The organism is Halobellus sp. LT62 (assembly GCF_037031285.1).
GTDB lineage: Archaea > Halobacteriota > Halobacteria > Halobacteriales > Haloferacaceae > Haloquadratum > Haloquadratum salinisoli.
On sequence record NZ_JAYEZO010000001.1, the window covers coordinates 282,014 to 508,807 of the forward strand.

Annotated in this window: 222 protein-coding genes, 5 tRNA genes and 3 pseudogenes (2 of these 230 only partly in view); 124 read left to right on the plus strand and 106 right to left on the minus strand. The window is 65.4% G+C overall.

What is annotated here, in order from left to right; genetic code table 11:
- Nucleotides 1-2,349 carry the 3' portion of a DNA topoisomerase I gene (locus tag U5919_RS01355; protein WP_336021730.1) on the plus strand. The gene continues 240 nt to the left of window position 1, outside the view, so only the last 2,349 of its 2,589 coding nucleotides appear in the window; the start codon falls outside the window, past its left edge; the stop codon is at nt 2,347-2,349.
- A gap of 99 nt (nt 2,350-2,448) precedes the next feature.
- Here U5919_RS01355 and U5919_RS01360 read toward each other — a convergent pair whose 3' ends face one another.
- Both U5919_RS01360 and U5919_RS01365 read right to left on the minus strand, forming a co-directional pair.
- The gene (locus tag U5919_RS01360; protein WP_336021731.1) at nt 2,449-3,387 is read right to left on the minus strand and encodes a phosphoribosyltransferase HisG-related protein; all 939 of its coding nucleotides are present in this window, start codon (nt 3,385-3,387) and stop codon (nt 2,449-2,451) included.
- A gap of 78 nt (nt 3,388-3,465) precedes the next feature.
- On the minus strand, nt 3,466-5,280 hold the full coding sequence (locus U5919_RS01365) for a hypothetical protein (RefSeq protein ID WP_336021732.1): 1,815 nt from the start codon (nt 5,278-5,280) through the stop codon (nt 3,466-3,468).
- A gap of 339 nt (nt 5,281-5,619) precedes the next feature.
- On the opposite strand from U5919_RS01365, the gene U5919_RS01370 reads away from it, so the two are divergent.
- The 7 genes from U5919_RS01370 to U5919_RS01400 are packed head-to-tail and all read left to right on the plus strand — an operon-like array spanning nt 5,620 to nt 15,606.
- Entirely contained in the window at nt 5,620-9,375 is a 3,756-nt protein-coding gene (locus U5919_RS01370) for an ATPase, T2SS/T4P/T4SS family (RefSeq protein ID WP_336021733.1), read from the plus strand.
- Complete coding sequence (locus tag U5919_RS01375; protein ID WP_336021734.1) at nt 9,372-11,420, plus strand: type II secretion system F family protein; 2,049 nt, start codon at nt 9,372-9,374, stop codon at nt 11,418-11,420. The genes U5919_RS01370 and U5919_RS01375 overlap by 4 nt, the downstream gene beginning before the upstream one ends.
- Nucleotides 11,421-11,423: 3 nt before the next feature.
- Nucleotides 11,424-11,930 carry a DUF7287 family protein gene (locus U5919_RS01380; RefSeq protein ID WP_336021735.1) on the plus strand — a complete coding sequence of 169 codons (507 nt, stop codon included), beginning with the start codon at nt 11,424-11,426 and terminating at the stop codon, nt 11,928-11,930.
- Nucleotides 11,930-12,514 carry a DUF7288 family protein gene (locus tag U5919_RS01385; protein WP_336021736.1) on the plus strand — a complete coding sequence of 195 codons (585 nt, stop codon included), beginning with the start codon at nt 11,930-11,932 and terminating at the stop codon, nt 12,512-12,514. The genes U5919_RS01380 and U5919_RS01385 overlap by 1 nt, the downstream gene beginning before the upstream one ends.
- Nucleotides 12,502-13,497 (plus strand): DUF7261 family protein, encoded by a 996-nt coding sequence (locus U5919_RS01390; RefSeq protein WP_336021737.1) that lies wholly within the window; start codon nt 12,502-12,504, stop codon nt 13,495-13,497. The genes U5919_RS01385 and U5919_RS01390 overlap by 13 nt, the downstream gene beginning before the upstream one ends.
- A complete protein-coding gene (locus tag U5919_RS01395; protein WP_336021738.1) occupies nt 13,494-14,087 on the plus strand; it encodes a DUF7266 family protein in 594 nt (197 codons plus the stop codon). The genes U5919_RS01390 and U5919_RS01395 overlap by 4 nt, the downstream gene beginning before the upstream one ends.
- Before the next feature lies 1 nt (nt 14,088).
- A complete protein-coding gene (locus U5919_RS01400; RefSeq protein WP_336021739.1) occupies nt 14,089-15,606 on the plus strand; it encodes a DUF7289 family protein in 1,518 nt (505 codons plus the stop codon).
- A gap of 18 nt (nt 15,607-15,624) precedes the next feature.
- Here the strand turns inward: U5919_RS01400 and U5919_RS01405 are convergent, their stop codons facing one another.
- From U5919_RS01405 to U5919_RS01445, 9 genes are all read right to left on the minus strand, one after another.
- Complete coding sequence (locus U5919_RS01405) at nt 15,625-16,002, minus strand: Ig-like domain-containing protein (protein ID WP_336021740.1); 378 nt, start codon at nt 16,000-16,002, stop codon at nt 15,625-15,627.
- A 145-nt stretch (nt 16,003-16,147) separates the two neighbouring features.
- Nucleotides 16,148-16,996, minus strand: a complete 849-nt coding sequence (locus tag U5919_RS01410) for a DUF7289 family protein (protein WP_336021741.1) — start codon at nt 16,994-16,996, stop codon at nt 16,148-16,150.
- Nucleotides 16,997-17,109: 113 nt separating this feature from the next.
- On the minus strand, nt 17,110-21,651 hold the full coding sequence (gene gltB, locus U5919_RS01415; protein ID WP_336021742.1) for a glutamate synthase large subunit: 4,542 nt from the start codon (nt 21,649-21,651) through the stop codon (nt 17,110-17,112).
- 157 nt (nt 21,652-21,808) lie between these two features.
- Complete coding sequence (locus tag U5919_RS01420) at nt 21,809-22,819, minus strand: ABC transporter substrate-binding protein (protein ID WP_336021743.1); 1,011 nt, start codon at nt 22,817-22,819, stop codon at nt 21,809-21,811.
- A gap of 319 nt (nt 22,820-23,138) precedes the next feature.
- Nucleotides 23,139-23,209: transfer RNA gene (locus U5919_RS01425), tRNA-Gly, on the minus strand.
- A gap of 165 nt (nt 23,210-23,374) precedes the next feature.
- Nucleotides 23,375-24,439 carry an NAD(P)/FAD-dependent oxidoreductase gene (locus U5919_RS01430; protein WP_336021744.1) on the minus strand — a complete coding sequence of 355 codons (1,065 nt, stop codon included), beginning with the start codon at nt 24,437-24,439 and terminating at the stop codon, nt 23,375-23,377.
- A gap of 116 nt (nt 24,440-24,555) precedes the next feature.
- The gene (locus U5919_RS01435) at nt 24,556-25,341 is read right to left on the minus strand and encodes a class I SAM-dependent methyltransferase (RefSeq protein WP_336021745.1); all 786 of its coding nucleotides are present in this window, start codon (nt 25,339-25,341) and stop codon (nt 24,556-24,558) included.
- A gap of 90 nt (nt 25,342-25,431) precedes the next feature.
- Nucleotides 25,432-27,645, minus strand: a complete 2,214-nt coding sequence (locus tag U5919_RS01440) for a type II secretion system F family protein (RefSeq protein ID WP_336021746.1) — start codon at nt 27,643-27,645, stop codon at nt 25,432-25,434.
- A 5-nt stretch (nt 27,646-27,650) separates the two neighbouring features.
- Complete coding sequence (locus U5919_RS01445) at nt 27,651-29,333, minus strand: type II/IV secretion system ATPase subunit (RefSeq protein ID WP_336021747.1); 1,683 nt, start codon at nt 29,331-29,333, stop codon at nt 27,651-27,653.
- A 519-nt stretch (nt 29,334-29,852) separates the two neighbouring features.
- On the opposite strand from U5919_RS01445, the gene U5919_RS01450 reads away from it, so the two are divergent.
- The 8 genes and pseudogenes from U5919_RS01450 to U5919_RS15840 all read left to right on the plus strand — a co-directional run bounded on the left by U5919_RS01450 (nt 29,853) and on the right by U5919_RS15840 (nt 34,728).
- Nucleotides 29,853-31,184 (plus strand): cobyrinic acid a,c-diamide synthase CobB, encoded by a 1,332-nt coding sequence (locus tag U5919_RS01450; RefSeq protein WP_336021748.1) that lies wholly within the window; start codon nt 29,853-29,855, stop codon nt 31,182-31,184.
- A 122-nt stretch (nt 31,185-31,306) separates the two neighbouring features.
- Complete coding sequence (locus U5919_RS01455; RefSeq protein ID WP_336021749.1) at nt 31,307-31,579, plus strand: eL43 family ribosomal protein; 273 nt, start codon at nt 31,307-31,309, stop codon at nt 31,577-31,579.
- Between the two features lie 73 nt (nt 31,580-31,652).
- Complete coding sequence (locus U5919_RS01460; protein ID WP_049986784.1) at nt 31,653-31,787, plus strand: DNA-directed RNA polymerase subunit P; 135 nt, start codon at nt 31,653-31,655, stop codon at nt 31,785-31,787.
- Nucleotides 31,788-31,803: 16 nt separating this feature from the next.
- On the plus strand, nt 31,804-32,094 hold the full coding sequence (locus tag U5919_RS01465) for a KEOPS complex subunit Pcc1 (RefSeq protein ID WP_336021750.1): 291 nt from the start codon (nt 31,804-31,806) through the stop codon (nt 32,092-32,094).
- 56 nt (nt 32,095-32,150) lie between these two features.
- Complete coding sequence (locus tag U5919_RS01470) at nt 32,151-32,537, plus strand: prefoldin subunit beta (RefSeq protein WP_336021751.1); 387 nt, start codon at nt 32,151-32,153, stop codon at nt 32,535-32,537.
- Nucleotides 32,538-32,541: 4 nt separating this feature from the next.
- Nucleotides 32,542-32,802: a DUF3194 domain-containing protein gene (locus U5919_RS01475; protein ID WP_336021752.1), complete on the plus strand. Its 261-nt coding sequence runs from the start codon at nt 32,542-32,544 to the stop codon at nt 32,800-32,802.
- Between the two features lie 762 nt (nt 32,803-33,564).
- A pseudogene (locus tag U5919_RS15835) lies at nt 33,565-33,792 on the plus strand (zinc finger domain-containing protein); the annotation flags it as partial.
- 159 nt (nt 33,793-33,951) lie between these two features.
- On the plus strand, nt 33,952-34,728 hold the full coding sequence (locus tag U5919_RS15840) for a serine/threonine-protein kinase (RefSeq protein WP_336023839.1): 777 nt from the start codon (nt 33,952-33,954) through the stop codon (nt 34,726-34,728).
- A gap of 64 nt (nt 34,729-34,792) precedes the next feature.
- Here the strand turns inward: U5919_RS15840 and U5919_RS01490 are convergent, their stop codons facing one another.
- The 3 genes from U5919_RS01490 to U5919_RS01500 all read right to left on the minus strand — a co-directional run bounded on the left by U5919_RS01490 (nt 34,793) and on the right by U5919_RS01500 (nt 38,011).
- On the minus strand, nt 34,793-36,775 hold the full coding sequence (locus U5919_RS01490) for a DUF2070 family protein (RefSeq protein ID WP_336021753.1): 1,983 nt from the start codon (nt 36,773-36,775) through the stop codon (nt 34,793-34,795).
- 44 nt (nt 36,776-36,819) lie between these two features.
- The gene (locus U5919_RS01495) at nt 36,820-37,368 is read right to left on the minus strand and encodes a GMP synthase subunit A (protein ID WP_336021754.1); all 549 of its coding nucleotides are present in this window, start codon (nt 37,366-37,368) and stop codon (nt 36,820-36,822) included.
- 79 nt (nt 37,369-37,447) lie between these two features.
- Complete coding sequence (locus U5919_RS01500) at nt 37,448-38,011, minus strand: DUF7097 family protein (RefSeq protein WP_336021755.1); 564 nt, start codon at nt 38,009-38,011, stop codon at nt 37,448-37,450.
- Nucleotides 38,012-38,161: 150 nt separating this feature from the next.
- Between U5919_RS01500 and U5919_RS01505 the strand changes: the two genes are divergently transcribed.
- Both U5919_RS01505 and U5919_RS01510 read left to right on the plus strand, forming a co-directional pair.
- A complete protein-coding gene (locus tag U5919_RS01505) occupies nt 38,162-38,512 on the plus strand; it encodes a DUF192 domain-containing protein (RefSeq protein WP_336021756.1) in 351 nt (116 codons plus the stop codon).
- 125 nt (nt 38,513-38,637) lie between these two features.
- On the plus strand, nt 38,638-40,209 hold the full coding sequence (locus U5919_RS01510) for a (R)-citramalate synthase (RefSeq protein WP_336021757.1): 1,572 nt from the start codon (nt 38,638-38,640) through the stop codon (nt 40,207-40,209).
- 48 nt (nt 40,210-40,257) lie between these two features.
- Here the strand turns inward: U5919_RS01510 and U5919_RS01515 are convergent, their stop codons facing one another.
- Entirely contained in the window at nt 40,258-40,434 is a 177-nt protein-coding gene (locus U5919_RS01515) for a hypothetical protein (RefSeq protein WP_336021758.1), read from the minus strand.
- A 157-nt stretch (nt 40,435-40,591) separates the two neighbouring features.
- Between U5919_RS01515 and dcd the strand changes: the two genes are divergently transcribed.
- The 8 genes from dcd (at nt 40,592) to U5919_RS01555 (ending at nt 48,192) form a co-directional block, all read left to right on the plus strand.
- Nucleotides 40,592-41,224, plus strand: coding sequence for a dCTP deaminase (gene dcd / locus U5919_RS01520; protein WP_336021759.1), 633 nt, complete (start codon nt 40,592-40,594; stop codon nt 41,222-41,224).
- Nucleotides 41,221-42,135 (plus strand): thiamine-phosphate synthase family protein, encoded by a 915-nt coding sequence (locus tag U5919_RS01525; RefSeq protein ID WP_336021760.1) that lies wholly within the window; start codon nt 41,221-41,223, stop codon nt 42,133-42,135. The genes dcd and U5919_RS01525 overlap by 4 nt, the downstream gene beginning before the upstream one ends.
- A 227-nt stretch (nt 42,136-42,362) precedes the next feature.
- Nucleotides 42,363-43,358, plus strand: coding sequence for a glutathione S-transferase family protein (locus tag U5919_RS01530; protein ID WP_336021761.1), 996 nt, complete (start codon nt 42,363-42,365; stop codon nt 43,356-43,358).
- A 138-nt stretch (nt 43,359-43,496) separates the two neighbouring features.
- Nucleotides 43,497-44,201, plus strand: coding sequence for a cob(I)yrinic acid a,c-diamide adenosyltransferase (locus tag U5919_RS01535; RefSeq protein ID WP_336021762.1), 705 nt, complete (start codon nt 43,497-43,499; stop codon nt 44,199-44,201).
- Between the two features lie 45 nt (nt 44,202-44,246).
- On the plus strand, nt 44,247-45,932 hold the full coding sequence (locus tag U5919_RS01540; protein WP_336021763.1) for a cobyric acid synthase: 1,686 nt from the start codon (nt 44,247-44,249) through the stop codon (nt 45,930-45,932).
- 128 nt (nt 45,933-46,060) lie between these two features.
- On the plus strand, nt 46,061-46,834 hold the full coding sequence (locus U5919_RS01545) for a nucleotide-binding protein (RefSeq protein WP_336021764.1): 774 nt from the start codon (nt 46,061-46,063) through the stop codon (nt 46,832-46,834).
- 2 nt (nt 46,835-46,836) lie between these two features.
- Complete coding sequence (locus U5919_RS01550; protein ID WP_336021765.1) at nt 46,837-47,391, plus strand: DUF8054 family protein; 555 nt, start codon at nt 46,837-46,839, stop codon at nt 47,389-47,391.
- 63 nt (nt 47,392-47,454) lie between these two features.
- Nucleotides 47,455-48,192, plus strand: coding sequence for a DUF8116 family protein (locus U5919_RS01555; RefSeq protein ID WP_336021766.1), 738 nt, complete (start codon nt 47,455-47,457; stop codon nt 48,190-48,192).
- A 31-nt stretch (nt 48,193-48,223) separates the two neighbouring features.
- On the opposite strand, the gene U5919_RS01560 is transcribed toward U5919_RS01555, so the two are convergent.
- Nucleotides 48,224-49,273, minus strand: coding sequence for a hypothetical protein (locus U5919_RS01560; RefSeq protein ID WP_336021767.1), 1,050 nt, complete (start codon nt 49,271-49,273; stop codon nt 48,224-48,226).
- Between the two features lie 184 nt (nt 49,274-49,457).
- On the opposite strand from U5919_RS01560, the gene U5919_RS01565 reads away from it, so the two are divergent.
- The 7 genes from U5919_RS01565 (at nt 49,458) to U5919_RS01595 (ending at nt 56,977) form a co-directional block, all read left to right on the plus strand.
- Nucleotides 49,458-51,869 carry a type II/IV secretion system ATPase subunit gene (locus U5919_RS01565; protein ID WP_336021768.1) on the plus strand — a complete coding sequence of 804 codons (2,412 nt, stop codon included), beginning with the start codon at nt 49,458-49,460 and terminating at the stop codon, nt 51,867-51,869.
- A gap of 68 nt (nt 51,870-51,937) precedes the next feature.
- Entirely contained in the window at nt 51,938-53,869 is a 1,932-nt protein-coding gene (locus tag U5919_RS01570) for a type II secretion system F family protein (protein ID WP_336023840.1), read from the plus strand.
- Nucleotides 53,866-54,621 (plus strand): DUF7289 family protein, encoded by a 756-nt coding sequence (locus U5919_RS01575; RefSeq protein ID WP_336021769.1) that lies wholly within the window; start codon nt 53,866-53,868, stop codon nt 54,619-54,621. Before U5919_RS01570 ends, U5919_RS01575 begins: the two co-directional genes overlap by 4 nt.
- Nucleotides 54,618-55,244, plus strand: coding sequence for a DUF7266 family protein (locus U5919_RS01580; RefSeq protein WP_336021770.1), 627 nt, complete (start codon nt 54,618-54,620; stop codon nt 55,242-55,244). Before U5919_RS01575 ends, U5919_RS01580 begins: the two co-directional genes overlap by 4 nt.
- A complete protein-coding gene (locus U5919_RS01585) occupies nt 55,241-55,966 on the plus strand; it encodes a DUF7263 family protein (protein WP_336021771.1) in 726 nt (241 codons plus the stop codon). Before U5919_RS01580 ends, U5919_RS01585 begins: the two co-directional genes overlap by 4 nt.
- A complete protein-coding gene (locus U5919_RS01590) occupies nt 55,959-56,402 on the plus strand; it encodes a DUF7262 family protein (protein WP_336021772.1) in 444 nt (147 codons plus the stop codon). Before U5919_RS01585 ends, U5919_RS01590 begins: the two co-directional genes overlap by 8 nt.
- Complete coding sequence (locus U5919_RS01595; protein ID WP_336021773.1) at nt 56,399-56,977, plus strand: DUF7261 family protein; 579 nt, start codon at nt 56,399-56,401, stop codon at nt 56,975-56,977. The genes U5919_RS01590 and U5919_RS01595 overlap by 4 nt, the downstream gene beginning before the upstream one ends.
- A 30-nt stretch (nt 56,978-57,007) precedes the next feature.
- On the opposite strand, the gene U5919_RS01600 is transcribed toward U5919_RS01595, so the two are convergent.
- Entirely contained in the window at nt 57,008-57,703 is a 696-nt protein-coding gene (locus U5919_RS01600) for a DUF6989 domain-containing protein (protein WP_336021774.1), read from the minus strand.
- Nucleotides 57,704-57,916: 213 nt separating this feature from the next.
- Between U5919_RS01600 and U5919_RS01605 the strand changes: the two genes are divergently transcribed.
- The 6 genes from U5919_RS01605 to U5919_RS01630 all read left to right on the plus strand — a co-directional run bounded on the left by U5919_RS01605 (nt 57,917) and on the right by U5919_RS01630 (nt 63,913).
- The gene (locus U5919_RS01605; protein ID WP_336021775.1) at nt 57,917-59,647 is read left to right on the plus strand and encodes a histidine kinase N-terminal 7TM domain-containing protein; all 1,731 of its coding nucleotides are present in this window, start codon (nt 57,917-57,919) and stop codon (nt 59,645-59,647) included.
- 103 nt (nt 59,648-59,750) lie between these two features.
- A tRNA-Ser gene (locus U5919_RS01610) sits at nt 59,751-59,835 on the plus strand.
- Between the two features lie 200 nt (nt 59,836-60,035).
- Nucleotides 60,036-60,374, plus strand: coding sequence for a peptidyl-tRNA hydrolase Pth2 (pth2, locus tag U5919_RS01615; protein WP_336021776.1), 339 nt, complete (start codon nt 60,036-60,038; stop codon nt 60,372-60,374).
- 98 nt (nt 60,375-60,472) lie between these two features.
- Nucleotides 60,473-61,525: a PAS domain-containing sensor histidine kinase gene (locus U5919_RS01620; protein WP_336021777.1), complete on the plus strand. Its 1,053-nt coding sequence runs from the start codon at nt 60,473-60,475 to the stop codon at nt 61,523-61,525.
- Between the two features lie 156 nt (nt 61,526-61,681).
- Entirely contained in the window at nt 61,682-63,094 is a 1,413-nt protein-coding gene (truD, locus tag U5919_RS01625; RefSeq protein ID WP_336021778.1) for a tRNA pseudouridine(13) synthase TruD, read from the plus strand.
- A 93-nt stretch (nt 63,095-63,187) separates the two neighbouring features.
- Complete coding sequence (locus tag U5919_RS01630) at nt 63,188-63,913, plus strand: DUF2103 domain-containing protein (RefSeq protein ID WP_336021779.1); 726 nt, start codon at nt 63,188-63,190, stop codon at nt 63,911-63,913.
- 14 nt (nt 63,914-63,927) lie between these two features.
- Here the strand turns inward: U5919_RS01630 and U5919_RS01635 are convergent, their stop codons facing one another.
- Both U5919_RS01635 and U5919_RS01640 read right to left on the minus strand, forming a co-directional pair.
- Nucleotides 63,928-64,689, minus strand: a complete 762-nt coding sequence (locus U5919_RS01635) for a 4-phosphopantoate--beta-alanine ligase (RefSeq protein ID WP_336021780.1) — start codon at nt 64,687-64,689, stop codon at nt 63,928-63,930.
- A gap of 109 nt (nt 64,690-64,798) precedes the next feature.
- Nucleotides 64,799-65,692, minus strand: coding sequence for a pantoate kinase (locus U5919_RS01640; protein WP_336021781.1), 894 nt, complete (start codon nt 65,690-65,692; stop codon nt 64,799-64,801).
- A gap of 109 nt (nt 65,693-65,801) precedes the next feature.
- Here U5919_RS01640 and U5919_RS01645 point away from each other — a divergent pair, with 109 nt between their 5' ends.
- Together U5919_RS01645 and U5919_RS01650 are read left to right on the plus strand one after the other, a co-directional pair.
- Nucleotides 65,802-66,104, plus strand: a complete 303-nt coding sequence (locus U5919_RS01645) for a UPF0175 family protein (protein ID WP_336021782.1) — start codon at nt 65,802-65,804, stop codon at nt 66,102-66,104.
- Complete coding sequence (locus U5919_RS01650; RefSeq protein ID WP_336021783.1) at nt 66,105-66,632, plus strand: PIN domain-containing protein; 528 nt, start codon at nt 66,105-66,107, stop codon at nt 66,630-66,632.
- 115 nt (nt 66,633-66,747) lie between these two features.
- Here U5919_RS01650 and aspS read toward each other — a convergent pair whose 3' ends face one another.
- A complete protein-coding gene (gene aspS / locus U5919_RS01655; RefSeq protein WP_336021784.1) occupies nt 66,748-68,052 on the minus strand; it encodes an aspartate--tRNA(Asn) ligase in 1,305 nt (434 codons plus the stop codon).
- Nucleotides 68,053-68,330: 278 nt separating this feature from the next.
- On the opposite strand from aspS, the gene U5919_RS01660 reads away from it, so the two are divergent.
- On the plus strand, nt 68,331-68,507 hold the full coding sequence (locus U5919_RS01660) for a hypothetical protein (RefSeq protein WP_336021785.1): 177 nt from the start codon (nt 68,331-68,333) through the stop codon (nt 68,505-68,507).
- A 137-nt stretch (nt 68,508-68,644) separates the two neighbouring features.
- Here the strand turns inward: U5919_RS01660 and U5919_RS01665 are convergent, their stop codons facing one another.
- The 7 genes from U5919_RS01665 to U5919_RS01695 form a co-directional block, all read right to left on the minus strand.
- Nucleotides 68,645-69,367 (minus strand): phosphoglycerol geranylgeranyltransferase, encoded by a 723-nt coding sequence (locus U5919_RS01665; RefSeq protein WP_336021786.1) that lies wholly within the window; start codon nt 69,365-69,367, stop codon nt 68,645-68,647.
- 62 nt (nt 69,368-69,429) lie between these two features.
- Nucleotides 69,430-70,095 carry a winged helix-turn-helix transcriptional regulator gene (locus U5919_RS01670; protein WP_336021787.1) on the minus strand — a complete coding sequence of 222 codons (666 nt, stop codon included), beginning with the start codon at nt 70,093-70,095 and terminating at the stop codon, nt 69,430-69,432.
- Between the two features lie 71 nt (nt 70,096-70,166).
- Nucleotides 70,167-71,243, minus strand: coding sequence for a glutamate--cysteine ligase (locus tag U5919_RS01675; RefSeq protein WP_336021788.1), 1,077 nt, complete (start codon nt 71,241-71,243; stop codon nt 70,167-70,169).
- 122 nt (nt 71,244-71,365) lie between these two features.
- Nucleotides 71,366-72,007 carry a fibrillarin-like rRNA/tRNA 2'-O-methyltransferase gene (locus U5919_RS01680; protein WP_336021789.1) on the minus strand — a complete coding sequence of 214 codons (642 nt, stop codon included), beginning with the start codon at nt 72,005-72,007 and terminating at the stop codon, nt 71,366-71,368.
- Entirely contained in the window at nt 72,004-72,882 is an 879-nt protein-coding gene (locus U5919_RS01685; RefSeq protein ID WP_336021790.1) for an NOP5/NOP56 family protein, read from the minus strand. The genes U5919_RS01680 and U5919_RS01685 overlap by 4 nt, the downstream gene beginning before the upstream one ends.
- Nucleotides 72,883-73,018: 136 nt before the next feature.
- Nucleotides 73,019-73,666 (minus strand): NADPH-dependent F420 reductase, encoded by a 648-nt coding sequence (locus U5919_RS01690; RefSeq protein WP_336021791.1) that lies wholly within the window; start codon nt 73,664-73,666, stop codon nt 73,019-73,021.
- A gap of 203 nt (nt 73,667-73,869) precedes the next feature.
- Entirely contained in the window at nt 73,870-75,021 is a 1,152-nt protein-coding gene (locus tag U5919_RS01695) for a hypothetical protein (protein ID WP_336021792.1), read from the minus strand.
- A gap of 169 nt (nt 75,022-75,190) precedes the next feature.
- On the opposite strand from U5919_RS01695, the gene U5919_RS01700 reads away from it, so the two are divergent.
- The 7 genes from U5919_RS01700 to U5919_RS01730 all read left to right on the plus strand — a co-directional run bounded on the left by U5919_RS01700 (nt 75,191) and on the right by U5919_RS01730 (nt 80,059).
- The gene (locus U5919_RS01700; RefSeq protein ID WP_336021793.1) at nt 75,191-75,676 is read left to right on the plus strand and encodes a GNAT family N-acetyltransferase; all 486 of its coding nucleotides are present in this window, start codon (nt 75,191-75,193) and stop codon (nt 75,674-75,676) included.
- Between the two features lie 23 nt (nt 75,677-75,699).
- On the plus strand, nt 75,700-75,894 hold the full coding sequence (locus U5919_RS01705; RefSeq protein WP_336021794.1) for a hypothetical protein: 195 nt from the start codon (nt 75,700-75,702) through the stop codon (nt 75,892-75,894).
- 430 nt (nt 75,895-76,324) lie between these two features.
- Entirely contained in the window at nt 76,325-76,975 is a 651-nt protein-coding gene (locus U5919_RS01710) for a DUF6517 family protein (protein WP_336021795.1), read from the plus strand.
- Between the two features lie 98 nt (nt 76,976-77,073).
- Nucleotides 77,074-77,238, plus strand: coding sequence for a hypothetical protein (locus tag U5919_RS01715; protein ID WP_336021796.1), 165 nt, complete (start codon nt 77,074-77,076; stop codon nt 77,236-77,238).
- A 40-nt stretch (nt 77,239-77,278) separates the two neighbouring features.
- Entirely contained in the window at nt 77,279-78,277 is a 999-nt protein-coding gene (gene corA, locus U5919_RS01720) for a magnesium/cobalt transporter CorA (protein WP_336021797.1), read from the plus strand.
- Nucleotides 78,278-78,542: 265 nt separating this feature from the next.
- Nucleotides 78,543-79,688: a transcription initiation factor IIB gene (locus U5919_RS01725; protein WP_336021798.1), complete on the plus strand. Its 1,146-nt coding sequence runs from the start codon at nt 78,543-78,545 to the stop codon at nt 79,686-79,688.
- 191 nt (nt 79,689-79,879) lie between these two features.
- Nucleotides 79,880-80,059: a DUF7836 family putative zinc-binding protein gene (locus U5919_RS01730; protein ID WP_336021799.1), complete on the plus strand. Its 180-nt coding sequence runs from the start codon at nt 79,880-79,882 to the stop codon at nt 80,057-80,059.
- A gap of 37 nt (nt 80,060-80,096) precedes the next feature.
- Here U5919_RS01730 and U5919_RS01735 read toward each other — a convergent pair whose 3' ends face one another.
- Entirely contained in the window at nt 80,097-80,504 is a 408-nt protein-coding gene (locus tag U5919_RS01735; RefSeq protein ID WP_336021800.1) for a translation initiation factor IF-2 subunit beta, read from the minus strand.
- A 262-nt stretch (nt 80,505-80,766) separates the two neighbouring features.
- Between U5919_RS01735 and U5919_RS01740 the strand changes: the two genes are divergently transcribed.
- Entirely contained in the window at nt 80,767-81,003 is a 237-nt protein-coding gene (locus U5919_RS01740) for a UPF0058 family protein (RefSeq protein ID WP_336021801.1), read from the plus strand.
- A 139-nt stretch (nt 81,004-81,142) separates the two neighbouring features.
- On the opposite strand, the gene U5919_RS01745 is transcribed toward U5919_RS01740, so the two are convergent.
- From U5919_RS01745 to malQ, 4 genes are all read right to left on the minus strand, one after another.
- Nucleotides 81,143-81,691, minus strand: a complete 549-nt coding sequence (locus U5919_RS01745) for a DUF555 domain-containing protein (RefSeq protein ID WP_345786321.1) — start codon at nt 81,689-81,691, stop codon at nt 81,143-81,145.
- 106 nt (nt 81,692-81,797) lie between these two features.
- The gene (locus U5919_RS01750; protein ID WP_336021802.1) at nt 81,798-82,757 is read right to left on the minus strand and encodes a DNA-3-methyladenine glycosylase family protein; all 960 of its coding nucleotides are present in this window, start codon (nt 82,755-82,757) and stop codon (nt 81,798-81,800) included.
- Nucleotides 82,758-82,835: 78 nt separating this feature from the next.
- On the minus strand, nt 82,836-83,792 hold the full coding sequence (locus U5919_RS01755; RefSeq protein ID WP_345786322.1) for a mechanosensitive ion channel family protein: 957 nt from the start codon (nt 83,790-83,792) through the stop codon (nt 82,836-82,838).
- 64 nt (nt 83,793-83,856) lie between these two features.
- Complete coding sequence (malQ, locus tag U5919_RS01760; RefSeq protein ID WP_336021803.1) at nt 83,857-85,347, minus strand: 4-alpha-glucanotransferase; 1,491 nt, start codon at nt 85,345-85,347, stop codon at nt 83,857-83,859.
- 143 nt (nt 85,348-85,490) lie between these two features.
- Here malQ and U5919_RS01765 point away from each other — a divergent pair, with 143 nt between their 5' ends.
- A complete protein-coding gene (locus U5919_RS01765) occupies nt 85,491-86,396 on the plus strand; it encodes an SDR family oxidoreductase (protein WP_336021804.1) in 906 nt (301 codons plus the stop codon).
- Nucleotides 86,397-86,411: 15 nt separating this feature from the next.
- On the opposite strand, the gene U5919_RS01770 is transcribed toward U5919_RS01765, so the two are convergent.
- The gene (locus U5919_RS01770) at nt 86,412-87,704 is read right to left on the minus strand and encodes an ArsA family ATPase (RefSeq protein ID WP_336021805.1); all 1,293 of its coding nucleotides are present in this window, start codon (nt 87,702-87,704) and stop codon (nt 86,412-86,414) included.
- 127 nt (nt 87,705-87,831) lie between these two features.
- Between U5919_RS01770 and U5919_RS01775 the strand changes: the two genes are divergently transcribed.
- A complete protein-coding gene (locus U5919_RS01775) occupies nt 87,832-88,053 on the plus strand; it encodes a hypothetical protein (RefSeq protein WP_336021806.1) in 222 nt (73 codons plus the stop codon).
- A gap of 45 nt (nt 88,054-88,098) precedes the next feature.
- Here U5919_RS01775 and U5919_RS01780 read toward each other — a convergent pair whose 3' ends face one another.
- The gene (locus tag U5919_RS01780) at nt 88,099-89,241 is read right to left on the minus strand and encodes a pyridoxal phosphate-dependent aminotransferase (RefSeq protein ID WP_336021807.1); all 1,143 of its coding nucleotides are present in this window, start codon (nt 89,239-89,241) and stop codon (nt 88,099-88,101) included.
- A 102-nt stretch (nt 89,242-89,343) separates the two neighbouring features.
- Between U5919_RS01780 and U5919_RS01785 the strand changes: the two genes are divergently transcribed.
- The gene (locus tag U5919_RS01785; RefSeq protein ID WP_336021808.1) at nt 89,344-89,856 is read left to right on the plus strand and encodes a CinA family protein; all 513 of its coding nucleotides are present in this window, start codon (nt 89,344-89,346) and stop codon (nt 89,854-89,856) included.
- Nucleotides 89,857-89,932: 76 nt separating this feature from the next.
- Entirely contained in the window at nt 89,933-90,499 is a 567-nt protein-coding gene (locus tag U5919_RS01790) for a metal-dependent hydrolase (protein ID WP_336021809.1), read from the plus strand.
- Nucleotides 90,500-90,560: 61 nt separating this feature from the next.
- Here the strand turns inward: U5919_RS01790 and U5919_RS01795 are convergent, their stop codons facing one another.
- Nucleotides 90,561-91,283 (minus strand): PHP-associated domain-containing protein, encoded by a 723-nt coding sequence (locus U5919_RS01795; RefSeq protein WP_336023843.1) that lies wholly within the window; start codon nt 91,281-91,283, stop codon nt 90,561-90,563.
- Between the two features lie 263 nt (nt 91,284-91,546).
- Between U5919_RS01795 and U5919_RS01800 the strand changes: the two genes are divergently transcribed.
- Nucleotides 91,547-91,849, plus strand: coding sequence for a DUF7565 family protein (locus U5919_RS01800; RefSeq protein WP_336021810.1), 303 nt, complete (start codon nt 91,547-91,549; stop codon nt 91,847-91,849).
- A 135-nt stretch (nt 91,850-91,984) separates the two neighbouring features.
- Here U5919_RS01800 and U5919_RS01805 read toward each other — a convergent pair whose 3' ends face one another.
- Together U5919_RS01805 and U5919_RS01810 are read right to left on the minus strand one after the other, a co-directional pair.
- The gene (locus U5919_RS01805; RefSeq protein WP_336021811.1) at nt 91,985-92,437 is read right to left on the minus strand and encodes a transcription elongation factor Spt5; all 453 of its coding nucleotides are present in this window, start codon (nt 92,435-92,437) and stop codon (nt 91,985-91,987) included.
- A 1-nt stretch (nt 92,438) separates the two neighbouring features.
- Entirely contained in the window at nt 92,439-92,612 is a 174-nt protein-coding gene (locus tag U5919_RS01810; RefSeq protein ID WP_049986601.1) for a protein translocase SEC61 complex subunit gamma, read from the minus strand.
- Nucleotides 92,613-92,697: 85 nt separating this feature from the next.
- Here U5919_RS01810 and U5919_RS01815 point away from each other — a divergent pair, with 85 nt between their 5' ends.
- Nucleotides 92,698-92,895, plus strand: coding sequence for a hypothetical protein (locus tag U5919_RS01815; protein WP_336021812.1), 198 nt, complete (start codon nt 92,698-92,700; stop codon nt 92,893-92,895).
- Nucleotides 92,879-93,484 (plus strand): hypothetical protein, encoded by a 606-nt coding sequence (locus tag U5919_RS01820; RefSeq protein ID WP_336021813.1) that lies wholly within the window; start codon nt 92,879-92,881, stop codon nt 93,482-93,484. Before U5919_RS01815 ends, U5919_RS01820 begins: the two co-directional genes overlap by 17 nt.
- 94 nt (nt 93,485-93,578) lie before the next feature.
- On the opposite strand, the gene U5919_RS01825 is transcribed toward U5919_RS01820, so the two are convergent.
- The 5 genes from U5919_RS01825 to U5919_RS01845 form a co-directional block, all read right to left on the minus strand.
- Nucleotides 93,579-94,001, minus strand: coding sequence for a desampylase (locus tag U5919_RS01825; protein ID WP_336021814.1), 423 nt, complete (start codon nt 93,999-94,001; stop codon nt 93,579-93,581).
- A gap of 6 nt (nt 94,002-94,007) precedes the next feature.
- Entirely contained in the window at nt 94,008-94,331 is a 324-nt protein-coding gene (locus tag U5919_RS01830; RefSeq protein WP_336021815.1) for a rhodanese-like domain-containing protein, read from the minus strand.
- A 129-nt stretch (nt 94,332-94,460) separates the two neighbouring features.
- Nucleotides 94,461-95,624, minus strand: a complete 1,164-nt coding sequence (ftsZ, locus tag U5919_RS01835; protein WP_336021816.1) for a cell division protein FtsZ — start codon at nt 95,622-95,624, stop codon at nt 94,461-94,463.
- Nucleotides 95,625-95,714: 90 nt separating this feature from the next.
- Entirely contained in the window at nt 95,715-97,181 is a 1,467-nt protein-coding gene (locus U5919_RS01840; RefSeq protein WP_336023845.1) for a D-aminoacyl-tRNA deacylase, read from the minus strand.
- 100 nt (nt 97,182-97,281) lie between these two features.
- Entirely contained in the window at nt 97,282-98,604 is a 1,323-nt protein-coding gene (locus tag U5919_RS01845) for a sodium:calcium antiporter (protein WP_336021817.1), read from the minus strand.
- A gap of 149 nt (nt 98,605-98,753) precedes the next feature.
- Between U5919_RS01845 and U5919_RS01850 the strand changes: the two genes are divergently transcribed.
- Nucleotides 98,754-99,560 carry a shikimate dehydrogenase gene (locus U5919_RS01850; RefSeq protein WP_336021818.1) on the plus strand — a complete coding sequence of 269 codons (807 nt, stop codon included), beginning with the start codon at nt 98,754-98,756 and terminating at the stop codon, nt 99,558-99,560.
- Nucleotides 99,561-99,600: 40 nt separating this feature from the next.
- Here U5919_RS01850 and U5919_RS01855 read toward each other — a convergent pair whose 3' ends face one another.
- From U5919_RS01855 to U5919_RS01865, 3 genes are all read right to left on the minus strand, one after another.
- Entirely contained in the window at nt 99,601-101,541 is a 1,941-nt protein-coding gene (locus tag U5919_RS01855) for an ABC transporter ATP-binding protein (RefSeq protein ID WP_336021819.1), read from the minus strand.
- 68 nt (nt 101,542-101,609) lie between these two features.
- The gene (locus tag U5919_RS01860; RefSeq protein ID WP_336021820.1) at nt 101,610-101,879 is read right to left on the minus strand and encodes a DUF7538 family protein; all 270 of its coding nucleotides are present in this window, start codon (nt 101,877-101,879) and stop codon (nt 101,610-101,612) included.
- 51 nt (nt 101,880-101,930) lie between these two features.
- On the minus strand, nt 101,931-102,455 hold the full coding sequence (locus U5919_RS01865) for a DUF192 domain-containing protein (protein ID WP_336021821.1): 525 nt from the start codon (nt 102,453-102,455) through the stop codon (nt 101,931-101,933).
- Between the two features lie 88 nt (nt 102,456-102,543).
- Between U5919_RS01865 and U5919_RS01870 the strand changes: the two genes are divergently transcribed.
- From U5919_RS01870 to U5919_RS01885, 4 genes are all read left to right on the plus strand, one after another.
- A tRNA-Val gene (locus U5919_RS01870) sits at nt 102,544-102,616 on the plus strand.
- 2,009 nt (nt 102,617-104,625) lie between these two features.
- Nucleotides 104,626-105,048: a hypothetical protein gene (locus tag U5919_RS01875; protein ID WP_336021822.1), complete on the plus strand. Its 423-nt coding sequence runs from the start codon at nt 104,626-104,628 to the stop codon at nt 105,046-105,048.
- A 3-nt stretch (nt 105,049-105,051) separates the two neighbouring features.
- The gene (locus U5919_RS01880) at nt 105,052-105,672 is read left to right on the plus strand and encodes a hypothetical protein (protein WP_336021823.1); all 621 of its coding nucleotides are present in this window, start codon (nt 105,052-105,054) and stop codon (nt 105,670-105,672) included.
- A gap of 188 nt (nt 105,673-105,860) precedes the next feature.
- Entirely contained in the window at nt 105,861-107,600 is a 1,740-nt protein-coding gene (locus U5919_RS01885; RefSeq protein ID WP_336021824.1) for a DUF2254 family protein, read from the plus strand.
- A 20-nt stretch (nt 107,601-107,620) separates the two neighbouring features.
- On the opposite strand, the gene U5919_RS01890 is transcribed toward U5919_RS01885, so the two are convergent.
- Nucleotides 107,621-111,739 carry an Eco57I restriction-modification methylase domain-containing protein gene (locus U5919_RS01890; protein ID WP_336021825.1) on the minus strand — a complete coding sequence of 1,373 codons (4,119 nt, stop codon included), beginning with the start codon at nt 111,737-111,739 and terminating at the stop codon, nt 107,621-107,623.
- A gap of 75 nt (nt 111,740-111,814) precedes the next feature.
- Nucleotides 111,815-111,958 (minus strand): hypothetical protein, encoded by a 144-nt coding sequence (locus tag U5919_RS01895; RefSeq protein WP_336023897.1) that lies wholly within the window; start codon nt 111,956-111,958, stop codon nt 111,815-111,817.
- Here U5919_RS01895 and U5919_RS01900 point away from each other — a divergent pair.
- The 9 genes and pseudogenes from U5919_RS01900 to U5919_RS01935 all read left to right on the plus strand — a co-directional run.
- Nucleotides 111,927-112,180, plus strand: a pseudogene (locus U5919_RS01900) (AAA family ATPase); the annotation flags it as partial. The gene U5919_RS01895 and the pseudogene U5919_RS01900 sit on opposite strands and share 32 nt — an antisense overlap.
- A gap of 196 nt (nt 112,181-112,376) precedes the next feature.
- Nucleotides 112,377-112,601 (plus strand): HalOD1 output domain-containing protein, encoded by a 225-nt coding sequence (locus tag U5919_RS01905; protein WP_336021826.1) that lies wholly within the window; start codon nt 112,377-112,379, stop codon nt 112,599-112,601.
- Nucleotides 112,602-112,733: 132 nt separating this feature from the next.
- Nucleotides 112,734-112,964 (plus strand): DUF8106 domain-containing protein, encoded by a 231-nt coding sequence (locus U5919_RS15970; protein WP_486617185.1) that lies wholly within the window; start codon nt 112,734-112,736, stop codon nt 112,962-112,964.
- Nucleotides 112,965-113,441: 477 nt separating this feature from the next.
- A complete protein-coding gene (locus U5919_RS01910) occupies nt 113,442-114,398 on the plus strand; it encodes a formate/nitrite transporter family protein (protein WP_336021827.1) in 957 nt (318 codons plus the stop codon).
- A gap of 235 nt (nt 114,399-114,633) precedes the next feature.
- Entirely contained in the window at nt 114,634-115,644 is a 1,011-nt protein-coding gene (locus U5919_RS01915) for an NADP-dependent oxidoreductase (protein ID WP_336021828.1), read from the plus strand.
- Between the two features lie 123 nt (nt 115,645-115,767).
- The gene (locus tag U5919_RS01920) at nt 115,768-116,157 is read left to right on the plus strand and encodes a DUF2237 family protein (RefSeq protein WP_336021829.1); all 390 of its coding nucleotides are present in this window, start codon (nt 115,768-115,770) and stop codon (nt 116,155-116,157) included.
- Complete coding sequence (locus tag U5919_RS01925) at nt 116,154-116,417, plus strand: DUF8152 family protein (protein WP_336021830.1); 264 nt, start codon at nt 116,154-116,156, stop codon at nt 116,415-116,417. The genes U5919_RS01920 and U5919_RS01925 overlap by 4 nt, the downstream gene beginning before the upstream one ends.
- A gap of 161 nt (nt 116,418-116,578) precedes the next feature.
- Nucleotides 116,579-117,133 (plus strand): annotated as a pseudogene (locus tag U5919_RS01930) (Cdc6/Cdc18 family protein); the annotation flags it as partial.
- Nucleotides 117,134-117,303: 170 nt separating this feature from the next.
- A complete protein-coding gene (locus U5919_RS01935; protein ID WP_336021831.1) occupies nt 117,304-118,377 on the plus strand; it encodes a hypothetical protein in 1,074 nt (357 codons plus the stop codon).
- On the opposite strand, the gene U5919_RS01940 is transcribed toward U5919_RS01935, so the two are convergent.
- On the minus strand, nt 118,378-119,736 hold the full coding sequence (locus U5919_RS01940; protein WP_336021832.1) for a DNA cytosine methyltransferase: 1,359 nt from the start codon (nt 119,734-119,736) through the stop codon (nt 118,378-118,380).
- A 115-nt stretch (nt 119,737-119,851) separates the two neighbouring features.
- Here U5919_RS01940 and U5919_RS01945 point away from each other — a divergent pair, with 115 nt between their 5' ends.
- On the plus strand, nt 119,852-120,106 hold the full coding sequence (locus U5919_RS01945) for an ArsR family transcriptional regulator (RefSeq protein ID WP_336021833.1): 255 nt from the start codon (nt 119,852-119,854) through the stop codon (nt 120,104-120,106).
- Between the two features lie 24 nt (nt 120,107-120,130).
- On the opposite strand, the gene U5919_RS01950 is transcribed toward U5919_RS01945, so the two are convergent.
- Nucleotides 120,131-120,340, minus strand: a complete 210-nt coding sequence (locus U5919_RS01950) for a hypothetical protein (RefSeq protein WP_336021834.1) — start codon at nt 120,338-120,340, stop codon at nt 120,131-120,133.
- Nucleotides 120,341-120,427: 87 nt separating this feature from the next.
- Here U5919_RS01950 and U5919_RS01955 point away from each other — a divergent pair, with 87 nt between their 5' ends.
- From U5919_RS01955 to U5919_RS01975, 5 genes are all read left to right on the plus strand, one after another.
- A complete protein-coding gene (locus U5919_RS01955) occupies nt 120,428-120,640 on the plus strand; it encodes a hypothetical protein (RefSeq protein WP_336021835.1) in 213 nt (70 codons plus the stop codon).
- A gap of 205 nt (nt 120,641-120,845) precedes the next feature.
- A tRNA-Phe gene (locus tag U5919_RS01960) sits at nt 120,846-120,919 on the plus strand.
- A gap of 696 nt (nt 120,920-121,615) precedes the next feature.
- The gene (locus U5919_RS01965) at nt 121,616-121,861 is read left to right on the plus strand and encodes a PRC-barrel domain containing protein (RefSeq protein WP_336021836.1); all 246 of its coding nucleotides are present in this window, start codon (nt 121,616-121,618) and stop codon (nt 121,859-121,861) included.
- A 533-nt stretch (nt 121,862-122,394) separates the two neighbouring features.
- Nucleotides 122,395-123,225 carry a TraB/GumN family protein gene (locus U5919_RS01970; protein WP_336021837.1) on the plus strand — a complete coding sequence of 277 codons (831 nt, stop codon included), beginning with the start codon at nt 122,395-122,397 and terminating at the stop codon, nt 123,223-123,225.
- 174 nt (nt 123,226-123,399) lie between these two features.
- Nucleotides 123,400-124,608, plus strand: a complete 1,209-nt coding sequence (locus U5919_RS01975) for a CBS domain-containing protein (protein WP_336021838.1) — start codon at nt 123,400-123,402, stop codon at nt 124,606-124,608.
- A 261-nt stretch (nt 124,609-124,869) separates the two neighbouring features.
- Here the strand turns inward: U5919_RS01975 and U5919_RS01980 are convergent, their stop codons facing one another.
- A complete protein-coding gene (locus U5919_RS01980) occupies nt 124,870-125,202 on the minus strand; it encodes a DUF5789 family protein (RefSeq protein WP_336021839.1) in 333 nt (110 codons plus the stop codon).
- Nucleotides 125,203-125,403: 201 nt separating this feature from the next.
- Between U5919_RS01980 and U5919_RS01985 the strand changes: the two genes are divergently transcribed.
- Nucleotides 125,404-126,195 carry an HpcH/HpaI aldolase family protein gene (locus tag U5919_RS01985; protein ID WP_336021840.1) on the plus strand — a complete coding sequence of 264 codons (792 nt, stop codon included), beginning with the start codon at nt 125,404-125,406 and terminating at the stop codon, nt 126,193-126,195.
- 72 nt (nt 126,196-126,267) lie between these two features.
- Here U5919_RS01985 and U5919_RS01990 read toward each other — a convergent pair whose 3' ends face one another.
- Both U5919_RS01990 and U5919_RS01995 read right to left on the minus strand, forming a co-directional pair.
- Complete coding sequence (locus U5919_RS01990) at nt 126,268-126,777, minus strand: HVO_2922 family protein (protein ID WP_336021841.1); 510 nt, start codon at nt 126,775-126,777, stop codon at nt 126,268-126,270.
- A 236-nt stretch (nt 126,778-127,013) separates the two neighbouring features.
- The gene (locus U5919_RS01995; protein ID WP_336021842.1) at nt 127,014-128,264 is read right to left on the minus strand and encodes a cation:proton antiporter; all 1,251 of its coding nucleotides are present in this window, start codon (nt 128,262-128,264) and stop codon (nt 127,014-127,016) included.
- Between the two features lie 408 nt (nt 128,265-128,672).
- Between U5919_RS01995 and U5919_RS02000 the strand changes: the two genes are divergently transcribed.
- Nucleotides 128,673-129,116, plus strand: a complete 444-nt coding sequence (locus U5919_RS02000; RefSeq protein WP_336021843.1) for a HalOD1 output domain-containing protein — start codon at nt 128,673-128,675, stop codon at nt 129,114-129,116.
- A gap of 71 nt (nt 129,117-129,187) precedes the next feature.
- Here U5919_RS02000 and U5919_RS02005 read toward each other — a convergent pair whose 3' ends face one another.
- Nucleotides 129,188-129,991, minus strand: a complete 804-nt coding sequence (locus U5919_RS02005; protein WP_336021844.1) for a TrmB family transcriptional regulator — start codon at nt 129,989-129,991, stop codon at nt 129,188-129,190.
- Between the two features lie 388 nt (nt 129,992-130,379).
- Between U5919_RS02005 and U5919_RS02010 the strand changes: the two genes are divergently transcribed.
- Complete coding sequence (locus U5919_RS02010; RefSeq protein ID WP_336021845.1) at nt 130,380-131,180, plus strand: TrmB family transcriptional regulator; 801 nt, start codon at nt 130,380-130,382, stop codon at nt 131,178-131,180.
- Nucleotides 131,181-131,849: 669 nt separating this feature from the next.
- Here U5919_RS02010 and U5919_RS15845 read toward each other — a convergent pair.
- From U5919_RS15845 to U5919_RS02060, 10 genes are all read right to left on the minus strand, one after another.
- Nucleotides 131,850-132,182, minus strand: a complete 333-nt coding sequence (locus tag U5919_RS15845) for a DUF7344 domain-containing protein (protein WP_425604187.1) — start codon at nt 132,180-132,182, stop codon at nt 131,850-131,852.
- Between the two features lie 190 nt (nt 132,183-132,372).
- A complete protein-coding gene (locus tag U5919_RS02020) occupies nt 132,373-132,936 on the minus strand; it encodes a hypothetical protein (RefSeq protein WP_336021847.1) in 564 nt (187 codons plus the stop codon).
- 69 nt (nt 132,937-133,005) lie between these two features.
- Nucleotides 133,006-133,707, minus strand: coding sequence for a TVP38/TMEM64 family protein (locus U5919_RS02025; protein WP_336021848.1), 702 nt, complete (start codon nt 133,705-133,707; stop codon nt 133,006-133,008).
- A 158-nt stretch (nt 133,708-133,865) separates the two neighbouring features.
- On the minus strand, nt 133,866-135,344 hold the full coding sequence (gene gcvPB / locus U5919_RS02030; protein WP_345786323.1) for an aminomethyl-transferring glycine dehydrogenase subunit GcvPB: 1,479 nt from the start codon (nt 135,342-135,344) through the stop codon (nt 133,866-133,868).
- Nucleotides 135,341-136,720 carry an aminomethyl-transferring glycine dehydrogenase subunit GcvPA gene (gcvPA, locus tag U5919_RS02035; RefSeq protein WP_336021849.1) on the minus strand — a complete coding sequence of 460 codons (1,380 nt, stop codon included), beginning with the start codon at nt 136,718-136,720 and terminating at the stop codon, nt 135,341-135,343. Before gcvPA ends, gcvPB begins: the two co-directional genes overlap by 4 nt.
- 34 nt (nt 136,721-136,754) lie before the next feature.
- On the minus strand, nt 136,755-137,138 hold the full coding sequence (gene gcvH, locus U5919_RS02040) for a glycine cleavage system protein GcvH (protein ID WP_336021850.1): 384 nt from the start codon (nt 137,136-137,138) through the stop codon (nt 136,755-136,757).
- Between the two features lie 18 nt (nt 137,139-137,156).
- Nucleotides 137,157-138,254, minus strand: coding sequence for a glycine cleavage system aminomethyltransferase GcvT (gene gcvT, locus U5919_RS02045; protein ID WP_336021851.1), 1,098 nt, complete (start codon nt 138,252-138,254; stop codon nt 137,157-137,159).
- A complete protein-coding gene (locus tag U5919_RS02050) occupies nt 138,254-139,447 on the minus strand; it encodes an iron-containing alcohol dehydrogenase family protein (protein ID WP_336021852.1) in 1,194 nt (397 codons plus the stop codon). Before U5919_RS02050 ends, gcvT begins: the two co-directional genes overlap by 1 nt.
- Before the next feature lie 227 nt (nt 139,448-139,674).
- A complete protein-coding gene (locus U5919_RS02055) occupies nt 139,675-141,147 on the minus strand; it encodes a M81 family metallopeptidase (RefSeq protein ID WP_336021853.1) in 1,473 nt (490 codons plus the stop codon).
- Entirely contained in the window at nt 141,144-142,592 is a 1,449-nt protein-coding gene (locus U5919_RS02060) for an aldehyde dehydrogenase family protein (RefSeq protein WP_336021854.1), read from the minus strand. Before U5919_RS02060 ends, U5919_RS02055 begins: the two co-directional genes overlap by 4 nt.
- A gap of 233 nt (nt 142,593-142,825) precedes the next feature.
- Between U5919_RS02060 and U5919_RS02065 the strand changes: the two genes are divergently transcribed.
- The gene (locus U5919_RS02065) at nt 142,826-144,157 is read left to right on the plus strand and encodes a glutamine synthetase family protein (protein WP_336021855.1); all 1,332 of its coding nucleotides are present in this window, start codon (nt 142,826-142,828) and stop codon (nt 144,155-144,157) included.
- Here the strand turns inward: U5919_RS02065 and U5919_RS02070 are convergent.
- The 5 genes from U5919_RS02070 to U5919_RS02090 form a co-directional block, all read right to left on the minus strand.
- Nucleotides 144,154-144,897: a helix-turn-helix domain-containing protein gene (locus U5919_RS02070; RefSeq protein WP_336021856.1), complete on the minus strand. Its 744-nt coding sequence runs from the start codon at nt 144,895-144,897 to the stop codon at nt 144,154-144,156. The two genes, U5919_RS02065 and U5919_RS02070, sit on opposite strands and share 4 nt — an antisense overlap.
- A 121-nt stretch (nt 144,898-145,018) precedes the next feature.
- Nucleotides 145,019-145,831: an ABC transporter permease gene (locus tag U5919_RS02075; RefSeq protein WP_336021857.1), complete on the minus strand. Its 813-nt coding sequence runs from the start codon at nt 145,829-145,831 to the stop codon at nt 145,019-145,021.
- Nucleotides 145,832-145,833: 2 nt separating this feature from the next.
- Nucleotides 145,834-146,766, minus strand: a complete 933-nt coding sequence (locus U5919_RS02080) for an ABC transporter permease (RefSeq protein WP_336021858.1) — start codon at nt 146,764-146,766, stop codon at nt 145,834-145,836.
- 5 nt (nt 146,767-146,771) lie between these two features.
- On the minus strand, nt 146,772-147,833 hold the full coding sequence (locus U5919_RS02085; RefSeq protein ID WP_336021859.1) for an ABC transporter ATP-binding protein: 1,062 nt from the start codon (nt 147,831-147,833) through the stop codon (nt 146,772-146,774).
- A 34-nt stretch (nt 147,834-147,867) separates the two neighbouring features.
- Nucleotides 147,868-149,058 (minus strand): ABC transporter substrate-binding protein, encoded by a 1,191-nt coding sequence (locus U5919_RS02090; protein ID WP_336021860.1) that lies wholly within the window; start codon nt 149,056-149,058, stop codon nt 147,868-147,870.
- A gap of 456 nt (nt 149,059-149,514) precedes the next feature.
- On the opposite strand from U5919_RS02090, the gene U5919_RS02095 reads away from it, so the two are divergent.
- From U5919_RS02095 to nucS, 5 genes are all read left to right on the plus strand, one after another.
- On the plus strand, nt 149,515-151,374 hold the full coding sequence (locus U5919_RS02095; RefSeq protein ID WP_345786324.1) for a formate/nitrite transporter family protein: 1,860 nt from the start codon (nt 149,515-149,517) through the stop codon (nt 151,372-151,374).
- Between the two features lie 115 nt (nt 151,375-151,489).
- Nucleotides 151,490-151,684, plus strand: a complete 195-nt coding sequence (locus U5919_RS02100; protein WP_049986547.1) for a cold-shock protein — start codon at nt 151,490-151,492, stop codon at nt 151,682-151,684.
- Nucleotides 151,685-151,891: 207 nt separating this feature from the next.
- Nucleotides 151,892-152,716 carry an aldo/keto reductase gene (locus U5919_RS02105; RefSeq protein WP_425604206.1) on the plus strand — a complete coding sequence of 275 codons (825 nt, stop codon included), beginning with the start codon at nt 151,892-151,894 and terminating at the stop codon, nt 152,714-152,716.
- Nucleotides 152,716-153,258, plus strand: coding sequence for a VanZ family protein (locus U5919_RS02110; RefSeq protein WP_336021862.1), 543 nt, complete (start codon nt 152,716-152,718; stop codon nt 153,256-153,258). The genes U5919_RS02105 and U5919_RS02110 overlap by 1 nt, the downstream gene beginning before the upstream one ends.
- A 103-nt stretch (nt 153,259-153,361) precedes the next feature.
- Nucleotides 153,362-154,135, plus strand: a complete 774-nt coding sequence (gene nucS / locus U5919_RS02115; protein WP_336023849.1) for an endonuclease NucS — start codon at nt 153,362-153,364, stop codon at nt 154,133-154,135.
- 8 nt (nt 154,136-154,143) lie between these two features.
- On the opposite strand, the gene U5919_RS02120 is transcribed toward nucS, so the two are convergent.
- The gene (locus tag U5919_RS02120; protein WP_425604188.1) at nt 154,144-154,827 is read right to left on the minus strand and encodes a type 1 glutamine amidotransferase; all 684 of its coding nucleotides are present in this window, start codon (nt 154,825-154,827) and stop codon (nt 154,144-154,146) included.
- 221 nt (nt 154,828-155,048) lie between these two features.
- On the opposite strand from U5919_RS02120, the gene U5919_RS02125 reads away from it, so the two are divergent.
- Nucleotides 155,049-155,579, plus strand: a complete 531-nt coding sequence (locus U5919_RS02125) for a 50S ribosomal protein L16 (RefSeq protein ID WP_336021863.1) — start codon at nt 155,049-155,051, stop codon at nt 155,577-155,579.
- A 167-nt stretch (nt 155,580-155,746) separates the two neighbouring features.
- Here the strand turns inward: U5919_RS02125 and U5919_RS02130 are convergent, their stop codons facing one another.
- A complete protein-coding gene (locus U5919_RS02130) occupies nt 155,747-156,109 on the minus strand; it encodes an Hsp20/alpha crystallin family protein (protein WP_336021864.1) in 363 nt (120 codons plus the stop codon).
- A 374-nt stretch (nt 156,110-156,483) separates the two neighbouring features.
- Between U5919_RS02130 and gap the strand changes: the two genes are divergently transcribed.
- The 3 genes from gap to U5919_RS02145 all read left to right on the plus strand — a co-directional run bounded on the left by gap (nt 156,484) and on the right by U5919_RS02145 (nt 159,459).
- The gene (gap, locus tag U5919_RS02135) at nt 156,484-157,530 is read left to right on the plus strand and encodes a type I glyceraldehyde-3-phosphate dehydrogenase (protein WP_336021865.1); all 1,047 of its coding nucleotides are present in this window, start codon (nt 156,484-156,486) and stop codon (nt 157,528-157,530) included.
- A gap of 124 nt (nt 157,531-157,654) precedes the next feature.
- Nucleotides 157,655-158,887, plus strand: coding sequence for a phosphoglycerate kinase (locus U5919_RS02140; protein WP_336021866.1), 1,233 nt, complete (start codon nt 157,655-157,657; stop codon nt 158,885-158,887).
- Nucleotides 158,888-158,907: 20 nt separating this feature from the next.
- Nucleotides 158,908-159,459, plus strand: a complete 552-nt coding sequence (locus U5919_RS02145; protein WP_336021867.1) for a metallophosphoesterase family protein — start codon at nt 158,908-158,910, stop codon at nt 159,457-159,459.
- A gap of 24 nt (nt 159,460-159,483) precedes the next feature.
- Here U5919_RS02145 and U5919_RS02150 read toward each other — a convergent pair whose 3' ends face one another.
- The gene (locus U5919_RS02150; protein WP_336021868.1) at nt 159,484-160,074 is read right to left on the minus strand and encodes a DUF2391 family protein; all 591 of its coding nucleotides are present in this window, start codon (nt 160,072-160,074) and stop codon (nt 159,484-159,486) included.
- Between the two features lie 79 nt (nt 160,075-160,153).
- Nucleotides 160,154-161,227, minus strand: a complete 1,074-nt coding sequence (locus tag U5919_RS02155; RefSeq protein ID WP_336021869.1) for a type II glyceraldehyde-3-phosphate dehydrogenase — start codon at nt 161,225-161,227, stop codon at nt 160,154-160,156.
- A 202-nt stretch (nt 161,228-161,429) separates the two neighbouring features.
- On the opposite strand from U5919_RS02155, the gene U5919_RS02160 reads away from it, so the two are divergent.
- From U5919_RS02160 to U5919_RS02180, 5 genes are all read left to right on the plus strand, one after another.
- The gene (locus U5919_RS02160; RefSeq protein ID WP_336021870.1) at nt 161,430-162,380 is read left to right on the plus strand and encodes an aminopeptidase; all 951 of its coding nucleotides are present in this window, start codon (nt 161,430-161,432) and stop codon (nt 162,378-162,380) included.
- A gap of 108 nt (nt 162,381-162,488) precedes the next feature.
- Entirely contained in the window at nt 162,489-163,148 is a 660-nt protein-coding gene (locus U5919_RS02165) for an HVO_0476 family zinc finger protein (RefSeq protein WP_336021871.1), read from the plus strand.
- A gap of 125 nt (nt 163,149-163,273) precedes the next feature.
- Complete coding sequence (locus U5919_RS02170) at nt 163,274-163,483, plus strand: hypothetical protein (protein WP_336021872.1); 210 nt, start codon at nt 163,274-163,276, stop codon at nt 163,481-163,483.
- Between the two features lie 63 nt (nt 163,484-163,546).
- Nucleotides 163,547-164,185: a protein-L-isoaspartate(D-aspartate) O-methyltransferase gene (locus U5919_RS02175; protein ID WP_336021873.1), complete on the plus strand. Its 639-nt coding sequence runs from the start codon at nt 163,547-163,549 to the stop codon at nt 164,183-164,185.
- 69 nt (nt 164,186-164,254) lie between these two features.
- Nucleotides 164,255-165,103, plus strand: a complete 849-nt coding sequence (locus U5919_RS02180) for a protein-L-isoaspartate O-methyltransferase family protein (protein WP_336021874.1) — start codon at nt 164,255-164,257, stop codon at nt 165,101-165,103.
- Nucleotides 165,104-165,127: 24 nt separating this feature from the next.
- Here the strand turns inward: U5919_RS02180 and U5919_RS02185 are convergent, their stop codons facing one another.
- Both U5919_RS02185 and U5919_RS02190 read right to left on the minus strand, forming a co-directional pair.
- Complete coding sequence (locus U5919_RS02185; protein ID WP_336021875.1) at nt 165,128-166,273, minus strand: pyridoxal-phosphate dependent enzyme; 1,146 nt, start codon at nt 166,271-166,273, stop codon at nt 165,128-165,130.
- 3 nt (nt 166,274-166,276) lie between these two features.
- Nucleotides 166,277-167,233 (minus strand): succinylglutamate desuccinylase/aspartoacylase family protein, encoded by a 957-nt coding sequence (locus U5919_RS02190; RefSeq protein WP_336021876.1) that lies wholly within the window; start codon nt 167,231-167,233, stop codon nt 166,277-166,279.
- Between the two features lie 86 nt (nt 167,234-167,319).
- Between U5919_RS02190 and U5919_RS02195 the strand changes: the two genes are divergently transcribed.
- Complete coding sequence (locus U5919_RS02195) at nt 167,320-167,610, plus strand: DUF7536 family protein (protein ID WP_336021877.1); 291 nt, start codon at nt 167,320-167,322, stop codon at nt 167,608-167,610.
- A 58-nt stretch (nt 167,611-167,668) separates the two neighbouring features.
- On the opposite strand, the gene U5919_RS02200 is transcribed toward U5919_RS02195, so the two are convergent.
- On the minus strand, nt 167,669-168,895 hold the full coding sequence (locus U5919_RS02200) for a potassium channel family protein (protein WP_336021878.1): 1,227 nt from the start codon (nt 168,893-168,895) through the stop codon (nt 167,669-167,671).
- A gap of 121 nt (nt 168,896-169,016) precedes the next feature.
- Between U5919_RS02200 and citZ the strand changes: the two genes are divergently transcribed.
- From citZ to U5919_RS02250, 10 genes are all read left to right on the plus strand, one after another.
- Nucleotides 169,017-170,156, plus strand: a complete 1,140-nt coding sequence (gene citZ / locus U5919_RS02205) for a citrate synthase (RefSeq protein WP_336021879.1) — start codon at nt 169,017-169,019, stop codon at nt 170,154-170,156.
- Between the two features lie 473 nt (nt 170,157-170,629).
- Nucleotides 170,630-171,841: a threonine ammonia-lyase gene (ilvA, locus tag U5919_RS02210; protein ID WP_336021880.1), complete on the plus strand. Its 1,212-nt coding sequence runs from the start codon at nt 170,630-170,632 to the stop codon at nt 171,839-171,841.
- Between the two features lie 253 nt (nt 171,842-172,094).
- Nucleotides 172,095-173,537, plus strand: a complete 1,443-nt coding sequence (locus tag U5919_RS02215) for a cytochrome ubiquinol oxidase subunit I (protein ID WP_336021881.1) — start codon at nt 172,095-172,097, stop codon at nt 173,535-173,537.
- On the plus strand, nt 173,530-174,597 hold the full coding sequence (locus tag U5919_RS02220) for a cytochrome d ubiquinol oxidase subunit II (protein WP_336021882.1): 1,068 nt from the start codon (nt 173,530-173,532) through the stop codon (nt 174,595-174,597). The genes U5919_RS02215 and U5919_RS02220 overlap by 8 nt, the downstream gene beginning before the upstream one ends.
- A gap of 136 nt (nt 174,598-174,733) precedes the next feature.
- Nucleotides 174,734-174,937, plus strand: coding sequence for a DUF7981 family protein (locus U5919_RS02225; protein ID WP_336021883.1), 204 nt, complete (start codon nt 174,734-174,736; stop codon nt 174,935-174,937).
- A gap of 27 nt (nt 174,938-174,964) precedes the next feature.
- Nucleotides 174,965-175,045 (plus strand) — tRNA-Ser (locus U5919_RS02230).
- Between the two features lie 257 nt (nt 175,046-175,302).
- Nucleotides 175,303-175,476 (plus strand): hypothetical protein, encoded by a 174-nt coding sequence (locus tag U5919_RS02235; RefSeq protein ID WP_336021884.1) that lies wholly within the window; start codon nt 175,303-175,305, stop codon nt 175,474-175,476.
- Nucleotides 175,477-175,817: 341 nt separating this feature from the next.
- Complete coding sequence (gene thsB, locus U5919_RS02240) at nt 175,818-177,467, plus strand: thermosome subunit beta (RefSeq protein WP_336023852.1); 1,650 nt, start codon at nt 175,818-175,820, stop codon at nt 177,465-177,467.
- 366 nt (nt 177,468-177,833) lie between these two features.
- Nucleotides 177,834-178,841, plus strand: coding sequence for an ornithine cyclodeaminase family protein (locus U5919_RS02245; protein WP_336021885.1), 1,008 nt, complete (start codon nt 177,834-177,836; stop codon nt 178,839-178,841).
- Between the two features lie 78 nt (nt 178,842-178,919).
- Nucleotides 178,920-179,423 (plus strand): DUF7549 family protein, encoded by a 504-nt coding sequence (locus U5919_RS02250; RefSeq protein ID WP_336021886.1) that lies wholly within the window; start codon nt 178,920-178,922, stop codon nt 179,421-179,423.
- A gap of 192 nt (nt 179,424-179,615) precedes the next feature.
- Here the strand turns inward: U5919_RS02250 and U5919_RS02255 are convergent, their stop codons facing one another.
- The 7 genes from U5919_RS02255 to U5919_RS02285 are packed head-to-tail and all read right to left on the minus strand — an operon-like array spanning nt 179,616 to nt 185,542.
- Nucleotides 179,616-180,443, minus strand: coding sequence for an adenosylcobinamide amidohydrolase (locus tag U5919_RS02255; protein WP_336021887.1), 828 nt, complete (start codon nt 180,441-180,443; stop codon nt 179,616-179,618).
- On the minus strand, nt 180,440-181,447 hold the full coding sequence (locus U5919_RS02260; protein WP_336021888.1) for a threonine-phosphate decarboxylase: 1,008 nt from the start codon (nt 181,445-181,447) through the stop codon (nt 180,440-180,442). Before U5919_RS02260 ends, U5919_RS02255 begins: the two co-directional genes overlap by 4 nt.
- Entirely contained in the window at nt 181,437-182,456 is a 1,020-nt protein-coding gene (locus U5919_RS02265) for a nicotinate-nucleotide--dimethylbenzimidazole phosphoribosyltransferase (RefSeq protein ID WP_336021889.1), read from the minus strand. The genes U5919_RS02260 and U5919_RS02265 overlap by 11 nt, the downstream gene beginning before the upstream one ends.
- Entirely contained in the window at nt 182,447-183,124 is a 678-nt protein-coding gene (locus U5919_RS02270) for an NTP transferase domain-containing protein (RefSeq protein WP_336021890.1), read from the minus strand. The genes U5919_RS02265 and U5919_RS02270 overlap by 10 nt, the downstream gene beginning before the upstream one ends.
- The gene (gene cobS, locus U5919_RS02275; protein WP_336021891.1) at nt 183,109-183,897 is read right to left on the minus strand and encodes an adenosylcobinamide-GDP ribazoletransferase; all 789 of its coding nucleotides are present in this window, start codon (nt 183,895-183,897) and stop codon (nt 183,109-183,111) included. The genes U5919_RS02270 and cobS overlap by 16 nt, the downstream gene beginning before the upstream one ends.
- Nucleotides 183,888-184,904, minus strand: coding sequence for an adenosylcobinamide-phosphate synthase CbiB (cbiB, locus tag U5919_RS02280; RefSeq protein WP_336021892.1), 1,017 nt, complete (start codon nt 184,902-184,904; stop codon nt 183,888-183,890). Before cbiB ends, cobS begins: the two co-directional genes overlap by 10 nt.
- Nucleotides 184,895-185,542, minus strand: a complete 648-nt coding sequence (locus U5919_RS02285) for an HAD family hydrolase (protein WP_336021893.1) — start codon at nt 185,540-185,542, stop codon at nt 184,895-184,897. The genes cbiB and U5919_RS02285 overlap by 10 nt, the downstream gene beginning before the upstream one ends.
- A 122-nt stretch (nt 185,543-185,664) precedes the next feature.
- Here U5919_RS02285 and U5919_RS02290 point away from each other — a divergent pair, with 122 nt between their 5' ends.
- From U5919_RS02290 to ftsZ (U5919_RS02300), 3 genes are all read left to right on the plus strand, one after another.
- Nucleotides 185,665-186,318, plus strand: coding sequence for a double zinc ribbon domain-containing protein (locus U5919_RS02290; RefSeq protein ID WP_336021894.1), 654 nt, complete (start codon nt 185,665-185,667; stop codon nt 186,316-186,318).
- 211 nt (nt 186,319-186,529) lie between these two features.
- Nucleotides 186,530-186,709 (plus strand): ribbon-helix-helix domain-containing protein, encoded by a 180-nt coding sequence (locus U5919_RS02295; RefSeq protein WP_049986518.1) that lies wholly within the window; start codon nt 186,530-186,532, stop codon nt 186,707-186,709.
- Between the two features lie 3 nt (nt 186,710-186,712).
- Complete coding sequence (gene ftsZ, locus U5919_RS02300) at nt 186,713-187,912, plus strand: cell division protein FtsZ (protein ID WP_336021895.1); 1,200 nt, start codon at nt 186,713-186,715, stop codon at nt 187,910-187,912.
- 70 nt (nt 187,913-187,982) lie between these two features.
- Here ftsZ (U5919_RS02300) and ncsA read toward each other — a convergent pair whose 3' ends face one another.
- Nucleotides 187,983-188,948 carry a tRNA 2-thiolation protein NcsA gene (gene ncsA / locus U5919_RS02305; protein WP_336021896.1) on the minus strand — a complete coding sequence of 322 codons (966 nt, stop codon included), beginning with the start codon at nt 188,946-188,948 and terminating at the stop codon, nt 187,983-187,985.
- A gap of 319 nt (nt 188,949-189,267) precedes the next feature.
- Between ncsA and U5919_RS02310 the strand changes: the two genes are divergently transcribed.
- Complete coding sequence (locus U5919_RS02310; protein ID WP_336021897.1) at nt 189,268-189,912, plus strand: DUF7095 family protein; 645 nt, start codon at nt 189,268-189,270, stop codon at nt 189,910-189,912.
- Between the two features lie 36 nt (nt 189,913-189,948).
- Here the strand turns inward: U5919_RS02310 and U5919_RS02315 are convergent, their stop codons facing one another.
- The 3 genes from U5919_RS02315 to U5919_RS02325 all read right to left on the minus strand — a co-directional run bounded on the left by U5919_RS02315 (nt 189,949) and on the right by U5919_RS02325 (nt 192,556).
- Nucleotides 189,949-190,755, minus strand: a complete 807-nt coding sequence (locus U5919_RS02315) for a class I SAM-dependent methyltransferase (RefSeq protein ID WP_336021898.1) — start codon at nt 190,753-190,755, stop codon at nt 189,949-189,951.
- 80 nt (nt 190,756-190,835) lie between these two features.
- Nucleotides 190,836-191,666, minus strand: coding sequence for a deoxyribonuclease IV (locus tag U5919_RS02320; protein WP_336021899.1), 831 nt, complete (start codon nt 191,664-191,666; stop codon nt 190,836-190,838).
- 65 nt (nt 191,667-191,731) lie between these two features.
- The gene (locus U5919_RS02325) at nt 191,732-192,556 is read right to left on the minus strand and encodes a lipoate--protein ligase family protein (protein WP_336021900.1); all 825 of its coding nucleotides are present in this window, start codon (nt 192,554-192,556) and stop codon (nt 191,732-191,734) included.
- A 132-nt stretch (nt 192,557-192,688) separates the two neighbouring features.
- On the opposite strand from U5919_RS02325, the gene U5919_RS02330 reads away from it, so the two are divergent.
- From U5919_RS02330 to U5919_RS02340, 3 genes are all read left to right on the plus strand, one after another.
- Nucleotides 192,689-193,597, plus strand: coding sequence for a serine/threonine-protein kinase RIO2 (locus U5919_RS02330; protein WP_336021901.1), 909 nt, complete (start codon nt 192,689-192,691; stop codon nt 193,595-193,597).
- Nucleotides 193,598-193,802: 205 nt separating this feature from the next.
- On the plus strand, nt 193,803-194,273 hold the full coding sequence (locus tag U5919_RS02335; RefSeq protein ID WP_336021902.1) for a DUF5793 family protein: 471 nt from the start codon (nt 193,803-193,805) through the stop codon (nt 194,271-194,273).
- Between the two features lie 48 nt (nt 194,274-194,321).
- The gene (locus tag U5919_RS02340) at nt 194,322-194,951 is read left to right on the plus strand and encodes a uracil-DNA glycosylase family protein (protein WP_336021903.1); all 630 of its coding nucleotides are present in this window, start codon (nt 194,322-194,324) and stop codon (nt 194,949-194,951) included.
- Nucleotides 194,952-195,288: 337 nt separating this feature from the next.
- On the opposite strand, the gene U5919_RS02345 is transcribed toward U5919_RS02340, so the two are convergent.
- A complete protein-coding gene (locus tag U5919_RS02345; protein WP_336021904.1) occupies nt 195,289-196,362 on the minus strand; it encodes a DnaJ domain-containing protein in 1,074 nt (357 codons plus the stop codon).
- Between the two features lie 140 nt (nt 196,363-196,502).
- Between U5919_RS02345 and U5919_RS02350 the strand changes: the two genes are divergently transcribed.
- Both U5919_RS02350 and U5919_RS02355 read left to right on the plus strand, forming a co-directional pair.
- The gene (locus tag U5919_RS02350) at nt 196,503-197,597 is read left to right on the plus strand and encodes an MBL fold metallo-hydrolase (RefSeq protein WP_336021905.1); all 1,095 of its coding nucleotides are present in this window, start codon (nt 196,503-196,505) and stop codon (nt 197,595-197,597) included.
- A 26-nt stretch (nt 197,598-197,623) separates the two neighbouring features.
- A complete protein-coding gene (locus U5919_RS02355; protein ID WP_336021906.1) occupies nt 197,624-197,908 on the plus strand; it encodes a DNA-directed RNA polymerase subunit L in 285 nt (94 codons plus the stop codon).
- An 84-nt stretch (nt 197,909-197,992) separates the two neighbouring features.
- Here U5919_RS02355 and hisF read toward each other — a convergent pair whose 3' ends face one another.
- Together hisF and U5919_RS02365 are read right to left on the minus strand one after the other, a co-directional pair.
- Entirely contained in the window at nt 197,993-198,805 is an 813-nt protein-coding gene (hisF, locus tag U5919_RS02360) for an imidazole glycerol phosphate synthase subunit HisF (protein ID WP_336021907.1), read from the minus strand.
- 227 nt (nt 198,806-199,032) lie between these two features.
- On the minus strand, nt 199,033-200,841 hold the full coding sequence (locus U5919_RS02365; protein WP_336021908.1) for a glycoside hydrolase family 13 protein: 1,809 nt from the start codon (nt 200,839-200,841) through the stop codon (nt 199,033-199,035).
- Nucleotides 200,842-200,953: 112 nt separating this feature from the next.
- On the opposite strand from U5919_RS02365, the gene U5919_RS02370 reads away from it, so the two are divergent.
- Complete coding sequence (locus U5919_RS02370) at nt 200,954-201,148, plus strand: DUF7550 family protein (protein WP_336021909.1); 195 nt, start codon at nt 200,954-200,956, stop codon at nt 201,146-201,148.
- Nucleotides 201,149-201,224: 76 nt separating this feature from the next.
- Here the strand turns inward: U5919_RS02370 and purL are convergent, their stop codons facing one another.
- Nucleotides 201,225-203,354 carry a phosphoribosylformylglycinamidine synthase subunit PurL gene (gene purL, locus U5919_RS02375; protein WP_336021910.1) on the minus strand — a complete coding sequence of 710 codons (2,130 nt, stop codon included), beginning with the start codon at nt 203,352-203,354 and terminating at the stop codon, nt 201,225-201,227.
- Nucleotides 203,355-203,491: 137 nt separating this feature from the next.
- Between purL and U5919_RS02380 the strand changes: the two genes are divergently transcribed.
- Both U5919_RS02380 and U5919_RS02385 read left to right on the plus strand, forming a co-directional pair.
- Entirely contained in the window at nt 203,492-204,175 is a 684-nt protein-coding gene (locus U5919_RS02380) for a CehA/McbA family metallohydrolase (RefSeq protein WP_336021911.1), read from the plus strand.
- Nucleotides 204,176-205,354 (plus strand): asparagine synthase C-terminal domain-containing protein, encoded by a 1,179-nt coding sequence (locus tag U5919_RS02385; protein WP_336021912.1) that lies wholly within the window; start codon nt 204,176-204,178, stop codon nt 205,352-205,354.
- On the opposite strand, the gene U5919_RS02390 is transcribed toward U5919_RS02385, so the two are convergent.
- A complete protein-coding gene (locus U5919_RS02390; protein ID WP_336021913.1) occupies nt 205,351-205,848 on the minus strand; it encodes an NUDIX domain-containing protein in 498 nt (165 codons plus the stop codon). The two genes, U5919_RS02385 and U5919_RS02390, sit on opposite strands and share 4 nt — an antisense overlap.
- A 270-nt stretch (nt 205,849-206,118) precedes the next feature.
- Here U5919_RS02390 and gatC point away from each other — a divergent pair, with 270 nt between their 5' ends.
- Both gatC and U5919_RS02400 read left to right on the plus strand, forming a co-directional pair.
- Nucleotides 206,119-206,397 (plus strand): Asp-tRNA(Asn)/Glu-tRNA(Gln) amidotransferase subunit GatC, encoded by a 279-nt coding sequence (gene gatC / locus U5919_RS02395; RefSeq protein WP_336021914.1) that lies wholly within the window; start codon nt 206,119-206,121, stop codon nt 206,395-206,397.
- Nucleotides 206,397-207,746, plus strand: coding sequence for an amidase family protein (locus tag U5919_RS02400; RefSeq protein WP_336021915.1), 1,350 nt, complete (start codon nt 206,397-206,399; stop codon nt 207,744-207,746). Before gatC ends, U5919_RS02400 begins: the two co-directional genes overlap by 1 nt.
- A gap of 40 nt (nt 207,747-207,786) precedes the next feature.
- Here U5919_RS02400 and U5919_RS02405 read toward each other — a convergent pair whose 3' ends face one another.
- The 3 genes from U5919_RS02405 to U5919_RS02415 form a co-directional block, all read right to left on the minus strand.
- Nucleotides 207,787-209,394, minus strand: coding sequence for a TrkH family potassium uptake protein (locus U5919_RS02405; protein ID WP_336021916.1), 1,608 nt, complete (start codon nt 209,392-209,394; stop codon nt 207,787-207,789).
- A complete protein-coding gene (gene trkA / locus U5919_RS02410; protein ID WP_336021917.1) occupies nt 209,391-210,728 on the minus strand; it encodes a Trk system potassium transporter TrkA in 1,338 nt (445 codons plus the stop codon). Before trkA ends, U5919_RS02405 begins: the two co-directional genes overlap by 4 nt.
- A 129-nt stretch (nt 210,729-210,857) precedes the next feature.
- Nucleotides 210,858-211,391, minus strand: coding sequence for a type II toxin-antitoxin system RatA family toxin (locus U5919_RS02415; RefSeq protein ID WP_336021918.1), 534 nt, complete (start codon nt 211,389-211,391; stop codon nt 210,858-210,860).
- A 190-nt stretch (nt 211,392-211,581) separates the two neighbouring features.
- Between U5919_RS02415 and U5919_RS02420 the strand changes: the two genes are divergently transcribed.
- The 4 genes from U5919_RS02420 (at nt 211,582) to coaBC (ending at nt 215,292) form a co-directional block, all read left to right on the plus strand.
- Nucleotides 211,582-212,466 carry a DUF7551 domain-containing protein gene (locus tag U5919_RS02420; RefSeq protein WP_336021919.1) on the plus strand — a complete coding sequence of 295 codons (885 nt, stop codon included), beginning with the start codon at nt 211,582-211,584 and terminating at the stop codon, nt 212,464-212,466.
- 136 nt (nt 212,467-212,602) lie between these two features.
- Entirely contained in the window at nt 212,603-213,442 is an 840-nt protein-coding gene (locus tag U5919_RS02425; RefSeq protein WP_336021920.1) for an FAD-dependent oxidoreductase, read from the plus strand.
- Between the two features lie 251 nt (nt 213,443-213,693).
- Nucleotides 213,694-213,927: a HalOD1 output domain-containing protein gene (locus tag U5919_RS02430; protein ID WP_336021921.1), complete on the plus strand. Its 234-nt coding sequence runs from the start codon at nt 213,694-213,696 to the stop codon at nt 213,925-213,927.
- 132 nt (nt 213,928-214,059) lie between these two features.
- Nucleotides 214,060-215,292, plus strand: coding sequence for a bifunctional phosphopantothenoylcysteine decarboxylase/phosphopantothenate--cysteine ligase CoaBC (gene coaBC, locus U5919_RS02435; RefSeq protein WP_336021922.1), 1,233 nt, complete (start codon nt 214,060-214,062; stop codon nt 215,290-215,292).
- A gap of 34 nt (nt 215,293-215,326) precedes the next feature.
- On the opposite strand, the gene U5919_RS02440 is transcribed toward coaBC, so the two are convergent.
- The 12 genes from U5919_RS02440 to U5919_RS02495 all read right to left on the minus strand — a co-directional run.
- Nucleotides 215,327-215,596 (minus strand): hypothetical protein, encoded by a 270-nt coding sequence (locus U5919_RS02440; RefSeq protein ID WP_336021923.1) that lies wholly within the window; start codon nt 215,594-215,596, stop codon nt 215,327-215,329.
- Nucleotides 215,597-215,713: 117 nt separating this feature from the next.
- Nucleotides 215,714-216,196, minus strand: a complete 483-nt coding sequence (locus U5919_RS02445) for an Lrp/AsnC family transcriptional regulator (protein ID WP_336021924.1) — start codon at nt 216,194-216,196, stop codon at nt 215,714-215,716.
- Nucleotides 216,197-216,275: 79 nt separating this feature from the next.
- Nucleotides 216,276-218,489 (minus strand): universal stress protein, encoded by a 2,214-nt coding sequence (locus U5919_RS02450; RefSeq protein ID WP_336021925.1) that lies wholly within the window; start codon nt 218,487-218,489, stop codon nt 216,276-216,278.
- 308 nt (nt 218,490-218,797) lie between these two features.
- Nucleotides 218,798-220,630, minus strand: coding sequence for a Na(+)/H(+) antiporter subunit D (locus U5919_RS02455; protein WP_336021926.1), 1,833 nt, complete (start codon nt 220,628-220,630; stop codon nt 218,798-218,800).
- Nucleotides 220,630-222,558, minus strand: a complete 1,929-nt coding sequence (locus tag U5919_RS02460) for a cation:proton antiporter (RefSeq protein ID WP_336021927.1) — start codon at nt 222,556-222,558, stop codon at nt 220,630-220,632. Before U5919_RS02460 ends, U5919_RS02455 begins: the two co-directional genes overlap by 1 nt.
- Nucleotides 222,555-224,096, minus strand: a complete 1,542-nt coding sequence (locus tag U5919_RS02465) for a monovalent cation/H+ antiporter subunit D family protein (RefSeq protein WP_336021928.1) — start codon at nt 224,094-224,096, stop codon at nt 222,555-222,557. The genes U5919_RS02460 and U5919_RS02465 overlap by 4 nt, the downstream gene beginning before the upstream one ends.
- Nucleotides 224,089-224,448: a cation:proton antiporter subunit C gene (locus U5919_RS02470; RefSeq protein WP_336021929.1), complete on the minus strand. Its 360-nt coding sequence runs from the start codon at nt 224,446-224,448 to the stop codon at nt 224,089-224,091. Before U5919_RS02470 ends, U5919_RS02465 begins: the two co-directional genes overlap by 8 nt.
- Nucleotides 224,445-225,005 (minus strand): MnhB domain-containing protein, encoded by a 561-nt coding sequence (locus tag U5919_RS02475; protein ID WP_336021930.1) that lies wholly within the window; start codon nt 225,003-225,005, stop codon nt 224,445-224,447. Before U5919_RS02475 ends, U5919_RS02470 begins: the two co-directional genes overlap by 4 nt.
- Nucleotides 225,002-225,544 carry a DUF4040 domain-containing protein gene (locus U5919_RS02480; RefSeq protein WP_336021931.1) on the minus strand — a complete coding sequence of 181 codons (543 nt, stop codon included), beginning with the start codon at nt 225,542-225,544 and terminating at the stop codon, nt 225,002-225,004. Before U5919_RS02480 ends, U5919_RS02475 begins: the two co-directional genes overlap by 4 nt.
- A complete protein-coding gene (mnhG, locus tag U5919_RS02485) occupies nt 225,541-225,918 on the minus strand; it encodes a monovalent cation/H(+) antiporter subunit G (protein ID WP_336021932.1) in 378 nt (125 codons plus the stop codon). The genes U5919_RS02480 and mnhG overlap by 4 nt, the downstream gene beginning before the upstream one ends.
- Nucleotides 225,919-226,203, minus strand: a complete 285-nt coding sequence (locus tag U5919_RS02490; RefSeq protein WP_336021933.1) for a cation:proton antiporter — start codon at nt 226,201-226,203, stop codon at nt 225,919-225,921. It lies immediately after the preceding gene.
- A protein-coding gene (locus U5919_RS02495; protein WP_336021934.1) for a monovalent cation/H+ antiporter subunit E crosses the window boundary here: on the minus strand, nt 226,203-226,794 show its 3' portion. Its footprint extends 506 nt past the window's final position; 592 of the gene's 1,098 nt are visible here — the last part of the coding sequence; its start codon lies beyond the right edge, outside the window — the gene reads right to left on this strand; its stop codon occupies nt 226,203-226,205. Before U5919_RS02495 ends, U5919_RS02490 begins: the two co-directional genes overlap by 1 nt.

The window sequence follows — 226,794 nt, forward strand, 5'->3', positions numbered from 1 at the left end:
CACCCGACCCAAGAGAACATCGTCTCGGCGCTCCGACTGCTGGCACGGCGCGCCGGCCGCGTCGTCATCGCGACAGACTACGACCGCGAGGGCGAACTCATCGGCAAGGAGGCGTACGAACTCGTCCGCGAGGTCAACGAGGACGCTCCGATCGACCGCGTGCGCTTCTCTTCGATCACCGACAACGAGGTGATCGACGCGTTCGAGAACCCCGACGAACTCGATTTCAACCTCGCCGCCGCGGGCGAAGCCCGCCAGATCATCGACCTCGTCTGGGGTGCGGCGCTGACGCGCTATCTCTCGCTGTCGGCCCGGCAGCTCGGCGACGATTTCATTTCCGTCGGCCGCGTGCAGGGACCGACGCTGAAGCTCATCGTCGACCGCGAGCGCGAGATCGAGGCGTTCGACCCCGAGGACTACTGGGAGCTGTTCGCCGATCTGGAAACGGCCGACGAGGCGGAGAACGGCTCCTTCGAGGCGCAGTACTTCTACCTCGACGAGGACGACAACGAGGCCGAGCGCGTCTGGGACGAGGACGAGGCCGAGCGCGCCTACGAGACCTTGGAAGTGGCGTCGACCTCGGTCGTCGACTCCGTCCGGCGGCGCACGCGGACGGACGACCCGCCCGCGCCGTTCAACACGACCCAGTTCATCCGCGCCGCCAGCTCGATCGGCTACTCCGCTCAGCGGGCGATGAGCATCGCCGAGGACCTCTACACCGCTGGCTACGTCACCTACCCGCGGACCGACAACACCGTCTACCCCGAGGACCTCGATCCCCGGGAGCTCTTGGACGCCTTCACCGGCACGCGGGACTTCGGCGACGACGCGACCTCGCTGCTCGATCAGGAGGAGATCGAGCCGACCGCGGGCGACGAGGAGACGACCGACCACCCGCCGATCCACCCGACCGCGGAGCTTCCGAGCCACTCGGACCTCACCGAGGACGAGTGGGAGGTGTACGAACTCGTGGTTCGAAGATTCTTCGCGACCGTCGCCGAGTCGGCCACGTGGGAGCACCTCCGCGTCGTCGCGACCGTCGGCGACGACGAGAAACTCTCGCTGAAGGCCAACGGCAAGCGCCTCGTCGAACCGGGCTACCACGCGGTCTATCCGTACTCGAACGCCAGCGAGTCCTTCGTCCCCGACGTCACCGAGGGCGAGGAGTTGGCCGTCACCGAGACGCGGCTCGACGCGAAGCAGACCCAGCCCCCCCGCCGCTACGGCCAATCGCGGCTCATCGAGACGATGGAGTCGATGGGGATCGGAACGAAGGCGACCCGCCACGACATCATCCAGAAGCTCTACGACCGCGGGTACATCGAGAGCGACCCGCCGCGGCCGACCCGGCTGGCCCGCGCCGTCGTCGAGGCGTCCGAGGAGTTCGCCCACCGGATCGTGAGCGAGGAGATGACAGCCCAACTGGAGCGGGATATGCAGGCGATCACCAGCGGCGACGCCACCTTAGAAGAGGTGACAGACGAGTCCAGAGAGATCCTCGAAGCGGTCTTCGAGGGACTGATGGAGTCGGGTGAAGACGTCGGCGAGCACCTCCAGAAGTCACTGAAAGCCGACAAGACCGTCGGGGAGTGTCCCGAGTGCGGCGGCGATCTCGTGATCAGAAAGAGCCGCCGCGGCTCGTACTTCATCGGCTGCGATTCGTACCCCGACTGTACCCACACGCTGCCGCTGCCGTCGACCGGCAAGCCGCTCCTGCTGGAGGAGACCTGCGAGGAGCACGGCCTCGCGCACGTGAAGATGCTCGCCGGGCGGAAGACGTTCGTCCACGGTTGCCCGCTGTGCAAGGCTGAGGAGGCCGACGAACAGGAGGACCTCGTGATCGGCCCGTGTCCCGAATGCGGGGGCGAACACGACGAGGGCGCGACGCCGGAGGCGTCGAGAAGCGAAGGCGGCAACGCCGCCGACGCGGGCGGCGAACTCGCGATCAAGCGCCTCCGCTCGGGCTCGCGGCTCGTCGGCTGCACGCGCTATCCCGACTGCGACTACTCGCTGCCGCTGCCCCGCCGGGGCGACATCGAGGTGACGGAGGAACGATGCGAGGAGCACGACCTCCCGAAGCTGCGGATCGTCTACGACGACGAGGACCGCGAGCCGTGGGAGCTCGGCTGTCCGATCTGCAACTACCGGGAGTACCAGGCCGAACAGAGCGCGAGCGGCTCCGATCTCGAAAGCGTGAGCGGAATCGGCGAAAAGACCGCGGAGAAGCTGAAGAACGCGGGCGTCGAGGACGTCGCGTCGCTGAAGGAAGCCGAGCCCGACGCCGTCGCCGACCGAGTCGACGGCGTCGGTCCCGACACGGTTCGGGAGTGGCAGGCGAAAGCCGACTGATCGGCCGTCGCAGTCGAGCGCGCGTTGGAGTCGACCTCACACCCGAGTCGACCTCGCACCCGAATCGACTCGCTCCCGACGTCGCCTTCGCCGCGCAGCTCAGACTGCGATTTCGGTTTCGTGCGCCGCGGCGGCGAGTGCGTCTCTGACCCGTTCCGCGCCCGGAAGCTCGGCGGACTCCGCGACGTTCTCCATCAGCACGGTCTCGGAGGGGAAGAGGTGTTCTCCGAGGATGAGCCCGTGCTCTCTCGCGGTCGACCCCGTCATCGTCAGGTAGACGCCGAGCCCGGCGTCGGCGACCGCGGCCTCCTCCTCGCGGTCGTCGTCGGGGTACGTGAAGGAGACGCCCTCTAGCGGTCGCAGTCCGAGTACGGCTTCGACGAGCCGTTCGTACCGCGGCGAGATGCACAACTCGCCCTCGTAGTCCGCGACGAACTCCCGGTCGAGATCGGCACCGGGTGGCAGAATCTCCGGGCGGGCCATCAGCGTGTGATACACCGTGTCGCCGAGCCCGGAGACGACGCGGACGTCCGTGTTCTTCGGGTCGATTCGAGCGTTGACGTCGGCCAGCGACTCGACGCCCTCCGATTCGAGTTCGACGACCTCCTCTAAGACGAGGTCGGCGCTGTCGAACCCGAGACCGAACTCGTGGGTGCGGAGCGCGCGGAACGGCTCCTCGCGGCCGACGAACTGGACGGGAACGCCGTCGATGTCGACGGTGAGGCTGTCGAAGACGATTCGACGGGGCATCCCCTGGCGGTCGTCGCGCAGCAGGGTGTACTCCGGGGCGTAGTCGTCGTCGAGATCGGAGTAGGTGGCAAGTCGATGGTAGATATCGGCTTCGGGTTGGGTATGGCCCTTCGTGATCGCTTTCTCGTGTCGCAGCGTCGAGATGATCTCGTCGGCGACGTCTTCAGCGTCGTCGGCCCCACCGGCCGTCGAGCGGAGCGCTGCGACGTCGGCGACGCGTTCGAGAACGGCTTCGAGGGGTCGGCCCTTGCGCGGGACGGCGACGCGAATCGCCTCCGTCTCAGTCATTGTCGAACGCACGGGACCGCGGGGTAAACCGGTTGCGCTTCGCCGATTAGCGGACGCTCTTCTTCCCTCGTCGGACAGTCACTCCTCGCCGGGCGGCCCGAACGCGTTGTTGAGGCGGTCGCGGAACGTCTGCAGCTCCTCGATCTCGGCCTCGATCGAATCGATCCGGTCGAGGTCGGCAGACAGCGCGGACACCTCCGCGCGTAGCTCGTCGAGTTCTGCTTCGAGCGACTCCTGTACGTCGACGACGTCCCCGTCGATCGCGGCGATGTCCTCGCGAACGTCACCCATCTCCTCGTCGAGCCGCGTCACGTGCGCGCCCAGCTCGTCGATGTCCTCGCTCACGTCGTCGACCGACGCGGCCACGTCCTCGACGTCCGCCGCGACGTCTCCGACGTCGTCGACAACGGCTTCGACCTCCGTCTCGACGCTTCCGACTCGGTCCGTCGTCGCCTCGACCTGCGATTCGATCCCCTCAGCGCGCTCGTGGAGTTCGCCGACGCCCGCGACGGCGGTCTCGGCGTCCGCCGCGACGTCGTCGAGCCGCGTTTCGAGCGCTCCGACCCGCTCGTCGACGGCGTCGACCGTCTCGTCGACCCCGCTGACGTCGTCGCGGAGTTCCTCGCGGTCGGCCGCGGCGTCCTCGATGTCGTCTCGCAGGCCGTCGAGTTCCTCGTCGATCTCGGTCAGCTCGGTGTCGAGCCGTTCGACCAGCTCCGCGCCGGTTCCCTCCTCGTCGATGAACTCGGCGATCGCGTCGGCGTAGGCGTTGAGATCCTCCATCTGCGCCTGCACCCGACGGAGCCGGACGTCGGCGCTCCGTGGCAGCCCGGCGTCGAGTTCCTCGCGGAGCACGTCGAGGTCGTCCTCGTCGACGCCGCCCGATCGGATCTCCGCGGCGAGTGTCGCCGCCAGTCCGTCCGCGGCGTCGCCGGCTCCGGCTCCCGTCGGTTCGACTTCGCTCTCCGCCGATTCGGCTTCTTCCTCGACTGATTCGGCGGCGGCCGTCTCGCCCGTCGAGTCGTCGACGTGGGCCTCGACGTCGACGTACTCGTCCGCCGTGGATTCCTCCGATCCCCCCTCGACTTCTTCGGAGTCGGCCAGTCCGACTGCTGCGTCGTCGTCTTCTGTCTCGGTCGCTGGTGCACCCACGCTCTCAGCATCGAGTGTCTCCTCGTCCTCGGCGTCGGGTGTCTCCTCGCTCTCGCCACCGCGTTCCTCCCGGACGGCGGGCGTCAGGTCGGCTTCGAGCGCTCGCGGCGTCGCGGTCGGTTCGGCACTCGCGTCGGTATTGTCGCTCGCTGTAACTCCTTCCGCTGCTGCCCCGTCCGCTGTCACGCCCTCTCTCTCACCGTCAACTTCGGTGTCGTCTTCGTCCGACGTCCGCTCGTCGGCTTCTGGGTCGACAGTCGATTCGGAGACGAGACGGCCGTTCCCCTGCAGCGCATCGCGAACGAGTTGGCTCCGATCGGCCCCGAGGATGTCCTCGACGTCGCGGGCGGCGTCTTCGCTCCCAGTCTCGCCCGGCGCGGGCGGGCGTTCGAGGATCGGCTCGCCGAGGAATCCCGAGACGTCGGTGGACTGGTCCAAGCGGATACCGTACACCGTGACCGTCTCCTCGCCGGGATCGAGCGTGCGCTCGTACTCGACGCGGTGGTCTTTGTACGCGGTCCAGTTGTCGCTCTCGTAGTCGGGGTGGAACCCGACGCTCTCCATCGGGAAGTCTTCCGGGATCTGGTCGACCAGCCGGATGTGCGCCGGTGCGTCGCTCTCGGACGTCACGCGGAACTTGACCGCGGGGACCGGGAACTCGTCGCCCTCGAACGACTTCTCGACGCGCACCTCTTCGTCTGCGACGGAGACCGTTCGATCGGCGTCGGACTCGTGACTCATAGGCCACCTTACCCAAACGGCTCACATAAAACAACCGGGCAAAATACCGCTCGTGATAGCGGACCCGACCTCACACTCCGTAACGGATCCGACTTCGAACTCCGTAGCGGACCCGATCTCCACCTCGGGTCGCGGCCGTCCGTTCTCTCATCGCGGTTGTCAGTTTTCACTCACTCGATCGGACGCCATCGTGCGATCGGATGAACACTCAGCTACAACCGCTACTATCTTCCGGTCGAACGTTCACGCGCACAGACATTTATTTCACGGCATCTCCGAGATTAATTCAGTGATAATTGGGGAGAAGTCTTTTTCCGTGCGGCCACCGACGCCAGAACGATGGCAAGCGACGACGACGCGTCGTCATCCGATCCCGAACGGGACGGCGACGACGCGTTGGAGGGCGACGGGGACGAGCGCCCGTCGACTCGCGAGGGGGACGCCGTCGATCCGGATGCCGGAACGTCGGGCGCGGATGGGGCTGGGGGGCTTCAGCCGACCGACGACGCGGAGCCACCGGCGGACGGATCGACCACACCGCCGACGGCGGAGTCCGACCGACCGTCGGATCAGCCCTCGGATACCGGCGAGGCCGACGGCTCCGCGACGGCGGACGCCGCGCCCGACGACACCGAACTCGGCGGGCCGCGCGTCGCCGTCGACGAGTACACGTGGGCCGACTTTCTGGACGAGTACGGCGTCGACGGCGACGTCGAGACGCTGTACGACGGATTCGACCCGCGGGCGTACTCCGGCGAGGACGCCGAGAACGCGCGCTGGGACGACGGCGTCGAGATCCCCGAGCCCACCCGCGAAGACTGGGACGAGGTCAGCGTCGACGCCGAGTCTCAGCTCGGGTTCCACCCCGTCGACACCGAAGACGAGTTCGTCTCGGCGATCGGCGAGGCACAGCGAATTCAGGGGGAGTTCGAGGCGTTCTGCGACCCCGAGACGACGCCCGTCGTCAAGGACGTCTGGCTCTGGGAGCACTACAAGCGCGAGTACTACTACGAGGCCGACGGGTCGCGACCGCGGGACGGCGACGGCGAGATCGAGCGGTTCGACGAGACCGAGGCGCTGGGGTTCGATCCCGACGCGATCGAGGACGTGCTCGCCCACGGCGCGAAGCGCGCCGAGGAACTCGACGAGGTCGTCGAGGAGCGCACCGTCGACGTGAACCCCGACCTCGACGAGGACGCCTTCTTCAGCGACGCGCGGGGGGCGACGACGGTTGTCAACCGCTACGACCTCGAAAAGGCCGTTCCGATGGAGAAGAAGACCCACTTCAGAGAGGTCGAGCGTTACTGGGTCAACGAACCGCACTCGTTCGTGATCATCTTCCACTCGACGAAGGAGAACGAGAAGAAGTACTACGCGATCGAGCCGCATCAAAACCGGCTCGAGGCCGACTTGGCGGAGTACCTGACCGGGAAGCTCCGGACGGCGATCAAATACGACGACGAGAGCGTCGTCGGAGGGGGCCCCGACACTCGCCGAGGGGTCATCGAACAGCAGTCGCTGGAACTGCTCGAACGGTACAACCTCTATCAGGTCCCGGAGAACCCCCGGGAGACGGGACTGTCCGTTCTGACGGCGCGAAACGACGCCACCGCGGGCGAGGCGGGCGAGGCGGGTGAAGCAGACGGAACGGGATTCCTCTCGAAGTTCGAGTTCGACCTTCCGTTCGGGAGTGGCGACGGCGGGGAGGACGCGGCCGGCGACACCGAGGCCGACGCGTCGGAAGCGTCGACGACCGCCTCTACAGCGACCGACGGGGGCGCGGCTCGGTCAGCGTCACCGGGGTCGTTGGCGTCAATCGCCCGCTCGTTGGGACTGCGCGAAGGCTCTCTCGGCGGCCACCTCGATGGGCTCCTCGCGGCAGGCGAATCCGAGCCCGACGACCCGTCGCTCGACGGCATCGCCGCACGGCCGGAACCGGCCGTGCTGGCGGAGGATTCGACCGACCTGACCGACTACCAAGTCGAGAAGCTGCTGTACGTCCTCCGACGGGACTTCATCGGCTACGAGCGCATCGATCCGATCAAACACGACGTCAACGTCGAGGACATCTCCTGCGACGGGTACAACTCGCCGGTGTTCGTCTACCACTCCGACTACGAGCAGATCATCTCGAACATCTACCACGGCGAGGACGAGCTGGACGACTTCGTCGTCAAACTCGCCCAGCGGTCCGGAAAGGGGATCTCCAAGCGGCGGCCGCAGGTCGACGCGACGCTTCCGGACGGCTCTCGCGCGCAGCTCACGCTCGGCCGCGAGGTGTCTGATCACGGGACGAACTACACCATCCGGCAGTTCAAGGACGTCCCGTTCACGCCGATCGACCTCATCAACTGGAAGACGTTCTCTCTCGAGGAAATGGCGTTCCTCTGGCTCTGCATCGAGAACGACAAGAGCCTCATCTTCGCCGGCGGGACGGCCTCCGGGAAGACGACCTCGCTGAACGCGGTGTCGCTCTTCATCCCCTCGAACTCGAAGATCGTCTCGATCGAGGACACCCGCGAGGTCGAGTTGCCGCAGCGGAACTGGGTCGCCTCCGTCACGCGCCCGTCGTTCAGCGACGACGACCGCGGCGACGTCGACGAGTTCGACCTGCTGGAGGCGGCGCTCCGACAGCGCCCCGACTACATCGTGATGGGCGAGATCCGCGGCGAGGAGGGGCGGACGCTCTTTCAGGTGATGAGTACCGGGCACACGACGTACACGACCTTCCACGCCGACAGCGTCGGCGAGGTCCTCAAGCGGTTCACGACCGATCCGATTAATGTCTCAAAGACGATGTTCACCGCGCTGGATCTCGTCTCGATCCAGACGTCGACCCGCGTGCAGGGCAACAAGGTGCGGCGGAACAAGTCCTTAACCGAAATCAACCACTACGACGCCGAGAACGACGAGATCAACGTCCAAGACGTCTACCAGTGGCAGGCCGAGGGCGACGAGTTCCTCAAGATGGGCTCGTCGAACACCCTCGAAGATGTCCGCTTCGACCGCGGCTGGACCAGAGCCGAACTCGACGACGAGCTGTTCAAGCGGCACGTCGTGCTCGCGTACCTGATCGACCGCGGGCTCAACACGTACTCGCAGGTCGCGGCGACGCTGCAGGCGTTCATCAACGATCAGGAGACGATCCTCGCGCTGATGGCCCGCGACGACCTCGAACGCAGCCTCGAAGACCTGCGAGAGATGGAATCGGTCGAGATCAACGTCGATCCCGAGAAGGAGGAGATGGTCCCCCGGCCTAGTCCCGGCGAAGAGATCCGAGATGTCTGTGCGGAGATCCTCGACCGCGCCGATGAGGAGTTGTGGCCCGAGTACCGCGACCTCGAAGACGTCGATGTCGCCGACGCGCTGCTCGATGTCGAATCCGCGCCGGACGTCACCGCCGACGCAGGCGATCATCCCGAACTCGACGCGCTCGACGAACGGGCGGAGGCCCCGGCGCTCGACGACGGCTCGGGAACGCCGACGCTCGACGACGGTGCCGACACACCCGCGTTGGAGGATGAAGTAGGCGACGAATCGGAGACGCCGGCGCTCGATCCGAGTCCGGACGAGTCGTCGGCGTCTGCGGAGGGCGGAGACGACGTCGCTCAGGCGGACGACGGAGACGTCCTCGCCCGTACCGACGATGCCAGCGACGCGGACGAGCGCACCGACGCGGCGGGATTCGACGGAGAGGCGTCCGACGGGGAGTTCGGCATCGAGGATCTGCTGGAAGGGCCGTCCGACAGCGAGGCTGACGGAACGGAGACGTCCGAATCCGGTCCCGAGAGCGGCCTCGACGCGCCGGCCGCCGACGCCGCGGACCCGTCCGCGAGCGATCCCGCGGAGGCGAACGGGTTCGATCTGGACTCGGACGCGGACGTTGACGAGGACTCGGACGTGGCTGTTGATAAAGAGGTAAACGCGGACGTTGGGGATGAGGCGAATACCGAAGCAAACGAGGAACAGGACGCCGACGAGGCGTGGGACTTCGGCGACGTCAGACAGGTCGACGGCGACGAGGGAGCGGAGCACGATGGCGACGAGGGGGGAGACGAACGCGCCCCCGACGAGTCGACGGAGACCGACAGATGAGTCTGGACGTCGGCGACGCCGACGGTGAGGGGCTCGACCGGAGCACGGACACGCTCGGTGACGCGTTCTACCCCGTGTTTCAGTTCCTCTTCGACGAGGACGGCGACTTCGTCGCCGACCTCGGGCGGAAGCTCGAACAGGCCCGAATGCCGTCGACGGTGGAACTGTACCTCTCACACGCCATCGCGATCGGCGTCATCGCCGGCGGCGCGCTGTGGCTCGTGGGGTCGGTCGTCGCGTGGGGAATCTTCGCGCTCGGCCTCGTTTCACCGGCGGCGGTCAGTATCGGCCTCCCCGCGCCGGACGCGTCGACGGCCGCGGCGCTGAAGGCGCTCACCGTCCCCGCGGTGACGCTCGTTTCGGGCGTCGTCTTCGGGGCGATCGGGTTCGGACTGGGATTCGGTAGTCTCGTCGCCGTACCGTACTCGAAGGCCTCTGGGAGAAAGCGCGAGATCAATATGTTGCTCCCGGACGCGATCTCGTTTATGTACGCCCTCTCGGTGGGCGGGCTGAACCAGCTCGAAATTTTAGAGGCGATGGGCCGCGCCGACGACACCTACGGCGAGGTCGCCCAAGAGTTCCAGAGCATCGTCCGCGAGACGGAGTACTTCGGGACCGACTACCGGAACGCGATCCGCGATCAGGCGGTGACGACGCCTTCCGAGGAGCTCTCGCAGTTCCTGACGGATATGCTCTCGATCGTCAACTCCGGTGGCAATATGGAGCAGTTCTTAGACGACAAAAAGGAGAAGCACCTCCGGACGGCCAAGCAGGAGCAGGAGACCGTCCTCGAAACGCTGGAGCTGTTCGGCGAGATGTATATGACGCTGTCGCTGTTTCCGCTCCTTCTCATCATCATCCTCGTCATCATGAGTATGCTCGGGCAGGCTCAGCAGCAACTCCTGTACGGGACCGTCTACGGGCTCATTCCGTTGACCGGCGTGGCCTTCCTCGTGCTCGTCTCGACGGTCAAACAGGACGAACCCGGCGACGGGTACCTCCAGCCGTCGAACAGTTCCGAGCGACTCGAACAGATCAACCGCGAAGGATTGATCCATATGGGGCTGATCGAGAGCTTCGTCGGGGAGTTCCGGCTCTTCGATCGGATCCGCTCGCGCGAGGGGACCTACAAGACGGGGCAGCTACTCAGAAACCCACACCTGTTCTTCCGAGACAACCCGCTGTACTCGCTGCTTCTGACCGTCCCCGCCGCGATCGCACTCCTCGCAGTCACCGTCGCCAACGGGGCCGCGCCGCTGTCGTGGGGCGGGATGGTCGAGAACCCCGTCTGGGGGACGTTCGTCTGGTGGTACGTGCCGGTGTACGTCGTCGGGATCCCGCTGGCGGCGTTTCACACGTGGAACGTCCGCTCGCGGAACGCTATCGTCGGCAAGCTCTCGGACAACCTCCGGAAGCTCTCCAGCGCGAACGACACCGGCCAGACCCTGCTCGAATCCGTCGAGACGGTGGCGTCGACCTCCTCGGGCAAGCTGGCCGAGGAATTCGAGGTGATGCACGCGAAGGTGAACTACGGGATGAGCCTGCGCAGCGCGCTCGTCGAGTTCAACAACAAGTACCACATCCCGCGGCTCGCGCGGACGGTCAAGCTCATCTCGAAGGCCCAAGAGGCGTCGAGTCAGATCACCGAAGTTCTGACGACCGCGGCGCAGGCCTCGGAGAACCAAGACGACATCGAGCGCGAGCGCAAGTCCCGAACCCGAATGCAGGTCGCGATCATCCTGATGACGTACCTGACGCTGCTCGGCGTGATGGCCATCCTGAAGACGCAGTTCCTCGACGTGATGTCCGGGTTGTCCTCGCAGGCCGGTTCCTCCGGCGGCGAACTCTCCGGGCAGGGGCTGAGTTTCGGCGGGGGCGTCGACACCAACCTGCTGTCGGTGCTGTTCTTCCACGCCGTCACGCTGCAAGCGGCGCTCTCGGGGTTCATCAGCGGCTACATCCGCGACGCCGACATCGTCTCCGGGGTGAAGTTCGTCGTCATCCTACAGACGATTGCGCTCGCCGTCTGGATGGTGGTGGGGTAACCGATGACGCTGCCCGCCCGCGACTCCACGGCCCGCGCGCAGACGACGATCGACTTCGCGATCGGGATCGGCCTGTTCCTGCTCGTCGTCGCCTTCGTCGTCGCCTTCGTACCGACGATCTTCGCGCCGTTCGAGAGCGCGGAGGGCCCGCAGACGGCGGATCGCATCGCGACGTCGCTGTCGACGGACAGACTCGGTGAACCGTCGGACCCGTACCTGCTGAACGAGCCCTGCACGACCGGTCTGTTCGACCAACTGAACGGCGGAGACGACGCGCCCCTCAGCTGTCAGTTCAACACCTCGGCGGACACGACCGCCGAACTGTTCGCGTTCGACGGCGCGAGCGACGCCAACGTCTCGATACATGAACTCGACGGCGGCGTCGCGACGGTAAACGGAACGACGCTCTCGGCGGGGCCGACGCTCCCGGAGACGCGATCGGTGACGTCCGCACAGCGCGTCGTCTCCATCGACGGAGGGACGTACCGACTGCTCGTGAGGGTGTGGTGATGGACCGCGGACAGGCGCACACGCTGGAGGCGATCACCGCCGCGATGATACTCGTCTCCGCGCTGGTCTTCGCGCTGCAGGTGACCGCCGTGACGCCGCTGACCGGCAGCACCTCCAGCCAGCACATCGAGAACCAACAGGCGGCCGTCGCCGAGGGCGTCCTCGCGACCGCCGATGAGAACGGCACACTCGTCTCGACGCTCCTGTACTGGAACGAGTCGGCGGGCAACTGGCACGGTGCGACCGACGACGGCTACGTCCGGGGACCGCCGCCGACGGCGTTCGGGGACGTACTCGAAGCGACGTTCCTCGAACGGGGGATCGCCTTCGACCTCACGCTGTACTTCGTCGACGACGACGGCGATCGAACGCCGGTGCCGATCGTCGACCTCGGCGAGCCGAGCGATCACGCCTCGACCGAGCGTCGCCTCGTCACGCTCTCGGATGGCGATCGGTTGCGGAACCCGGACGAATCGGTCTCGGGGACGACGCTGGAGGACGCCTCCTACGTCGTCTCGGACGCCGACGAGGAGCAAGCGCTGTATTCGGTCGTGGAGGTGGAGATCGTCGTATGGCGGATGTGAGTCGCGTTCGCGGCGGGTCGACAGGCGGTCCGGGGGACGACCGCAGGGGCGGCGGCAACGGCGGCGACCGCGGACAGTTACTCCTCGTCGGTGCGCTCGCCTTAGCCGTCCTGTTCGTCGCGCTGGCGCTGCTCTTGAACACCGCCATCTACACCGGGAATCTGGCGACGCGCGACGCCGGCGTCGACGCGACGCCGGTAATCGAGTACGTCTCCGAATCCCGCGAGGCCGGCGTCGACGCCATCCGATCGGTGAACGATCGGAACAACAGCGACCCGACAGACTTGAACGAGGCCCTCCACTCGACGATGGGACGCTGGGACGAGCAGGCGTCTCATCACAGGGCCGTCGCGGGCGACGTCGCCGCCGTCGAGGTCGCGAGCGCGACGAACGGGACGCGGATCCAGCAGGATGACGCCTCGCGGAACTTCACGAACGAGACGGGCGTGGAAGACTGGACGGTCGCCGCGGGCTCGGACCTCTCGGGAATCCGCTCGCTCTGGTTCGAGATCGAGGAGTCACAACTTGCGGACGATCCGGCTATCGGGACTGACGAGGTCTTCGCGGTCGAGATCGATTCGGACGCGGGAACGACGACGCTCTACGTGTACGACACCGGTGGTAACCCGGAAATCCGCGTCGACGACGGCGGCGACACCGAGATCTGTCAGTCCGATACCGGCGGGACGTTCGCGATCGACGTCCCGAACGAGTCAGTCGGAGGAGAGCCGTGTCCGGCGCTCGCGGACCTCACCGACGTCGGCGACGACGTCGCCGTCGACTTCCGGGACTCGCATTTGACCGAGGGGACGTATTCGATGGTACTCGACGAACGCCGTTCGTCGCTGTCGATGGAGGGCGTTTCGAGCGATTCGAACGACTCGCCCCACTGGACGCACGCGATCTACGAGGCGCAGTTCGACGTGACGTACCGAACCGAAGACGTCGACTATGCGGCACAGATCGAGGTGCGACCGGAATGACGCCGCGATCGCGTCGGTCTCGGTCGGAAGATCGCACGCGACGCGACCGTGCCCGATCCGATCGGGCGGTTTCGATCACCGTCAACTACGTCATCGCGCTGAGTATCACCGCGGTACTCATCTCGGGGCTGCTCATCTCGGGCAGCGGCTACGTGGAGAACGAGCGCGACCGCGTCGTCCGCGAGGAACTGGAAGTCATCGCCGAACAGCTCGCAGCCGGGATCGACGACGCGGACCGGCTCTCTCGGTCGACGGAGTCGCCGCCGGAACTCCGCGTCGGCGTCGACCTCCCCGATCGGGTCGCGAGCGAGTCCTACCGGATCGAGATCACCGAACTGTCGACAGCGGGCACGGACCCGGAGCGATACGAGTTGACGCTTCGTTCCGCACAGTCCGATGTGAGCGTCACACTTACCGTCTCGACGCTCCTCGAGGTGAACGAAACGTCCGTATCCGGCGGCTGGGTCGCCATCGAACTCGACACGGGGGGCGGGGGAGAGACGCTCGTCGTCTCGGAGGGCGGCGGCGCGAACGCGCTGTCGCTGTCGCGGCCCGACGGGATCCATCTCGGACGAACTGGGGGGCTATAGTATGGACCATCGCGCACAGGCGTCAAACATCGGCCTCGTCTTGCTCCTCGCGCTGACGATCACCGGTGCGGGCGTCGTCGTCGCGTTGGGCGGCTCGGCGCTGTCGGACGTACAGGACAGCACGTCGATCGACCGCGCGGAGCACGCGATGACGCTGCTCGACGCCCGCGCGGCGGTCGTCGGCCTCGGAGAGGGTTCCGTCCAGACCGTCCGACTCGGTGGTTCCAGCGGGGGCGACTACGCCGCGGAATCCGAGAGCGGCTGGCTCCGGGTCAGACACGAGAACTACACCGCCGGCGAGACAGAGGAGATCTACAACGCCTCGCTCGGCTCGGTCACCTACCGGAATGGCGAGACGACGGTCGCCTACCAGGGCGGCGGCGTCTGGCGGCAGGAGGAGGGCGGCGGGACGTCGATGGTGTCGCCGCCGGAGTTCCACTACCGCGGGACGACGCTAACGTTGCCGGTCCTCCGCGTCCGCTCGACCGACGCCGCGAGCGGCGATATCCGAGCGACGATCCGACGGGACGGCGATCTGACGCGGATCTACCCCAACGAGACCGGGACCGCCACCGACGGCCCCGGCGCACCGTACGACGAACCGGTCGACGGCGAGACCCGACCGTACGTGAATCCCGTCACGAACGGGACCGTCGACGTGACCGTCCACAGCGCGTATTACGAGGCGTGGGCTGATTACTTCCGGACCCGGACGACCGGGAACGTCTCCGTCGATCACGACGACCGAACGGCGACGGTCGTGCTCGAAACGTCGGGTGAGGTCGGCGCGTTCCCGTATCCCGAGAAGGGCGAGGACATTCCCGTTCGCGGTATCGCCGGCGGCCACTCCGTCAGCGACTTCGAGACGTCGATCAAGAAGGATCAGGGGTCGTTCAACAACCTCTATGCCTCCTTCTACGTCGAGGACGGCGACAAGGCGTACGAGGCGGCCGTGGAGGTCCCGAGCGGGACCGGAAACTACTGCGGCGGCGGTGGTGGTTCGGTGATGCTGACGATGGACGTCTACTATCACGACGAATCGACCGCCGAGGGGGTCCACCGCTGGACGAACGACTCGATTCCCTCCGATTCCGGCGATGTCCAACTCGCCTGCGAGGGCGGCGATACGGTCATCGAGATCGATTTCACCGGCACCGAACAGAACCTGACCTACGGATCGAGCAGCCTCGATGAAACCGCTATCGACTGGGACGAGCGCAACGAGTCCGCGACCGAGAGCGCCGACCCCACGACGTTCGCACACACCGGCGACGACGGTGAAGACACGACCTACGACTACGGAGACCGACAGCACCTGCGGATCCTCACCAGACACTACTTCGCGATGTTCGACTCGGAGTTCGACCTCACCGTCGACCACGGCCCGGGCGACCGCGGGACCTCGCAGATCTCAACCAGCGGGTCCGGCGGGACGCTGCGCTATGAGACGGTCGGCGGCGAGTCCTACATCACGTACCTGCACGTCACCGAAAACAACGTGACCGTCGAACTGGACTGATCGCGCGGCGTGCGGAGATCACCGGACGCTGAGCCCCTCAGTCAGACTGAGGATGCCGTTACCGACTTCGACGACGGCCGTCCCCTCGGGCGTCCGGTCGATCCGACAGCGGCGAACGGCCTCGCGGTCACCGTCTAACACCGCGCGGACGTCGTATTCGCCGGGTTCGATCGCCCCGAGCTCGCTTGCGGCCCGGCCGGGTCGCAGGTAGTACTGTTTCTCGAATACGACGGTTCCGTCGGGCGTCGAAATCTCGACTTCGAGGTCGTAGCTCCACTCGTGGGCGTAGCTTCGCACGTGTAGTTCCTCGGCGTGGATCGGAACGCTCCGGGGAGTCGACTCGCGTCTGGCGTCGCTGCGACTGGAGGGGTCTCGGGCCGTTGGTTCGAGGACCATATCCCTCACTTGTGATTCATCGAACATATACCTCCGCTACACTCAAAGAGGCGTTTGAGCGTCTCCGACCCGCGGTTTCGGTCTCTGGGACAGCGGATGCGCCGCGCTCACTCGGACGACGCCGGGCGCGTCGATGACGCTCTGCTCACTCGAACGACGTCGTCACGCGGACCCACACGACTGTCACCCGATCGACGTCGGAGACCGTACAGGAGATCGTCCCGGACGTGTCGGCGGTCGGCTCGGTGACCTCGGTACAATCGAACCCGGACGACTCGTACTGCCGCTCCCACGCGTCGGTGTAGGGCGTCGTGACGTTCACCCTGATGTCGTGTCCCCCGTCAGCGTCGTAGAACAGGCGCGGTCTCCCGGCGGCCGTGCGGATTCGGACCGTCTGTGAGCCGCCGATCGCGGCGCTCCCGACGTGCTCCTGTTTGACGAGCGTGAGTCGCACCCTCGCGTCGCCGTCGCCAGTCCCGTCGGCGACGCCGTCGGCGATCAGTGGCGGATCCCGAACCACCGCCGCCCCGCCGCGCTCGCTGTCGCGGAGCACCGCGCCGTTGCTGAGTCGGACCTCACCGCCCGCCGCGGACTCGTAGACGAGCGGCCGCAGCGAGAACTCCCACCAGACCGACTCGCCGCCGTCGGGATCGACGGTCACGTTCATCGAGGCGTTCTCCGCCGAGCGAACCGTGGCGTCAGCGAGCTTCACCTCCGTCCCCCGACTGGGTGCCCCTTCGAGGACGTCGCGCAGGTTGTCCGCGAGAACGTCGAAGGCACGCTCGGCGTTCTCGACGCGCTCGGCGTCGCGGGTCCCCTCCAACTCGGAGACGCCGACGGCGTAGACGGTGCCGACGGAACCGACGACGAGTGCGAAAACGAGGACGAAGCTCACGGTCTCGCTGACCGCGCGGTCGTCGCCACGCCACGCCGTCGACGGCGGACGGATGGCATCCGCCGAATCGGCGGCGTCACTCCCCCGGGCCCCTCGCATACGTGTCGGTTCCGCGGTCACGGAGTTAAGTGTGCTGTCGATAGAAACGGAGAAACAATCGACGTGCGGTTTCAGACGACTCCCAGCCGATCAGTTGTCGCTCGTCTGTGCGATCAGTCGTCGCTCGTCTGTGCGATCCGGTCGCCGTCGTCTGCGGCCGCGGCCGACGCGGCGGGCGGCAGCTCCGTGCGGACGTCGTCGCGGGCGCGCTCTTCGATGACCTCGGCGTAGGCGTCGGGCATCACCTTCACGAAGTCGGAGACGACCTCGCTCCAGTCGTCGAGCATCCACGCCGCGCGGTCGCTGTCGGTGTAGGCCGCGTGGTTCTCGACGAGGCGGCGGAGCATTCGTCGATCGGAGTCGTCGAGCTCCGCTTCGAGCGACACCATTCCGGTGTTCGTCCGGTCGGCGAACTCCCCGTCGGGGTCGTAGACGTACGCGACGCCGCCGGACATCCCCGCGGCGAAGTTGCGGCCGGTGTCGCCGAGCACGGCGACGACGCCGCCGGTCATGTACTCGCAGCCGTGATCGCCGACGCCCTCGACGACGGCCTTCACGCCTGAGTTGCGGACGGCGAAGCGCTCGCCCGCGACGCCGTTGACGTACAGCTCGCCCTGCGTCGCGCCGTAGAGCGCCACGTTGCCGATGAGGACGTTCTCGTCGGGCTCGTACGCGGCGTTCTCGGGGGTCTCGACGATCAACTTGCCGCCGGAGAGGCCCTTGCCGACGTAGTCGTTCGCCGCGCCGGTGAGGTCCATCGTCACGCCGTGAGCGAGGAACGCGCCGAAGGACTGCCCGGCGACGCCGTCGAAATCCACGCGGATCGTGTCGTCGGCGAGCCCCGCGCCGCCGTGGGCCTTCGAGATGCGGTTCGACAGCATCGCGCCGACCGCGCGGTCGACGTTCGAGATCGGCGAGTCGATGGCGACGGGTTCGCCCCCTTCGAGCGCCGGTTCGGCGCGCTCGATGAGCTGGTGATCCAGCTGGGCCTCGACGCCCGCGTGAACCTGTTCTTCGGTCTTCTGTCGCGCGTCGCCGGCGGGCTCGGCGATGACGTCCGAGAGGTCGAGATGCTTGGCCTTCTCGTGGTCGGTCTCGCGCTGGGTGAGAAGCGACGGCCGCCCGATCATCTCATCGAGCGAGGTGAAGCCGAGCTCGGCCATAATCTCGCGGAGTTCCTGGGCGATGAACGTCATGTAGTTGATGACGTGCTCGGGCTGACCGGGGAAGCGGTTCCGGAGGTTCTCGCGCTGGGTAGCGACGCCGACGGGACAGGTGTTCTCGTGGCACTGCCGGGCCATCACGCAGCCGGAGGTGACGAGCGACGACGTGCCGAAGATGTACTCCTCCGCCCCGAGGAGCGCGGCGACGGCGACGTCGCGGCCGGTCTTCATCCCGCCGTCGGTGGAGACGCGGATCCGCGAGCGCAGCCCCGTCGCCCGGAGCATCTGGTTCGCCTCGGCGAGGCCGAGCTCCCACGGGAGACCCGCGTTCTTGATCGACGTCTTCGGCGACGCGCCGGTCCCGCCGTCGTGCCCGGAGATGTGGACCACGTCGGCGTTGGCCTTCGCGACGCCGGCGGCGATCGTGCCGATGCCGGCCTCCGAGACGAGCTTCACGTTGATGTCGGCTTCTGGGTTCGCGGTCTTGAGGTCGTGGATGAGCTGTTTGAGGTCCTCGATCGAGTAAATGTCGTGCAGCGGCGGCGGGGAGATGAGGCCGACGCCGGGCGTCGCGAAGCGGACGTGCGCGATCATCTCGTTGACCTTCTTGCCCGGCAGATGCCCGCCTTCGCCGGGCTTCGAACCCTGCGCCATCTTGATCTGCAGCTCGTCGGCGCTGGTGAGGTACTCGGAGGTGACGCCGAAGCGGCCGGAGGCGACCTGCTTGACGTTGCACTCCTTCTCGGTGCCGAAGCGCTCCGGCGGTTCGCCGCCCTCCCCGGAGTTGGACTTGCCGCCGAGGCGGTTCATCGCGATCGAGTTGTTCTCGTGGGCCTCCGGCGAGAGGCTGCCGAGCGACATCGCCGCCGTCGAGAACCGCTCGACGATATCCTCGATCGGTTCGACGTCCTCGATCGGCACCGACTCGCGGTCGGAGTCGAATTCGAGCAGGCCGCGGAGCGTCTGGAGCTCCTCGGACTGGTCGTTGATGAGTTCGGCGAACTCTTGGTACTTCTCGTAGTCGCCCGCGCGAACCGCCTGCTGGAGCGTGCCGACCGTCTGGGGGTTCCACTGGTGGTGGATCCCGTCGGAGCGGTGCTCGTACTCGCCCTGCCGGTCGAGTTCGGGGTCCTCGCCGAACGCAACGGTGTGTCGCGTCCGAACGTCCGCTTCGATCACGTCGATGCCGATACCCTCGGTTCGGATCTCCGTTCCCTCGAAGTACTCGGCGACGAAGCCGGAGTCGAGGCCGACCGCCTCGAAGATCTGCGCGCCTTGGTAGGACTCGACCGTCGAGATACCCATTTTGGCCATCGTCTTCAGGAGGCCGTCCTCCAGCGCCTTCTTGTACGCCGCGATCGACTCGTTCTCGTCGGCTCCGTCGGGTCCGGCGACGACGTCGGCGATCGTCTGGTAGGCGAGGTAGGGGTTGACCGCGTCCGCGCCGTAGCCGACGAGCGTCGCGAGGTGGTGTACCTCCCGCGGATCGCCGGACTCAACGACGAGGCCCGCGTGGTTCCGGAGACCGCTGCGGACGAGGCTGTGGTGCACCGCGCCGGTCACCAGTAGGCTCGGGATGGCGACTCGATCGGAGTTCAGGTTCCGATCCGAGAGGACGACGACGTCCGAGCCCGACTCGATGGCCGCCGCGGCGTCCTCGCGGACGCGTTCGACTGCGTCTTCGAGCGCCCGCTCTCGTTCGTACGTGATATCGACGATCGTCGAATCCATCGCGTCGCCGGCGTCGCCGAGCGATTTGATCTCGGCCGTCTGCGCGTCGGTGAGTACGGGGGAGTCGAGGACGAGCTGTCGCGCGTGCTCCGGCGTCTCGTCGAGCAGGTTTCGCTGCGCGCCGAGCCGCGATTCCATCGAGGTGACGAGCTCCTCGCGGATGTAGTCCAGCGGCGGGTTCGTGACCTGCGCGAACAGCTGTTTGAAGTAGGTGAAAAGCGGCCGGTTGAAGTCCGAGAGTACCGACAGCGGCGTGTCGTCGCCCATCGATCCGACGGGGTCTTTGCCGTCTCTGGCCATCGGCTCGATCAGGTGATCCAGCTGATCGTGCGTGTAGCCGAACGCGGCCTGCGCGGCTCGGAGGGAGTCGACTTCGTCGCGCGGCGCGTAGTCGTCGGTATCGACGAGCGAGGCGAGCTGTTTCTGCTCCTCGCCGACCCACTCGCCGTACCGCTCCTCGGTCAGCGAGTCGAAGACCTCCTCGTCGGGGATGACGCGCCCCTCCTCGGGGTCGGCGACGAACAGCTGACCGGGTTGGAGTCGGCCGCGCTCTTTGATCTCGCTGGGGTCGGTGTCGAGCGCGCCGACCTCGCTCGCCATCACGAGCGTATTGTCGGTCGTGACGTCGTAGCGACACGGACGGAGGCCGTTGCGGTCGAGGACGGCGGCGACGCGGTCGCCGTCGGTGGCGGCGACGAGCGCGGGGCCGTCCCACGGCTCGATCAGCGAGGCGTGGTAGTCGTACCACTCGCGTCGCTCCTCGGCCATCTGATCGTCGTTGCGGTACGCCTCCGGAATCAGCATCCGGAGGACGTGCGGGAGGTCGCGACCGCCCTGTAGAAGGAGTTCGACGGCGTTGTCGACGGAGGCCGTGTCCGACTGATCGGGGTCGTTGATGACGGGTTTGACCGTCTCCAGCTCGTCGCCGAAGTCGGGATGTTCGAGGTCGGTCTCCCGACTCCGCATCCAGTTGATGTTGCCCTGGATCGTGTTGATCTCGCCGTTGTGGACGATGTGACGGTACGGGTGCGCGAGGTGCCACGCGCCGAGCGTGTTCGTCGAGAAGCGCGCGTGAACCAGCGTCAGCGTCGTCTGCAGGCGCTCGTCGGCGAGGTCGAGGTAGTAGTCGGCGAGCTGTTCGCCCTTCAGGAGGCCCTTGTAGACGAGCGTCGTTCGCGAGAGCGAGCAGATGTAAAAGCGCGTTGCGCCCGCGGAGTCCAGCTCGTCGATCGCCTTCTCGACCGCGCGTCGAGCGACGTACAGCGCGCGGTCGAACTCGTCGTCGTCGAGGTCCGATTCGGGGACGACGAACGCCTGCCAGACGTCCGGTTCCGATTCGACCGCGGTCGCCCCGAGGTCTGCGTTATCCGTCGGAACGTCGCGCCAGTGGACGACGTCGAGGTCGTGTTCCGCGAGCACGCGTTCGAAGGTCGCGACGAGTCCGACGCGGGCGGCCTCGTCTCGCGGCATAAAGATCGAACCGACCGCGTACTCCTCGGGGAGGTCGGCATCGACGACCGCATCGAAGAACTCGTCGGGCCGCTGAATCATGATTCCCGCCCCGTCGCCGGTGTCTTCCTCGGCACCGGTGGTGCCACGGTGTTCGAGGTTCTCCAGCAGTTCGATCCCGTCGGCGACGGTCTCGTGTGATCGACCGCCATCGAGGTCGATGACGGCACCGACACCGCAGTTCGACCGCTCATCCGTCGGGTCCGCGAGTCCGACGGACTCGCCAGTCGTGTTTCTCTGTGGCTTGGTCATATGTCACACCAATTCCTGCCCCCTAAAGGAGTTTCCCCTCTAAGGATAAGGGTTCACTAACCACATATAAGGCAATATGTATTATACAAAGTCGAGTGAATTTTGATTCGACGGTCGACGAATAGAAAAAACGACAATGAAGGATTCGGACAGCGGATTACGGGGTATATTCGTTCGTCGCGTGATCGCCGATCGTTGGACTCGCTTCGAGGAACCCCATCTCCGCGAGTTCGTCGGAAACGAACTGAAGCGCATCGATATCGAGGCTGACGTCGCGCGGTCGGTAGTAGTCGCGCTCGGTCAGGTAGTACGACGAGAGCAGAGCACCGGGGAGCTCAAAGTACTCCGCAGCCAGTTGTGCGGTCTCTTCTCGGTTGTCGTAGACGTACTCGACCATTGATACGTAGTCGCTCGCCCACGCTCTGATGGCGTCTTCCTTCTCGTTCAGAGAGTTGTTAGAGGCGGTGACGAAGCCGAACGGGTAGGCTTGCCCCCACGAGTCTCGGCTGTCGAAGACGGTCCGCATATCGCCTTCAGCCTCGACAGCGGCGGCAAACAACGCGACGAAAATCCCCGCGTCGACGCGGCCTTCGCGGATCGCCGCGGCGATCGACGGAAAGGGGAGTTCGACGAACTCGACGCCGTTTTCGGGGTCGATACCGACGTTTTCGAGCATTCGGTAAATTATCGCGTGAACGCCAGTCCCGAGGGCGTTGACCGCGATTGTTCTCCCTTCCAGATCCTCCGCACTGCGGATGTCGGAATCCGCCATCGACATCACCGGAAACCGGAAGTAGTCTTCGTGGGCATCGTAGAAGTCCATCGCGATTGCGGTCAACCCGCCGGGAACCGCATCTTGTGATACTGCCGCCGGGAAGCTCGCGTAGGCCAAGAGCGCCATATCAGCGTCACCGCTAGCCATCGCGTTCAGCGAGTCCGGCGTACTCTGGTTCTGGTTCGTCTCTAACTCGTACGCCGACCCCAGATTCTCAAACCGATCTTGAATCTCGGGAATCGCCATCAATGAAATGAGATTCTCCGCTGGGACGGTGTAGTTCATCCGGAGCGTCGGCGTCTCACCGTCCGTTATTGACCCGAGACATCCCGCAGCTGAAGCCGCACCGACGGCTGCGCCACTCTTGAGGAGATCTCGCTTCGTGAGATACATACTAATTCAAAGTTCATATAGAATATATAATACTTATTTAAGTTATCTTATATTATTTGTGGGAGAATGCTCTATACTCGACCTGTCCGGAAAATACGGACTAATTCGTACTATCTATTAGTGTGATACATTCTCGGTCTCATTCGGTCGCCACTTTTGCCAGCATCAGATCGCTTCGCGTTCTGGTTTGTTTATGAGACGCGATCGCGTCTCGCGAACCTCAAACAATCGCCGGCCGGGATTTGAACCACGGTCGCTCGCTACGCTCGCTCCCTGATTCAAATCCCTTTCGGCGATTTCTCTCACTTCGTTCGAGAAATGCGCCGGCCGGGATTTGAACCCGGGCCATGAGCTTGGAAGGCTCAGGTCCTACCACTAGACCACCGGCGCTCGTACACTGCGGCCGTCACCACGCGTCGGCGACAACCGTCACTTCCCTGTTCCCGGTCCCCGAATAAGGGTGTTACCCTTTCGGCTCGCAACGGGATCGCATTGTTGAGTCGTACACCGAAGAGAGTGTCCCAATCGACCGGCAGTGTTCGGTAATTTCGGACGTCAATCGTCGTCGGAGACGTCGGCGACGTCCGCGTCGAGCGGGGGCGCGCGGGCCTCCTCGAACTCGGCGGCGGCTGCGTGAACGCGCTCGCCCAGTCCCGGCAGTTCGTCGGGCGAGACCGGGCCGTCCTCCCGGATCGATTCGAGGTCCCGCGGGAACTCCCGGAGGCCGTAGTGGATGTCGATCCCGGCCTGCGCCCCCTTGCCCATCGCGACCGGGACCTGATTGTGCCCGGGCGTGATGTCGCCGACGGCGTAGACGCCGTCGACGGTCGTCTCCATACTCTCGTCGACGGCGACCGTCCCGTCGTCGTTCACCTCGCACCCGAGCTGCTCGGGGAGTTCGGTGTTGTAGTTCGAGCCGTACATCGGGAAGCCGCCGCGGTAGGGGCGGACCGTCCCGTCACTGAATTCGAACGCTTCGAGCCAGCCGTCCTCGCCCTTCCGCATCCCCGTGATCTCCGGTTCGACGATGTCGATCGGGTGCCCGCGGAGCTGTTCGTCGGTCTCGTCGCTCCACTCAGGCTCCTCGCCGCGGAGCAGAATGTCCACCTCGTCGGTGAAGTTGAGCATAATCATCGCGACGTGGGCCGCGGCTTCGCCGGTGCCCATCACGTACACCGGCCGGTCGACGAACATGTACGCGTCGCAGTGCAGGCAGTAGTGCAGTCCGCGTCCGGTTCGGGGGACCGGCGGCTTCGGACGCTCGTCGTTGAACCCGACGCCGAGAACGACCCGGTCGGCGAGGAACTCCGCGTCGTTGCCGACGAGTCGGAAACGGCCGTCGTCGGTCCGCTCCGCGTCGACGATGAAATCGCGGACGACGTCGCCGCCGTAGTCTTCGACCTGTTTTTGAGCCGTCTGGAGGAACTCGTTTCCGGACGTTTCTTCCGGGACGCCGATGACGTTGTGCGTCTCCAACATCATCGCCGCGCGCCCGCCGCCACGGTCGACGACGGCCGTGTCGTGCCCCAGTCGCGTCGTGTACAGCGCGGTCTGCAGTCCCGCCGGACCGCCGCCCACGACGACCACCTCGTAGTCGCGTACGTCCGCTGTGTCGCTCATTCGTCTCTCCCTAGCCGTCGCCTCGACTTAAACGCAGAGTTCGTGTGCGTCGGTGGTGACCACCCGCCCGGAACTCGACACGGGTGCCTCGTCGGTCCGTCAGGCCGCGATCCGTGTTAGACGGTCGTCGCCGCCGACTCCGCCTCGACGACGGCGTAACAGTTCCCGCTGGAGACGACGCTCGCGACCACATCGAGGTCGCTCGCGGTCAGGTCCGCCTCGAACTCTGCGGGATCGTAGATGTGGTAGAACCGGTCGACGCGCTCGCCGCCGGGCAGCGTCCACGGGACGGTCGTGTCGAACCCCGCCGTCTCATCGAAGCGGTCGTGCGCGGTCGACCACGCGCTGACGAGTGCGCGCCCGCCGGGTGCGAGCACCCGAGCCAACTCCGAGAGGCTCGCGACCCGACGCGCCCGCGGGCGGAGGTGATGCAGCGTCGCGACGTAGACGGCGACGCCGACGACGTCGGCGCGAAGCGGCAGCGTCGCCGCGTCGGCTTGCACCAACCCGAGCGCGTCGTCGAAGCCGCGGTTCCGGGCCCGCTCGCGCGCGGTGTCCAATAGTCCCCTGCTCGCGTCGACGCCGACGACGCGCTCGACGACGCCCGCGAGCGACTCGCAGTGTCGACCGTTTCCGCAACCGACATCGAGTCCGAGCCGACCCGACCCACCCTCCGTGGCTTCTTGGACCGCCCCGTCTACGACGCTCGCACCGTCGCCGAGCGCCGCCGCCGTTTCCGGATCGAGGTTTCCAGCGGGCTCCCCGCCGAGGAACGCGGTCACCTCCGGCCACGGGTACTCACGCGTCGACGCGAAGTGTTCGGAGATCCGGTCGTAGGTGTCTCTGACCGACGTGTCGCCGGGATCCCCGGCCGGCGTTCCCGACGACCGTTCCTCGTCCATACCCGCGAAAGGCGAGCGCGGTACAAAATCGCGGTGATCCGGTGAGACGACGCCGGTCGGCCAGTGCACAGTGAAGATGACGCCGAACGGTCAGAGCACGGCGAAGACGACGTACGCGAGCGTCAGCAGGACGGTCGCGTGCTTCAGTCCGTCCGCGACGCTGCCTTCGCCCAACTGTCCCGCGACGAGGCCCGAACAGACGCCTTGGATCGCCGCGACGTGGAAGAACAGCAGCTCGTATCCGGCCGTGTTTACGGTCCTGAGTCCGCCGATGACGCCGGTGTCGACTCCGGCGACCTGTCCCCCCGTTCCACCGACGGACTGTCCCGCGGCCTCGATCGCCGGGATGAACGAGACCGTCAGGGCGACGACGATCCCGAGAAAGACGACGAACGAGAGGTAGATGACGACGAGGTAGGTGAGCATCTCCTGTCGTCGCTCCCGGCGGAGTCGTCTGGTTTCCTGTGCTTCGTCGGCGGCGATGTGGAGGACCGGGCTGATTTCGCCGCTGGCGACCATCGCGTTCCGGATGAGCGTCACCGCTCTGGAGACGGCCGGCGCGTGCGTCCGCCGTTCCATCCGGCTCAGGGCGTCGCCGACGTTTGATCCCCACTGAACGTCTCGCCACACGCGTTCGATCTCGTCGCCGAGCCGACCGAGTTCAGCGGTCGAGAGGCGTTCGATGCATCCGACGACGGTGACGCCGGCCTCGTTGATGCTCGCCATCCGGTCGAGGAAGTCGGGCATATCTGCCTCAATAGCGCGCACTCGACGCTTCTGGACCTCGTGCGCCACGGAGATGCCGGCGAGGACGAGGATCGTCGAGAGGGCGATCGGGCCGTCAGCGATCCCGACGAGATCGATCGCGGCGCGAGCCGGGTCGGTCGCTCCGCTCCCGACGGCGGTGGCCGCGTCGCGAACCGCATCGCCGATCGATAACCAGACCGCGAGCAAGCCGAACGGCCCGGTCAGGAGCGCCGTGTAGCTCGGCCGCCGAAGGACGGTTTCGACGGGGTCAGACAGCGTCGAACGAAGCGATCCCAACCGGTCGTAGACGGCCAGCCGGTGCCAGTTCTCGGCCGTCGTTTCGTCCGGTTGACCCGCTTGGGTTCGATCCGCCCGGGTTCGTTTCGTCTGGACTCGATCCGTCCGCTCCCGAACTGCTCCGCCGTCTGCAACCCCCCGTTCACCGCCGATTTCGGAGGGTTGCGTGTCGCCGTTGATGTCCTCTGCGGCTCGGTGGCTCGGGCCGTTCAGCCCCTCCGTTATACTGTCGACGTAGACGACGAATCCGAAGGTGGCGAGCGGGATTGCGACGTAGCTCACGAGCCGAATCAGAGTGAGGGTGTCTTGGATGACGAGCCCAACCACGACGAGAACGGTGATGAAGAACAGCGGCCCCGCGACGAGGACGGTGACGTACACCTCCGCGAACGTCGAGAGGAGTTCGAGATACTGCCGCTGCTGTGCCTGCGCTTCCTCTTGGAACCGCTCGTACTGGTCGCGAAGGAACGTCGAGACGTTCTGCCCCGAGGAGAGCACGCTCGCGAGGTTCTCGGTGAACTCTTCGAGATTCGAGCTCGGCGTCCGACTCGCCGTCGTCTGTAACGCCGTCAGGATGTCGGTGCCGAAGGCGTCCATCTCGCGCACGGCGACGCCGAACTCGCGCGCGGCTTCGCCGTAGACGTCCTGGTTCTGCGAGAGCGTTCGGAGCACCTCCTGAAACGGGACGCCCGACCGCGAGAGCGCATAGACGAACGCGACCGTCCGCGGGAGCGTCGCATCGATTTCGATGCCCCGCGTCCGAGCGCGCTGCTCGATGACCGTCCACCGCGCCCAGTACGCCCCGAACGCGAACAGCGATCCGACCGTCGCGCTGGCGACCGCGAGCAGCGCGACCAGCTCTCCCCCCGAGAGGCTCGACAGGTCGGAAACTCCTGCGAGCACGTGCAACGGCGTCGGAAGCGCCTCGCGGACGACCGCCGGGTCGACGGAGAGCGACCGGAGAATCAACGCGGTGAGGTACACGCCGTAGACGCTGCCTGCGACGCCAGCGACGGCCGCGATGAAATACGTCTGGGAGGCGAAGACTCGGTAGCTCTCGCCGATGAACGCCGCTCGCATCCGTTTCGTCTGGCGTCGACGCATCGCTCCCGATTCGTCGACGTACCGGCCGAAAAGCGGCAGCGACAGCCGCGAGACGAGCGTTCGTGCGCGGGAACTGACCGGAACGAGCACGACGAGAAGCGCGAGCAGCGTGACGAGGACCAGCGGCGCGTAGCCGAGGAGCAGACGGACGACCATCGGAACTACCTCCCATCGTCGGTGTCGCGGACGCGGTCGGTCCCGGCCGCGCCGACGCCGCCCGCGACGGCTTCGTCACCGACGTCGCTATCCACAGCGGCTCCGTTCTCATCGGAGTCGACGGCGGCTTCGAGGCGGTCCATTACCCGCCCGGGCGCGGCGTAGTACTCGTTGACGAGCGCAGTGAACGTTCGGTAGTCGGTCGTCCCCAGTTCGACGAGGAGCGCTAAGAACCGCTTTCGGCGGTTCATTTCCCGCTTGCGCTCCGCGCGGCTCCAGCCCCGATCGCGCTGGATCTCTTCGACGAGGGTCGAGTCGCCGTGCTCGAAGGTGTCGGTTTCCGGTTGCCACGTGAACGCGCGCGAGTAATCGAGCTCCCCGGTCCGCTGGTCAACCTCGCCGATCTCGCCGATCGCCTTCGAGCGCCGGACGCGCTCGCCGCCGACCCGCGTCAGCGTCTGCACGCACAGCAGATCCAGCGACTGGACCATCGCCCGGGGAACGTTGATCGGCTCGTTCTCCAGGCGGTTGATCACCGTCTCGATGCTGTCGGCGTGCATCGTCGAGAACGTCGTGTGGCCCGTGTTCATCGCCTGAAACAGCGTCACCGCCTCGTTGCCGCGGACCTCGCCGACGATGATGTACTCGGGTCGGTGTCGGAGCGCAGAGCGCAGCAGATCGTACATATCGATGTCTGAGCCCTCGTGAAGTCGCTCCCGCGTCACCGACGACAGCCAGTTGTCGTGATACAGCGACAGCTCTCTGGTGTCTTCGATGCTCAACACCTTCGCGCGCGGCGGGATGAACATCGAGACGGCGTTCATCGATGTCGTCTTTCCTGATGCCGTTCCGCCGGCGAAGATGAGGCTCTTGTTGTTCTCGATACAGAGCCACAGGTACGCCATCTCCTCGATCGAGAACGTCCCGTACTCGATGAGGTCGACCGGTGTGAACGGCTCGTCGGCGTACTTCCGGATCGTGAAGGCCGATCCGCGCGGCGTCACCTCCTCGCCGAGCGCGAGTTCGACTCGCGAACCGTCGGGCAGCGTGGTCCCCACGATCGGATCGCCGACGCTGACGTGTCGCCCCGACTCCTGAGCCAGCCGGATCACGAAGTCGTCGAGGTCGTCGGCGGCGTAGGCGACGTTCGTCTCGACGTCGGTGTACTCGTCGTGGTAGACGAAGATCGGGAGGCCGTACCCGTCACAGGAGATGTCCTCGATGTGGGGATCGTGCATCAGCGGATCGATGCGGTCGAAGCCGCGGAAGTCGCGCGCGAGGTAGTACAACAGCGCGTGGAACGTCCGCATCGACACGTCGACGCCGTACTGTTCCAACAGCGCCTGCAACTCCGAGCGGAGCGTCTCCTCGGCGGTCGGTTCCGCGTCGGTCCGATACAGGAGCGGATCGCGGATGTCGACGCTGATTCGAGAGCGCAACTCGCGTCCGAACGCGTCGAGTTCGGGTTCCACCGCGTAGTAGTAATGCTCGCTCTCGCCGTCGTCGTACGTGACTGCGACGTACGCGTACGGGGCGTTCACCCAGTACTGGTCGACGATCTCCTCGTCCTCCGGCGGCTCGAAGTCGGCGAACACCCCGTCTTCGGGGCGGTACGGGCGGACGTCGAGCGGCGATCCCTTGAGGACGTCGACGACGCGTCCGATCCGTTCGCTGAGACGACTGAACACGTCGGAACCGTCGCTCGCGGCGTGTTCAGTCGCCGACTCCTCCGTTTCGTCCGCGGCCGCCTCGTCTGCGGGAGCCGCGGCTGTCTGACCCGCCGACCCGTCGTCAGTCCGTCGGTTCGAGTTGTGTTCGTCGATAGCGACGCCCCCACGTGCTACCGGGCGTTTCGCGTGGAGCGACTTATACTGTGGCCCGTTTCAGCCCTCGACCACTCCAGCGTCTCGTCCCACGAATCCCGTGTCGATCGTCGACCGGCAGATTCGGCGTTGTCTTGCGAACAGTCGGCACCCGCCGTCTCGCGCCCGCTCCCGGAGACGCGAGCGATCCGATCTCGCATCGGTGTGCCGAGCAACCGCGGACCGATGCGAGGGCGCTCTCAACTCACGGGGACGCTGGCCTCGGCTTCGGATAAAAAGGTACGCCACGGGCGGACCGAAAACGAATGATCGTCCCGCGGACGCCTGAAAACAGTTCGCGACTGCCTGAAAACAGTTAACCGGAAGCGTCGCCACCTTCCGTCGATGACCACCGATGCGGTGCCCTCGGACCTACCGGGCGTCGTGCTGGCGGGGACGGCCTCCGGTGTCGGCAAGACCGTCGCGACGCTGGCGGTCTGTCGGGCGCTCGAACGCGAAGGAAAGACCCCCGTCGCCGCGAAGGCCGGCCCCGACTTCATCGATCCGAGCCACCACGCCGCGGTGCTCGGTCGCCCCTCGCGGACCCTCGACCCGTGGCTCGCGGGCGATTCCGGGATCAGGCGAGCGTACGCGCTCGGTGCCGACGAGGGCGACGTCTGCGTCGTCGAGGGGATGATGGGCCTCTACGACGGCGACGTGAGCACCGCCGCGGTCGCCGAGGCGCTCGACCTCCCGGTGATCCTCGTCGCCGACGCCGCCGGCGGGATGGAGAGCGTCGCCGCAACCGCGCTCGGCTTCCAGCAGTACGCCGACCGCGCGGGCTACGACATCGACGTCGTCGGCCTCCTCGCCGCGCGCGCTCACGGCGGCCGTCACGAACAGGGGATCCGCGACGCCGTCGAGGGGCTCCGGTACGTCGGTCGCACCCCCTCGCTCGACGGCTTGGAGATCCCCGATCGACACCTCGGCCTCCACTTCGGCGACGAGTCGCCCGTCGACGACGAGGCGTTGGACTCGGCGGCACGCGGGATCGACGCTGACGCGCTCGTCGACCTCGCGCGTCGACCGGAACTCGACACGCCGCCGTCGCTCCGCGCGGCAGACGAGACCGGCGCGCGGGTCGGCCTCGCGACCGACGACGCCTTCCGTTTCGTCTACCCGAGTACGCGGCAGCGACTCGCCGCCCGCGGAACTGTCGAGCCGTTTTCGCCCGTCGCGGGCGACCCCGTTCCCGACTGCGACGTCGTCTACCTCCCCGGCGGTTACCCGGAGCGACATGCGGCCGCGCTCGCGGCGTCGGACACGCTGGACGAACTGGCCGACCTCGCCGCCGACGGGCTGCCGGTGTTCGGCGAGTGCGGCGGCCTGATGGCGCTCGGCGAGTCGCTGACGACCGCTGACGGCGTCGCACACGATATGGCGGGCGTGCTCCCGGTGGAGACGCGGATGACGGACGGTCCCGTCGCCTTGGATCACGTGGGCGTCCGCGCCCGCGAGGACTGTCTCATCGCACCCGCCGGCGAGACGCGTCGCGGGCACGAGTTCCACTACTCGTCGGCGACGGCCGCTCCGGACGCCCGGTTCGCCTTCGAGATGGTGCGCGGCGCGGGCGTCGACGGCGCGAACGACGGACTCCGAGAGTACAACACGCTCGCGACGTACGGGCATTTCCACGTCGGCTCGGGCGCGTTCGACTATCTCTTGGAGACGGTCTGAGCTATTTCTTGGAGACCGTCTGAGCTGTCGCTGCAGTCGAGCACACCGGGGACGTCGCCGGCGCTCCGCTTCGAGCCCATCTCGCAGGGTTTATGGCTCCGCCGGGGGTATCACGCGATACTATGGCCGAACAGAAGGCACGAACGACCGGGAGCGCCGGTCGATTCGGTGCGCGATACGGACGCGTCGCCCGTCGACGCGTGAAGGAAATCGAAGAGGAGATGCGGAACGCGACGGTCGACGAGGACAGCGTCACCCGTCTCGAGCCCGGCATCTGGCAGAACGACGAGACCGGCGAGATCTTCACCGGCGGCACCTACCGGCCGCAGACGCCCGGTGGCAAGCAGGTCAGCCGCTCGATCCGCGCGGCGCTCTCCGGCGACAACGAGGAGTGATCGCCGTCCGCGTCGTCGACGCGGTCGCGCCCACACGAAAGAACCAACATCCCCACACCCCACCTACGTACCAATGAGCTACAAGTGTTCGCGGTGCAAGCGAGACGTCGAACTGGACGAGTACGGCGGCGTCCGCTGCCCGTACTGCGGTCACCGAATCCTGTTGAAAGAGCGCGCGCCGGACGTCAAGGAAGTCCCGGTCGAATAACCCGTTCTCGAAGCCGATGGCGAGCCGAGAGACGCCGGCCGTCGAAGCCGCACACGCGGCCGAATTCGACTTTTCCTACCCCGAAGAGCGGACCGCTCGCACGATTTTCGAGAGCGTTCGCGTCGAGATCGACGAGATCGCCGACGAGCGATCGCGAGCCGACGTCACCCGCGAGGGGCGCGTCGTGACGGTGACCGTGGAGGCCGCCGACCTCGTCGCGCTCCGCGCGGCGCAGAACACGTGGATCCGACTCGTCGAAATCGCCGAAGACGTCGCAGCGGGCGGGCAGCACCTCGTGGACGCCTGACAGGCGCTGATCGGAGAATACGGGCCTTTTTCAGTCCGGATCCCGTCGCCACGGGTATGCAGGGCAATCTGCCGCCGGAAGCACAGGAGAAACTCGAGGAACTACAGGATCTGCAGGAGACGGCTCAGAAGGTGGCCGCCCAGAAGGAGCAGGCCGAGTCGACGCTGAACGAGTCGAAGACGGCGCTCGATGCCCTCGACGACATCGACGAGGACACGACGATGTACCGCGAGGTCGGCGAACTGCTCGTTGAGGCCGAGTACGACGAGGCCCACGACGAGCTCTCCGAGAAGGTCGACACCCTCGAAATCCGCGTCGAGCAGCTGCAAAAGCAGGAACAGCGCGTCCAAGAGCAGTTCGAGAGCCTGCAGGAAGAGCTCCAGCAGATGCTGCAGGGCGGCGCGGGCGGCGGTCCGATGGGCCCCGGCGGCGCTGGCGCATAACCCGATGCCGACCGACGAAGAAGTCGTCCAGACGGCCGCGGAGGCCGCAGAGGGCGTGATATTCGCCCACTACAGACAATCGGAACTGACGGACGTCGACGTGACCGTCACGTTCGAGGACGGCGTCCTCGACGTCGACGTGTACGTCAACGCGCCCGACGACACGGACGGGGACGCCGACGAGGTCGCCGACGAGGTCGCCGACGAAGCCGCGCGGGCGGCGGGCGACGCCGTCGACGAACTGTTCGCCGCCGAGGACGCGTAGGGCGTTCGCGGGGGCTCCCGTTTTATCCGTCACCTCTCGAAGGATAACCACGGCGAGCCGCGGGAGTCGAGCGCGCGACGGCTGCCGGTTTCACCCGTGGGGCAGTTCTACGGCGGCCAGCGTCGTCTAGACACGCCTCGACAGACACGCTCTACCTTCAAGTGAACGAGGCCAATACGTCTCACATAATGACAGATGAACTGCCGACTATGGGGCGTCGGTTCCGGGGTGAACGGGCGGCGAGGACTGGTGACGATGGCGTTTGACGGCGGCCAGACGGAGCTGATGCGGACGAACGGTGCACTGATCGGATCAGTCAGCGGCTTCGCCGACGCGTGGGAGGATATCGCCGCGATTTCCGACGGGGAGTCCTCACTCGGGACGGCGGAGTTCAGTATCGTCGACGAGCGCGGGGGCTTCTTCCGAGACTTTCTCGGCGACTCGGAGAACTCGTATCCCGACGAACCGCTGCGTGCCGAAATCGCGGCTATCAAAGACCGCATCGTCGTCCGCGGTGTCGAGAACCCCTTCGAGGCTGACGTGATCGACGGGGAGTCGAAACTGAAGGTGAGGGGGACGTGGATCAAACCGATCTTTCGGCTGACGGCCATCGAGATCGACGGTTCGCGGTACGAATACGTCGACGGCGAGCTCCGAGAGCAGTCCCAGAATCCCGGACGGAGAGCGCCCGAAACGACCGCCGGCGACCGTGGACCCAGTCGCTCGTCCGATCGCTCGTCCCGTGTGTCCGACCGCTCGTCTCAGCCCGGGACGTGCCCACAATGCGACGGACGCGGCCATCCCGCCGACGCCGACGTCACCACCTGCCCGGAGTGTGACGGCGAGGGACAGACGACGGAGATCCACGACACCCCGCTCGGTCGGGTCAAGCAGACGCAGACCTGTCAGCGCTGCGGGGGGGACGGTAAAATCTACAGTGAGACGTGTTCGATCTGTGGCGGCGACGGAGTCTCCCGCGAGGCAGCCAGCACACGGCGACAAGCGGGAGACCGGACAGCGGCCGCCGACCCGGAGGAAACGGCGGACCGGACGCGAATCGCCGACCGGCTCGAAGCCAACGTCCCCGACGGAATTCCCCCCGCACCGGACGTCGCAGTCGAGTACGACGCGCTGACTGACAAGCAACATATCGGCGGCGGCGGCAACGCCGACGTGACGCGCGAGACGCTTTCGACTCCCGACGGCGACGTGGCGTTGGCGATCAAGCGCCCTCGGCTGGGCGGCACGCTCGATATCGACACCATCGAGCGGATGCTCGCGGAGGCCGAGACGTGGGACAAACTGGACGACCACGACCACGTCGTCGGCGTCGTCGATTACGGCAGCATGCCGCTCCCGTGGATCGCGATGGAGTATATGGACGGCGGACACCTCGGCGAGCGCTGTGGCGAAATGGATCTCCCGCAGGCGCTCTGGACCGCGCGATCGATCACGGAGGGGATCTACCACGCCCACCGCCGCGGCGTCGCCCACCTCGATATCAAACCGCAGAACGTCCTGTTCCGGGCGGTGAAGAGCGCTTGGGACGTCCCGAAAGTCGCCGACTGGGGGCTCTCGAAACACCTGCTGGAGCATTCGAAAAGCGTCGAGGGGATGTCCGTGGAGTACGCCGCCCCCGAGCAGTTCGACGACGATTACGGACGCGCGGACGACATCACCGACGTCTACCAACTCGGCGCGGTCTTCTACGAACTGTTCACGGGCCGACCGCCGTTCGAGGGGCAACCGTTTCGAGTTATCGATATGATCAGATCCGAGCGGCCGACGCCCCCCAGCGAGGTCGCGGACGTGCCGGCGGAGTTGGACGACGTGTTGCTGACGGCGCTCGCGACGGAGAAGGACGACCGCTACGACGATATCGTGTACTTTCGTGACGCCCTCGACGACGTGATCGAGGGGCGATAAGACGGGAATCGAGAGGTGGGGCGTCGGGACGCGGTCTTCTGTGGCACGTCGGAGAGCTGCCGGCCTACGCGAACAGGAATATCAGCACGCTCACGGCGACGGCTGCGAGGATGATCGAGGCGGCGAAGACGCCGCCCATCGCGACGACCGCGTTCGCGTGGCTGGCCAGCGTCTCCGTCCGATCGTTGCCGAAGACAGTGACCTCCGCGCGCTCGACCGCGACGCCCGCCTCGACGGGCTCCAGATCCGCGCGGGCCTCGTCGGTCAGGTCGCAAACGAGCGTTCGGAGCTCGTCCCAGTCGATGGCCGCGCCGACCTGATTGTCGGCGTCGACGGTGTTGACGATGTGCGTGTCGGTCGTCATCACCTCGGCCTCGTCGACGAGGCCGCCGGTTGCTCGGGACTCTTTCGGCGTCCCGCCGTCGCCGGATTCCATCCGGCTGCTCGCGGGACTTCGTCCCGCCCCGTCGACGAGCGCGTCGACGAGTTCGCCGCGCAGACCGGGTTCCATGTTATTGCCATCGATCAGCACGTACGCCGTCTCTTGGCCGTCGACCGCCGTGACGGCGACGCGGATGCCGAGCGGACCGATACCGTCGGCCGGGTCCCACGGCGTTTCGTCCCACGCGACGCCGAGTTCGAGTTCGTCGCTGCCGGCGGTTGCGAGCCGGCGTCCCGAGTTGCCGGCCGCGCCGATCATATCGAACGCGCGCTTCGAACCGGGCGTGACGTGGCCCAGATCCGGGCCGCTCAGCCCGTCGTTGGAGTTGTGCGCGTCGACGAGGAGCACGTCGTCGAGGCCGCTGGTTCGGGCCTCCGCTGCGGCTGAGAGCCCGACGCCGTACTCGACGTCGTCGGCGAAGCCGGGCGCGAACGTCGAGACAAGGAGCGCGTCGTCGCCGAAGCGCTGTCCGAGCATCGAGGCCTCGCCGGAGTCCACGCGGACGCTCCGGGTCGCCTCCGCGTCGTAGATGATTCGATCGGCAGCGCTGCGAGCGGCGTCGAGAATCGTGTCGACCTCGCGCTCGGTCACGAGGTTGAAGTCGTGGCCGGCGGTGGCGTGCGGCGGGAAGACGAGCCCCGAACAGTCCGTGGCGACGCGCTCGGGGAAGTTGCCGCCGCCGATTTCCCCCATCGGCCCGGGGTGGATCATCGGCAGGACGAAGCGGGCCTTCTCTTCGCCCTCCATCCTCCGGAACGAGAGCACCGAGACGGGGGCGATGGCCTCCTCGCCGAGCTGCTGGAAGAACTCCTCCAACTCGCGGGAGCCCTCGGCGACGTGCCCGATGAACCCCCGGAGAAAATCGAGCATCGAGACCCCGAGACTCCGCCGCCACGGTCTGTCGACGGCGACGATGAAGACGTACACCGCGAGCGCGTAGATGCCGCAGGTGACCGCGAGCAGCGCGAAGTGCTCGGCGGTGATCGCCGAGAGCTCTGCGGGGGCGTCGGCGGAGCGGGCGAGATAGGGAGTCAAATATGCGTCGACCACGGTCCCGCCGACTTCCAGAAATCGGAGGGTGCCGCTGTAGACGAACAGGAGAACCGCCGCGGCGAGCGTCTGGAGGCTCGCGGGGATCGACGCGACGAGCACCGACGAGCGCGAGACGGCCATAATCACGAGCAATCGGAAGGCGAAGATCGAGGCGAGGCCGACGACGAGCGCGTCGTAGACGAACTGCTGTTCGAGCGACGTGAACACCGAGACGATCGCCGCGAGAGTGACGATCGTCACGAGGATGATCTCCGAGAGCAAGGCGAGAAGCGACGATCGGTTCGGGGTGAGCCTCCCTCCGACGAACCGGTCGACGCCGGTCGTCCCGAAGGCGGCGACGACGGTCGGAATCCCGATGAAGAAGATGCCCTCCCACGCGTCCCGGCCGAAGAAGAACAGCCCGCGCCACGTCCGGGCGTACGCGCCGGAATCGAACGCTGCGACGCCTGCAACGGCCGCGATCAGGAGGGCGAACGCGAGGCTGGAGTACCAACTCGGCGCGCGGAAGATGAATCGAGAGAGGCTCGCGAGGTCGCTTTGTGTGGATGTCATCGGTGAAGAGATTCGAACCGCGGGCCGGACGGGGATCGGGAACGTTACCGGCAGATCGAGACGAAGTTCTCGAACACTTCCTCGCCCCGCTCGGTGTGGGCGACTTCGGGGTGCCACTGGACGCCGTAGAGACCGCGGTCGGGATCGCTCATCGCTTCGACGTCGCAGACGTCGGAGGTCGCGGTGCGCGTGAACCCGTCGGGGACTTCCTTCACCTCGTCGGCGTGGCTGGCCCACACGCGCGTCTCCGGGGCGAGCGAGCCGACGAGCGGGTCCTCGGAATCGAGGATCTCGACGTCGACGTCGGCGTAGCCGCCGTAGTCGCCGGAGCCGACCGAGCCGTCGAGTTCCGCCGCGAGGATCTGCATTCCGAGGCAGATCCCGAAGATGGGAACGTCGAGGTCGAGGTAGTCCGCGCAGTTGCCGATGCGGTCCATGTCCGGGCCGCCCGAGAGGACGATCCCGTCGGCGTCGATGTCGGACGCTGGCGTCTCGTTGTCCAGCAGCTCGACATCGACGTCGAGGTCGCGGAGCGCGCGGCGTTCGAGGTGGGTGAACTGGCCGTGGTTGTCGATGACGACGATGCGAGTCATCAGTTGCAGTCTCTTAGGCGGAAGGAGGGCAAAAAGCGCCCGGTCTGGAAGCGTCACCGTAGCGACCCGACAGCTCCGCTCACCCGCCGTCGGAATCGCGGCGCTCCCGCGCGGTCGAAAACCCGAACTCCGATTGCTCCTTCGAGCGGCGCTCCTCCCGGGCGGCGAACGCCTCGGGATCCGGTTCGACGTCGTCGTCGATGCGCGCGAACGACTGGTGGATCTTCGCGTGGCACCACCGACAGAGCGCGACCGTGATCTCGTGGGAGGGGTCTCCGCAGCCGCTGGCGCTCGCACCGTCCGAGCCTCTCGTCGACCCGCTCTCGCCGTACGACAGGTGATGTTCTTCGAGCAGCGACCGTGAACCGTCGTGAGCGATCCGGACGGATTCGAGGCCGCAGCGGACGCACTCGCGGCCGTCGGTGGTCGAGCGGTAGTGGGGACAGTCGCGGAACTCCCGGTCCTCGTCGCCGGCGACGCACGCGTAGTCGGCAGCGCGCCGCTCGGCCGAAAAATCGGGGTCGTCGCCCGCGCGGGTCAGCGCGAACCGACAGCGACCGTCGCCGGTGAGGTGATCGCAGACGCCCGCGTGTTCGTACGGGTCGTCGACGCCGACCGGCGTTCCCGTTGGCGTCTCCTCCATACGCGGCCGTCGGCCCGCGCGGAATTGAATCCGACGGTACGGTGGCCGGACGCACCCATCGGTCGCCGTCCGCGGAACGCACTCCCCCCGGCCGCCGTTCGCGGAACACCCCGTCGATCGTTTTATACGGCGCGCCACAGAGCGAAGCCTGTGCGAGTCGTACACGACACCAACGGGGAAGAGACGCGAACGCTCGCCGGCGACGTCGACGTCGCCGACACGTTTCTCACGCAGGCGCGGGGGCTGATGTTCCGTCGATCGATTCCCGAGGACTACGCGATGGCGTTCACCTTCGAGGAGGCCAAAGAGCGGAACCTCCATATGGTGTTCGTGCCGTTCGACCTCGACGCGCTGTGGATCGTCGAGGGCGAGGTGCGGGCGAAGAAACGACTCCGCGCGTGGCGTGGGTTCGGCGCTGCGGTCGCGGACGCGATCGTCGAACTGCCCGCTGGTGTCGCCGACGGCGTCGAGGTCGGCGACGCGGTCCGCATCGTCGAGTGAGCGGTCGTCCGTTCGCCGGACTGTCCCGACCCCGCAGACACTGCCAGATCGCCCCACGGCAACGCGCCGCAAGAAGCGTCAATTTATATAGCTGCACGTCCACAATCCGTGTGAGCACATGACTCGTGGTCGATTTATTCGGGGGTAACCCCGACAACCCCCTAGCATCCACCGTGGATTCTGACAACTCTGTACAGCTACTAGATACGACGCTGCGCGACGGTGAGCAAGCGCCGGGTGTCTCGCTGACGCCCGACCAGAAGGCAGACATCGCGAGATCGCTCGACGCCGCGAACATCGAGTTCATCGAGGCCGGGAGTGCCTGCACCGGCGAGGGCGAGCGCGAGACTATCCGACAGGTCACCGCGCTCGACCTCGACGCGACGGTGACGAGCTTCGCTCGCGGCGTCCAGAAGGATGTCGACCTCGCGCTCGATTGCGACGTCGACGGCGTGACGATCGTCGTCCCCGCCAGCGACAAGCACATCGAGCGGAAGGTCGGGACGACGCACGACGAGGTCGTCGAGAACACTGGCGAACTCGTCGCCTACGCGAAGGACCACGGCCTCTGGGTCGAGGTCATCGGCGAGGACGGCTCGCGGGCCGACCTCGACTTCCTCGAACGCCTGATGCGCGAGGCGCTCGACGCCGGCGCGGACCGGTCGTGCTTCGCCGACACCGTCGGGCACGCGACGCCGGAGACGGCCTACGAGTACGTCTCGCGGCTCGCGGAGCTCGGACCGGTGTCGACGCACACCCACGACGACCTCGGACTGGGGATGACGAACGTCTGGGCCAGCCTCGCGGCCGGTGCGGACCTCGTCCACGGCACGATCAACGGCATCGGCGAGCGCGCGGGCAACGTCGCGCTCGAAGAGGTCGCCATCGCGCTCTCGCACGGCTACGGCGTCGAGACGGCCAAGCTCGAGGACCTCTACGACCTCGCACAGCAGGTCTCCCACGCCACGGGGGTCCCGCTGCCGCCGAACAAGGCGGTCGTCGGCGAGAACGCTTTCACGCACGAGAGCGGCATCCACACCGACGGGACGCTCAAGGACGACACGATGTACGAGCCGTATCCGCCCGAAATGGTGGGCCGAGAGCGACGGCTCGTCCTCGGCAAGCACGCCGGGCGCGCGGGCGTCCGCGCCGCGCTCGACGAGCACGACGTCGACGTCACTGAGGAGGAACTCGCCGCCGTCGTCGATCGCGTGAAGCGACTCGGCGACCGCGACAAACGCGTCACTGACGCCGATTTGCTCGCGATCGCCGAAGACGTACAGGGTCGCGAGCGCGACCGACACGTCGAACTGCTGGATCTCACCGCCGCCTCGGGCGGCGGGACCCCGACGGCCTCGGTCCGGCTCCGCATCGGCGACCGCGAACGCGTGGCCTCCGGCACCGGTAGCGGCCCGGTCGACGCCGCCATCAAGGCCGTCAAAGCCGCGCTCGGCTCCGACGCCGACGCGCAGTTAGAATCCTACCACGTCGACGCGATCACCGGCGGTACCGACGCCGTCGTCACCGTCGAAGTGGAGATGTCGAAGGGCGACCGGACGGTCACCGTGGCCACGTCGGACTCGGACATCACCCGCTGTAGCGTCGACGCGATGGTCGAAGCGCTCGACCGACTGCTCGGAGCCGAGGCCGTCGAACGCGACGCCCAACCCGAGGACGCGACGCTCGCGGACGACTGAGGCTCGCCTCCTCGTTTTTCGGTCGATGCGCAAAGGGCCCGCCCCGCTTCAGCGATCTTCGACGAGGTACGTCCAGCCGCCGCGCCGCTCGAATCTGACGTCACCGTCGGACGAGCGGGCCTCGGCGTACTCCGCGACCCGCGCGGTCGTGACGTCGGTCACGTCGATCCGCCGCGTCTCGGTGGTTCGATCCGTCGTCGATCGTTCGTGTGCCGTCGCGTGCATATCTCATCCAACGAGCCGAACCGGTATGTAAGCGAGCCTAGTAGAGTGAAAGTGAAAAGCGTACGACTGCGACGGGGGAGTCCGCTGAGCGGGCTGTGGATGCCGGGCGGGTCGTCGAGAGATGGCTTTACATCGTTCGGTCACGCTCTCCCGAACGATGATACTCTCGGACGACGACATCCTCGCTCGCCTCGAATCCGGCGACCTCGTCGTCGAACCCATCGACGACCTCGATATGCAGGTCCAGCCGGCGAGTCTGGACCTCCGGCTCGGCGAGGAGTTCTTGGAGTTCCAGCGGACGAACATCTCCTGCATCCATCCGAACAGGGAGTCTGAAGTCGACGAGTACGTGACCGAAACCCACGTTCCGGAAGGGGAGGAGTTCATCCTCCACCCCGGCGACTTCGTCCTCGGGACGACCAAAGAGCGCGTGGAGATCCCCGACGACCTACTGGCGACCGTCGAGGGGCGCTCCTCACTGGGCCGCCTCGCGGTCGTCATCCACGCGACGGCGGGCATCGTCGACCCGGGATACAAGGGCCAGATCACGCTCGAACTGTCGAACCTCGGCACCGCTCCTGTGGCACTCACGCCGGGGATGCGCGTCTCACAGCTGGTGTTCACGGAGCTCACACAGCCCGCGGCGCGGCCCTACGGCGTCGAGCGCGGTTCGAAGTACCAGAACCAAAAGGGACCGCAGGCGTCTCGAATCGGCGCGGATCCGGAGTTCGACGCGAAACGTACCGGCGGGACCGACGGAGCAGACGGCCGACGGGATACGGACGGATGAAGTTCATCGAGGAAGTCGTCGTCGAGGAGTTCCTTCCCACGTTTCGGTCGATGCTGGCGGAGGCGCTCCGCGAGCGGGGGCTGACGCAGCACGAGGTCGCGGAGGCGCTGGGAATCAGCCAGAGCGCCGTCTCGAAGTACGCCCACGGCGAGGTCGCCCGGCGCGAGGAAGTGCTCGGAGACGAGCGCGTCGTCGACCTCGTCGAGCGCGTCGCCGACGGCCTCGCGACGGGCGATATGACCCGCGTGCAGGCGCTCGTTGAGGCTGAGGTGCTCGTGCGGCGACTGGAGTCGGGCGACCTCCTGGCTCGCCTGCACGAGGAGGCGATGCCCGAACTCGCCGAGTACGACGGCTACGCGCGGATCCACGACCCCGAGAGCGGCCTCCGCACGAGCGAACAGGTCCGCTCGTCGCTTCGGCAGGCCCTCCGCCGACTCACGAACGCGAGCGGCTTCGCGGGCCTCATCCCGAACGTCGGCTCGAACCTCGTCGAGTGCCTTCCGGAAGCCGGCACCGTCGACGACGTCGCGGGCGTCCCCGGCCGCATCGTCGACGTCAAGGGACGCGCGACGGTCCCCGGCGATCCGGAGTTCGGCGTCAGCGAGCACGTCGCGAACGTCCTCCTCTCCGCCAGAAAAGGCGGTGCGGACGTCCGCGCTGCGCTCAACGTCCGCTACGACAAGCAACTCGTCGCGGATCTCGAAGCCGCCGGCTACGACGCGATCGAGTTCGACCCCGACGCCCCGACCGACCCGATCCGCGAGGCGGTCGCCTCGCGCGACGCCGACAACCTCTCTCCGACGTTCGTCTGCTATCAGACCGGCGGCTTCGGCATCGAACCGATAACGTACGTGCTCGGTCCCGACGCCGACAGCGTCGTCACCGCGGTCAAAACGCTGCTCGGACGCTGAGTGCCGACTATCGGTCGGCCCCGCGAGCATCGGCAGCCAACCGTCTCATCCCGCGCCGCGCTCGTGCGCAGCCGACGAAAGACGGCGAAACGATTTATCCGCGTCGGCTCCCAAGTGAGACCGATGACCCCGCGAACGCGCAGCGACGCCACAAGGGCGATGGCACCGAGGGCGAACGCACCGACGACCCCGTCGACACCGGCGACCGCCCATCGAGGTGTGAGCCGATGAATATGCTCGTCGACGGCGAGTGGCGGACCGACGCCTACGAGGCGACCAACGAGGACGGCGAGTTCGACCGAGACGAGACGTCGTTCCGAAACTGGATCCAAGACGACCCCGATGCCGAGTTCCCCGCGGAACCGGGTCGCTATCACGTCTACATCTCGCGGGCGTGCCCGTGGGCCCACCGGGTCGCGATGACGCGTCGGCTGCAGGGCCTCACGGAGGACATCTCCCTGTCGATCGTCGAGCCCGTGCGCATCGACGACGGCTGGGAGTTCTCCGAGGAGTACCCCGACCCGCTCTACGGCGAGGAATTCCTCCGCGACGTCTACACCCGTGCGGACCCCGAGTTCACGGGTCGTGTGACGGTTCCGGTGCTGTGGGACACAGAGAAAGAGACGATCGTCAACAACGAGTCTGCGGAAATAATGCGGATGCTCGTCACCGAGTTCGACGACGAAAACGACGTCGACCTGCTGCCCGAGGGACGCGTCGAGGAAATCGACGGGCTCATCGACGACATCTACGAGTCGATCAACAACGGCGTCTACCGCGCCGGATTCGCCGATTCCCAAGACGCCTACGAGGAGGCCATCGAGGACCTCTTCGGCGCGCTCGACCGCTGGGAGGACGTCCTCGAAGACCAGCGGTTCCTCGCCGGCGACGTCTTCACCGAGGCTGACGTAGCGATGTTCGCGACGCTCGTCCGTTTCGATCACGTCTACCACACCCACTTCAAGTGCAACCGCCGGGCGATCCACGAGTACCCGAACCTCTGGAACTACACCAAGGAGGTGTACCAGCTGGGCGACATCGCCGAGACGGTGAACATCGACCACATCACGCGGCATTACTACATGAGCCACGGCGACATCAACCCCAAGCGACTCGTGCCGACCGGCCCCGACATCGACTTCTCCGCGCCGCACAACCGCGACCGGCTTCCGTCCGACCTCCCCGACGCGCTGCGAAGCGGCGCGGCCGTCGCCGACGACTGAACCGCGCTTCGGCGTCGTTTTCGACTGAATCACGCTCTGGCGTGGCTTTCGGCTGAACGCCACTTCCGGTGTCGCGTTCGAACACACTCGGTTGCACGTCCCGTCGCCTTCTTGGTCACCCGTGCCGACCGCTCAGCTATGACCGACGGCGACGACACGACCGCACAGACACCCGCCGAGACCCGCCGATCGACGCCCGGCGGCGGCGTCCGGCCGAGCGCGACCGACGTCGAGCCGAGCGCGCCCGAGGAGTTCGGACTGGTGCAGGCGTGGTGGGGCGACGGCAAGGGCAAGACCACCGCAGCGCTCGGGATGGCGTTCCGCGCGGCGGGACACGGCTATCGCGTGCACCTCCTCCAGTTTATGAAGGGCGGCGCAGACTCCGTCGAGAGCGTCCGCGGCGAGTACAACGCCATCGCGGCCGTTCCCGGAATTTCCTACGAGAACACCGGCCATTACGGCTGGCACGGTCTGCTGGACGGCTCCGACGAGGACGAACACCTCGCGAAGGCCCGCGGCGCGCTCGCCCGAGCCGACGCACTCATCGAGGCCGCGGGCGACGCCGATCTGACCCAACCGCTCGATCTCGACGACGAACCCGAGGCGGGCGTTCACCTTCTCGTCCTCGACGAGATCCTCTACGCCGTCGATAAGGGCCTCCTCGACGAATCGGACGTGCTCGATCTGATCGACGCGAAGCCCGAAAACCTCGAACTCGTGCTGACGGGCAGCCACACCCACCCCGAATATCTCCGCGACGCGGCCGACCTCGTGACCGAGGTACGGAAGGTGAAACACCCCTTCGACGCGGGAATCCGGGCGCGGAAGGGGACCGAGTACTGATGCGCGCAGTCGTCGAATACGTGCGCGCTCCAATTTTCAGTGTCGATGACCGCTGAGACGATACTCGTCGCGGGCACCGCGAGTCACGTCGGTAAGAGCACCGTCGCCGCCGGGCTCTGTCGCCGCCTCAACGACGCCGGCGTTGACGTCGCACCGTTCAAGGCGCAGAATATGAGCAACGAGGCGCGAGCGGTCGTGCAGCCGAGCGCCGCTCGGGGGGCGGCGGTGACAACGTCAGCCGACTCCGACGACTTCGACGACCCGGCGTTCGGCGAGATCGGCGTCTCCCAGTACGTTCAGGCCCGCGCAGCCGGCGTCCGGCCGACGACCGACCACAACCCGGTGCTCCTGAAACCCCGCGGGAGCGAAGAGTCGCAGCTCGTCGTCGACGGCGTCGCCGTCGGGCATTACGCCGCGGGCGACTACTACGCCGAGCACTGGGATGACGCGAGGCGCGCCGCCGAGGCAGCGCACCGGCGGCTTGCCGCCGCACACGACGTCGTCGTCGCCGAGGGGGCCGGATCCATCGCCGAGATCAACTTCCACGAGCGCGATCTCGCGAACGTCGAGACGGCCCGCTTCGCGGACGCGCGGATCCTCCTAGTCGCCGACATCGAACGCGGCGGCGTCTTCGCATCGATTCTGGGAACGCTCGAACTGCTCCCCAACGACGTCCGCGAGCGGGTCGTCGGCGTCGCGATCAGTAAGTTCCGCGGGGACCGCTCGCTGTTGGAACCCGGGATCGAGGAGATCGAATCGCGGACCGGCGTCCCCGTGCTCGCGGTGCTGCCGTACGACGATCCCGGCCTCCCCGAGGAGGACAGTGTCTCGCTGCCCGCGGCGGGCGAGCGCGAGATCCGGGGAACCGAGGACGGTATCGACGAGGCGCACGCCGTCACGGTCGCGGTTCCGCGACTCCCGCGGGCCTCCAACACCGCCGACGTCGACCCGCTCGTCGACGTGCCCGGCGTCCGCGTGGCGTTCGTTCCCCTCGATGCACCCTTCGACGACGCCGACGCGGTCGTCCTCACCGGGACGAAGAACAGCGTCGACGACCTGCGGGCCGTCCGCGAGACGGGCTTACACGAACGCCTTCGCGGATTCGACGGCCCGATCGTCGGCCTCTGCGGCGGCTATCAACTGCTCGGTGAACGTCTCGTCGATGTCGACGTCGAGGGCGTCGGTGAGAGCGTCGACGACGTCGTGAGCGACGGCGTCGCCGAGGCTACCGACGAGCGCGTCGACGAGAGCCCGACGCGTTCCGGAATCGCCCTGCTTCCGGTCGAGACCGCCTTCTCGCGTCGGAAGCGCGTCGCGCCGGTCGAGTGGCGATTCGACGGGACAGGACCGCTCGCTGGCGCGTCAGGGCGAGTCGAGGGCTACGAGATTCACGCGGGCGAGACGCACCCCGCGGGCGCGGCCAGACGCGATCATCCTGTCGACGCCCAAGCCTCCGATTCGGTCGAGACGCCCTTCTCGGCTCCGGACCGTGATCCACTGACGCTCGGTGCGGCGCGGGGGAACGTCCTCGGAACGTATCTCCACGGCCTCTTCGAGAACGACGCGCCGCGCGAGGCGTTCGTCGATCGCGTGTACGAGCAGGCGGGCGTGTCGCGACCGACGATCGTAGCTGACACGGCGTCGCACACCGGTTCCGACCCCTACGCCGACGCCGCGGCGCTCGTCGAGTCACTCCCGCTCGACGTCCTGTGTCCGACCCACGCGCCCTGAGTCGCCGTCCACCCACACGCCCTGAGTCGCCGTCCACCCACACGCCGTGACCCAATTTCACCGACCGAGAGAATCACGCCCGAGAATCGGACTCGAAGACTTTTGAGGGGGTACCGCGACTCTCGGGTATGGTCGAGGCGTTCGCCGTCGCGAGCGGCAAGGGCGGCACCGGGAAGACGACGAGCACGCTGGCGCTCGGGATGGCGCTCGCCGAGCGGTACGACGTCACCGTCATCGACGCCGACACCGGGATGGCGAATCTCCTCTTTCACGCGGGACTCGACGACGCGGACGTCACGCTACACGACCTGCTGGTCGACGAGCGCGAGGTCCCGGTCGCCGACGCGGTGTACGACCGTTTCGGGATGTCCGTCGTTCCGTGCGGGACGAGCCTCGCGGCGTTCGAGGCGGCCGATCCGGGCAGACTCAGGGACGTCGTCGCCGAACTCGCCGCCGACGCCGACGTTCTCCTGTTGGACTCGCCCGCGGCGCTCGGCTCGAAGAGCGCCGTGCTCCCCGTCGTGCTCGCCGACCGCGTCGTGGTCGTGTTGCAGCCGACGGTTCCCTCGCTGTCGGACGGGCTGAAAGTCCAAGAGTACGCACGCTCGTACGGCTCCGAGACGGCCGGCGTGCTGTTCAACCGCGTGCGCCCCGACGAGGACGTCGAGGCGATCGGCGAGCAGGCGGCGCGGTACTTCGGCGGGACGACGCTCGCGAGCGTGCCCGAGAGCGACGCGGTTCGGGCGGCGCGGCGGGCGGGCGAACCCCTGCTCGCGCACGCGCCCCGCGATCCGGCGGCGGACGCGTTCCACGAGGCGGCGTCGAACTTAGAGGTTCGGACCGGCGACGCGGGCGACGTCGCGGACCGCTTCCGGAGCGCCGTCGTTCCCGACCGGCCCTGACGATGGTCGTCGACGGCCACATCCCCGAGGGCGAACTGGTTCGCTCCCGCACCGACGCCGACGTCGGCGATACGCTCGCCGGGGTGCTCGACCGCGAACTCACCGGTTACGTCGTCTTCGAGCCGCAGGATTCGATCCTCCTCGGCGACGACGAGCGCGCGGTGCTCACGTTCGACTCCGGAATCCCTGTTCTCGCGTATCACCCCGCGAGCGACACCGGCGGCGACGACGCGCTCGACGCCCTCTCCGGAAGCCTGTTCCACGCCGCGCTGTACGAACTCCCGCCCGACGCGCTGGAGTCGGCGCACACCGTCGAGGACCTCCGAGTCGATCCCACCGCACCGGCGAGACGCCTCGCCGACGACGCGACGCTCGCGGATCGAACGCGTGAGGTCGCTCCCGAGGATCGACTCGTCGACGAGCGCGACGCGAGCGCCGTCGCCGATTTTCTCGCGGACGCCGAGCGGATCGAGGAGATCAAAACCGACGCGCGAGCGGAGGCGCAGGCCCGCGCTGCCGAGTGGGGCCTGCGCGGGCAACTCGACGAGAGAGAGTAACCGAGGCGACGGTCGGTCGCGGGATACGAGACGATATATACGATCGGGGGGCCTACGGAGAGTGTGAGCGTCTTTTCGCTGCTTCGCGCGCGAACGCCCGCGGACTTCGCCGACTGGTTCGAACCGGGCGGCGCGTACCTCCTGCGGGTCGCAGAGGGGATGGGACTGCACACCGGCGACCTCTCGGGCGTCATCGACGAGGCCGAGACCGCGATGCGCGCGGATCGGACGGGGGCCGACGTCGCGCCTGCGGTGAACCGGCTGATCGCGGCGGATCTCTACGCCGACGCGGCCTTCGGCCTCCCGTTTCTCGAATGGACGCCCGTCTGGTACGAACTGCCGCTGACGCTCCCGACGGCGTACGCCGACTGGCGGCTCCGACGCGTCGCCGATCAGTACGCCGCAGCGATCGACTACCTCTCGGTGCCGCGGTTCAGCCGCCCACAGGACGTCGTCTCACGCGGTGCGCCGGCCGTCGAGTCGGTGTCGAGTTTCGCCGACCGGTTCGCCTTCGCCGATGCGATCTTGCACTTGGAGTGGTTCGACTACGTCGCGACCGAGGCCGGGATCGACGTGCCGCCGGGGCTGATCGAGGAGGCGCGGTCGCAGACGGTCGGCTACTACGTCGGCGAACTGGAGATGAACGACTTGGATCCCTCGGTGCGACGCCTCCAGTATCTGCTTTTCACCGACGACGAGTGGGTCCGCGCCGTCGACGAGGCGTACGGACTCGGCAGTTCGCTCTTTTCGGTCTGGGAGCGCGTGTGTCGCCGCGAGCGCGACCGGTTCGGTGGTGTGTAACTGATCGGACTTCCACTCGGCGGCCCGACCGCTACTTGAGACCGCGGCTCGCCAAGTGGTATCTGAGGACGTCTTTCGTCCCCGCGACGAACTGGTCCATATCGACGGCGTCGACGCGGTCGCTCAGAGAGACGAGCCGGCGATACTCCTCGTTCCACTCGTCGAGCAGTTCCCTCTCGATGTCGGCGGCGCGGATCCGATCGATCGACTCCTCGACGTCGGCGACAGCCTCGTTTTCCCGACGGGTGAACTGGTCGGCGTCGACGAGGCCTCCTTCGAGGGCGGCGACGACGACGCCGGAACTGACATCGCCCTCGCGTAGTTCGCGCTCCCACGTGCTGAGCCAGTTTCCGATTCGCGCCATCCGCTGTGCGGGGTCGACGACCGCGCGGAGCGCGTCGAGTTCGCCGGTGTAATCCACCGACGCGTGCATCAGATCGATATCGAGGTAACTGTTCATCCCCATATTGTGGACTTCGTAGTGGCGCAGGTCCGTCGCCGTCGCCAGATCCGGACGGTCGATGACGAGCGCGCTGTACTCTATCGCCGTGGTGATCTGCCGGACATCGAACCGAAAGAGCGGCGCGTACCGATCGAACGAGGGGCTCCGTTCGAGCCGATCGAGAAGCGTCTCCCACACCGACCGCGCGAACGCGACGTACGCCTCGTTTATCGCCCCGTCGACGGACTCATTGACTGATGAATCCGGTCGCGGCGTCCCGACCGGTCCGCCGCCGATGCCGGAACGGACGAGCTCACAGACCACCTCGAACGTCTCGTAGTCGGACTGGCTCTCGAGAAGATCGTCGAGAACCGTGATAAAGAGAACGAGTATCGTCTTGTCCGTCGCGACCGTCTCGCGACGGTCGTTGTCGACGACGGGCACGGTGTTTTTCGGTGCGAGGCGGTGTACCCACCGCCACATAAACCACGGACGCGCGCCGTCGAGCGATTGGTACTCCGCGACGAGTTCGCGAAGGACCGGCGGCAGTTCGTGGTCGCGCACCGATTCGAGGAGAGCGACCGCACGGTCACCGTCGACGGATTCGGCGACACTCTGGGCGGGGTCTCTGAGTGTCACGCGTGAGAGTGATCGTTCTCATACCTAAGCGATGTGGTAGCGACAATCGATTCCGATGAGTCGGCTTCCATCGAAACCCGCCGCTGTCCACTAGTTATCGGTTCAGATAACTCCCGTGAGAATTTAAATAGGAATACGAGGGAACCAACGGTATGACTGACCGACCGCTCTCCGGGGACCGGTGATGAATTCGGAGACGAAGCAGGCCGGAGCCGGATCCGAGGTACCGACGGTTCCGAGCCCCGAACCGCCCGACAGTCCGAACGCGTGGTACGCCCCGGCGATCCGCGCGCAGTACGAGGTGACGCCCGGAGTGGTGACGACGATCGCGGACGTCAGCGACGGCGTCGGATTCTCTTATCACGTTCGAGAACCGGCAGTGGACGCGGCCGCAGAGCGCGCGTTGGCGTCGGTGACGGCGTACTTTTCGAGCGTCGAGATCCGGCGACCGCTGACCCGGCAGGGGGCCGCAGCGCACGCGGCGGCCGGAATGCCGGCAAAGTACGAGCGCGTGCTCGATCGGCTGTTGGACGTCGCACCGGCCGCCCGGCGTCGCATCGAGTACTACGCGATGTGCGAACTGCGACTGCTCGGTTCCGTGACGCCGATCGCGCTGGACGACCGCGTCGACGTCGTCGACGTCGAGGGCGAGACCGACGGCTCGCTCGTCGTGCACACCGAGAACTACGCGCCCGCGGTCACGGACTTTCGCGCGGACGCGGACTTCGCCACGCGGGTCGCGGGCGAGCGCCTCCGAGACTACACGGTCTCGTTCGCCGGGTTCGACGTGAGCGTGGTCGTCCATCGGGACCGGCTCCTCGGCGACGACCGCTTCGACGCCAAGTACGCCGTGCTCGAACCCGACCTGCTGCCGGGCGACGAGGAGCTGATCGCCGAGTGCAAAGAGCGGATCTGGGAGGCGAACGTCGAGGAGGTTGTCGACGACCGGACCGCGTTCATCCGCGAGCGGGCGCGTGGCTTTCTCTCGCGGCGACTCACCGCGCGCAACACCCGAGCGTGGTTGGAAGCGACCCGGTATCGCCTCCGCGGCGCGCTCTCGTCGTACGGCGTCGGCGTCCCGCCGGTCGACCGGCGCTACGCGCAGGCCCGCCTCGACGACCTCGTGTACTACGTCCTCAGAGATTACGTCGGCGAGGGCGTCCTCACGATTCCGATCCGCGATCCGCACCTCGAAGACATCGAGGCCAACCGGGTCGGCGAGCGGGTGAAAGTCGTTCCGCGCGCTGACGTCGTCCGCGCGGGCGAACGCGTCCCGACGAATCTCACCTTCGCCGATGAGACGAGCTTCGTCAACGTGGTCACCCAACTCGCCGCCGCCGACGGCGTCGAACTCAGCGCGAGTCAGCCGTCGGCGAAGGTGAACCTCCGCCCGGAGGGCGTCGCGCCCGACGCCTCGGGCCACGGCGAGACCATCCGCTGCGCCGTCGCCCTGCCCGTCATCTCCGAGGACGGCCCGCACGTCTCGATCCGCAAGCAGGCGTCGTCGCCGCTGACGCCGATCGACCTCGTCGAGTTCGGTTCGATTCCGACCGAACTGGTGACGCTCCTGTGGCTGCTGTACGAACACCACCGCGTCGTGCTGTTTTCGGGACCGACGGGCGCGGGCAAGACGACCCTGATGAACGCGCATATGCCGTTTATTCCCTACGACCACCGTCCGATCAGCATCGACGAGGGGTCCCGGGAGGTGTATCTCCCCCACGAAACGGGCGTCTCGCTGACGACGCGCGAGCACGAGAACGAGTACAAACGGGTGTCGATGGCGGATCTGATGACCGAGGCCAACTACCTGAACCCCGACGTCGAGGTGATCGCCGAGGTCAACACGCCCGAGTCGTTCGAAACCTTTGCAGAAGTGCTCAACACCGGCCACGGCGTCGTCGGCACGACGCACGCCGAGGACGTCGAGACGCTCGTCAATCGGGTCGTCGAGCAGGGTCTCCCGGTCTACCTCCTGCGCGAACTCGATTTGGTCGTCTTCCCCCGGCGGGTCGACGGTGAGCGCTACGTCGGCTCCGCGGTCGAACTGCTCACCGAAGCAGAGTACGAGGAGCTTCCGGCGTCCGCGCGAACGGGCGTCGTCGAGAAGAACGGAACGACGCTGTACTACAACACGCTGCTGTGGCGCGAGACGGACGGGTCGTTCGCGATGGCGTACGATCACCCACAACTCGGTGGGGAACACGCCGCGACCGAGGGGGAGACGCACCGGAGCGCCCTCCGCGTCTTCCACCGGATCGCCGCGGCGACGGACCGCGATGTCGACGACATCGAGCGGGAGTTCCGCCGCAAGCGCGGCTACGTCGAATACCTCCTCAGAGAGGGCGAACGCGACGTCGACCGGCTGTTCGGATTCCTCTCCGATCTTCGGACCGACGAGGCGGCGACCGTCGAGCGCGTTCGTCGGCAGCACGCCCACCGGGCAGATGGGGGCGTCGATCGCGACGGCGACACCGGAGCGGATAATGGAAACGACGACGCCGAAGCGGATAGCGAAAGCGACGACGCCGAAACAAATGGCGGAAACGAGTCTGCCGACGCGAACGACGAAACCGGCGGGAGCGCCGTCCGGTGAGCGGCGAGGACGTCGCGGAGCCCGCACAGCCGGGAGCGACCCGCTCGTCGCCGGCGGGCGAGGAACCGATCTCATCCGATCCGTCGCGCGCCGAGCGCTCGCTGGGCCCGTTCGACCGCGCCGCGTACGCGCTCTTCGCCAGCCGCGCGGACTCGCGTCGGCACGAGCGCGACCGACGCGCCTACCGCGGCACCAACCTCGCGGTCGCGTTCGATCTCTACGTCGCCCGCGTGTACGCGCTCTCGCTGCTGCTCGCGGCGCTCGCCGCCGGTGGCGTCGTCGCCGTCGGCTCGGCCCTCCCCGCGGGCGTCGTCGAGTCCGGGGTGGCGACGCTCCTCGAACGCGCGGCCCGGATCGGCGGTCGCGACGTCGGCAGCGGAGTCGCCGCCGACGCGGTCTCGCTCTCGGGGCGACAGCTCACTCTGCTGGTCGGCACGTCTGCGCTCCTCGTCGCGACCGGCGTCCAACTCGCCGTCGTCTACGCCGGCGGCCGATACCTCCGCTGGCTCACCGCCGCGCGCCGCGCGAACATCGGGCGAACGCTTCCGAGCGCGGTCCGCTACCTGAACGTCCTCGCGTCGGGCAGCGACGGCCGCCGCGCGATGCTCCGGCGCGTCGCCGACACCGACGCCTACGGCGAGACGGCCGTCGCGCTCCGCAAAGCGCTCAACACCGCCGCGATGACGGGCAACGTCGACGAGGGGTTGCGACGGGTCGCCAGAGACACGCCCGCCCAAGACAGTCTCGCGCCATTCCTGCTGAAGTTCCGCGAACACGCCGATCAGGGCTCGGACTCGCTCAGAGAGTACCTCTCGATGGAGAGTCGGATGCTCAGACACCAGCAGGACCGGGACCGACAACGCGCGGAGGGATTTCTCGAACTCCTCGCGGAACTGTTCGTCGTCCTGCTCGTGCTCCCGGCGCTGCTCGTGATCGTCCTCACGGTGATGAGCATCATCTCGCCGGGGCTCTCCGCGCCGGTTCGGACGCCGCTGGGTTCGGTGACGCTTCGTGCGCTGGCCGTTTACGGGAGCGCCGGATTCATTCTCGCGGTCGGGCTCGCGACCGCCGCGCTCGTCTCGCGGCTCCGACCGCCGGACCAACACGTCGTCTATCGGCGACCCGCGAGCGCGCTCGGGACGCTGCGGACGGCCACGCGGAACCCCGCCAGCGCGGCCGCCGCGTTCGCGCCCCTCGGCATCGCCGGGTTCGTCGCGTCAGTGAGTCTCGGCGTCGACACGGTGGTCTCGCTTTTGGTCGGCTACGTCGGGTTCTCGATCCCCGTCGGACTGGTCGCAGTCCGCCGCGCCCGCCTCGACGACGCGAAGGACCACGAGCTGAAGGACTTCGTCCACGCCGTCTCCGGGCACGTCAACCTCGGCCGCCCGTTCTCGGCGGCGGTCGACCACGTCGCCCGCGACGTCGACCTCGGGGCGCTGAACCCCGACGTCGCCGATCTCGCGCTGAACCTTCAGCTCACGACGCCGACGGTGGACGTCGAGACTGATCTGCGGACCGCTGCGCTCGATCGCTTCGTCGAGCGGGTGGGGACGCCGATGGCCGAGCAGACCGTCGGGCTGGTGATCGGCGCGCTCGACGCGGGCAGCGACACGGCGGTCGTCTTCGAGACGCTGCAGGGCGAGGTCGGTCGCCTCTACCACGAGAAGCGGGCGCTCCGCTCGGGGATGTTGGTCTACGTCGCCGTCGGCTGGACGACCGCCCTCCTCGTCATCGGCATCAGCGCCGCCACGAGTGCCAACGTCTTCGCGGGGTTCGATCGACTCGCGACGATGTCCGAACTCTCCGGCGTCGCGGTCGATCCCGGGGCGGTCGACCTCGCGCGCGATCAGTACCGTGTTTACGTCACGACGCAGGCGACGATGCTCGCCTCCGGGTGGTTCGCGGGCGTCGCCAGCCGCGGGCAGTACGAGGCGCTGTTGCACTCGGGCTGTCTCGTCGCCGTCTGTCACGTCGTTTTCACGGGGATGGGATTGGTATGACCGGCGCTGGCAAGGCCACGGCCCCTGCGACGATTTCCGGGGACCGCGCACAGACCGCGGTCGTCGGCGTCGCGATACTGCTCGGCCTCACCGTCCTCGCGGTCGGCGGGTTGACGGCGACCGCCGGCTCGATCGTCGAGGACGGTGCCGCCTCCGCGTCGGCGACCCGCGTGAGCGACGACCTCGAAACCGCGCTCGCGCCGGGCGGCGGCGAGCGGGAGACGACCGTCGAACTGGCGACCGGCACGGTTTCAGTCGTGAACCGGACAGTGTGGCTCTTGGACGACGACGGGGTCGTCTGGGCGGGCCACGCCGGGGCGATCACCTATGCCGACGGCGAGCACCGCGTCACGGGCTTTGCCGGTGCCGTCGTGCGGAGCGACGAGCGCCGCAGCCGCGTGGTCGCGCCGAGTCGGATCGCCCCGGCCGACGGGGCGTTGTACGTTGGCGTCCCGGTGTTGAACGCGAGCGGGGCCGACGGCATCGCCACCGGCGACCACCGGCTCGCGGTGACGCTCCGAACCGACGCCGAGACCGACCGCCGGCGACTTCCGGCGGCGGAGTACCGCGTCGGCGTCGAGACGACGACGCCGGCCGTCTGGGAACGTCACTTCCGCGAGCGCGGAGCCACCACGACCCGGCGGGACTTCGACGGCGACGGCGTCCCGAGCGTCGTGGCGTCGTTCGAGGGCGAGCGCGAGGTGCACCTCGTCGTACACGACGTCCGACTCGACGTGGCGGTGGGTCGATGAAAGAGCCCGATTTCGGATCGACGGCCCGGAACCGAACTGGATCGACGGCTCCCGCCGACCGCGGCCTCTCTCCCGTCGTCGGCAAGACGCTCGAACTCGGCGTCGGCGTGCTGTTCGTCGCGCTGTTGACGACGACGTTGTTCGGCGGCCTCGCGCCCGAGTACCGCGACGCGGTCGGTGCCGAGCTCGGCGACCGCGCGCTCGTCGCCGCCGCGGAGCGAGCGGAGACTGCGGTCCCCGACGGCGACCTCGTCGGTCGGGTTGCTGCGGCCGGGGTCGAAGCCCCCATCGTCGAGCGTCGTATCGCGCTCCGGCTCCCGGAAACGATCCGCGAAGATTCCTACCGGATCGTCGCCGAATCGACGAAGGATGAGTCCACCGCAACTGCTTCGTCGCCGAGCGAATCGACGCTGGCGCTCGTCCATCCCGACCCGCGGATCGGTGGTCGTATCCGCCTCGCGGTCCCGGCATCAGCGACGGTAACGGGGTCGATTTCCAGCGAGTCGGCGTCTGCGATTCTCGTCTACGGGGATGTCGACGGTCTCGTCGTGCGACTCGTCGACGAGGGAGAGTTCGTTACCGCCGGTCCGGAGTCGGTGGCTCAACGGGGGACGACGCGGTGAATCCGCTCGGACTCGGGAGCGGCGAGTCCGTGAACGCTCGCGCGCAGGCGAACCTCGTCGGTTTCGCCGTGGCGATCCTCGTCGTGACGACGGTGACAGTCGCCGGCGGTGCGCTCGCGAACGACGCGCTGATCGACGCAGACCGCCACCCTGCGACCGCCCACGCGGCCGAACGCCTCGCCGAGCACCTCGTCGACGCCGACGCGACCCACACGCGCGCCGAGAACGACCTCGATCAGTCCGCCGTCTCGAATCTCACCGCCGCCGACCTCGACGAGGCGGTCCCGCCCGTTCGGGGTCGGCCGATTCGCGTCACGCTCGGCGGCGACGTCCTCGTCGAGCGGGGGAGCGCAGACAGCGACGCCGGTGGGGAATCGGTCGTCGTCGAGCGCCGCGTGCTGGTGACGCGGGACGTCCCGCGAACGGAACAGGTCGCACTCGACGAAGCGAGGAGAGTCGTCGTTCTCGACGACCACGACGGGCGACTGGTGATAGACGTCGATTCGAGCGGCCCGCACAACGTGCGAACCATTATCGCGGGCGGGCGGGTCGTGCTTCACGAACCATCGGGGCTCGACGGCCGGTATGCGGTCGCCGTCCCGCGACAGTATCCCCTCCGCGTCGCCTTCGAGTCCGGCGGCTACGGGGGCGGGACGGCGACCGTCGACTGGACCGCTCGAAACGCGAGCGCCGAGCGGGTGGAGGTGAGGGTCGGTGGGTGAGCGGCACCGCGGAGGACCGACTCGCCGGCGGGGCGAGCGGGCGCAGCTCGCAACCTCGTTGGTCGAGGCGACCGTCGGGGCGCTGTTGATCCTCTCGGTCGTCGCGGGGTTCGTCTGGGTGCCCGCGGACGCGACGCAGTCGGCGACGGAACTGGACCGAATCGCGGGTGACGCGCTCGCGATGCTGGACGCGGAACCGCCCGAGAGCGACGGCCACAGCCGACTCACCGCAGCCTGCCGGTCGCCGGACTCCTTCGCGGTGGAGCGCGAGGCGCTCGGAAATCGGCTCGACGCCGCGCTGCCGACCGGCGTCTTCGGGCAGATCGAGACGCCGCACGGGGCGGCCGGATCGCCGCCACCGAACGGCGTTCCGAGCGGCGAAGCGACGCTGTCGACGGCGCGCTGCACCGTCACGCTCCGGGTGTGGTACGTGTGAGTCGCGGTATTCGGTCCGACGAGGCGCGAACCGACCGCGCGCAAGTCGTCCTCGTCGCCGCCGCGGTCGTCGCGGTCGCGTTCCTCACGATGACGCTCGCGTACGCCCAACTCGGGTACGACGGCGACAGAACCGGCGCGGGCGCGGTCGAAATCGCCTCGATCGACGACGTCGAACGAAGCATCGAAGCATCGTTCCGTGCGTCGGTTCGCGACGAGGCTACCACCGACCGTGACTCGGTGCGGGGCGATCGCGATTCGGCGTGGCGTGATCGCGACACCGTCGTTCGGCGAATTCGAGCGGACGTCGCGGGAGACCTCGACCGGTTGGAAGGAGTTCACGCCGAGGCCGATCGCTCGCTCGTCGTGTCGTTCGACGATGCGGCCGCGAGCGCGTGGAGCGAGGCGAACTGTCCGGACGGTCGCGGGCGGGCGTTCGGACCGTGTCAGTCGATCGACGGCGTCGTCGTTCAGCAGCGGGCGGGCGAGTTCACGCCCGTCGCGGCCGCGTTTCGGATCCGCGTCGTCTCTCCCGCGGAGTCGACGACGGCGACGGTCGTCGTCTCGGCGGTGTGATCCGCTTCGACCCGTTCCGGTGGTCGGCGTTCACCCGCCGAGGGCGGCGAACAGGACGTACGTCCCGACGTAGCTGACGGAGATGACCGCTGCGAACGCGACGCCGCCGAGGAGGGGTCGGCGGAGGCGGACCAGCCAGTACAGCGCGGCGAACATCAGGCCCTCGCCGACGACGATGAACGCCGGCACGGTGCCGAGCATCGCCAGCGGGGCGGACTCGTACCACCAGATCCCCGCGAAGTGCGCGCCGTACTCGAAGAAGCCGATGAGCACCATCGCGGCGACGGAGGGGCCGATCGTCGCCGCGAGCGGTCCGAACTCCTCACTGAGCCGACGGCCGAGATAGCCGAAGTACGTGACGACGAGCGCCCACGACAGCGGCATGTACAGCGGCGATCCCACGAGCATCGGGAGCGAGTCGGGGTAGACCAACGACCCCGTCGAGACGAGAAACGCGTCGACACCGACTTCGAGGACGCCGGCGACGCTCCCGAGGACGAAGATATCGCGGACGGCCGAAGAGCGGAACGCGATCCAGACGCCAATCGCGTACAACAGGCCGTTGTACGCGTACGTCAGCCACAGCGGCGTCTCGAAGAGGGCGACGTGACCGAAGACGACCATATTCACACCGAGCCACCCGAGCATCTGCCTGTCGCTCGACGACAGCCCGTGCGACGTCCCGGCGAAGCGCTGTGTCGACGCAGTCTCTGGAGTTTTGCTCATCGAGGTATGCGGTCTCAACTCCCCTCGGAGAGAATAAATGTTCGCTCACCGCGATAATCGGAGATATCTGGTCCGCCAATGGTATCAAATACTCAATAATATCTGGTCCCATCGGCCATTCGATCTGCCGTCGTCAATCGATTGGGAGATTCGTCTCTCGACTGGTGGTTTGATGTATGAGTGTCCCATCGAGACAAGACGACCTGCCCTCATATGCCGTGGGAACTCACTGCGACGTCCGCCGTCGGGTTTGGGACGCTCCTCGTCTACGCAGTGCTGACACTCGTGGGTGCGTGGAACTGGGAGTCGCGCTGCGGGCCCGAAGTCACCGTGATGTTCGCCGTCGTCGGTCTCTCCGCGCTCGCGTACTCGATACAGATCGGGTACGACGTGGTCTCGACGCAGGTGTTCTGGTGGGAACTCACCTTCGCGCTCTCGACTGCCGCGCCGTTTCTCTGGCTGGTGTTCGTCGTCCAGTACGTCAGTCGCGCTGAGTGGTTGACGCCGCGACGCGCGGCGCTTTTCGCCCTCGAACCGACGGCGATGGTGGTCGCGATCGCGACGAATCCGATTCACGGACTCGTTTGGACCGTTCCGGCCGGTACGACGGCGTCTGCGGGGAGTGCGATCGAACTCGCCTTCGGTCCGCTCTACTACGGTCATCTGGTGCTCGCGTATCTCGTTGTAATGATCGGGATGGGGCTGATCCTCCTCGTGGGAATCCGCTGGTCGCTCGTTTACTGGAAGCAGGTGATCGTGTTGCTCGTCGCTCCGATCCCGCCGTTTCTCTCGAATATCGCGTTTATGCTCGGTGAGAGCCCGGTACCGCACCTCGATCTCACGCCGTTTACCTTCGCGCTCACCGGGGTCTTCATCGTGCTCGGTCTGTATCAGTTCGATCTGCTCGAACGGGTCCCGATCGCCCGCCAGCAGGCGCTTCAAGTGATGGGCGACGGACTCGTCGTCCTCGACGCGGACCGTACTGTCGTCCAAGTCGACGACATCACCCGGCGGATTCTCGACCCGCCGCCGCGGGTCGGACGTCCGATCGACTCCGTGTTCCCCGATACGCCGTTCGAGCAGCTCCACGGCACGACCGTCACCGACGGGAACAACCTCGCTTACGACATCCGAATCGCGGAACTGACCGACGAACGCGGCGATCGAATCGGGTATGCGTTGATGCTCCGTGACGTCACCAGCCGATACCGTTACGAACAACGCCTCGAAGTGGCGAACCGGGTGCTCCGACACAACCTCCGAAACGATATGAACGTCGTGCGCGGGTACGCCGAGATGGTCGCTTCCGGCTCGGAAGCCGACGCGGGCCGAGCCGCACGCTCGATACTCGATCGCACCGAAGGCCTGCTCACCGTCAGTGACAAGGCCCGGAAGGTGTCCGAACTCGACGATTCCCACGCGCTGGCACCGAACGTCCACGACGTCACTGCGATCGTCGCCGGCGTCGTCCACCAAGCTCGGGGCTCGTATTCCGACATCGAGTTCACGTTCGACAGCGGGTCCCACGTGGATGCCAAACTGACTGACGCCGGAGCGGTCGCGACGGCCGTCGAGGAAGTGATCGAACTGCTCGCCGGGCAACCCGGGACGACCGAGATCGCTCTCGTCGTCGACGAGCGAGACGACGTCGTCATCCGGATCGAATCCGACGGCCCCGGAATTCCCGAGGTCGATCGCGAGACGCTCTCTGTCGGGTCTGAAACGCCGCTACAGCACGCCGAAGGGCTCGGGATGTGGCTCGCGTACTGGTGCGTGACAGAAAACGCCGGAACGCTCTCGTTCGGCGACGGATCCGAGAATAAGGCAGTCGACGCCGACGCTGCGTCGGTCGATGCTGCGCCGGCCGATCCGTCGACCGCTGACGCAGACACCGGTGAGACGGCGACGAGCGTAGTTTTCACACTCCCCGGGGCAGATTCGTAAGGAGGCCACTCGGAATGCGCCTTGCGACGGCTACCCAGCCGCCGACCGCGGTCTCCGAAAATCGAAACCGATTAAACGCATCGCGGCCGACGTACGGGTGTAAGCCGAGGTAGCCTAGCCTGGCCAAGGCGGCAGATTCGAAATCTGCTGTCCATTCGGACACGTGAGTTCAAATCTCACCCTCGGCGCTGATACCTGATCAACCCGGAGCGGCGCGTCTCGTCGCGCCGTGGTACGCGTTGATCAGTCGGCTGTAACCACGTGAGATTTGAATCAGGGAGCGTTGCGAGTGTAACGAGCAACCCGGCGAGTCGCGAGTGCGGCGCATCGAGCGTGCAAACGCGGACTAAAGCGAGGACATATACGACGGCGCGCGTCACGGTGGCGTATGAAGCAGGCCATCGTCGCTCGGACCGACCTCGGGATGGGCCGCGGGAAGCTCGCCGCACAGGTCGCACACGCGTCGCTGTCGGCCGTCGAGGACGCCGACGAACGGACCAAGAAGCGGTGGAAAGGCGAGGGACAGAAGAAGATCGTCCTCAAAGCCAGCGGCGAGGCGGAGCTGTTCCGGTTGGCCGACGAGGCCGAGCGACTCGGCTTGCCGAACGCGATCGTCCGCGACGCCGGGCACACGCAGTTGGAGCCCGGAACGGTGACCTGTCTGGCCGTCGGGCCCGCCCGCGACGACGACGTCGACCGGGTAACCGGCGAGCTCTCGCTGTATTGACGTCGACCGACTGAGGGCGCTCGACGACCGAGAACGGCTGTCGATCGGAGCGAAAACGGCCAAACGACTTACCACTGATCCGAACGGAGAGCCAGTCAATGAGGGAGTTCGCGGCGGGAATCGGCGGTGCGCTCGGGCAACTCGTCGACGGGATGGGGGACGCCGTGGTCGTCCGCGACGCCGCCAGCGGCGAGCTCCTCGCGGTCAACGACGCCGTCGAGACCGTGTTCGGCTGCGTGCCCGACCCGGAGCGAGATCTCGACGACGCCTGCGCCGTGGAGCCGACACGGGCCGCCGAAGCGCGTGAGAACGCGATATACCGGGCGCAGCGGTCCTCGCCCGCAGCGTTCCGGTGGAAGGCAGAGCGGTCGGACGGGACGGCGTTTTGGGCCGAATCGACCGTGTCGACCACGGTCATCGACGGACGGGAGGTGCTCGTGAGCGTCGTCCGCGACGTGACAGAGCGGACCGAGCGCGAACGCGAACTCGAACGGCTCGCGGAGATCCTGACGCACGATCTAAAGAGCCCGTTGAACGCCGCGAACGCGCAGGTGAACATCCTCCGCTCGGAGGTCGAGGGCGGCGAGGAGTTCCTTGACCGGCTCAAACGCGTCCACGACAGGATGGGCTCGATCGTCGCCGACGTCCGGGCGCTGATCGACGGGAGCCGATCGCACGGGCTGACGCTCGAATCAGTGGATCTGAGGCGGGTCGTCGCCGACGCGTGGGAGGCCGTCGGCGGGCAGGGCGACGAGATCGATCCGACGTGGAGCGGGAACACCGACGCGAGCCTCGTCGTCGAGGGCGACTTGGGGACGGTCACCGCCGACGAACGACGGCTCTGCCGACTCTTCGAGAACCTCTTCGAGAACGCCCTTCGACACGCGGGCGACGACGCCGACTGCGTCACGGTGACGGTGTCGCCGACGCCGACCGGGATCGCCGTCGCCGACGACGGTGTCGGCGTGCCGGCGGCCGACCGCGACCGCGTCTTCGAGTACGGGTACACCACTGCTGCCGGCGGGACGGGCTTCGGGCTCAACATCGTCGCCGCGACGGTCGAATCGCACGGTTGGGACATCACGGTGTGCGATTCCAGCACCGGCGGAGCCTGTTTCGAGATCACTGGGATGCGCGGGCCCGCCGAGTGATCGGTCAAGCGAATCGCCGCGGGGACTGACCAGTCGGGCGCGTCGCCGCGGGCATCGACGGGGATCACGAGCGCGTCGGCGTCGGCACCGACGGCCCGCACAGACGACAAACCGGAGCGACCTTACGCCCGCGGGGGAAACCCCCGAACACACCAGATGCGTGCGGCCCACCCCCTCGAACGACGTGTCGGGATCGAGCACTACTACAGCGACGTCGACGGCACCGGCGGCCGCCTGCGGACGAAACCGGCTGACTTCCGCGTCCGCGAACTGGAGGCCATGGACCCCGAACCGCTCAGTACCGACGCGGGCGACTACCCCCATCTGCTCGTCCGCGCGACGCTCCGTGGATGGGATACGAACGACTTCGCTCGTCGACTCTCGAACGCCCTCGGAATCAGCCGCGAGCGGGTCTCATGGGCCGGAACGAAGGACAAGTACGCGATAACGACCCAGCTGTTCTCGGTTCGGGACGTCGATCCCGACGACTTCCCCGAGATCGACGACGCCGATGTCGAGGTCCTCGGACGAATCGGCCGACGGCTCCACTTCGGCGATCTGGCGGGCAACGCGTTCGAGATCCGCGTTCGCGAGGCCGACGTCGAGCCCGTCGAATCGATCACCGCGGAGTTACACGAGCGGGTCGCGGGCGACGGTTCGTCGACCGAACGGACCGAGAGCGAGGATGACGACGACGGCCCCGCCGCTGAGGCCGCGACCGACGTCGCCGTCCCCAACTACTTCGGCCACCAGCGGTTCGGGAGCCGACGGCCCGTCACCCACGAGGTCGGCCTGTGCGTCGCCCGCGGCGAGTGGCGCGAGGCGGTTCTGGCGTACGTCGGCAACCCGTACGAGGCAGAACCCGACGACACGCGGGCGGCCCGCGCCTTCGTCGACGAGCAGGCCGAGCGCGCGGATCCGGACTGGCGGGGCGCGCTCGATCGGATGCCCGGCGCGCTCCGCTTCGAGCGCTCGATGCTGCACCGTCTACACGAGGACGGAGACGACACGCCCGCAGACTGGCGACACGCGCTGGAAGCCGTTCCGCGAAACCTCCAGCGGCTGTTCGTCAACGCCGCGCAGTCGTACGCCTTCAACCGGATCGTGAGCGAGCGGCTCTCGCGCGGCCTGCCGCTCGCCCGTCCGGTCGACGGCGACGTCGTGTGTTTCGCCGATCGGGACGCTCCGGAGGGGCTCTACCGCCCGGACACGGACCGCACGCAGGTCGCGACCGACCGCCGCGTCGACGTGATGGCTCGCCACTGCGAGCGCGGACGGGCGTTCGTCACCGCGCCGCTCGTCGGCACCGAGACCGAACTGGCAGACGGAGAACCGGGCGACGTCGAGCGCGCGGTCCTCGACGAACTCGGGCTCATCCCGGGCGATTTCGATCTCCCCGGCGAGTTTCATTCGACGGGCACCCGGCGGGCCGTCCTCCTGCGGACGCGCGTTGCGTCCGAGGTCGACGCCGCCGAGGACGCCTACGGACTGTCGTTCTCGCTCCCGTCCGGGTCGTACGCGACGGTCTTGCTGCGGGAGTACCTGAAGACGAGCCCGGTCGACCTGTGACCGGCTCGCCGCGTCGCTGTCCACGGCACCCACTCACAGCGCGTCGGCGCGCCCGATAGCCGCGCTTTTATTTTCCCCTCGCTTTCTCCCGCTATGGACTGTCGGCGGTGCGGCACGCCCCTCGAACGCCCCGGCGACTACTGCCTCGTCTGCAACACCGGAAACTGCGACGCCGTCGTCGTCGACTTCGAGCGCGACCGCGCGGAGCTGACGATGCTCGACGAGAAGGAGGTCGTCGGACGGACGACGCTGACGACCGTCCCCGAGGACGATCCCGAGTCCGAGACCGTCGAACTCCGGAACTTCGCGGGCCGCGTCGCCGACGAGATCCGCCGGAAACGTCCCGACGCGGTGTTCGCGTCGGGGAACCGCGACGTCCTCCGCGAGGCCCGCGCGCAACTGCACCACGAGTTCTATCGGGTCGCCGGCGACGACCCCGTCGAGCGGGTGGTAGAGCGCCGCGGCGAGCGGTCGCTGGAAGTCGTCGAGACGGCCCCCCGAGAGAAAATCGGGGGCACGCACTCGACGCTCATCGGCGGGCGCGGCGGTCGGCGGGCCATTGGCGTCGTCGCCGACCACCCGCACGTGAAAAAGATCGTTCCGGGGCCGATCGACGCCGGCGGAATGGGCTCACAGACCGGCCTGCGTGCGAAGGTGACCCGCGCCGACGACAACGGAAACGTTCGGTTGCTGCTTCGGGACGGTTCCAGCGTGCAGGAAAACCGGATCGTGACGACCGCGATGGACCGGGAAACAGGAGAGTTCGTCCGCGACGACCTCAACGAGGCGCTCACCGAGGCGGAGCTTCGAGAGGCCTGACGGCGAGTTGTCGGTTAGTCGAGGTTCCCGCCACGAATCGCCTCTTCAGCCGCGACCAACGCCGCCTCCGGGTCGAAGTCGGCGACGATCGCCTCCAACTCTTCTCGCGAGACGTCGCGCAGCGATTCGGCGTGTTTCGTGACGTTTGGCACCGCGCGGACGATGTTGTCGATGATCGGGATCGCGGCCGTCTGCGCCGACCGCGACAGCGGGTTCAGGTCGATGACGATCTCGGATTTTCCCATCGCCGCGAGCGCCTCCGCGCGGTCGCCGTCCTCCAGCGGGACGAGCACGACGTCGGCCGCGCCGATACCGTCGGCGTCGACCTTCGAGCGCTCGTGTTCCAAACCCGGGATCCGCGCGTCGGCGGTCAGTCCTTTGATCTCGACGCCCGCCTCCTCGCCCCCGTGCTCGCGGAGGTGCTCGGTAATCGCCCGCATCCGCTCGTCCGTTCGGTTGAAGAGGTTCACCTCGACGTCGGCGTCGACGGCGGCCGCGAGTTCGATCATCTCGCCGGGGACGAGCGCGGCGACGTTGCCGTTGACCGAGAGGACGGGCCGCTCCGCGAGGAGCAACAGCGCGGCGGCCGCGCGCTCGGCCTCGTCCGCCGAGTCGGTCGTCCGTTCGCCGAGGAGGTAGTCGAACGCCTCGCCGCGCCCCTCGGCGATGAGGCCCTGCTTGCTCGTGATTCCCTTTTCGACCCCTGCCTCGATGCGGTGTCGCGTCAAGAGCGACAGATAGCGGGGGTGGCTCTCGGGGACGTCGATCTCGCTCATACGTCGAAATCGATGGGTCGAAGGAAAAGCGGGCCGATTCGCGTCGGCCGGGATGGGTTGGGTCGGGATGCGTCGCGCGCCGCTTCACGCGGCGCGCGTCCGCGCCGACTCACTCGCTGGTCGGTTCCGAGACGTCCCCGATTCCGGTCGGTCGGAGCGTCGCACCCGTGGGGTAGACGGAACAGACCTCGGGGTCGTACCCGGCCGTCGAGAGATCGTCACCGAACGCGAAGACGGTGTCTCCGAGCATCGCCATCGAGGCGTCGCCCCCCCCGGCGCGGACCGCCGAAACGGCGTCCGCGACGCGGTCGGTGAGCAGGTCGGCGTCGCGGGCGAACCGCCGGGAGAGTTCGACGAGCCGGCCGACCGTGGGCTCGTCTCGCAGGTTCGAGAGCGCGCGTTCGCCCGCGGCGGTCAGCGCCGTGGTGTCGCCCGAGAGCACCGCTTCCGTCGAGACCGACCCGAAGGCGACGTACTCGACGCGCGGCGTCGCGGGGATGCCGTCCATCCGGCCGTGCCCCGGCGCGCCGGGTTCGAGTCGGATCGGCAGCCCGCCGCGGGCCTGTGCGACGACGTCGCCGAGCCCGGTTCCGGCCTCGACCTCGGCGACGTGTGCCAGTTCGACGAGGGCGTTCTCGCTGCGCCTGCAGTCGTAGGCGGCGTTGACGGCGTAGGCGGTGCCGAGCGCCATCGCGCCGGAGACGCCGAAGCCCGCGCCGAGCGGCAGCGGCGTCTCGGCGACGACCTGCGCGTTCGACGCCCCGAGGGCGTCGCGGACGGCGTCGACGGGCGCGACGTCGATCGGGTCGCCGTTCAGCGTGATCGCGGCGTCGCTGCAATCTATGTCGTCTGCGACATCGCCGCGGACGACGCGGACGTCGACGCCGTGCGACAGCGTGACACCCGCGCCGCGAGAGCCCGCCACCGCCGGGTCGTCGTCGGGGTGCGCGCTGAAGAATCCGGTTATGTGCCCGGGCACGAACGCCGCCGCCTCGTCGCTCATTGGCGTCGATTGCGCGGCCGCCGTTAAATCGGGCGCGGTTTCGGAGTCGAAACGCGGAGACGGACCGTCCACAGGTTCAAATACGATTACGTTATAATACAACGTATACGTGCCGTCAATAAGCGCCCGCATCCCCGACGACGAACGAGACGAGTTGGAGGAAGTCGCCGCACTCCTCGGGGAGGACAAGAGCTCGACGATTCGGAAGGCGTTGGACGAGGGGCTCGCACAGCTACGAATCCGCGTCGCCGTGGAGCGCTACCAGACGGGAGAGCTCTCGGTCAACCAAGCAGCGCGCGTCGCCGGCGTTCCGCTCGCGGACTGGCTGGAAATCTGTCGGGAGCGGAATCTGACGACACAGCTGTCGGCGACGGATCTCGAACGCGACGCCGAGGCAGCGCTGGATCTGTAGATGGACATTTATGTGGACGCGACGACGCTCATCGCCTTGGAGAGCGTCGGGGAGTTGGAACTGCTGACAAACTTCGATGGTGATGTGATGATCCCTCCGAGGGTTCTTGGCGAGATCACTGACGAACGGGCCGACCGGAACGTACAGCGTCTACTCCGAAGAGATTCGGCGTTTCTGGGTAGCAAATCGGGGATGGTGGATAAACACCATCAGAATGCGAGAGCGGTGCTCGGTGACGAGGAGGCGAACGGGGATGTCGCAATCATCACAGCAGTCCTCCGGGCGGACGAAATGAACGAACCGATCGCCGTCGTCTCCGACGATCAGCGTGTAAGGACCGTCGCCGACGAGTTTGGTGCGACTGTCACCGGCACGATCGGTGTCGTCGTCCGCGCCGTATACGGGGGAATGGATTCCGACGATGCAAAATCACTCGTTCGCCGTCTCGATTCGAATGGACTCCATATGACAGGTGAACTCCGCGAGACTGCCTATCGACTGATCGACGAAGCCGCCGAAGAAAACTGACGCAACCGATGAGTCCCGTTGCCCTACGGGCTCAGACGCTGACGATCTCGCGGGAACACCCTCGGACTCGCTTCACTCGTCCGACGAGCCCCCGCGAGACAGACAACGCCTTCGTCTACGGACTCAGGCGTTGTCTGTCTCGCGGGAACAGAACAGCCTCGCGGATGTTCTCCAGCCCGAGCATCGTCATCACGAGTCGCTCGCCGCCGAGCCCCCAGCCGGCGTGCGGCGGCATCCCGTATTTGAACATCTTCGTGTAGTACTCGAACTGGTCGGGGTCGAGCCCCTGCTGCTCGAAACCGGCGACGAGCTGGTCGTAGCGGTGTTCGCGCTGCCCCCCGGAGACCAGCTCCATCCGCGGGTGCATCATATCGAACCCCGTCGAGAGCTGCTCGTCGTCGGCGTGGTCCTTGATGTAGAACGGCTTGATCTCCGACGGCCAGTCGGTGATGAAGTAGTGCTCGCCGACGTCATCGCCCAGCGCGCGCTCGCCCTCCGTCGGGAGGTCGTCGCCCCAGACGAGTTGCTCGTCGAGCTCGCCGGTCGCGTTGATCCGCTGGATGGCCTCCTCGTAGGTGAGCCGCGGGAACTCGCCCTCCGGTACCTCGAACTCCTCGTCGAGGCCGAGCAGTTCCAGTTCGCGCTCGCAGTTCTCGGCGACGCCCTCGTAGGCGCTCTTGACGACGTGCTCGCAGGCGTCCATCGCCTCGGTGTGGTCGACGAACGCCGACTCGAAGTCGATCGAGGTCGCCTCGTTGAGGTGCCGGGGCGTGTTGTGCTCCTCGGCGCGGAAGATCGGGCCGATCTCGAAGACGCGTTCGAGGCCGGAACCGACCATCAGCTGCTTGAACAGCTGCGGCGACTGGTTCATAAACGCCTCCTCGCCGAAGTACGTGATCGGGAACAGCTCCGTGCCCCCCTCCGTGCCGGTGGCGACGATCTTCGGCGTGTTGATCTCGGTGCAGCCGAGGTCGCGGAAGGCCTCGCGAGCGGCGCGGAGAACCTCCGCGCGGATCTCGAAGATGGCCTTGACCTCCTCCTTTCGAAGGTCGAGCGTCCGGTTGTCGAGCCGCGTCGAGAGCTCGGCGTCGACCTTCCCGGAGGGGTCCAGCGGGAGCTGCGTGTCGGACTCGGCGAGCACCTCGATCGACTCCGGAAGGATCTCGACGTCCGTCGGCGCGCGCGGCTCCTCCTTGACGGAGCCGGAAACGCTGACGACGCTCTCGCGAGAGACGTTGAGACCGGTCTCGACGAGGTCGGCGTCCATCGAATCCTCTTCGAGTTTGATCTGGATCTTCCCCGATTTATCCCGGAGGATCAGGAAGGCGATCCCGCCGAGGTCCCGGACCTCGTGGACCCAGCCGGCGACCGTGACGTCGTCACCGGGCTCGGCGTCTGCAGTGTAGGTTCTGCCTTTCATACTCCGTGTTTCCGAGCGCCCGGCCTTAAAAACGGTCGATTCACATCCACCTTTTTTCCACGGAGGGGTCCTGCGGACCCCTCCGCGCAAAAACCTAGAGGAAAAATGCCGCCGAACTCGCGGCCTACGGCCGCTCGTCGGCGGTGAACCGCTCGCTTCGTCGCCGGCGCGCTGCGCCGGCTTCCAGCGAGACCTTCGGTCTCGTCCGGCTCGCGGATGCTCAATACAGGGTGTCTATTTATCAGAACCTGTTTATAGAGAAATCTCAAATAAAGAGTATGGCATTGAGCCCTCTCCAAGGAGTGAAGGAATTCGTCCCTGAATTTAAATGGTGGGCTTTACTAATTCTTCTTCTCGCTCTTTCAGCTCTCTTTCTTCCACTTCCAGAATCTCCCTTTTTCCTCGGGGGATCCCTTGCCATCATCTTATGGATACTCAAAAAAGACCTCTTTTAGAGCGGTAACTAAGCAGGCTTGTTCTCACGGCAGATTCACCGAAATCCGCCTGAAACCAACTCCTCACAAATCGTCTCTCTACACTCTCGCAAGCGAACAGAAAGAGATCAAACGCGAGCGGTCAGATCGAGAGAGCCCTACTCGACGACCGCTTCGGCGTGGGCGTCCTTGACGCCCTCGACGGTCTCGCGGACGGCGTCGACGCCCTCGTCGTGGAGGAGGTCGCCGACGACGATGGTGTCGGCGTGCTTGCCCATCTCGTAGGCAGCGTCGTAGTCGCGGATGCCGCCGCCGTAGAACAGCGTCGCGTCGTCGAGGGCGTCGCGGGCGGCGGCGACCTTCTCGGTGTCGCCGAAGGTTCCCGAATACTCGATGTAGACGATCTCCTGGCCGAACATCTTCTCGGCGACCGCGGCGAAGGAGGCGACGTCGTCGGCGCTCTGGTCGGTGTCGGCCTCAGTCAACTCCGCGACGGAGGCATCGGGATTCAGGACGATGTACGCTTCCGTGTACGTTCGGTCCCAGTCGAGCGGGCCGTCGATGCGGACCCACTCCTTGTGCGCGCCGGTGACCCAGAAGGACGACTCGGCGTTGAACACCGTCGGGATGAGATAGCCGTCGAGGTGGTCAGATTCGATGACGACGCCGGGGTTCGAGGGCTCTTGGTAGAGCGGCACGTCGTACCGCGAGCACGCCTCGACGACGCGCTCCATCTTCTCGGTCGTGATGTCGAGGGTGCCGCCGATCTCGATCGCGTCGGTCCCCGTCTGGCAGACGTCCGCGAACGTCTCACCGTCGGCGAGATCTTTGTCCGGGTCCACTTTCAGCACGTGGTCCCACTCAGTCCAAGGCCCGGTCATTGCAGATACCTCTCCCGGGCAACGTTAAAAATGGCGCGAAAGCGCGAACCGAACGCGACGCGCTACGCCTCGTCGTCGTCGTCCTCGTCCGCCGACGTGTCCTCTTCGACGTCGATGTCGACGCCTTCGGACGAGCCGTCCGCCTCGTCGTCGGCCGAATTCGATTCGGCCCCGCTCGCCGCGGACGAGCTCGGTCCGTCGGTGGCGTCGTCGACGGTAATGCTCACCGGTCCGACGCCGTCGTCGGCTTCGTCCCCGTCCGAGCGACCGAGCCGGCTGTCCAGATTGAACACCGTGTTCAGTTCCGACTGCACCTGCGCGGCGACGCCGCGGACGAGCTCGCTCGGGGCGATGGCGGTGTACTCGTAGGGGTTGTTGCCCGCACCCGCGCTCTCGCGCTTCTGGCGGGTGACGGTCTCCTCGTCGTGGAGCTCCGCGAGCGCTTCGCGGACGGTGCTCGGATACAGCCCCGTCCCGTCGGCGACTTCCTCGCTCGTCGAACGGGGGTTCTTGCGGAGGTAGACGTAGATCCGCGCCCGCGTCTCGGTGTCGAGCAACCACGCGAGGAGGTCGACGATCCCCTCGTCGAACTCCGAGACGGCGCGGTCGGCCTCGGCTTCGAGTCGCGCTCGCGGACCGCCATCGGATTCGCCCTCGGCGTCCTCGATCACGTCTTTGGGGTCCGTACTGCTCGCGTCGCTCTCGTCTGTGGACTCGTCGGAAGGCATCGTGTTCTACCCGAAAGGTCAAAACTCGCCGGACAAAAGCCTTTCTCAGATTCGCTCGCGAAACAGAGGTCTCAGTCGAGACAGAGCGCCTCACAGAGCGCGTCGGTCCCCGACTCTCGACGGATCCGACGCTGGCGCACGGATCCGCTTTCGCGTTCGAGCAGTCGCTCCAGTGCGTCGATTCCGAGGCGATCGGTCTCGGCTTCGACGAACGCTTCGAGCGAGACCGTGTCCGCGGCGTCCCGGGCGATGAAGTCCGCGTCTCGACCGTAGCGAACCGCGTGCCACTTGTTCGCGTCGAGGATCTCCCGCCGGACGGCGGTGCCGGATTCGCCGTCCTCGTAGCGTGCCGCGAGATCCTCGACGAGCGTGTAGACGTATTCGACGAACGCGACGGTGGCTTCGGGGTCCGTCTGGGTGTCCGGCGTCCTGACTTCGACGGTCCCGTGGCCGGTGTGCGGTCGAACGTCATACCAGAGCTCGCCGCGGTCCTCGATCGAGCCGAGTTCGACCATCTGCCGCTCGAACCGGCGGTACGCCTCGAAGTCCTCGAAGCGAGTCGGCATCCCCGTGTTCGGCAACGCCTCGAAGATCTTCGCGCGGGCGGAGGCGAGGCCGGTGTCGAAGTCGTACCAGTACGGCGAGTTCGCCGACAGCGCGAGCACCGGCGGGAGATACCAGCGCAGCTCGTTGGCGATCCACGTCGCCTTGTCGGCGTCGTCGACGCCGACGTGGACGTGCAGCCCGGAGGTGGTGTTTCGGTGCTGTGGGTACTGGATCCTGTCCAGTTGAGACTGGTACCGCGGCTTCGTCGCGTGGTCGAGTTCGCGCCACTTCGCCGTCGGGTGGAGCCCCGCCGCGGCGATGCGGTAGCCGTGCTCGGCGGCGTGATCGACGAGCGCCTCGCGAACGGTCCGAACGGTCGGCTCGACCTCCGAGAGATCCCCGATCAGTGGCGTCTGCGTCTCGATCGTGAACTGAAACAGCTCGTGGTCGATCCGGTCTTCGAGCACTCCCGACGGTGGGTGATCGTAGACGAGATCCGCGATACCCGACGTCGGGCGGCCTCGCTCGTCGACGATGTAGAACTCCTCTTCGACGCCGAGCGTGCCCATTTGATCGAAGGCGTCCGCCGACCCTAGTTCCATCGCCCCGTCGTTTGGGGCGGCCGATTAAATATGTCGCGGGCTCCGGCGAACGCTTCGCCATTCCGCGCGGTGGTCTGCTGGCGCGGTCAGCCCCACGGACCGCCGGCCGCACCCGTGTCCGCCTACTCTCGCGGCTCCGCGACGACCGCGAGGTGATCGTCGTGGAAGCGGTCTAACCGCCTCGTTTCGAGGATGTCGTACCCCTCGCGCAGCTCGTCGAGCGCGTCCTCGAAGACCGACTCGGGATCGTCGAGCACGTCCTCGCTGCGCGCTTTGATCGCAGCGAGCAGCCGCCCGTCGGACGCGAGGAACCGCCGATTGCGGAGCGCGACCGTCGCCTGTCCGCGCGTGGCGACGTCCTGAATCACGCAGTCGAGGTCGGACTCGACCACGTGCGCGTACGTCTCCGGCTTCCGCGCGTCTTTCAGAAGCGGAAAGAGATTCGGTCGCGATTCGGCGACAGACAGGAGATCGCGCGTCGGCCGCGGCGCGAACTCGACGGCGTACGTCGGCCCGGCGAAGTCGGCGACGTGCGAGACGGTCGTTCCCGACGCCGCACCCAGATAGAGGACGCGCTCGTCGCCGGCGAGGCCGACGTCCATTCCCAACTCCAGCATCGCGCCGAGCTTCGAGCGCCCCGCGTCCCACGCGCGCCAGCCGTCGGCGTCCCGCGGCTCACCGTACACCGTTTCGCCCCGCGTCGCGAGTCGCTCGCGGCCGTCGAATCGACGCCGCTCGACGCCGTCGGGGAGGTCGGGAGTCATTCGTCTTCCTCCCGCGCGCGGATCGTCGCCATTCGCTCGTCGAGGTCGTCGTGGACGGACGGTTTGAACTCGCCGGAGTAGTAGTCGATCCGCGCCGCGATTGCGAGCTTTCCGGCGAAGGCGCGGGCGGCCGAGCCGCGGTTCTCGGGATGCGTTCCGCGGACGTACTCGTGGGTGAAGATGACGCCGTGCTTCGGCGACGATCCGCGGCCGCGGAGGTGCGCGAACAGAGCGTCTTCCGCCCCCAGCACCTGCACCGTCCCAGCGGGCTTCTTCGCCAGCGACTCCAGCCCGCCCGCCAGCGAGAGCAACCGTGCGGCGAGGACCGGCCCGGCCATCTCCGCGAGGTTCGGCGCGACCGCCGGCGCGTTCGACTCGACGAACGATCGAAGCGCCGCGCGCTCGTCGTCGAGGTCGACGATCCGCTCGGCGAGCGAGACGAGTCGCTCCTCGGCGGGCGACTGCGGCGTCCACTCGGCGACCGCGCGCGCACCGTCGATCCCGCCGAGTGCGTCGGTCGCGCGGGCTTCCACCTCGGAGCCGTCGGTAAGCGAACCGGCCCACTCGGCGAGCCGTTCGGCGAGTTCGTTGGCCGTGCGTTCAGTGTCGTCCATCGCTCTAATTGTATGAACGAGTTGCTGGTCATCCGCGCGATCACGTTCCCTGACGGCCTCGCGCGTCGCGTGCAGCGTCACCTCGTGGAGTTTGTTGTAGTAGCCGTCTTCGTCCGTTGCGAAGCCCGACTCGATGGCTTTGATCGGCCAGTTCTGGGGTTGGTCGACTTCCCCGTCGGAAATCGCGGTTGTTGCCGCTTCGAGGTCGCCCGGATCGAGATCTGTGAACCATCCCGTCTGTTCGGGATTTGAGCCGCTCATAGGCTCCGTTGCGGTCGAAGGTGTATATGCGTTCGCGAAAGAAATTGCGCTGTTGGGCTCAATACGCCGCCGACGATTCGCTCATACCGGAGCGGTGCCGCTCCGTTTATCGGTGTGATTCGACGCGGCCGTCTGGCTACTGGACCACCGCGAACGCGTGCTCCCACGTGTCGAGGTGCATCCCGATACGGACCCACAGCGGCACGAGCGCTTCCAGATATCGGGACGACTCGATGGTCCCCACGTCCAGCGCGCCGGGCCAGCCGAATTCGACGAGCAGCGCTTCCGTCCGCTCTTTGGCACGCTCGTCGTCGCCGCAGATCATCATCGGCGGGGTCTCGTCTTCGAACTCCGGATCGACCATCTGGACGTTCGAGACGGTGTTGAAACACTTCACGACAGATGCCCCTGAGAGCGTGCGCTGCACCCGCTCTCCCAGCGAGTCCGTGCCGCCGAACAGGAGCTCGGGCGGTCCCTCCTGAGAGAACGCAAGCGGGTTCGTCGTATCGAGGACGAGCCTGCCGTCGAAATTCCCCGGTCCAGCTGTATCTAGGACCTCCGGAACCGCCGCGCCGAGAACGGACAGGACGACGACATCGCCGAACGAGGCAGCGTCGGCAAACGAGCCGACCGATACCGTTCCTTTCGTCTCCGTCGCCCAGTCCCGTAGGTTCTCGGGGCTTCGCGTTCCCAGTTTGACCTCCCAACCGTTCTTCGCAAAGCCGCGTCCGAGTGCCTTCGCCACGTCTCCGCTCCCGATGACACCGACACGACGGTTGGCCATACTACTCATTGGCCATCGAGATCGATAAGCACAGTGCCGAGAAACGTCAATTTGCACCGCTAGTGGTCGCGTTTAGTTACGGATTGCTGGCCGAGAACCCGACTTTCACGCTCGTCGGCTACGACGCCCGTCCGGACGACTTTTTGGCCAGTTTCGGCTGGTCGACTGCCCGTTCGGAGCCCCGGTTTGCAACGTCCGCTGGGTCACTCGTGGCTCACGCACTTCTGTCGCTCCGGTGTGAGAAGCAGGTAGGTCACAAGGACGGAGACCCCGGCGACGGCGAGGATGAACCCGCCCGTAGTGGGAAAGAGACCGTACCGTTCGACGATCCCGGAGACGTCGGTGACGACGATCACCTGCAGCGCGCCGACCACGACGCCGATGATACCGAAGACGGATCTGGCGATCTGTTCTTGGAACACGTATCCCATATCGCGTTCGACGCGGACCGCGTCGTGGACGCTGATGTCGATCCGGTCTCGTTCGGTCGCGGGCATCTTGATCGTGTTCGGTGGACAGTCGCCGTCGAGGTCCGTCGTGAGACACTGGGCTTTCGTCCGCTTCCCGCGCCACGCGAGAACGACGTTGTCGCCGGGATCGATCCCCAGAAACGCCATCATATCCTCGGTCATCCGAACGACGTTCCGGTACTCGTCTTGATCCGGTCCGAGCCGAACGTTGAACGGCATCTCCCTGCTGTCGACGAAGAACTTCTGTATCCGTCGCGACAGCGACCGATCCGCGTCGGCGGCGACGCCCGTGTTCCGAACGCCCACTCCGTCTCCGGGCTCGATGTCGATGGCCTGTCGGGACCGGACGTCGACCCTGACGAGATCGGGATCGCCGTGCGGCGCTTCGACGGTCACGTCGATCCGACCGCCCGTGACCGGATTGAACAACTCCACGACGGACCCGGGGACGATCCCGAGTTGGTCCATCCGACGATCCGAAATATGACAGACTCGATAGTCGATCTCGTCGTCGTACGTTCGGCGAGCGGTCCCGGAGAACTGCGTCACGGACGCGTCGACGCAAACGTCGACGACGAGTTCCCCGTCGTCGATCCGGCCGACGGAGCTGACCGCGTTGTAGAGGTTCGTCCGCAGCGCTCCGACGTAGTGATCGGCTTCGATGAGGGAAGGGGAAGGTTCGAGTTCGACCGCGACGACCCGGATTCCGCTGCCGGTACGCTCCGGGTCTCGGAGACGGACGTACCCGTAGTTCGAGAGCCCCAGCTCGTCGAACGCCGCCGGCGGCAGAAAGAGGGCGTTCCGGAACTGATCGGCGGTGTCGGTGAACAGACCAACGTCCAGATCGTAAGGCCGCCGACAGCGGACGGTCACCGAAGTATCCATATCGGTGCCCCTCGTCCGAGTGTGAATAATCTATTGTCTCGATTGGCCGACTGCTGCGGGCAAACGTTATATCCGACAGTTACCTACTGCGTCTGGACGGACATCAATCCAGCTTGAACCCGATCAGGGAGACAACTGCGGCCAGTAACCGACACGCACGACTGTTGATATGAGTACGCTTTCGTATCGGCCAGCAGCGGCGTCAGATATCCCGCGTTTGGTCGAGATACATCGTCGAGCGGTCCGCGAAATCGGCTCGGGCTACTACACGAATCGACAGATCAAAGCGTGGACCGCCGAAGCCCGAGAGGACGCGTACCCGATCGCCGATAGCGAGGTGGTACTCGTCGCCGAGCGTGACGGGACGGTCGTCGGATTCGGGCAACTCACCGTCGAGCGGCCGGAGATTGCGAAATTGTTCGTCGATCCGGACTACGCCGGTGACGGGGTCGGGGCGTCGTTGCTGGCCGAATTAGAACGCGTTGCAGTCGAACGTGGCGTCTCCGAGCTGTTTCTCGACTCGTCGTTGAACGCGGCGAACTTCTATCACCGAAACGGGTACACGTACGGCGAGATGCTGAACAAGTATCTGCCCGTCGACGGCGGAGAGGTGGTTTTTCCCGCACTTCGTATGGGGAAGAGCCTTACGCGCTGAAGCCAACACTTCAACGAGAGCGTATGTTTCGCGAACTCATCCAGCGGGTCCGAGCCCGCTTCGGCGACGACCAGCGCGAGGAGTCTCGGTTTGTTCCGTCACTCCTCGACGCCTCGGTGCGCCACGCACACGGCGATAGCGGCGACGCCGGAAGTCGCGAAATCGAGACCGTCAAATCGGAAGCCGAGCGACTCGAAGAAGCCCGACAGAAGCGTTGACGACGTCGTTCGATTCGACCCGCGCACCGAACGTGTAGTTCGGAATGAACGGGGCACGAGTCGGAGTGTGGCGGCCCCTTCCGAATTCTCCTCCACCGCGTTTTCGACATTTCTCCCCAAACCAAGCAGTACCGCGATAACCACGGTAAGAGTTAACATACTGAGTCACGTTAGCAGTGTGTAATGGCGACTCGTGGATCGTTTGTCTGTACTGAGTGTGGACACCGCGTCTCACCGGGGTCATTCCACGCCCGATGCCCCGACTGCGAGGGGGATCTCAGATCGTCGATCGAGTGAGTCGAACGCGGCGGCGAGCAGTCCGGCCATCGCTGTTGTCGACAGTGTGGGTACCCACCGCTTCGACCACCTTCAGTTCCAGTGACAGGATCGACCCGCGTATTTAACTCCAACGAGAGCAGTACTCTCGGGCGTGCTATCGAACCGTCGCGCGCTGGCCGCCCTCGCGGTCGCGCTCCTCTTAGTAACGAGTGGATGCATCGGCTTCATCACCGGAGACGAGCCGCTCGCCTTCTCTGCTGACCCGGCCGCCGTCGAGAGCGGGGCCGCCCAAGACGCGGGCTACGAACTGAACGACACGCGGCCGCTCGAAATCAACGAGACCGTCGAGGTCGCCGGACAGGAGCGGCAGATCGTCGCCACGAACTACCTCACCGATTACAAGAAGAGTATGGAGCTCGGCCCGCTCGGTGAGACCGAAGTCGGCGTGTTCACGGTCGTTTCGACGCCTGCCGTCGAAATCGCCGGGCGGACGCTCAACCCGATCGGGAGCTACTCGAACGCGCGATTGGTCCAGTTCGTCCAAGAGCAGTACTCCGGGATGAGCGACATCGAACAAGTCGGCGAAGAGAACATCACCGTACAAGGGACTGAGGCGACGGTGACGAAGTTCGCCGCGACCGCCACCCTCCAAGGCCAAGAGGTCGACGTCTACATTCACGTGACGAAGTACCGCGACGGCGAGGACTTCATCGTCGCGATCGGTGTGTACCCCCAGCAACTCGGCGGCGAGGAGGAGAACGTCCTCTCGATGATGCGCTCGATCGAGCACCCCTCGGAGTGAGGACACCGTTCCGAGAACGCCGCTCGGGATCGGAAAGACGACCCGTCGCGTCCGCGCACCCGAACAACGCTTTTACTCTGGCTCTGTGGAGAGAACGTATGCACCGAACGCGAGCGGTCGGCCTCGGTATCACCGCGTTCGCCCTCGTGGGATACGCGATCGGGGTCGTCGCGGCGTACCCCGGGCGTTCCGTGAGTCTCGTCGGACTGATGGTCGGCGTGACGCTGTATGCGATCGGCCACGACGGGGGTGAAGCGCCGTGAACCACGACCGAACCCGCCGCAGACGGGAGCGTGATCCGCTGTGATCTCTGCGCTCGTCTACGACGTCGGTCGCGTCGAACGTCACTCGATCGACGACGAATCTGACCTCGAAGCCGCCCGAGTGGCACCGGGAACCACGTGGGTCCGCGTGAGTTCGCCCACCGAGGCGGAGATCCGAGCCATCTCGGAGGCGTTCTCGCTACACCCGCTCGAAATCGAGGACGTTCGCGGCGGCGTGCGTCCGAAGGTCGAGGAGTTCGACGATCACACGTTCGCCCTCGTGAAGACCGTCGCGCTCGAACGCGGCGAGACCACGTTCGACGAGGAGGTCCGAACGCAACCGATCGGGCTGTTCCTCGGCGAGGACTGGCTCGTGACGATGACCGACGAGGAAGAGCGCGTGCCGGTCGTTTCGGACGTCTGGCAGTCCGTCGAGAACCAACAGGGTCGGATCCTCAAGCAGGGTCCCGACTTCGCGGCGTACCGCGTGATCGATCACGCGGTCGAGCAGTACTTCGACCTGCTGGACACCGTCGGCGACACGATCGAAGGGATCGAAGAGTCCATTCTCACGACTCCCGACAGCGAACTCATCGAGGGCTTGAACGCCGTCCGTCGGGACCTGCTGTCGTTCCGCAAGGTCGTCTGGCCGATGCGCGAAGCCGTCGGCACGCTGGCGCGCGGGGATCTGGTCGGTGTCGACGAGAGTACCGAGAAGTTCTACCGCGACGTGTACGACCACCTCGTCGAGATCGTCGACCTCACGGAAACGTACCGTGATTTGACCCGCGGAGCGCGTGACATCTACCTCAACGTCGTCTCCCAGTCGACGAACGAGGTGATGAAGCGGCTGACCATCGTCGCGACGATTTTCATCCCGTTGACGTTCGTCGTCGGCGTCTACGGGATGAACTTCGGCGAGCACGCGACGAATATGCCTGAACTGACGTGGCCGTACGCCTATCCCGCCGTCATCGTCGGAATGACGCTCGTCACAGCGGTTTTGCTGATCTACTTCCGCCGTGAGGGGTGGATGTGATGATCGGCTGCACGACTCCACTGGTGACCCGCCACTCCTGCCTCGTCCGGCGACACGGTGTGTGCGGAATAGTTAAATATGCACCAATCCGCCGTGACTGCCGCACCTCGAACGCGGTAAACTGCCTCTGTGGGCGGTATATGATCGGTATTCGGTACCTCTTGACACAGCAACATTTATAAACTCACGCCACTTACTGCAAGTAAGTTCAGTCCCGCCGGACCTCTTTCTTTTTGTCTTCCGGATAGGACGAACCAGCCCAATTATGAGTGATACACGAACCCGAGAACGAACCGACGAGCGCAGGAGGTTCCGGGCCGGCGGCCGATTCGCCGACGACCGGAGCGAGACAGTACGCGAAACGGAGGCAGCGGACGAACAGACCACGGACGAACAGACCACGGACGAACAGACCACGGACGAACAGACCACGGACGAACAGACCACGGACGAACAGACCACGGACGAACAGACCACGGACGAACAGACCACGGACGAACGGGAAGACGAGCGGTTCGTCTGTCCGGAGTGCGGTGGCAACCTCGTCACCGACGAGGCACACGGAGAGACCGTGTGTACCGACTGCGGCCTCGTCGTCGACGAAGATTCGATCGACCGCGGGCCGGAGTGGCGCGCCTTCGATAGCGCCGAGCGGGACAAGAAGTCGCGCGTCGGCGCGCCGACGACGAACCTGATGCACGACAAGGGCCTGTCGACGAATATCGGCTGGCAGAACAAAGACGCCTACGGGAAGGCGCTCTCGTCGCGCCAGCGCGAGCAGATGCAGCGGCTGCGCACGTGGAACGAGCGCTTCCGCACCCGAGACTCGAAGGAGCGCAACCTCAAGCAGGCGCTCGGCGAGATCGATCGAATGGCCTCCGCGCTCGGACTCCCGGAGAACGTTCGGGAGACCGCCTCGGTCATCTACCGCCGCGCGCTCAGCGAGGACCTCCTCCCCGGCCGCTCCATCGAGGGCGTCGCGACCGCGGCGCTGTACGCGGCCGCCCGGCAGGCCGGGACGCCGCGCTCGCTCGACGAGATCGAGCGCGTCTCCCGCGTCGACAAGATGGAACTGACGCGGACGTACCGCTACGTCGTCCGCGAGCTCAAGCTGGAAGTCGAGCCCGCGGACCCCGAGCAGTACGTCCCCCGCTTCGCCTCCGAGCTCGGCCTCTCCGACGAGGCCGAACGACAGGCGCGTCAGCTCCTCCGCAACGCGAAGCAGGCGGCGATCCACTCCGGAAAATCGCCAGTCGGCCTCGCCGCCGCGGCGGTGTACGCGGCCGCGCTGCTCACCAACGAGAAGGTGACCCAGAGCGAAGTGAGCGAGGTCGCCGACGTCTCTGAGGTCACGATCCGCAACCGATACAAGGAACTGCTCGAAGCCGACGACGCCGGAATGATCGCGTAATCGGCGTTCGAGTCCTCTGGGTGTTTGATTCGGATCCGGCTCACTCGGTTCGGATCCCTTCGGGCTCCTCGGCATTGGTGCGGTCGCACCCGAAGTATCTGTGCGGTCGCGTCCCGAAAACCGACGAGTCGCGCGGAGCCGACTCCTGTTTTGCACGAACATTTATTGACGTACCGCGAGTCGTTGGCGCTATGGTCGAAGCGTTTGTCCGACTGCTGTGTCCCGAGTGCACGAAAGGCTGGGAAGCCGAGCCGACATCGCTGCCTAATCACCGCCAGAATTTCACCTGTTCGTCCTGTGGCGCGACGAGACGGCTCGCGGAGTTTATGCGGACCGAACGCGACCTCGACACGATAAAACAGTTCGAGTAGGACGTCAGCGACGCTCAGCGATCGTCCCGAGCGATCACTACAGATCGGGAACCGGCGAGATCGCGCCGCAGGCGTCGCATTTCAATACTGTCGTTCCCTGCTGGTCGATGAGCCGCGTGTCCGGCGATTCACACTCTCCGCACGTCACGAAGTCCCCGACGTAGGCGTCTAGCGCCTCGGAGACGCGCCGCTGTTTGAAATCACCGGTGAACCGCGCTCGCCCGCGGTCGTCGATCTGCGCGCTCGTCCCGAGTTCCGACTGCATGAACCGGACGAGGTGATCCGGGTCGCGCGCGAGGCGGTCGTGGGTCGCCTCGAAGTTCTCCCAGACCGTCGCGTGCCCCTCCGGGCGGACCTCGGGATCGGGGACCTCGAACCGCGTGCCACCCTCGGCGACGTCCGGTGACTGTTCGAGCGCTCGATCGAGTTGATCCTCGTAGTCCATACCCACTCTATCGACGCGCGTCGAGTAAAACGTTCATATACGACCTTCGAACGCGACAGCCGCCTCGGACGATCAGATTCGCCGTCGCTTTCGTCACTCTCGATAGCAAGTAGCACACTACCCGTCTGCCGTCCATCGATCCTTCATTATTGAAAGCAGTAATTCCGCCGAATCGGGGCGTTTCGCCCGGATATTCGACAGGTCCGTGTTAACGAGACTCAGGATAATAATATATCCTTCCAGTCTCAACTCAGGGTTGCTCATGAAGAAGCAGGAGCTCATCCACCTTCACGGCCTGCTTGCAGAAGTACACACACAGGTCGAGATGTGGGAAGACGAAGACGTCTCGCTCGAAGCATACAACGAACTCGGCGTACGACCGACATCGATTCACAAATCGAAGACGGATCACAAAGCCGCCGTTTTCAAATTGGTCAAAGGAATCACTTCCTCGCTCGACGAGGCCGAACAGAGCCCCGTCGCGGCGACCGCTGACTAATCGCGACCGCTTCGCTACATCCTCCAAGCGCAACGATCGATCAGCGGCGGCCACGGCTCGTACAGAGCTCAAAGCGGAATCGCGAGCGACACGCAACGCCGAGTAACAGACGCGACCCCGACTCGCAGAGCTGCACGATTCAGCCGTCTTCGAGCAGGTCGTCGAATTCGGGGATGAGGTCGTCGCCGTCGTCGTCCTCGTCGTCGGCCGCCACGCTTTCACTCGCGGATTCGCGGTCGTTTTCGGGGGCGTCGTCGTGGTCGGGCCCCGCGTCGCCTGTCGTGTCGGTCTCCTCGTCTCCGTCGTCAGTGTCTGCGTCCTCGGAGTCATCGTCCGCACCCTCGGTGTCTGAATCGGGGATCCGCTCGACGGAGAGCACTTTCAAGGGGACGTTTTCGAGCCGCTGGCCGATCTCCTTGCGGGCGATCCGGGAGGCGTGCTCCTCTTGTTCGACGTTGAACACGGTCATCTCCAACTCGAGGGCCACGAGGGCTTCGTCGGCGGCGACGAACGCCGGGGGGAGCTCTTCGCCCCCCGGCGTCGTCCGCGAACCCATCGAGATCTCGACGTAGCTCAGGTCTGGATTCAGCATCTCGCCCGTCTTCGAGATGGCGATGCGGATCGCCTCGTCGGGCGTCGCCACGTCGTACACCGGAATCGCGGCCTCGACGACGACTCTGCAATCCATACGAGTAGGTTGGGTCGCCGAGGGCATCAAAGGTTCGCCCAGTTGATTGGTCGTGTGTCGTCGAGTGGAATCGTCGGGAACAGTGCGAGAACCTCTCGCGCCCGCCTCACGCCTCGCCGCCGGCGCGGAGGTAATGGAAGAGGTACGTCTGGACGTAGCCCGCGTACTCGCCGCCGAGTCGTTCGCGGAGCGCGCGCGACGTCTCGGTGTAGTTCCCGCGGTCGCACTCCGGGAAGCGGTCGGCGATTGCACCCCGAATCCACGTGTCGAGCGGGACGGCTTCGAGATATCCGAGCGAGAACAGGAGCACGCAGTCGGCGACCTTGTCGCCCACGCCGACGAACCGGGTGAGCGACTCGCGGGCGTCCTCGTAGTCGAGGCCGACCGCCTCGTCCGGATGCGCCTCGCCCGAGGCGACCATCTCGGCGGTCTTTCGGACGTAGGGCGCGCGGTAGCCGAGCTTCAACTCGCGGAGCTCCGCCTCCTCGCGAGCGGCGAGTCGCTCGGGCGTCGGAAACGCGTGAACGGTCTTCCCGCCGATCTCCCGCGGCTCGCCGAACGCCTCCGCCAGCGCCATCTGCATCCCGTGGATCCGCGAGACGCGCATCTGCGCCGAGCAGATGAACGAGACGAGGCAGGGAAACGGCGGATCGCGGACGAGCCGCATCCCCCGGTATTCGTCGAACGCCCGCGCGAAGACGTCGTCGTCGGGCGCGGCGGCGTAAATCTCGTTCAGGTCGTCGTCGAGCCGGAGCAGGTGACGCAACGCGGGGACCGGATCGGCGGTCGCCTCCCACTCCAACGCGCCGTCGCGCTGGCGGACGCGCACGAAGACGTCTTCGTCGACGACGCCGTCGATCGGGGGGACGACCGTCCGGTACCACGCGTCGCCGCCGTGGACGTCGATCGATTCGTACATCCTGCCGTCGGGGCGGTTCCACAGGTACGACTGTCCGCTCTCCAGCGTCGACTGCAGATCGAACGGCCCCGCAATTTCTGAGAGGTCGATCGCCCCCGTTTCGAGTGTCGCGTCGGCGTCGCCTCCCGCGCCGGAGTGTGCCGTCATCGACAGTCGGGAGGGACGCGGGGCGTATCCCGGTTTCGATGCGTGGTGCGACCGAGTTGGCTCGTTTTCCTGCCCGCCTCACCGATTCCGGCTGACCGGGAACTTCACGCGTTCGGGCTCTTCGTTGAAGCGCGCGAGGATCCGCTCGTAGAGCGCGTTCCGGTTTCGCGTCACCTGCCGGGAGCGCGAGAGAAAGCGCAGGCGGAGTTCGACCCACGACTCCTGCTGGACCACGTTGACCACCGGCCCCTCCCGAACGTCCAGTTCGACGGCCGTCCGGTCGAGTTCCGAGCGGTACGCCTCAATCCCGCGACGCATCTCCGCGCCGAGGTGGTCGGTCGCCTCCTCGATCATCGTCTCGCGGGCGAATTCGAGATCGGTCTCGTAGGCCACTTGAATCGACACCTCGCTCCAGACGAACTCGAAAAGGGTCGTGTCGTTGACGACCTGCGCGGAGAGTACTTCGGCGTTCGGGACGGTGACGACCCGCCCCGAGGGCTGCCCGGAGGTGACGAGCCGCCCGCCGACCTCCCACAGCGTCGTCGTCAGGAACCCGACGTCGATGACGTCGCCGCGGGTGTCTGCGATCTCGACTCTGTCGCCGACGCCGTAGGGTCGCTTCAGGATGATGTAGAACCAGCCGACCAAGGAGAGAAGCGGCTGTTGGAGCGCGAAGGTGATCGCGAAGCCGACGACGCCGAGCGAGAACAGGACACCGAGCCACTGATCGGTGAGAACGCCCGCGACGCCCGCCGCGGCGACCACGCCGAACCCGAGTCTGAGGACGTTCCGCATGTCGTGGCTCCGCCGCCTGTTCGACAGGCGCGAAGCGAGTACCGACTCCACGACGAGGTATGCGCCAGTCGCTGCGGCGAGAACGGCCGCGGCGACCAATCCCCGCGAGAGAAGCGGTTGCAGTTGCACGCCGCCGACGAGAACCTCGGCAACCCCGTCAGAGGAGCGGACCGCGGTCGCGGCGAGTGCGAGTCCGACGGCGGCGACGAGCGAGACGTATCCGGCTGAGCGACGAACCACGTTCCGGACTCGACGCGCTCGGACAAAAAACGGCGGGACGTGACGTTTCGACGCGGGTCCGCTCTCAGTCCCTGATGTGCTCGTCGGTCAGGCGCGCGAGTCGGGCCGCGAGGCCGTCGTCGAATGCCTCCCACGTACACCGCCACGCCCAGTTCCCCGAGGCGGTTCCCGGGCGGTTGAACCGCGCCTCCTCGCCGAGACCGAGGACGTCCTGAACGGTCGTGAACGCCAGCGCGGCGTCGGAGCGCCAGACCGCCTCGATCATCGACCAGTTGATCTCCGAGCCGTCCGCGCCGATGTTGTAGTGGAGGCAGTCGCGCTGCTGTGGCGGAAGCGACTCGTAGTACCCATAGAGCGTGTTCGTGTCGTGCGTCGAGGTGTACGCGACGCTGTTCTCGCGGTAGTGCATCGGCTGGTACATATCGCCCTCGCGGCACCAGTCGGCGTAGTGGGGGACGCGCATCGCGGGAAAGCCGAAGCGCTCGCGGAGGTCGACGAGCGACTGGTCGACGAAGCCGAGGTCCTCGACGACGAACGGCAGGTCGTCGAGTCGCTCGGCGACGGTCTCGAAGAAGTCGACGCCGGGCGCGTCGCGCCACTCGCCGTCTCCGGGATCGTCTGACTCCGCCGGGATCGCCCAGAACTCGTCGAACCCCTTGAAGTGGTCGATGCGGGTGACGTCGACGAGGTCGAACAGGCGGTCGAGCCGATCGAGCCACCACTCGTAGCCGTTCGCTCGGAGCGTCTCCCAGTCGTAGACGGGGTTCCCCCAGCGCTGCCCGTCGTCGCCGGGGTTCGGCGGGACGCCCGCGACGGCGGCGGGTTCGCCTCCCTCCATCAGGTCGAACGCCTCGGGATTCGCCCAGACGTCGGCGCTGTCGAGCGCGACGTAGATCGGCAGGTCGCCAACGAATTCGACGCCGCGCTCGTCGGCGTAGCGTCTGAGGTCGCGCCACTGGGCGTCGAAGGCGAACTGAACGAACTCGCGGTAGCGGATCTCCTCGGACAGCTCCTCGCGGTGTCGCGCGAGCGCGCTCGATTCGCGGGCGCGGATCGGCTCGGGCCAGTCGGTCCACGCGCCGTCGTACCGCGTCCGCAACGCCATAAAGAGCGCGTAGTCATCGAGCCAGCCCGACTCGCGCTCGCGGAACGCCTCGAACTCCTCCCGCGTCGTCGCGGCCGCGTCCCTGTGGAAGTTCTCCGCGGCCGCCCGGAGCCGATCGGTCTTGTACTCGCGGACCGTCTCGTAGTCGACCTCGTGGGGCGAGAAATCGGGAGCGGAATGCAGATCGATCTCGTCGAGGTGACCCGCGTCGACGAGGCGCTCGAGGCTCACGAGGAGCGGGTTGCCGGCGAACGCCGAGTAAGCCTGATACGGCGAGTCCCCGTGAACCGAGGCTGTCGGTCCGAGCGGACAGAACTGCCAGTGGGACTGTTCGGCGTCGGCGAGCCAGTCGACGAACGCGCGCGCGCCGCTGCCGAGGTCGCCGATGCCGTGCGGACCGGGAAGCGATGTGAGGTGGAGGAAGACCCCGGCTCGTCGGTCGAATCGCATACTCGAAGCAGCCGGGGGAGTAAGTTAAGCGTGTGGTGGTCGAGACGCGCGGCGATCGAGAACGCGACCGCGACGGACCGTGGCGTGGTCACGGAGTCGACGAATCGCCCACAGTTAACACCGCGCGGTACCTTTCGGCGGTCGTGCATCCGAAAACGGCCCTCATCACCGGCTGTTCGTCCGGCATCGGCCGCGCGGCGGCACTGGCCTTCCTCGAGGAGGACTGGTGCGTCTACGCGACGGCCCGCAACCCCGCCGATATCGAGACGCTCGGCGAGAAGGGCTGCCGCATCGCGACGCTCGACGTCACCGACGGAGACGACGTCGACAGAGTGGTCGACCGCGTCGTCGAGGAGGAGGGGCACATCTCCTGTCTCGTCAACAACGCCGGGTTCGGGCAGATGGGGCCGCTCGAAGACGTTCCGACCGAACAGGTCCATCGGCAGTTCGAGGTGAACGTCTACGGCCCCCACCGGCTCATCCGCGCGGTCCTTCCACACATGCGAGCCCAAGAGGACGGGACCATCGTGAACGTCTCCAGCGCCGCCGGGCGCGTCTCGTTCCCCGGCGGCGGCGTCTACTCGGGATCGAAGTTCGCGCTCGAAGCGATGAGCGACGCCCTCCGCAACGAGGTCGACGAGTACGGCATCGACGTCGCCGTCATCGAGCCCGGCCCGGTCGAGACGAGCTTCGCAGAGCGCGTCGAGCGCGAAGTCAACGGCGACGGTGAGAACAGCGACGGCACGGACACCGATGCGGGCGACGCCGACACCAGTGCGGGCGACGCCAACGAGTCGATCGCTGGAATCGAACGATCGGGAGCCTACGAGTCGTTCTACGACCTCTTCTCGGAGACGCAGTTGATCGGCGGCGACGGACTCGGGGCCATCTCGCCCGAGCGCGTCGCCGAAGACATCGTCGACGCCGCGTCGTCGACGAAACCGCGAGCGCGTTATCAGCCCGGAACCGCCGCCCGCGTCGCCGTCCTCGCGCGGCACCTCCCCTCGCGGTGGCTCGACACGGCGTATCGGTACCTCAGAAAGCTGTAGCGCGGGCGATCGAAATCAGGCCAGACACGCGGCGACGACCCGGAGCGCCCCCTCGCCGCGCACCTCTTCGGCGAGAAGCGGTACGCGTCTCACGTCGCGGCCTCTGAACAGCTCGGTCGCGCGACCGATGGCGTCCTGCTGGACGCCCCAGCGGCGCTGGCAGAACTCGCAGTTCTCTAAGTCGGGCGAGACGACCCACTGGTTGTCGACCTCGGCGGCGGTCACGTCGGCGAGGTCCTCCATCACGCGGTTGACGACGAGCGTCTGCACCGGGATTCCGTACCCGTCGAGGCGTTCGACGAGCCGCTCGGACTCGACGACGCTCATCTCCTCGGGGATCATCACGACGCGGAAATCGGTCTTCCGCGGGTCGCGAAGGACCGCGCGCAGCCGTTCGATCCGCTCGCGAAGCTCGTCGAGGTCGGGCGCGGCGGCGTCCTGAGCGCCCATCCCGAACATTCCTTTGACGCCCTCCATCATCCCCGAGAACTGCTGGCGGAGCTTCGCGACCCGCCCGAGCATCGTGTCCATCATCTCGGGGAGTTCGAGCAGCCGGAGCGTGTGCCCCGTCGGCGCGGTGTCGACGACGACCCGATCGAACCGCGGGTCATCGAGGTATTCGAGCAGCTGTTGCATCGCCGCCGCCTCGTCGGCTCCGGGCATCGACCCGGGTCCCATCGTGCCACCGAGCAGTTCTTCCATCCCGCCGAGGTCGCCGAACGGGGACGCGCCACCCGCGTCACTCTCCCCGGGGGCGAATCCGTCGTCGGCGAACGGACCGCCGTTCCCGCCGTTCGCGTCGTCGGCGAAGGGGTTCCCCTCGACGTCGGCGTCGTGATCGAAGCCCGAGTCGTCGCCGGCTTGCCCGGTCGCTCCGCCGCCGTCCTCTCCCTGCGAGAACGGCCCGGCGACGACCGCGTCGGGATCGATCTCCGCGGCGTACAGCGGCATCGACTCGCGAATCCGCGTCGGTTCCGGCGGCACGTCGACGCCGAGAGTGTCGGACAGCGAGTGCGCCGGGTCGGTCGAAACCACGAGCGTCGACGTCCCGGCGGCCGCCGAGGAAAGCGCCGTCGCGGCCGCCATCGTCGTCTTGCCGACGCCGCCCTTCCCGCCGTAGAGAACGTAGTTCGGGGCATCGACTGACTCCGGAAGCGCCGCGTCGTCGAGGTCTCCGCTCGGCTCGTCACGCTCCTCGGAGCCGACGCTCTCGACGGCCTCGACGTCGATCGAGGTGTCCCCCTCCGGCGCGTCGCTCTCGGATTCGTGCTCGTCGCCACCCGCGGCGTCGACGTCGGTACTCGACATACGCGAGGCGAGGAGACGAGGACTTGTGTACTTCTCGGTCGCAGTGTGGTGCGCGCAGTTCCACCCGCGCGGCGTCGGTGACGAAATCCGGCGAAAGCTTTCTTGACCCACTCGTCGAAACATCGGTATGTCGACGACCATTACGACGCCTGCGGCTTCGGAGATGTGTACGTACTGTGGCTCGGAAATCTTCGATCACGATCCCATCTGCGTCCGCGATTGTACCGATGACTGCGGGTCGCCCGAGTACTTTTGCAACTACGCCTGCCTCTCGGTGTATATCGCCGAGAACGACTTGGCTGCGGGCGACGCGTGCGAGTGGTCACCGGACGGCGACGGTTGTTGCTGACCAGCGAACAGATGCTGCCGCTGTGAAAGCGCGCTGTAGCGACTCTCACTCCCCGTCGAAATACGCGGCCAGCCGATCGGCCGCCTCGTCGGCGCGATCGGTGCAGAGCGCGAAGCGGACCCAGTCGTCGTAGGCGTCGCCGAAGGCCTCGCCGGGCATCCCGGCGACACCGGCCTCGTCGATCAGCCGTTCGACGTTTTCCATCGTCCCCGGGAACTCCTCGAAGCGCGCGAGGACGTAGAACGCGCCCTCGGGGGTGGTGTAGTCCGCGCCCGCGGCGTCGAGCGCGTCGGTGAAAGCCTCGATCCGCTCCCGCAACCTGTCGCGGACGGACTCATAGTACGACGGCGGCGTCTCTCGCAGGGCGTTCTCGACGGCCGCCTGCGCGGGTCGGCTGGTCGCGACGTTCACGAGCATATGCCGCGTCAGCGCCCCCTCGACGAGGTCCGCGGGGAAGACCGCATAGCCGACGCGAAAGCCCGTGATCGCCATCGACTTCGAGAACGCCGAGGTGACGACGACGTGGTCGCGATCGAGAGTGAGCGCGCTCTCGAACCGGTTCGAAAAGTCGAAGTGGTCGTACACCTCGTCGACGACGAGCAGCGCGTCGACCTCGCGGGCGATATCGGCCAGTTCCGCGACCGACTCGCGGTCGTAGACGGCCCCGGTCGGGTTGTTGGGCGTGTTGACGACGATCGCTGCGGTGTCGGCCGTGGCGGCCGCGCGCATCGCGTCGATGTCGACGTGGCCGTCCTCGCGGACGGGGACGCGCGTGACGTCCGCGTCGAGAAGCTCCGCCTTGCCCGGGTAGTACGGGTAGACGGGATCCGTGAGGAGGAACTCCGAGCCCGCCCCGCGCTCGATCGCGCCCGCCATCGCGAGATAGTTAGCCTCGCCCGCGCCGTTGGTGACGACGAGCCGAGAGACGTCGACGTTCCGCCGGGCCGCGATCTCCTCGCGAAGTCCGCGGAGCCCCTCGCTCGGCGGGTACTGGAACGCCTCGGAATCGGCGTCGGCGTAGGTGTGCAGCCCCTCGCGGAGCGCCTCCGGCGGCTCCCAATCGGGGTGGCCCGACACCATATCGACGACGTCGCGGTCGGCGGCGGCGGCGTATCGGATGACGCGCTGAAAGAGCGGTTCGTCGTACGCGTCGTCGGCCTCCTCCGACGCGTCGGCCGTGTCTGTCATCTCGTCTGCGGCGACGGATTCGGGAAAGGTGTGCTTTTCGCCCTCGGTGGCCGCACTCTCGTCGTCGGCCCACTTTTGGGGTCGCCCCGCGTTTCCCGGACTATGCGAGAGTTCGCAACCGAGCCGCCGGTCGAGGCCCGCGTCGGCGACGCACTCGACGCGGCAGACGCGACCGTCGCCGTCGCCGAGTCCTGCACCGGCGGGCTGATCGGCTCGCTCCTGACGGACGTCCCCGGCTCCTCGGCGTACTTCGATCGGTCGGTCGTCACCTACTCCTACGACGCGAAGCTGACCGCTCTCGGCGTCTCGCGGGAGGCACTCGACGAGCACGGCGCGGTCTCAGAGCCGGTCGCACGCGAGATGGCCGCCGGCGTCCGCGACATCGCCGGTGTCGACTGGGGGATCTCGACGACCGGCATCGCGGGCCCCGAGGGCGGCACCCCGGAGAAACCGGTCGGAACCGTCTACATCGGGCTGGCCCACCGCGGCGAGTGGGGGACGGACGATTCCTACACCCGCGTCGAACGCTTCGAGTTCGACGGGAGCCGAACGCAGATCAAAGAGCAGATCGCCCGGCGGGCGCTCGAAACACTCTGTGACGCCGTCGACGCGTAGCGCCGCGGCCGACTGGGACCGAGAGTTCGGGACCGAGACACAACGTTTGTAGGGGTGACCCGCGCAGACACAGGCGATGAACAAAGACGGACACGTGCTGAACGGGGCGCTCTTGGCGGTCGGACTCGGGATCATCCTCACCGTCGATCCGTTCGCCGGACCGATACTCGAAGGGGCGAACGGCGAGACCACTGTCGACGCCGCGTGGGCGCTCGCGGGCGACATCGGACGGTCGATCGCCGCGCTGTCGCTACCGGTCATCCTCGGCGCGCTGTTTCCCGACGTCGACACCGCGTTCGGCCGCCACCGAAAGACGCTGCACAACCTCCCGGTGCTGGGCATCTTCCTCGCGTTCCCGTACCTCTTTGGCAACCTCCAGTTCGTCTGGATCGGCGTCGCGACGCACTACGTCCTCGACATCGTGGGATCGAAGCGCGGTATCGCGCTCTGGTATCCGTTCTCCGCGACGGAGTACGGCTTCCCGACCGGCGTCGCGACGTCGAGCAAGTGGGCGATGCGGGCCACCGTGCTCGTCACGCTGATCGAACTCGGTATCCTCTTCGTCGTTCACAACTACCTCATCGCGCTCAATACGCCGGTCTCGGAGGCGACGAATCTCCTCGCGGCGTTCGCCGGAATCTGATCGCGGCCGATGCGTTCGCTGCGGATCGCTCTCACGTCCCAGCGACCGGCTCTCGCCGCCCTCAGTACACGCTGACGTCGTCGAAGCGTCCGCCGTAGGCGACGTGGCTCGGATGGGTCGGCTCCGTTCCGGAGAGGAACATCCGATCGAGCTTGCTCCACGAGTTCTCGTAGCCGAGGTGTGCGAACTCCGCAAGCCCGCGGGCCGCGTGCCACGGACCGTTCCGCCGATACACCGTCCGCGGCGCGCCATCGCGCAGCGCCTCGACGAGATCGAGCTCGGAGTCGATCTCGCGCTCGAACGTCGTCCACACCTCCCCGACGCTCCCGTGCAGATGTGCGTACGACGAGCCGAACCCGGGGCGATCGACGTCGTGCGCGATCCGTCGCGCGCGGCGGTTCTGCCACTCGAACAGCTTCAGGTTGTGCGTCTCGACCGCGTGGATTCGCTCTCGGTGTGCTCGGATCTCCTCGGCGTCGAGGCTCACGTTGAGAAACAGCGGGTGCGGTACGAGCACGGCCGCGCCCTGCCGTCGGAAGGCGTCGAACGCGCCGTCGAGAGAGATGAAATCCGGAATCGGTTCGGCGAGTCCGACTGCGAGGAGGTGCCGCCGGTCGCGCCACGTCCCGGCGAACACTTCGCGAGCGGGAACGACGAGCAGGTCGTCGTCCGAGAAGCGCTCCGCACGGGCACGGAGTTCGGGAAGTCGCGTGAAATGCGGAGCGTAGACGAGTACGTCGAGGCCGCAAGCCTTCGCGCGGGCGACGACACGCTCGTTCAGGATCTTGACGTGGAGGTCGACACGGGTTCCGTCGGTCGGCTCGCCCGTCCGCGTCGAAGCGTCCCCCGTCTGCGGCGACGTCACCGCCTCCGTCCGCGTCGAAGCGTCCCCCGACTCCCCCGCGGTCGAGTCTGCGTCGGCTGCTGAGTCCGGCCCGGACGCACCCGTATCGGTCACGTCCCCGGATTTTCGGTGCATTCTGTTAGTGATTTCTATTTGCCGTCGGCTGCGGAACGGTTTTGTCGCCGGTGGTCGTGGCCTTCGGTATGTCCCTGTGGAAGTGCGGCATCGGCGGCTGCTCGGAGCGGTTCGAGGACGTCGAATCCGCGATCATCCACCAGACGGTCGAACACAACCGTCACGAGTGCACGGTCTGCGGCAGCATCGTCCCCGACGGCTACTTCGCGATCCGACACGCCTTCGAGGAGCACTCTCGGGCCGAATACGTCCGCGCTTACGACGCCGACTCGACGGCCGTTCGCGTCCGCGAGGACATCAAAGCCGCCATCGAGGACGAGGCCGACCTCAGAGCCGTCGTCGAAGAGCTCAAGCGCCGGGACGCGCTGTAGCGTCGTCGCTGCCGACTCGCCGTCGTCACTGTCGAGGCCGACTTCTGGCTCCTTCTCGACGGTCCGCTGCCGACGTCGCTGCGAGTGACGAGGTCGTGTGACCACCGGAACGGAAAAGCGGCCTGTTCGATCGGTCTATCGCTCGTCGCTGTCGAGGACGCGGATCTGGTCGCCGCGGACGGTGACCGGAATCGGGACGGTCGCCTCGTACAGTTCGACGGTGACCTGATCTTTCGTCTCGTCGATCCGCTGGACGCGAGCCTTCTCGCCCTTGAACGGTCCGGCGATCAGTTCGACGATGTCGCCCTCGGCGATGCCCTCAACGTCGGGCGTCGGCGAGAGGAAGTGCTCGACCTCCGCCATCGAGGACTTCCCGGCGTCGCCGCCGGTCTTGACGAGTCCGCGAGCGTGCGGAATCTCTTCGAGGGCCCGCGTGATCACCGCGTCGTTGTCGGCCTCGACCATCACGTAGCTCGTGAGCGAATCGGGTGCCAACACGGCGTGGATCTCGGGCTCCTCGCGGTTCGCGATCATATCCGCGACGGTCCGCTCTTGGCTCGCGGTCGTCTTCACCGAGAAGATCGGCACCTCAGACACCTCCGGGGAGGAAGCTCATTACCGCGTAGATGAGAAAGCCGAGGAAGCCGACGAGAACGATGCCGGCACCGGCGATGAGGCTGATCTGTGAGAACTCCTCCCACCCGGGGGTGCTCGCCAGCTTCAGCACCCGCACGTAGCTCGTCAGGTCGTACTTGACGTCCATTGTTGCGTGGAGATTGTGCGTCCGGCTTTTTCTATCTATTGATGCGCGCCGTCGGACGCCGAACTCCGAAAGCGGTGTGTGGTGGGTGGAGATCAGTAGTGATTTCTCTATCATCTCGATCGACAGACGCATAGCCGCTGTCGTCGCCGACGGCGAGGCGATCGTTGACGGCGAAGACGAGGTAATCGCCATCGAGGACGAGCCACCGCGGCGTGCCCGTACGGATCCCAGCAACTACAAGTGGTCCACGGGGGAGGTTGTGACTAATGAGCGAAGGAAGTGACCCATCGTCGGCAGATTCGTCCCCGGACGAGAGCCGGACGGACGCGGAACCGTCCGAAAGCGCTTCCGAGCGCGACGCGGGACCGGACGATGGGGTCCCGGAGCGCAACGCGGAATCGCCGCAACCGTCGCCCGCGCTCCCGTTCGTCGGTGCGTTCCTGACCGTCGTAGTCGCCGGACTGCACTTGCTTCATCCCAGTCACGGGCTGCTCAAGCTGTTCGTGATACTGAACGCCGATCCCGGGCTGTTGGTCTTCGATCCGCGGTCGTTCGCCTTCGTCGCGTCCGGGATCGCGCTCCTCGTGGGACTGTCGCTGAGCCGGAACGCGCCGAATCGGCGACCGTACTACCTCGCGGGAATCGCGCTCGCGCTCACGTATCTCGTCGGCTACTTCGCGTGGCACTTCACAGGTCACGGCGGGTTTCTTCCCGGACGCGAGCCGCTGCTTCACGGTCTCTCGCCGGTCGAGAACGTCGTCAGTCACCTCACGACGGACGTGTGGGCGGCGGTGTCGAAGGCCACTGAAATCGCACTGGTCGCCGTCTTGACGGTCCTGTACCGCCGAGAGTCGTCCGAAAGCGATCGGTGAGCGCCCGGTACGCGGTCGTATCGGTCGCTCTCGGACCCTGTCAGTTACGGGATGTCAGAAAGGCCGTCACAACGATCGATCGGCCCGACGAGTCCTACTCGACTAACTCGACGGCCTCTCGCTCGAACGCGTCGCCGGCCCAGCGCCACGAGCCGAGGTACGGGTAGCCGTCGAACGCGCAGATCGCATAGGAGTACCCCGGCCACGCCGCGCGCTCGGCGTCGGTGTCGCTGGGGTGCACTGGACCCGTTGGATGTGTGTGGTAGAAGCCGACGACCTCGCGGCCCGCCGCCTCGATCGATTCGATGGTTTCGAGCTGTTCTTCGGGATCCATCGCGTACCGGATCTGTGGCGTCTCGGCGACGTTATCGACTTGGTGAGCCTCGCTGACGACGCTTCGCTCGTCGCCGTACTCGCCCGCGAGGACGCCGCAGATCTCCTCGCTCCCGCCGCCGTAGCCCTGATAGACGATGTCGTCGTAGACCTCGCGCGTCAGGACGAGCGTCGAATCGGCCACGTTCGATTACTCCTCGGATTCGAGTTCGTACTCCCACGCGTTGTACCCACCGGCGAGGCTCCGTACCTCGCCCGCGTCCTCGACGCCCTCGTAACTGCCGATGAGTCGGGCCGCTTGGATCGACGATTGGCCGATCGGGCAGGCGACGACGACCTCGTCGTCCCACTCGATCTCGTCGATGCGGCTCGGGAGTTCGTGCATCGGAACGTTGATCGCGCCGGGGATGTGTCCCTGGGCGAACTCCGCGGAATTCCGGATGTCGATGACCTGCGGGCCGTCGCCGGACGTCTGCCGCTCGTGGAGTTCTTTTGCTGAGATCTCTTGGATCATCGGTAATAGACGTGCGTAGACTACGAATGTGAATACCTGTTTCGAACCTCGCAGTCCTCTCCGTCTCTCTGACTCCGCCGTCGGGAGCGGCGTGCTCGACAAATCGATACGGCCCCCGAGACCGATTGCCTACTCGACGTAGTCGATCCCGGAACCTTGGCCCTGCCCCTGCGGCGACGCTTGGGGCTGCGGTTCCGGCTGGGACTCCTCTTCGCTACGGCCGTAGATCTGCGGCGACTCGACGCCGGTGACGACGATCATCGTCCGCATCGTGCCGTCCAGTTCCTCGTCGACGGAGGTCCCCCAGATGATTCGGGCGTCGGGGTCGATCCGGTCGTAGATCTCCTCGACGACGCCCTCGGCCTCCTCGATGCTCATATCCGAGCCGCCGGTGACGTTCACCAGCGCGGAGTTCGCGCCCGAAATGTCGACGTCCAAGAGCGGCGAGCGGAGCGCGCTCTTGACGGAATCTTGCGCTTTCGATTCGGAATCGGACTCCCCGAGGCCGATCATCGCGACGCCGCCGCGCTCCATCACCGTCTTCACGTCGGCGAAGTCGAGGTTGACGAGGCCGGGCTTGGTGATCAGTTCGGTGATGCCCTTCACCGAGCGCATCAGCACCTCATCAGAGACCTTGAACGCCTGTCGGACGGGGAGCTTACCGACCGCGTCGAGCAGCCGGTCGTTCGGGACGACGATGACGGTGTCGGCGACGTCGCGGAGGCGCTCCAGTCCCGCCTCGGCGTTGGTGCGGCGCACCTCGCCTTCGGCCGTGAACGGCGTCGTGACGATCGCGATGGTGAGTGCGCCCGACTCGCGGGCGGCCTTCGCGACGACCGGCGCGGAGCCGGTGCCGGTGCCACCGCCGAGTCCGGCCGTGACGAACACCATGTCCGAGCCGTCGATCGCGTCGTAGATCTCCTCTTGGGACTCCAGCGCCGCTTCCTCGCCCACCTGCGGGAGCGATCCCGCGCCGCGGCCCTGCGTCTTCTGTTCGCCCATCAGGATCTTCGTGTCCGCCTCGATCTCAACGAGGTGTTGGACGTCGGTGTTGGCGGCGACGAGCGACGCGCCCTCGATGCCCTCTTGGTGCATTCGGTTGACGGTGTTGCCGCCGGCCCCGCCGCAGCCGACGACGGTGATGTCCGTCTGTAAGTCAACGAGGACTTCCTGCAGTTCCTCGTCGGTCATCGTTCCGGTCCGGGGCATCTCCCCGCCGGTGGGTCCGTCGACGGTGTTCCCATCCCCCGTCTCCTCGGCCTCGTCAATCGCATCGTCGACGATGGAGTCCATAGTATGGGCGTTCTTTCCGAATACAGCCTAATGATCTTTCCCCCTTCCGTCCGACGCCCGTCTGACGCTGAGGCGGGTCTTCGCGGCGGTTCACGGGAGATCGGCGCGCGCGTCCGGCCGCTCGGTGGGGAACGTCACGCGCTCCGTCGTCGTGACCTCCTCGGGCGTCACCTCGACGCCGTCGACCTCGACCGCTTCGCCGGCGGATAACCGACCGAACGCGGGGCCCTCGGGCACGCCGGCCTCGGCCGCCGCGTTCGGGTCGAACGTCTCGCGCGTCGCGATCACGCGCTCGTCGCCGACGCGGACCTCGTCGTACTTCGACTCTAAGATCTGAGCGACGTCGTCGACGACGTCGTCGAGGACGGCTCGGTCGGCGACCGCCGCCCCCCCGCGGGGTTTCGTCCCGCCCTCTCGCGTCTCGAAGGCGACGACCTGCGACTCGACGGCCTCGAACGCCGCGTCGCGGTCGATCCCGGACGCCTCCGCCAGCAGGTCGTCCGGGAGCGGGACGATTTCGTAGCCGTCGCGGTCGTCGTCGGAGTCTCTCTCCGCCCCCGCGCCGAACCGAAGCCCTTCCTCGACCGTCGTGAGATCGGATTCCAGCGCGTCGACGAGGGCCAGACCGACACCCGACGTCGTGCGGAGCCACGTCTCGTCGACGACGCGATAGCCCAGATCCTCGACGACGGCTTTCACCGCGGGGTCGTCGTCGACGACGAGCGCCCGCCTCGCCATCGACCGCTCGAAGGCGCTGTCGATGATGTCGGCGTTCGCCGCCGGCGAGCCCATCGACTGCAGGACCCAGTCGCTCGCGACGTGGCCGACCGCCCAGTCGGTCTCGCGAATGATGCGCTCGAACTGCGGCGCGTAGTGGCCGCCACCGAAGCCGACGACGTGCCGGCAGCCGCGCGTGGCGGCCGACCCGTCGGCCTCGGTGGTCGTCGCCGACGCGTCGGATTCGGCGATCGACGCCGGGGCGTCGTCGGCGACATCGGCACGCGCGTCGGCAGCGACGCCCGAGAGTTCGAGGACAGCGCGGGCGACCGCTCGGGCCCCCTCGGGGTCGTCCCACTCGGCCTCGCTGCTCCCGAGTTCGACGAACAGCGACGGCGCGCCCGCGTCGCTCGGGCCGTGGTGCGTGCCCTCGATGCCGACCTCGTAGCCCTCGGGCGCGTGGCGGTCGAACGCCTCGACGACGGCGCGCTGGACGTTCGGACACGCCCGGGAGAGTTCGCCCGGTTCGCCGCCGAACTCCGCGGGCCCGAAGTTGCCGGTGAAGTGCGCCGTCAGCAGCGGGCCGGTGTCGCCGGCGTGCCGCGAGAGGAAGGCGACGAACTCCGGCGCTTCGGAGAACGCGTCGGCGACGCCGTCGAGTTCGAGGTGCCACTCGTCGAACTCCCGAAGCTCGAAGTCGCCGTGGCGGTAGTACGTCCCGCCGCCGTCGGCGTCGCTTCTCTCGGGGTCCTCGTGGGACTCCCATTCTGCGAGCGAGCGTAGTTCCTCGCCGATGGCGACCGACGCCGAGTCCGCGCGGCTGACGACCAGTCCGATCACGCTGTTCACGCCCGGGTGTGGTCGCCTCTCGGTATAAAAGGTCTCGGAGCCGATCGTGCGGGACTCCCGATCGGGCCGAACCGTCAGATCGTCGGCCCGTTCAGTCTGCGCGATCGGGCTCTGAGATGGGCGTCCCGCGGATGTTGGCGACGGTGAGCCGCGCGAGCCGCCGGAGGTCGCTTTGACGCGTCGCGAGCAGCCCCGCGCCGAGGAGCAGATAGACGGCGGAGTACGTGAGAAGCAGGTCGATCGAGTACTGTTCGGCGAGCGCCGCCGGGTACGTCCGGATGAGGGCGAACTCGATCGCGACCTGCGAGACGAAGAGGACGAGCAGCGTGACGGCCTCGCCGACGCTGATTCGGAAGTTCACGAGAATCGCGATCGCGAAGAAGCTCTGGGCGGCGGTGAGCCAGATTTCGGCGGCCTGCTTGAAGTCGAACGGGAGGACGCCGTATCTGCCCAGCGCGATGCTGTAGACGACCGAGAGCGTCCCGATCAACAGCGTCCACTGGTTCAGTTTCGAGGAGATGAGCGCGTTGAACGCGGCGGTCGAGCGAGCCTTGTTCACGAGGTACGCGGTCACGATGAGTTCGGGGCTTTCGGAGGCCAACGGCGCGATCCATTGGATCATAAAGAACTCGGGGATGCCGAACCGGAGCCCCAGCGACTCCAGCCCGTGCGCGAACGGCTCGACCGCCGTGAAGATCAGAAAGCCCGAGTAGACGAAAAGCGTCAGCACGATCGGCACGCGGACCGACCGGGCTTTCGCTTGGAAGTACCGGGGCACGCCGATCTGGTCGTCGTGGTCCTCGACGTCGCCGCGGATGATGATAGCGATGTAGGTGACGTAGAGGCCGACGAGTACGATGGTATCGATGGCGTCGATACCGCTGTTGAGCGGGACGAAGAAGGCGAAGACGGTCGCGAGAAACAGAAACAGGATTTCCGTGGAGATGCTCGGATCGAGCTTCACCGCGTCGCGGAAGCGACCCTCGCGGTTGACGACGCTCGTGTCTGCTCGCGATCCCGACGTCGCCTTGTAGATCGAAAACAGCGCGATGCCGGACCAGCCGAGGCCGATGAGGATGCGGTTCGCCCCCGTCATATTCGCCACGGCGAGATTCGCCTTCGAGGGATCGGTCGCCGCCTGCCACGCGTACAGCGCGTCGACGGCGTACTCGGGGGCGACCGCGAGCACCGCGAGGACCGCGATGGCGAAGGCCCGCGGGACGTCCTTTTCGGCGGTCTCCGCACCCCACGCGAGGAGGAACGATGCGCCGAGTACCGCGAGTCCGGCGATGCCCACGACGGTCAGCACCCCAAAGCCGTCGGACAGTCCCGTCGCCCACGAGACGACCCACGGAACCGTCAGGAGGAGCGCTCCGCCCGCGGCGGTGAGCGGGTGGCGCAAGCGCGAAGTCATCACCGGAAGTGCTCTCTTCGGCCGCCTATCTCTTGCGGTTCGCAGCGTCGGCGAGGGCAGCCGCCGATCGGCGACGACCGAGCGATCTCCTCGCGTCCCGACGTCCGCGGAGGCGACCACTTAACTCGGTCGACGGCACAGGCGTCCGTATGCAGGTATTCGGACTCCTCGGCAACCCGGTCGGCCACTCGCTGTCGCCGCCGATGCACGAGGCCGCCTACGAGGCGCTCGGTCTCGACGCGCGCTACGTCACCTTCGAGCCCGACCGTGACGCCGCGGCCGACGCCGTCGACGCCGCGGAGACGCTCGGGATCGCCGGATTGAACGTCACGATCCCGTTCAAACGGGACGTCCTCGACGCGGTCGACCTCGACGATATCGCCCGGCGCGTCGGAGCCGTGAACACGATCGACTTCTCAACCGAAACGCCCCGCGGCTACAACACCGACGTCGCGGGCGTCGAGCGCGCGTTCGCACACCACGGCGTCTCGATCGACGGCCGCGACGCCGTCGTCGTCGGCGCGGGGGGGGCCGGACGCGCGGCGGCGTTCGCCCTCGCCGACGCCGGTGCGTCGGTCCACATCGCGAACCGGACGGTCGAGCGCGCCGAGTCGCTCGCGGCCGACGTCCCCGGCGCGACCGCGGGCGGACTGGCCACGCTCGACCGGGTCGCCGAGGCCGAACTCCTGCTCAACGCCACGAGCGTTGGAATGGAACCGGACGTGGAGGAGACGCCCGTTCCCGCGGAACACCTCCACGCTGATTTGGCCGTCCTCGACGCGGTCTACTCCCCGATCGAGACTCGACTGCTTCGAGAGGCGGCCGAGGCGGGTGCGGCCACGATCGACGGCGCGTGGATGCTGCTGTTCCAGGGCGTCGAGGCGTTCGAGATCTGGACCGGTCGTGACGCCCCCGTCGACGCGATGAACGAGGCGCTGCGAGCGGAGTTGGGCTGACGCAACGAGGCGCCTCCCGGCTGTCGTCGCCGGACGACGCTCAGTCGTCGGCGTCCGTTTCGATCTCCGTCCGCGACGCGCGACGGCTGGCCCGCTCGACGAACTCGTCCGGCAGTTCGTCTATCTCGCCCGCCTGCACGCCCCAGAGGTGCGCGTAGAGATCGTCGTTCGCGAGCAACTCCTCGTGATCGCCGTGCTCGGCGATCCTTCCGTCCTCAAGGACGACGATCTGATCTGCGTCCTTGATCGTCGAGAGCCGGTGGGCGATGCTGAACGTCGTTCGGTCCTCGGTGAGGCGGTCCAGTGACCGCTGGATGAGCATCTCGGTCTCCGTATCGACGTCGGAGGTTGCCTCGTCGAGCACGAGAATCTCCGGGTCGCGGAGGACTGCGCGCGCGATCGAGAGCCGCTGGCGCTGGCCGCCCGAGAGCTTCACGCCACGCTCGCCGATCTCCGTGTCGTAGCCGTCCGGGAGGTTCGTGATAAACTCGTGGGCCTCGGCGGCCTTCGCGGCCTCGACGACGTCATCGTGGGTCGCGCCGAAGGTCCCGTAGCGGATGTTTTCCTCTACTGTCCCGTAGAACATGAACGTGTCTTGGCTGACGTAGCCGATCGAGCGTCTGAGGCTCGGAACCGTCACGTCCCGGACGTCGGTGCCGTCGATCGAGATCGAGCCCCCGTCGACGTCGTACATCCGGAGTAAGAGCTTGAGGACGGTCGACTTCCCGGCCCCCGTCGGGCCGACGAGCGCGAGCGTCTCGCCGCCCGCGACCTCGAATGAGACGTCTTCGACGATCGTCTCCTCTCGATCGTAGCCGAAGCTCACGTCGTCGTAGACGACGCGCCCCTCCTCGACGACGAGCTCCTCGGCGTCCGGCTTTTCCTCGATCTGAGCGGGCTCGTCCATCAGTCCGAAGATCCGCGCGGCGGAGGCGTACGCGCGCTGGTACATATTGATGATCTGGCCGAATTGGGCCATCGGCCAGATGAACCGCTGGGTGAAGAGGATGAAGCCGACGAACTCGCCGGGCGTGAGCCCGCCCGAGAAGAACAGCGGCGCGCTGCCGGTCTCCCGGTAGGTAAGCACCCAGATCCCGCCGAGGAAGAAGGTGAGGATGAACCCGATCCCCGAGAGCAGTCGGAGCCCCGGGAAGAACTTGATCCGTGTGCCGATCGCGTCCCAGTTGGCGTCGAAGTAGTCCTGTGAGACGTCGTCGACGCGTTCGGACTCGAAGTCCTCGGTGTTCGAGGACTTGATCACTTGGATGCCGCCGAGGTTGTTTTCGAGCCGGGAGTTGAGTTGTCCCACCGAGGAGCGAACCGCCGCGTACTTCGGCTGGATCGTGTTGACGAACCGGTAGGTGAAGTAGCCGATGAGGGGAACGACGGTGAGGGTGACGACGGCGAGTTGCCAGTTCCAGTAGAGGAGGATCGCCGCGATACCGAGCACCATCACCCCGAGGCGGAACGCCGAGTTCATCCCGTCGTTGAGAAAGCGCTCTAATCGGTTGACGTCGTTCGAGAGAATCGACATCATCTCGCCGGTCTGCTTGTCGGCGAAGAAGTCCATATTCAGCCGCTGCATCTTGTCGTAGGTGTCGGTGCGGACGGCGTGTTGGATGTGCTGGGCGAAGGAGTTCCACCCCCAGTTTCGCGTCCAGTGAAACGCCGCGCCGCCGAAAAAGGACAGGGCGATCAGCGCCGCGGCGAGGTGGAGCTGTCCGGTCGGCGTCGTCGGCAGCCACGCGTCGGGAACGAGCCACAGTGAGAACGGGCGCTCGTCGAAGAAGATGGAGTCGACAGCGACCGCGAGGAGGACCGGCGGGAGGAGGTCGAGGAGGCGCGCGACGACGCTGGACAGCAGGCCGACGACGAACGCGAAGGCGTTCTCGCGGCCGTACTCGTCGAAGAGCCGACGCATCGGGTTCTCCGCGCGCTCGCGCTGTCGCTCGAAGGGGTCGTCTTCGGCGGGATTGACCATCACCGTGTTTCAGGTCGCGCCGGTACTAAAGGGTTCCATCGCGTCACGCTCAGCGCCTCCGCGCTCGCTCACAACGAGCGACGCTCGACCTCGGGATCGATCCCCGCCGCGTCGAGATCCTCACGGACCCTCGTGCGGAGCGGGTCGGGCACGGTGTCGCGACCGACGGGCACGGCGGTCTCGCCGTCGCCTTTCACTTTCCAGTAGAGGACGCACTCGGAGGGGCCGTAGAACTCGACGCTGTAGCGGTCGCCCGCGCCGCGGTAGTGAACGCGAGCGGCGTAGCCCTCGGCGTGCCAGCCGTCCAAGGCGTCGAGCGCGGCGGTGGGATCGCTCATACGTCACCGCAGGGTCGCGCTCGCCGTCGGGCTTTCGGTTCCATCTCTCGGTCAGGAGTCCGTCGACGCCGCCACGTCGTCGTCGATCCGGACTCGATCGCCCACTTCGACGCCGTGCTCGGTGGTGTACTCGTACGGCACTTCGAGCACGTACTGTCCTTGGCCGCGGTAGCGCCGCAGTTCGTCGTTGGAGGTCCCCTCCGGCGGTAGCTCGGCGTGGTGGATCGCGGTGATCGTCCCCTCTCCGTCGACGAAGACGATGTCGATCGGGAACGCCATATCCCGCATCACGTAGGCGTACTCGTCCTCTGTCTCGTGGACGAACAGCATTCCCTCGTTCGCACCCAGTGAGTCGGTGTCGCTGAGGCCGGTGATGCGCTTCGATCGCGTGTCGGCGACGCGGACGTTCACCGTCGCGAGCGTCTCGTCGGTGTCGCCGTCGACGAGAGTCACACTGGTCCGGTCGTACTCGCCGGTCGGCAGGAGCGCGGGGTTGCTCGCGACGGCGACGACGCCGACCGCGATGAGGACGGCGACGGCGAGGAGGGCAGTGGCGAGTCGCGACCGATCGGGCATACGTGACTGTTCGGATCTGTGGAGGGTAAGGATTCCGGCGCTTGGGATTGGAAACCGTTATACCCGCGTGTGGGCTTTTTCGAGGTGCGGGCTCGTGGTCTAGTGGTTATGACGCTTCCCTTACAAGGAAGAGATCGGTGGTTCGACTCCGCCCGAGCCCATACGAGTGCCCGAGCGACAGCGAGGGCCGAGTATTTTCGCGAGGGCGGATCGAATCAGGGAGCAGCTTCGCTGCGACCGTGGTTCGACTCCGCCCGAGCCCACTCGGATTACGCACGGTTTCTAAGGCACCGATTTCATCGCGTAGAAGCGATATAGCCCAATTTTCCCAATTTCTGTCGGCGTAACGACGGGGTTCAATTTTCTCGAACCCAGTCGTTTTTCGACTGGCCCCCGCCTCCGTCCGGGGTTCTGCGCTATCCGAACGCGTGCTGAATCATTAAGCTATCGCCTACTCGGATTTTCATATGTCGTCGACTGCCTGATGTAATCGCTGCGAGCCCGATAGTGAAGACGACGATTGCCCCCCGCTCGTCCGATCCACACCAGCGCTGTCACGTCGATCCACTATATTACGCCGCGTGGTCCGTCGAGGTGACGTTGGCGGCGACGGGGGTTGCGCCCGCGGTGTCGCGAGCTGTTGCGCGGGCCGGGCTGACGATCCGGACCGCGGGACCACGTGGGAATGCGTGGCATTTGGTTGCGGCGGCGAACTGGCGGAGGGCATAGCTGCTCTTTTTTCGTGGTGTCTTATACTGCTATGGGGGTCGTTGCCGGAAACGGCTCGCTGAGCCCAGAATTCGTGTTCTTATGAACGAAGGAGGCAATATGTCCGATAATATCCCGGAAACAGCCGGAAATTCTTTTTCAGAGTCAGTCCGTTGTTCCGGATCCGTTTCAATAGTGCGTGTTCTGACTAATTACGAGTTGCTGAAGGACAGTTCTGATTCAAAATTGTAGGTCTGAATTATATTTCCTACTCGGTCGAATTGCCACAGAGAGCATTCGACTACCGCCCATCAGTTCGATTCAATAATCAAATTACTGCGTAGGTATTTATATCCGAAAATAATACTTCCGCTCCGGTCTGGGTAGCTTGATATTCGCAGACGGCTTTGTTTTGGTGTGGCCGTAATGGTCAGATAAGGACGGTGATCAGGTACGGAATCTGATATTTATATGCAGATACCCGGATACCGAAGCCTTAACTGACTATCCCACGCCACAAACGACCGTCCTTCACGGGACGACGCCTGCTCGGGCGTCTAAGCAAGTCACGGGAGGTGCAAGATCACCGAAGCCAGATTGATCGTGGTCGCGATCTGCGGAACGATCCTCGCTCTCTATGGAGTCCAAGCGGGGTTGGTCCTGCTGACGATCGCGGCCACGACCACGACACGGTAGTCTCGCTCGGTCGACTACCCATTGTGGACACGGCCTAACGTGTCCTACTGGGTTCTTCATTCGTGGCGTAAAATAGCTTTCCTTCAGATCCATATATGGACATTAGAGGTCGTCTATGTGCTGTTTGTTGATAGTGTAGAAATCTAATTCACTGCTAACAGCCTCAAAGCTACGCCAGTTCGTCGTACTTCTTCAGCACCAACTCGAAGTACTCGTTGGTCATCCGTCTCGGATTCTGCACTTGGTAGGAATCCCCAAGGACGAACTTCATCTGAGCGCACCAAGCTGTAGAATTCTATGGAGATCGCCGTCGCGTCTGTTCTTTGGTGAGTGGGGCAGAACGGATTGGTTTTAGAACAATTTACGCCCAGTCGTGATTTTTCCATCCCTCGTAATGCTTGAGCCGACTCTTAATTACGAACGGTTCCCATTCACAGTTGTAATACAGGAAGTCAGCTAATTCACCGAAGCGGCTACTATTGAGTAACATTCCACGGTTTGGATTATGCCTCACGAACGGTTCGATTTGAACTACCTCAAAGGCATCTTTTGCTTTGCCCTTGTCTGAGACTGCTGCCCGATTGACCACACTATCCTTGTCCATCGGCGTTCCGTACGCGTGATTTGAGATGAGAACCGCTAAGATAGCACATATATACCTATCTTCCATCAATGAAAGGGAATTATCGATACGTGAAAAAACGCGGTGCCAAAATCTTTTGTCGAGTGCGCAAATATACTATGGTAACACCCGTTGATGGTCACAATGAATTCAACAGAGAATGGCCCAGATATGAAGAAGGTTCGGAGAGAAAATCCGAGTTCCTGGCTGGAGCTTACCGACAACCAGACACTGCCATTGATTATCGATTCGCTTCTTGACTCGCCACCAGGCCGCGAGTTCAATAAGCAAGAGCTGGGGCGTCACGCCGGAGTCAGTCGTGAATCAGTACGAAAATATATCGAAACTTTACTCAAATTCGGGATTATCAAGGAAGTTCCCCAAACCAAACCTCAACGCTACACGCTGAACGATAAAGGGAAAGCAACAATTGAACTATTTGAACTAAAAAGTGCCCTGAACGCAGCCGCAACCTCCGAAAATAAAGACTTTGAACAAGAGGCGACAGAAGATACAGGAATGGAGTTGGATTTCCCGGCCGATGAGCCTCCAACTATCAACATTTAATTTATGCCTTCTGATAAACAATACAACGACGCTGTAAATACCGTCTGTGATGACCTCGAAAAAGTCGACTGCTACGTTCTTGACGTTGTTGAGCCCGATAATTTTGAAGGCCACATCGTCTATTTCCGCCACGGATCACGACAAATAGAGATATTCGCCGAAAAAGAGGAACGATTTTTCGACATTGGATATCGAATTAACCTTGCGGAGAACATCGGCCAGTCAATTGATTTTGAGCCGAATGAAGAACAACCTGACTTATTTGGAAAAAAAGTCTCACCTGAGACAGCTGTAGGTTATCATAAATTAGCTGAAATCCCAACAGATCAAATGAGAGATTTCACTTACCAACTCGGAATGCATCTAAGTTCTCCGTTTACCAGTTATCAGTTATCAACAGATAATGATGGAGTAGTTTACTCGTATGCCGTCTGGAAGAAGCTGTTTCCGTATGAACGCGATTACACACTCAGAAGGTTAGAGGAAGCCATTCAGGCAGTCGTCAGCGTTGGTGTGAATGCGAATCGTTTTGTCAATCGTGTACTCCAGTCAGATTTTCTTGAAGGAGAATCTACCCATATTGAAGACAATAAATCTGTGAAGGAAGAGGATACAATAGACTAATCCAAGTGGGATACGATCTCGAAAGGTCTGTTTGCCATCCGCCCCAACCTATTCTTGGTGGAAGTCGTCGAGGATGAACTTCGTCTGCTCGCCAGCCCGTAGGCGTGGAACGCGGTCGCGTCCAGTATCCGCCTGAACGCGCTCACCTTGTCAGGACATTTTATTAAATACCGCCCTGTGCGTCGGTTATGGCCAGTAGTTGGAGGGAAGTTCTCAAAGAGAACTATACCTCTATTTTCGGAGCAACACTGTTGCTTATCATCCTCGGTGTTACGGGGTATTTCCTATCTCCCGTGTTCCCACGAGAAAACCTTGATACTCTGCTTTCGGTTATGATCGGCGCACAGGCGAGTGTCTTGGCAATCGTCATTTCTGTGACGCTCATTTCAACGCAGCTTGTCGCTACGCGATACGCTCCACGAATGGCTACGCTGCCATTCCGAACACCGCTATTCAAAGGAACATTCGCTCTCTTCTCAGCCTCAATCATCCTCGACTCGATTCTTTTGCTCGGGGCCGCAGAGGCGATGAATCCATTCTACCCTGCGGTTTTCGCTGTCGCGCTTGGGCTCTTTGTTCTCGTTCTGCTGTTTCTCTATTTCTTTGTTCGTGGAATGGTCGCTATCAGCTCTCCAGAGAGTCTCGTTACGCTATTTACTGAGACGGTTTCTCCCGGCGAGTATCTAAGTAAATGCAGTGATCTTGCGGATTCTCCCGAAAAGAACGCACACCCTCTTCAGCCACTCTACCGATTCATAATGTCCGCTCTGTCGAGCGGTGAATACGGAACTGCAAAATCAGCACTTGATCAGTATGAGCAATTCGCGTCGGAGACACTAACTGAATTGGATGACGATGAGGTCTTCAGCGATCCTTCTGTGGAATGTAAAGAGCAACTCTTTGGGCCAGTTCTGAAAGAGCACCTTCACTCGATAACTATCCACGCTGCAGAGAAAGACGAGTCCCAGATTGTTAGCGCGGCAATCGACGCACAAGTACGGCTCGGAAAGGAGGGGATGAGCGAGAATAGGAACCAGAGGATCCCTCGTCAGGCACTTTGGGGACTCCGCAAGACGATTATGCAATCTCCAGTAAACGGAGACGACATAGTGACGATTAATCGAGTCTGGCCGGCAGTGTCTGAGTTAATGCTCGAAGAGACCAAATACGAACACTACAAAATTCTTCGCTCCGGAAATGACCTAATTGGTCAAGAGCTACTTTCAAATCTGAACCGATCTGAAGAGCCCAAGTGGCATACAAGTGCACTCAGAGAATTCTTCGATAATATTTACAAGGCTCATAAAACAGTCTTAGAAAACCTCGCGGAAAGTCACGAATTCAGCGAACTTGGGCTACACAAACCATCGCAGAGGGCCCCGGATTCAGAGGACACAGTTCAACAAGCAGGGCGCACCAGAGACGCGGTGATCAAAGCCACGAGTAACTTTCTCCAGTTCCGCGTTGAGAACGAATACTACCCCATTACAGAAGGAAACTTCAGAAAAACGTGGCAGAATCTGTGTATAGACGCGGCATCATTAGATGCAGAAGAGTATGCGACTTGGCTCTGCCAAGTCCTCATCGAGATTGCTTTCATCGAGAATTCCAATCGGCCATATAAGCAACAAGATTCAAACCATAGACTGCTCACCGGCAAGAAGGACAATTTCCTCTATTGGACGCGAGAGTTGACCCACATCCGAAGCGAAACGTCCGACCCAATTGTAGAAAAGGCGTTTAATAATCTTTCTGGGTATGAGAATCAAGAAGAGCCAAGTCCAATTCCATACGCTGGCGAACCCTCTGAACGGCAAAAGGAATACTACTCTTTCAACCTCTCAATCCGCGGGTATAGAGACCTGAATACGGAGTCTGAGTATCCGGACCTAATTGAAAAAATCCGAAAAGCATCATCTATAGAATAGAACGAGGCTTTTCAATACGATCACTCCGCGACCGCCTCTTCCACGATCTCGATCTCCTCATCAGTCAGCCCGTACAGCTCGTAGACGATCTCGTCGATCAGCTCGTCAGTCCGTTCGATCTTCGCGTCCAACTCCTCGGCGCGCTCTTTGGCGTCGATGTACCGCTCCAGCCCGTCGGCGACGTCGTCGGGATCGGGAAGCGTCAGCGCCTCCAGACGATCGACGAGCGAGTTCGTTTTCGTCGCGGTCTCGCGGAAGTTCGCGAAGCCGCCCGCCTCGTCGACAGCGACGGGCACGAACGCCTCGACGAGCGCGGCCTCCTTGTCTGTCAGATCCGTGAGGGTGAACGCTTCTAGGTATCCGGTCTCAGTGTAGCCCCAGCGGTCGGTCTCGTGTTCCTCGCCGTCAGAGGGCTTGTAGCGTGCCGTCGCGCTGATTGTGACGCTCGACCCGTCGCGCTCGGTTCTTGCGTCGCCGATCCGGAGGTTCTCGTAGTCCTCCGCGGTTCCGCCGAGGACGTTCGAACTCGTCGGTTGGAAGAGGCCGATATCCGGGAGTTTCGGGCCGTCAGCGTAGTTTCCGAGGTAGTTGCGGAGATTGAGGTTGAGAGATGCACGGCGCTGTTTAAGATCTGAAATCTTCTTAGCAAGATTGCTCAAACCATCTCCCGCTTCGGTTTCGATCTCCTCCAAACGGGACGGTATCGGGAGATTTGTCAAGTATTGGGCTCTGAACTCAATTCGGCCTCTGTCCCTAGGATTTCCAAGCGTAGAACAGGTTTGTGCTAAATAGAAATGCGTCACATTACTGTTCAAAATCGCAAGCAGTTCGTGGTTCTCTTGGGGAATAAAGAAGCACTTATTGTTTGGATATAGAGGCCCGTCGTGGTAGGCGAATCGAGGCTCAAGAGCGATTTCTGGATACAAGATTTTCGGCTCGTCGAAATGACCTCGATACGCAGACTGTGGCTGTTGTAGTTCGTACCATTCTTGCTCTGTCGCTCGATCTTCGAGGTCAGGTCGATACTGACTGAGGTATTCCTTAACAGCCGGATACGAATCAATATCCGTTCCGTGATCGATATAGAGGATCCACTGCTCGCGGTTCTTGATTCGGTATCTTTCCATATCGTCGCCCCTGACCAAGGGATTGATCACTTCCTTTGATCGAGTATCTTGATCTATCAGCTGGTCTCTAACTTCTCCATCTATCAAGAAAGCCTCGTTCAACCCCGTGACAATTCCACGCAGAATCTGATCGTTAACAACATCACCAAGAGGTTGACCTCGCTGATCGAGTTTATCCATTAGGTCTGAGACGTGTCGAGGTGCGACGCGCCAATCTGGTCCACTGATGGCGTCGGGATCACATTGGTAAGCCCGCTGATCCACTCTCCGGAACAGAGTGTCAAAGTCCAGCGCGTGTATCTCAGCGTACCGTGGATGTTCGGGATAAGACCCTGTGGTTCCCAGAAGAATTAACGGCATAACTGAGGCATCGTCAAAAACAGGAAGTTCTCCGAAGTCGATCATATTTTTTATTGAGACGTTACGAGAGAGGAACTGACGAAGACCACGACCGTAGTTCGCTCGGAGGAATTTATTCGAGATAATCGCTCCGTATTCCCCATTCGGTTGAAGCACTTCGATTGATCTCTCTACGAAGTACACGTACATATCCGACCGTGAAGCGTGTGTTTCGTATGCTCCACGAAGATAATTCTTCAAGTCCTTGAACTTCTCCATCCGAATATACGGCGGATTCCCGATCACCGCATCAAACCCAGCATCCTCCAGCTTTTCGCCATCACCACCGTAGAACGCTACAGGGAACTCTAGTTCCCAGTGGAAGAATCGCTGCTCGTCAGCTATCGCCTGCGCGTCCTCAAACCAATCTTGGCCCTCGATGTCCGCCCACGACTCGCCACGTAGCGCCTCGGCCATCCGCTCGTAGGCGTCGCCGGGGACCGAGAGCCCGAACGCTTCGGCAGTGTGAACGTTGGCCATCGAGAGGAGATGCCGATACAGCGGATCGTCTTGTACCTCGTCGAAGGCGGCTTCCATCTCCTTGACGTCTTCGAGCGATTCGTTCTCGATTGAGAGTAGCTCCTGAAACCGCTCCATCACGTGTTCAAGAGCGCGCTGACGTGTGTGCTCGAAGGATTGCTGGAGGGTGAGTTGTCCGTCCTCGGCGTCAGCATCATCACCGTTGTCCAGCACGTCCTCGATGTCGCTCCCGACGAGTGAGTTCCCCTGCTTGAAGTGGTGATCGAGGAACGCCAACGGCCGATCGGCCGCGAGCGTCTCCAACCACATCGACAGCTTCGCCAGCTCGACGGCCATCCCGTTGAGGTCGACGCCGTAGATGCACTCCTTGGTGATTTCTCTCCGTACGTGCCGCTCGTCGAAAGCGACGCCGAACTCCGATTCCGCTTCGCGGACTTCGCTCATCACCTGCTCGGAGAGGTAGCCCGTTGCCTTCGTGAGGAAGTGCCCGCTTCCCATCGCGGGATCGAGAATTCGCAGGTCGGTCACGCGCCGGAAGAACGGCCCGATGTACTCCTGCGTCCCCGGCTCGAAGCCCTGCTCGATCAGATCTTCGCGAATCTCCTCGACCAGCGGCCCGACGGTCTCCTCGACGATGTACGTCACGACGTAGTCGGGCGTGTAGTACGAGCCCGTGGCCTTCCGCTCGCCCTCGTCGTTGACGACGTAGAGCCCGCCTTCGTCGACGGTCTCGACGGCGTCGGCGACCGAGACCTCCGTCGCGGGTTTCCAGACCTGCCCGCCGTCTTCTGCGACCGCGGCGTACTGCTCCGGCGCGATGCGGAACTGGTGCTCTAAGAGCCCCTCGTACACCGAGCCGAGGTGCCGCGTGTCCAAGTCCGCGTAATCGGCGAGCACGTAGCGCCCCTCGTCGTTCTGCGCGGTCGAGAGCCGGTAGATGACCTCCGCGAGATACCGATTGCTCACCTCGTTTTCGGTGAGGAACTCGTGCTCGTCGTGGTTGAACAGCCCGCCGTTGTAGGGCGGAATTCCGAGATCCTCCTCGCCTTGGTCGATCAGGCGGAACAGGTCTTCCAAGCGGCTCCACATCGACGTCGAATACGTGCTGAACTCGTCCTCGAAGCCGTCGTCGACCTCGCCGATCGCATCGTGGATCTCGATGCGAAGCTCGTCTAAGCTGAAATTGTTCTCGTAGTCGTCTTGGGCGGCCTGTCCCTCCGGGTGAATCAATCCCCGCGACTCGGCGTAGAGCACGAACATCAGCCGGTAGAGCAACACCAGCGATTGCTCTTTCAGTTCGCCGAGCGCCTCCTCGTCTCCGGGGTCGATGTCGAGACTGTCGTTCGTCTCGACGAAGCCCTTCCCAAGCACGCGGACGGCCGTGAAAACGTTGTCCTGTAGGTCTTCGCCGAGTTCCTGAGACGCGGTCTCGCTTTCGGACCACACCTCGTCGAGGAAGGTCGTGCCGCCCGATTCGTGGAACGCTCCCGGCCGGAAGAACACGTAGAAGTATTTGAATGCCTCTAGGTCGCCGCGCTCCAAGAGCTCGGGTAGATCAACCTCGAAGTAGGTTTGGGTCTCGTAGTTTTTCGTCCCGTAGAGCCGCCACTTCCGGCCGTTCGTGAGTACGCCCCACTGGATGTTTTCGGGCGTGTTTTCGAGGTAGTGTTTGATCTGGTGTGAGGCGTTTCGATAGGGACGCTGCTCGCTGAATCGCGCAGTGAAGTCGGCGTCCCACTGTTTGGCCTCGACGAGCCCGACACCGCGTTCAAAGAGGTCTCTCGTATCCTCGCTGTCGAGATACACCTTCGCGGCGTTCCGTCGCCGCTCTGAATTCTCGAAGAGGAGTTCGTCGACGAAGCCGCCGCGGCCGGGAAGCGATACCTCCACTTGCGTCCCGAAGCCCAAAGTGTCCAGCACCTCGTCGATCCAGTTGTCGATCAGGGCGTCTTCACTGTACCCGGTGACCAGTTCGCCTTCGAGCTCGTACAGCGCTTGAAGGTCGGCCATCGCCTCACTGGCGGCCTCGTCGCAGTCCCACTCGTCGCGATCTTGGAGGCGTTCGTCCAGATAGTGCCCCGAGAACAGATTCGAGTTGACGTAGGGGCGATCCGCAAGCGTCGCTTGGCTCATTTCAGATACTCGTAACCCTCTGCGACATCACAAATAGATGACGACGCGAAGAGAGTATCCTCGAACCCACCACGATCAGAACCGATCGCGCATACCAACGGCGACACGGTGCTCTCCACGGAGCGGGATTACGACACCGTCGGCGTCGAGCGCATCCCCCTCGATTCGTATCTCCAGGATACCGTGTGAGATTCGCCAGAAGAGCCTCGACGCGCTCACACCGTACCAACGTACCGTCTACGATAAATCGGCGAGTACGTTCTGGATGAGCACGGTCTGCCCGGCCCGAGCGCGGTCTACGACCGCCACGTCGACGCTGTCGAGGATCCGCGAACGAAGCCGACCGTCCGAACGTATCTCTCGAAGATGGAGCAGTACAACCTCTTGCACGCCGATGGCACGAGTCACGATCGGCGGTATTCGGTGGTCGACGTCGCGTGATTCGAGGGTGGTTCAGTCTTCGATTCGCGGGTGTCATAGAACGCTTGTCGCGGTGTTTATTTCACGACTCAACAACGGAATTAGCCGTGAAAACTTGTCTGCTAATTGAACATATGAACGAGCCTGTTATCCGGTTTATCAAAGGTCGTAAAAACTATGGGATTGATGATTTTGGCGCGAAAGGTTCGTGGTAATTATGGTAAATCCTGTTCTTGATCAGATCACGCAGTCGATAGCCGAGGTTGAGAATACGGATCCGAAAGCTCTCGATGAATCCCTCGAACGGTACGTATCTACAGATGCGATCCGCGATTTAGAGGCTCACAATAGTAATTCGTGGCGTCTCCAGTTCGAAACACGAGACCACGTTATCGAGGTTGATGGAAATAGTACTATTCTCGTTGATGGAGAGAGAAAGTAACCTCCCTCTTGAGCCGTGTCGTTCCTAAACTGTTCAATCTCCTCTTCGACTCATTCTATTCACCGTCGGTACCGAGTCGGCACTCGAATTGAAGTACGAATGGTTATCCCTGTCCGGAGTGAATATATTGGAATGACGCCCTCTACTTCGACTCCTGAGCGACAGCCGCCCGACAAGGCGACGCTCTATTGCCCTGAGTGTGGTCACGAAAGTCGCATTAATGGAGACTGGCTCATCCACGTACTCGCCGATTCTCTGATCTACGAGTGCCCGAATTGTGGTGCTGTGATTGATTCTCGCCGGGACCAAAAAGAATTGACTGAAACGGGTGGTGGACCGCTTCACTTGACGGTCGAGAACTGATTTATAAGCAGACGGCTCTTTCACTCCGGCTCGCTGGTGTCCGGACATACGATTCGATCCCGAATTATTGCTCTGGTGAATCGTGTACTCAGTTCTATGAATTGAACAGTCCAATCGATCGCCGACAAAGGTGATGTATCAGCCTGCACGGTCCGAAATCGCTTCTAATCGCTCGAAGAGAGGAATCATCGAAAGGGTATCGTCAAAAATCAACGATGAATCGACTCATCTCTTATTTCAGATCCTATTCGTTCGCATCGCCAAAGCTACGTTATTCACAATCGGTAATTGCGAGGAACCATATCGTGAGTCAATTATGAATTGGGCTATAATAGCTATTTATGACGCTTAGAAACGGAAGTGTGCTGGCGCTCCTGTCTTTTGACACTCGGGGACCGCTCCACTATCTAGAGGTACTATTCAGCGTCTGGCAGATTGTGACAGAAACAGCACCTCCGCAACTAAAGGGTATCTGAAGTGAGTGACGCAAATGACGATGGGTCGGATGACGAACTCCGTGAGTCGCTCGACCGAGCCGCATCCGGGGCTCCGGCTGCAGGGTGGGCAGTTCGGGACCGCTTCTCGGCGAATGAAATCTTCGAACGAATTCTGGCGAGTGCCGCCCAAGAAATCGGGGCCCCTAAGCAACAACTGTTTTTCAGCGGTCTGGCCGCCGGGTTCGCCATCGTCCTCACCTTCCTCGGGCATATCGTCGGTATGGAGATGTTCCCCGATAATCGGTTCTTGAGCTCGATCCTCTATCCTGTTGGATTCATCTATATTATCCTCGGTCACTACCAGCTGTATACCGAGAATACGTTACCTCCCGTTGCCCTTGCCCTCGCTCGCCTCGCCAGTATTCCACTCCTCTTGCGCGTCTGGGGGGTTGTCCTGATCGGCAACATCGTCGGAGCGGGACTCGGTGCGTACCTGCTGGTGTACGGTGGGGTCCTTTCGCCGGAAGCAGTCCAAACCGGGACTACGTTTGTCAGTAGCGGACTTGATCACGAATGGTGGTCGATCTTCAACCGGGCGTTGTTTGCCGGGTGGTTAGTCGCGGGGGTTGTGTGGCTCGATCACGCCGCGCGAGATACAATCTCGCGGTTGTTCGTCATCTATGTCTCTTTCTATCTGATAGCCGCTGCCGACCTCTATCACGTGATAACCGCTGCGTCTGAAGCATTCTACTTTCTGCTAACTACTGACTCGGGAGTTTTCATCGTCTTTTCTCAGTACTGGCTGCCGATCTTGCTCGGCAATACTATCGGCGGTGTGTTTTTGCTTACACTAGTGAACTATGCTCAAACCGAACAATCCCGGTACCCGGGGATCCGTGAACTCACCATCCGTGAGCTACTGTTCAGCTGGCGCGGAGGGGCAGATCCACCAGTGTCAGAGGAAACAGACGATACTACCACCAATACTGAGCACTGACAGTCACGTTTTCTTAGATCGCGTGCTCTAACAAGTGGTGATCTCCCAGATGGAAATTCACCTCGGCCAATTGAAGTTGGGTTAACAACTCGTTGACTATCCGCCCTAGTACAGTCAGGCCTTTACTAGCGACCTTCCGGACCAGTCTGAGAGCAAGGGTGAAAGCCTTCAGACGAGACTTGTGCGACTGCACCGTCTTCCGAAGTCTCTTTGACACAACGAGCCGAAAGAGGGTGTGGAAGACACAAACCGCAGTTGGTACTTCGTAGAACGACCAACCGGTGAACCAGACGCGGACTGCTTCGAACTCAGAGAAGAGAACGTCCCAGAGCCCGCCGAAGGTGAACTGCTCGTCCGTGTCGAGCACCTCTCTGTTGACCCGTATATGCGCGGCCGGATGCGGGACCGCGAATCGTACGCGGAGCCGTGGGACGTCGGAGACGTCCTGAAAGGAGGCGTCGTCGGCGAAGTCGTCGAGAGCAACAGCGAGCAATACGACGCAGGCGACTTTGTGACCGGAGAGGGAACGTGGGCTGATTACAGCGTTCTCGACGCAGATGACGTCGCCCCCGTCGATCCCGAGGTCGCTGACCTGCCCGCCTATCTCGGCGTCCTCGGGATGCCGGGCCGGACGGCGTACTTCGGATTGCTCGATGTCGGCGAGCCCAAGCCCGGCGACACCGTCGTCGTTTCCGGGGCGGCGGGTGCGGTTGGATCGGTCGTCGGACAGATCGCGAAGCTAAACGGCTGCCGCGTCGTCGGATTCGCCGGGTCGGACGAGAAGACCCGCTGGCTCACCGACGATCTCGGATTCGACGCTGCGATCAACTACAAAGAGATTGACGACTACGAGGCCGCGCTTGATGAGGCCGCACCGGACGGCGTCGACGTCTATTACGACAACGTCGGCGGACCGATCACGGACGCCGTATTCACGAAACTGAATCTCGACGCTCGTGTGGCCGTCTGCGGACAGATCGCGTACTATAACGACGAGAGTATCCCGACCGGACCTCGAAAGCTGCCGCTGCTCATCGCGACACGCGCGAAAGTTCAGGGCCTTCTCGTCGGCGATTATGCGACCCGGTTCGGGGAAGCGAGCGAACAGCTCGCAGAGTGGGTTGCGAGCGGCGAGATCGCTCACCGTGAATCAGTCGTCGAGGGCTTAGAGAACGCACCGGATGCGTTCCTCGGACTGTTCTCCGGCGACAACATCGGGAAGCAAGTCGTCCGAGTGACGGAGTGACCACGTTGGAGTCGCGCGGCACCGATACCACCGATTTCGCGCACTCTCGACCACAATGCTGGGGTGCAGCCCATCTGGAACGGTCACACGGGGAATTTTGTTCACACGGTACGTGCAGCCGGTATGTCCGAACGGAACGTTCTCGGCGGGGAAATCGCCACCTGTAGCGCTGATCCGACGACCGGTTTCGAGCGCGACGGGTGCTGTGGAACCCATCCCAACGATCGGGGACGACACGAACTCTGTGCGGTGATGACCGGGGACTTCTTGGCGTTCAGCAAATCGCGAGGCAACGATCTCGTGACGCCGCGCCCCGAGTTCCAGTTTCCCGGACTGGACCCGGGCGATCGTTGGTGTCTCTGTCTTGGACGGTGGGTCGAGGCGCTCGAAGCCACGCAGGCCGAACGCCTTCCGGAAACGACCGTCCCGCCCGTCGTCCTCGAGGCGACGAACGAGGCGGTGTTGGATTCCGTGGAACTGGAGACGCTCGAAACCCACGCGTACGACGTATGACCAGTGACCCGCAGACCGAATTATACGAGTGCCTTGCGGCGACGGCCGAACTCGCCGTCGAGCGGACCGCGAGTCGCCTGTTGGGTGAGGCCCAAGCGGTCGCCGCAGACGTCCGCGATCTCGACGATCCCGCAGTCGTCGCAGAACGGGCTGAAATCGTCAGCAACCTGCTCGCGGAGATCGACGAGACCGGACACCCGGAAGCGGACGAATACGTGGCGCGGGCCCGAAACCTCGCCGTGCAGATATCCGAGAGGTAATGACTACCGGCCGCGCGGCGTTTCCGGAAGTTTCCGGAAACACTCCGTTTCCACAAACGAAATCGACGGATACAATCGACCAAACAATCCCAAATCCCTTCTTTCCGGAAATCTCTCAGTCATCCTTTAGTGACCGCAATCGAAACCGCCTCACTACCACTATGATCCGCGATGCTCGGGGACTCCGAGCCGGCTTCGTCCCCCGCGAGTCGAGCATCGCGACGCCGAGGTCAATCACCTCTCCAGCGTCCTCGAACCGATCACGGACGGCAAGCCCACCGACACCACACCGTGACCGGACCCAGCGGTGCAGGGAAGACTTGTCTCTCGAAGTTCGTCATCGAGCGCCTTCGCGAGGAAGTTCTCGGCATCGAAGCCACATACGTCAACTGCTGGCGGAACAACACGCGCTTTCGGACGCTGTATCAGATTCTCGACGGTCTCGGCCAGACGACCGACATTCACCGGCAGTCGACGCCGCACGACGAACTCATCGACAGGCTTCAGCGCTACGACGGTCCCGAACGGTTGTCCTCCTCGATGAGGCCGACCAGCTCGGAGATCCCGACCTCATCTACGATCTGCACCGCCTCCCGCAATTCGCGGTCATCTGCATCACGAACAACGAGGAGATGCTGTTATCCCTCGTCGACGACCGCCTCGTGAGCCGCCTCCGACCCGCCGAACACGTCCGGATGGATAAGTACCACGACGAGTGACTCTTCGACATCCAGAACGCTTGCGTGATCCGGGGCTCGACTCCGCTCAGTCGCATATCTCTCGGATCTACTCACTGGATGGCGTTCGGAAGACATCTTTCTTGTATGTAATTAGTATCCAAAATGTACTTACTTCTCATTGTAGCCCTTTCCCTCGGTCCTGCTGGATGGCGGACTATTCAGGTGATCCCTCCGAGTTCAAGGTGTACTGGTTTGCACGCGATCTCGTCGCCTCGAGTTTCGGCGGGTACGCCACGAAGGAAGTAGACACGCTCAAACAGCTCTCCGCTCACCTCGAAGAGAACTTGGACGACGACCAACAAATGACCGAATCAGCCGTCGAAGTCCAAAAGCAACACATCGAGGACACGATTACTGGCTCTGTCACTCGAACGTACGGAGACGACATCTCGAAGCGGTACCGACAAACGGAGGACTTGGTCGAGCGGATCCTCAGGCGGATCGAAGAACCCGACGACCTCCGTGAGTTCGGAATCGCGATCGACGCGGTTGTTCGAACCAGCGAAATTCTCGATATGACTCCCAGTTTCGGCGAGTCTGAGATCGTCGAGATCGTTGACGAGACCTTAGAAAACGAATCCGGTACGCTCGACCCCGCTGCGGCGTACGACGCGCTGTTTAATGTCGATTTCGAGGGCGAAGCCTATCAGCTGGGCGCGCAGCGGGAACCGCTTATCGAATACGTCCACGAGAAGATGCAGGCGCTTCGATCCGATCCGTATCTCTCAGAACGGGAAGTCGCGAGGATCGTCTCCGGAATCGTACAGGAGTACGAGCGCCGTGCGGGCCAGAGTCGAGCCTCTACGGCAGGCAACGTCCTCGAAACTGGGCTACAGCATATTTTCGGTCGATTCGACATCCCCGCTACGGGCACGCCCGAACACTTCGGCGACATCGAGATCGACAATATGGTTAGTGGATCGGACGGGAGTATTGGGTTTTCTTGTAAGCGTACTCTCCGAGAACGCTTCCGGCAGAGTCTCTCTCGTGAAGCCGAAATCGGCGTCGACGAAGTCTGGTTCGTCTCGCTCCTGATGGCGGACGTCTCACGAGAGAAGCTTCAGGACATCAGTAACGACGGCGGTCGGATCTACGTTCCACGTGATTCCTTCGTTTGGAATCGGTACAGAGACGACGAGGAACTCTCCGATACGCTCCGGCCTGCGGATCAGTTTATCCGAGACGTCGTCGAGTTCACTGGTGTACCCGCCCGATTCTGATCAATCCGCTTTCTGGGGCTTTTCACCGTGGACTGAGTGATTGAAGATCTCAGAGCGGACCGCTGTTCCAATCGCTTGCGCCAATAGCGGTGGCACAGCGTTCCCGACCTGCTTGAATGCGTGGGTCCGTGAAACCGGGAACTCGAAGGTATCTTTGAACGATTGAAGCCTCGCAGCCTCACGAACCGTAATCGAGCGGGCCTCGTTCGGGTGAATGAACATATGCCCGTCCTTGTAGAGGTGCGCGACGACCGTCGTCGACGGCTCCGTCGGATTCTGTTTCTTCAGCTTGTCCGGGAAGATGTCCGTTCGGTACGGCTGGTGTTCTTCGGGAATATCTCCGATGATGTACGAAGTACCCTCTCCGAGTAGCTTGTACAGCGTCAGATCACGCATATTGTGCCCTCGACACTCGTGGTTCAGGAGGGGTTGCTCTTCCCAGTCCTGCTCCTCGTCGAGATCGCGAGCCCAGTACTGGTATTCCGAGACCGGGCCGAGTTCGTACTCTTCGGCTTTCGTCGGCGGTGTTTCTCCCGACGGTGAAACCGGCGGAAGATCGAGAATCGCGTCAGCTACGGTATTCCACGGCTTCTTGTTCCGTCGGTTTTTGTAGAACGTCGGGAAGATTTCCTCTTCTCGGTCATCAACGAACCCATCAAGGGTATGCTGATCCTCTTCAGACCGCTTCGACGGGTCTTCTCTGTATTTGATGTTCTTTTCTTTCTCGTTCTTCGGAGCCCGGTGAGTCGCCCATTGCTCCATATCCGGATTTCCCACGCCGATCCGATTTCCGATAAAGAAGAGGCGCTTCCGGTGCTGAGGAACGCCGTAGTCGGCTGCGTCGAGCAACTGTACGCGGACAGTATAATTTAGATCCAGATCCAGATCCGCAACCTCTCTTTCGCCGCGCATCTGCTCTTTGATGGTATCGACCACTGGAACACCATCCTCGTTTTCCGCCGAGAGCATCCCCTCGACGTTCTCCATCACGAACGCTTTTGGCTGATAGTGGTCGACGAACCGGAGGAACTCCTCGTAGAGCAGGTGACGCTCGTCTGTTTGATTATTCCGTCCTTCGAGAGAGTTGATTTTGCTTCGTCCAACGAGAGAGAACGTCGGACAGGGAGGCCCCCCGGCCACGAGATCCAATTCGCCCTCTTTGAGGCCGAGTTCGGGCGGTTCCTCCTCGCGGATGTCTCCGACAGTCATTTCGCACCCGTGGTTCGCCTCATAGGTCGGTTTGGTCTTCTCCTCGTGGTCAATGCCCCACAATACCTCAAATCCAGCATCGTGGAGTCCCTGAGAGAGGCCGCCAGCTCCACAGAAGAGGTCAATGGCAGTTAACTTCCCCTCGATCATTTCCTTAGTGAACGTACGGGGGGTCGTTTAAATTTCTCATTGCTCGGTATATGCGTATCTTGTACGTAAGTTGTAGCCAAGATACATACTACGACAGACGCAACGCTTCGGTTGAATGGACGTTGAGGAATACTCGTGGGTCAAAGCAAGTGGTTACCGCGAGAATATTTTGCTGGCTCTCGAAGAAAAGCCTCGGACCCCGAAAGAGCTCGCTGAACGCACCGAATACTATCTCAGTCACGTGAGCAACACGCTCTCAGATCTGAATGACCACGGTCTCGCCGAGTGCATAACTCCAGATCGGCGTAAAGGCCGTCTCTGGACTGCGACCGGCAAGGGGCAAAAAATAATTGATGATCTAAAGAGGTAAGGTGATCTAACATCGGAACCGCGGTCAAAACGGCGTATCGGCCGCTGTAGACAGTTGCCACACCACACTCCCGAGCAGATAGAGCACGGCGGCCGCGAAGGCGACGACACTGAACGCCTGCGATATCCCCGGGAGCGTGGCCTCGACGAACTCGGGAAACCCAATTGAGGACAGTGGGATTAGGAGGAGGGCGATACCACGGCGGATGGACCGCTTCAGGGCAGTCTCTGACATCGGGACGCACATTCGATTCCCGAACAAAATGTCTATCGGACAGTTTGACGCAAGAGTAATCCACTGCGAGCGTGTAACACACCGTCAATGCGCGAGTTGGTGATGCTTCTGTTGATCGGGTCCCTGTTCATCCAGCTCCCGCTCGCTGTCGTGATGTACTTCGACGCGAAGCGACTCGATCTGCGGAACCCCGAACAGTACTGGCTCGGCGTCGTCGTCCCCACCGTTGGCTTCATCGTGATCCTGTATTACTTCTCGGAGCGGCGCAACCTCCCCAAGAAGTCCGACGCGGACTCGTAGGCCGGGTTGACTCGATCGGTGAGATTCGCGACATCGGTACAGGAAGAGCAATGAATCACCGCCTCCGTGCTCTTGACCCGATCCGAACAACGAACCAGTCACTCGTGATCTGTGACAGTTTCGCGCGACGGCGACGGATCTGGAATCTCCGCCGCGAATCGATCCGAAACCCTTTTTTATATACTCGGCGTCGAGCGAAGTGCGCGCCGCCTTAGCTCAGACTGGGAGAGCACTCGACTGAAGATCGAGCTGTCCCCGGTTCAAATCCGGGAGGCGGCATTTTCCTGCGAACGACGTGAGCAGTGAACGATACCCGAGCGGATTTGAACCAGCGAGCAAATCTGTGATTTGCGAGTGAGGTTCACAATCCGGGAGGCGGCATCAGGTTTCTACACGGACTAAACTCGAGCGACAGCGACGTCATACGGCGGTTTTATCGTCCAAAATCGGTGGTGATTTGAACCGACAACAACACGGAAACCGGTCTCGTCTTGCGTTCCACATCCATTGGCAACCTCTACGAATACAATTCTTCACCGTGGGATATTACCAACCGCGCGTGATAGTTGAGACTCGCTGTTCAGTCCCTTTTTCAGGTCATCGAACTCCCCACAGTACCGATCTGAGGGGTTCGATAGTTGGCTGAGGATGTTGGGGTCTATCCACGTGTTCAGTACAGAGGACTTACGTAGCGATCTCCCTGTTGGATTACCCACTTTCTCTCAAGAACGCCGTGCGAGAGATAGCGGATGACTTTGCCAGTAGGTTTGATGATACTTCTACGTATGATCTCGGCTTGATCCGGAGATCCGCTCGGCCACGGGTAGCCCGGCAACGCCCGCCCGTATGGCCGATCTTACCGTGACCCGCTGATTGCTGTTTACCGGCTCAGAAGCTGGTAACGCGGCTTTATCGTGGCTCTGAGGAGATACCACCTATATAACAAACCCGTTCACGGGCCCAGTCCCGGTTGCGATGGCACGAATGCACGTAACTGAAGACGATGAAGGGAAGAACGTGGTCAACTCCAGCGGGAAGAAGATCGGGATAGTCACCGAGGTCAGAAACGGCACGGCGTACGTGAACGCGGATCCGGGAATCACGGACACCATCCGTTCCAAGCTGGGCTGGGGCGATGCCGACAAGGACGACTACGCCCTGCAGAAGGATCGTATCGACACGATCACCGACGACGAGGTCCGACTCAAGAAAAACCTGTAGCTCCGCGTCTCGCGTCGGTGCGCACTCCGATTTTTGCGGCTGTCACGACACGCTCCGATAGCGCTTCCGAACGAGCCGGTGTCCGTGGCCAACTGGTGTCGAACAGCGCCGTCTTCTCCTGTTACCGGAGTTCTCGTAGCGCTTGTAAGTCTTCACTCGCTCGATCGCTCGACAGCGTGCGATCGGATGCGCAATCAGTTGCAAACGTTACGATAGTTCCGACAAGTCGGCAGCCGGTTCGACGACTCCGCGGGAAGGAGCTGGCACTCGCCCGACGGGCGACTAGGTGGCCGAGACCGTGAGAGGCGACCGCCGAAGCGACCGGAACCGACTCCCTAGAGATGGAGCCGCTTACACTGCTGTCGACTCCGATGACCTGCAGTCGCTGGTCGGCGGTCCGCCCGACAGCGCGAACGCGATGGCCACTAGTCACCTTCGATTACGAGGGCCTACTGTCGGTAGGGCTTTGTATAGGGACCCGCTACCGGAGGTAATCCTTCGCTTCGACCGTGAAGCGAGCGGGAACCCGGGCAATGACCGAGCACCAGCATACGGACGAGCACGGAGCGGCTGACCCGACAGCACACGTAGAGAGCCACCGACCACCGGATCACGCAGCACACGACCCGCAATTCGATGATCCGCGACTCGACGAGACCTATCTCCGAGTCGTTCCCGAGACCGAGGCGGGCGGGATTGTCGTGCTGGTCGGCGTCACACATGACCACCCGGCGAGCCAGGCGCGGGCGCGACGGGTGGTCGCGGGAGTCGCACCGGCAGTCGTTGCCCTCGAACTGTCCCCGCTCGCGATGCCACTCTATAGACAGTACGCCAGTGCGCGCGACGGACGCACGGTCGGTGCGTACGACGGCGGGGAGATGGCCGCGGCGCTGGCAGCCAGTGGCGACGGTCGGGTCGTGGGAATCGACGCCCCCAACTGGGCGTACGGGCGGCGGCTCGTCGAGGCGCTTCGCGCACGGGAGACGGACCGCGAGGCGGCGGCTTCCGCCATCCGGGACACCCTCTCCGTCTCGAGACACGCCGTCACCTGTGCCGTCAGTGCGGCGATCCGCACGGTGACGCCTTGGTCGCCCACCGTCGAGACGCCGGCCGCCCACGACAGTTCCGTTGCCGATCCGCCTGCGGCACAGGCCGCCGACGAGGCCCGGAAGCTGTCACGGAGTCGGGCACTGCTGGGGGCGCTCGAGCTGCCGCCGGGGCAGGTGCTCGTCGACGAGCTCCGCGAGGCGAGTATGGCGTCGCGGATCGAATCCCTGCGAACCGAGGGATCCGTCGTCGCCGTGGTCGGGCACGCCCACCTCGGGCCGATTTACGATCGGCTAGCTGGGGAGGAAAGCGACTGACTAATCGACTACCCCACTCTACACGCCTTCGGCGTGTTGAGGTTGGGGCCTGTCTGTGAACTCGGCTTCAACCCATCGAGATAGGCGGTAACTCAGCCCTCGTCGAAATCCTCGGGAGATCAGGAAGTGGAACAAGCATAACCGTCCAGCGCCCCTCTCACTAGAGAGTAACAGATGAACATCTCAGAGATCCTCTCCCCAAAATTCACCGAGTTCGACATCGGCACACCGCTCTCGAAGGTCGCCGGGGCGTTCGAGAATCAGGAGCTCGATGCCGTCATCGTAACGGACGGCGACGAGTATCGCGGTGTCGTTAGTCGCCGACAGCTGGCGTCCTCGTCCAATCAGCCCTCTGCGAAGGTCGGCTCACAGGTACAGCACGTCCCGACTGTCGACCGCACCGAGGACGTCCGCGAGGTCGCGCGGCTTATGATCGGGAGCGACGCCAAAACGCTCCCCGTACTCGACGACGACCGTGTCGTCGGTGTGGTAACCGGCGATGCCGTCCTCGAAGCCGTGCGTCCGTTCCTCGACGCGGTGACCGTCGAGGACGCCTACACGGCGGAGTTAATCAGTGCGACTCCCGAAACCACGATCGGGAAAGCGCTCAATCTGCTTCGAGAAGCCGGGATCGCCCATCTCCCGGTCGTCGACGGGGACGATCCCGTGGGAATGCTGAGCCTGTACGACGTCATCGAGTTCACGACTCGGGGCGGCAGTAAGAGCCAAGGCGGTTCGTCGAGCGGCTTCGGTGGCCGCGGCGGTGGCGGGCAGAACCGTGGTGGGTTCGGCGCGCGCGAGGGCGATGCCGACCGGATGCTCGATCTTCCGGTGCGGAACCTGATGTCCGATGTAGTCGCGACGGTCGAGCGGAGCGCACCGCTCGACGAGGTCGTCGAGACGATGTTCGAACGGGAAATCTCCTCTCTCGTCGTCACGGCCGACAACACCAACGAGCCGATCGGTATCGTCACGAAAACGGACGTCATCGAGGCGCTCACCTGGGAGCGCGACGACCGGAACGCCGTGCAGGTGTTCGGGCTCGACCTGTTGGAGGGGATGGACTACGACGACGTCTCCGCGCTGATCGAGAGCGTAACCTCGAAGTACGGAGAGATGAGCGTGATCAAGGCCAGCATCCAACTGCAGGAGCACAAAGAACAGAGCCGGGGTGTGCCGCTGGTGTTAGCACGGATTCGACTAGTCACCGACCGCGGCTACTTCACGGCCGATGGGGAGGGGTACGGTGCCTCCCACGCCCTCCGTCTCGCAGCGAACGCCGTCGAACGTCAACTCCTCAAGGGGAAGACCTACGGCCAATCGAAGAAGCACCCCGACACTGACGAGCAGGCACAGCTCTACGGTTGGTGGCTTGGCGGGTAATCGGATCGATGTCTACAATTATGGCAGTACCATCTGCTTCCGGGTGTTGATGTGAATCTCCCTCGGGGTCAAGTGGTTCGAGAGACCGTAGGTCTCTCGTCATCACGAAACGGCTACGCCGTTTCGGACGACCCCGAGGCACTTGCCTTGCTTATCTGTAGATCTGCGTTCGGACCTCTCAGAACATACCACGTCATCTCAATTCTCGGGATTTATGGAAGTTACAAGGCTAAAACCCCGCCCTTCAGGGCAAGGGGTATGTCAACGATGTATCATCCCCAAGATCCGGCTTCTAACGTCGTCGGCGGAATCGTACGATTGATTATCGGTTGAGGCAAGCACTTCTTCGAGGGACTTTGTTCCGTCCTGCGTTTCGATCTCGTAGTCGCCATAGGCCTCGACCAATTCATCCGTCGTGATCGGATAGTCTTGGGATTCGAGTGCCTCATCAAGGTCACCGAGCCGTCCACTAGGGTCACCGCTCATCGCTCGGTCTTCGTGGGCGCGGTCGCGTGCGTCCTCCCGCCTCCGCGCTGGTTGTTGTCGCTGTTCGTCGTCTGGGTGTTCGTCTCGGTCCCGTTTGTCGTCTGGCATCCTTCGAGATAGGCGCTCGATTCGGATAACTGTGTGGACGCTTGTCAGTGTGAACTCCGCGGGGACATCTCGTGGACAGTAGCAGCTTTTCGAACGTATGCAGTATCCGCTGCCTTTCGAGATGCGTCTCGAACGAGTCGTGAAGGCAGTCTCCATCACTTGGTCAGTAGATGTTTCCTCTCCGTCCCGGAAGATACACTGATGAACAATCCAGCGGTGACGAACGACCTCGCAGTCACGTTAGAGAGCGGAGACGTTGCGCTCGGGGTGCTCGACAACACGTACAGTCCCACGCTCGTAGAGTTCTACGGTGAACTCGGCGTGGATTTCGTCTGGATCGACCTCGAACACGGTGGGCCGGATCCGTGGGATGCGAATCTGATGGAGGACCTACTACGCGCAGCCGAGCGGACGGACCTCGAACTGCTCGTCCGACTCCCCGACACGGACCCAACGCTGGTCCGGAAGGCTCTGGACCTCGGGGTCAGGAACGTCTTTCTTCCGCGCGTGGAGACGGCGACGGAGGTCCGTGAGGCGGTGAAATCCGCTCGATTCAGTTACGACGGGAGTCCGGGCGATCGGGGACTTGGGTCGCCTCGGGCCCGACGCTGGGGGCTCGCCGACGACTACATTGCCACCGAGGACCGGGAGACGATCGTCGGCGTGACCATCGAAACCGAGCCGTCCGTTGAGAACCTCGACGCAATCCTCGACGTCCCGGAGCTGGGGTTCGTCTTCATCGGCCCGCTTGATCTCTCCGTATCGCTCGGCTGTCCCGGCGAAATCGACCATCCGGACGTGCAGGAAGCCGTCGAGACGGTTCGTTCGAACGCCGTCGATGCAGGCGTTCCCGTCGGCGGTCTCGGATTCGGGATGGACGATGTCAACGAGAAAGCGGCGAACGGCTACCAGATGCTGAACCTCGGGAGCACGACTGGGGCGCTTCAGCAGACCGTCACTGGCTGGTTCGAAGCCTACGAGGGAGAGCGATAAACGGGCGGGTAACAGTGAGAACGTTCATGCCGAGAGCAGTCACAATGGAGTGAAACCACCTGCTGCTCTCCGCTAGTTCGAAGGATCCTCTGTTAACTCCGCTTCTGGTGCATTCTTGATCACACTCCGGAGTCCTTTCCGAGCGTTGTGTTTGCGTGTGTAACCTTCGCCACTGGTTGCGATGATGTTCCCATTGCGGTGGCGGAGTCGCCACCGCCATTCTTCGTCTTGGTCACGGAAGACTTCGAACCGGGCCAGGGCCTGAGATGCGTCGGCGGCACCCACGGGCACTGATAGTTCGTCGCCTTCCCCTTCGGGGATCTCTTCGATGGGGGAGGATCCGGATCCCTCGCCTTTTGGAGAGGGCCATGTCAGTTCGAGTTCCAGACTCGACTCGTCGTCCTCGGCCTCGAGTTCGATTTCGAGAGCAAGTTCCTCGGGAAACGCAACAGTGGTGGCGTCCTCGCCGTCACCCAACCGAATTGAGCCGGCTAGAACCCCATCTACCACGCCACTCAGTACGGCTGCGATCTCCTCGCGATCGGCCGTCAGTTCGGACTCGTAGTCGTTTGCTTCGACCATACCAAAAAGTACGGGAACAACAGTGGTAAACCATCGCAAAGGTATCTCCCGTTCGATAAGAAGGATCCGTACGACGATCCCGAACCGACTGTCGGTTCGGCGTGCGAGAAGCCAGTCGACTGACTGATGTCAACGATATCGTGTTCGTCATCGTCGTAATCCTCGGTGTTGCCGCGGCCAGTCACTGATCGGTTCTCCAAGACGTGACGGATTACTCTCGAATCTACTATGGCAAGTCACGCCGTTTCTGACATCCCATTTTCCGGGAGGCGTGAGAGGGCGCGCCGGAGCAGTGGCGGCGTCATCACGGAGGTAACGATGGCGACGAGCACGATGACGGCATAGATGGTGGGCGTGAGAATCCCGATTGCCAAGCCGAGTGCTGCCACCACGAGTTCCATCGCCCCGCGAGCGTTGAGACCGATGGCGAGGCAGATGGTCTCCGTTCGGGTGAGATCCGTGAACGTCGCTCCGAGTACCACGCCGAGTGCCTTTCCGAGCACGGCAACGGAGAGTGTGATCCCGACGATCAGCAGCGTATCCAGCGTGAACAGCCCACTCAGATCGACCCGTAACCCGGCCGTCGCAAAAAAGACCGGCGCGAACAGCCCAAGCGTCACCATCTGGAACACCCGTTCTGTCTCCGTATCGAGGCGGTTCCTGACTAGGACACCTGCGAGGAATGCGCCGAGAACGGCCTCCAGCCCGAGTGCGAGCGAGGCACCCGCCATCCCGAGCCCGACGACTATGACGATCGAAAAACCGGTTAACACGGGCGATCGAACAGCGGAGGCGACATCGAAGAGTGTACCGACGATTCGCGGGCCGAGCACGACGACGACCACAACGAACACAGCGAGGACACCGAGTGTCCGACCGACCCCTAACGGGTTCATCTGGCCCACTCTTGCGATGTCGGACGCGATTGTGAGGGCGATCCATCCCGCCGCGTCGATGACGACAGCGACAGTGAGAGTGAGTTGTCCCACCGTCTGATCCATCGCGTCGAGGTCGATCAGCACGCGAACGGCGACGGGAACCGCCGAGATACTCAGAGCGGTCGCCAGGAACAGCGCAAATGGGAGTCGCTGTTCGGGAGTGACAAGGAATCTCGCGGGGAGAACCCATCCCAAGGCGAACCCCAGAAGGAACGGCACGGCCGAGGCCCCTGTAGCGAGGGCTATCGTCGGTCGGACATAGCGACGGACCGTCTGAACGTTGACTTCAGTTCCAGCCAGCACGAGAAGGAGGATGAGCCCGAGCGACGCGAGGGCCGCCAGCCGATCGGGAACCGGGACGACGATCGACGTGACGTTCGGAGCGACGAGCCCGAGAAGCGACGGACCCAAGACCAATCCGGTGAGGAGTTCACCGACAACCGGTGCGAACCCCAGTCGGTCGGCGACCGTTCCAAGAGTATGCGCGGCGGCCAAAACGAGCGTCAGTCCGGCGAGAAACGTGAGTAACAGACCCGACTCAACGGCCATAGGTACATTCACACTCCGTGGGCCAGTCACCGATTCGTCGTTCGTCGTTCATTGTCACGTGATAGTCCTCGAATCTCTCGTCAGTGAAGATCGTCACTCGTCCGTCTTCTTCGCTGAGCGTGGTCGCCGTGATCACTTTCTCGCGGGTCGCGGTTTTCAGCGCGCTTCTGTGGCGGATACCCATTCATCCACGACGGGAAATCCGTCGATCCCACCCGTTCGGCCGTTGATAGCTGGCTGAGTCGGACCACTTCCTCGTTAATCGCGCCGTCGTTGTGGATGATGACTTCACCGTCGCAGGAAAAGGTAACTCCTCGTGCTGTCTCAAGGGCCGCGTTTAGTTACGCGATTGCGGCCGGAAAATCGCTGGCGGGTGGGAGTCCCACGAGTGGAACGAGCGGGACGTCGATGGACGCGTCGGGTCAATTTGGAATGGAAGGGGATTCTGAGGTCTTCTCCGCACCGTTCTCGCCGATTTCAACTTGCCTAAACGGTACCGTGGATAGTATTCCCGAAATTCATAACGAGGCGAGTTTTGATTATCAGGGTGAAAAACTCATAAGGTTTTACTCGGCCAGCCTTACTAGAGTTGTGGAGTACGAAATCGGAGTAAACGAATCGGTGAGTGCGGCTGTCGTTCGCGCGGTGAGCGCCGTGGAGGGACGTGAACCCTGTTCTCTCCGACCGCTGGCGTGCGTCCTCGACACGGACGCGCTGGATGCGCTATTCGAGTCCCGGGCGAACGGTCAACCCCGGACGGGTGGCTGTCTCTCGTTCGTCTATAGCGGCTGTCGCGTCTCCATCGACAACGGCGAATATCTCACCCTTCAACCGCTCGAAAGCCCCCGCTGAGCAGCTACCGACGGAGGATCGTACGGTAACGGCACGTACTGACGAGTGGACCGATAGCCGCAGCAGTTAGATTATTGCTTCGGATCACGAACGGTCAACAATCCCTGCGCCATGAGGCGACGCGCGATCACGACGAGACCGTTCCCGAACCCTTCCCCGAAGACCGCTCGTTCCTCCCTAGTGGTGGGCATAATCGAGCTCACCAGAATCGTCGATCGGTCAACCAACAGCAAACGGCCGATCGCCGTCTCGTCTACGGTGGCGTTCTCGCCGTGAAGCCACTCCAGTCCCGAGATGAACGTCGTGGCCTCCGGCACGGCCACTCGAATCCGGTCCTGAATGGTCTCAGTCAACGCGCCGATAAGCAGATCAACCCCGTTGCCGACCTCGTTGAGGGTATCGATTAGATCCTCGGTCAACAGTGACTCATCGCCCACCACCAGAACGATCTCGTCGGTCGCCTCCCGGATGAGGTCGTTCGTCCGATTCTCGATCGCGTCTTGGCCGGTCATTGCCCACACTTGCTGGACGGAGGATTCGTCATCCGTATCGACAATTTCGACCGTTTCGAGAGCGTCGTGGAGTCGCTCTACGCGGGCATCGTATTGATCCCGAAGCGTCTCTGTGGCCTCTTCGAGCGGAACGGCGCGGAACTGCTGTGGGCTCGAATGCTGGATCTCGACGAGGCCCTGCGCCTCCAGCATCCGAATCGCATCATACACGCGTGTCCGGGGCACTTCGGTCATCTCGCTCAGTTGCTTTGCCGTCCCGGAGTGTAAGCGCGATAGCCCGACGAAGCATCTCGCCTCGTATTCCTTTAAACCGAGCTGTTGGAGAACTTCGACCGCTTCCTCCAGATTCGAGGTCGTATCCATGTGTCCCAACTCCCCGGATAGCCCGGGAATTGATTGGGGGTTGGTCACCGGGACAGATAGGTATTGTTACTGCGGCTATGACTCGTCGAGACGTTGAAATGCGTAAAACCGGCTAAATCAGTTGGCTCCAACGTTTCGACAGTGACTGGCCAATACTGTTGTAACTTTTCTAGTCACAACAAACAAATCGACTATTCGAGTGATATAGAGTCGGATAAAATGATTGTTTAGATTGTAACTCGTTTAATCACAAAAAATATATTACTACAGGACGCTACCTCTCCACAGGTATGCAGCCGAGTATTCGTGTCCCAACCACCTTACCCCTGCGTGCCGACTTGTCACCTCGCGTGGCAGATTCGAGAAGGCGAGACAAACCAGACATCTGATGAGTAGCGATCCCACCGGAAGCCCAGAGGCGACCGCCGTCGAGCAGCTTGAACACTTCGGACTGAGCACCTATGCGGCCCGGACATTCGTTGCGCTCGCGAGCCTCGGTACGGGAACGGCTAGAGACGTGAGCCAAGTCTCACAAGTGCCCCGAACCAGAGTATACGACGCCATCGACGAATTACACGAGCGCGGAATCGTCGATGTTCTGCAGTCGTCGCCCAAGCAATTCTGGGCAATCTCGGCTGAAACCGCCAGTCGAACGTTCGAACACGAACTGCGATCTCGCACGGAGTTACTGCGGACAGCCCTCAGCGAACTCGAATCCGTCGAGCGGCGAGCCGAACAGCGCGGTGTCTGGACTGTCGATGGACAGACCGCAGTCACGGAGCGTGTACGAGAGTTCTTCGCCAGCGCGGAGGAGGAAATCGTCTACATGACCGTCGAGGACCTCCTCACCGAGGAGCTGATCGAGGAGTTAAGCGAAGCGGCGGAGCGGGGGGTTTCGATCAAGCTCGCGGGCGTTTCCGCAGAGGTGCAGGACCGAATTCAGGATACCATCCCCGGCGCGACGATGTTCGAGTCGCTCTGGGTCTGGTCGGATACCTCGGCCGGTCGGCTTATGATGGTGGACGGGCAGAAAACCCTCGTGAGTGCCCTCGTCAATGGCGAGGACGCGAGCCCAACTGATCCCCGGTCGGAGACGGCCATCTGGGGTGAAGGGGAGACGAACAGTCTGGTCGTGGTTTTGAAGGCGATCTTCACGTGGCGACTCGAGACGACTGAATCGGATGAGTGAAGAGTCAAATCACACCAGACGCGTTTATCTTGCGGAACAGGCGCTAAAACCCCGTGCTTTAGCGCGCGGATACAGCGCCGTCTTAGTGATGTAACCGCCCGCACCGGCAGAGTTAGCTGCCCTCTGAACGTTTCTCTCTCCGTCGAACCGAGCGTTTCCGTTCGGGTTTCGGCGGTCCGAAAACTGGCAGTTGACTCGGTGTTTGCCTCATCAAAAAGTAAGCCCTCGGACACGCAGACCGACACAAAACAATCAGGTACCTCCGAATCTCGTCCGAACTCTCTCGGAGAGGATAGGAGTAACGGCCACGTGGTATGGCCAGCACCTCGTCCGGGCGCAAACCGTAAATCTCCCAACCCAGCAGGCCTTCGCTTGTGGGAAGCCCCGCCGTTTACCGCGGGGAGGATGTCACTGATCCTCCGATGCCACACACTTGGATCCAATACTGGTGGCATCACTGCTGCCTGAGGTCAACGACCCCACCCTACTTCGCTCAGTCTAACGACTTCGCTCGTTGAGGGAGGGGCTTGTCCGTGAGCTCGGCCTCAAACCCGTCTGGGTGGGGTGAAACAGCCAGAGGATGGTGGACCGATAGTAGCTAACGGGACTTAGGCCCGACTGGTCCAGTGTGCCGATTCCAGACGACAGTTCGACGATTCGTTGCGACCATTAGGGGCTGGCTAGCGGCTGTTCGTCGGGTAGTACATCCAATATCGTCTCAAACTGGTCGTCAGGCCGATACCGGACGGTACGATTTTCGGGGTCGAATTCAACGACACCGTGGTCGGCTAACTTTGGTAGGTGAGCGTGACACAGTTGGACGGCGAGCTGTTCCCGGTCGATAGTTTGGCCATCGGCATCCGATCTACCGTTGTGCAATCGATCGACGACCTCGTCGATCGTTGCTTTGCCGTTGGCTTCGTGCCGCAGATGGTGAATTGTCTGCCGTCGGTGCCGATCGGCCACGAGCTGGAGAACCGTGTCGAGACTGCGTTCAGTCATAGTATCGAGTAACGTACCCCTCTCTCATTAGGAAGCGACATTTTCATACGCATCTGACTTTTGATTAAGCGAGTCACAAGTTTAGGAGTTGGACGATTCCGCTCGCTCTTGGGCGAGTCGGTCGAGGACGACCTTCGATCCACCGAGCACGACTGGCCCAACGAACAGCCCCATCGCTCCTGCTCGCCGTTCACCAATCGAGGACGCGCAACTGCTCGACGGGGAGGAAGACGTGCGGCTTGGGTCCGTCCCGATCCCATCGCTCGAACGGGCCGATATCGTATTCCCCGTCTGGATCGAGGTGGTGTATCGTCACGCAGTCTTCGAACGCGATCAGTATGTGGGACGGAACGCCGTACTCCTCGGCGAGGGTTCGCGCCTCCTCGACTTTCAGGTCGCGAAACACGGTCTCCGCGTACGCGTTGAGCGTGGCGTTCCGCGTTTTGATCTCGAGAAAGTGATCGAGCGCCCCGTTTTCATCGAAGATCTTGAGATCGATGTCGCGGGTCGCCTGCTCGTGGTGTGCGCCGCTCGGCAGCTCGCGTTCGACGTATCGGTCCGCGAGTTCCGCCTCACTCGTCTCGCCGCGGGACACGGCTTTCGCCTGCGACCCTCGAACGACTTTGTCGAAGTCGTGTGTCGCGTACACCGGCTCGCCGCACGCGGAGCAGTCTGCGAGGTGGTCGTCCACGTGCGAGGCTTTTTGCGGGACTTCGACCGAGTCGTCTCGGGTTCCGCAGTACGGACAGATCACACCACTGCGTGGCTCCCGCTGTGACTTTTACGTTTCGTGTACGCGACTCGTGGCCTGCTTTCGATATCCTCAAAATCCCAGCCGCGACTCCACGCGTGCGACCGCATCGCGAACGGCTTCTTGCTTGTAGTACCCGACCGCCGAGAGCGCGATCACGACACCGATGAGCGCGATTCCTTGGATGAACCGGCCGCTGGCCAGTTCGCCGCCCGCGTAGACGGTGATGACGTACGCCGGAAGGCGACCGACGCTGATCACGGCGATGAACGTCCTGAGCCGAAAGGAGGTGAGACCGGCCAGAAAACAGATCGCGTCGTCGGGAAGCCCGGGGATGATGACGAACGCGAACAGCCCCGGAACGCCGACGGTCTCGACGAAGTCGTCGAAGCGCGCGACGACGTCCTCGTGGAGGATGTCCTCGACGAACGAGCGGCCGTATCGCTTCGCGAGGCTGAACGCGACGGCGCTACCGATGAGGACGCCGGTGAGGCTGTAGACGGTCCCCCAGAACGGACCGAACAGATAGCCCGCGACGAGCGCGACGACCTGTCCCGGGATCGGCGCGACGACGACTTGGACGGCCTGAATGAGCACGAACACCAGCGGTGCGAAGACGCCGAACTGTGCGATCCACGCGCGGAGCTCCGCGGCCCGAAAGACGAACGGCGCGTACCGTTGAACGGCGACGTAGAGCGCGAAGAACGCGGCCGTGACGAGGAGCAAGACGAGAATTCCCCGCCAGCGGTCCGCCCTCGACGAGAAGACTCTCATTCCTCTGCTGAGAGGGTAGTGGCGGACTTGAATCTTGCTTGTGACCGAGAGAGCGTCGCGGCGAGAGCCGAAGAGGGATTTCCGGGACCGTGCGGGTGGTGAAAGTCACGGGGGGTATCGAAGCGCCTCACAGAGATTCAAGGAGGGAGCCCACGACTTCAGTCGTGGGTCGATGACTCCAGCGAGTGCCAAGAGAGAACCGGATTCCGGGCCGCCGTGGCTTGGTCGATGTGGCCGCTCGCGGTCGTGTTCGGTGCGTCGGCGATCGTCTCCTCGCTCTCGGCGGCGACCGCGTTGAACGCGGCGGCGAGCTCGTCAAGCCGATCTTTCGTCTCCGTCTCCGTCGGTTCGGTCATCAGCGCCTCGGGAACGATCTCGGGCCACTTCGTCGTCGGCGGGTGGACGCCGTAATCGAGCATCCGCTTTGCGACGTCAGCGGCGTCGGCGTCGGCGCTGGCGACGAACTCGTGGTGGAACGGCTCGTAGGGGATGTCGTAGTCGATCTGGGTAGCGAGGTAGTTCGCATTCAACACGGCCGTCTCGCTGGCGTTTTCGAGCCCCTCGTCGCCGTGGCGGAGGATGTAGGCGTACGCCTTCACCAACACGAGCCAGTTTCCGGAATACTCGTGGACGCCGCCGATGGAACTCGCGGGTTCGTATCGCTCGTAGGTCCCATCGTCGCTCGCGCGGACCTGTGGGCTGGGGAGGAACTCGGTGAGATCGTCGACGACGCCGATCGGTCCCTGTCCGGGGCCGCCGCCGCCGTGCGGCGTCGCGAACGTCTTGTGCAGGTTGAAGTGCATCACGTCGAAGCCCATATCGCCGGGGCGGGCCTGCCCGAGCAGCGCGTTGAGGTTCGCGCCGTCGTAGTACAGGAGGCCTCCGACACCGTGGACGATGTCGGCGATCTCCTCGATGTCGCGCTCGAACACGCCGAGCGTGTTGGGATTCGTCAGCATCAACAGCGCCGTTTCGTCCGAAACTGCGGCAGCGAGGGCGTCGAGGTCGACGCGGCCGTCCTCGCCGGAAGGGAGTTCGACGACGTCGTAGCCGGCCATCGCCGCGCTCGCGAAGTTCGTGCCGTGTGCCGATGCGGGCACGATGACCTCCGAGCGCTCCTCGTCGCCGTTGGCCTCGTGATACGCCTTCGCGACGAGGATGCCCGTGAACTCGCCGGCGGCACCCGCGGGCGGTTGCAGCGTCACCGCGTCCATTCCGCCGATCGAGGCCAGCATCTCCTGCAACTCGGCCTGCAACCGCAGCGCGCCCTGCTGGTCCTCGTCGGCTCGCAGCGGGTGCAGCTGGGCCGACGGCCGCGCGGCCACGTCTTCGGTGAACTTCGGATTGTACTTCATCGTACACGACCCGAGCGGGAACGGCCCGCTCTCGATGCCGTAGTTCATCTGCGAGAGCCGCGTGTAGTGGCGTGCGACCTCGGGTTCCCGGAGCGCGGGGAGCTCGAGCGTGTCGCGGGTCAGTTCGTCCGGCAGCGACGTCTCGACATCGACGCTATCCGGCGACTTCTCACTCAGCAGCGGTTCGTTCCGCCCGTCGTCGAACCACCGAGCCTGCCGGTACGGCGGCTCCCGTGCCATCGGCCGCTCCTCCGGCGCTTCCTCCCCGGCCTGCCGGCTCATTCCGACACCTCCGAGACCGACGCCAGCGCGTCGGCGAGGTCGTCGACGGCGTCCCGGTTCGTGTCGGTCACGCAAACGACGAGATACTCGTCGTCGGATTCGTCGTCATCCTCGGATCCGTCCTCACCCTCGGCCCCGTCGCCGCCGTCGGATCGCGTTCGAAGGGCGAACCCCTCCTCGCGGAGCCGCCCGGCGACCACCGCCGCCGGAGCGTCGGTTTCGACGGCGACCTCTCTGAAGTGAGCGCCCTCGTAGACCGGCGCGGTGACTCCTTCGACCCCGTCGAGGCGCGCACAGAGTTCGTCGACGCCCGCGACGCATTCCTCCGCGAGATCGATTAGCCCCCGCGGGCCGAGCCACGCCGCGTGGATCGACGCGCGGAGCGCCACCCACGCCTGGTTCGAGCAGATGTTCGAGGTGGCGCGCTCGCGTCGGATGTGTTGCTCGCGGGTCTGCAGCGTCAGCGTGTACGCGCGGTTGCCGCTGTCGTCCTCGCTCGCGCCCACGAGTCGCCCCGGAAGCTGGCGGAGGTACTCCTCGCGCGCGGCGAAGATCCCGAGGCCCATCCCGTAGGTCGTTCCCATCCCGAGGACGCTCGCATCGCCGACGACGATGTCGGCTCCGGCGGTGGCGGGCGGTTCGAGCACCGAGAGCGCCACGGCGTCGCTGCCGACGCAGAACAGCGCGTCGGCGTCGTGCGCGAGCGCGCCGATCGCGTCGAGTTCCGGTTCGAGCAGTCCGTAGTCGTTCGGCGTCGCCGCGTACACCAAGAGCGTGTCGTCGCCGACGAGCGACTCCAGGGCGTCCACGTCGGCGGTCCCGTCGGTCGTCGGATAGCGCTCGACCGCGATTCCCGGTCCGTTGGTGTAGTTTTCGAGCACCGACCGGACGCGTTCGGGGAGCGAATCCGGGACCAAGACGGTGTCGCCGTCGGCCCCTCGGACGCGACTCGCCAACAGCGCCGCCTCGCCGAGCGCCGTCGATCGATCGTACATCGAGGCGTTCGCGACGTCCATCCCCGTCAGCTCCACCACGAGCGACTGGAACTCGAAGAGCGCCTGCAGGAACCCTTGGGCGATCTCGGGTTGGTACTGCGTATAGGAGGTCAGAAACTCCGAGCGCAGCGAGAGGTGGTCGACGACGGAGGGGACGTAGTGGTCGTAGTGACCGCCGCCGAGGAACTCGGTCAGCTCCGTCGACTCGTCGAGGACGGAGCCGACGCGGGCTCTCGCATCCCGTTCGGAGTGCGCGTCGATGCCGTACTCGCCCGTGAATCGGACCGCATCGGGGATGTCGAACAGCTCAGCCGGGTCGTCGATACCGACTTCGTCGAGCATCGCGGCGCGCTCGTCGGGCGGATGCGTCGCGTACGGCATCAGTCTCCCCCACGAGACTGTTTACGCTCGGCGGTCATTCCGTCTGCTCCTCGTAGGCGTCGGCGTCGAGGAGTTCCTCGACGGCCGCCTCGTCGACGTTTTCGAGTTCGATCAGCCAGCCGTCGCCGTACGGGTCGTCGTTGATCAACTCCGGCGCGTCCGTCAGCGCCTCGTTGACCGCCGCAACGGTCCCCGAAACGGGAACGTAGACGTCGGAGACGGCCTTGATCGACTCGACGACGCCGTACTCCTCGCCCTCGTCGAGGTCGGTCCCCTCCGCGGGGAGTTCGACGAAGACGATGTCGCCCAGTTCGTCCTGCGCGAAGTCGGTGATGCCGACGCGGTAGGTCCCGTCGGTCGGTGCGATCCATTCGTGCGATTCCGTGTAGCGTCGGTCTGTCGGTACGTCAAAACTCATATTTGTGCTCCTGTGTGTTCAGTTCGATCGGCGTCGCTGCAGAAACCGCTGGTCAGTGATCGTTGCCTCGCGTCCCTCGCCGCGGATTTCGACGCTGACAGGGGTGCTCTCCTCGGCGTGCTCCGTATCGACGTAGGCGAGCGCGATCGGCAGATCGAGCGTCGGGCTCATCGTTCCGCTGGTCACGCGGCCGACCTCGTCGCCGTCGACGACGACCGGGCAGCCGTGGCGGGGGACGCCGCGCTCGCGGAGTTCGATTCCGACGAGTTTCTCCTCGGTTCCTTCGCTCCGGAGGCGTTCGAGCGCGTCGCTGCCGACGAACTCGCCGCTCTCGTCGACGGCGAAGCCGAGCCCCGCCTCGACGGGCGTTCGCGGCTCGTCCGCGGGGTGGAAGTCCTGCCCGGAGAGAAGCAGTCCGGCCTCGAGCCGGAGCGTGTCGCGAGCGCCGAGCCCGCAGGATCGGACGTCGTCGAAGGCGGCCCAGACCGCTTCGGACTCCTCGGCGTCGAAGACGATCTCGACGCCGTCCTCGCCGGTGTAGCCGGTCCGCGCGACCAGCGCGTCGACGCCGTCGATCTCGCTCCGCCGCGCGCCGAACCGCGGCACGTCGGCGATCGGATCGGCGGCGACCTCCTCGACGCGGTCGATCGCCTCCGGGCCCTGCACGGCGACCATCCCGCGGTCGTCCGTGCTGTCGGTTACTGTCACGTCGAGGCCGTGCTCGGCGGCCGCCTCGCGCCAGCGCGCCGTCATCTGTTCGTTGTGGCCGGCGTTCGGGACGAACAGGTACCCCGACTGCGCGGGCAGATCGTAGACGACGGTGTCGTCGAGGATGACGCCGTCTTCACGGAGGATACACGCGTACTGCGCACCTCCCGGTTCCAACGACGCGACGTCGTTGGTCGTCAGCCGGTCCATCAGTTCGGCGGCGTCGGGGCCGTCGACGTACACCTCCCCCATATGGCTCACGTCGAAGATCCCGGCCGATTCTCGGACCGCCGCGTGCTCGGCCCGGATCGAGTCGAACTGGACGGGCATCTCCCAGCCGCCGAACTCGGTCGTCCGTGCGCCGGCCGCCTCGTGAACGGCAGCGAGCGGCGGTCGCTTCGGCGACATCAGATCCGTTCCTCGTACTCCAAATCGCCGTCGAAGGCGCTCTCGAGGATGCCCGCGAGATCCTCGACGGCCGTCGCCCGCGGGTTCCCGGTGAGGCTGCCGTCGTCGGACGCCTGTTCGGCCAGTCGGGTGACGGCGTCGCGTTCGGCGGCCGTCTCTTCGAGCGTCTCCGGGATACGAACCGAGTCTGCCAGCCTGCGGGTCGCGCGAACGGCCTTGTAGCCCTCGACTGCGGCGGGATTCGAACGGTCGACGTCCTCGCCGAGCGCCTCGGCGACGTCGACCATCAGCTCCGGAACTTGGGGAAGGTTGTACTCCATCACGTACGGGAGGATGATCGCGTTCGCTAACCCGTGCGGGACGCCGAACGCGCCGCCGACCTGGTGGGAGATGGCGTGTACCGCACCGAGTCCGGCCCCGTTGAACGCCATTCCGGCCTGCATACTCGCGCGGGCCATCTCGGTGAGCGCCTCGCGGTCGCCGCCGCGGTACTCGACCGCCCGCGGGAGGTGTTCGCCCACGGACTCGATCGAATCCAGCGCGATCGCGGAGGTCTGGCTCTGCGCCTTGATCGAAACGTAGGCCTCCACGGCGTGCGTGAGCACGTCCATCCCGGTCGCGGCCTTGATCGGCGCGGGCGCACTGGCGGTCAGTTCGGGATCGACGAGCGCCAGGTCAGCCAGCAGTTTCACGTCACCGATCTCCTCTTTGATGTCGGTGTCGGCGTCCTTCACGATGGTCCAGTGGCCGACCTCGCTTCCGGTCCCCGCCGTCGTCGGGACGTAGATGCTCGGCGGCGGCTGATTCGGGACGTTACCGCTGCCTTTGTAATCGAGAATATGACCGTCGTTCGTCGCGAGGATACTCGCGGCTTTCGCGGTGTCGATCGAAGAGCCGCCGCCGACGCCGATGATGAGGTCCGCGTCGGCGTCGTCGTAGGCGTCGGCCGCTTCGTGGACGACTTCGTCGGTCGGATCCGGTCGGACGCCGGTCCAGACGTCGGACGCTCCGCCCGCGTCCTCGATCGCGTCGACGATCGGCTCGAGGACGCCCGCCTGCGCGACGCCCTCGTCGGTCACGACGAAGGCCCGCTCGGCGTCGAACTGTGCTACGTACGTTCCGATCTCCGATGCGGCACCCCAACCGAAGAGCATCCTGTTCGGGGCGTTCCACATCTTCAGTGAGTCTGTCATTGTCGTGTGTCGGGTGGTGGTCGAGGACGGCGGTTGTTATCGGAGCGTTCTCGCACGTGTCCGGTCACCCGATCGCCCCCTGTGGCGCGATCGTATGAGCCATCGTCGCAAACGCTTCGATACCGTGTCACTCGGCCCCGCGGTACCCGGAGCGTGGCCGCTTCGCCGCATCACTATTCTGTCTCATATATATGGGGCGTTAAGTACGGCCACGCCCGGACCGCTTCTCAGTCCCCGTCGAGCGGATATTTGGGACGCTCGACGTGCTCGTAGCTGAACGACGAGAGGTCGGGGCTACACAGCCCCGGTGCGGAGACCTCTCTGATCTCCCCGGCGATCGGCTCGAAGGCCGCCCGGTAGTGCACGGTGCTCTTCAGGACCAGCACGCGCTGGCGCTCTGGGGTGATCCCCTGGCTCCGAAACACCTCCGGATCGTACGGCTGCTGGCGGTGCGAACCGACGATCACGTCGATACCGCCGATTTCGAGGACCGCCGTCCGCTCGAAAGAGACCTGCAGCCCCGTCGACATCGGTCCCTGATTTCGGTAGGTCCCGTCCGAGAGCGAGCGGACGTAGGCGTCGACGGCGATCGGATCGCCGTTGTCTTCGATGTGTCCACCCAACTCGAGGGTGACCGACGAGCCGACGCCCGCCTCGACTGCGACGTCGACCGCCGCCGGGTCGTAGATGGCGGCGAGGGCGACGTCCTCGACGCCCGCGTCGAGCAGCGCTTCGAGGATCACGGTCCCGTCCTCGGCGCTCCCGCCGCCGGGGTTGTCCGCGATGTCGGCGAGGACGAGCGGGCCGTCGCTCGCGTCCCACTCGCTCGCCTCTGTGACCGCCTCGTCGACGTCCGTGTACGTCCGATCGAACTCGTGGCGTCGGTCGGCGGCGTCGCTCGCGATGTCGGCGCAGGCGGCGCGCGTCTCGTCCGTGCGAGATTCGTCGGTGACGCCGACGACGCTGAACCCCGCTTCGGGGACGTCCGCGTTGGCGAAGCCGCCGAAGACGGAGACGTCGGGTACCTGCGCGGACTCGGCCTCGGACGCGGCATCCAGCAGTGACGCCATCGGCTCGTCGGCGGTCTGGAGCACCGGAAGCGGCGGCAAAAGCGGCGCGCGCTCGACGACGATCGTGGGATCCAACTCGCCGTTCAGCGTCGCGGCCATCGCCCGCGCGGCCGTCTCGCCGGTGTCGCCGATGTCGACGTGCGGGTACGTGTCGTACCCGAAGAGGCCGTCGGCGTGGGCCCTCATCCGTTCGGAGATATTCGCGTGCAGATCGAGCGTCGCCATCACCGGGACGTCGTCGCCGGCGGCCTCGCGCACGCGCTCGAGGATGTACCCGTCGCCGTCGCGGTCGCGCTCGCTCACCATCGCGCCGTGGAGTCCCAACAGGACGGCGTCGGGATCGTGCGCGTCGATCCCCGAGAGCAACCGATCGAGGAAGCTATCGAGCGCGTCGGCGGTGACGACGCCTCCGGGCGTCGCGTTCGCCGCCACCGTCGGGACGACCTCCCAGCCCTCCTCGTCGGCGACGCGGAGGAACCCGCCGAGATCCGTGTTCGTGCCGCGGAACTCGGGGACGATCTCCTCGCAGACGAAGTGAGAGGTCGACTCGAACGCCTCGAACCCCGTCGACAGCGACGAGAACGTGTTCGTCTCGTGTTTGATCCGGGCGACGACGACGGTCTCGGTCATCGGTAGGGGTCCTCCATCTCGTCGTACTCGACCACGACGCTGTCGACCGTCGTGAACGCCTCCACCCCTTCGAGACCGCCCTCACGGCCGATTCCGCTCTCTTTGTTGCCGCCCCACGGGCTCTGTGGCATCGACACCGGGAACGTGTTGATCGCCACGAGACCGTGATCGAGGCGATCGGCCAGCCGCGTCGCGTCGATCCCGTCGGTCCAGATCGCGGCCGCGAGGGCGAACGGCGAGTCGTTGGCGACCGAGATCGCTTCCTCACTGGATTCGACCGGGACGATCGACAGCACCGGCCCGAAGATCTCCTCGCAGGCGATCGTCATCGAGGGGTCGACGTCGTCGAAGACGGTCGGCTCGACGAAGGTCCCGTCGACGAGCGCCTCGTCCTCGGGGACGCCGCCACCGGTCAACAGTGTCGCGCCCTGTTCTTTCGCTGACTCGATGTACGACAGGATGTCCTCGCGGGCTTCCTCGGAGATGACCGGACCCATATCGGTCTCGGGGTCGGTTCCGGGCCCGAGCGTGACCCGCTCGGTCTTCTCGACGATCTTCTCGACGAGTTCGTCGTGGACGGACTCGTGGACCAGACACCGCGAGGTCGCGACGCAGTTCTGCCCGGCGTTCGAGAAGATGCCCGCGACGACGCCGCGGGCGGCGTTTTCGATGTCGGCGTCGGGGAGCACGATCGACGGCGCTTTCCCGCCGAGTTCGAGGTCGACGGGCGTGATGTGCTCGGCCGCGGATTTGAGCACGCCCTTGCCGACGCCCGTCGATCCGGTGAAGGTGATGGCGTCGATGCCGGCGTTCGAGGACAGTTCGGCCCCGACCTCGCTCCCCGGGCCCGGGACGAAATTGACGACGCCGTCGGGGAACTCATCGAGCAGGAACTCGCCGATCCACATCGTCGTGAGCGGCGCTTGCGTCGGCGGCTTGGCGACGACGGTGTTGCCCGTCGCCAGCGCGCTGGCGATTCCGCGCGTGCCCAAGAGCAGCGGGTAGTTCCACGGGACGACGTGGGCGGTGACGCCGTAGGGAACCCGCCGGGTGTAGTTCAGGCGGTTCGGCGACGTGGGGATCGTATCGCCGCGGACCTTGTCGGCGACGCCCGCGTAGTACCGGAACTGCGCGGCGGTTTCTGCGACCTCGCCCTCGGCCGTCGCGAGGCACTTTCCCGTCTCTTTCGCGAGGAGCGTCGCGATGTCGTCGGCCGTCGCTTCGATCCAGTCGGCCGCGGCGCGGAGCGACCGTTCGTAGGTCGCCGGTGATCGATCTCCCCACTCGTCTTTCGCCGCACCGGCCGCGTCGATGGCCTCGCGCGCGTCCGCCGCGTCTCCCTTCGCGACGGATCCGACGGTCTCGCCCGTCGCCGGATTCTCGACAGCGACCGTCTCCGAGGACGAACGGCGCGCTCCGTCGATCAACAGTTCGTAGGATACCATTGTCCCGTACTGGCCGATAAACCCGCCTAAGCGTTGCCCGGTGGATGTGGGAGTTTTTATATACTGACGGCGGCCGAGCGCGGGCCTCTCACGCTGCGCCGGCGGTTCGAGATCGGGACGCGACCGTCGGTCGCGACGTCGAAAATGCGGTATGCGCCCGAGACGCATATAAGAAGCCGTAAGCCTGCGGGTGAACTCATATGTCCCGATAGCGACCTCACTAGCGTATTCCGATGACCACCCTTTCAGAGTACGACAGCGTCCGATTGGTGTGGACGGACCTCAACGGCGTCGCCCGGGGGATCACCGTGCCCGGCGAGGAGGCCGCGAACGCCCTCGATGAGGGCGTCGGGTTCGCAAACGGCGTCGCCGAACTGACGCTCGAACCCGGACTGCTCGATGACCCGCACTACGGGGCGGAGGGCGGCGATATGATGGCCGTCCCCGACGCGGACTCGACGGTCCCGATCGAGTGGGCCGACGACACCGCCGCCGTCTTCACCAGCCTCAGCAACGTCGACGGATCGCCGTTCGATCTCTGCGCCCGGGGAGCGCTCGAAAACGTCCTCGACGAACTCGAATCAGAGGGGTACCGCGCGCTCGCGGGCGTCGAAACCGAGTTCTCGCTACTCAGCCCGGACGGGGACGGCGGCTGGGTTCCGTACAACGACCGCTGCTCGTACGATCTCGACGCCATCGATATGAGCTCGGAACTCATCTCGGCGTGGCGCTCGGCGATGGAGACGGCCGGCTACAACGTCCTCGGCGTCCACCAGGAGTCCCAACCGGGCCAATACGAGGTCAACATCGAGTACGACGACGCGCTGACGACCGCCGACGGCATTACGTTCTTCCGCCATATGGCCAAGTCGATCACGCGGGATCACGGCCACAAGGCGTCGATGATGCCGCGTCCCCACTCCGGCGAGGACGCGAACGGACTCCACTTCCACCTCTCGCTGTGGGACCTCGACGAGTCCGAGAACCAGTTCGCCAGCGAAACCGGGAATATGCAGTTCCCCGCAGGCAAACATCCCGCGGGCGACTCCGGGATTTCGGACGAGGGCCGGTACTTCATCGGCGGGCTACTCGAACATATGAAGGCGCTGACCGCGATCTGTGCGCCGACGGTGAACTCCTACAAACGGCTCATTCCGGGCATCTGGGCCCCGGTCAACATCGCGTGGGGGCCGGACAACCGATCGACGGTCCTCCGGATCCCGCCCGAACTCGGCCCGGCGACGCGGATCGAACACCGCGTCCCCGACTCCTCGTGCAACCCGTACCTCGGGATGGCGGCGTCGCTCGCGGCGGGCCTCGACGGGATCCGCCGCGAGATCGATCCGGGTGAGCCGACGATGAAAAACGCCTACGAGGAGGAGTACGAGCGCCTCCCGCGAACGCTCTGGTCGGCGCTCGATCACCTCGAAGACGACGACGTGCTCGCGGAGATGCTCGGGGCGTCGCTGATCGAATCGTTCGTGAAACTCAAGCGCGACGAGTTCAACCGCTCCATGGATCACGTCTCGGCGTGGGAACGCGACGAGTACCTCGACGAGTTCTAGTTCTGCTGCGTGCGCATCCGTTGCGGGCGATCGAGCATCGGCGCGACGGCCTTCAGGATCTTCGCCTCCGAGCGTCGGAGGTGCTCGCCGACCGTCGAGGTGTTCGCGGAATCGAGTTCGGCCAGCTCCTCGATGTTGCACGCGCGCGGCGAGTCGTAGTACCCTTCTTCGATGGCGCGTGAGAGGACTTCGAGCTGACGCGGCGAGAGGCTTTGGACGGCCTCTTTGACTTCCGTGAGGCCGGTGAGGAGCCCGTCGAGATCGGGCGTCCGGAGCGAGTCGACGTCGACGGAGCCGAGCTGTCTGAGTTCCTCGTGCGCCGTGCTCACCTGTTCGTGGCTCGAAGCGAGGACGCTCCAGTGCTCGCGACCGCGAGCGACCGTCGCCGGGATCGTCGGAAAGCAGTTGTTCCGCAGGAGAACGTTCAGGACGGGCTCGGTGTCGGTATCGTAATCGCCGGCGAGGCTCACGAAGGCTTTCTGCCCTCTATCGTCGTAACTGACCAATTGGCTCGTGTTCATCACCGGGTGGTTTCCGAGCCACTCGATCAGTTCGTCGAGTTTCTCCTCGCCGACGCAGGTCAGTTCGACCATCGTGATGCTCGTCCCGGTGAGGCGGTACGAGTAGATGATCGTCCCCCTGACGTCCGGAAAGGCGTCGTTCAGCGTTTCGGTCCAGCAGCCTTTGTGTTTGATACTGAACGTGTATTCGAGCATAATCGGCGTCCTGACGTCTGACACCTCCGATTTCTCATACACCTATATACCGTTGTCGGGTACTGTGCGATTTCGGAAAATCGGTCGGATCTTCCCTCGTTTTCCGGAATGTTTCCGATTATCCGAATCGTGTTTCGCCCCTCCGCTACTCGTCGTCGACCGCTCGATATTCGAGCACGGCCGCGCCGACGACCAAGAGGATCGAGACGTAGAAGATGAGCGATGCGACCGCTGGAACGACGGGAGTGAATCCCTGCGTCATCCGTCCGTGAATCCACGTCGTGATCGTGCTCTGCGGACCGGAGAGATACGAGACGATGTAGTAGTTGTTCCACGAGAGCACGAACGCGAAGATCGCGCCGGAGACGATGCCGTCGGAGATCAGCGGCAGCAAGACCTTTCGGTACAGGGTGACCGTGTCGGCACCGAGGTCTTTTGCGGCCTCCTCGATGTTCGGATCGATTCCGAGCGCGGTGATCGAAACGACGAACATCACGATCGGGGAGATCCAGACGAGTTCGCCGATGATCGACGGGACGATCCCGTAGCCGAGGTTGATCTGACTCGACCACATCGACATTCCCAGCCCCAAGAGGATGAGCGGGAAAAAGATCGGCAGCAGCGCGAACAGCTTGAACTGCTCGCGGTACGGGAAGTCATAGCGCGTGTACGCGATTGCCGCGGCCGTTCCGATGACGGTGCTCAGGATCGTCACCGGAATGGAGATGTACAGCGTGTTCATCAGCGCGCTGCGGATGCTCCCCGAGGTGACGGCCGCCTCGTACCAGCCGAGCGTGAACTCGTAGTCGACGATCGAGAAGAACCGACCGTCGTAGAACGACGCGATGACGAGGCTCACGAGCGGCGTCATCAAGAACAGCGCGACGAGGGCGACGTAGACGTACCAGACGCCGGCCCCGAGTCGATCGCCGAGTCGGGTGGCGGTGTTCGTGCTCATACTCACTCACCCCGCGAGGCGATTTCCTGCAGATCGATCGTTCGGAGGATGACGATACCCGCGACGAGAGTGATGAGGAGCAAGGCGACCGCCTGCGTCGACCCCAGCGGCCAGTTCTGTGAGTAGCCGAAGGAGTACTGGATGTTGCTCGCCATCGTGAAGATCGAGCCGCCGCCGAGGATCTCCGCTTCGACGTTCGCCCCCAGACTCAGCACGAAGACGAACAGCGAGCCGATGATGATTCCGGGCTTGCTCAACGGCAGCAGGATCTTCCTGAAGAGCGTCAGTCGGCTCGCACCGAGGTCCTTGGCGGCTTCGAGGGTGGTTTCCTCGATACTGAGCATCGACAGGTAGATCGGAAACAGCATAAACGGCAGGTAGATGTACGTCGTCCCCAAGATGATCGTCGAGCGCATGTACATCAACGAGGCGTACTCGCGCACGCCGAACAGGTTGACGATGCTCTCGAGGACGCCGTTCTGAACGAGAAAGAGCGCCCAGCCGAACACCCGGATGTTCACGCTCGTAAAGAGCGGGATGATGAGGATCATCAGGAAGACCAGTTTGTAACGGGTGATCTTGTGTGCGAGCGCGTACGCCGCCGGGTACGAGACGAAAAGCGTGAGCGCGGTCGTCGTGATGCTCACCGCGACGGTGTTCACGAGGACGTCGCCGTAGACGCCCTCGCCCGACACCATCCCGCCGACGACCTCCTCGTAGGTCGCGACCGACCACTCGAGGGGGTTCAACGCGATGCTGTTGCCCGTCTGAAACGAGAACACGACGATCGCCAACATCGGCCCGATGAACATACACAGAAGCAACACGCTCATCGGGATCATCAGGATTCCCGGGGGCGTGATGAGCCGCCCGATCGGATGGTCGGTCTCGGTCACGGCGTCGACCCGCGTTCGGAGTGAATCCATCGTCGACATCGGGATCACTCCGGCACCAAGATCGATTTCGAGGCGTCCCACTGCAGGTACGCCGTGTCGCCCTTTTCGACCGCCGTTTCCCTGAACTCGTCGACCGGGATCTCCGCGACGTATTCGCCGTCGAATTCGGGCGCTCCGCACTCGACTAAGACGGTGTTCCCGCGCACGAGGATGTTCTCGACGACGACTTCCAGCCCGAGGTCCGCGGTCAGTTCGGAGCCGATCGCAGAGTCGTCGTATCTGACCACGAGATACGCGGGTTCCGTGTCGTGATGAGAGCGGACGGTCGTCGTCTGCGCGAACCGCGAGGACCTGACCTCGTACCCGTCGCCCTTCTCGACGGCGTCGTCGAGCGCGAAGACGTTCGCGTCGCCCATAAACTCGGCAATGAACTTCGTGCTCGGTCGACGGTAGATCTCCTCTGGCGACCCGGTCTGGATGATGTCGCCGTCCTGTAGGACGAACAGCTTATCGCTCATTAGAAGCGCGGATTCGAGCGAGTGGGTGACGTAGATGAACGTCATTCCCAACTCCTCGTTGAGATCGGCCAGCTCCCGCTGGAGCCGCTTTCTGAGCACGTAGTCCAACGACGCGAGGGGTTCGTCGAGCAGCAGAATGTCCGGGTCGTACGCGAGCGACCGCGCGAGCGCGACACGCTGTTTCTGCCCGCCGGAGAGTTCGGTCGCTTGCTTGTCCGCGTGGACGTCCGGGTCGAGACGGACCTGTTCGAGGAGTTCTTCCACCCGGTCTCCGACCTCGATCCCGTTGTTCCGCATCGGGAACTCGATGTTCTCCCGAACCGTCATGTGGGGAAACAGCGCCCACGACTGAAACACCAGACTCGTCGGCCGGTTTTGGGGTTCCGTGTTCGTGATGTCTTCCCCGTTCAATTCGACGGACCCAGACGTCGGATCTTGGTGGCCCGCGAGCATCCTGAGGAGCGTGGTCTTGCCGCAGCCGCTCGGCCCGACGATCGTCGCGAACTCGCCGGTTTCGATCTCGAGATCGACGTCGTTGACGGCGACGAGCGACCCGTATTCCGCTCTGAGATTTGTTGCTTTTAGCATAGTGAAAGATGGAACATAACGTCGCTTCCGCGTCTTATATTCGCGCTTTCGCTTCCCGCCAGATCGGCTCGAACTTATCGAGGTCCGGGACGCCGGTGTAGAACACGGATTTGTCGACGATGTCCGGAATATCGTCGACTCGGAGGACCTCGCTCTGCTCTTCGTCGACCGCGTCGATGGCCGCCCGGTGCGGGACGACGTTGGTGCCGCCGGAGCTCGGCCACATCAGGTTCTTCGCCGTCTCCTCCTGCTGCATGTACGCGAGGTAGTTGTCGGAAACGGTGGGCTGGTCACCCTTCACCAGACACGTCGTCTCCACCCAGATGATGGCTCCCTCCTCGGGGACGTGCGCCTCGAAGTTGAGGTCGCCGCCGCGTCGGAGGGTTCCGTTGATCCAGTTACCGGAGATAAACCCGATGTCGATCTCGCCCGATTTCAGCGCCTGGTTCATCGATGCGAAGTCCGGAAGCAGCGTCTTCGCGTTGTCGAAGAGGTCGAACGTCGCCTGTCGGACCTGTTCGACCTCCTCGTCGGTGTGCTCTTTGTACGGATCGATTCCCTCCCGGAGCATAATGATCTGCATCGCCCAGAACATCAGGTCGTAGACGCCGACGTCGTAGTCCTCGCTCCACGCGGCGTCGTAGCTGCTGTAGTCGGACTCCGAGACGGTGTCTTTGTTCACGACGAACGACGCCCAACCGAACCGCTGCGGGACGCCGTACATCGTCCCGTCGACGTCGAAGGAGTAGTCGTCCTCGTTGAGGAACGCGAACTTGTACCCCTCCTCTTTCGTGAACATATCGATGTACTTATCGAACGTGTAGGGCTCCCACTCCTCGTAGTTCAGCGGCCGGATCAACTCGGCCTCCGCGAGGTCGGGAAGCCAAGCCATATCGAATGTGGCTTGGTGGAACTGCTCCCACTCGCCGGACTCGAGGCGGTTGAACGCCTTCGGGTTCGAGGTGAACAAGTCCAGTTGGGTGTCGCAGTCGAACTGGTCGCGGAACGGACCCTGCACGTTCGAGGCGTCGTAGCCGGTCCACGTCAGGTGGTTGATCGTCTCGCCAGTCTCGTCCTCATCGCTCGGTTCGTACAGGCTGTCGTACTCCTCGGCGGGAACGGCGGCGAGTTCTTGGGTCCGCCAAGTCGATTCGCCGCCGCCACCGCCACCGCCGAGACAACCCGTGAGTGCGGCTAGTCCGGCCGTGGCGGAGGCAGCTTTCATGTACTCTCGACGACTGAGTGAACGGTCTAGTGGCATAGTGGTTTTATCCATAGGTGTATCCAGCGGGTCGACGTCGAAGCCGCCGTGTGACGCTGCATCTATGGTACGTCACTGATTCTCACAGAATAGGGTATGATCATTGTGCCGTCAACCTACGGCTGTTTATATTGGGTCATTTGTGTGCATATTTGTGCCGAATAAACAAACAATACCGCGGAACAATATTTGGATATACTATTAACACGCGGATTATGAAAACACACCGTTACAGTATGGATAAATAGTGTACGTTCACCCGGCGTGACGCGCGTGTCGCCTCCGTGATTCTCCCCGCTACTTGCGCTTGATTCCCCAGTACTCGAACCGGGTTACGGACGACCGTTCGGAGTCGAACGACCCCGTCCGGTCTGTATGTAAACACTACAGTAAAGTTATCCCGGTCAGTGGCGTCACCCAATGGACGAGTCCACCGACGAAGAGCAAGCGAGTCCACGCGACCGTTCGGAGCTCGATGAGTTCCCCGATCGCTCGGAGCTGGATGAATCCGTCCGCGAGGCGGTCGAACGCTCTCGGATGGGCGCACCCGCCGTCGGCGAGGCCGTCCGCGACCGCTTTTCGGCCGACGAGGTGTTCCAGCGGATCGTCGCCGCGGCCGACGAGGAGGTCACCTCGACCGGTCGGGAACTGTTCTTCAGCGCCGTCGCCGCGGGCTTCGCGATCAGTATCACCTTTCTTCTATATGCGTCGCTCTCGGCGACCACCGACCACAAGATCGTGGGGGCGATCCTCTACCCCCTCGGCTTCATCTACATCATCATCGGCGGGTATCAGCTCTACACCGAGAACACGCTCCCGCCGGTCGCGCTGACGTTGGAGCGAATCGCGAGTCTCCCGGCGCTGTTGCGCCACTGGACGATCGTCCTGTTCGGCAACTTCCTCGGCGGTGCGATCGGGACCGTCGTCCTAGTATGGGGCGGCGTGTTCGACCCCGCCGCGGCCGACGAGGCCCTCGCGCTCGCCCGCCACGGGGCGTTCGAGGTCGGCTGGTGGGCGCTGTTCTCCAAGGCCGTCTTCGCGGGGCTCATCGTCGCCGGCGTGGTCTGGGTCGGATTCAGCTCCCGCGACACAATCTCGCGGATCGTCGTTACCTACTTGGCCTTCCTCTCGATTCCGGTCGGCGGCCTGTTCCACTCGGTCGTCGCCTTCTCGGAGGCTTGGTTCCTCGTACTGCACGGAGAATTGGCGTTCACCGCCGGAATGACCGGGTTCGTCCTGCCGGTCCTCCTCGGCAACACGATCGGCGGCGTCGCGCTCGTGACGCTCGTCAACTACTTCCAGACGAGCGAGGACCGGCTGGAGTCCGCTCGGTTCAAGGGGATCGACCGCCGGCTGACGCCCCGTGAGTGGCTGTTCGGACGGCTCGCCGGACGGACGTACGTGCCGATACTGGACCCCTCCGAACGCTCGCTCTCGCGGGACGGCGACTTCCGGATTATGGTGCCCATCGCGAACCCGCGAACGGAGTCGGGGCTCGTCGACTTGGCGTGCACACTCGCCAGTACCAAGGAGTCGGCGACGGTCCACGCGGTGCACGTGATCCAGACGCCGGGACACCGCCCGGCCGATCCGAGTTACCGACAGCGACAGCGGATCTCCGGCGAATCCACGCGATTGATGGAACCGATTCGTGACACCGCCGCCGGCTACGACGTCGACTTCGAGACGTCGTTAGTCGTCACGAACCGCTCGTTCGAGGAGGTGTTCAACGCCGCACGGCGGACGAAACCCGACCTCGTCGTGATGGGCTGGGAGGAGAACCGGCTGTGGAGCGACGCGCGAGCGGAACGGCCGCTCGCGGAGCTCACCAACCAACTGCCGTGCGATTTCCTGATCGTCAAGGACCGCGGTATCGACGCCTCGAAAATCCTGCTGCCGACGTACGGCGGCCCGGATTCGGATCTGAGCGCCGAAATCGTCGGGATGCTGCAGGCCGCCACCGGATCGGCCGTTTCGCTGCTGCACGTCGTCGACGACGACGACGAGGTCGACGCCGGCCAGCAGTTCCTCGAAACGTGGGCGCTCGACCACGAACTCACCGACGCGGAACTCCTCGTCGAAGCCGGCGATGTCGAGGCCGCCATCGAGCGCGAGGCGGAGGAACACAGCCTGTTGATCCTCGGCGCGACCGAACGCGGGTTGCTCTCGCGGTTGCTGACGGATTCGCTTCACCTCGAAGTCGTCAACGACGTCGACTGCTCCGTTTTCCTCGCCGAGCGACCGTCCGAACGGCCGCTCCTCGAACGACTGTTCGGTTGAGACGGGGGATTTGTTGCCTCGATACACGGTTGCTGTCGGCCCCGATCCGACCGAAGTCCGTGGTACCACGCACCGCACAACAGTTATACCTCGCGGGTGATTGGATACGGTCGCAATGGCAAACGGTAAGGTTGACTTCTTCAACGACACGGGCGGCTACGGCTTCATTTCCACTGACGACGCAGACGAGGACGTCTTCTTCCACATGGAAGACATCGGTGGTCCGGACCTCGAAGAGGGTCAGGAAGTCGAGTTCGACATCGAGCAGGCGGACAAGGGTCCGCGTGCGACGAACCTCGAGCGCCTGTAAACAGGAGCAGTCAACGCGACTGCGGTAGCGGACGGAGGCTGGCGGGCGAGCGGGCAGACGGGTCCGATTCGGTTGCGGCAGTTCTCTGAACTATTCTCATTTCTATCCCCCCTGAGTCGCGACGCCGCCCGTTCCAATAGTCGCGCGAGCCGACACGTTCTCGGTGGCGGGGACCGAACGTCACGTATGGACGAGGTGGACGTCGAGATGGAATACGCCGAAGCGTACGGTGCGCGCGTTCCGAAGGTGGGGCTCGGGACGTGGCAGCTCACCGGCGAGTCGTGCTACGAGACGGTGTCGACGGCGCTGGAACTCGGATATCGCCACGTCGACACGGCGCAGATGTACGGCAACGAGGCCGAGGTCGGGCGTGCGATCACCGATGCCGACGTCGACCGCGAGGAGGTGTTTCTCACGACCAAGGTGTCCCCGCGTAACGCCCGTTACGACGACGTGGTCGAGTCGACCAGAGCGAGCCTCGATCGCCTCGACACGTCCTACGTCGACCTCCTGTTGCTCCACTGGCCCAACCCGCTCGTGTCGGTCTCGAAGACGATGCGCGCGATGGATCGGCTCGTCGAGCTGGGCGAGGTGTACAACGTCGGTGTCAGCAACTTCCCGCAGGTGTTTCTCGACCGCGCGCGGGCGGCGGCGGAGACGCCGATTGCCACGAATCAGGTCCAGTTCCACCCGTACAAGCCCCAACGCCGGATGCTCAGGTACTGCCAGTCGGAGGGGATGTTCCTCACTGCCTACAGCCCGCTGGCTCGCGGGACGGTCCTCGACGACGAGGACGTCCGACAGCTCGCCGAGGCGTACGACAAGACGCCCGCCCAAGTCGTCCTCCGGTGGGCGATCCAGCACCGCGACGTCGTCGTGATCCCGAAGTCGTCCGACGAGGAGCACTTGCGAGAGAACCTCGAACTGTTCGATTTCAAGCTCACGCGCGAGGAGATCGATACGCTGACCAAACCGTCGCTGTTGAAGTCCGGGAAGGCGATGCTCGACGGGATGGTGGGCGAGTTTCGCTGATGGACGACGGCGCAGTATCGCAGCAAAACAGCCGCTCGCGACGCCCCTCACATCCCTCGCGACACCGCTCGTCGCGACGCGCTCGCCGCCTCGCAGCGTCGTGGATCGGGCTCGTCGTCCTCGTCTCCGTCGTCGATCCGGCGGTCGTGTTCGACGCGGTCTCGGGGGTCGCAAACGCCGCGTCCGAGCCCACCGCCTCCGGATCCAATCCGGGCGCATCAATCGGCATCGTCGGTGCCACCGCGTCCCGAATCAACGTCTTCGCGTTATCGCACGTCGTCGCGTACGGCGTCCTCGCGTGGCTCCTCGCGGACGGACTCGGTGGACGCGGCGGCACCGACGGGGGCGGGAGTCACCGGGGCCGACGGTTGCTGATTGCCGTCATCCTCGCCTCCATCGTCGGCCTCGGCGTCGAATTAGCCCAAGCGCCGCTTCCGGTCCGCACGGCGAGCACCGTCGACGCCGCGGTCAACGCGCTCGGCGCGGTCGCGGGCGTCGGCGTCCGCGAAGGGATTCGAGCGGCGCGGGGCTCACGTCACTGAGAGGAGTCGATGGCGACCCGTGACCTGAGAAGAGTCGATGACGACACGCGCCCGCGACGACGCGCGGTTTTTACCCGCCGAGCACCAACGGGAGGCAGATCCGATGTCCGCGACGGCGCTTCACCGACCGACTCACCGCGACGCCCTCGGGCTCTTAGAGGCCGCATTCGGCGACGGGCGGCTGGTGACCGTGTTCGGTCGGTGCACCGTCGACTACGACGGCCGGGCGTCCTCGGAACTCGGCCCGGGAGACAGGCTCGTCGTCTGTAAGCCCGACGGGACGATCCTCGTGCACACCGACGAGAACCGCAAGCCGGTCAACTGGCAGCCGCCGGGTTGTGTCCACCGCGCGAGCGTCCGGGACGGTCGACTCCGGATCCGCAGCGAGCGCTCCGCGCCCGACGAACGGCTCGATGTCGGCTTCGAGCGCGTCGAGCAGGTCACCGCCTACGAGGTGAGCGACAGGAGCGATCTCCGGCTCACCGGCAGCGAGGAGGACCTGCGCCAGCGGATCCTCGACGACCCGGCGCTCGTCGAAGCGGGCTTCGAACCGACGGCAACGGAGCGGGAAACGACCGCCGGTCCGGTCGACATCTTCGGCGGGGACGACGCGGGCCGGCCGGTCGTCGTGGAGTTGAAACGCCGTCGCGTCGGTCCGTCGGCGGCGAGTCAGCTCCGGCGCTACGTCGAGGCAGTCGACGAGGAGTTCCCCGACGAGGGCGTTCGCGGCCTGCTCGTCGCCCCGTCGGTCACTGACCGGGCGGCGGCGCTGCTCGAGGAGCTCGATTTGGAGTTCGTCCCGGTCGAGCCGGTGCAGACCGGGTCGTCGGCACAGACCGATTCGCCGACGCGGTCGGAGCCGACCACGTCCGAGTGACGGCGACGCTATTCGGTCGCCAGCCGAACGAAATTCTCGAACGTCCGCTCGACGGAGACACCGTCGAACTCGCGGTCGCGGTCGTTCGTCGGCCAACCGAAGTCGCCTTCGATCTGTGGGAGGAGCGCGGCGGTGAACTCCGGGTGGTACTGGACGGTCCACAGCGGCGCGTCGCGGTGTCGACTCCCGAGGTACTCGTAGTAGTCCGCGGTGGCGATCCGTTCCATTCTCTCTCCCAGTTCCGTCACGAAGTCGCCGTGGACCATCGGGACGCGGCGACCGACGCCGTCGAACAGCGGGTCGTCGTCGAAACTGACTGTCTCGATTCCCTTCCGGAGGCCGCGGTGCTCGACGGTGCCGCCCAGCGCGTCGTTGACGAGTTGATGCCCGAAACAGATGCCGAGCGTCGGAACGCGTTCTCCGACGAGTTCCGGGACCAGCGCGCGCAACTCGTCCATCCACGGATACGACGCTGTCTCGTAGACGCCCGCAGTGCTTCCGGAGAGGACGACGGCCTCGGCCTCCGCGAGCGCGTCGGGTCGACCGCCCGAATCGGCGTACGTGTAGACTCGAACGCGTGCGCCCGCGGCTTCGAGATGCCGGCGGATCTCGGGGACGAAGTAGCGGGCGTCCGTGTCCACCTCGTTTTCGAGGACGAGTATCACGTCTGATTCGACGACGCCCGCGACCATATATCGTGGCGTTTGCAACCCATTGCTCATCCGATCGAACGACTGCGTGCGATCGCGTGAACGAAGACGTGCAAACGCTGCGATCTCATCGTGTCCACGTCGCCAGACGCTCCGTTTGCGACCGGAACGGCCCTTCCCACCGAGCCAGCTTCGCTGTCGATTCGCGGCGAACAGTTCGAAGCGCTTTTAGGTCGTATGGGCGTTGTTTCGCACAAGTAACTATGTCCGACAAACCCGCCTCAATGTACCGGGAACTGTCGAAGCCGTCCTACACGCGGCGCGACTACGTCACGGGGATTCCCGGCTCGAAGATCGCACAGCACAATATGGGCAACCTCCAGACCGGTCCCGAGGACTACCCGGTCCAGATCAGCCTCCGCCTCGAAGAGGAGTGTCAGGTCCGCCACGGCTCGCTCGAATCCGCGCGGCTTTCGGCGAACCGCGTGATGCTCAAGGAGGTCGGACAGGAGCACTACAAGATGGTGCTCCGGAAGTTCCCCCACCAGATCCTGCGCGAGAACAAGCAGGCGACCGGTGCGGGTGCGGACCGTGTTTCCGACGGAATGCGCCAGGCGTTCGGCAAGCCCGTCGGCACCGCCGCGCGCGTTCAGAACAACGAGCGCGTCTTCACCATCTACTGTCAACCCGAACACGCCGACATCGCGAAGGACGCGCTCCGCCGCGCCTACAACAAGATGTCGCCGCCGTGCCGAATCGACGTCGAGAAGGGCGAGAAGCTCCTCGTTTCCTGAAGTCGCGCGACGGGACGCCTGCCGCAACGGCGACCTGATGCTTTTCACCGCTATTCCGCGTCCGTAGTCACGACGTCAATCTTGCTCGCGCGGGGTGCGCTTCGCCGTTGCTCTCGGGGGCGGTCGGGTAACGAAAAAACGAATCCGGACCCGTCGGTCGCGACGCCCTATTCGAGATCGATCGAGGCGGAGTCGTCGACCTTCTCGAAGGTGACCTGCAAGATCCCGTTGTTGAAGGAGGCGTTCGCGGAGTGCTCGTCGACGCGGGCCGGGAGGCGAATACGCTCGTCGTACTCGCGACGATCGCCGGCCGCGGAGATCGTGAGCACCTCCCCGTCGCACTGCAACTCGACGGCGTCTTTCGCGACGCCCGGGAGGTCGGCGACGAGTCGAAGCTCCGAGCCCTCGTCGTACACGTCGACGTGGGTCTCAGTGGCGAACCCGGAGGCGTCGCTGCCGGTCATTTCGTCCATCATCCGCTCGATCCCATCGAAGAAGTCGTCGAACGGGTCGTCGCGGTCGTCTCTCATCGTTCGGTGGTAGGGAGGTTCCGAAGAAAAGCCTTCTCCCCCCGGCCGAATCGGCCGGACAGTGCCGGTAGCGGCGCAGTCGCTTGATGCTCGCGGCGCGGTCGCGAAGATATCGATGAGCTGAGGAGTCTGTTCACGTTTGGAGAATCCGTTCGCGTCGAGAGCCCGTTGTGATGTTCGGTTGTACATATTTCCGACCGTCTTTGCAGTTTCAGTGATTGGTTCTGCACGACTCTCGTATCTGTTATTCGATTTTGGAGACCGTCCAATTGCGTATTGTGCCGGTATGAGCTCTATCGATGCGTGTTTCGAGTCCTTTCGAATCAAATCTGATGACACCGGGATTCAAGTAGGTGGACAATGTGTACTCAGATATGAGTGAAAAATCCAATTTGGATTCCACCGCCGACGTCGACGACACCGTTCGGGTCGCGCTGAACGGATTCGGTCGGATCGGTCGAAACGTCTTCCGTGCCGTGCGCGACCACCCGAGAGTCGAACTCGTCGGCATCAACGACGTGATGGATTTCGAGGATATGGCGTATCTCGCGAAGTACGACACCGTGATGGGCCGCCTCGATGAGGTCGCTCGGGACGGCGACGCCCTCGCCGTCGGCGACACGTCGGTCCCGCTTTTCAACGTGCAGGACCCAACGAACCTCCCGTGGGACGACCTCGACGTCGACGTCGCTCTCGAATGCACCGGTATCTTCCGCACGAAGGAAGACGCCTCCGCACACCTCGAAGCGGGTGCCGAGAAGGTCGTCATCTCCGCGCCGCCGAAGGGCGACGACCCCGTCAAACAGCTCGTGTACGGCGTCAACCACGACGAGTACGACGGCGAGAACGTCGTCTCGAACGCCTCGTGTACGACGAACTCCATCAGTCCCGTCGCGAAGGTGCTCGACGAGGAGTTCGGCATCGAACACGGACTGCTCACGACGGTCCACGCCTACACCGGCAGCCAGAACCTCATCGACAGCCCGCACTCCAAACAGCGTCGCGGACGCGCGGCCGCCGAGAACATCGTCCCGACCTCGACCGGCGCGGCGCAGGCGACGACTGAGATCCTCCCGCAGCTCGAAGGCAAGCTCGACGGGATGGCGATCCGCGTCCCCGTCCCGAACGGCTCGATCACGGAACTCGTCGTCTCGCTCGACGCCGCCCCCTCCGTCGAGGAACTCAACGACGCCTTCCGCGCGGCCGCCGACTCCGGCCCGCTCGCGGGCGTCCTCGGCTACACCGACGACGAGGTCGTCTCGTCCGATATTCAGGGACTGCCCTTCTCCTCGACGGTCGACCTGCAGTCGACGAACGCCGTCAACGGCGGCGGGCTCTACAAGATCCTGACGTGGTACGACAACGAGTACGGCTTCTCGAACCGGATGCTCGACGTCGCACACTTCGTCACCCACGACTGAACCGACCCACGGGTGAACCGACCCGCTACTCACCGACCGCAACGACCGGACACTTCGTCCGACGCAGCGATCGAATCCGACCACGACTAAGTAATTCCTTCTCGAATCCACCAGCCAACAACCGATGTCACCAGCCACTCCGACCGCCACGTTCGACACGCTCGACGACCTCCCCGCCGACCAGCGCGTCCTCGTCCGCCTCGATCTGAACTCGCCGATCGAGGGCGGCGAGCCGCAGGACAACCGCCGCTTCGAACGCCACGCGGAGACCGTTCGTGAACTGGCCGAGGCGGGCCACCGCGTCGTTCTCCTCGCCCATCAGGGCCGCCCCGGTCGCGACGACTTCGTCTCGCTCGCGGGACACGCCGAAATCTTGGCCGAACACGTCGGCCGCGATGTCGACTTCGTCGCCGACACGTATGGACAAAAAGCGATCGACGCCGTCCGAGCGCTCGAAGCGGGCGAGATTCTGCTCCTCGAAAACACGCGGATGTGCGACGACGAACTCCCCGAGGAAGCGCCCGAGACGAAGGCCGAAAGCGAGTTCGTGCGAGCGCTCGCGCCCCACTTCGACGCGTACGTCAACGACGCGTACTCGGCGGCGCACCGCTCGCACGCCTCGCTCGTCGGCTTCCCGCTCGTACTCCCCGCGTACGCCGGGCGCGTGATGCAGACGGAGTACGAGGCCAACACCGCGATCGCGGGCAAGGAGTTCGACGGGCGGGTGACGATGGTCGTCGGCGGCACGAAGGCGACGGACGTCATCGACGTGATGAACAATTTAGGGACCAAAGTCGACGACTTCCTGCTCGGCGGCATCGCGGGGGAGTTGTTCCTCCGCGCCGCAGGCGCGCCCGTCGGCTTCGACCTCGATCCCGATGCGGACCTCTATGACTCCCAGTGGGCGGCCAACCACGAGGTCGTCGAGGAGATGCTCGACGAGCGCGGCGAGCAGATAACGCTCGCGACGGATCTCGCGTACGAAGACGACGGCGGCGAGCGCGCCGAGATCGACGTCGACGTGATCGAGGAGAAAGACGTGTCGTTCCTCGACGTCGGCACCGACACCGCCGAGGGCTACGCCGATGTCGTCCGCAACTCCGAGGCCGTCTTCGTGAAGGGCGCGCTCGGCGTCTTCGAGGACGAGCGGTTCTCCGTCGGGACCGTCCGGGTGTTAGAAGCGATCGCCGAGACCGACTGCTTCTCGGTCGTCGGCGGCGGCGACACCTCCCGCGCGATCGAGATGTACGGGATGGACGAGGCCGACTTCGATCACGTTTCCATTGCGGGCGGCGCGTACATCCGCGCGCTGACTGGGCAGCCGCTCGCCGGCGTCGAAGCGCTGAAGCGAGACTGAAATAGAGGACCAGCCACACAATGCTCGTCGGACTCTGTTCGGACACGCACGACAACCTCGGTCTCGCAGAGCGAGCGGTCGACACCTTCGAGCGCGAGGGCGTCGACGCTGTGATCCACTGCGGCGACGTCCTCGCGCCGTTCACCGCGGCGGTCTTCGACGCCGACTTCGACTTTCACGCCGTCCGCGGCAACAACGACGGCGAGTGGGCGCTGGCCGAGACGATAGAAGCGTTCGGCACGTACCACGGCGAGAGCGCGCACCTGACGTTCCGAGGTTCCGACTCCACTGACGTCGGCGACGAGCCAAATGGTGACGTCGCCCCGGACGATGGCGTCGACGTCGCCGTCTACCACGGCACCAGCGAGCGACTCGTCGACGCGCTCGTCGACTGCGGCGAGTACGACTACGTCGTCCGCGGCCACACCCACGAACGCGGGATCGAGACGCGTGACGGGACGGTTCACGTCAACCCCGGCGGCCTCCCGTTCGATGGTGCCGACGACGCCTACCACGTGGCGGTTCTCGACACGGACACCGGAGACGTGAACTTCCGCGAGATCGACGCCTAGCCGCCGTCGATTCTCTCCGGACGTTCAGGTTCCCGGCAGGATGTCCCCGAGCGCCGCGCCGATGGCCATCGGGACGAACGCGACGACGACATCGCCGAGCGCCAGCACCGGTTCCCCCCACCCGACGCGCCCCCACGCGGTCATCACGACGGCCGCCGTGAGAAACGAGACGCCGAGGACGGCGACGAGCCGTCGGGGAACGACGCCGAAAAGCGGGTCTTGGACCCGGACGTCCTGAATGTCGGCGACGTAGAGGATGCCGACGACGAGGCCGACCGTCCCGACGAGCGTCCCGACGAGCGAGATCGGGTGCGTGGCGAGGTGCTGACCGACCTCGTTGGTCCCTCCCTCGACGAACATCGGGATGCCGAACAGGACGCAGCCGAGGAACGCCTCCGCGAGGTCGGCGCGGTCGAACCCGCGGATCACTCTGCCGAAGACTGGCGCGTCGGCGACCGCGACGACCGCGGCGCGGCGGGCGCTGCGAACGCGCTCTCGCTCTTTCGGGGAGTCGACCGTCTCCGCTAAGGCGTCGAACTCCGCCAGCAGTCGTTCTAAGTCGTCGCGGTCGGAATCGGACGGTTCGACGTCCGGTGGATGCGTGTCGTCGGGCACGGGAACGAGCACGCCCGGCGGGATAATAAGTGTCGTACGTAAGTTACGTCGGTCTCGATCTCGCGATCCGCTCCGCCAGTCAGTCGTCGGCGGTCTCGACGCCGACGCGATCGGATTCGTTGAACCCCGAGGGGTCGCCCGCGAGACCGATCCCGATCGTCCGGTTCGTGCGCTCGATGCTCTCGTCGGCGTCGGCGGACTCGGTCATCGCGCGGATCGCGTCGACGTTCTCGGGGATGACGTCGGACTCTTGGTGAATCGCTTGGAAGAGATACAGGTCGCGACCCTCGACGGCGATCGACTCGCCCCACACGCAGTTCTCCCAGAGGTCGCCGCGCGGACGTCCGGCGTCGAGCGCGAAGTCTTTCAACTTCCCCGCTCCGTCGAGGCCGAGTCCCTCCGGAATGACGTAGACGCGCGATTCGCCCTCTAAGAGCTGGCGGACGTGCGCGGCGGTCACGTCAGATCCCAGTGTGACGTTGAGCGCGTGGACGTGCATCAGCGTCGCGGGAACCTTCAGCCCCATCGTGTCGATTTCGAGGTCGGGGAAGATCGTCTTCACGTCGGGGCCGTGGTGCGAGGGGATCTCGATCGGGTTCGGGAGGATGTCGTTGATCGGTCCGCGGGAGTTCTGGCCCGGGTCGCCGCCGCGGCGGACGAGCGTCGCGCGGACCTTCTCGACGCCGTACTCCTCCTCGAGTGGTGCGACGATCCGCGACAGGCCGGTCGTGTTACAGGAGACGACGCGGACGGTATCCGCGCCGCGGGCGTCGTCGTAGTTCGATCGGGCGTTGAAGCTCACCTGCGCGACCTCCGACCCCTCGCCGCCTTGGAAGATCGCGGGCGTGTTGTAGGAGGTGTACAGCGATCGGTTCTCCGCGCCGATGCCCGACGGCGTGCAATCGACTATCACGTCGGCGTCGGCGACGAGTTCGTCGACGACGCCAGCGGTCTCGATTCCGGCGTCGCCGAACAGCGGCGCGCGCTCGGGGATCGCCGCGTACATCGGGTACCCGCGCTCGACGGCGGTGTGGGCCTCGAAGTTGGGTTGCGTCTTGGCGACGCCCACGACCTCCATATCCGGCTGGGCCGCGACGGCGTCGGCGACGCGTTTACCGATCGTTCCGTAGCCGTTGACACCCACTCGTATCATCACCCGAGAATCCGGGGAGCAGACGCATAGTTATTTCGGAGCCAAACGTCGAGAAATTAACTCCTCGATGAGTAACGCGGGCGATTTCCCCGGATCCGAGTACCGACGCGGGTGGCTGATTTTCGGGGCCGTTCGGCGCTGTCTCGTCGATAACACCTTCCTAATCCGAACGCCTAACACCGCGGGCGACGCAGACGCAGACATGTCGAACGACGGACTCGCGACCGCCGCGACGACGGCGGTCCGACAGTGTATGGCGCTCGACGCGTCGGAGTCGTGCGTGATCGTGACTGACGACGAGCGCCGGCCGATCGGCGAGGCGCTCTACGACGCCGCGCGCGCGGTCACGGACGACGCGACGATCCTCCGCTATCCACCGGGCGACCAGCACGGCGAGGAGCCGCCCGCGCCGGTCGCCGCCGCGATGGCCGCCGCGGACGTCTTCCTCGCGCCGACGACGAAGAGCGTCAGTCACACCCGGGCCCGCGGGAAGGCCTGCGAGGCCGGCGCGCGCGGGGCGACGCTCCCCGGAATCACCGAAGACGTCTTCGTGACTGGCTTGGACGCCGACTACGACGCCATCGCTCAGCACTGTCGAGACGTGCTCGAACAGGTCGAAGACGCCGAGGAGATCCGCGTCACCGCGCCCGCCGGCACGGACATCACGTTCGAGCCCGGCGACCGCGAGTGGAACACTGACACTGGAATCGTCCACGAGGCCGGGGGGTTCTCGAATCTGCCCGCCGGAGAGGTGTTCGTCTCGCCGGTGACCGCCAACGGCACCTACGTCGTCGACGGGACGATGCGCCCACACGGACTACTCGAGGCGGGCGAGACGCTGCGCTTCGAGGTCGAGGACGGCTACGTGACCGAGATCTCGGACGACGAGATTCGAAGCCAAGTCGAGACCGCGGCCGAGGAGGTCGGCCGCGACGCCTACAACCTCGCGGAGCTCGGGATCGGGACCAACGTCGGCGTGACCGAACTGGTCGGCTCGGTCCTCTTAGACGAGAAGGCTGCCGGAACCGTCCATATCGCCATCGGCGACGACGCGGGGATCGGCGGCGACACCGACGCGCCGCTGCACCTCGACGGTATCATTCGGGAGCCGACCGTGCGGGCGGATGGGGAGGCAGTGGAACTGCCTCGATGAGCGAACGGCGAAGCCGCAACACTGCGCTCGACTCGAATGCGAGCCAGCGTCTCCCACGCGGACGTGTAGAAGGGCGGACTTTTACGGCCAGACGGGATAGGAGGCCGTATGAGCGCACCTCAGGACCGCCTCGCGGTCGAATGTCCCTCCTGTTCGCCCGCCGAATCGATGGTCCACGAAGTACTGAAGGAGGGGAGCGGACACAACACGGTCCGGTGCAGCGAGTGCGGTCACGTGCACAAAGTACAGATCGAATCGGAGACCGAGGTCGAACGAGACGTCATCATCTCTCAGGACGACGAGTCGTTCTCGACGACCGTCGACGCGCCACCGGCGGAGACCATCGCCGTCGGCGAGGAGTTCATCGTCGACAGCCCCGAGGCGATTATGCTCGTTCGGATCACCGGGATCGAAATCGGTCCCGAACAGCGCGTCGAGGAGGCGGCAATCGAGGACATCGACACCATCTGGACCCGCGCGGTCGACAACGTCACCGTGAAGGTGACCGTCAACCCGAAGGAGGGCACCGGCGACCGCGAGGACACCCGGAGCTTCGACGTTCAACTGCCGGGCGATCACGAGTTCGTCGTCGGCGAGACCGAGTCCTTCGGCGACGAGGAGTTCTCGATCAAGGCGATTCAGGTCCGACAGGACGCGCCGGAGTACCGCCACGGCAAGTTCGATCACGAGGGCGATATGGTGTATGCGAAGGACGTCAAACGACTCTACGGCACGGACAAGACCACGTCGGCTTGGTCGGCTTGGTGACTTGCCGTCCGTTCGGTCGACCCGACTGAGCAGAGACCGTCGGTGACCGCGACGCCCGTTCGTTTTTCGAGGAACCACTCGTCGACGGTACACTTACGTCGTGCTCGCGAGAATACGATCGCGGAATGACACGAACTGCCGCCCACGCCCTCCTCGTAGCCGCGGGTGCGCTCGCCGCCCCGATCGCCCTCGCCGGCCTCGTCTTCCCCGTGTGGACGTTCGACGCGATCGGGTTCTACGGCTTCCTCCTCGCGGTCGCGTGCGTCGTGGCCGCGGGGACCGTTCTCGCCGTCGTCGATCTCGCTAGCGCTGTCGAGCGAACGCTCGGGCCGTGAGTACTGCCCGCGGACGACACGTCCGGGGAAAGATTCGACTCGCTGGCGTGTCAACTCGGGGGCGTGAGCGATACCGCTGCGGACGAGCGGCACGCGCTCGTCGAGCGACTGCGCGAGCGCGGACACGTCGAGAGCGACCGCGTCGCCGCCGCGCTGGACGCCGTGCCGAGACACGAGTTCGTCCCCGCGGGGCTCCGCGACCGCGCGTACGCCGACCGGCCGCTCTCGATCGGCAACGGACAGACCGTGAGCGCGCCGCATATGGTCGCGGTGATGTCGGAACTGCTCGCTCCCGACCGCGACGACCGCGTGTTGGAGATCGGCGCGGGCTGTGGCTACCACGCCGCGGTGACCGCCGAATTGGTCCCGTCAGGGGACGTCTACTCGATCGAGTACGACGCCGACCTCGCGGCGGACGCCCGCGGTCGACTCGCCCGCCTCGGCTACGACGACCGTGTTTCGATCAGCGTCGGCGACGGCCGCGAGGGATGGCCCGACCGCGCACCGTTCGACGGGGCGTACCTCACCTGCGCCGCGCCCGACGTTCCCCCCGCCCTCCGCGAGCAGGCTGCGCCCGGCGGACGGATCATCGCCCCCGTGGGTGACGTCCGTCAGGAGCTCGTCGTGCTCGACAAACGAGATGATGGGGCCTTCGAGCGGAGCGAACACGGCGGCGTCCGATTCGTTCGCATTCGCGGGTGAGACTCTCCCTGACACGGTCGCCGTGGTCCGGAGCGTGCAGTTGATTAGTCCGCGCTCTCTATCTCGCGTATGGACCCGGGAGACCTCCGCGATGAGATGGTCGACGGCATCGAGTCGCGGCTGTCGGTCGACGACGCCGTCGCGCTCGCGATGCGGACGGTCTCCCGGACGGACTTCGTCGACGACGCGCCCTACGACGGGCGGAGCGAAGTCGACGGGACGACCGCGCTCGCCCCCGAGATGGTCGCGCGCCTGCTCACGGCGCTCGACGTCGACGCGCGGAACGTCCCGGGAGACGCGGCAGATAGCGGAGCGGAGGCGGTCGGGACCACAGGGGACGCGGATGAGAGCGCAGAAGACGCGGTGCGGTCGGCCGATACACCCGACGCTCCCGGCGACGTGCTCGTCGTCGGGGCGGGCGTGGGCTACACCGCGGCGATCCTCGCGGAACTCGTCGGCGAGACGCGCGTCCACGCGGTCGACATCGACCGCCGGCTCGTCTACGCCGCGCGATCGAACCTCGAATCGGCGGGCTACGGCGGCGTCCTCGTCGACGCGGGCGACGGCGCGCGCGGACTTCCCGACTACGCGCCGTTCGATCGGATCCTCGTCGAGGCCGCCGCGATCGAACCCCCGCGGCGGCTCGTCGAGCAACTCGCACCCGACGGCAGGCTGGTTCTCCCGCTCGGCGGCCCCGAGCAGTCGCTGGCCGTCGTCGACGAGACGGGCTCGGTGATCGAGCGCTGCGGTCCGGTCGCGTTCAAGCCGCTCCTCGTCGACGGCGAGCAGGGCAGCGCTCCAGCGCGGAACCGAACGGTTCGCGAGGACGCCGAGCGCGCCAGCGAGCCCGGCTACTTCGCGAAGACCGGCTGGGAGCAGGAGTGGATCGACTGGGACGAACAGCTCCGCCGACGGTGATTTCCGACCGCCGAAGCTCCGCAGCTACGTTTTCAGTCCGCTCCCGGTGAGCGCCACGACGACATCGTCGTCGGGAGCCACGAGCCCGCGCTCCCGATAGACGTCGAGAGCCGCGGTCGCGACCGCGCAGGTCGGCTCGACGTAGAACCCCCGTCGGTGTAGCGCGTCGAGTTCGCATTCGACGCGGTCGGCGGGGAGCGCGACCGCGTCGCCGTCGGTGGCGTCGATCGCACCTAGGATCTGCGTTTTCCGGACCGGCTCGCGGATCTGGATGCCGTCGGCGACGTTGTTGGCTCCGGCGGCCGCTTCCCGTCCGTGTAGTTCCGCGACGATCGGCGCGTAACCGGCGGCCTGCGCGCCGAGGAGTCGCGGTAGCTCGTCGATCCAGCCGAGTTCGTAGAGATCTCGGAAGCCGCGGTACGCGCCGAAAAAGAGCGTCCCGTGGCCGAGCGGTGCGACGACGACGTCCGGGGCGGTCCAGTCCCGCTGGGCGCACACCTCGTAGGCGAACGTCGCCGTGCCCGCGAAGAACGCCGGGTTCCACGCGTGGGAGGCGTACCACGCGTCCTCGGATTCGACGGCGTCGACGCAGGCGGCCGTCACGTCCTCGCGGCTGCCCTCGACCGGGACGACCGTCGCGCCGGTCCGCTCGATCGCGCGGCGCTTGCTCGGTTTGACCGAGGCGGGCACGTAGATCTCGGCGTCGATCCCCGCCCGCGCCGCGTACGTCGCGATCGCGGCACCCGCGTTGCCCGAGGAGTCCTCGACGACCCGGTCGACGCCGAGTTCGGCCGCGACCGACAGCGTCACGGTCGCGCCGCGGTCCTTGAACGATCCGGTCGGAAAGACGTATTCGAGCTTGAATTCGGCGTCCCAGTCGGGCGCGTCGACGAGCGGCGTCGATCCCTCGCCGAGCGTGACGTGCGGGCCGACCGGAAGCAGGTCGTCGAAGGCCCACAGTCCGGCGCGGGTGTCCCGCGAGTGCGGTGCGGGGTCCGAAGGCGACGCCGGCGGTTCCGCCGGGAGCGCCTCGTGTTCGTCCCCCGAGAGCGCCTCGCGCTCGTACGCCGGGGTCGCGAAGTCGAGCGGTGCGCCGCACGCACACCGCCACGTCCACTCGTCGTAGCTCCGGCCGCAGGCGGTACACGCGAGATCGAGTGCGGCGCACATCGCTCAGTACGTGTCGATGTTGATCCCGACCGAGCAGACGTACTCGCCGGTCGCGACCTGCGGGAGGCGTCGACTCCGCCAGAAAATGCCGTCGTTCTTGGCCGTCACGCGTGCTTTCAGCTCCCCGAAGACGTCGGTCACCTCAAAGAGGAGGTCGCCGGCGGAGACGCGGTCGCCGAGGTCGACCTCGAACCGCACGAGTCCCCCGCTCGGCGAGCCGTACTGATCGAACCCCCTCGCGCGGACCTGCCGGTCAGGGGCCGTCTCGCCGTCGAGGAACCCGTATCCCCGGAGAACGTTGAACACTCCCTCGACACCCGCGGTGATGCTGTCCTCGTCCCAACCGACGCAGCCGCCGAGTTCGGGATCGATCGTCGGGATCCCCTCGTTGGGACCGACGCGGGCGAGTTGCCCCTGCGGACCCTTCTGATCGAACACGTAGCCGCAGCCGAACGTCTTCGCGAGTTGGAGACACTCGTCGTGGAGGCGGTGCCGACGGCCGCAGCGGACCCGGACCTCGTCGATCATCCGGGAGGTCGAGCCCTGGTGGAGATCGAGGATGAGGTCGGCGCGCATCGCGACCTCGAAGGTCGCCGCGGCGATCCGCTCCGAAGAGGTGCCGTTCTCGTCGCCGGGGTACGCCCGGTTCATCTTCGTGTCGTCGATCGGGTTGCGATGCTCCGCCACTTGGAACGCGTGGTAGTTGACGATGCCGACGACGAGGATCGTCCCCGAGAGCATCCCCGGATCGAGTTGCGGAACGGCCCGGCTGACGACGCCGACGCCGTTCAGTTCGTCGCCGTCTGAGGCCGCCTGCAGGTACAGCGTCTTCCCGTCTTTCGCGCCGTTTACGACCGCGCAGGGAAGGCCGACGGTCGAGCCGTCGCGGGATTCGCCCACCGTCAGACGGCCCGTGTCCATCTCGCCGGGGGCCGCACTCGCCGTTCCGAGTGTCGTCATTACCCGACAGTCGAAGGGACCGAACTTTAGGGGTTCGGTCGGCTCCGACCGACGATGCTTTGTCGACCGCGTGGGAAGGTTCGAGCGTGAGCGAAGAGGTCCCAGACCGGCCGCCGCAGTCCGGGCTGCTCGACGCGCTTCGCATCCCTCGAAACGCGGCCGTCGGCGTCGGTGTCGGCGTCGCGCTCGCCGTCGCCGTCTACGTGGCCCGCGTGCTGGAGCTGTTCGGGCCGTTCGGCGGAACGCGCGAGTATCCCGTATTGGGTCCCGAGGGATGGTTTCTCGTCCTCGCGTTCGTGCTCGCGACGTCGACGGCGCTCCTCGTCGCGTCGGCGTTGACGGTCGTCGAAATCGTGCGGCTAGCCAGAGAACTGTAGCGACTCACGAGACCGTGAGATCCGGGGATAGTCACTGCTCCCGATCGAAGGCGTCCCGTCACTGATCGAAGGCGTCCTCGCCGCCGACGAGCTCGCGCAGCCGATCCGCCCCGGTCCGGGTCCCTTTCGCGATGATGACGTCGCCGCCGCGGAGTTCCGTCGTCGACCCGGGCTGGACCACCCACTCGCCGTCGTCGCCGCCGCGGCGGACCGCGATGACCCGCATCCCGGTTTCGGTCTTGACCATCTCCTCGCCGAGCGTCGAGCCCGCGAGGGGGGCGTCCACCCCGACCGAGAGCCGGACGATCACCTCGTCGGACTCCTCGACGGCGGCGGCGACGACGGGGTGGGCGTCGATCCCGCGGAGGACGCCCTCGCTGATTTCGAGCGCGGCGTCTGAGATGACTTCCGTGGCCGACGCGAGGTGAACGAGCCCGCGGAGGCGGACCGGATCCTCCACGCGGCTCGCCGCGCGCAGCGTCCACGCCTCGAACCGCGATTTCAACGCGTCCACCTCCGCTTCGAGCTCTTTGACCTCTTCTGCGACGCCCTCGCTGTCGAACAGCACCGCCCCGTAGGCCAGATCGACCGCGAGTTCGCTCATGTCCTTCATCAGCGTGATCGAGTCGACCGCCCGTTCGAGGTCCTCGATCGGCGGCTCGACGGCGTCGGGCGACTCGTAGGGCCGTCCGGTGACGTCCTCGTAGACCGTTTCGATGCCGTCGAGCGGGCCGCGGAGCAGGAGCGAGTCGCCGGGTTCGAGCCGGCTGTCGGGACCGGGATTCATCAGCCAGCGCCGCTTGCCCGTGACTGATTGTCGCCGGATGGCGATGACGCGGACGCCCGTCTCCGTCTCCATGTTGACGTCGAGGAGCGTTCGATCCGCGTACGGTGAGCCCTCGTCGACCGTCGCGCGGACTAACACCTCGATGGCCTCCGGAAGCGCGGTCCTGATCGCGTCGGGCATCCCGATGTCTTCGAGGACGATCTTCGCGATGTCTCCCGCGGCGTTGGAGATTTTCTCGGCCGCGCCCATCACGCCCAGCACCGGTGCGAGCTGTTCGGCGTCTTCGGGGCTGCGCGCCGCCATCAGGAGGCTCATCCGGCCCTGAAGTTGGAGGATGTCCATCCGTCCTTCGAGTTCCAGCACCTCCCGGGCGATGTCGTCGCTGCCGTTGAGGACGGCCGAGTACGAGAGATCGATGAGGAGCTCCGCGGTGTCTTTCATCTCCGCGAGCACCTCCTTGACGCTGACCGGCTCGTACTCGACGTCCTGTGGGTCCATACCCCGCGGTTCGCCGCCGACGACAAAAACGCTTGGTGCTCGGTGTGCGCGCGAGCGGGGAATGCCGTCTGAGACCCGGAAACGGTAACGCTTTTTTCACACGGTGGGAAACCGAATAGGTATGTCAGACGACCTGAAGCGCGGGCTGGAAGGCGTCCTCGTCGCCGAGTCGGAACTGAGTTATATCGACGGTGACGCCGGGAAACTGGTCTACCGCGGGTACTCCATCGAGGACCTCGCCCGCGAGGCGTCCTACGAGGAAGTCGTCTATCTCCTGTGGCACGACGAACTTCCCGACGCCGAGGAGCTCGCAGACTTCGAGTCGTGGATGGCCGAGCGGCGTGCGATCGACGACGAAGTCCTCTCTATCGTCCGGAAACTCGCCGAGGCCGACGAGGTCCCGATGGCTGCGCTGCGGACGATCGTCTCCTCGCTGTCGGCGTACGACGCCGACGCCGACCACGAGGACGTGACCGATCTCGACGTGAATCTGCGGATGGCCTGTCGGATCACGGCGAAGATCCCGACCGCCTTGGCCGCCTTCGAGCGCGTCCGAAACGGGAAGGAACCGATCGAACCGCGCGAGGACCTCGATCACGCCGAGAACTTCCTCTATATGCTCAACGGCGAGGTGCCCGACGACGTGCTCGCGGAGACGTTCGATATGGCGCTCGTCCTCCACGCCGATCACGGCCTGAACGCCTCGACGTTCTCCGCGATGGTGACGGCCTCGACGCTCTCGGATCTGCACAGTGCCGTCACGTCCGCGGTCGGCACGCTCGCCGGGTCGCTCCACGGGGGCGCGAACGCCAACGTGATGCGGATGCTCAAAGAGGTCGACGAGAGCGGCGACGACCCCACCGAGTGGGTCGAGAACGCGTTGGCGGAGGGGCGACGAGTCCCCGGGTTCGGCCATCGAGTGTACAACGTCAAGGATCCCCGCGCGAAAATCCTCGGCGAGAAGTCGAAGGCGCTCGCGGAGGCCGCGGGCGACACCAAGTGGTACGATTACTCCGTCGCGATCGAGGAGTACATCGCCGAGGAGAAGGGACTCGCGCCCAACGTCGACTTCTACTCGGCGTCGACGTACTACCAGATGGGAATCCCGATAGACATCTACACGCCGATCTTCGCCGTCTCTCGCGTCGCCGGGTGGATCGCGCACGTCCTCGAACAGTACGAGGACAACCGTCTGATCCGCCCGCGGGCGCGCTACGTCGGCCCCACGGACCTGCCGTTCCCGGCGCTCGAGGACAGATAACGGACGCCTTCCCCGTAGCGTCTCTTCGATCTGGTTTTTTGGCCGTCTCTCGGCGCGAGGCTCCCGAAATCTCGGAAGATCTCGCGGCCGTATCTGACCCGTCCGCGTACCGACACGCGGGCGACATCGCCGCCCTCGTTGACTCCGAGTCCGGCTTTACTCTGGGCGCTACTCCGGGCTGCTGGTCAGCGCTGCTGGTCCGCGCGACTGCGAAAGCAGACGGGCGACGGACAACCGTCAGACAGCACCGAGTAGGGGCCTGCTGTCGCCCGATTTCACTTTCACCCCGCGTGGGGGATATTTATGTACCTCCCGGACTCATACTCAGGTGCACGTCGCACGCGTGCATTCCCCCTTTCCCCTTTACACCGCTGAGCGACGCCGTTAAGCGGATCTCGATCCGTCCACGTACGTCGCGGAAACGCGGCCAGACACGAAGATTTAGGCCCGACGACCGGAAACTTTCGGGTGATATGCTCTCTCTCGCCGACGTCGAGGCGGCGCGCGACCGGATCGACGACGTGGTCCGGTGGACGCCGCTGGAGTACTCGCACACGTTCTCGGAGATGACCGGGGCGGACGTCCATCTCAAGCTCGAAACGTTCCAGCGGACCGGCGCGTTCAAGATCCGCGGCGCGACCAACCGCATCGCGACCCTCGACGAGCGTGCACGCGAGGCGGGCGTCGTCACGGCGAGCGCGGGCAACCACGCGCAGGGAGTCGCACTGGCGGCCTCGCGGTCCGGCGTCGACGCGACGATCGTGATGCCCGAGCACGCACCGATCTCGAAGGTGGAGGCGACGGAGCGCTACGGCGGGCGGACGGTCCTGTACGGTGCGGATTACGACGAAGCGCAGGCAAAAGCCCACGAGATCGAGCGCGAGGAGGGGCGGACGTACGTCCACGCCTTCGACGACGAGCAGGTGATGGCCGGACAGGGGACGATCGGCTTAGAGATCGTCGACGACTGCCCCGAGGTCGACACCGTCGTCGTCCCCGTCGGCGGCGGCGGCCTGATCGCCGGGATCGCCACCGCGGTCAAAGCCCGGAAACCGGACGTGCGCGTCGTCGGCGTCCAAGCGGAGGGGGCGGCGTCGCTGCCCGAATCGTTCCGAACCGGGCACATCACCGAACTCGAATCGGTAAATACGATCGCCGACGGGATCGCGACTCGAAAGGTCGGCGAGCGCCCCTTTGAGATCATCCGCGAGCGCGTCGACGAGGTCGTCACCGTCGACGACGAGCAGATCGCCGTGGCCCTGACGTATCTCCTCGAACGGTCGAAGACGCTCGTCGAGGGCGCGGGCGCGGTGCCGCTGGCGGCGCTGCTCTTCGACACGTTCGACTACGACGAGGGCGAGACGATCGTCCCGGCGTTGTGCGGCGGCAACATCGACACGAACCAGCTGACGACCGTTCTGGTCCGGGGGCTCGTCGAAACCGGGCGCTACCTGAAGATTCGGACTATCCTCAAGGATCGACCCGGCGCGCTGCAGGACCTCGTCGAGATCATCTCCGCGAAGCGGGCGAACATCTACGCGATCCAGCACGACCGGACCTCCCGCGACGTGGCGATGAACGAGGCCGACGTCGAGATCGACATCGAGACGCGCGGCCACGACCACATCGGCGAGGTCCTCGACGCGCTCAGGGGCGCGGGCTACGAGGTCGACGTATTGGCGTAGCGGCGTGTTGGGTAGCGTGTTGGCTTGGCATAGCGGCGTGTCGGCGTAGCGGTGTGTCGGCGTGTCGACGTGTCGGAGTAGCGGCGTGTTGGGCGAAGCGTCGGCGTAGGCGTCGCGTTCTCAACTCGTAGGAATCGGCGGTCGAACCATTATCCGTCTCCGAGTAGTAGGTACACGACACCGATTCCCGACGCATCCGACGTACGTCTTCGACGCGCCCACAGCCCGCTCCGATAACCGACACCGCCAACCAATGATCGACCCCGCACTCGCCAGTCGACTCCAGTTCGCGCTCACGACGATCGTCCACATCATCTTCCCGGTGATGAGTATGGGGCTCGCCCCGTTTCTCGTCTATTTCACGTGGAAAGACATCCGGACCCAGAAACCGGTGTACGAACAGCTCCGACGGTTCTGGACCAAGATATTCGCCGTCTCGTTCGTCGTCGGAACCGTGACGGGAATCGTCCTCGAATTCGAGTTCGGGACGAACTTCGCGGCCTTCTCGACGGCCGCGGGCGAACTGTTCGGCGGCCCGCTCGCCGTCGAGGGGATGATGGCGTTTATGCTCGAAGCGACGTTCCTCGGCGTCTTCGTGTTCGGTCGCGAGCGCGTCGGCGACGCGCTGTATATGATTTCTGCGGTGGCTGTCGGGCTGGGGACGTGGCTGTCGGCGGTGTGGATCCTCGTCGCCAACTCGTGGATGCAGACGCCCCGCGGGTACGAACTCGTCGTCGAGGAGGGACAGACGGTCGTCTCGCTCGTCGACCCGATCGCGGCCTACGCGAACCCGCGGTTCCCGTGGATGTTCGTCCATATGCAGAACGCCGCCGTGCTCTCGGTGGCGCTGTTTATGGCCGGCGTGGCCGCCTATCACCTGTTCCGACACTACCACTGGGAGTACCCCGTCGAGCACCCGGAGTTCTGGGAGACGACGCTCAAGATCGCGATCGTCGTGATGCTGCTCACCGCGCCGTTTCAGGTGCTCCACGGCGACGCCTACGCGCGGCACGTCGCCGAGACCCAGCCGCAGAAGTTCGCCGCGATGGAGGCCGTCTGGGAGACCGACAGCTACGTCCCCGAGTACATTTTCGCCGTCCCGACGGACCTCGACGATCTGTTGAACCCGCGCGCGAAGGAGATATTTGGAATCGGGATTCCCGGCGGGGCCTCGTGGCTCGTGAGCGGCGGCGATCCGACCGCGGAGATCACCGGGTTGAACGAGTTCGACACCCAAGCGCCGCCGGTCGCGATCGTCTTCTGGTCGTTCCGAATTATGGTCGCACTCGGCTTCTGGTTCGTCCTGCTGGCCTTCTGGGCGGGCTACCGCTGGCGGCGCGGACAGCTGCTCGAGGACGACCTCCTCCACAAGTCGCTGATGGCTTCGTCGCTGCTCGGAATCCTCGCCGTCGAGGTCGGCTGGATCGTCACCGAAGTCGGCAGGCAGCCGTGGGTGATTCAGGGCGTGATGAAGACCGCCGACGGGGTGTCGCCGGGGCTGACCGGGTTCGAGGCGACGCTGACGCTCGTCGGGTTCGGCGTCGTCTACCTCGGACTGCTCACCCTGTACACCTATGTCATCGCGCGGATCGTGCGGGCCGGACCGCCGGCGATCGACGACCCGTCTGTCGACGAACCGTCCGACCGGCCGGCATCGAGTGACTCGGCGACGACCGCGGGAGGGGAGGATGACTGAGCACCTCGCGGCGGTCGTGGGCTCGGGGGTCCCCCTCGCGGACCCGACCGTCCTGCAGGCGGGGTGGCTCGCCGACGGGCCGCTGTTCGGCCTCCCGCTCACCGACCTGTGGTTCGCGCTCGTCTTTTTCATCCTCGGGACGTTCCTCTTTCTCGACGGGTTCGACTTCGGCGTGGGCGTGCTCTTTGCGACCCGGGAATCGGCGTCCGACCGCGAGCAGCTGTTGGCAGCGATCGGTCCCTTTTGGGACGGCAACGAGGTGTGGCTCGTCGTCTTCGGCGGCGCGCTGTTCGCGGCGTTCCCCGAGGTCTATGCGACGCTCTTCAGCCGCCACTACCTGCTGATGTTCGCTATCCTCGGTGCGCTCATCGTTCGCGGTCTCGCCCCGGAGATGTACGAGCAGCGCCACGACGACGCGTGGCAGCGCTGGTGGGGGCGCGCGTTCGTCGTCGGCAGCGTGACCGCCCCCCTCTTTCTCGGGGTCTTCGCGGCGAACTGGCTGCTGGGTGCGACGGCGCTCGTCTCGCTCCCGTCGGTCGTCGTTGGCGTCGCGCTGGTCGCGCTCTCGACGACGGGCGGTGCCGCGTTCTTGGGGCTGAAGACGCGCGGGCGAGTCCAGCGGGAGACGACCGCCCACGGGCCGCGAGCGCTGGTCGGATATCTGGCTCTCATCGTCGTCGCCGTCGGCTTCCTGCTCGCGACGCGGCCGGACCTCCGGGGGGAGCTGCTCGCGCCGACGGCGCTCGCGCTCCTCGTCGCGAGCGTCGGTCTCGGGGCGGCCTACGTGGTCGCGATGCGCCGGGAGTCCTACGTCGGGGCGCTGGCGGCGACCGCGGGGCTCACCTACGGGCTGGTCGCGCTGATCGCGTCGGTCCTGTACCCGGTCATCGACCCCGTAACGGGACTGACCGTCGCCGACGCCATCGTCTCGACGATCCCGTTGAATCTGATGAGCGTCGGGGCCGCGCTCTTGCTCCCGCTCGTGTTCGCGTACTTCGTCGTGCTCTATTCGGCGTTCTGGGGACCGGTCGAGGAGGGCGAGGGCTATGCGAGCGAGTAGGCTGCGGGCCACACGAGCGAGTCGACTGCGGGCTATGCGAGCGGGTGGTCCTCTCCGTCCTCATCGACCACGCCGCTACGACCGGCACCGACCTCGGAGCGAGAGGTTTTAGCCGACAGGACGGCTCTGACCGAGCGTGACTCGAACCCGATCGGCGCTTCTGTGGGGGGTCGTCGGCGCGCTGGCGTTTCTCGTGCTCGTGCAGGGGTATCGACTGTTCGTCGGCTCACTTGGCATTGGGCTGCCCCGCGCGGCGGGTGTCGCGGTCGGTATCGGCGTCGCCGTCACGGGGATTTCCTACGTCGCCGAGCCTCGAATCGCGGCGAAGGGAAGGACTTAAACGAGTCAGTAGGTTACCTCCGTTCGAGCCAGGATGGCCGAGTGGTAAGGCGCACGCCTGGAAAGCGTGTTCCCTCTGGGATCCAGGGTTCAAATCCCTGTCCTGGCGTCGTTTTCGCGCGAGCAACACACGCGAGCACCGCGTAGCGTGTGCGAGCGGCAGCGTGAGCGCGAACGGCGATGCGACAGGGATTTGAATCAGAGAGCAGCTCCGCTGCGACCGTGGTTCAAATCCCTGTCCTGGCGCTTCTCGAATCACCTACCTCGCGAGACGGATCGCCGTCGAGCGACCGATTGGACTCTCTTTTTTGAAGTTGATGAGCGCCACAAAGTTAATGAGTGTGGGAGACTTCGACACGGGTGACAATGCCTGACACGAAAACTGGCCGGGAGCGCAAGGGCCGGAACAAACGCAACCAGCTCCAAGAGGACCTCTACGAGGAGGAGATGGAAGCGCTCGACACCGACGAGGAGCTTCCGCAGTTCGAGCCGTCACGAGAGCGACCGTTCGTCGCCGACGAATTACCCGAGGAGCTGTAATCGAGGTCAGGAACTCTCATCGGAGACGAGACGAAGTTCTGCGGACGTATCGAACCCGTGCGGCTCATCTCTCGCGTCGGACAGTACCAAGAGAGCTATCCGAATCTTGTGCATTGCCGAGACTGTCGTATTTAAAGACGCGTCATCGACTCCAACCCCCGACGGTTCTATGTTACTGAGTATCATACAATACCGACGTCGAGTGGCGGATTTCTCCCGTTTTTTGTGCTAACACGTAGTCTCCGTAGCGATCTGGAAAACAGCAAAAAGCGTAGGTTTTTTATAGAATCACAAACAATCAGTCGATGTCTATGAGTCAGCGAATGCAGCAGGGTCAGCCGATGATCATTATGGGCGAGGACGCCCAGCGCGTCAAGGATCGCGACGCGCAAGAGTACAACATTCAGGCCGCTCGAGCAGTCTCCGAGGCCGTACGCTCGACACTCGGCCCGAAGGGGATGGACAAGATGCTCGTCGACTCGATGGGCGACGTGACCATCACGAACGACGGCGTCACGATCCTCAAGGAGATGGACATCGACAACCCGACGGCCGAGATGATCGTCGAGGTCGCCGAGACCCAAGAGGACGAGGCCGGCGACGGCACGACGACGGCCGTCGCGACCGCGGGCGAACTCCTCAAGAACGCTCAGGACCTCCTCGAACAGGACATCCACCCGACGGCGATCATCAAGGGCTTCCACCTCGCGAGCCAAGAGGCCCGCGCGCAAGTGGACGAGATCGCCGAAAACGTCGAGCCCGACGACACGGAGCTTCTCCGGAAAGTCGCCGAGACCTCGATGACCGGCAAGAGCTCCGAGCTCAACAAGGATCTCCTCGCTGACCTCATCGTCGACACGGTCAGCGCGGTGACCGTCGAAGCCGACGACGGCTCCCACGTCGTCGACCTCGCGAACGTCAACATCGAGACGCAGACCGGTCGTTCGACCGGCGAGTCCGAACTCCTCAAGGGCGCGGTCATCGACAAGGATCCCGTCCACGACGATATGCCGACCGAGTTCGACGAGGCCGACGTTCTGCTCCTCAACGAGGCGGTCGAGATCGAAGAGGCCGACGTCGACACGCAGGTCAACATCGAGTCCCCCGATCAGCTCCAACAGTTCCTCGATCAGGAGGAGAAACAGCTCAAGCAGAAGGTCCAGCAGATCGTCGACTCCGGTGCCGACGTCGTCTTCTGTCAGAAGGGCATCGACGATATGGCCCAGCACTACCTCGCGAAGGAGGGCATCCTCGCGATCCGCCGGACGAAGAAGTCCGACATCGCTTTCCTCCGCGACGTCGTCGGCGGCAGCGTCGTCTCCGATCTCGACACGCTCGAACCGACGGACCTCGGTCGCGGCTCGGTCCGCCGCGACGGCGAGGACGAACTGTTCTACGTCGAGGGCCTCGGCGACGAGTCCCACGGCGTCACGCTGCTGCTTCGCGGCTCGACCGACCACGTCGTCGACGAGATCGAACGCGGCGTCACCGACGCGCTCGACGTCGTCTCGACGACCGTCTCCGACGGTCGCGTCGTCGCCGGCGGCGGTGCCATCGAGGTCGAACTCGCCCGACGCCTCCGCAGCTACGCCGGCTCCGTCGGCGGTCGCGAACAGCTCGCCGTCGAGGCGTTCGCCGACGCCGTCGAACTCGTTCCCCGCGTCCTCGCGGAGAACGCCGGCCTCGACTCCATCGACACGCTCGTCAGCCTCCGCGAGGCCCACGAGAACGGTGAGGTCCGCGCGGGTCTGAACGTCTTCAGCGGAGACGTCGAGGACACCTTCGAGGCGGGCGTCGTCGAACCTGCCCACTCCAAGGAACAGGCGCTCTCCTCGGCCACCGAGGCCGCGAACCTCGTGCTCAAGATCGACGACATCATCGCCGCCGACGAGCTGAGCACCAGCGGCGACGGCGACGAAGGCGGCGCACCCGGCGGCGCTGGCGGTATGGGTGGCATGGGCGGAATGGGCGGTATGGGCGGCGCTATGTGAAAGGAGTCGGAGAATCCTTTCTATAGGCCGTCAGGCTCCGCCTGACGCAGCCTATGTTGAGTGCGGTCCCGTAGGAACTACCACACCCACACGCCAACGCACCGCTTCGTCGGCCTCCACCGACTGCAACCGATTTTCTTTCGACGATGCAGACCGGTAGCGCCTCGCCTCGGCGTCGCGAGCGCGGTCCGTTATCGGTGAATGCGACGATTCGGTATCGCGAGCCCGATCCGCAGCACGGTTTACTTCAGCCGACAGCACCCACTAGACACGGAAAATATGAATCCGAATACCACATTTAGGATTTTTATAGAAATGATTTCGAAAATAGGATGAACTAAGTGTATATCTCACGAACTCGATGGTATGGAGACGCTTCTGTTGAACGGGACGGACGTCCACGAGAACGCGTCGATGAACGAACTCGTGCCCGCCATCGAGGAGGCGTTCGCCGCGTTCGAGCGCGGCGACGCGCAGATGCCGCCGAAGTCGTACATCGATCTCCCGCAGTACAACGGGGACTTCCGATCGATGCCCGCGTATCTCGACGTTCGCGGGAGCGATTCCGCGAGCGAGTGGGACGCCGCGGGCGTCAAGTGGGTTAACGTCCACCCCGACAACCCCGAGAAGTACGATCTGCCGACGGTGTTGGGAACGATGATCTACTCCGATCCGGAGACGGCCGTTCCGCTGTCGATTATGGACGGCCGGGAACTGACGATGCTCCGAACCGGCGCGGCCGCGGCCGTCGCGACCGATCACCTCGCGGTTCCGGACGCCACCTCGCTCGGCATCGTCGGCGCGGGCGCGCAATCGTACACGCAACTCCGCGCGATCGCCGAGGTCCGCGACATCGAGACGGTGGTCATCGCCGATCTCAACGAGGAGCGCGTCGCCGACTTCGTCGACACCTTCGCGGACGAGTACGACGTCCGCGCGGGGTCGATCGCCGAGGCCGCCTCCTGTGACGTCCTCTCGACGGTCACCCCGGTCGAATCGCCGATCGTCGCCCGGGATGACGTCGGCGAGCACACGCACATCAACGCGATGGGCGCGGACGCCGAAGGGAAACACGAACTGGCGGATGCGATCCTGCTCGATGCGAAACTGGTGATCGACGACTACGAGCAGACGACTCATTCCGGCGAGATCAACGTCCCGTGGAGCGAGGGCGTCCTCGACGACGACGACATCTACGGTTCGGTCGGCGAGATCGTCACCGGGAAACGACCGGGCCGGACCGAGGAAGACGGAATCTCCGTCTTCGATTCGACCGGCCTCGCGATTCAGGACGTCGCCGCGGCCCACGTCGTCTACGAGCACGCCACCGAGAAGGGAAACGGATACGCCTTCGACCTGCTCGGCCTGGCGTAGGTCGGGTTTCAATCGCGGCCGACTCCCCGCAGTCAGTCGCTCCGGTAGCTTTTACAGACCGGCCGACGGTGAGCAGGTATGGTCTGGGTACGCGCCGAGTACGCGGGAGCGTTGGCGGTCGTCTCGACGTGGATCGCCGCGCTCGTCCCGTGGAACATCACCTATTCGACGGGCGTCTCCGGCGGTTCCGTTCTCTTCGTTCGGTTTCCGTTCTTCCAGATACGATACGCCTACGGCGTGCCGACCGCACGCGGCGTCAGCGTCTCCGACCCCCTCTCGGCGACCGCGTTTCAGGCCGGACAGACGATCCAGGCGGCCTATCAGGTCTGGTCGGTCGGCGCGCTCGTGCTCGCGCTGGCTGTGGTTTTCTCGTTTCTCTACTACCGCTACGAGGAGCGCGTCGAAGACGGTCCGGTCGACCCGGTTCGGCTGCTCGGTGGACTGCTCACGCTCACCGGCCTCCTGCTCGCGGCTTCGACGTACCTCCTCGTAACGCGCGGGTTCCCGGGACTTCCCCTGCCGGTCGGCGTCATCCTGCTGTTCGTCTTCGGCGGCCTGTTGCTGACGGTCGATCGGACGTAGACCCGGTCTCTGCGACAACCGGGGTGATCCCAACGAGGGTTTACATACGATCGGGCGGCAAGACGCCTCGTGATCTGCTGACCGTCCCGCGTCGGGCCGCGGTTGCTCGGCACATCGACGCGGGTTGTCGACGACGGTGGCGTGGACGTCGTCGACGCGGGTGCCGACTGTTCGCCTTCTGCCGTGACAGCTTCAGCGACGCCGTTCGCTCCGTTGGTCGCTGCCGATTTGACTGACGCGGGCCTGCTCGCTCGTCACGACGCCGTATTCCGCTTCCCCGACCGACGCAGGCGGATCCTCGTCGTCGTAGCGAGAAGCCATTGCCGCCAGTAACGCGTCGCGAACGCAGGCGCGGGCGGCCGACCCGACAGCCGTCGCGCTCCCCGAAAACGTCGCCGCCTCACCGTCGGGGTCGCAGCCGACCAGTACGGCGTCCGAGGTCGTCCCCGGGAACCCCGTCTTCGCGAGTAGCGTCGCCGCTTTCGCCTCGGCGGCGATCGCGACGAGGTTCGCGAGCGCGCCCGGTCCGAGCGACCGGGTCGTCCCGACGACGACGTTGACCGTCCCGTCGTGTCGTCGGTCGTCGACGCGTTCGCTCGCGTTCGTCACACTCGCCTCGACCGGCGACATCGGGAGCGCCGCCGGATTGTTCACGCCCGCGGTGACGACCGCCTCCACGGGGCCGAGTCGCGCGCGTCGAGCGTGTCGCATCGAGACGCCGGTGAGGAGTGCCGGCGCGTCCAGCGTCGCGTCCAACGGCGCGTCCGCCGAATCGGTACTGACACCGTCGTCGAAACCGGCATCCCGGCGACGACGCGCGACGTACGTCGACACGTCGACGTCGTCCCAGCCCTCGGGAACCGAGACGAGGAACGCGTGGTCGCCGACCGACGCCCCGCCGTCGTATCCGGTCGAGAGCCACCGCGTTCCCGGTCGGTAAAGCCGACAGACCTCCTCGCGAACGGTCGTCTCGAAGATCGGCTCTTCCGGCGACTTCGAGAGACCAGATCCGTCGCTCATCGATCCAACAGAGCGTCGAGCAGCAGGTCGTTCTCGTGCGGGCGGCGCACGGCCACGCGCACGTGCGAGTCCAAACGCGAGAAGGTCCGCGCGTCGCGGATCGCGACTCCACGGCGGCGCGTCCGGTCGAGCACGGCGTCGGCCGGTTCCTCGCCGACGTCGACGAGCAGGAACGGCGCGTCCGACGGCGCGACGTCGTAGCGCACCGAAAGCGCCTCGCGCATTCGGGCGCGCTCGCTCGCGATCCGCTCGCGCGTCCGTTCCACGAACTCCGTCTGCCGGAGGCAGTAGCTCCCGACCGCCGACGCGGGAGTCGACAGTCCCCACGTCGGCCGGGCGGTCCTGAGTCGATCGCCGAGTTCGCCGGTCGCGACCGCGAAGCCCGCGCGGATTCCGGGCAGGCCGAACATCTTGGTCAGCGAGCGGGCGACGATCGCGCCCGCCTCGCCGGCGAGGCTCTGCGCGTCGGTGAAGTCGAGGAAGGCCTCGTCGACGACGAGCGCGGTGTCGGCGTCGCGACAGGCGTCCAGAAACGCCCGCAGCTCGCCCGGATCGGCGAGCCCTCCGGTCGGGTTGTTCGGGGTACAGACGACGGCGGCGGCGTACGCTGTCGGGTCGCGATCGAGCAATCCGTCGTGAGCGACGCCGACGGGCTCGCCGCCTTGGAGCCGGATCTCACGGGCGTACTCGCCGAAGCTCGGCTCCGGAACGAGCACGCGGTCGCCCGGGGAAACGGTGACGCCGAACGCGAGTCGGAGCGCCGCGAGCCCGCCGGCTGTCGGGATCACGTCGTCCGCAGCGCAGTCGACGTAGTCCGCGGCGGCCGACCGGAAACCGTCGAACCCGTCGGCGTAGCGGGTCGATTCGGCGAGTGCTGCCTCGTATACTCCCGCGATACCCTCGGGACGGATGGGGTTGGTATTCGCGCTGAAGTCGATCACATCAGCGTCGTCGCTGCCACCGTGAGGGACGCGGTCGACCGCTGTGACGCTGTCAGGATCCATCGGCGGTCGTCCCCTCCCGTTCCCCGTCGGTCACCCGGTCCAGCACCGTCCGGGTCGCTTCGGTCACCTCGCCGAGCCGTCCGGCGTCGTCGGCGAGCGAGAGCGCGCCGCCCATCGCCGCACCCTCCTTGGCGACGCCGTCGGCGTACGCCGACAGCGGTCCAGCCTCGTCGGCGTCGAAGCCCGGATCCGAGATACGGAGGTCGAGCCCGAGCGCGTCGGCCGCACTCGCTACGTTCGGAACGTCGCTCGCGAGGTACGTCGTCGTCGCGAGCGTCGCACGACGGGGAACGCCCGCGTGACGGACGAGTGCCGCGACCGCGAGCAGTTGTGTTCCGCCGCCGAGGACCACTTCGGTCCCGGATTCGAGCGCGCCGGCCGTGAGCCCCGCGGCGACGGCCAACACCGGGTCGCCGACGAACCGGACGGCGAGTTCCGGGTTGTGAGCGGCCTGACCGGGTTCGATCTCCGACGACGCGAAGGCGGCGTCGACGACGCGCGCCTTCAGGTCGAGCGGGTTCTCCGGCAGCGACGACGACGTCGATTCGATGGCGTCCTCGCCGAGCGCGCGGAGCGTCGCCATCGCCGTGGTCGTCCCGCCCGGGATCGTCTCGCCGACGACGACGCGGTCCTCCGGCAGCGAGCGGCCGAACTCTCGAGCGGCCGCGAACGCGCCGGGAGCGGTCTGGACGGGGTCGGATTCGCGGATGTCGCGACCGGGACGCGCGCCCACCGAGACGGTCGGCGCGCCGGTCGGACGCGCGAGGCCGCCGTCGACGACGGTGACCTCGAAGTCGAGGAGTTCCCGGACGGCGCGCGTCACGACCGCGGGCGTCGGACAGCCCGTCGGACTCACCGGCGTCACGGGCGCGCGGACCGTCTCGCCGTACGCGAGGATCTCCGCGTCGGCGCTCGGGGTGTGCAAGAGCAGGTCGCGGGTGGCTCCCGCGGCGCTGATGCCGTCGATCTCCGCAGTGCGGGTCGTCCCCGCGACGAGGATCACCCGCACAGCGCCTCCGCGAGCGCCCTGTCTTCGGGTCGGTTCACGTTGACCGCGAGGCGGGCGTCGTACGTCAACGCCACGGTGTCGTCGTCGCCGGCGACGACGTTCAGCCCGGTCGGCGCGACCCTCTGTCCCCCGTGCTCGAAGGTCGTCTCGACCGACGCGCCGAGTTGACGCTTCAGCGCGGCGGGGACGCAGACCGTGAGCGACGTCGGTTCGCGTTCGGTCGTCGCGGACGACAGTCTCGTGTGCGCCACCGGCGCGCCGACTGCCTGATCGATCGCGTCGTCGACGTGTTCGCGCGCGAGCAGCGGCAGGTCAGCGGGAACGGTGAGCGCGGGGCGACCGACCGCTTCGAGTGCGGTACTCAGGTCCTCGACGTAGCCGTCTCCGGGGGTCTCGACGACGGAGAGCGACCGCTCCCGCGCGCGCTCGGCCGTCGCGGGGGCGTGCGGCGAGACGACCGCGTGGATCGTACCCCCAATTACCGCCTCGCGCTGCTGGTTCGTCTCCCCGCGTCCGATTCGACTCGCCGCCAGCGCATCGACGACGCGGTCGAACATCGGGACGCCGCCGACCTCCACGAGCGGCTTTTCGGCGTCTGTACCGCGCGTCCCGTCTCCGCCGGCGCGGAGCCGGCTCCCGCGGCCGCCGCACATCACCAGAGCGTCCATACGATCACCCCCGCGTGGACGCCCGCGACGCGCCCGAGTTCGTTCGCCGCGCCGAGGACGTCGCCGTTGATCCCGCCGAGTGCGCCGTCCGCCCATCGGCCGACGAGCCACGCCGCGCCGATCGGCGCGAGGAGCGCGCCGGCCGCAGCGGCGGCGGCGTAGCCCCCGCCCGCCACCGACGCGACCGCGACAGTCGGGAGGACGGCCACGGCGACCGGAAGCAGCTCACCCGGCGTCGCCGGCTCGGTCAACGCGGATCCGAGGCCCTCGTGCGCGGCGGTTCGGGTGCAGACGAGCAGCGCGATTCCGGCTTTCGCACCGACCTCTGCAGCGAGCGCGAGCGAGAACGCGACGCGCGGGAGCGTGCCCGCCAGTCCCAGCGCGCCGAGTCCGAGCGTCACGAACGCGAGCGAGAGCGCCAGCGCGCCGCCGACGCCCGTCTGGGAGTCTTTGAGCACTTCGCGCCTGCGCGCGGCGTCGACGCCGCCGTGGACCGCGGCCGCGTCGCCGAGATCCGCCAGCCCGTCGGCGTGCGTGACGCCCGTGAGGAGGACCAGAGCCACGAGATACAGTGCAGCCGCGCTCGGGGCCGGGATCGGAAGGACCAGCGGCAGCGCCGCGAGCGCGCCGACGACGTAGCCGACGAGCGGAATCGAGACGGGCGTCCGACGGAACGCGTTCCACGCCGTTTCGTCGCCGCCGACGGGGAGGCGAGTGAGGAACGTCAGCCCTCCCCGGACGGCGGTGAGCGTCGTCGATAGGGTCAGAACCATACTATCACTCCCACGAGCGCGAACGCGAGCGCCCCGGCGCGTCGCGTGAGTCGAACCGCTCGAGTCGCGCTTGCGACGTCCGGAAGCGGGGCGGCGTCGCCGCGCGCGGTCCTCGCACCCGACGCGCTCGGATCGAGATTGTACGCCCCCGGCTTGTGCAACCGCGCCGGAAGCACGACGGCCATCGTCGCCATCGGCCAGCCGGAGTTCGGCGACGACGGCCGGCGGGCGAGTGCTCGGACGTCGGTCCGCAGCGCAGCGTCGGGAGCCCCCGCCGCGACCGCGAGCAGCGCCGCCGAGAGCCGCGCCGGGAGCCACATCACGAGATCGTCGAGTCGCGCCGGAGCCCAGCCGATCGGCTTCGAGCGGTAGCCGAGCATCGAGTCCAGCGTGTTGACCGCTTTCACCCACGCGGCCGCCGCCGCGCCCGCGACGAGCGGGAGCGCGGCCGTCGGTTCGATCGCCACCGAGAGTCCGAACGCGCTGACGGCCGCCGCGGCGACCGCGAACGCGACGAGCGGGGCGACGAGCCCGTCGGCGAGGTTCTCCGCGAGGCTCTCCACCGCGGCGGACCGAAGGTGCGGCGCGTCCAACGAGGCGGCGTCGCGTCCCGCCAACGCCGGGAGAGCGGCGCGGGCGGCGTCGATATCGGCGTCGCTCTCGTCGATCACCGCCCGCGCGCTGTCGAGCAACAGCCGCAGGCTCGTCGTCGAGAAGAGCACGCCAGCGGCCAGCGTCGCGCCGATCCACGGGTCGATCGCCGATCCGATCCAGACCAGCGCCACGGCGACGGCCGCGAACCCGAGCGGGAGCGCGAGCACGAGGAGGACGCCCGCGACGCGGGGGTACCATCCACTGGAGACAGCCGCTTGGGTGTCGACCGCACGCTCGGCCCACGCGACCACGCGGCCCAACAGCGCGACCGGATGAATCCGGGTCGGCGGCTCCGCGCTCAGGGCGTCGAGTACAGCCGCGAGCGCGACGGCGACCGTCGCCGTCACCGGCACGAGGAACGCCTCCCGAGGCCGCCGTCTCGAAACCGCGCCGCGATCGCGGGCAGGTCGTCTTCGGTGACGTCGACGAACGTTCCGCCGATCTCGCGCACTCCGCCGTCGGACGCCTCGTCGTCGCCGACGTAGACGAGCGTGTCGGGACGAACGCCGAGCGACTCGGCGATCGTCTCGAACGCCTTCCGGTGCGGTTTGCGCCACCCGCAGCCGACGCTCGTCACGATCGCGTCGAAGTCAGCCCGTTCGAGTTCCGAACGGATCAGCGTCCGCGAGACGAGCTCCGGCACCGAACAGTTCGAGAGGAGTCCGACCGGACCGCACGCCGACGCGGCTTCGACGGCCTCGAGCGCGCCTGCACGCGTTTCGACGTCCGGATCGAATGCCGCGACCACCGCGCGGCGGGCGGCGTTGTTCGGCGCGTCGACCCCGCGAGAACGAAGCGCGGCGGCGACGTGTGCGGGGAGCGGGACTTCGGCACCGCTCGGGGCGTCGATGTGTCGCTCCGCGTACGCTGTTGCCCAGTCGTTCGGAACGGGGACGTCGCGAGCGCGGAGTTCTGCGGCGACCGCCGCTGCGGGGTCGTCCGGCGCATCGACTGCGACGAGCGTGCCGAAGAGGTCGAACGTGACTGCCACTACAGTTGGAACGGTGAAAATCGACTTGAATTTGCCGGAGCGACCGCAGCCGTGAGACGAGACGGCTGACAGCCGTCAGACACGAAGGAAGATTCAAATACTGGCTCGCATATATGCAACCGATGAGTAAGATCACGTTCCGTGCCGACGACGACCTCGTCGAGCGGTTGGAGGCGCTCGACACCTCCAAGAGCGAGGCGATGCGCGACGCGCTGCGCATATACCTCGACGGCGCGGACCGTGACATCGACCGACAGAGCCGGACGGACGAGGGTAGCCACGACGCCGAGCGGGGCGCTCCCGCGGACGAGGAGAGCGGTTCCGTTGACGAGTTCATCCGCGAGCGGGTCGACGAGCTCGTCGCCGACCGCCTCGACGACCTGATCGCCGGCCATCTCCCGCCAGAGCGTCCGGCCCGCGATTTCAACGTCAACGTGCAACTCGACGGCGTACGAGCGGCCCACTCTGTGCCAGCCGAGGTGTCGGCCCGGGAGGCGTCGACCAACGAAGCGTCGGCCACTGAGGCGGCTGGACGGTCGACGGGACCCGAGGAACGTAAGACACAGACGGATGAGGTGTCACAGGACGCCGGCTCGAAACCCTGTGAGAAGTGCGGAGAAAACGTCAGTGCCGATCACGTTTACTGCCCGAATTGTGGAGAGAAAGCGTCTCACCGGGTGTTCTGCGAGTGCGGTGACGAACTCAGATCCGACTGGGCGTTCTGCCCCGGCTGCGGCCGTCGGACATCCGCTGCAGACGTGCTCGAACGCTCGTAAACGCACGCTTGATCGACGTATACGCCGATCCCCCGACTCGTGTCTTACAATCGGCGTTACATTTATAAGGTGTCGCTCTGTGGTAACTGCCGCGTAAGACGGTCGTCTTACAGCCCGCTCCGGGACCGGGAAACGCCCCGCTGTCTCCCGATTTCGGGCGTGTATGACGTTCGCACGGGGTGTGCGCGCCGTCTTACCGGGGGAATGCAACATGGAACGTGTGACACTACGGATTCCGAAACAGCAGATCGAGGAGGTTGAACAGATGGTCGAGACCGGGGAGTTTCCGAATCGCTCGGAGGCGATTCGGTCGGCTGTTCGCGAGATGATCAACGAACAGCAGGCCGACGGACGCGAGTCGCCGACCAAACACACGTGGGCCAAGGTGTAATCAATGCAAGATATCGTCAGAGAGGCTATGCAGCGCGACGAGGAAGAGCGCGAACAGGCAGCCGAGGCCCCGGACGACGACGAGTTCGGGAATCCCCGGATCGTCATCGTCGGATGCGGCGGTGCCGGCAACAACACGGTCAACCGCCTGTATAACATCGGCGTCGACGGTGCTGACACGGTCGCGATCAACACCGACAAACAGCACCTCAAGATGATCGAGGCCGACACGAAGATCCTCGTCGGCAAGTCGCTGACGCAGGGGCTCGGAGCGGGCGGCGACCCCTCGATGGGGGAACGAGCGACCGAGATGGCCCAGGGGACCATCAAGGAAGTGCTCGGCGAGGCCGACCTCGTCTTCGTCACCGCCGGGATGGGCGGCGGGACCGGAACCGGTGCCGCGCCGGTCGTCTCGAAGATCGCCAAAGAGCAGGGCGCGATCGTCGTCGGAATGGTCTCGACGCCGTTCAACGTCGAGCGCGCCCGGACCGTCAAGGCCGAGGAGGGGCTCGAAAAGCTCCGCAACGAGGCCGACTCGATCATCGTCCTCGACAACAACCGACTCTTGGACTACGTCCCGAACCTCCCGATCGGCAAGGCGTTCTCGGTGATGGACCAGATCATCGCCGAGACCGTCAAGGGCATTTCGGAGACCATCACCCAGCCGTCGCTGATCAATCTGGACTACGCGGATATGTCCACGATCATGGATCAGGGCGGCGTCGCGGTGATGCTCGTCGGCCAGACCCAAGACAAGAACAAGACCCAAGAGGTCGTCAACGACGCGATGAACCACCCGCTCTTGGACGTGGATTACCGGGGGGCCTCCGGCGGCCTCGTCCACATCACGGGCGGTCCCGACCTCACGCTGAAGGAGGCCGAAGGCATCGCGAACAACATCACCGAACGGCTGGAAGCGCGCGCGAACGTCATCTGGGGCGCGCGTATCCGCGACGAGTACAAGGGCAAAGTCCGCGTGATGGCGATTATGACGGGCGTTCAGTCCGCCCAAGTGCTCGGGCCGTCGACGCAGAAACAGGCCGACAAGTCCCGGCAGAGCATCGACGCCACGGAGTTCGACGCCAGCGAGAACACCGAGTACTCGCAGGCGCAGAACGGCTCGACCGCGACGGGCGGCTCTTGGCAGTCCGACGGCGGGCAAGAGCAGCGCGAGCAGCAGAACGGTCTCGACGTCATCCGGTAATCGTCGGGCCCCACTCGACCCGCGCCGACTGACCATCGGCGCACGGTCGTCGTCTCCAGTCTACTCGTTTTTACACCGCCGCGAGCGACTCCAACAGTCGGCACTTTCGACAGACGTCGCGCGTCGTTTTCGAGCCGCAGCGCTCGCATTCGCGCATCTCGGCGGTCGAGTCGCCGCGGTAGCGGTCGGCCGCCATCGACGCGATCTCCTCGTAGCCCGAGAGGATCGAGTGCCGCGTTCCGGGGTGGTTCTCTTCCAGTTTCAACAGTAACTCTTGGATCTCACCGCGGAACGCCTCGGAGGCGTGCGGACACTCGGTGATGTGGGCGGGCAAGTCTTTGAGATGGGCATAGAGCGCGACTTCCTTTTCGGGAATGTCGCGGAGCGGCTTCGCTCGCGGCACGAAGTGCGGAGACTCGGTACGCTCGTCGAACGGGCCGAGGCTCGCATCGAAGTGCTTCGCCATCTGTTCGACGTCGCCCTCGAAAACGTTCATCAGCGCCGTCTGGGCCTCGTCGTCGAGGTTGTGCCCGGTCAGGAGGATGTCCGCACCGAACTCCTCGGCGTAGGTCTCGAGGAGGTCTCGGCGGAAGACGCCGCAGTACGCGCAGGGGGCCATCCCTTCGGGGTCATCCTCGACGACCTCGTCCATCCGGACGCCGAACTCCTCCTCGTAGCTCACGAGTTCGTGGCGGAGATCGAGTTCGTCGGCTAATTCGACGCAGGCGTCGATGCTGGCGTCGCGGTAGCCCTCGATCCCCTCGTGGATCGTCAGCGCGAGGATCTCGATGCGCGGATCCCGGCCGAACGTGTCGTCGAGGATCTGCGCGAGCACGACGCTGTCTTTGCCGCCCGACAGCCCCAGTACCCACTGCTCGGGGTCGTCCGGCGAGGCGTCTCTCGGCACGAGGCTGTCGCGGCGGATCCGCCGTCGGACGCGCTTTTCCACCGAGGCGCAGAAGTGCTTCTCGCACAGGTGCGCACCGGAGTAGCCGGCGTGCATCACCGCGTCGCGCTCGCACTTGTCGCACTCCATCGATCCGGCGTTGGCGGCGCGGCAGGATACGGGTTTCGTCTCGGTTCGAAAAACGGGGGAACGCGTGATCGAGGGAGAGGGGGATGGGGGAAGGCACCCCGAGGTAGCGTTACCCCGAGTGGTCACCGCGGGTGACCGGTCGATCGACACCCCCGAGGTGCCGCCCGTGTGTAGGGACACCGTACTGAAAGATCCTCCGAAACCGCACTGCTGAGTGGATCTCTCACGACAATTGACAATTATCTCCGATTCGAATAGCCGTCTTCGTTCCGCGTCGTTCGTCGAAACGCATTCGTCTCCGCGCCCCGTTCGACGGCGTATGAGACGTTCGCGGGCGCTGACTCGGCTCGAATCGATCGTCGACGTCGTCGAATCGGGTTCGCTTCCGGTCCCAGTGCGTGAGGTGTGGGTCTACGGCGACGTCGCGCTCGGGTTGGATCCGATCGAGCGCCTCGACGTGTACGTGACGAAGGACCTGCTCCTCCGTGGCGACCCCGACGCCGCCGACGCGTTCGAGGAGAACCACGGCGTCAAGGGCGTCGGACGGACGATTTCGGCGGAGTGGGCCGAGGCCAACCCGGAGCTGCTGCGGACGAACGCCAGCGGGTACGCCGCCCCCGAGAAGTGTCTCGCCGCGCAGTTGCTTCCGGACGACGAACCCGCGCACTTGGAGGTGTGCAACGCGCCGTTCGAGGACAACGTCCGACAACGGCTGAAGGGCGCGCTCGCCCGCGACGCCCACGAGGAGATTCTCGACCCCCGCGGCGTCTGTCTGTTCGCCGAAGAACAGCGCTCCGAATCGGCGTTCGAGAAGCTTCGGGACGGCGAGTTCGTGTTCCCGACGCTCGCGGAGGCGCTATCGATGCTCGGTCTCGACGACGACACCGCGGGCGAGGCCGCCGACGCCGTCTCGCAGTACCGCGCCTCGCAGTCGGGGCGCACCGTTCGCGGCGACGTCGTTTGAGGCGGTGGATTCGATCGTCGACGAGGCCTCTCTGGCTCAGTCGTCGCCGACGCGTCCGACGACGACGTCGAACGGGACGACCTCCGCGCGGCGGTACTTCTCCTCGCGCATCGCGTCGATGACGTCCCGACCCATCTCGCGCCACGCGCCCCGGAGCTCGTCGTATTCGGCGGCAGAAAGCGTCCTTCGGAGCTCCCGTTCGTGTTGTGCGAGCGCGCCGCCGTTGGCCTTCCGCGTCGCGGCCGCCAGCGCCGCTTCGTCGTACGGTGGTTCAGTCACCTTCCGGTGGTAGTACCGTTGCGTCCGGACGTCCGACAGCCCGGATTCGCGAAACACCGAGAGGAGTCGATCGTCCATCGAGACGTCCGTCTCGACGCCCTCGATGTACGCCGAGCGAACCCGCTTTTCGAGTTCGATTTCCCTGTCGACGGTCGAATCGACGCCGACGTCGCCGTTGTCGGGTTCGATCGCCGCGACGAGATCCGTCGAGAGCCCCGAGAACGCTCGGATAGCGGCCGCGGGATCGGGGAGATTGACGAGGAGTGCCTGACAGACGACCAAGTCGAAGGCGTCCTCGCGGAAGGGCGGACGCGTCGCGTCGCCGGCGACGGTTTCCAGCCCCGTCTCCCCGCGGGCGACTCCGAGGAGCTCCGGGTCGGCGTCGAGACAGGTCACCGTTCCCGGCGATTCCGCGTCGAGGACGCGGGCGAGTTCGCCCGTCCCCGCCCCCGCGTCGAGGATCTGCTCTCGATCCCCGAGCGAGAGCGGCGCGAGCGCTTCGCGGGAGCCGTCCCACATCCCCTCGCGCGTCCGACGCAGATACTCCGGTGAGAACTTCCGCACGCGCCTTCGTACCGGGGGCATCGTCAAAAGCGGGTCGATCCCCCGTCGGTTCCGCCCTCGGGAGGCCGCGTCTTCGTGGATTACGCCTCGCGGAGGTCGCGAACGCGCTCGATGTTCCACGCGAACCCCTTGCCGTCCTCGTTGGGCGTCTCCAAGACCAGCGGCACGTCCACGAGATCGGGATGGTTGACGAACGCCGTCATTCCCGCTTCGCCGATCAGTCCCTCGCCGATGTGGGCGTGCTCGTCCTTGTTGGTGCCGCACTCGTGTTTCGAATCGTTCAGGTGGACGCACGCGAGGTTTTCGAGACCGACCTCGGCGTCCAGTTCCTCGACCGTCTCGTCGACGCCGGCCGCCGTCGAGAGATCGTAGCCCGCGGCGAAGGCGTGAGCGGTGTCGAGACAGATTTCGAGATCCTGTGCGCTCTCCTCGAGCACGTACCCCAAGTGCGCGAAGTCGTCGCCCATCTTCGTTCCGGACCCGGCGTCGGACTCGACGAGTACGGTGACGCCGTCGGGGACGTCCAGCTCGTCGAGCGCCGAGACGGCGTTTTCGAGCCCCTGCTGTTCGCCCGCGCCGGTGTGCGCGCCGAGGTGGACGTTCACGTATGGAATATCGAGGAGCGCCGCGGCGTCGACCTCCCGCTGCATCGAATCGATGGATTTCTCGCGGAGATCGTCTTTCGGCGTGCAGAGGTTTACGAGGTACGATGAGTGAATCACCCACGGGCTGACGTCGTGTTCGCTCGATCGCTCGCGGAACGTCGTGGCGTCGTCGTCATCGATGTCGGGGTTCTGCCACACCTGCGGCGAGTGCGTGAAGATCTGTCCGCAGTTGCCGCCGTCTTCCAGCTGTCGATCGACGGCGTTGGCGACGCCCCCGGCGATCGACTCGTGTGCACCTACTCGCATACGCTTCCCTGTCGCCCCGGAAGTAAAGCCACTTCGGAGTACGACGCGGTCGCCCCGATCCCGACTCAGGACCGGTCGTCGGGGCGGCGGCGGACCCACTCGTCGCTCCCGTATTTCTCCTCGACGCGGATTCGCGCGCGTTCTAACTCGTCGTCGGTCCACGTTCCGACCTCGGCGTCCGCCCAGTCCGCAAGCGACTCCTCGACCGCCGCGACCATCTCCTCGCGGGACGCGTCGACGAGCTCGTCGACGCCCACCACTCGATCACCGAATTGCGCTGGCGACACGTCGTGCCCGGAAAAGACGTCGAGATGCTCGTCGGCGCGGACGGCGTACGTAAGCGAACCGTGCTGGACAACGGCGTCGCGGCGGCGATACTGGGCATTTCCACTGATCTTGCGCCCCTCGGCGACGACGTCGTGTGCGGGGTGCAGCTTCCGGAGGTAACACGCGGGCCGCCAGATCTCCGGAACCGACTCGCTCACGTAGTCAGCGTCGATTCCCAACTTGCCGAACGCATCAAGTATCGGTTCACAGAGCAGGTGGTAAGCGTCCATCAGATCTCCCGGCAGTTCGGACTTCGGCGCGGTGATCGAGTAGGAGACGTCCCCGTCGATGTCGTGGTAGATGCCTCCGCCCCCCGTCTGTCGGCGGGTTACCGAGACACCCTCGGCGGCGCAGTGCTCCCAGTCGACGGTGTCGGGATCCTGTCCGTATCCCAGTGAGAGCGTACTCGGCGACCACCGGTACACGCGGACCGTGCGCGGTCCACCGGCAGCGGCCGTTTCGGCGGCGATTTCGTCGAGCGCCATCTGCATCGGTCCCTCGCGGGCCTCCTCGCGGATCAGCCGCCATTCGCGATCGGCGAGCGGCCCCGGATTCGTGGTCATACTGGGTGCTACGGTCGATACGGGAAAGCAATTTCGTCACGATCGAGCTGGAATTTAATATACCGAAATATAGTTTATATGGGCTAACAGCCGACTCGCGGGCCTTTTACGCATCGCCCGCTCACTACCGGTATGGTGCGGAATGTCGCCGGATTGATGGCCGAACTCGAACCCGAGGACTTCTATCTCCTCTCCGGCGTCGAGCACGGAATGCGCTTTTCGGAGTGGGTCAACCGCGAGAAGCTCCCGTCGCTTTCGAATCTGACCGCCGAGGAGGTGGAGTACCGACTCGATCGGTGTGCGACCCGGGAGTTGATCGAGCGCAAGACCATCCAGTATGAAGGGTACACGCTCACCGCCGAGGGGTACGATGCGCTCGCGTTGCGGGCGTTCGCCGAGCGCGACACGATCGAAGGCGTGGGTGCGCCGCTCGGCGTCGGCAAGGAGAGCGACGTTCTCGAAGTGCAGTCGTATCGACCGCTCGCGCTGAAGTTCCACCGCGAGGGGTACACGAACTTCCGCGAGGTGATGCGCGAGCGCGATTATACTTCAGAAAACCAACACGTTTCGTGGCTCTACACCGCACGAAAGGCCGCAGAACGCGAATACGAGACGTTGGAATCGCTGTTTCCCACCGTCTCGGTACCTCGACCGATCGATCAGAACCGTCACGCCATCGTGATGGACAAATTCGACGGGATCGAACTGCACCGCACGAAGTTACCCGACGAGCAGGCCGTCGGCGTCTTTGATCTGATCCTACGAGAAATCGCGGCCGCCTACGGTATTGGATACGTCCACCGAGATATGAGTGAGTATAACGTCGCGGTCAGCGAGTCGGGAGTGATGCTCTTCGATTGGCCGCAGGCCGTGCCGACCGACCACGATAACGCGCGCGAGTTCCTCAGACGCGATATCGACAATCTCCTCTCGTACTTCAACCGCAAATACCCCCGATTGATCCCGGATCTCGACGTCAGCGCGATCGTCGAGAGCGTCGCAGCGGACGACTTCCAGACCGTTCGCGACCACGTAGCGTAGGAGTATTCGGACTATACGGTCTGATTCGTCGACCCAGCACCCAGTGACTTCCTGCTCTCAGACTCATAAATCACATACTACGATACAGAAAATATCTCCCGCCCGTTGGTATCCTGTTCAGTCACGTGTCACTGTCGTCGATCCGGGCGGCGTCTGACACGGGCGTTACGTTCATACGCGATGGCGTCTAACTCCGATATACGGAATGAGGCGGGATTACTTCGCGCTGGATGTCGAGAACGTCTCGTGGGTCGATGAGGGCGACGACCCCAAGAAGCCGCAGGTCCGGATCGACTTTCACGGGCCCAAAGAGGTACTTGAGAGCCGACTCTCGGATCCGAACGGCGGCTATCTCGAGGCGAGTGAGACCGACGTCGCGTTTCGGCTGCAAGACCCCCTCGACGATCCCGACGCGGCCGGCGTCGTGAGCGTTACGAACCGGATCACCGGCGACTTCGTCCTCGAACTCAACGAGTCGGCCGACGACGTGCTCGCCTTCATTCGCGCCGCGCGCGAGTACGGTCGCAACGCTGACGACGACGGGCGGTACCGCGTCGAAGTTCGCATCGACGGCGAGGAAGCGGTCGTCTACGAGAAGCAGACGTTCCTCGTCTACGACGCCGACGGAAATCTGCTCCGCTCTCACAGTCTGATTCCCTCGGGCGTCGAGTTGTGAGCCGCGAATCGGTCCCGTTTTTAACGGTCTCGTTACTACTCCGATAGCGTGGAGAACGTCACCGACCGAATCCGAAACCCGTTCGGGATGCGACCGCCGTGTGAGCAGTTCGTCCCCGGATACGGCGATGCGAACGCCAATTTCCACGTCATCGGCGACCATCCCGGCGTCCACGGCGGGCTCGATACCGGCGTTCCGTTCACCAACGAGTCTGGGCTCCGACTGCAGGCGGCGTTGCGGCGGGCCGGGCTGCTGCGGGCGACCGGCGAGAACCCGGAGCCGATAGATATGTTCTTCTCGTATCTACATCTGTGTGCGCCCGACGGAGACGAACCGACGCAGTCGTCCTACGACGACTTAGAGCGCTTTTTCGACGCGGAACTGCGTGCGATCGCCGCGCACGTGCTCCTGCCGGTCGGCGCGCGGGCGACTTCTCACGTGCTCGAGACGTACACGGCGCAGGCGTGGAAGACGGAGATCGATATGGAATCGCTGCACGCGACGGAGATCCGCGGGAGCGGTTTCCTCGTCGTCCCGATCAGGGATCCCGCCGAGTGGGACGACACGCACTGCGACCGCCTCGTCGACGGGATCGACACGCTCCGATCGACGGACTACCGGCGCGAAGCCGACCTCGGTCGATTCAGCCCCGGCGATGATCCGTATCTGGTTCGGTGAACTTCCGCTGGATAGTCAATATATTATCGATATATTTGGGGAATATCTCCCGTTCACGGCGGATGGAGTTGCAGTGTTGAATTTCGCTCCGCATCCTCTACCAGAATTGCCCAAATAGTTGAAATCCTCATCGATCTGGGTGGAAATTAGTTCTATCACAGCACTTTTGAAGATAAACGGAAAACAAACAGTCGACGCGCGTGGTCGAACCGGGCGCGTCAGGTAAGGAGCTGCGAGACTGGTGCTCTTCGCAGTGGCTTGGTCAGTCAGGGGTCCGCCCGATGCGGCCCCGTTTCCTTTCACCAGTACGGACGCGTTCTGAGGGGATTCCGAGCACTCACGAGCGCGGCGCACGACGGACGAGAGCCACGCGGCCGACATCGACGAGGAAGCCGACGGTCGCGCCCAGCGGGCAGAGCGCCACGAGAAGGAGGACGACGCCGTCGGGAAGTGAAAGGACCGTGTCGACGCCGAGCGCGACGAGCGGCACGAATCCACCGAGGGCGTACAGGTAAGCGAGCCCGCGGCCGAAGGAGAGCACGACCGCTGTGAGCACGACCGCGAGCGCGACGACCCCGACCGGAAAGAGCAGCGAGCGCGGGGCGTCGAGCGTCGCGGCGAGGGCGAATCCCGACGGGCCGATGAGATCGAACGTCCCGGTGAGCGCCGCCGCGGGATCCGTACGCGCGGTGCGACGCAGGGTCGCCAGCGCCGCTGCGTTCGCGCTGAGATACTGCCACAGGCCGGCGAGATAGAGCGTCCCGGCGAGCAACACGCCGAGCCACCCGTACAGCAGCGGCGACGCGCGGCGCTGTGGTTGCGTCATCGTCGCGGACGCCGATGTAGTGCTCGCCCCGGACTGATCTGCGGTACCCTCGCTGTGACTGCGGGCCGCGTTCGTCGCGGTCGAAGACGTCCGGTTCGAGCCGGCCCCCTCGGCGTTCGTCTGTCGGGTGCGATGCGTCCCGTGTCCGAATCGCTGGGACGTCTTCGTCTGGCGCGTATGATCCGCTCGACTCGTCGCCGACTGCCCCTCTCGGTGGCGTTGTTCGTCGGTTCGGGTTCGACTTCCGGTCTCGGTCGACTGTGTAGTCTCAGTCGATGCCGTGGTTTCAGTCGGGGTTTCGCCCTCGCTCGGCGTTTCGGCTTCGCTCGTTCGGGATGGTTTTGTCGGCAGCCCGTCCAGTCGCTGGTCGACGTACGCCACGTGGCCCATCCGGTCGTAGGCGGCGCGTTCGGACTCCTCGGAGAGCACCTCGTGGGCTTTCTTGAGCGTCTTGAACTGCGCACCCGCCCGCGCGTCGTCGTTGACGTCGGGGTGATACCGCCGGACCTTCCGCCGCCACGCGCGATTGATCTCCTCAGTCGAGGCGTCGCGAGACACCTCCAGCAAGTCGTAGAAGTCTTCCATCCCCTGCCCGCGCGGTTTGCGAGCGACTGAATTGAATGTACCGACGCCGGCGTCCGGTCTTGTCTGTGTATCGATACATACGAGTCGGTATCGCACTACAGTATGGTAACTCTCATAATCGTTCGCACGATTCACGGCGTATGGACGTCACCCGGATCCCGCTCGGAAACACGGTTTTCGAGGGGCAGAACAACGCGTATCTGATCGAGGGAGACGTGACGACGCTGGTCGACGTCGGCATCGCGATGGCCGACGTACGCACGGATCTTCTGGACGGGCTCTCCGCCGCCGGTGTCGACCTCTCCGATCTGGATCAAATCCTTCTCACGCACTGGCACCCCGACCACAGCGGCCTCGCCGGAGAGCTGCAGGAGCGGTCGGGGGCGACGGTCCTCGTCCACGAGGACGACGCTCCGCTCGTCGCCGGCGACGAAGCGGCCGCCGAGGACCTCACCCGACTCAGAGAGCGACGCTTCGACGAGTGGGGGATCCCCGCCGAGAAGCGCGCGGAGTTGGAGGGCGTGCAAGCCAATTTCGCCGGCGTCGCGGGCGATCCGAGCGACACGCGGACGTTCGTTGCGGGTGATATGATTCCCGCCGGCGACGGCGAACTGGAGGTGTGGCACCTTCCCGGGCACGCCGCGGGCCACGTCGCCTTCGCCTACGAGACGACGGGCGGAGAGATTCCGCTTTCAAACGCTGATGCCGACGGAGCCCGCGGGTCGGGGCCGTTCTCGGTCGCGTTCGTCGGCGACGTGATTCTCCCCGAATACACCCCGAACGTCGGCGGCGCGGACCTCCGTCTGGAACGCCCGCTCGAACGGTACGTCGATAGTTTGGATCGCCTCATCGCTCGCGACCTCGACTTCGCGTGGCCGGGACATCGCGATCCGATCGCGGAACCGTCCGAGCGCGCGCGGGTCATCCGCTCGCACCACGTCGAGCGGACGCGACGCGTCATCGACGTGCTTCGCGAGCACGGTCCAGCCGACGCGTGGACGGTCAGCGCGCACCTGTTCGGCGAGCTCGAAGACATCCATATCCTCCACGGCCCGGGGGAGGCGTTCGCGCACCTAGATCACCTCGATCACGCCGGTACGGTCGCACGAGATGACGCGATCGAGCGCGCCGAGACGGCCGAACGCGCCGAGACGGCCGATCGCGACGGCATAGCCTACCGGTTGGTCGACCGCGACCCCGACGTCTCGGCGCTGTTCCCGAAGACGAAATACTGAAACGCTGTGACTGATAACACGGAGATATGGAACTGCGGGTCATCGACAAGACCGAAGAGGAACTCCGCATCGAGGTCGCCGGTGAGGATCACACGTTCATGAACGTCATCAAGGGCGCGCTCTTGGAGACCGAGGGCGTCGCCGCCGCGACCTACGACGTGAACCCCGAGCAGTCGGGCGGACAGACCGAACCGATTCTGTCGATCAAGACGGAGTCCGGCGTCGATCCGCTCGACGCCCTCGGCGACGCCTCTCGGAGCGTACAGACGATGATGGACGATTTCTCCACGGCGTTCGAGTCGGCCGCATAGTCGGTTCGGCCGCGTGATCCGTTCGGCCGCGTAGTCGGGTTCTCTCTTCGTCCCCCGGATCGTTCGAACGACGGTGTTCGCGGGTTACAGCCGGACGGGAACGCCGCGCTCGTGGAGGTACTCTTTCGTCTCTTGGATGCTGTAGTCGCCGAAGTGGAAGATCGACGCCGCCAGCCCGGCGTCGGCCCCGGCCTCGGTGAACACCTCGTACATATCTTCAGGCCCGCCGCAGCCCGAGGAGGCGATGACGGGGGTCGACACCGTATCGCAGATGGCCTTCGTCAGCGGGATGTCGTAGCCCTCTTTCGTTCCGTCGGCGTCGATGGAGTTGACGAACAGCTCGCCCGCGCCGCGGGACTCGGCCGTCTTCGCCCATTCGACGAGGTCGACGCCCGTCCCCTCGCGGCCGCCCTTCACCATACACTCGAACCAGCAGGACTCGCCGTCGACATCGACGTAGTGTTCGCCGCGTTCGTCGTAGCGGCGCTTCGCGTCGACGGAGATGACGATGCACTGCGAGCCGAACGCCCGCGCGCCCTCGTCGATCAGGTCGGGGTTCTCCAACGCCGCAGTGTTGATCGAGACCTTGTCCGCGCCCGCGCGGAGCGTCTCTTTGATATCGTCTCTCGTTCTGATCCCCCCGCCGACGGTGAGCGGGATGAACACCTCGTCGGCGACCGCCGAGACCGTATCGAGCATCGTCTCCCGACCCGCCGCCGAGGCGGTGATGTCGAGGAAGACAAACTCGTCTGCGCCCGCCTCGTTGTATCGCTTGGCCATCTCCACCGGATCACCGGTGTATTTCAGGTCCTCGAAGTTGACGCCGGTGTAGACGGCGGGGTTCCCGTCGTCGTCGAGGTCGACGTCGATACAGGGGATAATCCGCTTCGTGAGCATTTGCTAGCTGATCGTTCGCGGATGAGCCGCTTGATGGTTTCGACTGTGGCAGGTGATCGATCGCTTCCGGACGCACGCGGCGGTGCGACGTGCTGACCTTTTTATCCGGAGACGGAACCAGACGCGCCGTGATCTGACATCGACCGCGGCGCGAGAAGCGGGTGTGCGACACACCGCGTCGCGAGGATCCGTGTCGCCTGTTCGCCCCCACACGTCGATAGCCCGCGCTACAGTTCGTACACGCGCGCTTCCCACGGCCGAAGTCGAAACGTTCCCTCCCCCGGCGCGAGAGCCGTCTCTCTCCGGTCGCAATCGTAGTTCGAGATCACAACCGAGGGGTCCGCGTCGACGACGGCGTCGGCGGAAAGCTCGAATTCGGTCGGCTCTCCGGAGACGTTGAGCACGACGAGCCACCGCTCCTCGCCGAGGGTCCGCGTGTACGCCCAGAGCCGCTCGTGATCCGGTACGAGCGGGTCGTAGTCGCCGTAGATCATCACGTCGTGTTCCTCTCGTAGTTCCATCAGCCGTCGGTAGTAGTGCCACACCGACTCGGGGTCGTCGCGCTCGTCGGCGACGTTGATCTCCTCGTGGTTCGGATTGATCCCGATCCACGGTTCGACGTCGGGATCGGTGAACCCCGCGTTCGACCCGTCGGTCCACTGCATCGGCGTTCGGGCGTTGTCTCGGCTGTTCGCGCGGACGCCGTCCGCGACCGCCTCGAAAGAGTCGATCTCGCCGCGGTCGATCGCCCGCCGGACGGGGTGTATCGTCTCGACGTCCCGGTACTCCGCGAGCGACGCGAACGGCGCGTTCGTCATCCCGAGTTCCTGCCCTTGGTAGACGTAGGGCGTGCCGCGGAGCGTGTGAAGCAGCGTCGCGAAAAGCGTCGCTGACTCGCGGCGGTACGCCCCGTCGTCGCCGAAACGCGAGACCGTCCGCGGCTGGTCGTGGTTGGAGAGATACAGGGCGTTCCAGCCTTCGCCTTCGAGTCCGGCCTGCCACCGGTCGAAGACGGCTTTCAGTTCGGGGAGTTGCCACGCTTCCGTCTCCCACGGTTTCGCCCCCCGATCGAGGTGCATATGCTCGAAGTGAAAGAGCATCGAGAGGCCGTCGCCGTCCGGACCCTGTCCGACGTACCGGCGCGCCTGCTCCATCGAGAGGCTTCTGCCGGCCATCTCCCCGACCGTGAGCAGGTCGGGCGAGAGAACCGCATCGCGCATCTCTCGTATGAACTCGTGGACTCGCGGCCCCTCGCTGACTCGATCGAACGTGTCGCTCTCGGGATCGTCCCCGATCGGCGGCAATCCCGGCGGTTTCGAGATGAGGTTGATGACGTCCATCCGGAACCCGTCGATCCCCTTTTCGAGCCACCACGCCATCGTGTCGAATATCTCTCGACGGACCCGCTCGTTCGTCCAGTCGAGGTCCGGTTGCTTCTCGTCGAACAGGTGGAGGTACCACTCCCCAGTCGTCTCGTCGTAGGTCCACGCGGGGCCACCGAAGAACGACTGCCAGTCGTTCGGGGGTGCCTCGCCGTCTGGGCCGCTCTCTGCCGCCCACGGCACGTCCGCCGCGGCGCGGCCCTCGCGCCAGAAATACCACTCTCGGTATTCGTCGTCCCGCGACCGCCGTGAGCGCCGGAACCACTCGTGCTCGTCGGAGGTGTGGTTCGCGACGAGGTCCATCACGAGCCTGATGTCTCGATCGTGCAGTTCCGCGAGGAGTTCCTCCCAGTCGGTCATCGTCCCGAACTCGTCCATAATCGCGCGGTAGTCCGCGACGTCGTACCCGTTGTCGGCGTTCGGCGATTCGTACACCGGGTTGAGCCAGACGACGTCGACGCCGAGATCGTCGAGATAATCCACCTTTTCGACGATACCGGGGAGATCGCCGACGCCGTCGCCGTTCGAGTCGTTGAACGACCGCGGGTAGATCTGATAGACGACGGCTTCCTTCCACCACCGCCGGGTCTCGCCGTTCGGCAACGTCTCCGTTCCGTCGCGGTCGGCCCCGTCGTCGTTCCGATGCTCGGTCATACGGTCGCGACACACCGAGCACAGTTAAGCCTCGTCCGGATTTCGGGAGGCGTCCCTCCCACGGGCGGCCGATTCGGGAGCGTTTTAGTAGTCGGCGTGCCACGGTCCGCGTATGAGCGATCACGACGGCCACGCTTCAGATGACCACGGCCACGACGACCACGGCTCGGACGAACACGGCAGCGAACTCGTGGACACGCGAGTCACGTCGCCGATGCAGGAGTTCGGGATGGGGAAGGTGACGACTGGACTGCTGATTCTCGCCGTCGGTCTCGCTATCGTCTTCGGCGTGCCGCTGCTCGCCTAAACGCAGACGTCTCGCTTCTCACTACCACTCCAGAAGCTGCACCATAGCGAATCGCTTCCTCGGCCGTTCTCTCCGATTAGTCGAGTTCGGCGGCGAGCACGTCGCGGAGCGACGCGATCGCCGCTGCGTCGACAGCGAGGGTTTCTCCATCCACCAAGAGCGACAGCGTGCCGTCGGTCGTCGCCTCGCCCAGCTCCGTCACCGGCGCAACGCCCTCGAAGGCGGCTTCGACGGCGTCGGGATCGGCGGTCTCGATCACCGCGCGGCCGGGCGTCTCCTCGAAGAGCGACGCGACGCCATCGACAGCGATGTCCGCGCCCGTCTCTGCTGTCACCATCTCCGCGAGCGCGACGGCGAGGCCGCCGTTGCTCACGTCGTGAACCGCGAGCGTCGCCTCGGCGTCTGCGACCTCCGCGAGCGTCGCGACGGCGTCGCTCGCGTTCTCGGGCAGCGTCGGGAAACGGTCGGAGCCGCCGACCTGCGCGAGCAGTTCCGATCCGCCGAGCGCGTCGCCACCCTCGCCGACGAGCAGAATCGTCCCCTCACCCGCGAACGCCGCCGCGGGAGCGTCGTAGCCCGCTTTCGCGCCGACCATCGCGAGCGTCGGCGTCGGCGGGATCGGTCCCGCAATGGAGTCGTTGTACAGCGAGACGTTGCCGCCGACGACCGGAACCGAGAGGTCTCGGCACATATCCGCGAGGCCGTCGACGATGGCCTTGAAGCCGCCGTAGACGTCGGGTTTCTCGGGATTGCCGCCGTTCAGGCAGTCGACCGCCGCCAGCGGCGTCGCGCCCTTCGCGGCGAGGTTCGTCGCGTTCTCTAAGGCGACCGCGCGGGCCCCGTCGTACGGGGCGATCGTCGTCCACGCCGGGACCGCGCCGGCCGAGATCGCCAGTCCCGTCCCGGCCTCGCGGATCGCCATCACCGCGGCATCGTCGCCGGGGAGCAGGGCGGTCCGCGCGCCGACCTCGTGGTCGTACTGGCGGTAGACCCACCGCTTCGAGGCCGTGTTGGGCGCGCTCACGACCGCCTCGAACGCGGCGTCGAGGTCGATCTCGGGTCGGTCGCGCTCGGGTTGTGTCGGTTCGGTCGCGTCGAGGTCGTTCATCGGCGCGCCGTCGGCGAGGAACGCCGGCGGCACGTCGACGACCATCTCTCCGTTGAAGGTACAAACGTAGTTCCCCTCGGCGACCTCGCCGATGACCGAACAGCCGAGGTCGTAGCGCTCGGCGATCTCGGCGACGGCGTCGACGTCCTCCGGGTGGACCTCATAGCACATCCGCTCTTGGGACTCGGCGAGGATGATCTCCAAGGGATTCATATTCGGCTCGCGCTGGTGGACGCGGTCGAGTTCGATCCGCGCGCCGAAGCCGCCCTTCGCGACGAGTTCGGAGGACGCGCCGCCGAGGCCGGCTGCACCGAGGTCGCGGGCGGACTGCACGAGGTCGGCCTCGATCAGATCCTCGTTGGCCTCGATGAGCAACTTCTCCGAGTAGGGGTCGCCGACTTGGACTGCGGGTCGGTCCTCGGTTTCGGCGTCCTCCGCGAGGTCCTCGCTGGCGAACGACGCGCCGCCGAGGCCGTCGCGGCCGGTCGCGTTGCCGACGAGGACGAGTTTGTTCCCCGCCTCCTGCGCCTCGGCTGTGACGAGTCGCTCCTCGTCGAGCAGGCCGACGCAGGCGACGTTGACGAGCGGATTTCCTTCATAATCGTCGTGGAACTCGACGCTCCCACCGACGGTGGGAACGCCGATCGCGTTCCCGTAGTCGGCGATCCCTTCGACGACGCCATCGAGGAGGTAGCGGGTGTGCTCGCGGTCGAAGCCGCCGAAGTAGAGGCTGTCCGTCAGCGCGATCGGGTACGCGCCCATCGAGAGCGTGTCGCGGACGATGCCGCCGACGCCCGTCGCCGCGCCGTCGTAGGGATCGACGTACGAGGGGTGGTTGTGGCTCTCGATACCCATCGTGATGTACGTCTCCGTCTCCGACTCTCCGTCGTTGTCCGGGAGCCGAACCACGGCGGCGTCGTCGCCGGGGCCGACGACGACCTGCTCGCCCTCCGAGTCGAACGCGGAGAGGAGCGGTCGCGACGAGCGGTACGCGCAGTGTTCGCTCCAGAGGTTCTCGAACAGCGCCGCCTCCGTGGGTGTGGGGTCGCGGCCGAGTTCGGCCGTCACCAGTTCGCGATCAGCGTCCGGCAGGCTCATTCACTTCCCTGTTCAAGAAGGGCGAATTAATGCTTTTCTGTGTGCACGTATATGCATTGTTCTGGCGAGTGAGCGGTGCCGGTTCGTTGGACGATCGGATCGGGCCGCTTTTTTAATTCGGGTGACTATCTCCGCCCGTGCTATCGGTCGAGCTGCACGCGCACTCGTCGCTGTCGTACGACGGCCGCGACCCCGTCGAACTGCTCTTAGCGCAGGCGCAGGCCGTCGGCCTAGACGCGCTCGCGGTGACGGACCACGACGAGATCGACGCCAGCCTCGAAGCCGCCGAGCTCGCCCCGGAGTACGGGCTCGTCGGCATCACCGGGATGGAGGTGACGTCGGCCGCGGGCCACGTCCTCGCGTTCGGCATCGACGAGCTCGTTCCCGCGGGGCTCTCCTACGACGAGACGCTCGACCGCATCCACGAGCAGGGCGGCATCGCCGTCATCCCGCACCCGTTTCAGTCCTCCCGCCACGGCGTCGCCGCCCACATCAGCCGCGACCAACTCGCCGCCGCGGACGCGATCGAGGTCTACAACTCGCGGCTGTTCACGGGCTGGGCCAACCGGAAGGCCGACCGCTTCGCGACCGCGCGCGGCCTGCCGAAGACGGCCGGAAGCGACGCTCACATCGGCGAGATGGTCGGGCAGGCGGTCACCGAAGTAGCGACGGACGACCGGTCTGCGTCGGGCGTTCTCGACGCCATCGTCGCCGGCGACACGACCGTCGTCGGCAGTCGGACGCCGTGGCGGATCTCCTTCCGACAGTTCGGCGGCGGCGTCAAGCGCCGAATCCAGCGCACGGTCTCGGATCTGATGTAGATGCCCGCAACCGCTGATTCGTCGGACGATGTCGTCAACGGAACCACCCCCGCGCTCGTTCGGCGGGCGATCGAGACAGGCGAGGCGCTTCCGGGCACCGCCGGGTTCGCGGGAATCGTCGACGGTCGCCTCGTCTGCGACGTCCTCGGCCGCCAACCCCTGTTCGTCGAGGCCGACGATCCGTCGTCGTGGGCGTTCGATCGACGGGAGTTATCCGATCCCGTGCCCGTTCCCGCGGGGGCGGTGACCGTTCTCGGCGACGAGCCACGCGACGACCCGGCGTGGACGCTTCCTGACCCCGCACCGACTGACGACGACGAGCGGGCGCTCGCGGCGGTTCGCGCGGCGGTGCTCGATCGGACGGCTGCGGTTGGGAGCGACAGCGAGAACGACGCCCGCGACGTCGCCGTCGCGTTCTCTGGGGGCGTCGACAGCGCGGTCGTCGCCGCGGGCGTCCCGAACGCGCCGTGCTACGTCGCCGGCTTCGAGGGCAGCCACGACGTCGCGGCCGCACGATCGGCGGCCGAGTCGATGGATCGCGACCTCCGCGTCGTCGAACTCGCTCACGAGGATCTCCTCGATGCGATCCCGACGCTCGTCGACGCGATCGGCCGGACGAACCCGATGGACCTCTCGATCGCGCTTCCCCTGTATCTCGTCGCCGAGCGCGCCGCGAGCGACGGCTTCGAGCGCCTCGCGCTCGGACAGGGTGCCGACGAGCTGTTCGGCGGCTACGCGAAGGTCGCGAAGGCCTCCGACGACCCGCGAGTCGACGCCGACACCGTCCGCGGCGCGCGACGGGGGGTGCTCGCGACGATCCCCGGACAGGCCGAGCGCGACGTCCTCGCGATTCGCGCGGCGGGGGTCGAACCCGTGACGCCGCTGCTGCACGACGACGTCGTCACGGCGGCGCTGCGGCTCCCGGGACACCTCCTCGTCGACGGCGACGAGCGGAAGGTCGCGCTGCGGGAGGCCGCTCGGGAGATCGTTCCCGACGCGGTCCGCACCGCGGACAAGAAAGCCGTCCAGTACGGCACGTACGTCTCTCGCGAACTCGATCGGCTCGCTCGACAGGCCGGATACAAGCGTCGGATGGAGAACCACGTCGAGCGGTACGTCCGAGCACTCGTCGACGACGGTCCCGTTCGTCCGCCGAACGACGAAGACGCGGACGTCTAATCGGTACGCTCGGCGACCTTCGCCGCGCGTTCTGCGGCCTCGATCGCCTCAAGCGAGAACTGCACGGTGTCGGGGTCGACATCGCTCTCGCGGAGGTCGCGCTCGTCGTACCACGCCCACGCGTCCGCGTCGGCCTCGTCGTCGCCCGCGGGGTCGATCCCCCGCGATTCCACGCGGGCGTAGTAGACGTGGTCGATGTGCTGGTGGCCCGCGGTCCCGTCGTCGTGGACGTTGATGTCGTAGAGCATCTGGTGTCGCGGTCGCGGTAGCACTCGCCCGGCGGGGGCGTCGATCGCAGGGGTCCCGTCGACGAGGTCGGCGTCGAGCCCCGTCTCCTCTTTCACTTCTCGCAGTCCCGCCTCGTGCGGGAGTTCGTCGCGGTCGACGTGGCCCCCCGGCGGCACGCGGATCCCCAGACGATCGTGGTGGTGCAGCGCGACGGCCCCGCTCTCGACGATGTACACCGTCGCGGTGAAGTGCCGTGTTGTCTCCATACGCCCCGATGCGACGGAACGCAGGTGGCTCTTACTGTTCGAGTCCGGGGGCGACAGAGACCGATCGGCTGACGCGGCGGTCGGACACCGCCACGCGGCGATCCATCACTGTCCGCCGTTCGATTGCTAACCCGGAATTCCTCCGGGTGGGAATGGAAGGGGCAGGGGCTTCCGGGTTGTTCACAACAGCGGTCCCTCTCGTAGCCCACCCTCCAACTCCGTACAGCGCGCACCGAAACCCTTACTCCGGGGCCACGGCTCCTCACGGATATGAGCGAGACGCCCGTCGACGCCGAGGACGTCGAACACGTCGCGGAGCTGGCTCGCGTCGACCTCGACGACGAGGAGGTCGACGCGTTCACGGCGCAGTTCGCGGAGATCCTCGAGTACTTCGAGGCCCTCGATGAGGTGCCCGAAGTCGAGAGCGAGGCCGACCTGGTGAACGTGATGCGGCCCGACGAGATCCGCGAGAGCCTCTCACAGGAGGACGCGTTGCGCAACGCCGCCGAAACCGAGGACGGTTACTTCAAGGGACCGCGGGTGTCCTGATGAGTCTGAACGCGTTCATCACCGAGGAGACGATTGCGGGCGACGACGACGGCCCGCTCGCGGGCAAGCGCGTCGCCGTCAAGGACAACATCAGCACCGAGGGCGTGCGGACGACCTGCGGCTCGGCGATGCTGGAGTCGTACGTCCCGCCCTACGACGCCACGGTGGTCGACCGGGTGAAAGCCGCCGGGGCGACGATCGTCGGGAAGGCGAATATGGACGAGTTCGGGATGGGCGGCACCACCGAGACCTCGGCGTACGGGGCCACCAAGAACCCCGTCGACGAGGGGCACGTCCCCGGCGGCTCCTCCGGGGGATCGGCAGCGGCCGTCGCCGCCGGTGAGGCGGACCTCGCGCTCGGTTCCGACACCGGCGGCTCGGTCCGAAACCCCGCCGCGTTCTGCGGCGTCGTCGGCATCAAGCCGACCTACGGGCTCGTTTCCAGATACGGCCTCGTCGCGTACGCGAACTCTCTCGAACAGATCGGCCCGATCGCCGGGAACGTCGAGGACGCGGCGGCGCTGCTCGACGTGATCTCGGGGCCCGACCCGCGAGACTCGACGACGCGGTTCGACGGCGGCGGCGAGGGGAACGGAAACGACGCCGACACCGGAAGCGATGCCGACGCCGGAAACGACGTCAACGCACACCCCGCGACCGACTCGAACTACGCCGCCGCGGCCGACGGCGACGTCGACGGCACGACGATCGGCGTCGTCACCGACCTGCTGGACGGCGCGGACGACCGCGTCGTCGAGCGCTTCGAGGCCGCTCTCGACGACCTGCGCGCGCAGGGCGCGGAGACCGTCGAGGTCTCCTTGGACTCGGTCGAGCACGCCGTGCAGGCGTACTACGTCATCGCGATGTCGGAGGCCTCCTCGAATCTCGCGCGCTTCGACGGCGTGCGGTACGGGAAGTCGGGCGGCTACGAGGGCAACTGGAACGACGCCTTCGCCCGGGCCCGCGAGGAGGGCTTCGGCGAGGAAGTCAAACGTCGCATCCTGCTCGGCACCTTCGCGCTCTCTGCGGGCTATCACGACAAGTACTACAAGAAGGCCCAAGACGCCCGCGCGTGGGTGAAGCGCGACTTCGATGACGCCTTCGAGCGGGCGGACGTGTTGGCGACGCCGACGATGCCGGTCCTGCCACCGAAACTCGGCGAGAGCCTCGACGATCCCCTCCAACTCTATCTGATGGATGCGAACACCGTCCCGGTGAACCTCGCGAATCTCCCCGCCATCTCGGTGCCCGCCGGCGAGGCCGACGGGCTCCCGGTCGGCCTGCAGTTGATCGGCCCGAAGTTCGGCGAGGAAGCGATCGTTCGCGCGGCGTCGGCCGTCGAGAACTGAGCGCCGCGTTCGGGCTTTTGCCGTTGACTTCCGCGAGTCGCTAGCGCTGCCAGAACTCCGGCATCAGGAGCACGAGCACCGGAAAGATCTCCAGTCGGCCGATCCACATCAGAAAGACGAACAGCAGTTTGCTCGCTTCCGAGAGCGAGGAGTACCCGCCCATCGGCCCGAACTGCCCGAACGCCGGGCCGACGTTGCCGATGGCCGTCGCGGCCGTCGAGACGACCTCCAACACGGTGACACTGAGCCCGACGCGCTGGGCGTCGAGGAAGAACAGCACCGCCGCCAGTACGAAGAGCGCGAGATAGAGGGACGTGAAGGCGTAGATCCCGCGGAGCGCGCGCTCGTCGATCGGGTTCCCGCCGAGCCGGATCGGGCGGACGGCTTCGGGGTGGGCGGTCGTGAACAGCTCTCGTCGGACGGCCTTGAGAATCACGTACCACCGGACGATCTTCACCGCGCCGCCGGTCGACCCCGCGGAGCCGCCGACGAAGATCCCGAAGAGGAGGATCCCCTTCGCGGCCGGGCCCCACGCGTTGAAGTCGAGGCTCGCGTACCCGGTGGTCGTCACGATGGCGGCCGCTTGGAACAGCGCGTGTCTGATCGCGGGTTCGGCCTGACCGGCGATCGCCGCGCTCAAGTTTTCGAGGTACGCGGCGTCGTACGTCCCTCCCGCGGGCGCGGTCGCGGCGAACCCGCCGGTGAAGAGCACCGTGGCCAGGAGCGCGGTGAAGACGCCGAGGACGCCGAGGTAGAACTTGAACTCCGCGTCGCGGACGAGTCGCTTCGGCTCGCCCGACAGCACGTGCCAGAACAGCGCGAAGTTCGTCCCGGCGGCGATCATAAACGGGATGATGATCCACTGGGCGGCCGCGCTGAACGCCTCGATGCTCCGCGACTCCGGCGAGAACCCGCCGGTGGGCATCGTCGTCAATCCGTGCGCGACGGCGTTGTACAGCGTCATCGCCGGGTCGATTCCGGTCACCGACAGCGAGTACAGCAGTATGATTTCGAGGAGCGTGATTCCGAGGTACGCACCCCACAGCGCGCGCGCCGTCTCGGCGATCCGCGGGGTGAGCTTCTCGATTCCGGGGCCGGGCGCTTCGGCGTCCATCAGCTGTGCGCCACCGACCGAAAGCTCCGGGAGGATCGCGACCGCGAGGACGACGATCCCCATCCCGCCGAGCCACTGGGTGAGCTGTCGCCACAGCATAATCGAGCGCGTGTGCGACTCGAAAGAGATGTCGCCGAGAACGGTCGCGCCGGTCGTGGTGAACCCGCTCATCGACTCGAACAGCGCGTTCGCCGGGTTCGCGAGCGTCGATTCCGGATGGATCGTGGCGACGAGCGGCGGTAGGCCGTGCGCTTCGATCAGATACGGTACCGCGCCGACGAGGGCGACGGCGAGCCACGTGAGCGCCACCATCAGGAGCCCCTCGCGAGCGCGCAGGTCGGGATCGGGTTCGAGGCGTTCGAGGCCGATGCCGACGACGACGGTGAGCGCCATCGTCGCGACGAAGGGGACGACGGTCTCGCCGTAGTAGAGCGCGACGACGACCGGGAGACACAGCGGCACGGCGAGGTATTTCAGCACCGACCCGACGAGGCTGAGGCTCGCGCGGATGTCGACGCGGAGTGTGACGCTCATATTCGCGCAGTCACGTCGTCGACGACGTCGATGCCGGCGAAGACGACGACGTGGTCGCCGACCTCGACGACGGTGTCTCCCCGGGGCGTGATGAACTCCCGGTCGCGCGTGATCGCGCCGATGACTACCCCGTCCGGGAGGTCTCGGGTCGATTCTTGAATCGTCCGCCCCGCGAGGAGGCTCTCGGCGTCGATCTCGATTTCCAGCACTTCTGCCTTGTCGGACTCGATGAGCGCGACGTTCTCGGCGTTGCCGTCGAGCGTGAACCGAGAGATCTCTTCGGCGACGACGCCGCGCGGGCTCACGCCGACGTCGACGCCCACAGTCTCGAAGAGGTCGACGTACTCGTCGGCGTCGATGATCGCGATCGTCCGCTCGACGCCCATCCGCTCGGCGAGAAGCGACACGAGCAGGTTCTTCTCGTCGGAGTCGAGCGCCGAGACGACGACGTCGGCGTCCCCGATGTGTTCGCGTTCGAGGAACTCTATGTCAGTGGCGTCAGACTCCATCACGACCGTCTTCGGCAGGCGTTCGGCCAGTTCGCGGGCGCGGGCGCCGTCGCGTTCGACCAGCCGGGGTTGGAAGTCGCGCTCTTCGAGCAGTCGTGCGACGTGATAGCCGATCTCGGAGCCGCCGACGATGACGACCTCCTCGGCGCTGCCGGGCGATTCCTCGGGGGCGACCGACCGGGCGAACTCTTGGACGCTACCGGGTGAGCCGATCACGACGACTCGATCTTCGGGCTTGATGACCGTGTCACCGCGGACGATCTCGACGCAGCCGTTGCGCAGCAGCGCGACGAACGTCAGCGAGTCGAAGCGGTCGGCCTCTGCGACGGTCTGGTTCGCCACCGGGCTGTCGGCGTCGACCTCGAATTCGGCCATCTGCACCTGTCCGCCCGCGAAGGGGTCGACGTCGCGCGCGGCCGGGAGGCCGATCATCCGGACGATCGACTCCGCGGCCAAGAGATTCGTGCAGACCATGAAGTCGACGCCGAAGGCGCGCTTCGAGCGCTCCCACGTCCGGAGGTACTCGGTGTTTTTCACCCGCGCGATCGTGAACGCGTCGGAGATCGCCTTCGCCGTCGAACAGACGACAATGTTCGTCTCGTCGTCGTCGGTCGAGGCGATCACCATATCGACGTCCTCGATGCCGGCCTCTTCGAGCGTCGCTACCGACGTTCCGTCGCCGGTCACCCCGAGGACGTCCAGCGAGTAGTTCAACTCCTCGACGCGCTCGGGATCGCAGTCGACGACGATCACCTCGTGCGTGCCCGCGAGGTCCGCGGCGATGCTCGATCCGACCTGCCCCGCACCGACGATCACGACGCGCACGGGGAATCACCCGGATTCATTCTCTCAGAGTGTGTCCGACGCGGGCGTATTTCTCTTTCGGCATCGACCTATTCCGCCCACAACGCCTCATACGCTGTCGAGGGTCACTGAAACACTCGTCTGTGGCGTTCACGACCGCCGTTCGACCGTGAGTTCGACCGGACGCGACTGCCCTTCGAGGTCGGCGACGATCCGCTCGACGATCCGCTGGGCCTCGCTCGCGATGGCTGGCTTGAGCCGGTCGACGACCCAGTCGAGAGAGACGAACCGCGGCAGGCCGATCCCGCCCTCGTTCGCCGACCGGGGATCGTACGACACCTCGAAGGAGACGCGCGTGGCCGTCTCCGCCCAGTCGGGAGCGTCCGCGGGGAGGTCGTCGAGTTCCTCGATCAGCCAGCGGCCCCCGGCGTCGAGGTTCCTCACCACGCGCCACTCGATGCGCTCGGGCGGGTCGACGTCGGTGACCTCCGACTCGACGGTGTAGGTGAGCTTCCACCACGCGAATCGCAGCGCGTAGCGCGTCCCCGCCCCGCCGTCGCCGCGCCGCCTGACGACGTCGCGGAGGTGATCTGCGTACCGCTCATAGCGCGGGAAGTCGACGAGGAGGTCGTACGCCTCCCGGGGAGGCACGTATACGACAGTGCTGACGACGAGTTCGTCCACGCAGGCCGTTCGCGGAGGAACGGCAAAGCGTTGTGGGCCGGCGAGCGGCCCGCGTCACGGACGCGCTCCTCGTCGATCGCCGCGCGTGGACGACTCTCGCCGTGTGCTCACGTCTCGCACCGTTGTACATCCGACCCACGGAGGACGGCGACCGGAACGCACTTGTTGAAGAACGGTCATATTCCGCACGATGGTCGGGGCGACCCTGCGGGACATCAGCCGACACGTCGACTGCCTCGCGGCACCCGACGGGCCGTACGCGGTCGTTTGCGGGCGGACCGGCTGTGAGCCCTACCCCGTGGCCGGCCACCGATTCGATGACCGCGACACCGCTGCCGAGGCCGCCGATGCGACGACCGAGTACCGCGCGACGCTTCGGCAGTACGATCCGCAGGTCCCCTTCTACGAACCGCTGGTCCACGACCTCGAAGACGGGCCGGCCGGCGTGGCGACGACCGCCGATGCGGACCCGCGAGTCCGCTACCTCGAGTTCTGCCACAACGTCGCGGGCGCGACGTTCGAGGCGCTTTCTGCGGCGTCGCTCCGCGAGGTGGAGTCGGCGGCGATGGAGACGTACCTCACGCTCGCTGAGGTCGTCGAGGACCGCGACGACTTCTGTCTCACGATGCTGTGGAGCGTCACGAGCGAGCTCGCACTCCGCGCGGATCGCAGCGAACGGGTCGGCATCGTCGACAGGGCGGCCCGAGCGCTTCGCGAGCCGAACACGTCGACGGCGCTCAGCCCCGACGAGGCGCTTCGCGCGGCGATCGAAGAACTCGCAGCTGTCGGATTCGTCTCCGGGGACTCCGTCGCCGTCGGTGCCGGTCCGAACCGCTGGCGGGTGACGTTCGGCAACTACGCGCTCGCCGAGCGGACGGGTCGGCTGCCGACGCTTCCGGCGTCGATCACTCTCGGACGGCACCTCTCGGAGACGGAGTTCGCCTTTACCGCGGCGACGCCGGTCGGCGACGACCGCTGGCAGCTCACGCTCGAACTCGACGAGACGCCGAGGGGCCTCGTCTCGGTCGACGCGACCGACGACGAGCGGTTGTACGATACCGACGCCGGGTACTGATCTCGCGCCTCTCGTCGCTCGTTGCTTTTCTTTCGTCGCTCGTTTCTCACCGCTCGAGACCGTCGCCCGTGATGCCTTTCGGACCCCGCCGTCCGCAATCGTGAGACTCATCGGCACCCCCCGCCTTTCGGCTCGTATGGTCACTCAGCAGACAGACGGTACGGCCGACGGCGTCGGCGACGGAGACGCCTCCCCGACGTCCGCGGACGTCCTCGTCGTCGGCGGGGGCGTCGCCGGACTGACGGCGGCGACGTTCACCGCCCGCGCCGGACTCGACACGATCGTTGTCAATCTCGACGAGAGCATCCTCGCACGAAACGCCCACTTGGAGAACGTCCCCGGATTCCCCGGTGGCGTCAACGCTCGACAGTTTTTGGACCTGCTCGCCGAACAGGCCGAGGAGAACGGCGTCGAGCGGCAGTCCGGACGCGTCACCGCGGTCGAACGAGTCGAGGGCGGGTTCGAGGTGTTGGCGAGTACCGTCGATAGCGGATCCAGAACGTCGGACGGCCACTCGGATCGGTACGTCGCCGACGCCGTCATCGCCGCGTCGTGGTCGGACGTTTCCTACCTAGATGGCCTCGGCGTCGAGACCCGCGACGCGGGCTCGAAGGAGTACGTCGTCGTCGACGAGGTCGGCCGGACGAACGTCGAGGGCGTCTACGCGGCCGGCCGCGTGGCCGAGAAGTACCATCAGGCGGTCGTCGCCGCGGGCCACGGCGCGGAGGTCGGCCTGACGGTCGTCCACGACGCCGACGTCGCGTACTACCACGACTGGGTGACGCCGGAGGGCTACTTCACCGACCGCGGCCGGGAGGTTCCGCCGGGCTGCGAGGAGATCGACGCGGCCGAACGCGATCGCCGTCACGCCGCCTCTCGAAAACGGATGCGCGAGGCGTTTTCCGAGCCGCATCCCGAGCCGCAGCGAACGCACCCCAGCCTCGTCGACGACGAGTTGGGACGGCTTGACGAGTAGCGTCCGTCTCCACGATTCACGTCTTTCTCCCGAGTAGCGTTCGTCCCACCGGTCGACCGCGGCAGGTCGCAATCCTTGATCGACAGCTGCGCGTGTGCCGTCAATCGTGAACCGGCCGACTGCACGGACCCACCTTTCGGAGATCAGCGGTGAGTTTCACGCACACCCCGCAGTCGGATGGTTATACTGACCGTTCTTATGTATGAGTCTGCGAGTAACCCTTTTACCCTCATCAGCCCTTAAGTAAGGGAATGAGCGCCGGTTCGGAGTCACAACGGATCTCTTTCCACGTTGCGGAAGCCGTTGCGGCCGCAGAAGGCGTCTCCCCGATGGAGCTGACGCCGCTCGGAGAGGTCGTGGATACGGACGCCATCGAGGCGCTCTTCTCTAACCCGACGCTCACTACGCTCGAACTCCGCTTCGAGTACGAGGGATACACGGTTTTGATCGACGAGGAACGGACAGTCACCCTTCTCGACGAGTAGACTCTCTCAACGAGCAGACGGTAGTTCTCGACGGGGAGATGGCGATGACCGCTCTCGACGATCGAGTGGTCCCGCTCGAAGCACCCCGACGGAACGGGGCCTTTTACACCCGGGCCGACGAATCGTCGAGCGATGTTAGACGGGGTCAACGTCGCGCTCGGCGTCTCGGGCAGCATCGCGGCCGTGAAGGTCGTCGAGCTCGCCCACGAGCTGCGGCGGCAGGGTGCGGCAGTCCGCGGAGTGATGACCGAGAGCGCGCAGGGGATTATCCACCCGTGGGCCGTCGAGTTCGCGACCGAGAACGATGTCGTGACGGAACTGACCGGGCGCGTCGAACACGTCGAACTCTGCGGCCGCGAGGGGTGGGCCGACGTGCTGCTGCTCGCGCCCGCGACGGCGAACACGGTCGGCAAGATCGCCGGGGCCGTCGACGACACGCCCGTCACGACCTGCGCGACGACCGCGCTCGGCGCGGACCTCCCCGTCGTCGTCGCCCCCGCGATGCACGAGCCGATGTACGACCACCCGGGCGTCTTGGACGCGATCGACCGCGTCGAGTCGTGGGGAGTCGACTTCGTCGACCCGCGGATCGAGGAGGGAAAGGCGAAGATCGCGACCGAGGAGGCGATCGTGACGGCCGTCGCGCGGGCGACGACCGAGCCCACGCTCGCCGGTCGCCACGTCGTCGTGACCGCGGGATCGACCGCGGAGGCGATCGATCCCATTCGGATTCTCACGAACCGCGCCTCCGGGAAGACCGGCCGCGCGGTCGCCCGCGCCTGTCACGTCCGCGGTGCCGACGTCACGCTCGTTCACGACGGCGGCGACGTCCACTACGCCGACTCGGTGACCGTCGAGTCCGCCGCCGAGATGCGCGAGGCGGTGCTGGCGGCGCTCGGTGGCGGGGCCGGCGACGACGGCAGAAATAACGACAGCGGCGGGGATGGCGACGACAGCGGCGAGGGGGCAGACGCCGCGGCCGACGCGCTCGTCTCCGCGGCCGCGATCTCTGATTACACCGTCTCGGCGGCCGACGAGAAGCTCCGTTCCGGCGAGTCGCGCACGCTCGAACTCGAACCGACGCCGAAGCTTATCGACGACGTTCGCGAGGCACATCCGACGCTCCCAATCGTCGGCTTCAAGGCCGAGACCTCCGGCGACGACGAGGCGATGATCGAGGCGGCCCGCGGGATCTTATCGCGCTCCGATCTCGCGTTCGTCGTCGCCAACGACGCTTCGGTGATGGGCGACGACGAGACGTGGACCCTGTTCGTCGATAGCGACGACGCTTCGGAGTTCAGCGGCACGAAGACGGCGCTCGGCGGCGAGATCGCGGCGCGGCTCGCCGCGGTGCTCCGAGACTGAACGCGGGGCGTCTCACGTCGACTGGGGAGGCCGATCACTCCCGCGAGACCTCGGTAGCGTCGGCGATCACCTTGTAGACCAAGCCGATCAGGCCGGCGAGAACCGCGAGTGATCCGACGAGAACGCAGACCGCCGCCAACAGCCCTCCGACGAGTCCGGCACCACCACCGCGGAGCGCCCATCCCGACGCGAACCAACCGCCGAGCAGCGTTCCCGCGTAGCCGGCCAGTACGACCGCGTACAGCAGTACCATCTCCCGACCGAGCGCGTATGTGATCGACTCTCTGGCGGTAATCGCGGTCATCGTCGGTGTATTCCGTCGACGCGCTCTTAATTCGTCGGGGCGCTGATTCCATCTTCGATCCGAACTGGGGACCGTCGTCTCGGACCGTCGGAATTCTGTCGAGTCGGCGTCCCGCCGTTACTCGTCGCCCTCGTCGAGGCAGGTGTCGAACGCGCTGTAGGGGTTCGTGTACTCGTTTCGGATGATCTCCTCTTCGACGATCTCGAACCCCAGAGAGCTGAGCTCTCTGCCGATCCGGCTCAGGTCGTCGCTGTCGCGGCCGACGGCCGTGATGTGGACGTTCTCCTCGCCGGTCATGATCTCGCGAACCGAGATCACGCCCTCGACTTCGAGCGCGCTCTCGGCGAGTCGTTCGCGCTCGGGGATGGGAGCCGTACAGAAGATGATCGTGTAGAGCTGATACCCCATCTCCTCGTAGTCGACGTCGACGTGCGTTCCGCGGATGATGCCCGCCGATTCCAGCTTCGAGATCCGGTTTCTGACGGTGCTCGCCGAGACGCCCTTCGCGTCCGCGATGTCGCTACTTGAGGTGTGTCTGGCGTCTTTCTGGAGCGCGTAGACGATGTACCGATCGAGGTCGTCGAGGTCGACTGCGGCCATACACTGTGTGCCAATCGAACCCTAAATAGGTGTTGTGCTCGCGGACGGCGGGATCGGCGGCGTTCGATACGCCGGCAGGTTAGAACAAGCGCCGTTCGAGCGCGCGCGCGAGGCGGCCCCGTAACTCCGATTCCTGCTGGTGGACGACGAGCACCGGGCTGTCGGTCCCGGTGAGGTACGCGGCGATCGCGTCGTTCGTCCGTTCGGCCGCGCTGACGACGAGGAGATCCGCGTCCGAGAGGTCGTCGCTCGCGCCGTTTCGGAGGCTGTCGCCGAACGGAACGCAGCTTTCGACCGGCACGGAACAGAGCGCCGCGACCGCGGCGTGATAATCCCGAAGGGTCTTGCCCTCGATGTCGGAGGCGTCCCCGCGTCCCGCGTACGCGAGCCTGATCGATCCGCCCGCGGCCACCGCGATCGCGTCGGCGACGGCGATCTTCGCCGGATCGTACGGGCCCTCGTCTGAGAGGACGCCCACGACATCGCACTCGCCCAACCCGTTCGCGCCGGGGTTCAACAGGCTGACGTCGCAAGGGGCGTGGCGGAGTACCCACTCGACGTCGGAGCCGAAGAGCAGCCCGCGGAGTCCGGCGGGCGAGGCGGCCTCCTCCATCAAGAGCAGATCCGCTTCCTCGTGGTCGGCGTAGTTGACGATCGCGTGACGGACGTCGTGGCAGACGATCGTTCCGCTGCTGACGGGAACGTCGAACTCCGCGTCGAGCTCGCTCGTCTGCGCCTCGAACCGGACGTCGGCGGGCGATTCGGTTTCGGAAGCGTACGTCAGCGAGACCTGATCGGGGACTTGTTCGAACCGCGCGACGACGACCTCGCCGTCGTTCGCGCGGGCGACGGCCGCGGCGATCCGGACGAACCAGCGCTCCTCTTCCTTCGAGAGTTCGTGATCGAGGGCGACGAGCACGCGGTGGTCGCGCTCGACCACGTCGATCGTCTCCCGCGTCCGGTCGACGGCGTTGCGGCCGACCTGCCTGCGGACCGCGTCGACGGCCGCGCCCTCGCGGTCGACCCGGTTTCGACCGTACACGGCGAACCAGCCGACGCCCGCGGCGGTCAGCACCACCGCGCCGACGAGCGGCACGGTTCCCATCTGCGTCAACAGGACGAGGCCGCCGACCGCCCCGGCGACCTGCATCCACGGGTACAGCGGCGCGGTGTAGCTCGGCTCGTACTCTGCGCTGCCCTCGCGGAACGCGACGACAGCGAGGTTGATCAGGACGAAAACCAGTATCTGGAAGGCGCTCGCGAGCTTCGCGATCTCGAGCAGCGGAACGAACGCGATTAGGAGGAGCAACACGACCCCGGTGAGCGTGATCGAGTTCGACGGCGTGCCGAACCGGTCGCTGATCGTAGCCATCGCGTCGGGAACGAGGTCGTCGCGCGCCATCGCGAAGGGGTAGCGCGACGACGAGAGAATCCCCGCGTTCGCCGTGCTCACGAGCGCGAGAATCGCCGCGAGAACGACCGCGATCACGCCGGCGGTCCCGAGCGTCGCATCGGCGGCGAGCGCCATCGGCGTGTCGCTGTCGGCGATCGTCACGGGGTCGGTGACGCCGATCATCACCGTCACGATGAGCGCGTAGAGGATCGTGGTGAACACCAGCGAACCCAAGATCCCGATCGGGATGTTCCGATCCGGATTCGAAACCTCCTCTGCGACGCTCGCGACCTTCGTCACGCCGGCGTAGGAGACGAAGACGAGCCCGGTCGCCTCTAACAGCCCGCCCGCGCCGCCGGTGAAGAACGGCGCGTAGTTCGATCCCCGCACCGAGGGCACGCCGCCGATCACGAACCACACGAGCGCGGCGAGCATCACGATCACGATGCCGACCTGCAACCGCCCGGTCTGCTTCGCGCCCAGCAGGTTTACGAGGACGAGCAGGACCGCGAGCGCGAGCGCAACCGGCGTCGTGACGCTCGGCGGGACGTCGAACAGGAGCAGCAGGTACGGTACGCCGCCGACGAGCGCGAGCGCGCCCTTGAACGACAGCGCGAACCACGTGCCGATCCCGGCGACGGTGCCGAGAAGCGGGCCCATCCCGCGTTCGATGAACAGGTACGTCCCGCCGGCCTCGGGCATCGCGGTCGCCATCTCGGATTTCGAGACCGCCGCCGGGAGCACGATCGCGCCCGCGAGGAGGTACGCGAGGATGACCGCCGGTCCGGCGATGTCGACTGCGAGCGCGGGCAGGATGAAGATGCCGCTGCCGACCATCGCGCCGATGCTGATCGCGAGCACCGCGTAGAGGCCGAGGTCGCGTTCGAGCTCCTTCGTCACGTCAGTTCGCCCCCCTCACCGGTGCCGCGCTCCTCGATATCGCGACCGTTTTGTTCTCTGATCGATCGTCGTCATCGGGTGTGTGTCCTCTCATCGTGTGGTGTCACGGGACGGCACAGGCAGCAGTCACGTATTCGAACTAACGGACAGAACAAAATAAGAACTTCGAACAGTTGCTGTTCCGTCCTCGAATGTCCACTAAATTCTCGAATCGTTAATCGTGTCGAACCGACACGCCGAGCTGTGGTGGTTCATCCAATGGGTGTCGACGAACGCGGAGAGGAGGCGAAGAAGGGGCGGAATCGTAGTTAGAGCAAGCCGACGAGCGTCGCACCCAAGACCGCCAGCACGAGGAGGACGCTCGTCGCGATGCCCGCCCGGAGGCTGCCGTCGCGGAGCGCGTCTTCGTCGCTGCCGACGAGCGCACGCAGCGGTCCACGGATCGTCCCGTACGGGTCGCCCGCCGCGGCGAGCGCCGCGTTCGCCGTATCGACAGCGACGCGGTCGACCGCGGCGAACAGTTCGGTGACGCCCCGGACGAGACCGCGCATTCCGTAGAACGTCAGCGGTTCGATCACGCTATCGACGTCGACGCCGGGGCCGACCTTCGAGAGCGGCTTTTTGAGAGCCGCGAAGCCGACGACGCCGAGCGCCGCCAAGAGGAAGCCCTCCCCGAGGTGGCCCGTCGTGAACGGGTGGGCATCGGCCGTGCTGCCGGGCAGCAGTGCGAACAGTGCGTCGGGGTAGAGGCCGAGCGCCACACACAGCGCGGCGACGCCCAGCATCGCGACGCGCTGGCCGGTGACCGACCGACGAACGTTCCACGATCCTTTGCTCTCCTTGAGGAACGCGTAGTAGCCGAACTTGATGAACGACATGAACGTCCCGACGCCCGCGGCGAGCAGGATGTAGAAGATCCCGTCTAAGTGCTCGTTGTGCGCGGCCGCGGTGATCATCCCCTTGCTCACGAACCCGTTGAACCCGGGGAAGCCGCTGATCGACAGCGCCGCGACAGTGAAGGCGAGCGCGGTCACTGGCAGCGTCCGACCGAGGCCACCGAGGTACTTCAGGCGGTTCTCGCCGGTCCGCGCGATCACGACGCCCGCGGTCATGAACAGGAGCGCCTTGTAGAGGATGTGGTTGAACACGTGCGCGAACGCCCCGGCTGTCGCGAGCGCCGTTCCGACGCCGACGCCCGCGACCATATAGCCGACCTGCGATTGGATGTGATACGAGAGGAGCCGTCGCATATCGTCCTGCAAGAGCGCGTAGACGACGCCGACGAGCGCCATCGCCGAACCCATATACGCGATCGCGAGGTTGCCGTCGGGGAAGGCCCGCGCCAGCCCGTATACCCCTGTTTTGGTCGTGTAGACCGAGAGGAAGACGCTCGCGGCGACGTGCGGGCGCGGGTAGGTGTCGGGCAGCCACGTGTGCAGGCCGACGAAGCCGACGTTGACGCCGATTCCGACGGCCGCGAGGACGGCCGGAACGCCGGCGACGATCCCGTCGCTCGCGCTGAAGAGGAACGAGCCGACGCTCGCGTAGTGCCAGACGACCGCAGCCATCAGCAGGCTGCCGCCGAGGCCGTGATAGATTGCGTACCGGAAGCCCGCACGGACCGCCTCGCCGCCGTAGTCCCACACGAGGAGGGTGCTCGTGACGGCCATCAGCTCCCAGAAGAACACCATCGTCAGCCAGTCGCCGGCGAAGACGGCTCCGATACTGGTGCCGACGTAGCCGAGTGCGAACGCGGTCTGACGGTTCCGCGCGTCCGAGGAGTACGAGTACAGCACGGCGGCAGCGCCGATGAAGCCGAAGATGACGCCCATCAGCTTCGAGAAGGCGTCGACGTGGAACAGCACCGCGTCGAAGCCAAGGAACGTGACGGGGAGGTACGTCCCCGCGGGCGCGAGGAGCGCCCAGACGGCGACGCCGCCCGTCGCCAACACCCCGAGTGCGTGGCCGAGTTTCCGCAAGAGGACCGGCAGCACGAGCGCGACGGCGAGCACCACGAACGCCGGCGGGATCGCGGTCGGAACGTCGGCCGTCGGAATCGACACCGACGGCTCGCTGGCGAGGACCGTCGCGGCGTCGAGCGTCGACGCGGCGAGTACCGACGTCACAGGCGAGAGACTCATCAGAACACCACCCCCGTCGCGTCGGCGACGACGCGCTGGACCAAGGCGAGGAACACCATCCCCCGCGGCGCGATACCGAGCGCGATCGCACCGACGACTGCGGCCGTGATCGGTCCGAGCATGAACCACGTGCTCTCCTCGCCGAAGCCGCGGCGCTCCCAACCGGACGGCGGCGGGCCGCCGTGGTGGTCGTGGTCGCCGTGGTCGTCGGCGTCGTGACTGTCCGGGTCGTCGTGCTCGGCGTCGTGCGCGGTCTCGGCGTGGTCGCGGTCTCCTCCGTCGTCATCCGCGCCAGTGGTATCCGCGCCGAGATGGTCGCTCGGGTTCCGATCGACCGCGTAGTCGCCCTCGACGCGGGCGTCGATCTCGACTCGGCCCTCGCCCTCGGACGGTTCGATGTCGGGTTCGATCCGGTCGGCGGCGTCGATCGGGACGTCCGGATCGATCTCGGGCTCGTCGCTGTCGGCGGCTGCGTCCTTCGGCTCGCTATCGGACGCGTCTGCGTCGCCCTCAGCCTCGTCGACCCGCTCGCCGCCGTCGGCGGCGAGTCGCGTGCCCCCGATCGGGAACTCGATGAGCGGCTTGGCGTCGGAGTCCTCCGGCGTCTGGAAGAACGCTTGGTAGACGACCGGCCAGAAGTACCCGATATTCAGGAGCCCCGAGACCAGTAGCACGCCCACGAAGATCGCGTTGCCGCCGTCGATGGCTCCGATTAGGAGATACCACTTGCTCACGAACCCGGCGACCAGCGGGAGCCCGGCCATCCCGAGGCTGGCGACGCCGAAGGCGGCCATCGTGAGCGGCATTCGTTTTCCAATGCCGGCCATCTCGCTGATGTCGTCGGTGTGCGTCTCGACGTGGATCGCGCCCGCGCAAAAGAACAGGGTGAGCTTCATAAACGCGTGCGCCGGGATGTGGAGCAGCCCGCCGATCAGCGCGGCGGGCGAGAGCAGGCCCAGTCCGAGCACGATGTAGGAGAGTTGGCTGATCGTCGAGTACGCGAGCCGCCGCTTCAGGTTATCTTGACGAAGGGCGATGACGCTGGACACGACGATCGTAATCGCGGCGACCGCCGCCAGCGGGAGCCCGACGCCCAGCTGTTGGACCGTTTCGGGCCCGAACACGTCGAGGACGACGCGCGCGATGCCGAAGACGCCACTCTTGACGACGGCCACGGCGTGCAGCAGCCCCGAGACGGGCGTCGGCGCGACCATCGCGTCCGGCAGCCACGAGTGAACCGGAATCAGCGCGGCCTTCACGCCGAAGCCGCCCGCCAAGAGCGCGAACGCCGCGCGGGCAACCAGCGGGTCGGCCGTCGCCAGATCGGCGATGCCGCCGGGGGTGAACGCGACCGTGCCGGTCGTCGAGAAGACGAGGACCGTCCCCGCCAACACCGCGACGCCGCCGCCGAAGGTGTAGGTGAGGTACTTCCGCCCGGCCGCGCGCGCTTCGTCGCTCTCGTCGTGGGCGACGAGGGGGTACGTCGCGACCGTCAGCAGCTCGTAGAAGACGTACAGCGCGACGAGGTTCGACGCGAACGCGACGCCGAGCGCCGCGCCGACGCTGCCCGCGAACGCCGCGAAGTAGCGGGTCTGAGAGTGCTCGTCGAGCCCGCGCATATAGCCGATGCTGTAGAAGCTCGTGACGAGCCAGAGCGTGCTCGCGAGCAGCGCGAAGATCATCCCGAGCGGGTCCGCGCGCAGCGTCAGTTCGATACCGGGGACGAACGTGCCCAGCCGCGAGACGTGGATCGTTCCGGACAGCGCCGCCGGGACGAGACTGGCGACGATACCGAACGTCGCGAGCGCGGTGAGGATCGTGAAGCCCTCCCGGACGTTGGGCCTCCGGTGCGATGCGACGATCGTGAGAATACCGAGGGCGGGGAGCAGCACCGCCGCCAGCGGCCTGAGAGAGTCAATTTCGCTCATTCGAAGTACACCTCCAGAACCGGTTCGAAGACGGCAACGAGATCGGTCGCGAACAGCCCGAGGACGACGGCACCGACCGCGGCGGCGACGACTATGAGCTTCGCTTCGAGCGAGATTCCCGACGAGGCGGATGCAGCGTCGTCGTCGGTCAGCTCCGCCCCACCGTCGGACGCCAGTGCGGCGTCGGAAGCAGACTCGGCAGTGCCGTCGACCGCCGGCTGGGCTGGCGCGTCGCGGAAGTACATCCGCTCGACGACCCGCGCGAAGTACGCGAGCGTCAGGAGCGTGCTCACGACGGCGACGCCCGCGACGCCCCAGCGGCCGCCCTCGACAGCGCCGAGGACGATGTGCCACTTGCCGGCGAAGCCGACGGCGGGTGGGACGCCGACGAGTGCGAACGCGAGCGCGGCGAACGCGGCGCTCGTGACTGGAGCGCGGTCCGCGATCCCGTCGAAGTCGTCGACGGTGCGGCCGCCCGCGACGCCCGCGAGCGCGCCCACGCCGACGAAGAGCCCGGCCTTCATAATCGCGTGCCCGACGAGGTGGATCAGGCCGCCGGTCACGGCCGTCGCGTTCGCGACGGCGAACCCGGCGACGATCAGCCCGAACTGCGCCACCGAGGAGTACGCCAGCATCCGCTTGAGGTCCGACTGCAGCACCGCGAGCACCGAGCCGACGACGACGCTCACGGAGGCGAGGATCACCAGCGCGTCGAGCGCGAACGGCGCGGCGGCGTCGAAGGCGGGAGTGAACACCGCGTAGATGACGCGGAAGAGCGCGTATGCCGCCGCCGTCGAGACGAGCGCCGAGATGTACGCGGTGACGCTGTCCGGCGAGTCGGCGTACGCGTCGGGCTGCCACGTGTGCAGCGGGAACAGCGCGGCCTTCACGGCGAGACCGACGACGATGAGTCCGAAGCCGGTCAAAATCAGCGGCGAGTCGTAGCCGACCTCGGGGATCGTCGCCGCCAGATCGGCCATGTTCAGCGTCCCCGTCGAGATGTACAGGTAGCCGACGCCGAGCAGGTACAGCGACGCGCCGATCGTGCCGACGAGGAGGTACTTCAGGCTCGACAGGGCCGCGGCGGGCGAGCGCCCGGTCGCGACCAGCGCGTACGTCGCGAGCCCGGTGATCTCGATGAAGACGTAGAGGTTGAACAGGTCGCCGGTGACGAACACGCCCGAGATCCCCGCGGTCAGCAGCAGCAGCCCGCTGTAGAACTCGTTGGTGTCGGGACCGGCCCGCCGGGCGTAGGCGACGACCGCGAGCGTCACGACCGATACGAGAAGCGCGAGCGTCGCGCTCACGCCGTCGGCGACGAGCTCGATGCCGAACGGCGGCGGGTAGTTGCCGACGGCGTAGGTGAACCGCCCCGTCGCGAACACTGTCGCCGCGACGACGAGCGCGAGCCCGAGGTGCGTCACGGCGGCGACGAGCGCCGCGAGCCAGCCGGTCCGGCCCCACAGGCGGCCGAACGCGATCGGCGCGAGCGCCAGCACGATCGGGACGACGACGAGCAGCGCGATCGCGTCAGTCATTCAGCTGCACCTCCCGAATGGCCTCCTCGTCGAGCGTCCCGTAGGCGTCGTAGATCCGGACGATCAGCGCGAGCGCCACGGCCGTCAGGCTGACGCCGACGACGATGGCCGTCAGGATGAGCACGTGCGGCAGCGGGCTCGCGTACGGCCCGGAGCCGTGGCCGACGACCGGCGGGGCCGCGCCGTCGACGTAACCGCTGGTGACGAAAAACAGGAATATTCCGACTTGGAAGATGTTCAGCCCGATGATCTTCTTCACGAGGTTCGAGCTCGCGGTCACGCCGTACAGCCCGATCCCGACGAGCGCGACGAATACGAGGTAGTTGTAGTGAGTTCCGAGGAGGTCGATCACGCGCGCTCACCCCCCGCGGCTCCGACGGCGGTGTCGGTCCCGCTGTCGCCGCCGTTCACATCGCCCCCGCCGTTCTCAGCGTCGGATTCCTCCGCTGCGTTGCCGGGAGTGGCTGCTTGGAAGTCCCCGCTTGCGAGGCTGAAAAAGAGGCTGATGAGGACGCCCGAGACGATCGCGCCGATCGCGAGTTCGACGAGTTCGATGCCGTATTTCACCCCGAACGTGCCGAGGCCGTACGCCTCGTATTCGAGGAACGCACCGGATCCGAGCAGCGCGCCGAGGCCGACGAACGCGAACGTCGCGCCGCCGACGGCGATCGAGGACTTCACGAGCGGCCCTTCGAGCCACGCGCGCGTCGGTTCGATGCCGAAGGCGAACGCCAAGAGGAGGACGGCGGCCGCGACGAGGACGCCGCCTTGGAAGCCGCCGCCGGCCGACGAGGCGCCGTGGAACATCACGAACACCCCGAAGGTGAAGACGAACGGCGCCACCACGCGGACGGTCGTCATAATGATCGTGCTCTCGACGTAGGTTCGGTCCGAATCAGCGTGACTCATACGTAGGCCTCCTGTCTGAGAACGAGAAGTACCGCGACGCCGGCGGCGATGACCACCGTCGCCTCCCCGAGCGTGTCGAAGCCACGGTAGGCGGCCAACACGGCGGTCACGACGTTCTCGACGCCGGTCTCGGGGTAGGCGTTCTGCAGGTAATACTCCGTGACCCGCGAGGTCGCGACGGGCGAGTCGGCCGCGCCGACCGCCGGGAGCGATCGGACCGTGGCGAGGAGCGACCCGACCAACAACACGACGACTGCGACCGATCGCCACTCGACGGATTCGAGCAGCCGTTCCCCGCTCGGGCGGACGGTCTTCGCGATCGTCACGAGGAACAGGACCGTCGTGATTCCCGCTCCCACGGCCGCCTCCGTCAGCGCCACGTCGGGTGCGGCCAGCAGGACCCACGCGACGGCGATACCGAAGCTGAACGCAGCGAAGGCGATGATCGCGTTGAGGACGTCTCGCAGCAGGATCGCCGCGAGCGCCGCCAGCACGGAGAACGTGAGGACGATGGCGAGCGTGGTCGACACTGCGGTCATTCCGCTCCCTCCGCCGGCCGCCCCGCGTCGTCTGCGGCGTTGGTTCCGTCGTCGTCCGCGGCGTCCGTGCCGTCTTCGGTCGTCCACGGTTCGATGCCCTGATCGTGTGCCGCGCGCGTGATCGCGTGGGCGGCCGTCGGGTTCGTCACGAACAGGAACACCCCGAGGAGGGCCGTTTTCGCGACGGAGACGTCTGCGCCCAACACCAGCGCGACGCCGCCGAGCGTCAGGATGGTGCCGAGCGTGTCGCTCTTAGATGTCGCGTGCGCTCGCGTGTAGAGGTCGGGCAGGCGGACGATGCCGACGACGGCGACGAACGCGAAGAACGTCCCCGCGGCGACGAGACCGATCGTCAGCAGTTCGACGGGCGTCATTCAGATCACTCCTCCGCGCTCGACGGTGAACTTCGAGATGGCGATGCTCATCAGGAAGTTCAACATCCCGTAGACGAGCGCGATGTCGAGGAACCCGGGCTGATCGAGCGCCGCTGCCAAGAGCGCGAGGACGACGACCGCGTTCGTTCCGATGGCGTTGACCGCGATCACGCGGTCCTGCATCGTGGGGCCGGCGACGATGCGGTAGACTAACACGATGGCGAACAGGACGAACGCGCCCGCGGCGGCCAAGAGCACCGCGTCGACGACGCCGGAGACCGCCATCAGTCACCGTCCTCCCGAAGCTCCGGCGGCGTTTCGGTCTCCTCGTCGCCGCCGAGAAGCGAGATGCTCTCGCGCTCGACCGGCGTCGGGATCCGCGCGCCCGTTCGCCCGTAGAAGACGAACCGGACGGCGCGCTCTAACCCCCCCGCCGCGAGGTCGTCGCGGGCGTCGGCCGTCAGCGTGTGAATGACGAGGCCGTCGCGGTCGACGTCGACCGTCAGCGTTCCGGGTGTGAGCGTGATGCTGTTGCCGAGCGTCGTGACCGGGAGACTCCCCCAGACCGCCCCGCGGAACTGTCGCATCTCCGGATCGATCGGGAGGTCCGGATGGAGGATGATGTACGCGATGGTGACGTTCGCTTTGGTGATCTCCCAGACGAGATACGGGACGAAAATCATCAACCGAACGAGCCGTCGGCTCGTTCGTCTGAGGGAGGGAGAGGTGACGAAGGAGACGTTCGAGAAGGCGGCGGCCGCCAAGAGCGCCGTCAGCCCGCCGGTCGCGAGTTCGAACGGAGCCAGCGAGCCGGCGATGGCGAGGTAGAACGCGTACGTTGCCCCGAACGTGAGCACTCCCTTCGAGGGCGTCGCG

Excerpts from the sequence above, each read along its gene's own strand:
- U5919_RS01830 (WP_336021815.1), bottom strand. The coding sequence starts at position 94,331 with ATGATCCAAGAGATCTCAGCAAAAGAACTCCACGAGCGGCAGACGTCC.
- U5919_RS02140 (WP_336021866.1), top strand. The coding sequence starts at position 157,655 with ATGTCACCAGCCACTCCGACCGCCACGTTCGACACGCTCGACGACCTC.
- U5919_RS01460 (WP_049986784.1), top strand. The coding sequence starts at position 31,653 with ATGAGCTACAAGTGTTCGCGGTGCAAGCGAGACGTCGAACTGGACGAG.
- U5919_RS02325 (WP_336021900.1), bottom strand. The coding sequence starts at position 192,556 with ATGACCACGAATCCGGGGCCGCTCGCCGATCGCGAATGGCGGCTGATC.
- U5919_RS01780 (WP_336021807.1), bottom strand. The coding sequence starts at position 89,241 with ATGACAGACACGGCCGACGCGTCGGAGGAGGCCGACGACGCGTACGAC.
- U5919_RS02200 (WP_336021878.1), bottom strand. The coding sequence starts at position 168,895 with ATGGACCCACAGGACGTCGAGTACGAGCCGGTCAGCGTCAAGGAGGTG.
- U5919_RS02355 (WP_336021906.1), top strand. The coding sequence starts at position 197,624 with ATGGAACTGCGGGTCATCGACAAGACCGAAGAGGAACTCCGCATCGAG.
- pth2 (WP_336021776.1), top strand. The coding sequence starts at position 60,036 with ATGAAGCAGGCCATCGTCGCTCGGACCGACCTCGGGATGGGCCGCGGG.
- U5919_RS01865 (WP_336021821.1), bottom strand. The coding sequence starts at position 102,455 with ATGCCCGATCGGTCGCGACTCGCCACTGCCCTCCTCGCCGTCGCCGTC.
- U5919_RS01450 (WP_336021748.1), top strand. The coding sequence starts at position 29,853 with ATGACCACCGATGCGGTGCCCTCGGACCTACCGGGCGTCGTGCTGGCG.
- U5919_RS01740 (WP_336021801.1), top strand. The coding sequence starts at position 80,767 with ATGAAGAAGCAGGAGCTCATCCACCTTCACGGCCTGCTTGCAGAAGTA.
- U5919_RS02215 (WP_336021881.1), top strand. The coding sequence starts at position 172,095 with ATGATCGACCCCGCACTCGCCAGTCGACTCCAGTTCGCGCTCACGACG.
- U5919_RS01390 (WP_336021737.1), top strand. The coding sequence starts at position 12,502 with ATGGCGGATGTGAGTCGCGTTCGCGGCGGGTCGACAGGCGGTCCGGGG.
- U5919_RS02155 (WP_336021869.1), bottom strand. The coding sequence starts at position 161,227 with ATGATACGAGTGGGTGTCAACGGCTACGGAACGATCGGTAAACGCGTC.
- U5919_RS01670 (WP_336021787.1), bottom strand. The coding sequence starts at position 70,095 with ATGCCTTCCGACGAGTCCACAGACGAGAGCGACGCGAGCAGTACGGAC.
- U5919_RS02085 (WP_336021859.1), bottom strand. The coding sequence starts at position 147,833 with ATGCTAAAAGCAACAAATCTCAGAGCGGAATACGGGTCGCTCGTCGCC.
- U5919_RS02180 (WP_336021874.1), top strand. The coding sequence starts at position 164,255 with ATGGACCCGGGAGACCTCCGCGATGAGATGGTCGACGGCATCGAGTCG.
- U5919_RS01675 (WP_336021788.1), bottom strand. The coding sequence starts at position 71,243 with ATGGAACTAGGGTCGGCGGACGCCTTCGATCAAATGGGCACGCTCGGC.
- U5919_RS01545 (WP_336021764.1), top strand. The coding sequence starts at position 46,061 with ATGGTCGAGGCGTTCGCCGTCGCGAGCGGCAAGGGCGGCACCGGGAAG.
- gcvT (WP_336021851.1), bottom strand. The coding sequence starts at position 138,254 with ATGTCGCCGAAGCGACCGCCGCTCGCTGCCGTTCACGAGGCGGCCGGC.
- U5919_RS01700 (WP_336021793.1), top strand. The coding sequence starts at position 75,191 with ATGAGTACGCTTTCGTATCGGCCAGCAGCGGCGTCAGATATCCCGCGT.
- U5919_RS01470 (WP_336021751.1), top strand. The coding sequence starts at position 32,151 with ATGCAGGGCAATCTGCCGCCGGAAGCACAGGAGAAACTCGAGGAACTA.
- U5919_RS02260 (WP_336021888.1), bottom strand. The coding sequence starts at position 181,447 with ATGGATCCTGACAGCGTCACAGCGGTCGACCGCGTCCCTCACGGTGGC.
- U5919_RS02060 (WP_336021854.1), bottom strand. The coding sequence starts at position 142,592 with ATGGTATCCTACGAACTGTTGATCGACGGAGCGCGCCGTTCGTCCTCG.
- ftsZ (WP_336021816.1), bottom strand. The coding sequence starts at position 95,624 with ATGGACTCCATCGTCGACGATGCGATTGACGAGGCCGAGGAGACGGGG.
- malQ (WP_336021803.1), bottom strand. The coding sequence starts at position 85,347 with ATGCGATTCGACCGACGAGCCGGGGTCTTCCTCCACCTCACATCGCTT.
- nucS (WP_336023849.1), top strand. The coding sequence starts at position 153,362 with ATGTCCGCGACGGCGCTTCACCGACCGACTCACCGCGACGCCCTCGGG.
- U5919_RS01360 (WP_336021731.1), bottom strand. The coding sequence starts at position 3,387 with ATGACTGAGACGGAGGCGATTCGCGTCGCCGTCCCGCGCAAGGGCCGA.
- U5919_RS01975 (WP_336021838.1), top strand. The coding sequence starts at position 123,400 with ATGAACATCTCAGAGATCCTCTCCCCAAAATTCACCGAGTTCGACATC.
- U5919_RS01600 (WP_336021774.1), bottom strand. The coding sequence starts at position 57,703 with ATGAGCAAAACTCCAGAGACTGCGTCGACACAGCGCTTCGCCGGGACG.
- truD (WP_336021778.1), top strand. The coding sequence starts at position 61,682 with ATGCGTGCGGCCCACCCCCTCGAACGACGTGTCGGGATCGAGCACTAC.
- U5919_RS02005 (WP_336021844.1), bottom strand. The coding sequence starts at position 129,991 with ATGGATACGACCTCGAATCTGGAGGAAGCGGTCGAAGTTCTCCAACAG.
- U5919_RS02430 (WP_336021921.1), top strand. The coding sequence starts at position 213,694 with ATGAGCGCCGGTTCGGAGTCACAACGGATCTCTTTCCACGTTGCGGAA.
- U5919_RS01925 (WP_336021830.1), top strand. The coding sequence starts at position 116,154 with ATGACCAGTGACCCGCAGACCGAATTATACGAGTGCCTTGCGGCGACG.
- purL (WP_336021910.1), bottom strand. The coding sequence starts at position 203,354 with ATGAGCCTGCCGGACGCTGATCGCGAACTGGTGACGGCCGAACTCGGC.
- U5919_RS01995 (WP_336021842.1), bottom strand. The coding sequence starts at position 128,264 with ATGGCCGTTGAGTCGGGTCTGTTACTCACGTTTCTCGCCGGACTGACG.
- U5919_RS01725 (WP_336021798.1), top strand. The coding sequence starts at position 78,543 with ATGAGTGATACACGAACCCGAGAACGAACCGACGAGCGCAGGAGGTTC.
- U5919_RS01410 (WP_336021741.1), bottom strand. The coding sequence starts at position 16,996 with ATGCGAGGGGCCCGGGGGAGTGACGCCGCCGATTCGGCGGATGCCATC.
- U5919_RS01770 (WP_336021805.1), bottom strand. The coding sequence starts at position 87,704 with ATGTCGAGTACCGACGTCGACGCCGCGGGTGGCGACGAGCACGAATCC.
- U5919_RS02190 (WP_336021876.1), bottom strand. The coding sequence starts at position 167,233 with ATGACGACACTCGGAACGGCGAGTGCGGCCCCCGGCGAGATGGACACG.
- U5919_RS01575 (WP_336021769.1), top strand. The coding sequence starts at position 53,866 with ATGACCGGCGCTGGCAAGGCCACGGCCCCTGCGACGATTTCCGGGGAC.
- U5919_RS02295 (WP_049986518.1), top strand. The coding sequence starts at position 186,530 with ATGGAACGTGTGACACTACGGATTCCGAAACAGCAGATCGAGGAGGTT.
- U5919_RS01385 (WP_336021736.1), top strand. The coding sequence starts at position 11,930 with ATGGACCGCGGACAGGCGCACACGCTGGAGGCGATCACCGCCGCGATG.
- U5919_RS02080 (WP_336021858.1), bottom strand. The coding sequence starts at position 146,766 with ATGTCGACGATGGATTCACTCCGAACGCGGGTCGACGCCGTGACCGAG.
- U5919_RS01640 (WP_336021781.1), bottom strand. The coding sequence starts at position 65,692 with ATGAGCGACGAGGCGGCGGCGTTCGTGCCCGGGCACATAACCGGATTC.
- U5919_RS02270 (WP_336021890.1), bottom strand. The coding sequence starts at position 183,124 with ATGGACGCTCTGGTGATGTGCGGCGGCCGCGGGAGCCGGCTCCGCGCC.
- U5919_RS01880 (WP_336021823.1), top strand. The coding sequence starts at position 105,052 with ATGCCTTCTGATAAACAATACAACGACGCTGTAAATACCGTCTGTGAT.
- U5919_RS01620 (WP_336021777.1), top strand. The coding sequence starts at position 60,473 with ATGAGGGAGTTCGCGGCGGGAATCGGCGGTGCGCTCGGGCAACTCGTC.
- U5919_RS01565 (WP_336021768.1), top strand. The coding sequence starts at position 49,458 with ATGAATTCGGAGACGAAGCAGGCCGGAGCCGGATCCGAGGTACCGACG.
- U5919_RS01845 (WP_336021817.1), bottom strand. The coding sequence starts at position 98,604 with ATGACTTCGCGCTTGCGCCACCCGCTCACCGCCGCGGGCGGAGCGCTC.
- gatC (WP_336021914.1), top strand. The coding sequence starts at position 206,119 with ATGAGCGAGACGCCCGTCGACGCCGAGGACGTCGAACACGTCGCGGAG.
- U5919_RS02460 (WP_336021927.1), bottom strand. The coding sequence starts at position 222,558 with ATGAGCGAAATTGACTCTCTCAGGCCGCTGGCGGCGGTGCTGCTCCCC.
- gcvPB (WP_345786323.1), bottom strand. The coding sequence starts at position 135,344 with ATGAGCCGGCAGGCCGGGGAGGAAGCGCCGGAGGAGCGGCCGATGGCA.
- U5919_RS02350 (WP_336021905.1), top strand. The coding sequence starts at position 196,503 with ATGGACGTCACCCGGATCCCGCTCGGAAACACGGTTTTCGAGGGGCAG.
- U5919_RS01550 (WP_336021765.1), top strand. The coding sequence starts at position 46,837 with ATGGTCGTCGACGGCCACATCCCCGAGGGCGAACTGGTTCGCTCCCGC.
- U5919_RS01980 (WP_336021839.1), bottom strand. The coding sequence starts at position 125,202 with ATGCCAGACGACAAACGGGACCGAGACGAACACCCAGACGACGAACAG.
- U5919_RS01605 (WP_336021775.1), top strand. The coding sequence starts at position 57,917 with ATGCCGTGGGAACTCACTGCGACGTCCGCCGTCGGGTTTGGGACGCTC.
- U5919_RS01400 (WP_336021739.1), top strand. The coding sequence starts at position 14,089 with ATGGACCATCGCGCACAGGCGTCAAACATCGGCCTCGTCTTGCTCCTC.
- U5919_RS01855 (WP_336021819.1), bottom strand. The coding sequence starts at position 101,541 with ATGGTCAATCCCGCCGAAGACGACCCCTTCGAGCGACAGCGCGAGCGC.
- U5919_RS01380 (WP_336021735.1), top strand. The coding sequence starts at position 11,424 with ATGACGCTGCCCGCCCGCGACTCCACGGCCCGCGCGCAGACGACGATC.
- U5919_RS01530 (WP_336021761.1), top strand. The coding sequence starts at position 42,363 with ATGAATATGCTCGTCGACGGCGAGTGGCGGACCGACGCCTACGAGGCG.
- U5919_RS01850 (WP_336021818.1), top strand. The coding sequence starts at position 98,754 with ATGCAGGTATTCGGACTCCTCGGCAACCCGGTCGGCCACTCGCTGTCG.
- U5919_RS01800 (WP_336021810.1), top strand. The coding sequence starts at position 91,547 with ATGTCCCTGTGGAAGTGCGGCATCGGCGGCTGCTCGGAGCGGTTCGAG.
- thsB (WP_336023852.1), top strand. The coding sequence starts at position 175,818 with ATGATCATTATGGGCGAGGACGCCCAGCGCGTCAAGGATCGCGACGCG.
- U5919_RS01405 (WP_336021740.1), bottom strand. The coding sequence starts at position 16,002 with ATGGTCCTCGAACCAACGGCCCGAGACCCCTCCAGTCGCAGCGACGCC.
- U5919_RS02440 (WP_336021923.1), bottom strand. The coding sequence starts at position 215,596 with ATGACCGCGATTACCGCCAGAGAGTCGATCACATACGCGCTCGGTCGG.
- U5919_RS01500 (WP_336021755.1), bottom strand. The coding sequence starts at position 38,011 with ATGGAGGAGACGCCAACGGGAACGCCGGTCGGCGTCGACGACCCGTAC.
- U5919_RS01650 (WP_336021783.1), top strand. The coding sequence starts at position 66,105 with ATGGACATTTATGTGGACGCGACGACGCTCATCGCCTTGGAGAGCGTC.
- U5919_RS02390 (WP_336021913.1), bottom strand. The coding sequence starts at position 205,848 with ATGGAGACAACACGGCACTTCACCGCGACGGTGTACATCGTCGAGAGC.
- U5919_RS02125 (WP_336021863.1), top strand. The coding sequence starts at position 155,049 with ATGTCCGACAAACCCGCCTCAATGTACCGGGAACTGTCGAAGCCGTCC.
- U5919_RS02105 (WP_425604206.1), top strand. The coding sequence starts at position 151,892 with ATGGAATACGCCGAAGCGTACGGTGCGCGCGTTCCGAAGGTGGGGCTC.
- U5919_RS02095 (WP_345786324.1), top strand. The coding sequence starts at position 149,515 with ATGGACGAGTCCACCGACGAAGAGCAAGCGAGTCCACGCGACCGTTCG.
- U5919_RS01370 (WP_336021733.1), top strand. The coding sequence starts at position 5,620 with ATGGCAAGCGACGACGACGCGTCGTCATCCGATCCCGAACGGGACGGC.
- dcd (WP_336021759.1), top strand. The coding sequence starts at position 40,592 with ATGATACTCTCGGACGACGACATCCTCGCTCGCCTCGAATCCGGCGAC.
- U5919_RS02100 (WP_049986547.1), top strand. The coding sequence starts at position 151,490 with ATGGCAAACGGTAAGGTTGACTTCTTCAACGACACGGGCGGCTACGGC.
- U5919_RS01515 (WP_336021758.1), bottom strand. The coding sequence starts at position 40,434 with ATGCACGCGACGGCACACGAACGATCGACGACGGATCGAACCACCGAG.
- U5919_RS01490 (WP_336021753.1), bottom strand. The coding sequence starts at position 36,775 with ATGACATCCACACAAAGCGACCTCGCGAGCCTCTCTCGATTCATCTTC.
- U5919_RS01945 (WP_336021833.1), top strand. The coding sequence starts at position 119,852 with ATGGACGTTGAGGAATACTCGTGGGTCAAAGCAAGTGGTTACCGCGAG.
- U5919_RS02420 (WP_336021919.1), top strand. The coding sequence starts at position 211,582 with ATGGTCGGGGCGACCCTGCGGGACATCAGCCGACACGTCGACTGCCTC.
- U5919_RS01885 (WP_336021824.1), top strand. The coding sequence starts at position 105,861 with ATGGCCAGTAGTTGGAGGGAAGTTCTCAAAGAGAACTATACCTCTATT.
- U5919_RS02250 (WP_336021886.1), top strand. The coding sequence starts at position 178,920 with ATGGTCTGGGTACGCGCCGAGTACGCGGGAGCGTTGGCGGTCGTCTCG.
- U5919_RS01690 (WP_336021791.1), bottom strand. The coding sequence starts at position 73,666 with ATGGCCAACCGTCGTGTCGGTGTCATCGGGAGCGGAGACGTGGCGAAG.
- hisF (WP_336021907.1), bottom strand. The coding sequence starts at position 198,805 with ATGCTCACGAAGCGGATTATCCCCTGTATCGACGTCGACCTCGACGAC.
- U5919_RS02345 (WP_336021904.1), bottom strand. The coding sequence starts at position 196,362 with ATGGAAGACTTCTACGACTTGCTGGAGGTGTCTCGCGACGCCTCGACT.
- U5919_RS02010 (WP_336021845.1), top strand. The coding sequence starts at position 130,380 with ATGAGTAGCGATCCCACCGGAAGCCCAGAGGCGACCGCCGTCGAGCAG.
- U5919_RS01905 (WP_336021826.1), top strand. The coding sequence starts at position 112,377 with ATGGTAAATCCTGTTCTTGATCAGATCACGCAGTCGATAGCCGAGGTT.
- U5919_RS02320 (WP_336021899.1), bottom strand. The coding sequence starts at position 191,666 with ATGCGAGTAGGTGCACACGAGTCGATCGCCGGGGGCGTCGCCAACGCC.
- U5919_RS01695 (WP_336021792.1), bottom strand. The coding sequence starts at position 75,021 with ATGGATACTTCGGTGACCGTCCGCTGTCGGCGGCCTTACGATCTGGAC.
- U5919_RS01365 (WP_336021732.1), bottom strand. The coding sequence starts at position 5,280 with ATGAGTCACGAGTCCGACGCCGATCGAACGGTCTCCGTCGCAGACGAA.
- U5919_RS02370 (WP_336021909.1), top strand. The coding sequence starts at position 200,954 with ATGAGCGATCACGACGGCCACGCTTCAGATGACCACGGCCACGACGAC.
- aspS (WP_336021784.1), bottom strand. The coding sequence starts at position 68,052 with ATGAAAGGCAGAACCTACACTGCAGACGCCGAGCCCGGTGACGACGTC.
- U5919_RS02290 (WP_336021894.1), top strand. The coding sequence starts at position 185,665 with ATGAGTAAGATCACGTTCCGTGCCGACGACGACCTCGTCGAGCGGTTG.
- coaBC (WP_336021922.1), top strand. The coding sequence starts at position 214,060 with ATGTTAGACGGGGTCAACGTCGCGCTCGGCGTCTCGGGCAGCATCGCG.
- U5919_RS02445 (WP_336021924.1), bottom strand. The coding sequence starts at position 216,196 with ATGGCCGCAGTCGACCTCGACGACCTCGATCGGTACATCGTCTACGCG.
- U5919_RS01990 (WP_336021841.1), bottom strand. The coding sequence starts at position 126,777 with ATGGTCGAAGCAAACGACTACGAGTCCGAACTGACGGCCGATCGCGAG.
- U5919_RS01965 (WP_336021836.1), top strand. The coding sequence starts at position 121,616 with ATGGCACGAATGCACGTAACTGAAGACGATGAAGGGAAGAACGTGGTC.
- U5919_RS01730 (WP_336021799.1), top strand. The coding sequence starts at position 79,880 with ATGGTCGAAGCGTTTGTCCGACTGCTGTGTCCCGAGTGCACGAAAGGC.
- cobS (WP_336021891.1), bottom strand. The coding sequence starts at position 183,897 with ATGGTTCTGACCCTATCGACGACGCTCACCGCCGTCCGGGGAGGGCTG.
- U5919_RS01950 (WP_336021834.1), bottom strand. The coding sequence starts at position 120,340 with ATGTCAGAGACTGCCCTGAAGCGGTCCATCCGCCGTGGTATCGCCCTC.
- U5919_RS01660 (WP_336021785.1), top strand. The coding sequence starts at position 68,331 with ATGGCATTGAGCCCTCTCCAAGGAGTGAAGGAATTCGTCCCTGAATTT.
- U5919_RS01630 (WP_336021779.1), top strand. The coding sequence starts at position 63,188 with ATGGACTGTCGGCGGTGCGGCACGCCCCTCGAACGCCCCGGCGACTAC.
- U5919_RS01395 (WP_336021738.1), top strand. The coding sequence starts at position 13,494 with ATGACGCCGCGATCGCGTCGGTCTCGGTCGGAAGATCGCACGCGACGC.
- U5919_RS02145 (WP_336021867.1), top strand. The coding sequence starts at position 158,908 with ATGCTCGTCGGACTCTGTTCGGACACGCACGACAACCTCGGTCTCGCA.
- mnhG (WP_336021932.1), bottom strand. The coding sequence starts at position 225,918 with ATGACGCCCGTCGAACTGCTGACGATCGGTCTCGTCGCCGCGGGGACG.
- U5919_RS02400 (WP_336021915.1), top strand. The coding sequence starts at position 206,397 with ATGAGTCTGAACGCGTTCATCACCGAGGAGACGATTGCGGGCGACGAC.
- U5919_RS02475 (WP_336021930.1), bottom strand. The coding sequence starts at position 225,005 with ATGAGTCACGCTGATTCGGACCGAACCTACGTCGAGAGCACGATCATT.
- U5919_RS02170 (WP_336021872.1), top strand. The coding sequence starts at position 163,274 with ATGACACGAACTGCCGCCCACGCCCTCCTCGTAGCCGCGGGTGCGCTC.
- U5919_RS01580 (WP_336021770.1), top strand. The coding sequence starts at position 54,618 with ATGAAAGAGCCCGATTTCGGATCGACGGCCCGGAACCGAACTGGATCG.
- U5919_RS02000 (WP_336021843.1), top strand. The coding sequence starts at position 128,673 with ATGGACGCGTCGGGTCAATTTGGAATGGAAGGGGATTCTGAGGTCTTC.
- U5919_RS02165 (WP_336021871.1), top strand. The coding sequence starts at position 162,489 with ATGAGCGCACCTCAGGACCGCCTCGCGGTCGAATGTCCCTCCTGTTCG.
- U5919_RS02365 (WP_336021908.1), bottom strand. The coding sequence starts at position 200,841 with ATGACCGAGCATCGGAACGACGACGGGGCCGACCGCGACGGAACGGAG.
- U5919_RS01375 (WP_336021734.1), top strand. The coding sequence starts at position 9,372 with ATGAGTCTGGACGTCGGCGACGCCGACGGTGAGGGGCTCGACCGGAGC.
- U5919_RS01715 (WP_336021796.1), top strand. The coding sequence starts at position 77,074 with ATGCACCGAACGCGAGCGGTCGGCCTCGGTATCACCGCGTTCGCCCTC.
- U5919_RS01535 (WP_336021762.1), top strand. The coding sequence starts at position 43,497 with ATGACCGACGGCGACGACACGACCGCACAGACACCCGCCGAGACCCGC.
- U5919_RS01430 (WP_336021744.1), bottom strand. The coding sequence starts at position 24,439 with ATGAGCGACACAGCGGACGTACGCGACTACGAGGTGGTCGTCGTGGGC.
- U5919_RS02330 (WP_336021901.1), top strand. The coding sequence starts at position 192,689 with ATGGTGCGGAATGTCGCCGGATTGATGGCCGAACTCGAACCCGAGGAC.
- U5919_RS15970 (WP_486617185.1), top strand. The coding sequence starts at position 112,734 with ATGACGCCCTCTACTTCGACTCCTGAGCGACAGCCGCCCGACAAGGCG.
- U5919_RS02120 (WP_425604188.1), bottom strand. The coding sequence starts at position 154,827 with ATGGTCGCGGGCGTCGTCGAATCAGACGTGATACTCGTCCTCGAAAAC.
- U5919_RS01420 (WP_336021743.1), bottom strand. The coding sequence starts at position 22,819 with ATGTATCTCACGAAGCGAGATCTCCTCAAGAGTGGCGCAGCCGTCGGT.
- citZ (WP_336021879.1), top strand. The coding sequence starts at position 169,017 with ATGTCAGACGACCTGAAGCGCGGGCTGGAAGGCGTCCTCGTCGCCGAG.
- ncsA (WP_336021896.1), bottom strand. The coding sequence starts at position 188,948 with ATGGAGTGCGACAAGTGCGAGCGCGACGCGGTGATGCACGCCGGCTAC.
- U5919_RS01735 (WP_336021800.1), bottom strand. The coding sequence starts at position 80,504 with ATGGACTACGAGGATCAACTCGATCGAGCGCTCGAACAGTCACCGGAC.
- U5919_RS01940 (WP_336021832.1), bottom strand. The coding sequence starts at position 119,736 with ATGATCGAGGGGAAGTTAACTGCCATTGACCTCTTCTGTGGAGCTGGC.
- U5919_RS01635 (WP_336021780.1), bottom strand. The coding sequence starts at position 64,689 with ATGAGCGAGATCGACGTCCCCGAGAGCCACCCCCGCTATCTGTCGCTC.
- U5919_RS01860 (WP_336021820.1), bottom strand. The coding sequence starts at position 101,879 with ATGAGCGATCCCACCGCCGCGCTCGACGCCTTGGACGGCTGGCACGCC.
- U5919_RS01705 (WP_336021794.1), top strand. The coding sequence starts at position 75,700 with ATGTTTCGCGAACTCATCCAGCGGGTCCGAGCCCGCTTCGGCGACGAC.
- U5919_RS02335 (WP_336021902.1), top strand. The coding sequence starts at position 193,803 with ATGAGGCGGGATTACTTCGCGCTGGATGTCGAGAACGTCTCGTGGGTC.
- U5919_RS02185 (WP_336021875.1), bottom strand. The coding sequence starts at position 166,273 with ATGTGCGCCGCACTCGATCTCGCGTGTACCGCCTGCGGCCGGAGCTAC.
- U5919_RS02050 (WP_336021852.1), bottom strand. The coding sequence starts at position 139,447 with ATGACAGACTCACTGAAGATGTGGAACGCCCCGAACAGGATGCTCTTC.
- U5919_RS01820 (WP_336021813.1), top strand. The coding sequence starts at position 92,879 with ATGAGCGAAGGAAGTGACCCATCGTCGGCAGATTCGTCCCCGGACGAG.
- U5919_RS02490 (WP_336021933.1), bottom strand. The coding sequence starts at position 226,203 with ATGGCGGTCTCCGGCGTCGTCGACGCGGTGCTCTTGGCCGCCGCGGGC.
- U5919_RS02245 (WP_336021885.1), top strand. The coding sequence starts at position 177,834 with ATGGAGACGCTTCTGTTGAACGGGACGGACGTCCACGAGAACGCGTCG.
- U5919_RS15845 (WP_425604187.1), bottom strand. The coding sequence starts at position 132,182 with ATGACTGAACGCAGTCTCGACACGGTTCTCCAGCTCGTGGCCGATCGG.
- U5919_RS02220 (WP_336021882.1), top strand. The coding sequence starts at position 173,530 with ATGACTGAGCACCTCGCGGCGGTCGTGGGCTCGGGGGTCCCCCTCGCG.
- gcvH (WP_336021850.1), bottom strand. The coding sequence starts at position 137,138 with ATGAGTTTTGACGTACCGACAGACCGACGCTACACGGAATCGCACGAA.
- U5919_RS01875 (WP_336021822.1), top strand. The coding sequence starts at position 104,626 with ATGAATTCAACAGAGAATGGCCCAGATATGAAGAAGGTTCGGAGAGAA.
- U5919_RS01985 (WP_336021840.1), top strand. The coding sequence starts at position 125,404 with ATGAACAATCCAGCGGTGACGAACGACCTCGCAGTCACGTTAGAGAGC.
- gcvPA (WP_336021849.1), bottom strand. The coding sequence starts at position 136,720 with ATGCCGTACGCGACGCATCCGCCCGACGAGCGCGCCGCGATGCTCGAC.
- U5919_RS01495 (WP_336021754.1), bottom strand. The coding sequence starts at position 37,368 with ATGACTCGCATCGTCGTCATCGACAACCACGGCCAGTTCACCCACCTC.
- U5919_RS01775 (WP_336021806.1), top strand. The coding sequence starts at position 87,832 with ATGTCGACGACCATTACGACGCCTGCGGCTTCGGAGATGTGTACGTAC.
- U5919_RS01525 (WP_336021760.1), top strand. The coding sequence starts at position 41,221 with ATGAAGTTCATCGAGGAAGTCGTCGTCGAGGAGTTCCTTCCCACGTTT.
- U5919_RS02160 (WP_336021870.1), top strand. The coding sequence starts at position 161,430 with ATGTCGAACGACGGACTCGCGACCGCCGCGACGACGGCGGTCCGACAG.
- U5919_RS01935 (WP_336021831.1), top strand. The coding sequence starts at position 117,304 with ATGGCGGACTATTCAGGTGATCCCTCCGAGTTCAAGGTGTACTGGTTT.
- U5919_RS01440 (WP_336021746.1), bottom strand. The coding sequence starts at position 27,645 with ATGGTCGTCCGTCTGCTCCTCGGCTACGCGCCGCTGGTCCTCGTCACG.
- U5919_RS01785 (WP_336021808.1), top strand. The coding sequence starts at position 89,344 with ATGCGAGAGTTCGCAACCGAGCCGCCGGTCGAGGCCCGCGTCGGCGAC.
- U5919_RS02055 (WP_336021853.1), bottom strand. The coding sequence starts at position 141,147 with ATGACCGAGACCGTCGTCGTCGCCCGGATCAAACACGAGACGAACACG.
- U5919_RS01790 (WP_336021809.1), top strand. The coding sequence starts at position 89,933 with ATGAACAAAGACGGACACGTGCTGAACGGGGCGCTCTTGGCGGTCGGA.
- U5919_RS02130 (WP_336021864.1), bottom strand. The coding sequence starts at position 156,109 with ATGAGAGACGACCGCGACGACCCGTTCGACGACTTCTTCGATGGGATC.
- U5919_RS02075 (WP_336021857.1), bottom strand. The coding sequence starts at position 145,831 with ATGAGCACGAACACCGCCACCCGACTCGGCGATCGACTCGGGGCCGGC.
- U5919_RS01475 (WP_336021752.1), top strand. The coding sequence starts at position 32,542 with ATGCCGACCGACGAAGAAGTCGTCCAGACGGCCGCGGAGGCCGCAGAG.
- U5919_RS02465 (WP_336021928.1), bottom strand. The coding sequence starts at position 224,096 with ATGACTGACGCGATCGCGCTGCTCGTCGTCGTCCCGATCGTGCTGGCG.
- U5919_RS01665 (WP_336021786.1), bottom strand. The coding sequence starts at position 69,367 with ATGACCGGGCCTTGGACTGAGTGGGACCACGTGCTGAAAGTGGACCCG.
- U5919_RS01745 (WP_345786321.1), bottom strand. The coding sequence starts at position 81,691 with ATGGATTGCAGAGTCGTCGTCGAGGCCGCGATTCCGGTGTACGACGTG.
- U5919_RS01810 (WP_049986601.1), bottom strand. The coding sequence starts at position 92,612 with ATGGACGTCAAGTACGACCTGACGAGCTACGTGCGGGTGCTGAAGCTG.
- U5919_RS01970 (WP_336021837.1), top strand. The coding sequence starts at position 122,395 with ATGACCGAGCACCAGCATACGGACGAGCACGGAGCGGCTGACCCGACA.
- U5919_RS01750 (WP_336021802.1), bottom strand. The coding sequence starts at position 82,757 with ATGACGGCACACTCCGGCGCGGGAGGCGACGCCGACGCGACACTCGAA.
- U5919_RS02090 (WP_336021860.1), bottom strand. The coding sequence starts at position 149,058 with ATGAAAGCTGCCTCCGCCACGGCCGGACTAGCCGCACTCACGGGTTGT.
- ftsZ (WP_336021895.1), top strand. The coding sequence starts at position 186,713 with ATGCAAGATATCGTCAGAGAGGCTATGCAGCGCGACGAGGAAGAGCGC.
- U5919_RS02455 (WP_336021926.1), bottom strand. The coding sequence starts at position 220,630 with ATGAGTCTCTCGCCTGTGACGTCGGTACTCGCCGCGTCGACGCTCGAC.
- U5919_RS01540 (WP_336021763.1), top strand. The coding sequence starts at position 44,247 with ATGACCGCTGAGACGATACTCGTCGCGGGCACCGCGAGTCACGTCGGT.
- U5919_RS02255 (WP_336021887.1), bottom strand. The coding sequence starts at position 180,443 with ATGAGCGACGGATCTGGTCTCTCGAAGTCGCCGGAAGAGCCGATCTTC.
- U5919_RS01920 (WP_336021829.1), top strand. The coding sequence starts at position 115,768 with ATGTCCGAACGGAACGTTCTCGGCGGGGAAATCGCCACCTGTAGCGCT.
- U5919_RS01890 (WP_336021825.1), bottom strand. The coding sequence starts at position 111,739 with ATGAGCCAAGCGACGCTTGCGGATCGCCCCTACGTCAACTCGAATCTG.
- U5919_RS01465 (WP_336021750.1), top strand. The coding sequence starts at position 31,804 with ATGGCGAGCCGAGAGACGCCGGCCGTCGAAGCCGCACACGCGGCCGAA.
- U5919_RS01455 (WP_336021749.1), top strand. The coding sequence starts at position 31,307 with ATGGCCGAACAGAAGGCACGAACGACCGGGAGCGCCGGTCGATTCGGT.
- U5919_RS01435 (WP_336021745.1), bottom strand. The coding sequence starts at position 25,341 with ATGGACGAGGAACGGTCGTCGGGAACGCCGGCCGGGGATCCCGGCGAC.
- U5919_RS02110 (WP_336021862.1), top strand. The coding sequence starts at position 152,716 with ATGGACGACGGCGCAGTATCGCAGCAAAACAGCCGCTCGCGACGCCCC.
- U5919_RS02405 (WP_336021916.1), bottom strand. The coding sequence starts at position 209,394 with ATGAGCGTCACACTCCGCGTCGACATCCGCGCGAGCCTCAGCCTCGTC.
- ilvA (WP_336021880.1), top strand. The coding sequence starts at position 170,630 with ATGCTCTCTCTCGCCGACGTCGAGGCGGCGCGCGACCGGATCGACGAC.
- U5919_RS01955 (WP_336021835.1), top strand. The coding sequence starts at position 120,428 with ATGCGCGAGTTGGTGATGCTTCTGTTGATCGGGTCCCTGTTCATCCAG.
- U5919_RS02310 (WP_336021897.1), top strand. The coding sequence starts at position 189,268 with ATGAGACGTTCGCGGGCGCTGACTCGGCTCGAATCGATCGTCGACGTC.
- gap (WP_336021865.1), top strand. The coding sequence starts at position 156,484 with ATGAGTGAAAAATCCAATTTGGATTCCACCGCCGACGTCGACGACACC.
- U5919_RS01680 (WP_336021789.1), bottom strand. The coding sequence starts at position 72,007 with ATGACTCCCGACCTCCCCGACGGCGTCGAGCGGCGTCGATTCGACGGC.
- U5919_RS02385 (WP_336021912.1), top strand. The coding sequence starts at position 204,176 with ATGCCCGCAACCGCTGATTCGTCGGACGATGTCGTCAACGGAACCACC.
- U5919_RS01685 (WP_336021790.1), bottom strand. The coding sequence starts at position 72,882 with ATGAGCGGCTCAAATCCCGAACAGACGGGATGGTTCACAGATCTCGAT.
- gltB (WP_336021742.1), bottom strand. The coding sequence starts at position 21,651 with ATGACCAAGCCACAGAGAAACACGACTGGCGAGTCCGTCGGACTCGCG.
- U5919_RS02480 (WP_336021931.1), bottom strand. The coding sequence starts at position 225,544 with ATGACCGCAGTGTCGACCACGCTCGCCATCGTCCTCACGTTCTCCGTG.
- U5919_RS02065 (WP_336021855.1), top strand. The coding sequence starts at position 142,826 with ATGACCACCCTTTCAGAGTACGACAGCGTCCGATTGGTGTGGACGGAC.
- U5919_RS02025 (WP_336021848.1), bottom strand. The coding sequence starts at position 133,707 with ATGAGAGTCTTCTCGTCGAGGGCGGACCGCTGGCGGGGAATTCTCGTC.
- U5919_RS02425 (WP_336021920.1), top strand. The coding sequence starts at position 212,603 with ATGGTCACTCAGCAGACAGACGGTACGGCCGACGGCGTCGGCGACGGA.
- U5919_RS02235 (WP_336021884.1), top strand. The coding sequence starts at position 175,303 with ATGCCTGACACGAAAACTGGCCGGGAGCGCAAGGGCCGGAACAAACGC.